The 192,292-nt window shown below is 58.7% G+C and carries 157 protein-coding genes and 1 tRNA gene (1 of these 158 only partly in view); 52 read left to right on the top strand and 106 right to left on the bottom strand.

Annotation, left to right across the window (positions count from 1 at the left end; genetic code table 11):
* The 4 genes from BLW36_RS11995 to BLW36_RS17190 all read right to left on the bottom strand — a co-directional run.
* Nucleotides 1–3,343 (bottom strand): two-partner secretion domain-containing protein (locus BLW36_RS11995; RefSeq protein WP_139304885.1); only part of this gene is annotated, 3,343 nt, incomplete at its 3' end.
* A 57-nt stretch (nt 3,344–3,400) separates the two neighbouring features.
* On the bottom strand, nt 3,401–5,371 hold the full coding sequence (locus tag BLW36_RS11990) for a ShlB/FhaC/HecB family hemolysin secretion/activation protein (protein WP_091388567.1): 1,971 nt from the start codon (nt 5,369–5,371) through the stop codon (nt 3,401–3,403).
* Between the two features lie 114 nt (nt 5,372–5,485).
* On the bottom strand, nt 5,486–8,227 hold the full coding sequence (locus BLW36_RS11985; RefSeq protein WP_139304884.1) for a bifunctional serine/threonine-protein kinase/formylglycine-generating enzyme family protein: 2,742 nt from the start codon (nt 8,225–8,227) through the stop codon (nt 5,486–5,488).
* A 113-nt stretch (nt 8,228–8,340) separates the two neighbouring features.
* The gene (locus BLW36_RS17190; protein WP_139304883.1) at nt 8,341–8,667 is read right to left on the bottom strand and encodes a hypothetical protein; all 327 of its coding nucleotides are present in this window, start codon (nt 8,665–8,667) and stop codon (nt 8,341–8,343) included.
* Between the two features lie 26 nt (nt 8,668–8,693).
* Between BLW36_RS17190 and BLW36_RS11980 the strand changes: the two genes are divergently transcribed.
* The 7 genes from BLW36_RS11980 to BLW36_RS17185 all read left to right on the top strand — a co-directional run bounded on the left by BLW36_RS11980 (nt 8,694) and on the right by BLW36_RS17185 (nt 14,683).
* Nucleotides 8,694–9,182, top strand: coding sequence for an Hcp family type VI secretion system effector (locus tag BLW36_RS11980; protein ID WP_091388563.1), 489 nt, complete (start codon nt 8,694–8,696; stop codon nt 9,180–9,182).
* A gap of 196 nt (nt 9,183–9,378) precedes the next feature.
* On the top strand, nt 9,379–11,259 hold the full coding sequence (locus BLW36_RS11975; RefSeq protein ID WP_244506225.1) for a type VI secretion system Vgr family protein: 1,881 nt from the start codon (nt 9,379–9,381) through the stop codon (nt 11,257–11,259).
* A gap of 11 nt (nt 11,260–11,270) precedes the next feature.
* Nucleotides 11,271–11,849 carry a DUF6931 family protein gene (locus BLW36_RS11970; protein ID WP_091388561.1) on the top strand — a complete coding sequence of 193 codons (579 nt, stop codon included), beginning with the start codon at nt 11,271–11,273 and terminating at the stop codon, nt 11,847–11,849.
* A gap of 2 nt (nt 11,850–11,851) precedes the next feature.
* A complete protein-coding gene (locus BLW36_RS17540; protein WP_091388559.1) occupies nt 11,852–12,145 on the top strand; it encodes a PAAR domain-containing protein in 294 nt (97 codons plus the stop codon).
* Nucleotides 12,146–12,330: 185 nt separating this feature from the next.
* A complete protein-coding gene (locus BLW36_RS11960; protein ID WP_139304882.1) occupies nt 12,331–12,765 on the top strand; it encodes a DUF6795 domain-containing protein in 435 nt (144 codons plus the stop codon).
* 26 nt (nt 12,766–12,791) lie between these two features.
* A complete protein-coding gene (locus BLW36_RS11955) occupies nt 12,792–13,961 on the top strand; it encodes a lipase family protein (protein ID WP_091388555.1) in 1,170 nt (389 codons plus the stop codon).
* A 254-nt stretch (nt 13,962–14,215) separates the two neighbouring features.
* Nucleotides 14,216–14,683: a DUF6795 domain-containing protein gene (locus tag BLW36_RS17185; protein ID WP_139304881.1), complete on the top strand. Its 468-nt coding sequence runs from the start codon at nt 14,216–14,218 to the stop codon at nt 14,681–14,683.
* A 296-nt stretch (nt 14,684–14,979) separates the two neighbouring features.
* Here BLW36_RS17185 and tssH read toward each other — a convergent pair whose 3' ends face one another.
* The 17 genes from tssH to BLW36_RS11870 form a co-directional block, all read right to left on the bottom strand.
* Nucleotides 14,980–17,643 carry a type VI secretion system ATPase TssH gene (gene tssH / locus BLW36_RS11950; RefSeq protein ID WP_091388553.1) on the bottom strand — a complete coding sequence of 888 codons (2,664 nt, stop codon included), beginning with the start codon at nt 17,641–17,643 and terminating at the stop codon, nt 14,980–14,982.
* A 29-nt stretch (nt 17,644–17,672) separates the two neighbouring features.
* On the bottom strand, nt 17,673–18,803 hold the full coding sequence (gene tssG, locus BLW36_RS11945) for a type VI secretion system baseplate subunit TssG (RefSeq protein ID WP_091388551.1): 1,131 nt from the start codon (nt 18,801–18,803) through the stop codon (nt 17,673–17,675).
* The gene (tssF, locus tag BLW36_RS11940; protein WP_091388549.1) at nt 18,767–20,596 is read right to left on the bottom strand and encodes a type VI secretion system baseplate subunit TssF; all 1,830 of its coding nucleotides are present in this window, start codon (nt 20,594–20,596) and stop codon (nt 18,767–18,769) included. The genes tssG and tssF overlap by 37 nt, the downstream gene beginning before the upstream one ends.
* A complete protein-coding gene (gene tssE / locus BLW36_RS11935; RefSeq protein ID WP_091388546.1) occupies nt 20,596–21,069 on the bottom strand; it encodes a type VI secretion system baseplate subunit TssE in 474 nt (157 codons plus the stop codon). The genes tssF and tssE overlap by 1 nt, the downstream gene beginning before the upstream one ends.
* Before the next feature lie 2 nt (nt 21,070–21,071).
* Nucleotides 21,072–22,589, bottom strand: coding sequence for a type VI secretion system contractile sheath large subunit (gene tssC, locus BLW36_RS11930; protein WP_244506224.1), 1,518 nt, complete (start codon nt 22,587–22,589; stop codon nt 21,072–21,074).
* Nucleotides 22,590–22,703: 114 nt separating this feature from the next.
* Nucleotides 22,704–24,191, bottom strand: coding sequence for a type VI secretion system contractile sheath large subunit (gene tssC / locus BLW36_RS11925; protein WP_091388541.1), 1,488 nt, complete (start codon nt 24,189–24,191; stop codon nt 22,704–22,706).
* Nucleotides 24,188–24,709 carry a type VI secretion system contractile sheath small subunit gene (gene tssB / locus BLW36_RS11920; protein WP_091388538.1) on the bottom strand — a complete coding sequence of 174 codons (522 nt, stop codon included), beginning with the start codon at nt 24,707–24,709 and terminating at the stop codon, nt 24,188–24,190. The genes tssC (BLW36_RS11925) and tssB overlap by 4 nt, the downstream gene beginning before the upstream one ends.
* 45 nt (nt 24,710–24,754) lie before the next feature.
* Entirely contained in the window at nt 24,755–26,035 is a 1,281-nt protein-coding gene (gene tssA / locus BLW36_RS11915; RefSeq protein WP_091388536.1) for a type VI secretion system protein TssA, read from the bottom strand.
* Between the two features lie 104 nt (nt 26,036–26,139).
* Nucleotides 26,140–26,880 carry a hypothetical protein gene (locus BLW36_RS11910; RefSeq protein ID WP_091388534.1) on the bottom strand — a complete coding sequence of 247 codons (741 nt, stop codon included), beginning with the start codon at nt 26,878–26,880 and terminating at the stop codon, nt 26,140–26,142.
* A 595-nt stretch (nt 26,881–27,475) separates the two neighbouring features.
* The gene (gene tagF, locus BLW36_RS11905) at nt 27,476–28,144 is read right to left on the bottom strand and encodes a type VI secretion system-associated protein TagF (RefSeq protein WP_170833196.1); all 669 of its coding nucleotides are present in this window, start codon (nt 28,142–28,144) and stop codon (nt 27,476–27,478) included.
* Nucleotides 28,145–28,159: 15 nt separating this feature from the next.
* Complete coding sequence (gene tssM, locus BLW36_RS11900) at nt 28,160–31,702, bottom strand: type VI secretion system membrane subunit TssM (RefSeq protein ID WP_091388529.1); 3,543 nt, start codon at nt 31,700–31,702, stop codon at nt 28,160–28,162.
* Nucleotides 31,703–31,755: 53 nt separating this feature from the next.
* Entirely contained in the window at nt 31,756–32,619 is an 864-nt protein-coding gene (gene icmH, locus BLW36_RS11895) for a type IVB secretion system protein IcmH/DotU (RefSeq protein ID WP_091388527.1), read from the bottom strand.
* Between the two features lie 2 nt (nt 32,620–32,621).
* Nucleotides 32,622–33,959 (bottom strand): type VI secretion system baseplate subunit TssK, encoded by a 1,338-nt coding sequence (tssK, locus tag BLW36_RS11890; RefSeq protein WP_091388525.1) that lies wholly within the window; start codon nt 33,957–33,959, stop codon nt 32,622–32,624.
* 67 nt (nt 33,960–34,026) lie between these two features.
* Complete coding sequence (gene tssJ / locus BLW36_RS11885) at nt 34,027–34,632, bottom strand: type VI secretion system lipoprotein TssJ (protein ID WP_139304880.1); 606 nt, start codon at nt 34,630–34,632, stop codon at nt 34,027–34,029.
* 26 nt (nt 34,633–34,658) lie between these two features.
* Nucleotides 34,659–36,353: a type VI secretion system-associated FHA domain protein TagH gene (tagH, locus tag BLW36_RS11880; RefSeq protein ID WP_091388523.1), complete on the bottom strand. Its 1,695-nt coding sequence runs from the start codon at nt 36,351–36,353 to the stop codon at nt 34,659–34,661.
* Nucleotides 36,354–36,434: 81 nt separating this feature from the next.
* Nucleotides 36,435–37,841, bottom strand: a complete 1,407-nt coding sequence (locus BLW36_RS11875) for a type VI secretion system contractile sheath domain-containing protein (RefSeq protein WP_244506237.1) — start codon at nt 37,839–37,841, stop codon at nt 36,435–36,437.
* 89 nt (nt 37,842–37,930) lie between these two features.
* Nucleotides 37,931–38,731 carry a transposase gene (locus tag BLW36_RS11870; protein WP_244506223.1) on the bottom strand — a complete coding sequence of 267 codons (801 nt, stop codon included), beginning with the start codon at nt 38,729–38,731 and terminating at the stop codon, nt 37,931–37,933.
* Between the two features lie 209 nt (nt 38,732–38,940).
* On the opposite strand from BLW36_RS11870, the gene BLW36_RS11865 reads away from it, so the two are divergent.
* The 3 genes from BLW36_RS11865 to BLW36_RS11855 all read left to right on the top strand — a co-directional run bounded on the left by BLW36_RS11865 (nt 38,941) and on the right by BLW36_RS11855 (nt 44,077).
* On the top strand, nt 38,941–39,798 hold the full coding sequence (locus BLW36_RS11865; protein WP_091388519.1) for a Stp1/IreP family PP2C-type Ser/Thr phosphatase: 858 nt from the start codon (nt 38,941–38,943) through the stop codon (nt 39,796–39,798).
* Between the two features lie 29 nt (nt 39,799–39,827).
* Nucleotides 39,828–42,980 (top strand): DUF6531 domain-containing protein, encoded by a 3,153-nt coding sequence (locus tag BLW36_RS11860; protein ID WP_139304878.1) that lies wholly within the window; start codon nt 39,828–39,830, stop codon nt 42,978–42,980.
* An 80-nt stretch (nt 42,981–43,060) separates the two neighbouring features.
* Nucleotides 43,061–44,077: a succinylglutamate desuccinylase/aspartoacylase family protein gene (locus BLW36_RS11855; protein WP_091388515.1), complete on the top strand. Its 1,017-nt coding sequence runs from the start codon at nt 43,061–43,063 to the stop codon at nt 44,075–44,077.
* A gap of 51 nt (nt 44,078–44,128) precedes the next feature.
* Here BLW36_RS11855 and BLW36_RS11850 read toward each other — a convergent pair whose 3' ends face one another.
* The 13 genes from BLW36_RS11850 to BLW36_RS11790 form a co-directional block, all read right to left on the bottom strand.
* The gene (locus BLW36_RS11850; RefSeq protein WP_091388514.1) at nt 44,129–45,352 is read right to left on the bottom strand and encodes a lytic murein transglycosylase; all 1,224 of its coding nucleotides are present in this window, start codon (nt 45,350–45,352) and stop codon (nt 44,129–44,131) included.
* A gap of 102 nt (nt 45,353–45,454) precedes the next feature.
* Nucleotides 45,455–46,102, bottom strand: a complete 648-nt coding sequence (gene trhA / locus BLW36_RS11845) for a PAQR family membrane homeostasis protein TrhA (RefSeq protein WP_091388512.1) — start codon at nt 46,100–46,102, stop codon at nt 45,455–45,457.
* A 159-nt stretch (nt 46,103–46,261) separates the two neighbouring features.
* Nucleotides 46,262–47,584, bottom strand: coding sequence for an adenylosuccinate synthase (locus tag BLW36_RS11840; protein ID WP_091388510.1), 1,323 nt, complete (start codon nt 47,582–47,584; stop codon nt 46,262–46,264).
* A 77-nt stretch (nt 47,585–47,661) separates the two neighbouring features.
* Nucleotides 47,662–48,855: an ATP phosphoribosyltransferase regulatory subunit gene (locus BLW36_RS11835; protein WP_091388710.1), complete on the bottom strand. Its 1,194-nt coding sequence runs from the start codon at nt 48,853–48,855 to the stop codon at nt 47,662–47,664.
* A gap of 183 nt (nt 48,856–49,038) precedes the next feature.
* On the bottom strand, nt 49,039–49,917 hold the full coding sequence (hflC, locus tag BLW36_RS11830) for a protease modulator HflC (RefSeq protein ID WP_091388508.1): 879 nt from the start codon (nt 49,915–49,917) through the stop codon (nt 49,039–49,041).
* A gap of 12 nt (nt 49,918–49,929) precedes the next feature.
* Nucleotides 49,930–51,078 carry an FtsH protease activity modulator HflK gene (gene hflK, locus BLW36_RS11825; protein ID WP_091388506.1) on the bottom strand — a complete coding sequence of 383 codons (1,149 nt, stop codon included), beginning with the start codon at nt 51,076–51,078 and terminating at the stop codon, nt 49,930–49,932.
* 77 nt (nt 51,079–51,155) lie between these two features.
* Entirely contained in the window at nt 51,156–52,469 is a 1,314-nt protein-coding gene (gene hflX / locus BLW36_RS11820) for a ribosome rescue GTPase HflX (RefSeq protein ID WP_091388504.1), read from the bottom strand.
* 140 nt (nt 52,470–52,609) lie between these two features.
* Nucleotides 52,610–52,894, bottom strand: a complete 285-nt coding sequence (gene hfq / locus BLW36_RS11815) for an RNA chaperone Hfq (protein ID WP_091388502.1) — start codon at nt 52,892–52,894, stop codon at nt 52,610–52,612.
* Between the two features lie 181 nt (nt 52,895–53,075).
* Nucleotides 53,076–53,999 (bottom strand): tRNA (adenosine(37)-N6)-dimethylallyltransferase MiaA, encoded by a 924-nt coding sequence (gene miaA / locus BLW36_RS11810; RefSeq protein WP_244506236.1) that lies wholly within the window; start codon nt 53,997–53,999, stop codon nt 53,076–53,078.
* A 67-nt stretch (nt 54,000–54,066) separates the two neighbouring features.
* Nucleotides 54,067–55,947: a DNA mismatch repair endonuclease MutL gene (gene mutL / locus BLW36_RS11805; protein ID WP_091388498.1), complete on the bottom strand. Its 1,881-nt coding sequence runs from the start codon at nt 55,945–55,947 to the stop codon at nt 54,067–54,069.
* Nucleotides 55,948–56,053: 106 nt separating this feature from the next.
* On the bottom strand, nt 56,054–57,364 hold the full coding sequence (locus tag BLW36_RS11800) for an N-acetylmuramoyl-L-alanine amidase (RefSeq protein WP_091388496.1): 1,311 nt from the start codon (nt 57,362–57,364) through the stop codon (nt 56,054–56,056).
* 66 nt (nt 57,365–57,430) lie between these two features.
* Nucleotides 57,431–57,916, bottom strand: coding sequence for a tRNA (adenosine(37)-N6)-threonylcarbamoyltransferase complex ATPase subunit type 1 TsaE (tsaE, locus tag BLW36_RS11795; protein WP_091388494.1), 486 nt, complete (start codon nt 57,914–57,916; stop codon nt 57,431–57,433).
* The gene (locus tag BLW36_RS11790) at nt 57,916–59,397 is read right to left on the bottom strand and encodes an NAD(P)H-hydrate dehydratase (protein ID WP_091388492.1); all 1,482 of its coding nucleotides are present in this window, start codon (nt 59,395–59,397) and stop codon (nt 57,916–57,918) included. Before BLW36_RS11790 ends, tsaE begins: the two co-directional genes overlap by 1 nt.
* 150 nt (nt 59,398–59,547) lie before the next feature.
* Between BLW36_RS11790 and queG the strand changes: the two genes are divergently transcribed.
* Nucleotides 59,548–60,666, top strand: coding sequence for a tRNA epoxyqueuosine(34) reductase QueG (gene queG, locus BLW36_RS11785; protein ID WP_091388707.1), 1,119 nt, complete (start codon nt 59,548–59,550; stop codon nt 60,664–60,666).
* Nucleotides 60,667–60,688: 22 nt separating this feature from the next.
* On the opposite strand, the gene orn is transcribed toward queG, so the two are convergent.
* Nucleotides 60,689–61,228, bottom strand: coding sequence for an oligoribonuclease (gene orn, locus BLW36_RS11780; protein ID WP_091388490.1), 540 nt, complete (start codon nt 61,226–61,228; stop codon nt 60,689–60,691).
* A 176-nt stretch (nt 61,229–61,404) separates the two neighbouring features.
* Between orn and rsgA the strand changes: the two genes are divergently transcribed.
* From rsgA to asd, 3 genes are read left to right on the top strand one after another with little or no spacing between them, the layout of a single operon-like run.
* Complete coding sequence (gene rsgA / locus BLW36_RS11775) at nt 61,405–62,439, top strand: small ribosomal subunit biogenesis GTPase RsgA (protein WP_091388488.1); 1,035 nt, start codon at nt 61,405–61,407, stop codon at nt 62,437–62,439.
* Complete coding sequence (locus BLW36_RS11770; RefSeq protein WP_425286754.1) at nt 62,427–63,236, top strand: sulfurtransferase; 810 nt, start codon at nt 62,427–62,429, stop codon at nt 63,234–63,236. Before rsgA ends, BLW36_RS11770 begins: the two co-directional genes overlap by 13 nt.
* Nucleotides 63,237–63,266: 30 nt before the next feature.
* Nucleotides 63,267–64,130, top strand: coding sequence for an archaetidylserine decarboxylase (gene asd / locus BLW36_RS11765; protein WP_091388484.1), 864 nt, complete (start codon nt 63,267–63,269; stop codon nt 64,128–64,130).
* Nucleotides 64,131–64,186: 56 nt separating this feature from the next.
* Here asd and BLW36_RS11760 read toward each other — a convergent pair whose 3' ends face one another.
* The 11 genes from BLW36_RS11760 to BLW36_RS11710 form a co-directional block, all read right to left on the bottom strand.
* Entirely contained in the window at nt 64,187–65,557 is a 1,371-nt protein-coding gene (locus BLW36_RS11760) for an HD-GYP domain-containing protein (RefSeq protein ID WP_091388482.1), read from the bottom strand.
* A gap of 192 nt (nt 65,558–65,749) precedes the next feature.
* Nucleotides 65,750–66,829 carry a uroporphyrinogen decarboxylase gene (gene hemE / locus BLW36_RS11755; protein WP_091388480.1) on the bottom strand — a complete coding sequence of 360 codons (1,080 nt, stop codon included), beginning with the start codon at nt 66,827–66,829 and terminating at the stop codon, nt 65,750–65,752.
* Nucleotides 66,830–67,096: 267 nt separating this feature from the next.
* The gene (locus BLW36_RS11750; RefSeq protein ID WP_091388479.1) at nt 67,097–68,515 is read right to left on the bottom strand and encodes an FAD-dependent oxidoreductase; all 1,419 of its coding nucleotides are present in this window, start codon (nt 68,513–68,515) and stop codon (nt 67,097–67,099) included.
* Nucleotides 68,516–68,536: 21 nt separating this feature from the next.
* Entirely contained in the window at nt 68,537–72,985 is a 4,449-nt protein-coding gene (gene gltB / locus BLW36_RS11745; protein WP_091388476.1) for a glutamate synthase large subunit, read from the bottom strand.
* A 322-nt stretch (nt 72,986–73,307) separates the two neighbouring features.
* Nucleotides 73,308–74,393 carry a 3-dehydroquinate synthase gene (gene aroB, locus BLW36_RS11740; RefSeq protein WP_091388474.1) on the bottom strand — a complete coding sequence of 362 codons (1,086 nt, stop codon included), beginning with the start codon at nt 74,391–74,393 and terminating at the stop codon, nt 73,308–73,310.
* A 96-nt stretch (nt 74,394–74,489) separates the two neighbouring features.
* On the bottom strand, nt 74,490–75,014 hold the full coding sequence (gene aroK / locus BLW36_RS11735) for a shikimate kinase AroK (RefSeq protein WP_211567197.1): 525 nt from the start codon (nt 75,012–75,014) through the stop codon (nt 74,490–74,492).
* Nucleotides 75,014–77,221 carry a type IV pilus secretin PilQ gene (locus BLW36_RS11730; RefSeq protein WP_091388470.1) on the bottom strand — a complete coding sequence of 736 codons (2,208 nt, stop codon included), beginning with the start codon at nt 77,219–77,221 and terminating at the stop codon, nt 75,014–75,016. Before BLW36_RS11730 ends, aroK begins: the two co-directional genes overlap by 1 nt.
* Nucleotides 77,221–77,751: a pilus assembly protein PilP gene (locus BLW36_RS11725; RefSeq protein ID WP_091388469.1), complete on the bottom strand. Its 531-nt coding sequence runs from the start codon at nt 77,749–77,751 to the stop codon at nt 77,221–77,223. The genes BLW36_RS11730 and BLW36_RS11725 overlap by 1 nt, the downstream gene beginning before the upstream one ends.
* Nucleotides 77,748–78,368, bottom strand: a complete 621-nt coding sequence (locus BLW36_RS11720; RefSeq protein WP_091388467.1) for a type IV pilus inner membrane component PilO — start codon at nt 78,366–78,368, stop codon at nt 77,748–77,750. Before BLW36_RS11720 ends, BLW36_RS11725 begins: the two co-directional genes overlap by 4 nt.
* A 2-nt stretch (nt 78,369–78,370) precedes the next feature.
* Nucleotides 78,371–78,964 (bottom strand): PilN domain-containing protein, encoded by a 594-nt coding sequence (locus BLW36_RS11715; protein WP_091388465.1) that lies wholly within the window; start codon nt 78,962–78,964, stop codon nt 78,371–78,373.
* Between the two features lies 1 nt (nt 78,965).
* Complete coding sequence (locus BLW36_RS11710) at nt 78,966–80,042, bottom strand: pilus assembly protein PilM (protein WP_091388463.1); 1,077 nt, start codon at nt 80,040–80,042, stop codon at nt 78,966–78,968.
* 146 nt (nt 80,043–80,188) lie between these two features.
* Here BLW36_RS11710 and BLW36_RS11705 point away from each other — a divergent pair, with 146 nt between their 5' ends.
* A complete protein-coding gene (locus tag BLW36_RS11705; protein ID WP_091388461.1) occupies nt 80,189–82,837 on the top strand; it encodes a penicillin-binding protein 1A in 2,649 nt (882 codons plus the stop codon).
* Nucleotides 82,838–82,920: 83 nt separating this feature from the next.
* Here BLW36_RS11705 and BLW36_RS11700 read toward each other — a convergent pair whose 3' ends face one another.
* The 6 genes from BLW36_RS11700 to pilG all read right to left on the bottom strand — a co-directional run bounded on the left by BLW36_RS11700 (nt 82,921) and on the right by pilG (nt 93,538).
* Complete coding sequence (locus tag BLW36_RS11700; RefSeq protein ID WP_091388459.1) at nt 82,921–83,403, bottom strand: chemotaxis protein CheW; 483 nt, start codon at nt 83,401–83,403, stop codon at nt 82,921–82,923.
* 59 nt (nt 83,404–83,462) lie between these two features.
* Complete coding sequence (locus tag BLW36_RS11695) at nt 83,463–89,546, bottom strand: Hpt domain-containing protein (RefSeq protein WP_244506222.1); 6,084 nt, start codon at nt 89,544–89,546, stop codon at nt 83,463–83,465.
* 145 nt (nt 89,547–89,691) lie between these two features.
* Entirely contained in the window at nt 89,692–91,836 is a 2,145-nt protein-coding gene (locus BLW36_RS11690) for a methyl-accepting chemotaxis protein (protein ID WP_091388458.1), read from the bottom strand.
* Between the two features lie 161 nt (nt 91,837–91,997).
* Nucleotides 91,998–92,537 (bottom strand): chemotaxis protein CheW, encoded by a 540-nt coding sequence (locus BLW36_RS11685; protein ID WP_091388456.1) that lies wholly within the window; start codon nt 92,535–92,537, stop codon nt 91,998–92,000.
* Nucleotides 92,538–92,553: 16 nt separating this feature from the next.
* Complete coding sequence (gene pilH / locus BLW36_RS11680; RefSeq protein WP_091388454.1) at nt 92,554–92,916, bottom strand: twitching motility response regulator PilH; 363 nt, start codon at nt 92,914–92,916, stop codon at nt 92,554–92,556.
* A 226-nt stretch (nt 92,917–93,142) separates the two neighbouring features.
* Nucleotides 93,143–93,538, bottom strand: coding sequence for a twitching motility response regulator PilG (pilG, locus tag BLW36_RS11675; RefSeq protein ID WP_067084389.1), 396 nt, complete (start codon nt 93,536–93,538; stop codon nt 93,143–93,145).
* A 352-nt stretch (nt 93,539–93,890) separates the two neighbouring features.
* Here pilG and gshB point away from each other — a divergent pair, with 352 nt between their 5' ends.
* From gshB to BLW36_RS11630, 9 genes are all read left to right on the top strand, one after another.
* On the top strand, nt 93,891–94,847 hold the full coding sequence (gshB, locus tag BLW36_RS11670) for a glutathione synthase (protein WP_091388452.1): 957 nt from the start codon (nt 93,891–93,893) through the stop codon (nt 94,845–94,847).
* A gap of 61 nt (nt 94,848–94,908) precedes the next feature.
* The gene (locus BLW36_RS11665; protein ID WP_091388450.1) at nt 94,909–95,817 is read left to right on the top strand and encodes an energy transducer TonB; all 909 of its coding nucleotides are present in this window, start codon (nt 94,909–94,911) and stop codon (nt 95,815–95,817) included.
* 40 nt (nt 95,818–95,857) lie between these two features.
* The gene (locus tag BLW36_RS11660) at nt 95,858–96,442 is read left to right on the top strand and encodes a YqgE/AlgH family protein (RefSeq protein WP_091388448.1); all 585 of its coding nucleotides are present in this window, start codon (nt 95,858–95,860) and stop codon (nt 96,440–96,442) included.
* A gap of 7 nt (nt 96,443–96,449) precedes the next feature.
* The gene (gene ruvX, locus BLW36_RS11655) at nt 96,450–96,869 is read left to right on the top strand and encodes a Holliday junction resolvase RuvX (protein ID WP_091388446.1); all 420 of its coding nucleotides are present in this window, start codon (nt 96,450–96,452) and stop codon (nt 96,867–96,869) included.
* Nucleotides 96,870–96,940: 71 nt separating this feature from the next.
* A complete protein-coding gene (gene hemC, locus BLW36_RS11650; RefSeq protein ID WP_091388443.1) occupies nt 96,941–97,858 on the top strand; it encodes a hydroxymethylbilane synthase in 918 nt (305 codons plus the stop codon).
* 13 nt (nt 97,859–97,871) lie between these two features.
* A complete protein-coding gene (locus BLW36_RS11645; protein WP_091388440.1) occupies nt 97,872–98,642 on the top strand; it encodes a uroporphyrinogen-III synthase in 771 nt (256 codons plus the stop codon).
* A gap of 124 nt (nt 98,643–98,766) precedes the next feature.
* Nucleotides 98,767–100,092, top strand: a complete 1,326-nt coding sequence (locus tag BLW36_RS11640; protein ID WP_091388438.1) for a uroporphyrinogen-III C-methyltransferase — start codon at nt 98,767–98,769, stop codon at nt 100,090–100,092.
* Complete coding sequence (locus BLW36_RS11635) at nt 100,089–101,372, top strand: heme biosynthesis HemY N-terminal domain-containing protein (RefSeq protein WP_091388436.1); 1,284 nt, start codon at nt 100,089–100,091, stop codon at nt 101,370–101,372. The genes BLW36_RS11640 and BLW36_RS11635 overlap by 4 nt, the downstream gene beginning before the upstream one ends.
* A gap of 120 nt (nt 101,373–101,492) precedes the next feature.
* On the top strand, nt 101,493–102,506 hold the full coding sequence (locus tag BLW36_RS11630; RefSeq protein ID WP_091388434.1) for an alpha/beta fold hydrolase: 1,014 nt from the start codon (nt 101,493–101,495) through the stop codon (nt 102,504–102,506).
* A 62-nt stretch (nt 102,507–102,568) separates the two neighbouring features.
* Here BLW36_RS11630 and BLW36_RS11625 read toward each other — a convergent pair whose 3' ends face one another.
* On the bottom strand, nt 102,569–104,437 hold the full coding sequence (locus BLW36_RS11625; RefSeq protein ID WP_091388432.1) for a serine hydrolase domain-containing protein: 1,869 nt from the start codon (nt 104,435–104,437) through the stop codon (nt 102,569–102,571).
* Nucleotides 104,438–104,577: 140 nt separating this feature from the next.
* On the opposite strand from BLW36_RS11625, the gene BLW36_RS11620 reads away from it, so the two are divergent.
* Nucleotides 104,578–106,638, top strand: a complete 2,061-nt coding sequence (locus BLW36_RS11620; protein ID WP_091388430.1) for a winged helix-turn-helix domain-containing protein — start codon at nt 104,578–104,580, stop codon at nt 106,636–106,638.
* 8 nt (nt 106,639–106,646) lie between these two features.
* On the opposite strand, the gene BLW36_RS11615 is transcribed toward BLW36_RS11620, so the two are convergent.
* The 11 genes from BLW36_RS11615 to BLW36_RS11585 all read right to left on the bottom strand — a co-directional run bounded on the left by BLW36_RS11615 (nt 106,647) and on the right by BLW36_RS11585 (nt 113,160).
* The gene (locus tag BLW36_RS11615) at nt 106,647–106,976 is read right to left on the bottom strand and encodes a hypothetical protein (RefSeq protein WP_091388428.1); all 330 of its coding nucleotides are present in this window, start codon (nt 106,974–106,976) and stop codon (nt 106,647–106,649) included.
* A gap of 197 nt (nt 106,977–107,173) precedes the next feature.
* A complete protein-coding gene (locus tag BLW36_RS11610) occupies nt 107,174–107,902 on the bottom strand; it encodes an NYN domain-containing protein (RefSeq protein ID WP_091388427.1) in 729 nt (242 codons plus the stop codon).
* A gap of 136 nt (nt 107,903–108,038) precedes the next feature.
* Entirely contained in the window at nt 108,039–108,497 is a 459-nt protein-coding gene (locus BLW36_RS17180; protein WP_139304876.1) for a hypothetical protein, read from the bottom strand.
* Between the two features lie 123 nt (nt 108,498–108,620).
* Nucleotides 108,621–108,998, bottom strand: coding sequence for a hypothetical protein (locus BLW36_RS17175; protein ID WP_139304875.1), 378 nt, complete (start codon nt 108,996–108,998; stop codon nt 108,621–108,623).
* A 165-nt stretch (nt 108,999–109,163) separates the two neighbouring features.
* On the bottom strand, nt 109,164–109,568 hold the full coding sequence (locus BLW36_RS11600; protein ID WP_091388423.1) for a hypothetical protein: 405 nt from the start codon (nt 109,566–109,568) through the stop codon (nt 109,164–109,166).
* A gap of 135 nt (nt 109,569–109,703) precedes the next feature.
* Complete coding sequence (locus BLW36_RS17170; protein WP_139304874.1) at nt 109,704–110,072, bottom strand: hypothetical protein; 369 nt, start codon at nt 110,070–110,072, stop codon at nt 109,704–109,706.
* 157 nt (nt 110,073–110,229) lie between these two features.
* Complete coding sequence (locus BLW36_RS17165) at nt 110,230–110,571, bottom strand: hypothetical protein (RefSeq protein ID WP_139304873.1); 342 nt, start codon at nt 110,569–110,571, stop codon at nt 110,230–110,232.
* 150 nt (nt 110,572–110,721) lie between these two features.
* Nucleotides 110,722–111,024 (bottom strand): hypothetical protein, encoded by a 303-nt coding sequence (locus tag BLW36_RS11595; RefSeq protein ID WP_211567188.1) that lies wholly within the window; start codon nt 111,022–111,024, stop codon nt 110,722–110,724.
* Nucleotides 111,025–111,179: 155 nt separating this feature from the next.
* Nucleotides 111,180–111,701 carry a hypothetical protein gene (locus tag BLW36_RS11590; RefSeq protein ID WP_139304872.1) on the bottom strand — a complete coding sequence of 174 codons (522 nt, stop codon included), beginning with the start codon at nt 111,699–111,701 and terminating at the stop codon, nt 111,180–111,182.
* 575 nt (nt 111,702–112,276) lie between these two features.
* Nucleotides 112,277–112,648 carry a hypothetical protein gene (locus BLW36_RS17160; protein WP_139304871.1) on the bottom strand — a complete coding sequence of 124 codons (372 nt, stop codon included), beginning with the start codon at nt 112,646–112,648 and terminating at the stop codon, nt 112,277–112,279.
* 110 nt (nt 112,649–112,758) lie between these two features.
* A complete protein-coding gene (locus BLW36_RS11585) occupies nt 112,759–113,160 on the bottom strand; it encodes a hypothetical protein (RefSeq protein WP_091388419.1) in 402 nt (133 codons plus the stop codon).
* Nucleotides 113,161–113,886: 726 nt separating this feature from the next.
* On the opposite strand from BLW36_RS11585, the gene BLW36_RS11580 reads away from it, so the two are divergent.
* From BLW36_RS11580 to BLW36_RS11570, 3 genes are all read left to right on the top strand, one after another.
* Nucleotides 113,887–116,139, top strand: a complete 2,253-nt coding sequence (locus BLW36_RS11580) for a TonB-dependent receptor (protein WP_091388418.1) — start codon at nt 113,887–113,889, stop codon at nt 116,137–116,139.
* Nucleotides 116,140–116,262: 123 nt separating this feature from the next.
* Complete coding sequence (locus BLW36_RS11575) at nt 116,263–117,846, top strand: tetratricopeptide repeat-containing sulfotransferase family protein (RefSeq protein WP_170833195.1); 1,584 nt, start codon at nt 116,263–116,265, stop codon at nt 117,844–117,846.
* Between the two features lie 147 nt (nt 117,847–117,993).
* Complete coding sequence (locus tag BLW36_RS11570) at nt 117,994–118,578, top strand: DUF3833 domain-containing protein (protein ID WP_091388414.1); 585 nt, start codon at nt 117,994–117,996, stop codon at nt 118,576–118,578.
* A 25-nt stretch (nt 118,579–118,603) separates the two neighbouring features.
* Here BLW36_RS11570 and BLW36_RS11565 read toward each other — a convergent pair whose 3' ends face one another.
* The 14 genes from BLW36_RS11565 to BLW36_RS11500 all read right to left on the bottom strand — a co-directional run bounded on the left by BLW36_RS11565 (nt 118,604) and on the right by BLW36_RS11500 (nt 132,779).
* Nucleotides 118,604–119,302, bottom strand: a complete 699-nt coding sequence (locus tag BLW36_RS11565; RefSeq protein ID WP_211567187.1) for a ZIP family metal transporter — start codon at nt 119,300–119,302, stop codon at nt 118,604–118,606.
* Nucleotides 119,303–119,475: 173 nt separating this feature from the next.
* Nucleotides 119,476–120,939, bottom strand: a complete 1,464-nt coding sequence (gene ubiD, locus BLW36_RS11560; RefSeq protein ID WP_091388411.1) for a 4-hydroxy-3-polyprenylbenzoate decarboxylase — start codon at nt 120,937–120,939, stop codon at nt 119,476–119,478.
* Between the two features lie 163 nt (nt 120,940–121,102).
* Nucleotides 121,103–121,381, bottom strand: coding sequence for an RNA recognition motif domain-containing protein (locus tag BLW36_RS11555; RefSeq protein ID WP_091388409.1), 279 nt, complete (start codon nt 121,379–121,381; stop codon nt 121,103–121,105).
* A gap of 278 nt (nt 121,382–121,659) precedes the next feature.
* Complete coding sequence (gene rho / locus BLW36_RS11550) at nt 121,660–122,919, bottom strand: transcription termination factor Rho (protein WP_091388407.1); 1,260 nt, start codon at nt 122,917–122,919, stop codon at nt 121,660–121,662.
* A 469-nt stretch (nt 122,920–123,388) separates the two neighbouring features.
* Nucleotides 123,389–123,718 carry a thioredoxin TrxA gene (gene trxA, locus BLW36_RS11545; protein WP_091388404.1) on the bottom strand — a complete coding sequence of 110 codons (330 nt, stop codon included), beginning with the start codon at nt 123,716–123,718 and terminating at the stop codon, nt 123,389–123,391.
* A 163-nt stretch (nt 123,719–123,881) separates the two neighbouring features.
* A complete protein-coding gene (gene hemW / locus BLW36_RS11540; RefSeq protein WP_091388402.1) occupies nt 123,882–125,156 on the bottom strand; it encodes a radical SAM family heme chaperone HemW in 1,275 nt (424 codons plus the stop codon).
* Nucleotides 125,140–125,760, bottom strand: coding sequence for an RdgB/HAM1 family non-canonical purine NTP pyrophosphatase (gene rdgB / locus BLW36_RS11535; RefSeq protein WP_091388400.1), 621 nt, complete (start codon nt 125,758–125,760; stop codon nt 125,140–125,142). The genes hemW and rdgB overlap by 17 nt, the downstream gene beginning before the upstream one ends.
* Nucleotides 125,761–125,885: 125 nt before the next feature.
* Nucleotides 125,886–126,338: a DUF4426 domain-containing protein gene (locus BLW36_RS11530; RefSeq protein ID WP_091388398.1), complete on the bottom strand. Its 453-nt coding sequence runs from the start codon at nt 126,336–126,338 to the stop codon at nt 125,886–125,888.
* A gap of 186 nt (nt 126,339–126,524) precedes the next feature.
* Entirely contained in the window at nt 126,525–127,115 is a 591-nt protein-coding gene (metW, locus tag BLW36_RS11525) for a methionine biosynthesis protein MetW (RefSeq protein ID WP_091388396.1), read from the bottom strand.
* Nucleotides 127,115–128,311: a homoserine O-succinyltransferase MetX gene (gene metX, locus BLW36_RS11520; RefSeq protein ID WP_091388394.1), complete on the bottom strand. Its 1,197-nt coding sequence runs from the start codon at nt 128,309–128,311 to the stop codon at nt 127,115–127,117. Before metX ends, metW begins: the two co-directional genes overlap by 1 nt.
* Nucleotides 128,312–128,450: 139 nt before the next feature.
* Nucleotides 128,451–130,418 carry a dynamin family protein gene (locus BLW36_RS11515; RefSeq protein WP_091388390.1) on the bottom strand — a complete coding sequence of 656 codons (1,968 nt, stop codon included), beginning with the start codon at nt 130,416–130,418 and terminating at the stop codon, nt 128,451–128,453.
* A gap of 143 nt (nt 130,419–130,561) precedes the next feature.
* Nucleotides 130,562–131,170 carry a YggT family protein gene (locus BLW36_RS11510; RefSeq protein ID WP_091388388.1) on the bottom strand — a complete coding sequence of 203 codons (609 nt, stop codon included), beginning with the start codon at nt 131,168–131,170 and terminating at the stop codon, nt 130,562–130,564.
* A gap of 64 nt (nt 131,171–131,234) precedes the next feature.
* Nucleotides 131,235–132,047, bottom strand: coding sequence for a pyrroline-5-carboxylate reductase (gene proC, locus BLW36_RS11505; protein WP_091388386.1), 813 nt, complete (start codon nt 132,045–132,047; stop codon nt 131,235–131,237).
* Nucleotides 132,048–132,083: 36 nt separating this feature from the next.
* On the bottom strand, nt 132,084–132,779 hold the full coding sequence (locus tag BLW36_RS11500; protein WP_091388384.1) for a YggS family pyridoxal phosphate-dependent enzyme: 696 nt from the start codon (nt 132,777–132,779) through the stop codon (nt 132,084–132,086).
* 88 nt (nt 132,780–132,867) lie between these two features.
* Between BLW36_RS11500 and BLW36_RS11495 the strand changes: the two genes are divergently transcribed.
* The 4 genes from BLW36_RS11495 to BLW36_RS11480 all read left to right on the top strand — a co-directional run bounded on the left by BLW36_RS11495 (nt 132,868) and on the right by BLW36_RS11480 (nt 136,928).
* Nucleotides 132,868–133,902 (top strand): type IV pilus twitching motility protein PilT, encoded by a 1,035-nt coding sequence (locus tag BLW36_RS11495; RefSeq protein WP_091388381.1) that lies wholly within the window; start codon nt 132,868–132,870, stop codon nt 133,900–133,902.
* A 67-nt stretch (nt 133,903–133,969) separates the two neighbouring features.
* Entirely contained in the window at nt 133,970–135,121 is a 1,152-nt protein-coding gene (locus BLW36_RS11490) for a PilT/PilU family type 4a pilus ATPase (RefSeq protein WP_091388379.1), read from the top strand.
* A 106-nt stretch (nt 135,122–135,227) separates the two neighbouring features.
* A complete protein-coding gene (locus BLW36_RS11485) occupies nt 135,228–136,037 on the top strand; it encodes an alpha/beta fold hydrolase (protein WP_170833194.1) in 810 nt (269 codons plus the stop codon).
* 141 nt (nt 136,038–136,178) lie between these two features.
* Complete coding sequence (locus tag BLW36_RS11480) at nt 136,179–136,928, top strand: SDR family oxidoreductase (RefSeq protein ID WP_091388375.1); 750 nt, start codon at nt 136,179–136,181, stop codon at nt 136,926–136,928.
* 33 nt (nt 136,929–136,961) lie between these two features.
* On the opposite strand, the gene BLW36_RS11475 is transcribed toward BLW36_RS11480, so the two are convergent.
* Both BLW36_RS11475 and BLW36_RS11470 read right to left on the bottom strand, forming a co-directional pair.
* Complete coding sequence (locus BLW36_RS11475) at nt 136,962–137,726, bottom strand: LytR/AlgR family response regulator transcription factor (RefSeq protein ID WP_280140354.1); 765 nt, start codon at nt 137,724–137,726, stop codon at nt 136,962–136,964.
* Complete coding sequence (locus tag BLW36_RS11470; protein ID WP_091388373.1) at nt 137,723–138,865, bottom strand: sensor histidine kinase; 1,143 nt, start codon at nt 138,863–138,865, stop codon at nt 137,723–137,725. The genes BLW36_RS11475 and BLW36_RS11470 overlap by 4 nt, the downstream gene beginning before the upstream one ends.
* Nucleotides 138,866–138,969: 104 nt before the next feature.
* Between BLW36_RS11470 and argH the strand changes: the two genes are divergently transcribed.
* Nucleotides 138,970–140,382 carry an argininosuccinate lyase gene (argH, locus tag BLW36_RS11465; RefSeq protein ID WP_091388371.1) on the top strand — a complete coding sequence of 471 codons (1,413 nt, stop codon included), beginning with the start codon at nt 138,970–138,972 and terminating at the stop codon, nt 140,380–140,382.
* A gap of 47 nt (nt 140,383–140,429) precedes the next feature.
* On the opposite strand, the gene cyaY is transcribed toward argH, so the two are convergent.
* A complete protein-coding gene (gene cyaY, locus BLW36_RS11460; RefSeq protein WP_091388369.1) occupies nt 140,430–140,768 on the bottom strand; it encodes an iron donor protein CyaY in 339 nt (112 codons plus the stop codon).
* 90 nt (nt 140,769–140,858) lie between these two features.
* On the opposite strand from cyaY, the gene lptM reads away from it, so the two are divergent.
* From lptM to xerC, 5 genes are read left to right on the top strand one after another with little or no spacing between them, the layout of a single operon-like run.
* Nucleotides 140,859–141,134, top strand: coding sequence for an LPS translocon maturation chaperone LptM (gene lptM / locus BLW36_RS11455; RefSeq protein WP_091388367.1), 276 nt, complete (start codon nt 140,859–140,861; stop codon nt 141,132–141,134).
* The gene (lysA, locus tag BLW36_RS11450; protein WP_091388365.1) at nt 141,131–142,393 is read left to right on the top strand and encodes a diaminopimelate decarboxylase; all 1,263 of its coding nucleotides are present in this window, start codon (nt 141,131–141,133) and stop codon (nt 142,391–142,393) included. The genes lptM and lysA overlap by 4 nt, the downstream gene beginning before the upstream one ends.
* A 58-nt stretch (nt 142,394–142,451) precedes the next feature.
* Nucleotides 142,452–143,282: a diaminopimelate epimerase gene (dapF, locus tag BLW36_RS11445; RefSeq protein WP_091388363.1), complete on the top strand. Its 831-nt coding sequence runs from the start codon at nt 142,452–142,454 to the stop codon at nt 143,280–143,282.
* Nucleotides 143,283–143,300: 18 nt separating this feature from the next.
* Entirely contained in the window at nt 143,301–144,041 is a 741-nt protein-coding gene (locus BLW36_RS11440; RefSeq protein WP_091388361.1) for a DUF484 family protein, read from the top strand.
* A gap of 14 nt (nt 144,042–144,055) precedes the next feature.
* Nucleotides 144,056–144,958, top strand: a complete 903-nt coding sequence (gene xerC / locus BLW36_RS11435) for a tyrosine recombinase XerC (RefSeq protein WP_091388359.1) — start codon at nt 144,056–144,058, stop codon at nt 144,956–144,958.
* Between the two features lie 62 nt (nt 144,959–145,020).
* Here xerC and BLW36_RS11430 read toward each other — a convergent pair whose 3' ends face one another.
* From BLW36_RS11430 to BLW36_RS11410, 5 genes are all read right to left on the bottom strand, one after another.
* Complete coding sequence (locus tag BLW36_RS11430) at nt 145,021–145,245, bottom strand: hypothetical protein (protein WP_091388358.1); 225 nt, start codon at nt 145,243–145,245, stop codon at nt 145,021–145,023.
* Nucleotides 145,246–145,654: 409 nt separating this feature from the next.
* Entirely contained in the window at nt 145,655–145,993 is a 339-nt protein-coding gene (locus tag BLW36_RS11425; RefSeq protein ID WP_043319767.1) for a P-II family nitrogen regulator, read from the bottom strand.
* 87 nt (nt 145,994–146,080) lie between these two features.
* On the bottom strand, nt 146,081–147,340 hold the full coding sequence (locus BLW36_RS11420) for an ammonium transporter (RefSeq protein WP_091388356.1): 1,260 nt from the start codon (nt 147,338–147,340) through the stop codon (nt 146,081–146,083).
* A gap of 56 nt (nt 147,341–147,396) precedes the next feature.
* The gene (locus tag BLW36_RS11415) at nt 147,397–147,735 is read right to left on the bottom strand and encodes a P-II family nitrogen regulator (RefSeq protein ID WP_091388354.1); all 339 of its coding nucleotides are present in this window, start codon (nt 147,733–147,735) and stop codon (nt 147,397–147,399) included.
* Nucleotides 147,736–147,786: 51 nt separating this feature from the next.
* Nucleotides 147,787–148,500, bottom strand: a complete 714-nt coding sequence (locus BLW36_RS11410) for a TorF family putative porin (RefSeq protein WP_091388352.1) — start codon at nt 148,498–148,500, stop codon at nt 147,787–147,789.
* 470 nt (nt 148,501–148,970) lie between these two features.
* Here BLW36_RS11410 and BLW36_RS11405 point away from each other — a divergent pair, with 470 nt between their 5' ends.
* From BLW36_RS11405 to BLW36_RS11385, 5 genes are all read left to right on the top strand, one after another.
* A complete protein-coding gene (locus BLW36_RS11405; RefSeq protein WP_091388350.1) occupies nt 148,971–149,231 on the top strand; it encodes an accessory factor UbiK family protein in 261 nt (86 codons plus the stop codon).
* A gap of 31 nt (nt 149,232–149,262) precedes the next feature.
* Nucleotides 149,263–150,753 carry a YifB family Mg chelatase-like AAA ATPase gene (locus BLW36_RS11400; RefSeq protein ID WP_091388348.1) on the top strand — a complete coding sequence of 497 codons (1,491 nt, stop codon included), beginning with the start codon at nt 149,263–149,265 and terminating at the stop codon, nt 150,751–150,753.
* A 76-nt stretch (nt 150,754–150,829) separates the two neighbouring features.
* The gene (locus BLW36_RS11395; RefSeq protein WP_091388346.1) at nt 150,830–151,630 is read left to right on the top strand and encodes a helix-turn-helix transcriptional regulator; all 801 of its coding nucleotides are present in this window, start codon (nt 150,830–150,832) and stop codon (nt 151,628–151,630) included.
* A gap of 50 nt (nt 151,631–151,680) precedes the next feature.
* Nucleotides 151,681–152,133, top strand: coding sequence for a carboxymuconolactone decarboxylase family protein (locus BLW36_RS11390; protein ID WP_091388344.1), 453 nt, complete (start codon nt 151,681–151,683; stop codon nt 152,131–152,133).
* Between the two features lie 51 nt (nt 152,134–152,184).
* Nucleotides 152,185–152,379: a YrhK family protein gene (locus BLW36_RS11385; protein WP_091388342.1), complete on the top strand. Its 195-nt coding sequence runs from the start codon at nt 152,185–152,187 to the stop codon at nt 152,377–152,379.
* Nucleotides 152,380–152,391: 12 nt separating this feature from the next.
* Here the strand turns inward: BLW36_RS11385 and BLW36_RS11380 are convergent, their stop codons facing one another.
* From BLW36_RS11380 to BLW36_RS11360, 5 genes are all read right to left on the bottom strand, one after another.
* On the bottom strand, nt 152,392–152,949 hold the full coding sequence (locus tag BLW36_RS11380) for a GNAT family N-acetyltransferase (RefSeq protein ID WP_091388340.1): 558 nt from the start codon (nt 152,947–152,949) through the stop codon (nt 152,392–152,394).
* A 130-nt stretch (nt 152,950–153,079) separates the two neighbouring features.
* Nucleotides 153,080–153,907 carry a subclass B3 metallo-beta-lactamase gene (bla, locus tag BLW36_RS11375; protein WP_091388696.1) on the bottom strand — a complete coding sequence of 276 codons (828 nt, stop codon included), beginning with the start codon at nt 153,905–153,907 and terminating at the stop codon, nt 153,080–153,082.
* Nucleotides 153,908–153,954: 47 nt separating this feature from the next.
* Complete coding sequence (locus tag BLW36_RS11370; protein ID WP_091388338.1) at nt 153,955–154,449, bottom strand: GNAT family N-acetyltransferase; 495 nt, start codon at nt 154,447–154,449, stop codon at nt 153,955–153,957.
* A gap of 20 nt (nt 154,450–154,469) precedes the next feature.
* The gene (locus BLW36_RS11365; protein WP_091388336.1) at nt 154,470–154,934 is read right to left on the bottom strand and encodes a YaiI/YqxD family protein; all 465 of its coding nucleotides are present in this window, start codon (nt 154,932–154,934) and stop codon (nt 154,470–154,472) included.
* On the bottom strand, nt 154,931–155,182 hold the full coding sequence (locus tag BLW36_RS11360; RefSeq protein WP_091388335.1) for a DUF3565 domain-containing protein: 252 nt from the start codon (nt 155,180–155,182) through the stop codon (nt 154,931–154,933). The genes BLW36_RS11365 and BLW36_RS11360 overlap by 4 nt, the downstream gene beginning before the upstream one ends.
* Nucleotides 155,183–155,357: 175 nt before the next feature.
* Here BLW36_RS11360 and rep point away from each other — a divergent pair, with 175 nt between their 5' ends.
* Nucleotides 155,358–157,391, top strand: coding sequence for a DNA helicase Rep (gene rep / locus BLW36_RS11355; RefSeq protein WP_091388332.1), 2,034 nt, complete (start codon nt 155,358–155,360; stop codon nt 157,389–157,391).
* A 29-nt stretch (nt 157,392–157,420) separates the two neighbouring features.
* On the opposite strand, the gene BLW36_RS11350 is transcribed toward rep, so the two are convergent.
* A complete protein-coding gene (locus BLW36_RS11350; RefSeq protein WP_139304870.1) occupies nt 157,421–160,150 on the bottom strand; it encodes a PKD domain-containing protein in 2,730 nt (909 codons plus the stop codon).
* 356 nt (nt 160,151–160,506) lie between these two features.
* Nucleotides 160,507–160,929, bottom strand: a complete 423-nt coding sequence (locus BLW36_RS11345) for a c-type cytochrome (protein WP_091388328.1) — start codon at nt 160,927–160,929, stop codon at nt 160,507–160,509.
* Between the two features lie 205 nt (nt 160,930–161,134).
* Here BLW36_RS11345 and BLW36_RS11340 point away from each other — a divergent pair.
* Nucleotides 161,135–161,211 (top strand) — tRNA-Arg (locus tag BLW36_RS11340).
* A gap of 413 nt (nt 161,212–161,624) precedes the next feature.
* Here BLW36_RS11340 and BLW36_RS11335 read toward each other — a convergent pair.
* The 3 genes from BLW36_RS11335 to BLW36_RS11325 form a co-directional block, all read right to left on the bottom strand.
* Nucleotides 161,625–162,539: an SDR family NAD(P)-dependent oxidoreductase gene (locus BLW36_RS11335; RefSeq protein ID WP_091388326.1), complete on the bottom strand. Its 915-nt coding sequence runs from the start codon at nt 162,537–162,539 to the stop codon at nt 161,625–161,627.
* 59 nt (nt 162,540–162,598) lie between these two features.
* Nucleotides 162,599–163,057, bottom strand: a complete 459-nt coding sequence (locus tag BLW36_RS11330) for a MaoC family dehydratase (protein WP_091388324.1) — start codon at nt 163,055–163,057, stop codon at nt 162,599–162,601.
* Between the two features lie 69 nt (nt 163,058–163,126).
* Nucleotides 163,127–164,929 (bottom strand): acyl-CoA dehydrogenase, encoded by a 1,803-nt coding sequence (locus BLW36_RS11325; RefSeq protein WP_091388322.1) that lies wholly within the window; start codon nt 164,927–164,929, stop codon nt 163,127–163,129.
* 154 nt (nt 164,930–165,083) lie between these two features.
* Between BLW36_RS11325 and BLW36_RS11320 the strand changes: the two genes are divergently transcribed.
* Entirely contained in the window at nt 165,084–165,917 is an 834-nt protein-coding gene (locus BLW36_RS11320) for a helix-turn-helix domain-containing protein (RefSeq protein WP_091388320.1), read from the top strand.
* Between the two features lie 58 nt (nt 165,918–165,975).
* On the opposite strand, the gene BLW36_RS11315 is transcribed toward BLW36_RS11320, so the two are convergent.
* The gene (locus BLW36_RS11315) at nt 165,976–166,410 is read right to left on the bottom strand and encodes a VOC family protein (protein WP_091388318.1); all 435 of its coding nucleotides are present in this window, start codon (nt 166,408–166,410) and stop codon (nt 165,976–165,978) included.
* 193 nt (nt 166,411–166,603) lie between these two features.
* Between BLW36_RS11315 and BLW36_RS11310 the strand changes: the two genes are divergently transcribed.
* From BLW36_RS11310 to BLW36_RS11300, 3 genes are all read left to right on the top strand, one after another.
* Nucleotides 166,604–167,233, top strand: coding sequence for a CAP domain-containing protein (locus BLW36_RS11310; RefSeq protein WP_170833192.1), 630 nt, complete (start codon nt 166,604–166,606; stop codon nt 167,231–167,233).
* 230 nt (nt 167,234–167,463) lie between these two features.
* The gene (locus BLW36_RS11305) at nt 167,464–168,957 is read left to right on the top strand and encodes a C13 family peptidase (RefSeq protein ID WP_091388314.1); all 1,494 of its coding nucleotides are present in this window, start codon (nt 167,464–167,466) and stop codon (nt 168,955–168,957) included.
* 130 nt (nt 168,958–169,087) lie between these two features.
* The gene (locus tag BLW36_RS11300; protein ID WP_091388312.1) at nt 169,088–170,194 is read left to right on the top strand and encodes a MipA/OmpV family protein; all 1,107 of its coding nucleotides are present in this window, start codon (nt 169,088–169,090) and stop codon (nt 170,192–170,194) included.
* 156 nt (nt 170,195–170,350) lie between these two features.
* On the opposite strand, the gene BLW36_RS11295 is transcribed toward BLW36_RS11300, so the two are convergent.
* Nucleotides 170,351–172,045, bottom strand: coding sequence for an alkaline phosphatase D family protein (locus BLW36_RS11295; protein ID WP_091388311.1), 1,695 nt, complete (start codon nt 172,043–172,045; stop codon nt 170,351–170,353).
* A 206-nt stretch (nt 172,046–172,251) separates the two neighbouring features.
* Between BLW36_RS11295 and mtgA the strand changes: the two genes are divergently transcribed.
* Nucleotides 172,252–172,935, top strand: coding sequence for a monofunctional biosynthetic peptidoglycan transglycosylase (gene mtgA, locus BLW36_RS11290; protein ID WP_091388692.1), 684 nt, complete (start codon nt 172,252–172,254; stop codon nt 172,933–172,935).
* Between the two features lie 115 nt (nt 172,936–173,050).
* Here mtgA and BLW36_RS11285 read toward each other — a convergent pair whose 3' ends face one another.
* Nucleotides 173,051–175,252 (bottom strand): OsmC domain/YcaO domain-containing protein, encoded by a 2,202-nt coding sequence (locus BLW36_RS11285; RefSeq protein ID WP_091388309.1) that lies wholly within the window; start codon nt 175,250–175,252, stop codon nt 173,051–173,053.
* Between the two features lie 173 nt (nt 175,253–175,425).
* Nucleotides 175,426–176,295 carry a LysR family transcriptional regulator gene (locus BLW36_RS11280; protein ID WP_091388307.1) on the bottom strand — a complete coding sequence of 290 codons (870 nt, stop codon included), beginning with the start codon at nt 176,293–176,295 and terminating at the stop codon, nt 175,426–175,428.
* Nucleotides 176,296–176,389: 94 nt separating this feature from the next.
* On the opposite strand from BLW36_RS11280, the gene BLW36_RS11275 reads away from it, so the two are divergent.
* On the top strand, nt 176,390–176,890 hold the full coding sequence (locus BLW36_RS11275) for a lactoylglutathione lyase family protein (protein WP_091388305.1): 501 nt from the start codon (nt 176,390–176,392) through the stop codon (nt 176,888–176,890).
* Between the two features lie 95 nt (nt 176,891–176,985).
* Here the strand turns inward: BLW36_RS11275 and BLW36_RS11270 are convergent, their stop codons facing one another.
* Nucleotides 176,986–177,564: a tRNA-uridine aminocarboxypropyltransferase gene (locus BLW36_RS11270; RefSeq protein WP_091388302.1), complete on the bottom strand. Its 579-nt coding sequence runs from the start codon at nt 177,562–177,564 to the stop codon at nt 176,986–176,988.
* Nucleotides 177,565–177,566: 2 nt separating this feature from the next.
* On the opposite strand from BLW36_RS11270, the gene BLW36_RS11265 reads away from it, so the two are divergent.
* Nucleotides 177,567–178,004: a GNAT family N-acetyltransferase gene (locus BLW36_RS11265; RefSeq protein WP_091388300.1), complete on the top strand. Its 438-nt coding sequence runs from the start codon at nt 177,567–177,569 to the stop codon at nt 178,002–178,004.
* Nucleotides 178,005–178,217: 213 nt separating this feature from the next.
* On the opposite strand, the gene BLW36_RS11260 is transcribed toward BLW36_RS11265, so the two are convergent.
* The 5 genes from BLW36_RS11260 to BLW36_RS11240 form a co-directional block, all read right to left on the bottom strand.
* On the bottom strand, nt 178,218–181,799 hold the full coding sequence (locus BLW36_RS11260; RefSeq protein ID WP_091388298.1) for an AAA family ATPase: 3,582 nt from the start codon (nt 181,797–181,799) through the stop codon (nt 178,218–178,220).
* A gap of 224 nt (nt 181,800–182,023) precedes the next feature.
* On the bottom strand, nt 182,024–184,132 hold the full coding sequence (locus BLW36_RS11255) for a UvrD-helicase domain-containing protein (RefSeq protein WP_091388296.1): 2,109 nt from the start codon (nt 184,130–184,132) through the stop codon (nt 182,024–182,026).
* Nucleotides 184,133–184,147: 15 nt separating this feature from the next.
* Nucleotides 184,148–190,480 carry a DEAD/DEAH box helicase gene (locus tag BLW36_RS11250; protein ID WP_091388294.1) on the bottom strand — a complete coding sequence of 2,111 codons (6,333 nt, stop codon included), beginning with the start codon at nt 190,478–190,480 and terminating at the stop codon, nt 184,148–184,150.
* An 82-nt stretch (nt 190,481–190,562) separates the two neighbouring features.
* Nucleotides 190,563–191,840, bottom strand: a complete 1,278-nt coding sequence (locus BLW36_RS11245; RefSeq protein WP_139304869.1) for an HNH endonuclease — start codon at nt 191,838–191,840, stop codon at nt 190,563–190,565.
* Nucleotides 191,837–192,292, bottom strand: the 3' portion of a protein-coding gene (locus tag BLW36_RS11240; RefSeq protein WP_091388290.1) for an OmpA/MotB family protein. It continues 231 nt past the right edge of the window; 456 of the gene's 687 nt are visible here — the last part of the coding sequence; its start codon lies beyond the right edge, outside the window — the gene reads right to left on this strand; its stop codon occupies nt 191,837–191,839. The genes BLW36_RS11245 and BLW36_RS11240 overlap by 4 nt, the downstream gene beginning before the upstream one ends.

Genomic DNA, 192,292 nt, shown 5'->3' with positions numbered 1-192,292 from the left:
TGCTGAAGTCGAGCCCACGAATGCTCGCCTCGCCGTCGGTACCGTTCAGGGTGGCGTCGGCAAGGGAGATCAGAGCAATCGTATCGCTGCCCCCGGCAGCATCAACACCGGTGAGTGACCGGAAGATGAGACCACCGACAACCACATCACCGTCGTTTTCCAGCGTGTAACTCTCGTCGCTGGCGGTGCCCACCAGGCCTGCGGCATCGGCAACAAATGTTTCGACGTTGGCAAAAGTGATGCCGTTGTTGACGGCTCCACCACTGCCATTGAGTGACCAATCCTCACCATTGAGACCGGTCGCCGTATCGTCGCCGCTGCCGGCGGTGACACTGCTGATACCGGCGAAAGCAATAGCGTTGGCTACGATGCTGTCAGCACCGGTGACCAGGTAGCGATCGCCGGCATCCGAGCCCACGAGGGTGGCACTGGTGACTGACTCGATATTGCTGAAGTCGAGCCCGCGAATGCTCGCCTCGCCGTCAGTACCGTTCAGGGTGGCGTTGGTATTGGAGGCTAGAGAAATCGTATCGCTGCCGCCTCCCGCATCAACAGCGGTGAGTGATTGGAAGGTTAACGAGCTGACGACCACATCACCGTTGTCTTCTAGTGTGTAATTCTCATCACTTGCCGAGCCAATGAGGCCGGCAAGGTCTGCAATCAGGGTTTCTACGCCGGTAAAGGTGATACCACTATTTTCCGCCTCGTCAATACCAGCAGTCAGCACCCAGTCGATGCCACTGGCGCCGGTGACACTGTCACTACCAAGCTTTGTATCAATGCTACTGATACCGCTGAATGCGATATCGTAAGCTGTTACAGCATTAGGGCCAGTAATAACAAACGTATCGTTATTATCAGAACCGATGAGACTTCCAGCTGTTACGGTATCGATACCACTGAAATCGATCGCCGCGGTACTGGCTTCACCGCTGTTACCCGTCAACGTAACGGGCCCCGATGCTATGACGTCATCGCTACCCAAATCCGCATTGACAGTGTTTAGGCCAGAAACTCTGATACCCGCGATATCAACTGTATTATCCGCGACAATGCTGAACAAATCGGCACCGCTGCTACCGGTAAGTAACGAAGCCACCCCATTCTCAATATCGCTGAACAACAACGTGTCGGCACTTATCTCTTTATTTGTACCCGTTAGAGTCAGGCCGGCCACAAAGTTGCTGGCATCGACCGTATCGTTACCAGTTGATCCATTTACATCGGATAGGTTTTTAAAAGTCAGCCCGTCTACCACAACGTCGCCAATCGCGGTCAGCACGAAGCTGTCATCGCCCGCTGTTCCCGTTAAGCCCGCACTGGCTGCGAACAGTTCATCTGCGCCGATGAAAGTAATGCCGCTACTCTCGGCCTGACCCGCTCCTTTCAAGGCCCAACCGGCCCCATCGGCGCCGGTAACAATGTCTGTGCCACTACCTGTATCCAGCATCTCTACGGCGCTAAAAACAATATTCGCGCCTAGGGTAAACTGCAGGTCGCCGTCGACGACCACCGAATCATCAGCAGAGCTAAGCGTGAAGACATCGAGGCCCGTGCCGCCGGTAACAGTGCCACTTGTCGCAGTCACACTTCCCAGGGAATTGGTGCTGTCCGCACCGTTGCCGCCGACATTTAACGAGAAGCTATTGACAGAGACACTGCCTTCACTGGTAAAGCTACCTCCCGCAATCACCACGAGGTCGGCATCGGAAGCTGTAATCACTACACCGTTGCCGATCTCCACATCGCTAAACGAATCCAGTGTGAGTGCATTTGTTGTATTCCAATCCAAGTTGTCGGATACGCGAATGCCGTCGGCGTAGTCGGTGGCAGGGTCACCGTCATCTACAACTGCAAGTCCCGATGCCGTATCGGCGTCCGTTACGGTGATAGTGACATTGTTCGAACTGAGAGCGCCTTCGAGTGCGGCCGTGGAGATACAGTTTGTGGAACAGCTATCCGCAATATCCAGCCAGCCCGGGTCCAGCAGCCACTCACCGGTTTCGCCACGGCCGTGGCTAAGGGTGGACACAAACATGCTGTCTTCGCCAAGGTACAAATTCACCTTACCGGAAGTCTCGACAAAACCGCCGTCACCTCCCAGTTCGCCCGACTCTGCACGCACGACGCCGGCAAAGTGGGTACCACCATCAGCCCAGACAATGACTTTACCCCCATCGCCGTTGCCGATACCGCTGGCGTCGATTACAGCGTCTGCGGCGACGGTCGTTTTGTTCGCGTTGCGTATCTCTGCATTTTTACCCTGGTAGTCACCACCAACCAATATCTCACCACCGCCACCGATGCCTCGGGCATCGATAGCGCCGCTGACGACGACCTCATCGCCCAAAACCCGAACGCTACCGCCCGCGCCGGCGTCGCCGCGTACGCTGACAACGCCACGGTGCTCTACGCTATCACCCTCTATTTCAACTTCTCCACCGTAGGTACCGGATGCGTCCAACGCGCCGCTGTTGACAACTTCAGCGCCACCTCCGAACAGCCGGATTTTTCCACCACTGGTATCGATGCCGCGTGCGCGAACAGTGCCTTTATTGTTGACGGCCGAGCTAAAGAGGTCCCCGGATACCTTCGCCTCCATCAAAACCTGTGCACCGTCGATCGCGCCCTCATTCAGCACAGCACTGTCGACACCCAACTGGTTTTCCATCACCTCTTTGGTGATCTTGACCCCGATCATTCCGTCAGCATCGAAGGTCAGTACCGCTTCGTCGGCGGCGGCGAGGCTGACAATCTCGGCACTGATCAGGCCGCTGGCTGCATTGGTGACCTGTTTGCCGACCAGCACCGCGCTGGAAGCGTTGATTACACCGCGGTTGACCACCACGCCGGCACTACCGTTTTCACCCTGGAAGGAGAAGTTGCCGCTCATAAATTCGGACGAATCCATGTCAAGTCCGGCTGCGGTGATGGCCCCCACGTTGACGGTTGCGGTTTCGGTAAACAATACACCGCGCGGATTCGCGAGGATGACATGGCCATTGGATTCGATGGCTCCGCGAATGGTGCTCGGGTTCTGATCCAGAATCCGGTTCAGGACTATCGATGAGGAGTCCGGCTGCAGGAACCTCACCAGTTCCTCTTCGGTCAGGTTGAAGGAGTCCCAGTCAATCGCCAGGAGATCCGTCTTCTGGTCGATAATCGTGGTCAAGTCCTGGGCAGTGATCGAACCGTCACCACCGACAACGACACCGCCCTCGGGCGCCGCCTGAGCGCTTTGACTGACAACCTGCCCAACTAATAGGCCAGCATAAGCGAGGTGGGATGCCTTGATGGCAGATGTCAGTTTTTTCAGGCCGTAGGAAATTTTTTTAACTTGCATGCCGATACCTTTGGAGAGCTTCCTGCTCTATTGCAGCGGTCGATATTTGCGATTAAATCAGTGAAAGAAGAAGGAGAAGTCGGCGTAGATCGCGGGATCATCCGCATCATCACCAGTACCTTCGATGGAGGATTTAGACATCGTTGGCCAGGCAACAGAGATTTGGCTGGCGAAGGCTTCCTGCCAGCTGAACTTGAACAGCATTCCAGCACCGGAAAATGCGCTCCAGTCGTTGCTCAGGTCTTCTTCGTAGTTGTTTACCACGCCGTAACCTGCATCGGCGATCACCGCCACCTGCAGAATATCGTTCAGGCGGTAACCAAAAAGGCTGGGGTTAAGAATTTGCGGAAAATCGACATACCACTCAGCGGATAACAGCCCCGCCTGGTCGGCGGAGAAATCCCGCACATCAAAGGCCCGCACAGCGCTGGCGCCGCCGAGGGAAAACTGTTCGAAAGCGGGCAGGTTACTATCGCTGTATTGCCAGCGGCTCTTCAGGATCAGGCGCGACTTCGCATCGGTGAAGGGCATCGGCACAAAAATAAGTGAACTGCTATCGGCAGCGAACTTGGTGAAATCGTCCCCGCGGAGCGGATCGACCAGGTTCTGATGCTCGCCGTATTGGACTTTCGCATTGAGGATGTTGAGCATCGGCACGGCGCCGTTAAGCAGGCTGTCCATATACAGTCCAAACTCGCCGCCGTAAACGTGGTCGCCCGAATCCGGCAGCACGATGATCGCATCCAGTTCGGACTCCTTGTCGGTAATACTGAACGAGCCGGTCAGATTGAAATCCCGCGAGCGGCGGAACTTGTGATCGACACTGACTGCGTAACTCTCGTTCACCCCCTGAATATCCAGCAGGTTGATCACGTTGTTCTCATCATCGACATCCCGCAGGGAAAACTCGTTGTAGTCTGCGGAGAACTGCAGGCGCGTGCGAGGACCGAACAGCGGCAGGCTGTAGCGGAATTGCCCCAAGTCGGAACCGAAATCCGAGCTGTCACTCCCCGCATTGGTGGACTTCAAATAGCCGATAGTCAGGGCGTCACCGATACCCAGCGGATTCAGCCAGTCAACGGACGTGAATGCACGTTGATCACCGGTAAAGGTGGAGCCGTGGTTGTCCAGACGCGTGACCGCCCTCCACGAACGTTCATCACGCACCTTCAGGTTCAGCTTGGTTTCACCCGCATTGTCACCGGCACTGAAATAGCCGGTGATATTCAGGCTCGGCAGGTCATTAAGCAGATAGAGGCCTTCCTCCACATTTTCGTGGCTGACCAGTTTGCCACGCTGGTCTTCGAACGGAGCCGCTAGCTGCTCAAGGGAATATCTCTGGTTGTTCTCTGCGACGACCTGCCCCAGCAGACCTTCCTGTACTGTCAGGGTTACTATGCCGTTCTCGACCTCTTGTGCCGGGATCTGTACCTGGGCGAGGAACAGGCCCTGCCGGCGGTAGAAACTAGTCAATTCCGCGGCTATTTCTTCCAGATCGCCGTAGGTCAGCCCCCGTTGCGCATTCTGTTTTTCAATGACATTGACGAGCTGCCGCAGCTGGGCCGGGCCCAGCTCCTCGGGGTTGAAGCGCGCATTCATGCTGTCCAGCAGCGTGGCCAGCTCCTCAAGGTTCTCTTTGGTGTAGCCGCTGGCGAGGATCTTGTCCTCTTGCATAAATTTGACCCGCAGGTCCTCGGCCAGCTGCTCGACCGTTTCGCGATCGATACCGTATTCAGGATATGCTTCGAGCCGATGAAACCGGAGCTTTTTGACAGTGATTCGCGGGCCCTCATCACGCTGGGATATCTCCGGAATATCAGCATTCAGGTTCGGATCCCGCGCTTCTAGCGTGCGCTGCAGAAACTCCTGGGAGACATCCGGCTCGCTGATGGTCGGCACATTCTGATCGAAGGCTTGCCGAACCCGGCTGCGAAAACTGGATTCACTCTCCTGTGTGTAGCCGGTCGCCGGCAGGAGGAGCAGCCCGGTACCGAGGGCTGCCATTTGAGCTTTATAGCGCGCGAGCATATCCACCCCTTACAAATCCTTGTAATTATCCTTGTGAAGCCGATACCTGTTATTTTTATTCAGGCAGGCACGGCAATATGGCCAGCAGCTGGAGTGCCGGTCATTCCTTGTTCTTCAGTTGAGATCCCGCACGATGCGGAAGCCGGTCACCGCATCGGCATTGCCATCGTGGAAGCGCTTGGTGGTGGCAAGGCAACGACTCATCGGATCTTCCCGACTGCCGCCGGCGGCCATCAGCTGCCCGTCAGTGCCGCGCACCCATTCCTGCACGTTACCAACCGGGTTGACCAGCCCGAAACTGTTACCAGTACCAGCCGTCACTGCCACCAGTTCGACGCCCTTCTCGATGCCGCCATATTTCAAGTGGCAATTGCGATCGGCGACCTCCGGCTGGCCGCCGGCACTCGCGGCCGCAAACCATTCCCGCTCAGTCGGCAATCGATACCTATAACCGGTCTGGGCGCCAAGCCAGTCAATATAGGAATCAGCCAAGGCAATATTGATGTTTTGCACCGGAAATTCATCAGCCCCCAGGTTCAGGCCCTCACACTTCCCGGTTGCAAGGCAATACCTTCTGAAATCACCATTGCTGATCTCGTACTTGCCGACCACCAGTGGTTTCCGCGCACCGCCTTTGACCACCACCATCGTGGGCGCTTCGCTGCCGTCGGCTAGGCGGTCTGCACAGGTATAACGGTCCCCGCGGCCGCCACTACCGGGGCGAAGGTGTTCGCAGAAATCCAGTTTGAAGTTCTGCAGAACCTGCTGGTTCGGCAATACTGCCCGGGCGTCGGCCAACAGAGGCTCGGTGCGCAGCGGGTTTTCGCTCGCCAGTTTTCTTAAACAGCCACTCAATTCGGTCGCCAATACCGGTCGAACTTTCGCAGCCTTGACAGTATCCAGTGCAGCGAGCTGATTAAGCTCTCTCGCCACGCCGCCGCTGATATCCATGCCAAAACTACAGCGCAGTGACTGCTCCATATTGCCCAGAACTGCGTCGATTTCCCGCTGCTTCTTCAACGCTGCGAGCCGGCGCTCCTCACGTAATTCCTGCTGGCGCAGTCGCTCTGCCTCGCGCTCTGCCGCCAACCGCTCCTCTTCCAGACGGGCTCTCAATTCGGTGCGCTCGCCAGCCAGCTGAGACTTGATTTGTTCTGCCTGATCCGACTCCCCGTACCAGCTGGCAGCCCGCCCCAACATTGTGTCAGCCTGGTCGAGGTTGCCAAGATTCAACTGGCCGGTAGCAGCGGCCACGAACAGCTCGGAAACCCGTCGCCGCGATGTATCCAGATAGGCTTCGTCCGATGGATTGAGATCCCCGTATTCCGCCAATTCGACTTCGAGGTCTTCCTCCCACGACGGAGTCAGAATACTCAAGCCAATCAGGCGATCGATAGCCTCGCGCTTATCTACGATGCGCCGTTCCAGCAATTCCTTAGCCAGCTTCTCCTCGAGCTCCGCCTTCACCCGCTGCTGCTCGGCCACGTTCTCTTGTTCAAGGTGGGTATAACCCCAAACGGCTCCCACCAGCAGGATGGCAAAAGCGCTGCCTAGGACCCACTTCCAAGTGTTGTTGCCAAAAAACCTCTGTATAAATTTTTCGACAGTCGCGGTACGATCTTCGCGTTTCAGTGCAAGTGCGGATTCTAGTGCCCGCCACTGGCGGCGGCTCAGCGAGCGAATCCGCTTTGGCTTAACCTTTTGCTCCAGGGCCTTGTCAGCGGGAACTTTGCCGTAAGGGTGGCGGCCGCAGAACAGCTCGTAGGCAACACAACCGAGCGCGAACACGTCATCACTCGGTGCAGGTTCTTCGCCCTGCAACATCTCAAGACTTGCATAGGCCGGGGTAAGGGCGCCGAGGGTGCCGGCATCAAAGATGGTCTGCTCACCGACAGAATTCGAAATACCGCCTTCCGAAACCGCGCGGGCAATGCCGAAATCGAATACCTTCGCGCCCTTCTTGTTGGTCACGAAGATATTCCCGGGTTTAAAGTCCGAGTGCACTATGTGGTGGGAATGGGCATAGAGCAGCGCCTGGGAGATGTCGTGCAGTACGGAACAGGCCCTATCAAATTCCAGCCCGACATCAGCGTGATCACGCAACAGCTTGTCCAGTGGAGCACCCTCCAGGTACTCCATTGTCATAAAGACGCGCTCACCCTCCCGATCAAAATCGTAAACCGTTACGATGTTCGGGTGGGCCAGCGTCTGTGATTTACGTGCCTCGCGCTGCAGCGAAATGAACGCATCGGGGTGCTGACGAAAGTCATCGTTCAGCAATTTGATCGCTACGTAGGGTTCGCTGTCACTCGCCTCCAGCTTGCGACGGTCGAGCGCCTTGTACACGGCCCCCATACCACCAACACCGAGCAGTTTATCGAGTTCGAAGCGTCCCTTAATGACTGTTTTTGTTACTGAACCAGAACTTGGCGTCGGAGTTTCAATTTGTACGGCTTTCCGTACCGGCGCCAACTCCTCCCCTTCTGCGAAGGTGCCGGGACCCTTGGGACTAGGTCGATAGACAGTAGCGTCCGCGGTAAATTCTGCTGCTGCGGTGGGGATTAAACCGGGATTGGAACTGATCGGGGGGTGGTCATTCGCACCGGTCTTATCGCGAGCAACAAAAACCGTGGTATCGCCATCGTCATCCACGCCCTGCTGCTCGCCAGTCGGCCTGACTACACGAGTCTTGTCGTTCAAATCCACCTCCCTGGAAGATTTCTTCGGCATATTCCATTGCCGCAACCGCTTTTTGAAGCAGGCTTTCAGCCCAATCGATATTTGGCGAAAGCGAAGGCGCGCAGTATAACTTAGGCATTCAGTCTCAACAATTAAACATCGCTGGCTCAGAGCCAAGAATTGATTTCAAAGCATTACAAGAACGAAAAAGGCGCAAGGCAAATAATGGTAAGCGCGGATAAACGTTCTACCGATACTCCTCCTATTCAGCTTCAGCCCCCTGATCTCACCTAATAAAATATTTTTGAAAAATAATTGGTTCCAGAGTCAATCGTACCAATTACACTGCGCGCAAACAGACAAAGGGTAATCGATCCGATATTTCCAACAGATTTAGCCGTACAGAAAAATGGTGCCAGAGTGAAGCAGGCAAACTTCCTACGCAAAGGAATTTCACAAAATAAATCACGCAATAAAATCGTGCCAGAGTCAATTAAATAACTGAAATTGATGGTTTTTTTTCTAAATTCACTTTGCTTAAATGCCAGCGATTGCCTTAATGGCATGACCTGAGCTACTGCAATCTGCGGTGGTAAAGGATGAACCACCCACGCCACAGTCCATTTATAAATGAGGGATTACCATGGCTATCTACATGAACTTCAATAAAAACGCTCCGAAAGGTAATGTAACCGCGAAAGGTTACGAAGACTGGATTGAAGTGGACAGCTTCAATTTCGGTGTTGGTCGCGGCATCAGCATGGAAGCCGGCGCTATGGCTAACCGCGAAGCTACTCGCCCCAGCATCAGTGAAATCACTGTTACCAAGCGCATCGACGCATCCTCTGGCGGCCTGTTTAAAGCCTCCGTATCTGGTGATGAAGGCGTCGAAGTTGAATTCAATATCGTTCAGACCGGTGCCAATGCGGTTGAGAAGTATGCGACCTATAAACTGTCGGATGTCATCATTTCCTCTTACAGCATCAGCGCATCCGCCGGTGGTGCGCCGATGGAGTCTATTTCTCTGAGCTTCTCCAAAATCGAAGCCGACCTGGCAGATGCTGATAAGACCAATAAGAATCCGAAGAACATGCGTGTGGGTTACGACCTGGCTACCGCTACCGTTTTGTAAAGCACGACTGTTCAAGTCTGTCGAACGGCTCGGCCCGCGCTCACTGACCACGGGCCGCAGTCCATCGGTTTTTTAGCAAAGCGCTCGCACGAGCACTTCGCTAAGAAACCACAACCTTTTTGTGCAAAATTCGCTCACTTTGAGCACCTACAGGGATTTGGGGCTGGGTATGGCTACTCTTAATCAAGATAAACGCATGATTCAGATCGATAGCCCGCTCGGCAAGGACGCGATAATAGCCACATCCATACATGGTGAGGAGCACATCTCCAAGCCCTTTCGATACCAGCTTGAATTATTGTCTGACAATCACGAAATAACCCAAAAAGAGATTGTTGGAAAAGTGCTAACGGTAACCGTCCATCACTCAAAGAAGCCACGCCATATCAACGGATATGTCACCCACTTCTCTATGCATGATGTCAATGCAGAAGGTATGCGCAGTTATACCGCAATTGTCCATCCCGGACTCTGGTTTACCTCTCTCGGTGGAAAGAACCGTGTCTTTGAAAAAAAATCCGCTAAACAAATACTTGAAGAGTTACTCGGGGAGTACAGCAAAGTCATAAAGCTCTCTTTAAAGCTCAAAGCCGAATATATTCCGCGCGAGTACTGTGTACAGTTCGATGAGAGTGATTTCGATTTCATCAACCGCTTGATGGCCGAAGAGGGAATCGCCTATTACTTCAGGCATGAAGATGGCAAACACGAGCTGGTACTTTGCGATGACCCGCAGGATTTTCATGACTGCGAGTCCACCAAGGTGGAATACGATGGTGGCGGCAGCCAACCGACAAAGCATACCGTGAGCAGCTGGAAACGTAACTTCAATTACCATGGTGGCGGTTTTGAATTTAAGGACTACAGCGAGTTCGCTGTATCCAAAGATAACAAGCAGGAAGTCAAGACCACCAGTAAATTGAATGACGTATCGAGCTATGTCCGCAGTTACTATGGGCTGAATCACTTTGAGGTGGACGGAGACCACAAACGTAAATTCAAAGACAGCTATCACAGGGCGCTGGCGGACCGTGCCATGGAGTCCCAGGAAGCTCTGTTCGATATCGGCTATGGGCGCAGTGACTGCCCTGCATTCACTGCCGGAGGCCGCTTCGACTTCGATCACACACTAAATACGGAGAAAGGTAAATACCTACTAACTTCTGTACAGACCACCGTAACAGACAGCAATAGTAGCGAGTCACACTTTCACAATACCTTTAGTTGCGTGCCAGCTGCGGTCATGCCGCGGCCTGACCATAGGGCTCACCTGAAGAAGATTCACTCCCCGCAAGTGGCCCGTGTTATCGAGGTCAAGGCCACGGCCGCGGACAGCTCTAAAGACCCCTATACCCAGCTCAAGGTCAAATTTCCGTGGAATTCGGCACAGAACAGCTGTTGGATTCGTGTGATGCAGTCTTTTGCCGGTAAAAACTGGGGTGCTAACTTTGTGCCTCGCGTAGGTCAGGAAGTAGTCGTGACCTACATCAATGGTGACCCAGACCGCCCACTTATCACTGGTGCCGTGTATAACGGTGACAACCCAGGCCCAAACTACACCGCCACCCAGAGTGGGTGGAAGACCGAATATGAAGGCAGTAAGTTCAATGAACTGCGCTTCGATGATAAGGGCGGTAAGGAAGAAATCTACATGGAGGCGGGAAGAGACCACAATTTCGTCATCCATAACGATCAAACCGGCAAGATCGAGAACAAGCAGACCCTGGAAATCAAAGAGGACCGCAGCATAACAATCACCGACGGCAATGAAACCGTGACAATCGCCAAGGGCAACCAGACGATAGATGTCAAGAAGGGTGACCAAAAAATTACGTTGGGCTCCGGCAACCACTCACTTACAGTGAGTAAAGGCAGCCAGACGACAGACGCGAATGGGGCGATAAAGATCAGCTCAAAGGCTTCCATTGAACTAAAGGTGGGGGGCAGCAGCATCAAGCTGAGTCCAACTGGTATCACCATCAAGGGAGTGACAGTCTCTGTCAGCGGGGATGCCAAGAGCGAGGTGAAAGCCGGTGGTATGCTGACCCTCAAGGGCGGCATCACCATGATCAATTGACGGAGTAATCAATGACAGATCTGGTTAAAGTTCAGGTACTGACTGCTGCGGAGTTACTGAAAAACTTTGAAGTCAGTGAAGAGGCCGAGGAACACCTAGTGCCGGACACAGCTCCCGAAGTCAGTATCGACAGGCTGATGGAAGCAGGCCTCTATCCGGACGCAATTAAACTGCTGGCTCACGGCCTGCCGAAACGCGAAGCCGTCTGGTGGGCGTGTCTTTCGGCGCGCGACATACAGAATCCACAAACAGACGAAGACAACGTAAACGCCCTGATTGCCGCCGAAAGCTGGGTGAAGAAGCCCAGTGAAGAAGCCCGCATGCGCTGCAAAGAATTGGGAGAAAAAACCAAACACAAGACACCGGCCAGCTGGGCCGCGACTGCCGCAAGCTGGTGTCACGGCAGTATGGCACGTCCGGGCGAACCGGTCATTGAACCACCGGAACACCTGTACGCCCACGCGGTAGCCGGCAGTGTGACGCTCGCCGCGGTACTCTCGGATCCGGTCAACCCGAGTAAGCAGTTCAGCCGTTATTTGAAACAGGGACTGGACCTAGCCCGCGGCGGTAATGGAAGAATCGAGGAATAAGCATGGGTAAACCCGCATCGCGAATCTCGGACATGCATGTCTGCCCGATGGTAACAGGCATGGTACCGCACGTTGGAGGGCCAATTCTAAGCCCCGGCGGACCCACTGTTATGATTGGCGGCCTGCCTTCTGCCACCGCTGGTAGTTCCTGTACCTGTGTGGGGCCTCCTGACAGCATCGTGATGGGAAGTACTACAGTACTGATTGAGGGAAAACCCGCGGCACGCATGGGAGATACCACCGCCCATGGAGGCACCATCGTAGCAGGTTGCCCTGCGGTACTGATAGGAGGATAACTGTGAGAAGTACGCGCTATTCTTGCACCAAACACTTCGAGCAAAGGCTGCTGCTTCCCTCCCATTTCCCGATCCCGCAAGACACGGGATTCGCTGTGTCACCACATGGACTCAATTTACTAACAAAGTTGTTTATAAGGGCAATTTTAGTAGCTCTTATATTTTCAAGTATGGAGACATTCGCAATGTCTATTTTCAATGCAGGCAAGGTATGCACTTTCTCAAGTATTTCTGGAGTTATCTTGCGAGATGGAAAACCTTTACAGGATGTTACGATAACGAGAACCACTTCTTATCAGAAGGAAAAATCTGACCAGACAAAGACCGATAGCGATGGCTTCTTCGAGTTACCCGCAATGTTTGAGCGAAATGTTATGAGTCTGCTTCCACAGGAGTTTGTAGTTGGGCAGATTTTAAAGGTTACCGTTGATGGTGAAGAGATAACCATCTGGGATGGTGTAAAGCGCAGTAAAGAAGAGAATTCGGAAGCGCGCGGAAAGCCTATAGCGATCACCTGTGATGTCGGTAGTGAAAACCAGGTTATAGAGGTCGACAATCAACCTTTCATAACAAAGTGCCAATGGGATGTCGTTCCCGACTCAGTAGATAAGGGTTTTTAGGAGATCCAAAAAAGGAAGTTCATGACATGGAGTTAACACCACTACAATCGGTTAGCCTCTCAGAAGACGTGTATAACCTGTCGAAACTGAGCACTATAGATGCCGCAATCACATATTTAAATAGCTCATATAACGGCAAAATTTCCTTCTACGAGGAGAATCTACTTAAAGGTAAGACTGGTGGGCCAGGGGTGATCAAGGTCAGGACAGCATTTGGATTTCTGCTGGTGGGGAAAGGAGAGTACAAAAATTACGCATTTATTCTATTTCGCGGCACCCAGTATCTTGCTGACTGGCTGACCAACCTGAATATCTCACTCTCTAGATCCGCATCGGGACAGGCGGTTCACGATGGCTTTAACAAGGCCTTTCATTCAATGCTCCCACAAATCCAGACTTTTGTCAGCGCCCTGCCCTCTGGGACAGAGATACATTGCCTGGGGCACAGTCTAGGCGGAGCACTAGCAACAATTGCGGCTGAATGGGTTTCCAAAAACACCATACACAAACCAAGACTTTATACTTATGGCAGTCCTAGGGTTGGCCTGATCGGCTTTTCAGAAAATTGCACCAGCCTGTTAAAGGAAGAGAATATTTTTCGAGTCTACCATAGGACTGATATAGTTCCTTGCATACCGATCTGGCCATTTATGCATACTCCAAGCTCCGGGAGAGAATACTTCTTGCCCTCCCCCGGCCTGGTACCCTGGAGTAAGTATCATGATATGCGCCATTACAACGATTCAGTTGGCAAAAAATCATGGAGCCAAATTTACGCTATGCGGCCCCCTAAGCGTACGGATTCCGGAATTGAGACATGGCTAAAATCGAAGTCGATTATTGGACCTACCATTTCCAGCATCGAATGGCTGAATGATGCGATCATCTACGTACTTAAGAAGTGTTTTGAATTTGCGGGAAGATTGATAGATCTTACGGCTTCGACGTATTTCACATTAATGGATCGACTCGCTTACATTTTAAGGAAAGGAATTGAATTATCAGAGAAAGTTTCTGGATGGGTATTGCTCCTGATGCAGAAAATTGCACAATTCCTCGGCATGCGAAAACTTATCGAAACCGCAGATATCACACGTGAATTTATGCGCCAACTGTTATTGAAGCTATCCGCAAGAGTCAATGAAATTAGTAAGCAAGCCCTGAGCCGCACCCTGGCTGACGGAAGAGCCATTTAGCGCTAACGTAGCCTCTGCTATCGTTTTCAGCACCTACACCTGTCCTGGGCCGTCTAATCCAATTATCGTGGTTAGGACGGCCATATTAATACAACGAAAACTCCCGGCGAGAAAGGACGGCGCTGCGAAGAATAGTAGAAGTATTGCATTGAGTGCCAGACAGTTTTCATATGTGGACAAGCAGTGCTATCCGAAGGCCTATTTTTGACTTGCAAATTGTAAGATCAGTAAAGCAACTATTTTCTAGATATCAAATGGCCAATAAAATACTATCAATACTGGCTGCGATTTTTATACTAATTTCTCCACCAGGTAGCGCGATGAGCTTAAGAAGCCCTCTAAAAGCCTGTATATTTTCAGAAATGCAACTAAAACTGACCCTTTATGGAGCGCCTGCGGTTGGAGCAAAAATTACGCGTTCCGTTAACTGGAAGAAAGAAATAACAGATATATTCACTGCCGATGAAAAAGGTTTTGCAAAACTACCTGCTATGTACAGCAGCTCTATAACGCAAGTCTTACCTGTTGAGTTTATTTCTTCTCAGGTTATCATGGTCGAATATCAGGGAAATGACTACAAAATATGGACTTATGCCAAGCGCGACCCTGGAGAAAACTCGGAGCTTGGCGGACAACCATTCAAATTAATATGCGAAATCTCCGACAAGCCCAGAACTGAAAGGGCTTTCAATTCCATCTTAAAAACCTCCTGCCAATGGTAGCGACAGCTAATATCTCCAAAATAACGTATATATTTTCGCTCCGAAGTTTAGCGCCGGTCTTGGCGACAATATCTATCTTGATAAAGCATTCTGTTAGTCATAAATTTAACAAATGATACTGCCATAGTTTTTGCAGTTGGTGTACGCCATGAGCGGCTTGCAGGCTAACGATAAGTATTTTCTCCCGCCAAATTGACCAACAGATCTATAGCGAAAAATCTAAAAGGCCCGCTCTTGGAGCGGGCCTTTTAGTTAAAACCGAGATCGACAACCTTCCTAAACCTTAGCAAAACTGACTAGCTTATCTGGTATGTGAAATCTCCCCCATCTGTCGCTGCTACTCGAATTTTAGTTATTTTTTCGCCCTTGGCCATTCGATCTAGACATTCACTAGCCAATGACGGCAGTAGCGTGCGATTTAGTATCACCTCGATGTTACGCGCTCCGGTATCCGACTCCTGACAACGCGCAACGATATTGATCAATACATCATCGTCGTAACTGAAGACTGCCCCATAGTGCTCTTTGACCCGCTTCTCGATACGGCGCATATTGATCTTGGAGATCTCGATCAGATTCTCATCATCCAACGGGTAGTAGGCGATAACATTCGCACGTCCCAGAAACGCAGGTTTGAACTTTTGCAGCAGATGCGGGCGGATATTGTCCAGCAGGACTTCCGGTTCCGGTCTCTCCTCTACCTGGTTGAAAATAGCCGTGATCGCATCTTCCCCGGCATTGGACGTCATGATGATGACGGTGTTCTTGAAGTCGATATCACGACCTTCGCCGTCTTTGATCGTACCTTTGTCGAACAGGTTGTAGAAGATATCCTGCACCCCCGGGTGCGCTTTCTCCATTTCATCGAGCAGTATCACCGAGTAGGGTTTGCGCCGCGCCGCTTCAGTGAGGACACCGCCCTCACCATAGCCGACATATCCGGGCGGTGAACCCAGCAGCATCGATACTTTGTGCTCCTCTTTGAACTCCGACATATTGATCGTGGTGATGTTCTGTTCACCGCCAAACAGTTCATCAGCCAGCGCAAGCGCGGTTTCCGTTTTGCCGACACCGCTAGTACCGCAGAACATGAATACGCCCACCGGCTTTCTCGGGTCCGTCAGCCCCGCCCGCGAAGTTCGGATCGCCTGGGCAATGGCCTCGGTGGCATGGGGCTGGCCGATCACGCGCCGGTTCAGCCGGTCTGCGAGACTCTGTACGGCGATGATCTCGTCGCTGACCATCTTGCCGACGGGAATACCCGTCCAGTTGGCTATTACTTCAGCAATGGCCTGCTCGTCCACAGCCGGCTGCATCAGCGGAGTTTCGCCCTGCACTTCATCTAGCTGGTTGTGGAGCGACTGGAGCTGCTGCTTCAGGTCGGCCATGATAGCGTCATCGGGCTCTTGGCCGCCGGTCAGCTGGCCCTGGAACAATTCATCAATCTGATTGCGCAGCTTGTGAATCTGCTCAATGAGCTCCATCTCCTGCTTGCGCTGATTTTCCAGAGTCCTCAGGCGTTTTTCGGCTTCTTCCTGCTGTGCAGCCAGAGCGGCTATTTGCTCTTCGTGCACACCGGTCGCGGCGTTCTCGCGTCGGAGTTTGTCTATAGTGCCCTTCGCCCGGGTAATGGTTCGCTGTGCATCCTCGATGGCGCCGGGGGTTGCAGACTGGGCGAGGGCGACACGCGCGCAGGCGGTATCGAGCAGGCTCACGGATTTGTCCGGAAGTTGGCGCCCGGGAATAAAGCGGTGTGAAAGCTTTACGGATGCCACCACCGCCTCATCAAGAATACGCACACGGTGATGGTCTTCCAGTGATGTGGCAATGCCGCGCATCATGTCGATGGCTTTTTCCTCGCCCGGCTCCTCCACTTTGACCACCTGGAAGCGTCGTGTCAGCGCTGGATCACGCTCGAAATACTTCTTATATTCCGCCCAGGTCGTTGCGGCTATGGTGCGCAATTCTCCGCGCGCCAGTGCCGGTTTGAGGAGGTTTGCTGCGTCACCCTGGCCTTCCTTGCCACCTGCGCCGATCATCGTATGCGCCTCGTCGATAAACAGGATGATCGGTGTCGCAGACGCCCGCACCTCTTCGATGACCGACTTGAGGCGATTCTCGAACTCCCCTTTGACGCTGGCGCCGGCCTGCAGCAGGCCCAGATCCAGGGTACGTACTGCCACTCCTCTGAGGGGTTCCGGCACGTCACCACTGACGACGCGCAGGGCAAAGCCCTCGACAACCGCGGTTTTTCCCACGCCGGCTTCACCGGTCAAGATCGGGTTGTTTTGTCGGCGTCGGGTCAGAATATCGATGCACTGGCGAATCTCTTCATCGCGGCCGAGTACGGGGTCTATCTCACCGTTTCGCGCGCGTTCAGTCAGGTTCACCGTGTATTTGTCCAGCGCCGGCGCCTTGCTGGCAGCCGCCGCGACTGCAGACGCCCCATCGCCATCGGCGATGGCTGCCGCCACATGACTGGACTCCCCACTGTGACCAAACATCGCCCGGGCGGTTTCACGAATCGATTCCGGGGCTATTGTCTTGAGCTCCGGACAGCTCTCCAAAAGCTGCCGGCGGGAAGTCTCGTCAAGCAGTAATGCAGCCAGCAAGTGACCAGAGCTGATCGCCCGATGCCCGTAATCGATGGAGGCGAGCATCCAGGCGTTTTTGGCGCCCTCGACGATGGTCGGGGAAAGTGCAGCCGGACGACTGCTACCGGACTTGAACTTGGCAATGCTTCCCGCCAGCTGTTTGGCGAAGTTAGATGGGTTGACATCGTGCTTCTCGAGCAAGTGATAGAGATCCGTATCGGACTGGTCGAGTAATTTCAGCAACCAGTGTTCCAGCTCGACGTTGTACTGAGTCTGCGCAAGACATAGCCCCGCAGCACCCTCAAGGGAGTCCCGCATATGCGGAGTCATGGTATCAACGAGCCGTTTGAGGTCTATGGTGATCATTGTCAAAATTCCCTTTTTGATTTTTCGGTTCAGGCAGCAGGCAAGGCTTCATCTGGCGAAACCCGATCGGCGCTCAGCGTGATCTGCACACATCGATCGTGTTCCTGCTCATTCGCCATGTGGGTATTCCAGCCCAACAGCGGTTGGCTGTCCGGTTCATCGACCAACTGCACCGGCACTACCTGCCCGGTAAATAGCGTTACACATATCTCAAAGTCCATTTCTATACCGGCACTGAACTGGATAAATGACTTGAGTGCTTCTAGCTTATCGCTGCCCGGTGCAATCGTCATGAACTGTTCGTATTCGAGCGGCTCCACGATCACGCGGAATTTGTTCTGGGCCTGGAAGCACTGGGTTCCGAGTACGGTATTCTGGCCGAGACAATTATTCACACCCTGCGGATAACCGGGTCCGGGAAGCCGACACAGCACATCCTCGGGGAGGTCATCCCACTGTCCCTGGAACTGCTCGATGCTCACATTCAGGCCGAAGTACTGGCGGATCATGCTGGCAAGAGCGGCGGCCGAACACTGTTGCCTGCTCAGATGGCCAGCCATGCCGAGCATTGCTTCATCTGGTACCGGCATGCGGTACCGCATCTCGCTGGTGCCAAGACCACACAGTGCTGCGAGGGCATGACTGAACACGTCGGGCTCACGCTCCTGGCGTAGCCGTTGCCGCTCGTAGTTCACCGGCAACTGATATTTATGCCAGGCCTGATAGAACAGCGATACATGCCGGTGGTGGAAAATATCGAGAAAGTCTCGCAGAGCGGTATTCTTTTCCCGCAATTCGCGCAGGACCACTTCGGTCAGGTAATAGGGCATGACACCCTGGCTACCGATCAGGCCGGTAAAGCCGACATCCATATGCCACTGCAGTAGCTCCTCGTCGCTACGCTCGGTATCGGCGCTGTCTCTCTGCTCCAGACGCAATACATCGGCGCCGACAAACGACAGGCTCGATTGCGCACTAAAGCGAACCAGCTCGCGAGAAGGCGGTGCTGATCCGGCAATGGGTTCCCGCGCATCGCTTTTTCCCGACATCATGGTCGCCCGCTCGAGCAACCGCACCGCCTGGAAGAAGTCGAAGCGGTAGGGCTCGCGCCGCAAGCGCTCGATTACAGTAAAGCTTTGTCGCCGGCGCGTGGTGGCCATCGCTTTAGCTCTCCATCTCTGCCGCTCATAGTGGCGATCAAACGGGTAAATGAGTTCAACGAACAGTAGAGCCCGAGAAAGCGCTCTATAACACTGGCGAACAACAGTGGACTGGTACCCGATAACATCATGGAATCGAGCTCAATTTTCACTTCTGTGCCGCGACACAGGACCACGCTGTTATCTATCTGGATGGGTGCCGTAATCGGCCGTGCATCCAGAGTTAGCAACGACTCAATCAGGTTTCTGGTGCTCGCCGAGTCGCGAAAATCATAGAGGCGCAGGATTTCCTTTAACGCGTCGCAGCCGCCGCTTCCCGACAGGGACAGATGATTGAGGTTCAGATGAGAGATCAGTCGCCAGTAGCCACGTTCCCGTCGTGGCGGCCGCAATGTGGCGGTCGGCGCTATCACGCAGCTGATCCTACTCGCAGGCGCATCGCCATCGACCACTTCGAGATATGGTTGCGCGTTACCCGTAGGAAGTTTCTTCGGCAGGTTGCGATTGCAGCAGGTGAGCTTCACATCGAGGGTCTGATCACTGATACGGTGAGGATTGAAATCCAGATCCACCAGGGTGATATCCACCTCGGACGCCTGTTCATTACGGTGTTCGCCCTCGACAATATCCCGGCGCCTGCCGTACCAGAAAGCGGACTGACGCGCCTGATGCTGGCTGTGCTGAATACCGTAGAAAGGGCGGAATGCGGTGGATTCACCACTGCCATCGGTCGCGAACACCTCATCGATCGAATAGATCTCCAGGCCATCGCTGCGCCGGGCGTCGGGTACCACATGGTAGCTGTATTGCGTGTGGTTTAGCGGAATCGGGTCTGCGGTCTGTCGAAACAGATTGACTACAGGCGTGCAGCCCAGTGCAAACATATTCGGAGTAATCTGCTTTTCCAGCTCCTCGTGACTCTCTGACAGATAAAAGTACAGATTCAGTGTTTCGCCGTAGGTATCGTTCAGAGTGTCCTGCAGATGAAGGATATCAATGAAATGGAATTTTTCCGGAAAAGCGAAATACTCGGTCAGCAGGCGATAACCAGTAAAGGCCGTATCCGGATAAGGTAGCAACCCTTGGTCCGGCTCTAGCCCCACCTGCTGTATCTCTTCAGTGTCCAGATAAGTCGGCTTTGGATCGGCTTCTCCATTGGCGACCACGAGTTTGACACATTTGCTCAGCAGCAGATCGTAGAGCGCGTAAATGTGGCTGGGCTGGCCGCGCAGGTAAAATCGCAGTTGCTCCGGCTGAAGTTCAGCAAAGCTCAGATCCGGGCTCAGTGTCTTCAGCGAAAGTTTGAGTACCGCATTTGCCCCTTGTATATCGTTGCATCCCGGAGCGATAAACGGGCGCGGCATCAAACTCGCACTGGCCACCTCAAAAGGGCAGATATCCGTTGGGTAGCGGCTGGTAAACCTGCAGGTCTGCCCCTGGAAACTGTCGCTTTCCAGCAGCGTTCCGGCTTCCACCCGCGTAATCGCATCCAGGTCCGGCTCTGGCTCGAACTGCACGATGGCGCAAGAGGGAATCGGACGCAAGTAATGCGGATACAGGGTTTCCAGCATGGCGTCCGTGAGCTCGGGAAAATCATCGCTCAGTTTCTGCTGCACTCTCGCGTTCATATAGGCGAATCCCGACAGCAAGCGACCTACGAGGGGGTCGTCAACGGTATCGGCATCCAGTTGCAAACGCGAAGCCGCGGCAGGGTGCATCCGTGCAAACTCGGAGGCGGTCTGCTGCACGAATGCCAACTCGCGCTCATAGAGATCTATCAGCTTTTCACTCATCACATAATCTCCGCCACATCGACCGTCTGGGTTACCGGGTTAAGTGTCGAGTCGAATACTATGACCTCTGCAGCTGGATTCACGTGTAAGACCGCCTCAACTCGAAAACGGATACTAGGATCTTCCACATCGACTTTTTCCTGCGTCGTCACTTTTACCGATCTGATACGGGGCTCAAAATGCAGGATGGTCTTCTCGATTTCGCGACAGAAGCGCCTGCGACTGTCCAGAGAGGAAAGGTTGATGGTCGACAGATCTGGCAGCCCGAAATTGATGTTTGACTGTTGCAGGTACGCATGGCTATCCGGTGCAGAAAGACAGCGGTAGCGCGTATTGAAGAGATACTCCAGGTCGCGTCGCACCCCCTCACGCAACTGCTTGAGAACCTGGTGAGGCTGGTGCAGATCCATGTTGCGGGACGATTCCAGCAACCGATCGAGAACCGGTGCCAGTAGGCGCTTCTCTTTTGTCATAATTAGCTCACCGTACCGATGCCAATCTGAGCCAGCGAGGTTGTCAGCTTCAATTCAGATACCAGGTGATCGACGGTGTAGTGGCTCTTCAGGTGAATGGCACTCTGGTAACTGCCAACTTTGCCCGGCTCATCGACCACCTGCACTCGCGCTTCACGCAGCGGGTAACGAGCAAGCATTTCCCAGGCGAGGTCATCGCGCCCGGTTGTGTACTGGTCCAGCCATTTCTGCAACTGACGTTCGCAGTCCTTGGCATTCATATAGACACCCACTTTGTCCCGAATCATGACTTTGATGTAGTGCGCAAATCGGGAAGCGCACAATATCTGCTGTAACATGGCGCTGATACGCGCATTTGCAGTTGCCGCCTTGGTTGTGTACTGCTTAGGTCGTTGCAGCGACGGCACGCTGTTGAAGGCACTGTACGGGGTGTCGTAGCAATGACTGACGCAGGAAAATCCCAGATCGCTCAGATCCCGTTCGACAAAATCCGTTAACAGAATCGACGTCGACATACGTACCATTTGCGGTGTTGAGTCCGTACTGTAGGGAACTACGGGCAACTGTGAAATCAAGCCGCCACCTAAGTGGTCTCGCGCCACGCCCCGAATATGCGAGAACCAGCCTACATCGGCAAATTCGCGTATCAACACCGCACCGAGCGCAAAACAGGCGTTTCCCCAGAGATAATTACGGTTGTGCGATGCGGCCACGTCCTCGGCAAACCGCAGTCCGCCACAGTGGGAGAAGTCGGTGTTGTATGGCTGTCGCATCAGAACCTGCGGCAGGGTGACGGCAATGAAGCGACTGTCTTCCAGGTCGCGCAGGCCATTCCAGCGAATGTACTGTTTCTGGCGGAACACTTCGCCAAAATCGATTGGCTTGGCCAGGTCATCGTAATGGTCAACGCCGAACAATTGCGGCGTCGCCGCACAAACAAACGGCGCAAACGCTGCAGCGGCGGTGTGCGCGATACCCTGTAATGTGAACACATCATCGTAGGGGTGCTCCGCAAACGGACGGTGGGCCACATAGTAGTCTCCCAGTACCAGTCCAAAAGGCTCACCGCCGGGCGTTCCGAATTCCTCGTTGTACAGCAAGTGAAAGAGGCCGGACTGATCGTAATCCGGTGCTCGCTCAATATCCTTGCTCAGATCCCGCCAGCTGACGTCTAGCACCTTGATCTTGATATTGTCCGAGTGCGGTGCATTGTCGATGAGCATCGACAGTCCGCGCCAGCTCGCCTCGAGGCGCTGGAGCCGCGGGTGGTGCAAAATTGCATTGACTTGATCGCTGATCGCCTCGTCAATTTCGGCGATCGTTCTGCTCAACCACTGGCGCACACTGAAATTTTCGCGCTCCTGACACGGGAAGATATCGGTCAGCCAGTACTCCAGCGCGTAGAGTTCATCGGGCTCTTGCAGGAATTTCTGCAAAGTGCCACTTCTGTCATGCATCAGCTGTGCAGACAGCAACCGCTCGCTGTCGCGCGACTGAAATTCTGGTGACGCTGCGGGCACGGAGAGATCTCCCACGGAAATGATTGGCTACGGAGTGAATCCGCCGCTCCTAAGAGGTCGGATATAAATTGGGATAAGCGCAAGGGCCCGCCGCAAGCGGCGGACCCACGGTCGTTATCCGGCAGTGGGAATATTTGCCACCATACGCATAGAAGTTGTCAGCTCTTCCATTTGCAGCCACGGCTTCAGGTAGGCTACTGCGCTGTAGCAACCCGGCTGGCCTGGAATTTCCTTCACTTCAACACGTGCTTCAGCCAACGGATACTTGGCCTTCATTTCCGCGCTCGCATCCGGATTGGAGTTGGTGTACTGGGTGATCCACTTGTTCAACCAGCGCTCACAATCTCCTGCCTCCATAAAGGAGCCAACCTTGTCACGCGCCATCACCTTCAGGTAGTGAGCGATACGCGACGTGGCCATAAGGTATGGCAGGCGAGCAGAAATGGCGGCGTTGGCAGTCGCATCTGGATTATCGAAGGTCTTCGGCTTCTGTGTACTCTGGGAGCCAAAAAAGACCGAGTAGTCGGTATTTTTGTAATGGCACAGTGGCAGGAAGCCCTGGCCGCTGAGTTCTGCCTCACGACGGTCGGTAATACCGATCTCGGTTGGGCACTTCTGGTCCAGATCACCGTCATCACTCTTGAACAGGTGCGTAGGCAAGCCTTCCACTTTGCCGCCACCCTCGGCGCCGCGAATAGCAGTACACCAGGAGTTTTCCGCGAATGCGCGAGTCATGGTGGTGCCCATCACGTAGGCGGCATTCATCCAGCAGTACTGGTCGTGCTCTGCCGGTTTCGATACACCCGAAGCATCCACCTCGAACTCCTCGAAATTGAATGACTCGATCGGCTTGGTGTTGGCACCGTAGGGAGTACGGGCCAGCGTTCGCGGCATTACCAGGGTGACGAAGCGAGAGTCGTCGCTGTCACGGAAGCTGCGCCATTTGATGTATTCACCGGACTCGAAAATACCGCCAAGATCGCGCGGCTTCGACAGCTCGGTAAAGTCATTGAATCCGAACATACCGGCGCCGGCAGCGGAGATGAACGGACAGAAACCGGCCGCCGCTACATTGGACATCTTGCTCAGCAATTCAATATCTTCCGGGTGACTGGTGAATTCAAAATCACCGATCATGCAACCGAAAGGCTCGCCACCGGCAGTACCGAATTCCTCTTCATAGATTTTCTTGAATGTCTGGCTCTGGTCGAATTCCACCGCCTTGTCCAGATCCCGGAACAGCTCCCGTTTGGACAGGTTCAGCATGCGGATCTTCAGTGTCGCGCCGGTTTCACTGTTCATGACCATGTGATGCAGTCCGCGCCAGGAGCCCTCGAGCTTCTGCAACTTTTCCTCATGCAGAATTGCCGCGAGTTGCTTGGACATGGCCGCATCGATCGCCTGAACAGCCTTATTGATGGTCTGAGTCAGGTTGCGGTCCCAAGTGACGGTCCCTTTCAGTACCTGTTGGGTCAGGTTGGCTATCAGGTCCTGGGCCTCTTCCGGCGCTGTCTGCTTGGTCGCTGTAATGGCTTGCTCCAGCAGGCTGACTGACTGCTCTTCCGCTTCGCTTTCCGCTACGTTTTCGACTTCGGTGCTCATTCTGCATCCTCTCCTTGTTCTTCGCCGAGACCCAGCTGTTCAGAGATAGCACCGACGTTTTCGGTGCTCTTTAGAATGTCCTCAAGGACCTTTTCCAGCTCTTCCGAGCGATCTGCCTTACTGAGCAGATCACGCAGCTTGCTGCGTGCTTCCAGCAACTGCTTCAGGGGTTCTACCTGCTCGACGATCTGCTCCGGCGAGAAGTCATCCATATGATTAAAGTCCAGGTCTACCGCCATCTTGCTGCCGTCACCGGCGAGGGTGTTCTCGACCTGCAGGTTCAGTTTCGGATTGACCTTGGCCATGACGTCATTGAAATTATCACGGTCAATCTGCACAAACTTACGCTCTTTTAGCGCCTTGCGATTTTCGGCGTTATCACCGGAGTAGTCGCCCATCACACCGGCGACAAATGGCAGTTCCTTTTTGACTTCGGCACCGTTGGTTTCTACGTCGTAGGTGATATGAACGCGCGGTTTACGCACGCGCTTTAGTTTGTTGTGAATGCTCTCAGACATCTTGGATCTCCTTTCCTCAATTTAGGAATGCAACTATTTAAGTGATTACCAGCCGACGCTGGCTTCTGCCTGTGGTTCTTCAGACCAATCTGTCTGAGTGGAAGCAGCCTCAGGTTCTGTTGCTCCGCCCATAGCGGGTGTTGCCGCGGGCGCAGTGGATACGGCGGGTGGCGCCACATAGCGCTGGGTGTCCGATCCGTCGAGTTTGACACCGGTAAGCTGGGAATAGACTGCCCGAGACTGGTCATCCGGCAGCAATTCTGTCATCAGTTCAGAGACCGTCATGCGGCCCCAGCCAATCAATCGTTCCAGACCGGGCGCGATTGGCGTATGCGGCTCATAGGTGCGGAAGTATTTCGCCGCTTCTTCAAGTAGCTTCAGTGCCGCCTCGCGGGAGGAAACTGCGCCGGCGGGCAGAGTAAGACCACCAGCAATGGTGACGCCGGGGTTCGCCACCGCCTGTTGCGCTTCTTCGGAGGAGCTTGAGGGTTCTGCCGGTGCTGTCGCAGTTGCGGCCAGCGCGTCCAACTGGGACTTGTAGATAAACCGTGTTGTACGCAGCACTTCATCCAGCAGACTGTTGATATTCGTCGATGGCGGTGCATCCTGACCGCAACTTGAGCGCAAAGCTTCGTTGACACTTTTGTAGTGAGCTATCGTCTCTTCAAGCGTTTCTACCAGGTCTAGCGCCCACTCGTTACTGGCACTTTGCACACAGTTTTCTATGTCTGCCAGGCTATAACCCAGAGTCTCGATACGAGCCGCCTTGGCATCGTCATCGGCGATGCGGTCGGCGTCGCGTGCCTGCTGATGCTGGAAGAAAGAGAAAGCACCGTAGTCACCTTCTCGTGTGATGTCGGCGCTGCGGATCGGAAGGAGCAGGGTTCCATCGCCGCCATCACCGTTCAATCCGGTCAGCGGCGCAACCTTGGTTTCGAGCCCGTCTTCATCTGGCTCCGGGTATAGCCCTTCCCAGTGATCTGCCACCAGCCTATCTATTAACGCAAAGCCGTCGCGCAACCCGGTAAATCCGTGCAGACGAATCAATGCCTCAGTGTACCAGGCTGCAACTTCCAGATCTTTGCTTTGCTTCGAGAGAATCTTCTCTGCCGACTTCGCAACGTCCCGCCACGGTGCAAGCAGGTCCGCATCACTGTCATCGAACAGTGCGGAACGCTCGGCGGCCCGCGCACTGTTGCGGGCATCCTTGATCGTGTAGTAGTCGGAAGTTGGCGACCGGTCTTCGCGAATATCAATGCCGGTTGGCTGCCCATCGGAGATAGGCGCCACCAAATCGTCGATATCGATTACGCTTGGAAATGCCATGCCGTGTCCTTTCGTGTTATTAGTTCCTTTAATACGCTTCTCGAGCGCGTTTGTTACTTCCGCTGCCGTTCAGCCCCTTTCTGGCTCTTCAAGACTCTCCTGCTTCAGCTGTGGGGCGCCATATGGATCCGTCTAACGACCTGCTCAAACAGGTCCGCAGAATTTCGGAAATCCTGGCTCTCACACCACAAGTAAGTGGTGTAGTACCACTGCTGCCACTGGAGGCAGCCAATGAAATAGCGGATCGACACGCCTCCCAGCTCCGCATGTAGCTGCGCCACAAGAGTTGGGTAAGCTGCTCCCTCAAGTGGTACAGGATCACTGAGAATGTCTCCACCACGGACTCTCGTGCAGCACTGGTGCAGCTGTGCCGCACTGTAATCTGCCAGGCTCAGGCCCTCGGGTAACTCCTGTCGATCCTGCCGCAATACAACGACATATTGCCGCGATCCATGGTCGCCAGCCTGTAGAATCGCATGCGGGTTCAGACCACCACATACTTGCCAGGACGCCGGTAACTGGAGGGAAATACTGGAATCAGCGCTGATCGCTGTGATCATCCCTGCTGCAGCATTCGGCTCTCCCTGGCCGTGCAATTGATTAGTACGCAATAGGATGGAATCGCCCTGGCGCAACTCCGAATGCCACCCGCCACCCCATAGCGCCTTGACAATTCTGTCTGCCTGATGGCGCTCTCGGACCCGCTTTACTACCGGACAAGCTCCCGACAGCAGATATTTGATCTGCCGGAAATCTAGGGAAAACAGTCTGGCCAGGGCCTCAATACCTCTGCGCCGCGCGACCCCTGTGCGCAGTTCTCCGGTAAATACAACATCAAAATACATTCTTATGACCTGCGATCCCTGCATGCATATGAATATGGGGCGTAAGCGCTTGTCGACTTCAAAGCCGCACAAAAGAACCGGATATCCACTGGTTCATGAGATGCCAGGAGTAATACCCAGCCCGGCAATCCACCCGCCTATCGGTGCAATTAGCAATTCAGGCCAAAAAAGAACGACTTTAATAGACCGCTATTCAAAAAAACTCAACTAAAAACAGCTTCTATTCTCTAGAGCCCCTGCAATTGTACCGAATCTTCGCCTCGATGTGGCCACCGGTCAACGGCTATAAGCGTTGTCCCAAGTGGCTGCACTGATAAATATTTTATTAGCGCCACTTAGTTGAAACGACAGTACCTAGTTGAATCGACCAACCCCATTTAATAATTTATTTTTTTCGGCTTTTTCTTTCCCACCGCTAAATCTATTCGAAAATAATGTCAGAAAACCTAGAGGCGATCGATCACAGCAAATTACAGATCGATGCCAACAGGATTCACGTTTCTACCAAATGGCCCATTTGTAGCTAAGGTGACGATAGTCGCTGATCTCCTGGTCAGACGAACCATGCGCACACTGGGTCTCGGAAAAATCCCTGTTACCAGTTCTGCTGTGGCGCCCCCAACATAGAGCAATAGAGTGTCGGCTCAGGTAGAGCCGGACTTACCAGTGTTGTTGGAGGCAGATGCTCCGATCCCGCGCACCACCAGATGCTGAAACTCGGAAACTGATCCCGGTAAAGGTGATTGAGTAAGCCCGGATAGCTGCTGGCGATATTGCCTCCATCACTGATTGCAATGTGACTGCCTGATACGCTCGACACCTGACTTGCCAGTGACCCATGTACAAATTCCGGAAAGCGCTCCAACAACTGATCGGCCTGCAGTCCAGCTTGTAGTGCTTCGATGGCCAACTCAGATAATTCCTGATACCAGTTTTCGGCTGCCAATTGTAAGGCAAACGGATTGGCATTGGGCGTAATGGGGACAGCCATAGTCAGTGGAAAGTAACGGCCGACGCTATCGACACTCGGAACCAGGATCCCCCCCCACGCCCGGTCATTGAGCACACCGGGCGATAAAGCAAAACGCCAGATAGGGCTGGTGAGGTAGTAGTCCAGCCATGACTCCCCCACTAACTCCCGAGAGCCGTGTACGGCGCGTTGCAGCCATTCATCCCAAACCTGTACAAAGCTGGCCGGCAACTCACGCTGTATGAAGTCCCCGTGTGCCGGCAGCTTCCCATACAATCCATTATTATTGGTCACTATCAGCTCTCCCGGTTATAGCGTTTCCGGGCAGCGATAGCCCCGCAACAGGCTTCTGTCGAACGGATTATTAGCCGCCGAAGCCAACAAACGGAATTGTGCTTTTCGCCCCTCTTCTTTAAAGGTCACCAAATATTCTGTGCTACTACGGCCGCGCTCCAGTTCAGAGCTCGCCAACAGGCGATACCATGCCCAGTCGCCCTCGTAGTGTTTCCGGTGTACGGTTTCATTGAGATCTTCGAAAATGACGCGCACGCGGTTGGTTTCACCACCGCGCCAGGTCAACTTTTTCGTAGTCCGCGGACCGTGGGAGTAAGGAACGCGCTGGCCTCCCATTTCTAGCTCGAAAAGCCTCACGCCAGAATCGAGCTTGGTTGGTTCGATTCGAAATGAATAACTGGCCTGCTCACCGCTGCCAAAGAATGTATTGCGAATACGTTCAGCGCGCCGCATTTGCGCAAGCGCCCCCTGGGACAGGCCCAGGCTTTGCCCTTCGAGAGATTTCACTGCCCAGCTTCGCGTATCAACGAATGGTCTCAGGTATTCATCGATAAATTGCTGTTCTATGCCTCCCGGCTTGAAAAACTTGTTGAATTCCAGCACCGGCACTTCCTGCTCGCCATTACCGCCGAGAGGGTAACGACCAGCAAGACTGCGGCTGTAGCTGTCGTAGACCTGCTCGCGCCAGATACGGTCCGCGTGCAGCTTGGCTTTGGCCATTACCAGTGCCCAGGTGCTGTCGGCGATCTCATTTAGCCACTGATCAAAAGGCGCGGGGGCGTTGGCGGCCTTGATACGCAACTGCTTGATAGCGTCACCGCCGCCGCCGGCAAAACGGACCTTGGCACTGTTGAATGCGGCCTCATTCGCATCCGGCGCACTGTCGATCTCGGTCAGGTATTCCTGCACTTTCGTAACAGCGGAAAGATATTCCTGAACCCGCGACGGACGCCCCTTTTCGCTCTGCGTAATCCGGTGCAACTCTTCAAAGCGCAAATCGACAATTGTAGGCTGGAACTTATCCTGCAGGGCCTTAGCGGCACCACCGGCAGCCACCCCACCGAGCTTGCGGGTGTTGCTGGACACTGGCAGCGGCACGCCCGATGCGTCGACTGACAATTCTGGCCGAGTCGTCAGGCGCGTGTTATCGGCCGTGATTTCCGCTACAGCGAGCAACGGCGAATATACCGGATCCGCCAGTTTCGATAGCGAATCCAACGCCTGACTGGTAGTGCGGAAATCCTGGATCTGGAAACCGCCGATAAAGTTCTGCCAGCGCTTGTAGTACTCTCCAAGATAGATACGCTTGACTTCTTCGCCGAGTCTTTCACGGTCTGCGTCACTAAAATCCTCACCGCTGAGCTCACCACCGTAGATCCAGCGCTCCTCCGCGAGCTGGCTCATCAGGGGCGAGTCCGGCCCGAATTCCATCTCTTTATAGCCAGCCTTCGTGTAGAGATAGGGAATGGTAAAGCGTGTATCCGTCGCGGCGACGCCAAAAAGCTGCTCGGTGTCACCACCGATTTCGCCGTACAGATCAACCGGCGTCACGCCCAGTTCGCTGCGCTGGAGTTGCGCATAGAGACGCTGCGGCACCGGGACACGGCGCAACTGCTGTCGTGCACGTGCGATCACCCGCTCATTCGGCACCAGCTCCTCCGGTACCGACTCGGAAAACAGCCGCTGCAGGTGCTGAACCAGGTTTGCCTGCTTCTGAGCCTCCCCTGGCAGCTGGCGCTCCCAACGCGCCGTGTAATAGGCCTGCAAAGCTGCCGTGTCTCGCTTGTCGGCTGTGAAGAACATCAGGTAGGTCTTCAGTGTCGGCGCCAGAGCGGGGTCGTCACTTCCCAGGCGATTCAGGTCTCTCTCGATGTCGCGTATCAGGGCGGGCAGAAACACGCTGTAGAGCTGGTCCCGATAGAGCTCATCCGCAGCGGCATCGACACGGTCGTCATAAAGGCCGAGGTTGTTTAACCAGGGATGCTCGTCCTTTTCGTAAACTGAAGCGGCACTGTGCAACGGCTGTAGTAGCGCCAGGCTATCAATTGCGGTTAGCTTTCCGCCGCCGAGTTCCTGTTTGCGCTGCCGATACTCGGCAATGCTCGCGCTGACCTCATTCATATACATCTTGTTTTGCGCGATACTACCGGTCCACAGAAACAGGGCGCCGACAAATATTGCAGTAGACGCTGCGTAGACGCCCCTACGCAACCACTGCGTCGCCGTCTCTATCTTGCGATTCACCCCGACCAGCTCGGCTTCCGGGAAGACAACATCCTTTAGTAGGCGTTGCAGGAAGTAACTCTTGCCGCCGCCCTGGAATTTTTGACTCATATCGCGTTCGAGACCGAAATCGGCACTGACAGATGCCATCATGCGATCTATCGGACTACCTTCCTGGGTGCCACTGGTAAAGTAGACACCGCGAACCATTGGTACTGTGTCATAGCGGTTGGGACTAAACGTTTGCTTCACAAAATCGGTCAGGATGTCGCGCAGGCTCTCCATGCGCGCGGGAAACCCCTGTAACAAAGCCCGCTTCTCGACATTGCGTTCCTGATGTACCCGCCACAATACACGCTGGTTAAGGCGCTCGATCAATTGCTCAAATTCAGAGGCGAAGCTGTCGAGTTGGGCACCCGCCGCGGGGCTTACCTCTGCCGGGAAGCTCACTCCCCATACCTGTTCCCGCTCGGCTTGGGAAAGGTTGTCGAAAAACTCGCTGAAACCGGCCACCAGATCGCATTTGGTGAAGGTCAGGTATATCGGAAAGCGGATCCCGAGTTGCTGCTGCAGTTCATTAATCCGCTGGCGAATGGTCTTGGCCTGGTGCAGGCGCTGCTCGGTGGTCTGCACCATCAGATCCTGCAGGCTGATTGCCACCAGCGCACCGTTGATTGGCCGACGACGGCGGTAGCGTTTTAGCAGCGCCAGAAAAGCCTGCCAAGCGCTGTTGTCGTAGACGCGGTGACTATCCTGAGTGGTGTAGCGGCCAGCGGTATCAATTAACACCGCATCGTTGGTAAACCACCAGTCGCAGTTACGCGTGCCGCCCACCCCGCCGAGTGCTTCCTTGCCGTGAGTCTGCGCCAGCGGAAACTCAAGGCCGGAGTTGACCAGAGCCGTGGTTTTGCCGGAACCGGGCGGGCCGATAATGATGTACCAGGGCAGCTGGTACAGGGACACGCTGCCGCGATCCGACTTGAAACGAGCCTTACGCAGAACCTCCATGGCTTCTCGGAAGCGCGAGGACAGTGTGCTCAGCTCCTCGCGACTCCGCTCTTCATCGGGATCGACGTCATTCTGCTGTGACTCTTCAATCTCGTTGATCAGAGCGCGGTTCTGACGCCGCTCTACCAGCCACTGGCTGAGATTCCACACCAGCCAGATAGCGAACAGGAACACGATTAGCGTGGCACGCACACCGTATGACAGCGTGGTGTTATCACTGCCGAACTTGATGTAGCTCGCACCAAACCAGATCAGCATTGACAGGGCCACGAGGCCGATGAACCCCAGAGTCCATTTATTGGTAAAGAAATTACGCAGGCGTTTCATGCAAAGCTCCAGATCCCGCTCCCTCAGGGACCGGGTAAAAAACCGTTCGAGGTTTACCGGTTGGGCATTTCTTCTTGTTTGTCACCAGCCATCGCGGCAATACTTTCCGCCACCGGTGTTGCGCTCTGGTACAGCCACCAGCGATAACCGCTATAGGTAACCGCCAGCAAGCCAAATACGACGCTGGCTATCACCCACAGCGGGATATAGTGAATCATTCGTGTCTTGCGCTCGACACAGCCCTGCCAGTGCGGCGACAGATCACGCTCCATGGCTGGCCGGTGACTCTCAATTGTCTGGTAGAGATTGTCCCGGATCTGTTCAAGCTGCTCGTGGCCACGCTGCACCAGACGATACTTGCCCTGAAACCCCAGGCTCAGACACAGATAGAAGAGCTCCAGCAGCTCCAGGTGAGATCCCGGAGTCTCCAGCATACGCTGCAGAATCAGGAAGGACTTCTCGCCGCCAAAAGTCTCCTTGTGGAACAGGCTTAGTAGCGAGTGCTGGCTCCAGCCACTGGCCGTGCCCCAGGGAGTCGTCAGGACCACCTCATCCACGACCGTGCACAGCAGGTAGCGTGCGGTGAGTACCGTTTCCGGTGCAAGTGAGAGCTGCTTAGCCTCGCGCTCGAAGTTCTGAATTTCCCGTGTGAGCCGCTTGTGCAGGTCCGGCACATTGTCATGCTTCATCGTTGTCCGCAGCTTGATGATTACACCGAGCAACTTGGATGCGGCGGCAACCAGAGGGTTCAGGCTGTTGCGAATGCTGATATCACGCTGCACATCGGCGCCGGCAAATGCGTTAGGCTGTGCATTGCCGGGCGGACGGCTGGCGGCGGCTGCGCCGGGTGTAGGCACAATCACTGTACGATCGCCGGCAGTGGGCGCACGCGGCGGGGTGAAGCTGTCATTACTCATGATCAGTTATTCCTTATTGCCCAGAGCTCCATGCTCAAACCGGGGAATTCCGCACCGAGATGCACGGCAAAACCGCCGGATCTCTGCATGGCCTGCCATAGTTCGCCGGTGCGCTCCACTTCGAAGTAAGTAAAGCCGGCGTGATAAGGAATTTGCCGTGGCGCCACCGGCAGAGCACGCAGCGACAGGCCCGGTAGCTGCGCTGAAATCAGCTCGCGAATCGCCTCGACCGGTGCCACCTTAGCCTGCCCCGGGAAGCGGCTGCGCAACAGGTCCCCCGGCATATCCGCTTTTGCTGCCATGATGAAGCTGGCAGTCTTAACCAGGGAGGGATCGGTTACCGGCGCCACATAGATACCGTACTTGCGCTGTACCAGCTCCATGGCGATGGCTGTCTGCTCGAGCACCGTGGAGAGACACTGGCGCAGTGCGGCAAACAGGCCGGCGTAACTCTGCTGCAGATGCTCGTGCGCGTAATGGGGGATCTCCGGAGGGCGCTTGTCGGGAGCGGTAAAGGTAGACAGCTCACCGGCTAACTGCAGCAATTCCAGATAAAGATTGTGGGGATGCAGCCGCGGCTGTGCCGTAAGCTGGATCAACAGGGGTTCAAAGCGGTTAATCACCTGTAGCAGCAGGTAATCGGCGATCTCCGCAGAGCCACTGCGCCCGCTGTCGCTCAGTCGATGCCCCAGAGCGGAGCCACGGTGATTCAAAAGACCTTTAATCTCTTCGATATAGGCCTTAATCACCGAGGAGGTTTCGGCATTCAGCAATGGCGGAATATAGTCGGCGTCGAGCTCCACCGGCTTTTCGGGCTGGCGCTCACGGATTCTGGCAATACCGATGGCGGCATAGCCACTCAGGTCGTCACTGCCCAGTTTCAAGCATGCGCGCAGCTTGCCCACCTGGATCCGTGCCGGCTCACCAGAAACAGAGGCACTGTTGCGCGCGTCGAAATTACTGGTCTGGTAACGCGCCTGTGGAAAGTCTTCCTGATCCCGTACCGATTCCTGGCTGCCCGGGCGTTTCATTGGGATACACAGGTAAACCACTTCATCGCGCGTGTTAACCGGCACTTCGAGCACATCTGGGAGGTGCTCATTTTCCGGCGCAAGCATGGGTGTACCATCGGGAAATATGGCATTCACGCGGGACACGGAGATTTTTCCCATGGCCAGTGGCTCGCTGTCGATGGCGAGCTCGACAGCGCCCCAGGTGTAAGGTCCAAGCGCGCCAGTGCGGGCCTCGAGCAAGTTTTCCAGGTAGCGGTCCTGCTGCTGGAAGTGCTGCGGACGAAGGAACATGCCCTCGCTCCAGATCACCTTATTATTTGCCGACATATCTTTTCCTTGTAAAAGCCGGACCTGGGGTCGGGACTTAAATTGGGGTTGTCAGACTGCTGCTGACTTACTTGCCCTTCTCTGCCTGCTGCAATTGCTTGCGCATACGTTCGTATTCGGCACTGGAAATAGTCACCGTCCCGTTACCCCCTGTTTTCTCCGCGCGGCTGGCGGTGGAGGAACGGCGCATGGCCAGCGCTTCGGTGGAGCCGATCTGTGTACCAGTCAGTGTCACTTCGTACTCATTTTCCTTGTGTTCCGTGATCGGCAGCAGCATTAATGCATCCGCCTTCTGGTACTGCACGAATTCGGCCAGCAGGCCTATGTATCTGACTTCCGGCGTCAGCTGCAGCTTTTCGATTCGCCGCTCACCCGGCGCAAATTCCTTCAGGATTACCGTATCGATGAGGTCTTTGCCGAGGCGCGATTCCGCGTTTTCATAAAGGTTCAGGAAGTCCTCCCGAGAAAACTGACGATCGTCAGCCAGCATGAAAACCCGTACCACGATCGGGGATGCACGCCCGTCGTTATCCGGATTTACGTCATTTTCTATATCCAGCGCCAGCTCCACACTCGTTTCAAAATTCAATGTGCGCCGAGTTGTCTGACAGGCAGCGACAGTCACTACCAGAGTTATGATTAAAAGCAGTTGGTAAATTTTCTTGAATGTCACCTTTGGCTCCCGGTATGCCCTTCTGGTTAGTTTTTCAGGGTTCTGGCGTTTTTCAGCTCGGACAGTTGGTTTTCATAAGTGGTTGCGAACTCCTCGCCGAACAGCCGCCGGTAGCAGGCTTCCGGGTCCTTCAGTAACTCACGGTACATTTCGGCGAATCCCTCCCAGTTTTTGGCATTTTTGCTGGCAAAGACGCCGCCCTGATTACCGACACGCCGCTCGATATTTTCGGGATTGAAGAATTTCAGCATCGCGTCGTAGCCGGCGCGCATGCCGGCGAGCACCGCAACCTGATGATCGGAAAGATCATCGAAGCTGTCCTGCACCGCCTGTTGCGGGGCCATGAAGGCCCCGTTGCCGGCAAACATTGCAGACAGCGCGTCCGCAGCCGTGGCGCTGAACTTCAGCGGGTTGTTGGCTTCCGTCTGAATCATGGTGCGCTGCACACGCAGTTCATTTTTGATGCTTGTGCGCGCGCGCAGCAGGTCGATCAATCGTGTGACGGTTTCCTGTACGATGGCGGCCGTCTGCTGATCAACCTGCTGTAGCTGTGCCGGCGAGAGGTTTAACCCAAGCCCTGCGGCCAGCGCATTTTGGCCGACCGAGGCCGCCTCGGATGCGGTAGTTGCCGGGACGTCACTCTGCAGGGCTTTCTGCGTGGCCGCACGCTGTACCGGCCTCTGCTGCTCACCAGAAGGCGGCTGCTGGGGCGACACCTGCGAAAACGACTGTGATGCAGCGGAGAATGGATTGCCTGCCTGGGTGCCCACGTCAAAACCCGGGGCGCCCTCTACTTGCTGTCCCTGCATGGCAGCGAAGGAATCTGCAAACGGGTTATCTGCGGGTGGCGGTTTCTGCGCCACCGCTGGCGGCGGCATTGCGGGCTGCGGCGCAGGAGCTGCCGGGCGTGACGGCTCCGGCGCCGTCGCAATATCGGCAGACGAAGCCTGCTGCGCAGCGAAATGCATCGCGTGTCGATCCGCCGGCGCATGATCCTGCTCACTGCCGTCTTTCCACCAGTCATCGTCGCTCCATTGGCTACCCGACGCTGTGGGCGCAGCCGCGGAGGTGCCGGTGAAAGCAGCCAGCGGATCCTGCCCCACGCCAAAGCCGGAGCTGGCGGAACTCCCGAATGCAGCCATCGGGTCCGCAGACGCGGGATCAGGTGAAAGAAGACTTTCGTCACTGCCCACAGCCTGATTCGCGCCACCGACGTAACCCCATTCACCCGTATTGCTACTGGAACCTGTGCTGCCCGGCTCCAGCCAGCTATCCAGTTGCTGTGCCTCTGCCTGATTCTGCATCTTGGCTGCCGCGGCGGCGCTGAATGTGGTGCGGTCAGAGTTGTCGAGGAAGTCAGCGTCGCCGAGCCCCGCGGGCACACCACTTTCAGCCTGGGCCCGGCGAATACTGACCTTCAGCTGATAGTCGCCGATACCGATAATGTCGCCATCTTGCAGCGGTACCTGGTTACCCTTGCCCAGAGGATTATCGCCCTGGTTATGGTAAGTGCCATTGGTACTCTGGTCGGTAAGGAAATACTGGCTGTTGTTGAAAGTGATCAGTGCGTGTTTCGAAGAGACCACACGTTCTGGATCCGGCAGTACCCAATCGTTGCTGTCCGCGCGCCCTACACTGCCACCGGCGGGCGTGAACAGTTTCGTATGCTTGAGCATATTGGCACCCTGAGGGTCGGCCACCACCGAGAGAACTAAGTCCATTTCACTCTGACTCGCGCTGTTGATATTTCAGGGATTTCAAACAATGAAGCCCCGCTTATTGGAAGTGTATCGCCGGCCCCGTCAGCTCCAGGGACCTCTGAGATCTGTGCCGGCAAGCGACTGCAATCGCGGCAGCAAAATCTGGTCTTTCCCTCGTACTGAACGCAGCGTGCTGATACCGGCACTGGCAAAACGGGCGGCAGCCCGATCGGTCAATTGCGCTTCTGCGCAGGGCGTCATCCAGTCTCCCTGGGGCATTTTTCGCAGATGCAACGGCAGGTCTTCGAAACTTGCCGACACCACCGGTGCGAATCCTCCGGTGCGGGCAAACTGCTGACAGATCGACAGCACCAATAGGTAGGCACTGTTACCCCACAGGTAATATCTGTGGCCGTGTTCCGGCGTCAGCTCTTCGAAATCAAAGCAGTCGGTGCGCGCCGAATCCGCACCGAACGGCATCCGCAGCATGAATCTGGGGCCTGCCAGCGCAACATGCTCACAGCCGGAGTATTCCCGCACTGCCTGCCAGCTTTCGTTAAAGACTTGCGACAACGGATAGTGCCAGTCATCCACGTCCAGTGAGCCGGCCAGACTCGCACAACCGGCCAGCCTGCAATCTCCACCCAGTATTACGGCGCTGCCAGCTGCCTCAGCAATGGTCGCGAGATCGATCAACAGGTGCAGATCCCGCTCTTCATCGGCAATAAAAAAATCACCCAGAATCAGGTTATAGGGACGGTCACCTGAGACCATCTCCCGCTCTACCAGACACTTGAAGAGCTGTGACTCCTCGAGATCGCTCTCGGCCTGAGCGAAATCCGCCAGAAGTTCCTCCTTGCTGACATCGACAAGATGGATCTGCAGGTTTGGATGCTCTTCCAGACGCCGCAATAGCATATGCAGGCTGCGCCAGCCGCTCTCGAGCTGCTGGAAATCACTGTCATGCATGATTTTGCGCATAGCCTCGGAAGCCGCCTGCTGGACCGCCCGCAGGTAGACGTCCTGGTTACTATCGGGTCTCTCCTGGACATAGGGTGCGACAATGTCCTTGATCAGCCTGTCGATCTGAGCATCAGCACTCGTATCATATATATCGCTAAATCCCTTGCTGGAAAGAATACGGTCGAGCAGCGATTCATGCTGGTCGTGCTCCTCGTGAAGCTGCTGCGATGGCAGCAGTTCCGGACGCCACCGGTGAATTTCTTCCACTGCTCCGGCAAACTTTTCCGGCTGCTGCAGCCTCTTTTCCAGCTCGATAAACTTTCTGAACAAAGGCACACGACGATAGAGATAGTCCGGGTGCAGGTCGTCGAATTCCAATAGAGCAAGGGGCTCGTCCATCACTGGAAGCTGAAGGCGCACACCAAGCTGCTCGAATACCTTGTCGAAATTGTCTTTATTCAAGCGGATCGCCGGCCGGCGGGAGAGATTATCCGGTTCGCAGATTCGGCGGCTGGATCGACCACTGAAGTCTCCCAGGATTGCCACTTTCAACACATCCGGCCCGGACTTCTTTGCTTTTCCCTGATCGCCGCCTTCAAACGGCACACGAGTTCCAATCTCTGCTCGGCTCACTGTCAGTTCTCCATTACTGCGACATCGACATCTTCCAGTTGTCGAGGCGCGGCCTGAGTCGCCTGGTCGATTTTTTTTGATGAGGCCTGATCGATGCCTGTCAATTTGGACTTGATTTTCGTCTTAGGCGGCCGGCCACGCTTCAGCGGCCGCACGCGTTGATTGGCAATCTGTTCGATCTTGTCCTTGAAGGCGTCCCCACCTAATACATGGCCAACCTTGATGGTCTCGGCAATATACTCCAGCAACCTTCGGTCGAAACTGTATCGAAACAGCTTTCGATAGGCCTCCGCACGCTGCCGCGCGGTTTCGCCCAGGGCCATATAGAGCCGATGATCGGTAATTACTGCATTCTCTTCATTGCTAGCGTGATAGTTAAAGCTGGACCAGGGATAGTCGCCCAGGGAATCCGCCAGGCCGAGGTAGAGTGGCCGAAGCTCCACATAACGGTAACAGGTCAACAGGTAGGAATCGGAATCGATAAGGCTGGACTTATAGCGCCCGCCCCAAAGTGTTCCTGAACGTTTGTACCGATGATTTACAAACTGCACATAGCGCCGCCCTAAAGACTGCATCATTGAGGGCACGCCGTCGGGTACTCTTGGCGTTGCAATGATCTGTACCATGTTCGGCAGCAGGACGTACGCGTGCACATCGACACGGTACTGATCTGCGGCATTGCGCAGGCTGATCAGGTAAAACTGATAATCCTCTTCATCGAAGAAACACGGCAGGTTGTTATGGCCTACCTGAACAATATGCTGCGGGATATCTATCAGATTCAGTCGCGGGAGACGGGGCATCTTGCCGAAAATTCCTTTTCTTGCACAGGCGTACCGCCTAGCATCCATTCCTTAGAGAGACGACATTATCACAAAAGCATTAAAAACATTTCAAACGAATCCTACTACCAAGTTAACATTGTCGCTCTAGGCCGATGATTTTCGGGTCACGTCGGCGAGGAATTGCTGAGGTATTACAGCAAATTACAAAACAGGGAGTTGTGACTGACATGGAGCCCATCAGGCTGGCAGTCAATGGCCGCACCGATATCGGCCAGGTGCGCGAGGAAAATGAAGACAGTATTCGCTGGTATAGCGATCAGGAACAACCGTTTGCCTACGTTATTGTGGCGGACGGTATGGGTGGTTACAGCGGCGGTGCTACGGCCAGCCAGATCGCCGCGGATACGTTGCAGCATTATTTGAATGGCCTGCTCGGCGATATTTTTTTATCTTGCTCACCACAGCAGCAGCAGCTGATGTTACGAGCCGCGCTGATCGAATCCATCAATAGCGCAAATCAGCGTATTCTCGATACAAAGGATACGCGTCCACAGTTTTCCCAGATGGGCACCACCCTGGTGGTGGCAGCAGTCTGGCAGGACTTCCTTATCGTCGCCCATATCGGTGACTCTCGCGCCTATTTGTGGAATAACTACGGCCTGCAACGACTCACTCGCGACCACAGTGTGGTGCAGGAAATGATTGATAGCGGCCAACTCACACCCGAACAGGCACAAGAGTCCCAGGTCCGCAACCATATCACCCGAGCGCTTGGTGTTTCGAAACAAGTTGAGCCGGCCATCAATAGCTGGACTTTAACCGAAGATGCACTGCTGTTGCTGTGCAGTGATGGCTTGACCGAATACCTGGACGACCACACCATCGAGCGCGTGCTGGCCACCCACAGACCGGCATTGGAGAGTGTTTACCTCTTTATCGAGGATGCCAATCGTCTTGGCGGCCGAGATAATATCAGTGCGGGCATCCTAGAATTTTCCAGCAGATCGGAAGCGATCATGACGCCTGCAGAGGATGCCATTACGCTGAAGCCGAAAAAGGACGATGTGACCGTACGAAAATCTTAGCGATAGATTCCACCTTTGAGAGCGCCAATATGACACCGGATTGTCTGGCCGATTTAATTCCAATAAATCTTGCGAAGCTTTCGCCACCAAAAATCGAGAGCTCTTCTGGCAACCCCATCTCCCTGTGTAATTGGCTAAATAATTTCACGGCTGATACCCGGCAAGCTGACGGCGATTTTCCGCTTGGGTCGCTCTGGCCACAGCCGCCGCGTATAAACGCCAATCACTACACGCTGTCGCAGGCTCCCGTGCTGCCTATTCTGTACACCAGTGATTGCGGCCCCGTACAGTTTTGCAATCTCCCTGGCGTCAACCCGACGGGAGATACCGTACCGACACTCGCACAGTGTGAACGGATATGCGATCACGTAATCGCACACAATGGTGAAGTCGCCTTCACGCGTATAGATTTCACGTTGCCTGGCCCAATTCTGTTTAAGTGGCAACGTTACTATCGGCACGGATCCAGCGAAGACTCCGGCTTGGGCGATGGTTGGCGCCACAATTTCAGCGAACGGCTACATATCGCCGAGGTAACAACGGATGCCTCCGGCGCTAAAAAAACTATTGCGGAACTGTATACGGCAGAGGGTAGACGAGTCTCTTTCACAGTACCAGCCATTGGACACAGCACTTACAACCGTTTTGAACGGCTGCTGTTGCACCGCCAGAGCCTGCACAGTTATCGACTATGTGGCTTTGATCAGCCCGACAGGATATTCCGTGCGGACGGTACCAGCGACGCACTGCCACTGGTTGAAGTACGGGACAGGTTTGGCAGCTCTCTAACCGTCGATTACGCAGATGGCCTGCTGCGAAAAGTTGTCAGCTCCTGGGGGCGTGTGCTGGAATTCCATTACCGGGACCAGCATATCGAAAAAATTCTGCAGCGCGACGGACCGACTGAAGACCAGGTGTTGTGCTCCTACGACTATGACGTGCCACATAAACGTCTGTCTGCCGCTTACCAAGGTGTGGCCTGTGAGCAATACCAATACGACGAGCAGAGAATTGTCGCAATTGATAATAGTCAGTCCGGTCAGATCGAGTTTTTCTATGACCAACGCCAGTGCTGCCAAACCATTCGGCGCAATAATCTGACTTTCACCCTGAGCTGGCGACAGTCGCAGAGATGCTGCACGCTCAAAATGCCGGATCGTCTTCCGATTCGCTTGAAATTCGATCGGTTTGGGCAATTACTTCTAGAACAGCAGGGTGATCGATCGACCAGCTACTTTTACGATCACTACGGCAACCTTTGCCATAAGAATTCCAATGGCACGCGCAATATCTATCGCCATGACGAGTTCGGCCGCCTCGTGCGCCGTACTCGCGGCGGCACCAGCGACCGCTATGTCTATGATGACTGTGGCCGACTGAGGGCCGCCCAGCTCTACGGAGAACAGAGCTGGAAATACCGTTATGGTGCGGCGGCTTTACCAGAACAAGTGTTCGATCCTGAGGGGCATTGCTGGCAGTTGCGCTATAACGAGCGCGGCCAGTTGAGCCGGTTGACCGATCCGGAAGGTGGCACAGCGGAATTTCACTGGGATGATCAGGCACAACTGACCGCCGTTCAGCGCGGAGATCGCCGCTGGGAATTTGCATACGACCACTGGCAGCGATTGACCGCGTGGACTCGCAATGGGCAGCTAGAAAAACAGTGGCATTACGGCAGCGGCGGCGTACTGTTGGCGCATCACCAGGGCCCGTGGAAACTGCAGTTCGAGAGGGATTCTGTCGGGCGCCCCTGTGGAATTAGCCAGGATGGCCAAGCAAAGCTTTCCTGGCAACTCGATGTGGCCGGCAATATCCGTCAGCTACATCTGCCGGGTGGAGCGGAGTTTACAATCCATTGGAACGCACACGACCGGATCATACAGGCCACAAGCGCAGACAACACATTTGAGTGGCACTACGACGGGTTCGGCCAGCTCAGTAGATATACCGACGCATACGGTGATCGAATCCAGTGGCAGTATGACAACAGCGGTCGCGTGTGTGAATTCCGTGACAACGACAGCCATTGGTTTTTCCTCCACAGCCAGAGCGGTGTCTTGCGGCAGATTCGCAACAACAGCGGCCAGCAGTGTGAGTTCCACTTTGATTCCTCTGCCCGCCTTGTGCAGGCCGCAAATAGCCATAGCCGCGTTCGGTTTCAGTACGATAGGCGCAATCTGCTCACAGCGGAGCACCATGACAGCGGCGACAGCGAAAGTCTTAGTGTCAGTCACCGGTATGACGGTCGCGGCTGGCTAAAAAGATCCACCTCCGAGAAGCTCGACCTGTGCTACCTGCTGTCGCCGGATGCCTGCCTTTATGGTATCGATGCCAACGGCGAGGCCGCACTGCGCTGTGAATATGCGGGCGCGGAGGAAATATGGACACAGGGACGCACCCGGAGCGGCCTGCTGTATGCCCATGGGCAGCTTACCGACATTGAGACAGCACAGAAGCAACGCTGGCGGTTCGCCCCTTGTGCGCCGCTATCGGAATTCGTGCCAGCTCCCGCTCCAGTCCTCGGCTCCGGTCATACCGAGCGCGACATGCGCGGCAATATTGTCCGCGAGCGGCGCCAGGACCAAGCGGGTGATGAATTTCTGTATCAGTACGATGGCTGGGGCCTGCTGAGTAGTGCCGAGTGCGGCGATTTCAAGACCTTTTTCCGCTATGACCCTTTCGGTCGGCGCCTGAGCAAGCTCAGTAGCCACCGCAAGTCCGCACACCAGTGCCGCATGGACTATCTCTGGTGCAGCACCGGGCTCTGGTGTGAGCACAGTCTCGCGGTTGACGAGGAGCGGCCAGCGGTTCATTACCTGTATCACCCGCTGCGCGGCACACTGCTGGGGCGCTGGCAGTCTGACAGGCTGGCGCACTACCTGCTAGATCCGGCGGGTGCACCACTGCTCCTGTTCGACGAACTGGGGGAAATCTTGTGGGCGAAGGAGGCAACACAGCCGCAGGCCACCACCAACGGGCCGCACCGTAGCGGCGGCGACACCTGGCATAGTAGCGGACAGATGGCCGACTGTGAAACGGGGCTCCACTACAGCTGGCGCGGCTACTGGCAGCCGCAACTCAATTGCTGGCTGCACAAGGAAGAGCCATTCAGCAGCGACCGTCATCGAGCCCTCTCCGGCGCCGAACACTCGCAACTGCACGAGACGGCGGAACCCGCCTGACACGAATAGCGTCGATAGGGAGTCCGTGTAAAACGGGAAAGCGCTACAATGCTAACGCGTTTTGCACTGGCGACTGACACATGGCTGAAAACTTCAAGATCGGTGGCGTATCGATCTCGCGCGGCGAAACCAGGCGTATTGATCTGCCGGTCGTGCGCCTGTACACCGATACGGAAATGGCGATTCCCGTCTACGTTCAGCGGGGCAAAAAAAGCGGTCCGACCATGTTCGTGAGCGCCGCTCTGCATGGCGATGAGCTGAACGGTATCGAAATCATCAGCCGCCTGATCGGTAGCCGCGCCCTCAAGTCACTGCGGGGCACGCTGATCGCGGTACCCGTGGTCAATGTGTACGGCGTACTGCAGCACTCCCGCTACCTGCCGGACCGGCGCGACCTGAACCGTTCCTTCCCCGGTTCCGCCAAAGGCTCACTGGCAGCGCGGATGGCGCATGTTTTTCTCGACGAAATAGTGTCCAAGTGTGATTACGGCATAGACCTGCACACCGGCGCCATCCACCGCAGCAACCTGCCACAGATACGCGCGAACCTGGACGACGAGGAAACCCGTGCAATGGCCGACGCCTTCGGCGTACCGGTGCTGCTGAACGCGACACTGCGTGACGGTTCGCTGCGCCAGGCTGCCACCGATCTGGGCGTGCGCATTCTTCTCTACGAGGCCGGCGAGGCGCTGCGCTTTGACGAACTGTGTATCCGCGCAGGCGTGAAAGGTATCGTCAACGTATTGCGGCATTTGCAGATGTTGCCGAAGTCACGGCGGCAGCGCACTATCGAACCCTTCGTCGCCAGGCGCAGTGGCTGGCTGCGCGCCAGCGACAGCGGCATCGTCAATCATAAGAAAGGCCTGGGCGACCACGTGCTCAAGGGGGAAGTGCTGGCGACGATCGCCGATCCCTATGGTCACCAGCTGGATCGGGTAATCTGTAACGCCGACGGTATTATTATCGGCAAGCAGAATATCCCACTGGTACAGGAGGGCGAGGCCATGTATCACATCGCCTACTTCCACGAGCCGCAGGAGGTCGCGGAAAACCTGGAGTTGCTGCAGGACAGCCTGCTGCCGGATGAGAATTTCTGAAAAGGATCGATTCCAGGCGAGCCCGCGGCTCGCCTTTGACCTTGCAGCAGGTTACTGCGACTTGAGCAACTGCAGGACTTCCTTGCTCGGATAACCCTGGACTTCGACACCGGCGCTCTTTTCGAATGCCCTGATCGCCTTGCGCGTACCCGAGCCGGCCTTGCCATCTATTTCGCCCTTATAGAACCCCTTTTCTTGCAGCAGTTTTTGCAGCTCTTCGACCTGCGTGCTGTCCAGCGGTGTAAACGGGCGGTTCCAGTCTTTCACCAGACCCGGCGCACCACCTATCTGATCGGCCAGCAGGCCTACCGCGGTCGCGTAGCGGTCGGAGTTGTTGTAGCGCTTGATGACGAAGAAGTTTTTCAACATCAGGAACGCGGGGCCATCACGGCCGTCCGGTAACTTGAGTTCGGCCTTGTCATTCTTGCGCGGGAAGGGCTCTCCATTGGCACGCTTCACACCGAGCTTTTCCCACTCGCCGATTGTCAGCTTGCCCGCCGGCAGCTTGCGCTCGGGGATCGTGACCTCGTAACCCCAGGTCTCCCCTTGGCGCCAGCCATTGCTCGACAGCAGACTGGCGGCGGTGGCCAGTGCATCCGGCACCGAGTTCCAGATATCGCGCTTGCCATCACCGTCGATATCCACGGCGTAGGCCTGGTAACTGGTCGGAATAAACTGTGTGTGCCCCATGGCGCCGGCCCAGGAACCGGTCAGGTGACTCTCGTCGATGTCGCCGCTCTGCAGGATTTTCAGCGCCGCCAGCAGTTGCTGGCGGCCGAATTTTTTGCGCTGCGGATCGGCGTAGGCGAGCGTCGCCAGTGAGCGGATCACGTTGCGCATTACCTTGTCGTTATCGAGGATAGCGCCGTAACTGGACTCGATGGACCAGATCGCCAGCAGGATATTCGGATTGACGCCGAAACGCTGCTCGATCTTGTCCAGCCAGGACTGCAGCTTTTGCTTTTTCTTCTTGCCGCGCTCGATCGCGCGCTTCTGTACCCGATTGTCGAAATATTGCCAAACCGGCGCCTTGAATTCCGGCTGGTAGCTGGCTTTATCCAGCACCCATTGATCCGGGGATGTGATGCCTTTGAATGCGCGGTCATAGACCTCGCCGGAGATACCATTCTTGATCGCGGTCTTGCGGAAATCCTCAATCCATTTCTGGAAGCCGGGATCGGCGGAGTCCTGAGCGGCCAGTGGCAGTGCCAGCAGCAGGCAGGTAAACAGGACAACAACCGGTGACAGTTGGAATAACTGGCGGGAGCGGGACATAGCGGTTCCTTCAGCGCGCAACAAATTGCTCGCTCAAGGGTAGAACGGGAAAGCGCTTTCCGAAAGGCGGATTGTTCAACCCGTGACGGTGTTCAAGCCGGCTCAGGGAATTACGTAGAAAAGCACGGCAAAGAAATGCAGCATGCCGCCGGCCAACACAAACAGGTGCCAGATGGCGTGATGGAAACGGAGGCTGCGCCACAGGTAGAAAGCGATACCGCCGGTATAACAGAGACCGCCCAGTACCAGCAGCCACAGGCCACCGGTCTCGAGGCTGTTCATCAACGGCTTGATCGCGGCGATGACCACCCAGCCCATCAGGGCGCTCAGGGTAATCGACAGGGCGCGGATCTTCTTCAGCGGCGTGAACTGGATAACGAGGCCGGCAAGCGCCAGCCCCCAGATGATGCCGAACAGCCACCAGCCCCAGGGGCCCCGCAGTGTCACCAGCGTGAACGGTGTGTAAGTACCCGCTATCAGCAGGAATATCGCCGAGTGATCGAGGGTGCGCAGTATTTCCTTGGCACGGATATGGCTGATGCTGTGATACAGGGTGGAGGCGCCGAAACACAGAATCAGGGTGGCCGCGTAGACGCTGGAGCTGACAATATGCCAGGCGTCGCCCCGCAGGGCGGCGAAACCACAGAGTACGCCGAGACCGGCGATGGCGAGCAGCGCGCCGACACCGTGGATAATGCTGTTGGCGACTTCTTCCGCGAAGCTGTAGCGGTGAGCGATGGAGGAAGACATGAAAAACCCCGGTCTGATAATTGGCCGTTCAGTCTGGCACAAACTTGTGACCAGATACTTAAAACTGGTCCAATCATCGACAGCCTAGCCGCGGAAAGCAAGCCCTGTTCGGGACCGGGGATTCACAAAGCGGCCGGAGCGAATCCGGCCGCCTGCTTGTTACAGACTCGGGTTGTGGATACCCATTTCACACAGGGCCGAGGATTCGCGCACGATGGTCTCGTTGCGGTCGGGGCCGGTAGAGATAATGTCGATCGGCGCGCCCACCAGTTCTTCGATGCGGGCGATATAGTCGCGCGCGGCAGTCGGCAGCTCTGCCTCGCGGCGCACGCCAAAAGTGGTATCTTGCCAGCCGGGCATGGTCTCGTATACCGGTTCCACACCCTCCCAGCCGGCGGCATCGAAGGGCACCGGCACATCCTGGCCTTCGCTGTTGCGGTAGCCGACGCAGATCTTCACTTCCGCCAGGCCGTCGAGCACATCGAGCTTGGTCAGGCACAGGCCGGAAATGCTGTTGATACGGATCGCATGGCGTACGGCGACGGCATCAAACCAGCCGGTGCGGCGCTGGCGGCCGGTGGTGGCGCCGAATTCGTGGCCCTTCTCGCCGAGGTGACGGCCCACGTCGCAACCCAGCTCGGTTGGGAAGGGACCGCCGCCGACGCGGGTGGTATAGGCCTTGGTGATACCCAGCACGTAATCGAGGTACAAGGGGCCGAAACCGGAACCGGTGGCCGTGCCGCCGGCAGTGGTGTTGGACGAGGTCACGAACGGATAGGTGCCGTGGTCGATATCCAGCAGCGAGCCCTGGGCGCCTTCGAACAGGATGTGGTCACCGCGCTCGCGCGCACAATGCAGCTGGTCGGCGACGTCGGTGATCATCGGTACCAGCTGGTCGCGCCAGACTTTCGCCTCTTCGAGCGTCTCTTCGTAGCCGACCGGGTCCACCTTGTAGTACTCGGTCAGGGCGAAATTGTGGTATTCCAGCAGCTCTTTCAGCTGCGCGCAGAAGTTGTCCCAGTTGCACAGGTCGCCGAGACGCAGGCCGCGACGCGCCACCTTGTCTTCGTAGGCCGGGCCGATACCACGACCGGTGGTACCGATCGCCTTGGCACCGCGGGCCTTCTCGCGCGCCTGATCCAGGGCCACGTGGACCGGCAGGATCAGCGGACAGGCCGGGGACAGGCGCAGGCGCTCGCGCACCGGTACGCTCTTCGCTTCCAGCTCCGCCATCTCCTTCAGCAGTGCTTCCGGCGACAATACGACGCCGTTGCCGATCAGGCAGGTTACGCTCGGGCGCAGGATACCGGACGGGATCAGGTGCAGCACGGTCTTTTCACCGTCGATCACCAGTGTATGGCCGGCGTTGTGACCGCCCTGGAAGCGCACCACCAGGGATACCTTTTCCGTCAGCAGGTCGACGATCTTGCCTTTGCCTTCATCGCCCCACTGGGTGCCCAGCACTACTACGTTTTTACCCATTTGCGTAAATCTCTGACTCAAGGTTTTCTGACGAGGCGGACGGACCGCCCCGGCAAGCAAATTAATCTTAGTTCGGATCAGCCGCGCGGCTTAACCACCCAGTCACCGTTCTCGATGACCAGTTCGCGATCGCAGCGCGACTGCACTTCACCTTCGGCGCCGTCCGGCAGTGCGGCGATCACCACTTCCCCATTGCGGCGCAACTCTTCCACCCGACGCCACAGGGATTCGCCCTCGGCATCGTCGGTCACCGGCGCGAGGATGGCGACATCCATTGGCGGCGCAGTGCGCCCCAGGGTATTGAGGGATACCAGATCACTACTGAAGCCGGTGGCTGGGCGATCGCGGCCGAACACGGCGCCGATCCCGTTGTAGCGGCCGCCGTTGGCGAGCGCCTGGCCGTGCCCCGGTGTATAGGCGGCGAACACCAGACCGGTTTCGTAGTCGTAGCCCCGCACTTCGCTCAGGTCGAAGAACAGCTCTACCGCCGGATAGCGCTGCGCCAGCGCCGCGGCCACCTGCTGCAGGTCAGCCAGTGCCGCCTCCAGCTCCGCCGGCGCGCCGCTCAGCAGCTCGCGCGCACGCGCCAGGCATTCGCTGCCGCCGGCAAGGCCCGGCAAGGCCCGCAGCCAGGCAGCCACCTGCGGATCGGTCACATTGTCCTGAACCCAGCGCTGTACATCGGCACTGGCTTTGCTTTGTAGCAGCGCAAACAGTTCGCGGCGCTGCTCTTCGTCCAGCCCCGCCACTTCGGCGAGGCTGCGGTAAATGGCGACGTGGCCGAGATCCAGGTGAATCTGCGCTATCCCGGCGATCTGCAGGCTCTCGAGCATCAGCGAGATGACCTCGATATCCGCCTGCAGACTCTCGACCCCATACAGCTCGGCGCCCACCTGGATCGGCGCGCGGGAGCCCATCGCCGTGCGCGGGCGCGTATGCAGCACCTGCCCGGCGTAACACAGGCGGTTGGCGCCTGCACGGGGGAAACTGTGCGCATCGATCCGCGCGGCCTGGGGGGTGATATCGGCGCGAATGCCGAGGGTGCGGCCGGACAGCTGGTCGGTGACCTTGAAGGTCCTGAGATCGATATCCCGGCCCATGCCGATCAGCAGGGATTCGGTGAATTCCAGCATCGGTGGTATTACCAGCTCGTAGCCCCAGCTGTGATAGAGGTCCAGCAGGCGGCGGCGCAGGGTTTCGATCTGCACGGCATCAGCGGGAAGGATTTCCGCGATGCCATCCGGCAGCATCCAGCGATCGGCTTGAGTCATGGTGAAATAGATGTTGTCAGCGGTGTAACAGGTGCGGGAGCGCCCTTCACAAAAAAACCGGGCTCGGCCCGGTTTGCGTGATTTTACCACCAACTGTTCGCGGGAAGGTAGGGCTTTGACCCTGCATTTGCCCAGAAAAACGGGCGAGCCTACGGCTCGCCCGGGCAGATCCCGCCGAACGGCTTACTGCGACTTGCCTTCCGGGTCCTTCAGGTAGCGGAAGAACTCGCTGTCCGGGTCCACCAGCAGCATGTCGGCCTTGTTCTGGAAGGTCTCCTTGTAGGCCTTGAGGCTGCGGGTAAAGCGGTAGAACTCGGGGTCCTTGTTGTAGGCAGAAGCATAGATTGAGGCCGCTTCCGCATCGCCGGCACCGCGTAACTCTTCCGACTGACGGTAGGCCTCCGCCTCGATCACCACCTTCTGGCGGTCGGCGTTGGCGCGGATGCGCTCACTGGCCTCCTGACCCTTGGCGCGGTGGTCGCGGGCTTCCAGTTCACGTCCGGCGCGCATACGCTGGAACACGGACTCGGAGACCTCAGGCGGCAGATCGATACGCTTCACGCGCACGTCGATCAGCTCCACCCCCAGGCTTGTCTGCGCAGCCTGGTTCAGGTTCGTGGTGATCTCCGCCATCAGCTCGTCGCGCTGACCGCTGACCACTTCGTGCAGGTCGCGCACACCGAACTGGTTGCGCAGCCGGTCGTTGATCTGTTCCGACAGCAGGCGCACCGCGTTGCGCTCGTCACCGCGGGTGGCGACGTAGAAGCGGCTCACGTCGAAGATGCGGTACTTCGCGTAGGAGTCCACCATCATGAACTTGTTTTCGCTGTTCAGCATACGCACCGGGCTGGAATCCACTGTCTGGATACGCGCATCGAACTTGCGCAGCTCGTGCACCAGCGGAATCTTGAAGTACAGGCCCGGCTCGTAGTCGGTGCGGATCAGGCGGCCGAACTTCAGCAGCACCGCTTTTTCCGTCTCCTTGACCACGAAGGCGCTGGAGGAAATGGCCAGCACCGCGAGCAGCAGGGCGGCGATGATTACCAGTGTTCTGTTATTCATTGCGTCACCCCCTTAGCGAACATTCTGGTTGCGACGGCTGTTGGCAGCCTCGGTGCGCAGGCGCTCGACGATGCGCTGGTAGACCTCGTCCACCACCATCGGCGACACATCCTTGCGCTGTACCGCCTGGCTGCCGCTTTCCTGCGCCAGCTTGTCCAGCGGCAGGTACATCATGTTGTTGCCGCCTTCGACGTCCACCATGATTTTCGACGCGTTGGCCATCACCTGCTGCACCGCATCCAGGTAGAGGCGCTCGCGGGTCACCTGCGGCGCGCGCTCGTATTCGGCCAGTAGCTTCTCGAAGCGCACCGCTTCACCGCGGGCGCTCTCGACGACGCGGGACTTGTAGGCTTCCGCCTCTTCAATGATGCGCTGTGCCTGACCACGCGCCACCGGGATCACCTGGTTGGCGTAGGCCTGGGCTTCGTTTTGCAGGCGCACCTCGTCCTCGCGGGCCTTGGTGACGTCATCGAAGGCATCCTGCACTTCGCGCGGCGCCTTGGCATCGGTCAGGTTGACCACATCGACGCGGATACCGGTCTGGTAGAGATCCAGGTACTGCTGCAGGCGCTGCTGGGTATCGGCGGACACCTGGGTCCGGTTCTGTGAGATGACACCGTTCAGCGTCAGGGAGCCAACCACATGACGCAGGGCGCTGTCGGTGGCTTCCTGCAGACTCTTCAGCGGGTCGCGCACGCGCAGCACATAGGATTCCGCGTCGTTGATATGCCACTGCACCGTCAGCACCACTTCGACGATGTTGGCATCTTCGGTGAGCATCTGGCCGGTGGTGCGCTCGGTACGCACCTCGGTCATATTGACCTTGGAAACCGTATCGATCAGCGGAGGATTCCAGTGCAGGCCGGAAGTCTCGGTGGAGTGGTATTTGCCCAGGCGCAGCACTACGGCCGCCTCGTTGGCATTAACCTGATAGAAACCCAGCAGCCCATACAGCACTGCCAGCACAATCAACACTAGCGACCATGGAAAACTACCGGAGCCACCACCGGTACCGGAGCCCGCGCCGCCGCCAAACAGGCCGTTCAATTTCTGCTGCAACTTGCGCAGCAGTTCATCGAGATCAGGGGGACCGTCGTTGCGGTTGCCTCCGCCGCCACCCCAGGGATCTTTGTTGTTACCACCCGGCTCGTTCCAGGCCATCTAAATACTCCAACTCTAATCGTTTAGCTTTATGTATTGGCGGATTCTAGCATTCTTCGCCGGCGAAATATTGCCGCTTATCGCTGTTCCGCCTCGTCCAGTGGCTGCCATTCCGGCGCATTCCCGCTATTGGTGAACGGCGCCAGCAGGCGCTGAAAATCGCTGCGCGGCAGCAGCAGCTGTAGCTCGCAATCGCCGTTGTCGCGAAAATTTTCGCTCTGCACGGCATTTATTTCGTAGAGCTGCGCGCGCAGGCGCGACTGCTGTGGCGTCGTCACCAGCAGGCCGCGCACCATCTGTTCGCCGAGGCGCTCGGCTATCGCCTCGATCAGCAGTTCGCAGCCGGCTCCGGTGACGGCTGACACCCATACCGCGCGCGGCACGCCCTGATCGTCCCGATCGATACGCGGCTCGCTGTCCTGCAACAGGTCGATCTTGTTGTAGACGACCAACTGCGGCAGCTCCGCCGCATCGATTTCCTCCAATACGGCCTGCACCTCTTCCATCAGGTGCAGGCGGTCTTCTGCCGCGGCGTCGACCACATGGAGCAACAGCGTGGCCCGGGCCGCCTCTTCCAGGGTGGCGCGAAATGCCTCCACGAGCTTGTGCGGCAAATGGGACACAAAGCCCACCGTATCCGCCAGCACCATGGCGCCGACATTGGGCAGATCGACCCGGCGCATGGTTGGATCCAGTGTCGCAAACAACTGGTCACGCACGTACACATCGGCATCGGTCAGGCGGTTGAACAGGGTGGATTTGCCCGCATTGGTGTAACCCACCAGCGAAACGGTGGCGACTTCGGCGCGGGAACGCGCGCGGCGGCCCTGCTCGCGCTGACGGCGCACTTTCTCCAGCTTCTTTTCGATGGAGTCGATGCGCGCACGCAGCAGGCGGCGGTCGGTCTCCAACTGCGTCTCGCCGGGGCCGCGCAGGCCAATACCACCCTTCTGCCGCTCCAGGTGGGTCCAGCCGCGTACCAGACGCGTGGCCATATGGCGCAACTGCGCCAGCTCTACCTGCAACTTGCCCTCGTGGGTACGTGCGCGCTGGGCGAAGATATCCAGGATCAAGCCGGTCCGGTCGAGCACGCGACACTTCAGTTCGCGCTCGATGTTGCGCTCCTGACTCGGCGACAGGGTGTGATCAAATATCACCAGCTCGGCGCCATTCTCATTTACCGCCTGCTGAATCTCCTCCAGCTTACCGCGGCCGACGAAGGTCTTCGGGTCGGGAGTGGCACGCTGGCCAAAGATAAAAGTCACCGGATCTGCACCGGCGGACAGCGCCAGCTCTTCAAATTCACGCGGGTCGTCTGGGCTGTCTATCGCAGACAGCTCCAAGTGCACCAGCACGGCTAGTTCACCGGATTCCGGTCGTTCGAAAAACAATGGGAAATCTCTGTTGCGGGACCGGGCAATAGCCCGGGACCCTGATTGAAGCCGCAATATACGACAGAAAATTTCAGGGCGTTAAATTGCGGGCGCCCCGGCAAGCCGAGGCGCAGATTAAACCTTGAAGCTCGGACGGTTTAACCGAAGGTCTGCTCACCACCTTCACCAGCGCCCTCGCCAGCACCACCCTGGGCCGCCGGGTTCAGCAGCGGTACACGCACCGCGCGGGACGGGACAACGGTGGATATGGCGTGTTTGTACACCATTTGGCTGACGGTATTTTTCAGCAATACCACAAACTGATCGAATGATTCTATTTGCCCCTGGAGCTTGATGCCATTAACCAGATAGATAGAAACCGGGATACGCTCTTTGCGCAATACGTTGAGGTAAGGGTCTTGTAAGCTGTGCCCTTTTGACATCTTTTTTCTCCTTGTCAAAAGCTGGAAGCGAATGCAGGCCGCAATCGCGCCCACGAAACCCGTGGACTAAGAAACGACTGAGGTTGAATACGCGTATAAAAAGAGCCGGAAATCGCCGGACTCTGTGAAAAAACTGACTGAGTGGGCTTGTCGTATATTGGCCCACCTCCGTTATGGATGCTCAGGCGAGAAATTTCAAGGCTTCCGCCAATATTTCGTCATTTTTGCGCACTCTGCCATCGACATCCTGTGCGTAAATACCCGCCAAATCCGGCCAGCGTCGCAGCCAGGTCAGCTGGCGCTTGGCCAGCTGGCGCGTAGCGGCAATGCCCGCATCGACCATTTCATCATAGGTCAGGCGGCCATCCAGGTACTGCCAAACCTGGCGGTAGCCGACCGCGCGAATGGCGGGCAGGTCCTCGTGCAGGTCGCCGCGGTCGCGCAGCGCCTGCACCTCCTCTATAAAGCCCTGCTCCAGCATGCGCCGGAAGCGCGTTGCTATACGCTGGTGCAATAGTGCCCGGTCGCGCGGTAACAGCGCCAGCTGGCGCAGATCGTAGTGTTCGCTGACCGAATCCCGCGCCTGCTCGCGGCGCAACTGAGACAGCGGCACTCCGGTGAGCCGGTACACCTCGAGTCCGCGCTCGATACGCACAGAGTGATTGGGGTGTAAATCGGCGGCCAATTCCGGATCCACCTCGGCCAGCTCCGCGTGCAGTGCGGGCCAACCCTCCCGCTCGGCGCGGGCCTCGATCTCCGCGCGGATGGCCGGATCCGCCTCCGGCAACTGGGCCATACCTTCCAGTAGAGCGCGAAAGTACAACATGGTTCCGCCGACCAGCAGCGGCACCCTCCCCGCCGCAGCAATCTCGTCCATGGCGGCGAGAGCATCCCGGCGAAAACGGCCGGCGGAGTAGGATTCGCTGGGGTCGCAGATATCGATCAGGCGGTGGGGATAGCGTGCCAGTTCCTCCGGTGACGGCTTGGCAGAGCCGATATCCAGACCTCGGTAGACCAGCGCCGAATCGACACTGATCAGCTCCACCGGCAGCCGGTCGGCCAGCGCCATCGCCAGATCCGTCTTGCCGGAGGCGGTCGGTCCCATCAGAAATATCGCACGGGGCTTGCCGCCCCGAAGGTGGTCGCTCAAAACACGTCCTTTTCGCGCCCGGTTACTGGCCGCGCATAAACCACTTGTCCATGTCGGCCAGTTTAACCTGGGTCCAGGTCGGGCGGCCGTGGTTACACTGGCCGCTGCGCTCGGTGTGCTCCATATCCCGCAGCAGCGCATTCATCTCCGGTACCGTCAGGCGGCGGTTGGCGCGCACGGAGCCGTGGCAGGCCATGGTGGAGAGGATTTCATTGATGCGCTCGCCGATGCGGTCGCTGCCGCCTTCGGCGAGCAGATCCGACAGTACATCGCGCACTAGTTGCTCCACTTCGGCACCGTGCAGCATGGTCGGCACCTGCCGCACCAGCAGGGTTTCCGGCCCGGCGCGCTGCAGTACAAATCCCAGCGACGTAAACACCTCACTGCGCTCTTCGAAACAGTCCGCCTCACGCTGGCTGACGGCCAGGCTGACCGGCACCAGCAACGGCTGCGCCTGAATGCCACCGGCGGCATGCGCCGCCTTCATCTGTTCGTAGACAATGCGCTCATGGGCGGCGTGCATGTCCACCACGATCATTCCCTGTGCGCTCTGCGCCAGGATGTAGATACCGTGCAGCTGTGCCAGTGCGTATCCTAAGGGCGGCGCCTCCTCGCTTTCGGCAGCAGCCGGCATCGCAGCATTCCAGCCGGAAACGCGCGGTGCAGACCCTGTGTCGGGTTCGGACACGGCCGGCACAGCAACTGGTGCGCCCTCGGCAACACCGGGCTGCGGCTGATAGGGCTGGTGCAGGGCGCCGTAAGTATTCATCTGCTGCTGCAAGCTATCCGGTGACGGGCGGGCGGACAGCGGCATCTTGTGTTGACCGGCAAATTCACCGGCGCTGATACCACCGACCTTCTCCTCTTGCGGCTGCGCGGCCTCTTCCCGCTGTCCTGGCCGCACATCCGCCAAGGCCCTGTGGAGGCTGCCGAACAGGAAGTCGTGCACCAGGCGGCTGTCGCGGAACCGCACCTCGTGCTTGGTCGGGTGCACATTCACATCCACCGACGCCGGATCCAGCTCCAGATAGAGCACGAAGGCCGGGTGGCGACCGTGGTAGAGCACGTCGGCGAAGGCGCGGCGCACCGCGTGGCTGACCACCTTGTCGCGGATGGCGCGCCCGTTGACGTAGAAAAACTGCAGGTCCGCCTGGGAGCGGGAGAAGGCCGGCTCCGCGACCCAGCCCCACATACGCAGGCCGCTGCGCTCCACATCGATATGCAGCGCATTCTGCATAAAGGCCGGACCACACACCTGGGCCACACGCCGCTCCATCTCGACGCGACCATCGCCGGCGCGCAGGTTGTGCACACCCTTACCGTTGTGACGCAGGCTGATGGACACGTCGAAACGCGATAGTGCCAGGCGTTTGATGGTGTCGTCGACGCGGTTGAATTCGGTTTTTTCAGTGCGCAGGAACTTGCGCCGAGCCGGGGTGTTGAAGAACAGATCGCGCACGTCCACCGTGGTGCCGCGCGGATGGGCCGCCGGGCTCAGTTGCGCCTGCATGTCGCGCCCCTCGGCGCTGACCTGCCAGCCCTTGCCGCTGTCGTCGCGGCTACTGGTCAGCGCCAGACGCGCCACCGAGGAAATACTGGCCAGCGCCTCGCCGCGAAAGCCCAGCGTAGCCACCGCCTCCAGGTCCTCCAGAGCGTGGATCTTCGAGGTGGCGTGGCGCGCCAGCGCCAGCGGCAGGTCCTCTTTGGCAATGCCCTTGCCGTTATCCCGCACCTTGATGCGCTTGATACCGCCGTTGTCGATCTCCACGTCGAGGCGCGTGGCACCGGCATCAAGGCTGTTTTCCAGCAGCTCCTTGATCACCGAGGCGGGACGCTCCACCACCTCACCGGCGGCGATCTGGTTGGCGAGGCGGGGGGATAACTGCTGAATTCTGTCCGGCATATAAAATTACAAATCGTGATTCGAAGTTCAGAAGCCTCGGCGCGGAGCCGGGCGGGGCTGTTCTTTCCGGCGCGCCCACTCCCATACCCGGTCCCGGGGTCACAACTCAGCCCGAAGGTATGGTCAGCGTCTGCCCGACGCGGATCACCGAGGTGTCGATACCGTTCATTCTTTTCAGTTCGTTGAGCGACACATTGTACCGCGCGGCAATACCCGACAGGGTATCGCCGCGGGCGATGGTGTGGCGGCGCTCCACCCGACTGCGGTTGGCGGCCAACCAGCTGCCCGCCGGTGGCCGGGTGGTGAAGTGCGCCACTATACCGTCGCTGAGTTTTTGTGCCAGTTTGCGCTGGAAGGCCGGGTCGCGCAGGCGCTTGGCCTCGTAGGGATTGGTGATAAAGCCAGTTTCCACCAGGATCGACGGCACGTCCGGGTTGCGCAGCACGGCGAAATTGGCCTGCTCGACACGCTTTTTATGCAGGTGCGTGACGGCACCCAGCTGCGACAGCACGCTGGCACCGATATCCAGGCTCGCATTCATGGTCGCGGTCATCGACAGATCCAGCAGTACGCCGGCGAGCGTATCGTCCTTGTCGCCGAGGTTCAGGCTGCCCGCACCGCCGATCAGGTCGGACTCGTTCTCCCGCTGCGCCAGAAAACGCGCCGTCTCACTGGTAGCCCCGCGCGAGGACACCGCGTAGACACCGGCACCGCGGGCATCCTTGCGGGTAAAGGCATCAGCATGAATGGACACAAACAGGTCGGCGCGCATCTGGCGGCCCTTGTTCACCCGCTCGCGGTGCGGGATATAGTAGTCTCCGCTGCGCACCAGTTTGGCGGAAAAACCGCGCTTGCCATCGATGGCCTTGTGCAATTGACGGGCTATCGCCAAGACCACATCTTTTTCCCGTAGACCGCCGGGGCCGAGCGCGCCAGGATCTTCTCCGCCATGGCCGGCATCGATGGCAATGACGATATCCCGCTCGCGACTGACCTGCAGCAGGGTTTTCTCTTCGTTTTCCACCCGGTCGTACAGATCGATAACCAGGCGATCCGGCAGCTGTTCGTGGCGGCGCAGGGCGAAGCTGCGCGGCTTGGTCTGCTGCTTCAGATCCAGCACTACGCGCAGATCTTTCTTGTTGTGGCGACCGTGGCGCACGCGCTCGATCGGGGTGTTGTCCAGTTCGAGGCTGTCCAGCTCCGCGACCAGGTTGGTATCGGCAACATCAACCACGACCCGGTGGGGGCCGCTGAGTGTAAACAGCTTGTGCTCGGCGGGCCCGCTGAGATCGAACACCAGGCGCGTGTGATCGGGGGCGCGCCACACACGCACGCCTTCCACCTCCACCGCCTGGGCCGGCAGAGCCAGCACTACCACGGTTATTGCGCCCAGTATGCGTTGCCAGACTGATTTCATTGCTGTTCTACCCTGTCGTTTATTCTTCGCCGCTCGTCCCTGCACCCAGAATCTAGACAATATTTTTTACGTTAGTTTTCGCAACGCATTCAGCACTGCATCGCCCTGCGGCGAATGTGCGATCAGCTGCAACTGCCGACCGCGATCCAGTACCTCCAGCTCCAGCTCCAGGTCCGGCTCGGGCAACACACCGGCGCCGCGCTCCGGCCACTCCACCAGGCTCAGGCTGTGCGGGGCGAAATAATCCCGCACCCCCATAAATTCCAGCTCTTCGGCATCGCCCAGTCGATAGAGATCGAAATGGTAGACGCGCTGCGCACCCAGCTCGTAGGGCTCCACCAGGGTGTAGGTCGGGCTCTTGACCGCCCCCGCATGGCCGAAAGCGCGCAGCACCCCGCGGCAGAAGGTCGTCTTGCCGGCCCCCAGCTGGCCGTGCAGAAACAGCGTCAAACCGCTTTGCATGCCCGAGACCAGGCAGGCCCGCCCCAGGGATTCCCCGGCGGTAACGGTGGCCTGCTCATCGGCCAGCCGCAACGTCAATGCACTTTCCATCAATCTACCAGTCGCCGTATCCACGGCAGCATGTCGGTGGCCAGCAGGCCGCGCTGCCCGTCTTCCGCGGCGCGGTTACCCGCCTCACCGTGCAACCAGACCGCCAGGCGCGCCGCCTCCAGCGGTGTCATATGCTGACCGATCAGCGCGGCGATGATCCCGGTGAGCAGATCGCCCATACCGCCGGAAGCCATGCCCGGATTGCCGCTGTTTATCAGGTCTACGCCGCGGTCGTGCGCTATCAGTGTGCCTGCGCCCTTTAATATCACCACACCACTGAATTTCTGCTGAACCGCAACAGCCGCCGCGCGCGGATCGGCGAGCACCTCGGCAGTATCGCAATCGAGCAGCCGCGCCGCTTCGCCGACGTGGGGCGTCAGCACCCAGTCATCCCGCTCAATACCGGCCAGCACACGGCCACCGGCGAGAATATTCAGCGCGTCCGCATCCAGCACCAGCGGCACATCGGCGCGACCCGCGCGGGCCAGCAGCTGTTCACCCCAGGGCGCGCGGCCGAGCCCCGGGCCCACTGCAATTACATCGGGCCCCTCCAGCAAGGGTTCCAGTTCCTGCCCGGAGATCACCGGGCGCGCCATCACTTCCGGACAGCGGGTCAGTGCCGCCGGCAGATGCTCCGGCCTCGTCGCCAGCGAAATCAATCCGGCACCGGCGCGCGCGGCAGATTGCGCGGCCATCACCGCCGCACCGCCGAAACCGCTGTCGCCGCCGATGATCAGCACATGTCCGAACTGGTTCTTGTAGCTGTCCGCCGCGCGCGCCGGCAGGCGTTTTACACTGGCGGCATCGAAGCGCTGCGCCAGCGGCTCCACTTTCGCGTAGACCTGCTGCGGCGCACCGAGGCTGTCGAATACCACATCACCGCAAAGGGCCACACCGCGACCGCAGAAAAGCCCCAGTTTGCGGCCAATAAATGTCACCGTGACATCCGCATGCACGGCGTGGCCGGCGCTGCCGCTATCGGCACTCAGTCCGGACGGAATATCCACCGCCAGCACCGGGCCGGCACTCTTGTTGATGCGCTCAACCGCATGGGCGACCGGCTCGCGCAGCTCGCCGGCAAAACCGGTACCGAGCAGCGCGTCGACCACGACGGTATCGCCATCGCCTCTGTCCAGCTCGGTCAGCGAAGTGACGATATGGACGCCTTCGCGACGCGCGTATTCGCAGGCTTCCAGCGCGTCCCCCTTGAGCTGGGACGGATCGATACAGGCATAGACGGTAACCGGTATCTGTTTCTCCGCCGCTAACGCGGCAATCACATAACCGTCGCCCCCGTTATTGCCGCCACCGCAGAACACCTGGATGCGTCTCGCTTCGGGCCAGCGCTTCTGCAACTGCACAAATGCGGCGCGACCGGCGCGTTTCATCAGCGCAATGGAGGGGATTTTCAGCGCGGCCGTTGTGTGCCGGTCGAGTTCGCGCACCGACGCGGCGCTGTACAGGGGTTGAGGCGTGTCCATTCGGCTCCCGCGATAAGCTCAAGGATTAGTGGTCAAAATTTAATCTGTGGCAGAATAGGCGATTAAGCCGTTGTCGCGCACCAGTGACAGCAAAGTATACCGCCCCCTGCGCTCAAATTGTTTGCGCCGGGTATCGAGCCGACCGCATCCATGACCGAAACACTGCTCACCGAGCTGGCGACCCAGATCAAGATCTGGGGGCGCGAACTGGGCTTCCAACAGATCGGTATCACCGACTGCCAGCTGGAGCAGCACGGTGAGCGCCTGCGCGCGTGGCTGGATGCCGGCCATAACGGCGACATGGACTGGATGGGCGCCCACGGGGAGAAACGCTGGCGGCCGGATTTGCTGCAGCCGGGCACGCTGCGCGTGATCAGCGCGCGCCTCGACTACCTGCCGCCGGATACGCAGCCGGTACGGGTACTCAAGGACGCCGACAAAGCCTATGTATCCCGCTACGCCAACGGCCGCGACTACCACAAGCTGATCCGCAAGCGACTGGCCCAGCTGGCGCAGAGAATTGACGACTTCTGCAACGCCAACGGCATGGACTCCAGCGGCCGCGCTTTTACCGACAGCGCCCCGGTGATGGAACGGGCGCTGGCGGAGAAGGCCGGCCTCGGCTGGATCGGCAAGAATTGCATGGTGATCAATTCCGGCGCCGGCTCCTGGTTCTTCCTCGGCGAGATCTACACCAACCTGGCCCTGCCGGTGGACAACAGCGACGAAACCAACCAGTGCGGGGACTGCACTGCGTGCCTGAAAGTCTGCCCGACCGACGCCTTCGTCGGTCCTTACCAGCTGGATGCACGCCGCTGTATTTCCTATCTGACCATCGAGAACAAGGGGCCCATTCCGGAGGAGTTCCGCGAGCCGATGGGCAACCGGGTATTTGGCTGTGATGACTGTCAGATCATCTGCCCGTGGAATAAGTTCGCCAAGCCGACAGCGGAGCGGGACTTTCACCCGCGCCACGGCCTCGACGACGGCGACCTGCTGACACTTTTCGGCTGGAGCGAGGAGGAATTCCTGCGCAAGACGGAGGGCTCCGCCATCCGGCGCATCGGCTTCGAACGCTGGCAGCGCAATCTGGCGGTCGCGCTGGGCAACGGGCGGCCGGGTGCGGACGTCATTGCCGCGCTGGAGCGCGCACTGCCGGAGGCCACACCGCTGGTGAGGGAACATATCGAATGGGCGCTGGCGCGTCTGCACAGCGGGCGCCGCCGCAAGCGCAAGATCAGGCGCCCGGCAACGGGCTCAACGCTCTAACACGGTAAAGCCCGGCATCTCGTTATACGCGGAAGAAATGCTCGCGGTAGTGTTTCAGCTCCTCGATCGAATCGCGGATATCATCGAGCGCCAGATGATTACTCTGCTTCTTCACGCCCTCGAGCACATCCGGGCGCCAGCGGCGCGCCAGCTCCTTGACGGAACTGACGTCCAGGTTGCGGTAGTGGAAGTAGGCTTCCAGCTGCGGCATATATCTGACCAGGAAGCGGCGATCCTGACCGATCGAGTTGCCACACATCGGCGAAGCGCCCTCCGGCACCCAGTGGCGCAGGAACTCGATGGTTTCACGCTCGGCCTCGCGCTCGGAAATAGTGGATTCCCGCACCCGCGCCACCAGCCCGGAACCGCCGTGCTGCTCGGTATTCCAGTCGTCCATCGCATTCAGCAGCGCATCGCTCTGGTGCACGGCCATGACCGGACCCTCGGCGAGAATATTCAGTTTTGAATCGGTCACGATGGTGGCGATTTCGATGATGCGCTCTTTTTCCGGATCCAGACCGGTCATTTCCAGATCGATCCAGATCAAATTGTTCTGATCCACAGGGCCTCCTTAGTCAGTTCCAGCAAGTTACCGCATTGGACCGGCGTTGCAAGCGGCGATTTACCCTATCAGCCGCCCCGGGCCCATGGTCTCAATCCGGTTTGTCGCCAGCATCGGCACATGCCGGTGCGGCTTTCTGCGGCTACCATCAACAAAAGCTCTATAATCCCCGCCCCATGAGCAAACGCAAACTGAACCGGCGCCAGCGATGGCGTATCGAGAAGATCCAGCAAGAGCGCGAAGAGCGCGCGCGCAAGCGTGCAGAGTCCGCAGAACAGGCGCTGGAAGAGGGTCATCTGGGGCCGGAACAGACCGGCTTGGTGATTGCCAACTACGGGACCCAGGTACTGGTTGAAGGCGAAAGCGATCCGACAGTACGCCAACGCTGTCACCTGCGGGCCAATATCGACACGCTGGTGACCGGCGACCGGGTGGCTTGGAGCCCGCCGGTGGGCGAAAGCGGGGGCGGTTACGGCGTGGTCGGCGCGCGCCTGGCGAGGCATTCAGAACTGCAGCGGCCGGATCGCTACGGCGATCTCAAGACCGTGGCCGCCAATATCGACCGGATCGTGATCGTGATCGCTCCGTACCCGGAACCCTTTGCCAATGCCATCGACCGCTATCTGGTGGCCGCAGAGAGCACCGGCATCCCGCCGGTACTGCTGCTGAACAAGATAGACCTGATCGACGACAGCAACCGCGACGCGCTGGAAGACCTGCTCGCTCCCTACCCCGAACTCGGCTATCCGGTTTTGCGGCTGTCGACCAAAACCGGCGAAGGGCTACCCGAACTGCTCGATACCCTGGCCCAAGGTACCAGCGTCTTTGTCGGCCAGTCCGGTGTCGGCAAGTCGTCCCTGATCAACGCCCTGCTGCCCGGTGCTGGCGCACGCATCGGTGCCCTGTCCGCAGCCACCCAAAAAGGCACCCATACCACCACTGCGGCGGAACTGTTCCACCTGCCGAGCGGCGGCAATCTGATAGACTCCCCCGGCATCCGCGAATTCGGTCTCTGGCACATGGACGAGCAATCGCTGCTGGAGGGATTCGTGGAGTTCCGACCGTTTATTGGCCACTGCCGCTTCCGCGACTGCCGTCACCAGGGCGAACCCGGCTGCGCCATCAACGAGGCGCTGGCGCGCGGCGATATTAGCGACAGGCGCATGAACAGCTTCTTGCATCTGCGCAACAGCCTCGAATCGGAGAATTGAACTTGGACTTGATTATCGAAGCGGAACAACTGGCCGCGCAGCTCGAGCGCGAGGATTTGCTGATCGTCGACCTGAGCTCCCCGCAGAACTATCTAGACGGACACATCCCCGGCGCCGTGCACCTTCCTTTTCAGGCGCTGATGGCGGGTACACCACCGGCCCCGGGCAAGCTACCCAGCCAGGAGCGACTGACGGAGGTCTTCCGGGCCATCGGCTTGCGCCCGGAACACCATGTGGTTGCCTGTGACGACGAGGGCGGCGGCTGGGCCGGGCGCTTCCTGTGGACCCTGGAAGTCATCGGCCATAAAAACTACAGCTACCTGAACGGCGGCATGCACGCCTGGCGTGGCGCCGGCCTGCCACTCACCTCCGAGCCGGCCGAGACTGCACCCAGTGACCTAGAAATCGATATCGACACCTCGCCGCTGATGGACGCAGAACAGATCCAGCAGCACCTGCATGAGCCCGATTTTCGCGTGTGGGACGCCCGTTCACCGCAGGAATACAGCGGCGAAAAGGTGCTCGCGTTGAAAGGTGGCCATATTCCGGGCGCCATCAACTGCGAATGGACGCAGTTGATGGACCCACAGCGCGACCTGCGTATTCGCAGTGACGCGCGCGAGTTTCTCGCCAGGCTCGGCATCGACAGCAGCAAGAAAATCGTCACCCACTGTCAGAGCCATCATCGCTCCGGCTTTACCTGGCTGGTGGGGAAATCGCTCGGATTCGATATCCGCGCCTATCCAGGCTCCTGGAGCGAGTGGGGGAACCTGCCCGACGCGCCGGTTGAGCAATAAATAAAAACCGAAAGGAATTGATGCAACCCTATGCACCCAAAACTCTTTACCACACTGCAATACCTGACTCCACAGCGGGCCCTGTCCCGTGCCGCCGGCGCCCTGGCCGAGACCCGTATCAAAGCGATCAAGGATCCGTTTACCCGCTGGTTCGTCGACAAGTACGATGTGGACATGAACGAGGCGGAACAGAGCGACTGCACTGCATTCGCCAGCTTCAATGACTTCTTCACCCGCGCGCTCAAGGACGGCGCGCGCCCGATCGCTGAGGGTGACGATGCCATCGCCTGCCCGGCGGATGGCGCCGTCAGCCAGCTCGGCGAAATCCACAACGGCCGGATTTTCCAGGCCAAGGGCCACGATTTCAGCCTGCTGGAGCTGGTTGGCGGCGATCCGCAGGTTGCCGCACAGTTTACCGGGGGCAAGTTCGCCACCGTTTACCTGTCGCCGAAAGATTACCACCGCGTGCATATGCCGATCGCCGGCACACTGAAGAGTATGACCTATGTGCCGGGACAGCTGTTTTCGGTAAACACGGTTACCGCCGAGACGGTGCCGCGGCTGTTTTCCCGCAACGAACGCGTGGTCTGCATCTTTGATACCGCCGCCGGCCCCATGGCCATGATCCTGGTGGGCGCAATGATCGTGGCCAGTATCGAAACGGTGTGGGCAGGCCTGGTAACCCCGCACAAGCGCCGTGTGCGCACCACCCAATATGGCGAAACCGCACCGATCCATTTGGAAAAAGGTGCCGAAATGGGGCGCTTCAAGCTTGGCTCCACGGTGATCATGCTGTTCGGCGCCGACCAGGTGCGCTGGCTGGAATCACTGGGCGCAGAGAGCGAAGTCAAGATGGGACAGCACTTCGGGGATATCCTGGCGGCGGAGAAATAGCACTGATTTCAGGGCGGTCGCGGGGCCGCCCTCGCAGGTACTATAAAGAAAGGGAACTAACGCTTTAGCAGGCGGGACAGGATTCCCGGCAGCCGTTGCTGACTGAACAGATAGCTGTCGCAAACCGCGGCCACGTCAACCTCCGGGTAGCGGCCGGGCTCCACATCCTTTGCGACCGTTACCTTGGCCTGCGGGCTCAGCTTGCCATGCTCAATCAGCTTCTGTTTGCGGTCTTCGTCCGCAGCCAGATCGAATAACCGCGTCTCCGCCAGCGGACGCTTGTCGCTGTCCAGAATCACCATCACCCTAGGCTTCAGGCGCCGCTCGTAGGTCTGCTCGACCACAACGCCCACCTCACCGGTGGAAAGCTCCACCTGGGTGCCGGTGGGATAGAGGCCGATAGCCTGAATAAACTCCACAACCAGCTGCTCCTGAAACGCGATGTCGCGCAGGCCGTAGAGTTTTGCCACCGCCCGCGACGGGGCCACCGGTTGGTTGGCGCCGCGGGGATTGGTGGTCTCGTCGTAGAAGGTCACCATGCCGCAAATGCGGGCGAGCACCGGAATCTTGTCGCCGCGAAGGCCCATCGGGTAACCACTGCCATCATGGCGTTCGCGATGGCTGCGGACGATATTGATCACCTGTGGATCCATCTGCGGATCCTCCGACAACAATCGGACGCTGTGTTCGACGAACTTGCGGTATTCCAGCTCGCTGCGGGGATCGCGGTTGGCCATCTGCAGCACCTGGCCGTCAATCATCACCTTGCCGACGTCCTTGAGCAGGGTCGCGACCCCCATCTGTACCAGTTCGTGTCGGCGCAGGCCGATATAACGGCCAAACACCACCGCCCAGATACTGGCGCGGATGGCATGACCGTAGGTGTGTTCGTCTTTATCCCGCACCCTCGCCAGCCAGGTAAAGGCATCGGGGCTGCGCAGTATGCTCTCCACCAGTTCTTCGACCATACGACTGATCTGTCGCATGGCCAGCGGGCGCCCGCTCTGAACCTGCACCAGCACTTCGTTCATGCCCTGCAGCAGCCGGCGGTGGAGTTTGCGCGCCTTGTCCGCTTCGCGGCGCGCGGGAATGGGCGGCGGATAGGCTTTGTGGGAAATCTGTACCGGCCGACAGGGAATAGCCACGGGTACAGCCGCGCCATGCTGTCTCTTGGATTGTAAAGAGAGAGAGGTCGGCGACGAGGCACGGGACAGGGCGCGCAGCTTGACGCCGGCATCGCCGACGCTTTTAACAACATCGACGTAAACATAGCGGCAGTATTTCTGCAGCTGGCGAATTTCTTCCAGATCGCGGATATAGAAACCCTGCAGCGCAAATGGCGTACGCGTCCAGGGCCGGTCGAGCCTGGACACAAACATGCCGCGCTGTAGGTCTTCTACAAAGACTTTTGCCTGTTCGATCGCCAAGGGAAGTGTAGCCGTCGATATTTTGTATTATTTGAACCGCCCGCAAGGCCGCAGCAATTATAAGCTATAGCAAGCGCCACGCGGACCAGCCCTCATTTATAACATGGCGGATCCTGTATAGCACCCACCCAAAACGTGACGCAGGTCGCGGAAGCAATACTAAAGCACTCCAACCACGCAATATCGCGAAGCTCAGACGTGATATTTTGGCGACAGTTCTAATACCGCCTCGATCATCGCGCGCGCATGCTCCGGGTCAACTCTGGGCGTGATACCGTGGCCGAGATTGAACACGTGCCCGGATCCCGTGCCAAAGGATTCCAGTATCGCCGCGACTTCAGCGCGTATGCGCTCCGGGCTGGCGTAGAGCACCGCTGGATCCAGGTTGCCCTGCAGAGCGACTTTGCCGCCGACGCGCGCGCGGGCGCTGCCGATATCCGTGGTCCAGTCCAGGCCGAGCGCAGAGGCGCCACTGTCCGCCATGGCCTCCAACCACTGACCACCGCCCTTGGTAAACAGTATCGCCGGTACCGGGCGCCCGTCCGCCTCCTTGATCAGCCCTTGCAGGATGCGCGCCATGTATTGCAGCGAGAATTCACGGTAGGCAGCGTGACTCAGCGCCCCGCCCCAGGTATCGAAGATCTGCACTGCCTGGGCCCCGGCGCGGATCTGCGCGTTCAGGTAGTCGGTTACCGAATCGGCGAGCACCGTCAGCAACTGATGCATCAGCTCCGGGCGGTTGTAGAGCATCTCCTTGCAGCGGGCGAAGTCGCGGCTGGAGCCGCCCTCGACCATATAGGTCGCCAGTGTCCAGGGACTGCCCGAGAAGCCGATCAGCGGCACACGCCCATTCAATTCACGGCGGATGGTGCTGACCGCATTCATCACATAGTCGAGGTCCCGCTCGCTGTTCACCACCTGCAGGGCCTCGATTTCCGCGGCACTGCGCAGTGGCTTGCGGAATTTGGGCCCCTCGCCCTCTTCAAAATAAAGCCCCAGGCCCATCGCATCGGGAATCGTCAGGATATCGGAGAACAGAATGGCCGCATCCAGCGGATAGCGCTCCAGCGGCTGCAGTGTCACCTCGCAGGCCAGTTCGGTGTTGCGACACAGGTCCATAAAGCTGCCCGCCTCGGCGCGGCTGGCGCGGTATTCGGGCAGGTAGCGACCGGCCTGGCGCATCATCCATACCGGCGTGCGGTCCACGGGCTGGCGCAGCAGGGCGCGCAGGAAGCGGTCGTTTTTCAGTTCGGAGGGCTTGGCTTCGGACATGATCTGTAAAACTGGCTGGCTAAAAAGGCGGCTATTGTACAGAGAGCGGGGAAGCTAAGACAGGGGAGCGGCGTCTAGATCAGAATAAAGAAACAAGCGCGAAGGCGCTGCTGTCGGGATTCGCTTGCGGGACTGTCGGCGAGAGGGACCTCGCCGACAAGCCTACAGGGATGTATTTACGGCGTGTCCCGCAAGCAAAAGCCGGCGGCAGGGCCGCCACTGTGCCAACTACCTACACCGCGGAGCTGGAGCTCCGCGGTCTCAGGATCAAACATCAAGGTAGTCGAGGATACCCTCCGCGGCCTGGCGCCCCTCCCAGATGGCGGTGACCACCAGATCGGAACCGCGCACCATATCGCCGCCGGCGAACACCTTGGCATTGCTGGTCTGGAACTTGAATTGCTGCCTTTCCGGCGCGACGACACCGCCCCAGTCAGCCACCTCGATATCGTGCTCGCCGAACCACTCCGCCGGGCTGGGGCGGAAGCCGAAGGCCACCAGCACGATATCCGCCGGGATGATCTCCTCCGAGCCCGGCACCACCTGCGGGCGGCGGCGGCCGTTTTCGTCCGGCTCGCCGAGCTGGGTGGTGACCACCTTCACGCCACTCACCTTCCCGTCGCCGACGATCTCCACCGGCTGGCGGTTGAACAGGAACCTGACGCCCTCTTCCTTCGCATTGGCCACCTCACGGCGGGAGCCCGGCATATTTTCCTCGTCGCGGCGGTAGGCGCAGGTGACACTCTTGGCACCGAGACGGATCGAACTGCGGTTGCAGTCCATCGCGGTATCACCGCCGCCGAGTACCACTACGCGCTTGCCTTCGACGGAAATGAACTCTTCCGGGTTCTTTTCCCAGCCCATATTGCGGTTCACGTTTGCCACCAGGAACGGCAGTGCATCGTGAACGCCGGGGAGCTCTTCACCAGGGAAGCCGCCTTTCATATAGTTGTAGGTGCCCATGCCCATAAACACCGCATCGTATTCTTCAAGCAGCTGCTCGAAACTGATGTCCCTGCCGATCTCGGTATTCAGGCAGAACTCCACCCCCATGTCGGTAAAGATCTCGCGACGCTTCTGCATCACTGACTTTTCCAGCTTGAACTCCGGGATACCGAACGTGATCAGGCCGCCTATCTCCGGGTACTTGTCGAACACCACCGGCTGCACGCCGTTGCGCACCAGCACGTCGGCACAGCCGAGACCGGCGGGGCCCGCGCCGATCACTGCCACGCGCTTGTCAGTCTTCTCCACATGGCTCAGATCCGGGCGCCAGCCGAGGGCGAAGGCGGTGTCGGTGATATATTTTTCCGCGCTGCCGATGGTCACGGCACCGAAGCCGTCGTTCAGCGTGCAGGCCCCCTCGCACAGCCGATCCTGCGGGCAGACGCGGCCGCAGACTTCCGGCAGCGTATTGGTCTGGTGACAGAGCTCCGCCGCCTCCATGATGTTGCCGTCGGTCACCAGCTTCAGCCAGTTGGGGATATAGTTGTGCACCGGGCAGCCGGTCTCGCAGTAGGGGTTGCCGCAGTCCAGGCAGCGGTGCGCCTGGCTCGCCACCTGGCGCTCACTGAACGGCTGGTAGATCTCCACGAACTCGTTGGTGCGGGTGATGATGTCTTTTTTCGGCGGGTCCATACGGCCCACATCGATAAACTGGAAGTCGTTGCTCAGTCTCTCTTTCATAAACTTCTCTCCACCCTTCCCTTACTCGCCGCGCTTGCGCACATCGGACAGCAGGCCGGCGAGGCTCGCCGCCTTGGGTTTGACCAGCCAGAACTTGCTCAGGTAGTCATCGAAGTTGTCCAGCAACTCCGCCCCCCATTCACTGCCGGTTTCCGCGGCATACTCTTCGATCACCTCGCGCAGGTGGCTCTGGTAAGGCTCCAGGGTTTCACTGCTGATGCGGCGCAGCTCGATCAACTCGTGATTGCACTTGTCAAAGAAATTGCGCTTCAGGTCCAGCACGTAGGCGAAGCCACCGGTCATGCCGGCACCGAAGTTGTAGCCGGTGTTGCCGAGCACCGCGACCATGCCGCCGGTCATATATTCGCAGCAGTGATCACCGGCCCCTTCCACCACCGCGAAGGCACCGGAGTTGCGCACGCCGAAGCGTTCACCGGCACGGCCCGCCGCAAACAGCTTGCCGCCAGTGGCGCCGTACAGGCAGGTGTTGCCGATAATGCTGGTCTCCTGCGACGCAAAGGCGCTGTTCTGCGGCGGGCGTATCACCAACTTGCCGCCGGCCATGCCCTTGCCGACATAGTCGTTGGCATCGCCTTCCAGATACATTTCCAGGCCGCCGGCATTCCAGACACCGAAGGACTGCCCGGCCACACCTTGCAGGTGCAGCTTCACCGGCGCGTCGACCATGCCCTGGTTGCCGTGGCGTTTTGCGATCTCGCCAGACAGGCGCGCGCCGATGGATCGATCGCAGTTGGTCACGCGGTAGCTGTAATCGCCGCCGGACAGGCTTTCGATTGCCGGCAGTATTTCCACCACCATGCGCTCCGCCAGTTCACCCTTGTCCCAGGGCTCGTTCTTCGGCAGCTGGCAGGTCTGCGGCTTGCTGTCCAGCAGCGCATCGGTGTGCAGCAGCGGTGACAGATCCAGCTTCTGCTGTTTGTCGGTCTCGCCGCCGAGTACCTGTAGCAGGTCCACGCGGCCCACCAGCTCCTCGATGGAAGCCACCCCGAGACGCGCCATCCACTCGCGGGTCTCCTCGGCGACGAAGCGGAAGAAGTTCATCGCCATCTCCGCGGTACCGATGTAGTGCTCGTCACGCAGATCCTTGTTCTGGGTGGCGACGCCGGTGGCGCAGTTGTTCAGGTGGCAGATGCGCAGGTACTTGCAGCCGAGTGCCACCATCGGCGCGGTGCCGAAGCCGAAGCTCTCGGCGCCGAGAATCGCCGCTTTGACCACATCCAGACCGGTCTTGAGTCCGCCGTCGGTCTGCACCCGCACCTTGCCGCGCAGGTCGTTGGCGCGCAGCGTCTGGTGGGTTTCCGCCAGGCCCAGCTCCCACGGCGAACCGGCATAGCGGATCGAGGTGATCGGGCTGGCCGCAGTGCCGCCGTCATAGCCGGAGATGGTAATCAGATCCGCATAGGCCTTGGCCACACCGGCGGCGATAGTGCCGACGCCGGGGCGCGAAACCAGTTTCACCGACACCAGCGCGTCCGGATTCACCTGCTTGAGATCGTAGATCAGCTGCGCCAGGTCCTCGATCGAGTAGATGTCGTGGTGCGGCGGCGGCGAGATCAGGGTCACGCCGGGCACCGAGTAGCGCAGGCGCGCGATCAGGTCGTTGACCTTGCCACCCGGCAGCTGACCGCCCTCGCCCGGCTTGGCGCCCTGGGCGATCTTGATCTGCAGTACCTCGGCGTTGACCAGATAGTGCGGCGTCACGCCGAAACGGCCCGATGCCACCTGTTTGATCTTGGATACCTTGTCGGTGCCGAAACGCGCCGGGTCCTCACCACCCTCGCCGCTGTTGGAGCGGCCGCCGAGGCGGTTCATCGCCTGGGCCAGGGATTCGTGGGCCTCCGGCGACAGGGCGCCGAGGGACATGGCGGCGGAGTCGAAGCGCCGCAGGATGCTCTCGGTCGGCTCCACTTGCTCCAGCGGAATCGGCGCGACGCCGTCTTTGAAATCCAGCAGGTCGCGCAGAGTTGCCACGGGGCGGCGGTTCACCAGTTCGGAGTAGTCGCGCCAGGCCGAATAGTCGCCGGTGCGCGCGGCGCGGCGCAGTGTATCCACTACCTCCGGGTTAAAGGTGTGGTACTCCTGCCCGTAGACAAACTTGTGCAGCCCACCCGGGGAGACCGGCTTGCGCGGCTTCCACGCGAGACCCGCGCGCACCGCCATATCCTGCTGCAATTCGGCAAAACCGGCGCCCTGAATGCGACTGGGCGCGCCGGGGAAACAGAGATCCACGACTTCCTGCGCCAAGCCCACCAGCTCAAACAGCAGCGCCCCGCGGTAGGAGGCAACGGTGGAAATACCCATCTTGGACAGGATTTTCAGCAGCCCCTTGATGATGCCGTTGCGGTAGTTCTTCTGTGCCTCGGCAGCATCGAGCAGCAGCTCGCCGGTGTCGATCAGGTGGTTAATGATGCTGTAGGAGAAATAGGGGTGCACCGCCGTCGCCCCCACGCCCACCAGGCAGGCCAGCTGGTGTGCGTCGCGGGCGCTGGCGGTATCGACCACGACGTTGGAATCACAGCGCAGGCCGGCGTGTACCAGGTGGTGATGCACCGCGCCAGTGGCCAGCAGCGCATCGATCGGCAGTCGCTCCTCGCGGATATTGCGGTCGGACAGCACCACGATCACAGTGCCGGCGCGCACCGAGGCTTCGACATCGGCACAGAGCTTTTCCAACGCGCCTTTGAGGTCCAGCTGCGCCGGGTCATAGTTGAGATCAAAAATCTTAGCTTCAAAGCCGGGTCGATCCAGCTCGAGCAGCGCCGTGTACTTCATGTGCGACAGCACCGGCGACGACAGGATCACGCGGTCGGCGTGTTCCGGTGTCTCTTCGAACACGGACTTCTCGCGGCCGAGGCAGGTTTCCAGCGACATCACCACTGTCTCCCGCAGCGGGTCGATCGGCGGGTTGGTCACCTGGGCAAACTGCTGGCGGAAGTAGTCGTACAGGGAGCGATTTTGTCGCGACAGTACCGCCATCGGCGTGTCGTCGCCCATCGAGCCCACCGCTTCCTGGCCGGCCTCAGCCATCGGCCGCACGACTTTGTCGCGCTCTTCGAGCGAGGAGCTGAACAGCTTCTGGTAGACCTTGAACTGCTCGTAGGAGAAATTGTTGTCCACCGGTGCGGTAACCAGTGTGGAGCGGATGCGACGCGCCTTTTCTTTCAGCCAACGCTTGTAGGGCTGGGAGCGCTTCAGCATGTTGTCGATTTCGGCGGTGTGATGCAGCTTGCCGTCGCGGGTATCCACGGACAGCATCTGCCCCGGCCCCAGGCGGCCCTTGGCCACCACATCTTCCGGCGCATAGTCGTAAACGCCAACCTCCGAGGCGACGGTGATCACGTCATCTTTGGTAATGACCCAGCGCGACGGACGCAGACCGTTGCGGTCGAGCGTACATACGGCGTAGCGGCCATCGGTCATTACCAGACCGGCGGGACCGTCCCACGGCTCCATATGCATGGAAATGTATTCATAGAAGGCGCGCAGGTCCGCATCCATATCCTCGACATTCTGCCAGGCCGGCGGCACCAGCATGCGCACCGCACGGTGCAGCTCCATACCGCCAGCTGTCAGCATTTCCAGCATGTTGTCGAGGCTGGATGAGTCTGATCCCTCGCGATTCACCAGCGGCGCCAGTTCGGCCAGCTCCGGGATCAGCTCGGTAGAGAATTTGCCCGTGCGCGCCACCGACCAGTTGCGGTTGCCGGTAATCGTATTGATCTCACCGTTGTGCGCCAGCAGGCGAAACGGTTGCGCCAGCGGCCAGCGCGGCATGGTATTGGTGGAAAAGCGCTGGTGGAATACACAGATGGCAGTCTCCAGGCGCGGATCCGCCAGGTCCGGGAAGAATTTCGGCAGATCGGCGGGGATCATCAGCCCCTTGTAGGACAGCACGCTGGTGGACAGGCTGGCGATGTAGACATCACCTGTCAGCTGTTGCTCCGCCTTGCGGCGGGCGACATAAAGGCGCGCGTTGAACTTGGCTTCACCCAGCGGCTGCTCTGAGTCGTTGATCAGCAGGTGCTCGAAGCGCGGCAGGGATTCCCGCGCGATGGGGCCAAGACAATCCGGGTTGTTTGGTACCGGGCGCCAGCCTGCCACCCGCAGGCCCTGCGCTTCGAGTTCGCGCGTAAGGATGTCCCGGGCGGCCTGCGCCGCCGCGTCGTCCAGCGGCAGCATGATCGCACCCACGGCGTAGGCATCTGTCAGCTCGACACCGAGCAGGTCGCGGGCTTCGGCGCGCAGGAAGGTGTCCGGTTTCTGCAGCAACAGACCGCAGCCGTCACCGGTCTTGCCGTCGGCAGCGATGCCGCCCCGGTGTGTCATGCAGGTCAGGGACTCGATGGCCGTCTGTACCAGCTTGTGACTGGTCGCGCCTTTCAGGTGCGCAATCAGGCCAAATCCGCAGTTGTCCTTGAACTCATCCAACCGATACAGACCGCTACCCATAGAATTCCTCATCGTTATCGTTGGGGGGACACGGCACGAGCCTTTCGCTGCGCCCTGGATTGGGGCGGGCGTCGTCGCGATGGGTCGCGCCTACCCGTACCCCAGACAAAAAAAGCCCGCATGCGGGGCTTTTTTTGTTTTTCTTGGCTTTGTGACCCCGTCGGTTTTTCCGAGGGGGCGCGCAATATTACTTGTGCCCCCCTGTAATTGCAAGATTTGACAGATAGATCGTCTGCCAAAACGCGCCAAAACCGACTTATCTTCTTTCGACGATCAGAACCGTTATTTCGTCCTCAGGTTTAGCGGATCCAAGTGTGATCCATCACGTCGCACCGCAAGTCTGCAGCGCCTGCTCAATCAGCTCCCGGGGCGTGTCATCGATGATCTGCGCATCGCCCAGCGCCCGCAACAGGACCAGGCGCAGGCGACCATCCATCACCTTCTTGTCGACCGCCATTGCATCGAGAAATGCCTCTGTGGTCATGCCCTGCGGCGCCGCCGTTGGCAGGCGCGCGGCTTCCAGCAGAGCCCGGACGCGTTCGACCAGCCCCGCCTCGATGCTCCCGCGCAAGTGTGACAACTCTGCCGCCATCACCATGCCGGCGGCCACCGCCTCGCCGTGCAGCCAGTTGCCGTATCCCTGCACCGCTTCGATCGCGTGGCCGAACGTATGACCGAAGTTGAGGATGGCCCGGCGACCGGACTCGCGCTCGTCTTCGGCCACCACGGCGGCCTTGTCGCGACAACTGCGGTCGACGGCATAAGCCAGTGCCTGCGGATCCCGCGCCATCAGGCGGGAGATGTTGTCCTCCAGCCAGCAAAAAAATGGCTCGTCACAGATCAGGCCGTACTTGATTACCTCGGCGATGCCGGCAGAGAACTCCCGCTCGGGGAGAGTGGCCAGCGTATCCATGTCGGCGATGACAACCCGCGGCTGATAGAAGGCGCCGATCATGTTCTTGCCGAGCGGGTGATTGACGCCGGTCTTGCCACCAACGGAGGAATCCACCTGCGCGAGCAGTGTGGTGGGAATCTGGACGAAATCGACACCGCGCTGATAGCAGGCCGCCGCAAAACCGGTCATGTCACCGACTACTCCGCCACCGAGTGCGATCAGCGTGGTGCTGCGATTGTGCCGCCGCTCGAGCAGCAGATCGAAAATACGATTGACGGTATCGAGCGTCTTGAAGGCCTCGCCATCGGGCAGCTCGATGGTGTCGACCTTGTCAAATTCCGACAAGGCTTCGAGCACGCGTGACAAATACAGCGGCGCGACCGTTTCGTTGGTCACCACACAGACCTGCTTGCCGCGGATATAGGGCAGCAGGTGTTGCGCGTCGCCCAGGAGCTGGGAACCGATGATGATGGGATAGCTGCGCTCTCCCAATTCCACATTAAGGCAGTGCACGAGATCCTCCATGCTGGCCAGTGATATGCGATGCGCGCGCGACCCAGCAGGTGCTGCGCGAACCGAAGCGCACTTTAGCACACAGTCGCGGCGCGATTATTGGGAGGTGGCGTCCTGGGACAGGCGCTCGGCGACCATCAGGGCAGCCTGCTTGGGAGTGCAGTGATCGGTATCGCAGATAATATCGGCAACTTCGCGGTACAGCGGATCGCGCTGCTGCACCAGTTCAATAATGCGCGCACGCGGATCGGCGACATTCAGCAGCGGGCGGTTAGCGTTTTTTGACGTGCGCTCGAGCAATTGTTCGGTGCTTGCCTGCAGATAAACCACCAGCCCGTAAGTCCTCAACAGCTGGCGATTCTCCTCCATCAGCACGATGCCGCCACCGGTAGCGATTACCTGGGTCGGCCCGTGGCAGAGATCCCGCAACACCTCGCTCTCACGCCGGCGGAAGCCGGCCTCCCCCTCGACATCAAAAATCCAGGGAATATCGGCACCGGTGCGCTCTTCGAGTACCTTGTCGGAATCGGCAAATGGCAGCTGCAACTGCGCTGCCAGCAACTTGCCGATAGTGGACTTGCCGGCCCCCATCGGGCCGACAAGGAAGATGGAACGACTGATCACTTACCGTAGTAGATCTCTTCGTCCATGATGCGCGGTGTAATGAACATCAACAGCTCGCGCTTGTCGTCATTGCGGACGGTATTCTTGAACAGATTGCCGATATAGGGGATATCGCCTAGCAGCGGAATCTTCGTCTCCCCTTCGATCACCTGGCTCTCAAAAATGCCGCCCAGCACGATCGTCTCACCGTTGCGTACCAGTACCTTGGTCTGTAGAGCGTTAATGTTGATCGCAGGTATCTGGCTACCGGTGGCCAGGTCGGTAAACAGCTCACCGACACTGTTCTGCTCGATATTCAGCGCCATAATAATGTTGTTATCCGGCGTGATCTGCGGGATCACATTCAGCTCGAGCACGGCTTCGCGGAAGGTCACGGACGCAGCACCGGAGGAGGTGGCCTCCAGATAGGGAATCTCCACGCCGGACTGGATGGTTGCCTCCTGCTTGTCGCCGGTCACCACCTTCGGCTGGGAGACGATTTCCGCCTTGCCCACGTCCTCCAGGGCGGACAGTTCCAGCCCGAGGTACAGGTTATCTTTCAGGATCGCGTAGGCAATACTGCCCGCCGGATTGGCCACGCCCAGATCCACCAGCAGCGGATCGTGGATACTTACCGGGGAGGACACGCTAGGCCCGGTGGCGCCGTCGCCGATGACAGATGAACTGTCCTGCATACCAGAGCCGATGCCGATCTTGTCATCATCGACCTGATGGCTCTCGGTGTAGTTCCAGCGAACCCCCAGCTCCCGCGCGAAGTCGGTATTGGCATTGACGATACGCGCCTCGATCATCACCTGGCGGATCGGGATATCGATAGCCTCGATCAGCTCGCGGAACTGGGCAATCTTTTCCTCGGTATCTGTCAGGATAATCGTGTTGGTGCGTTCGTCGACGATAGCGCTGCCACGTGCGGACAAAATACTGCGCTCGTTCTGATCCTGGCGGCCGCCGGCAAAACTACCCTGGCCGGCACCGCCGCCACCCTGCTGACCGGAAAACAGGCTGAACAGCTCGCGGGCGTCGGCATAGCGCACGTGAATGTATTCGGTGCGCAGTGGCGCCAGCTCTTCCAGTTGCTTGCGGGTTTCCAGCTCCTGGCGTTCGCGCTCGGCGATCTCCGCTGCCGGCGCCACCATGATCACATTGCCCTCCTGGCGTTTATCCAGGCCCTTGGCCTTCAGGATCAGCTCCAGGGCCTGGTCCCAGGGCACGCCATCGAGGCGCAGGGTAATGCGACCCTGTACGGTGTCGCTGGCGACCAGGTTCAGGTCGGTAAAGTCGGCGATCAGCTGCAGCACCGAGCGCACTTCAATGTCCTGGAAATTCAACGACAGCTTTTCACCGGAGAACTGGAATTCTTTCTGCTTTTCGCGTACTTGCGCAACGGACATGGGCTTCACGCTCAACACGTATTCATTGTCCGCCTGGTAGGCCAGATAGTCGTAGTCGGTGCCGGCAGGGTCGACCGCTATGACCGTATTGCGCCCATCGTAATCGACGGTGATGGACTTAACCGGAGTGGCGAAGTCGGTAACATCCAGGCGCTGGCGCAGGGATTCGGGCAGCTCGGCACCGAGGAAGGTCAGGTAAATCTTGCCCTTGGTGCGCTCAACGTCGATATTTACAGCCGGGTCGGTCAGTCTGACAATCACCTTGCCTTCGCCGCCATCGCCGCGGCGAAAATCTACGTTACTGATCCCCACGCTGCCGGCCGCGCGGAACTGCTTTTGCCCGCCCAGATTCAAACCCTTTTCGTGAGAAGTTTTCGCGGGGGCGGCGGCAACGGAAGCGGTGGTTGCTGAATCGGCGCCGATTTCCAGCACTACCTGGTTGCCCTTGCGCTCACTGGTATAAACCGGCAGCTGATCGAGGTTGACGATCAGGCGGGTGCGATCCTCGCTGGACACTACCACCGCACTGCGGGCGCCACCAATGCCAAGGGAGTATTTCTTCTGCGGCAGCGCGCTCTCGACGCCGGCAAAGTCCATTACGATCCGGGCCGGCTGCTCGATCGTATAGCCGGTCGGCTCCGGCGGGACGTCACTGAAAGTGAGCCGCAACTGTACGCGGCTGCCCGGCAGCTCGGAAAACTGGATGTCATTCAGCTGATTGGCCTGTGCCTGCAATACCCCGGGCATCAATGCCAGACCCAGCAACAAAACCCAAATGGGAGCCATTACTTTGGCGAGTTGCTTGTTGATCATTATTGGTTGTCCTTCTCTTCCAAAGTCAGCGCCCGCGGCCGCTCAATCCAGCCACCGGTGCCATCCGGTACGATTTCCAAAACGTCTAGCTGCGCGGAGTTGGCGTTGACCACCCGCCCGTGATTCTTGCCCACATAGTTGCCGATGGTAATCCGGTGAATGCCGCCATCGCCGTCGTCAATCAGCGCCCACAGCTGACCGCCACGTGAGAGGGTGCCGACCATGGACAGCGCATCGAAATTGTACCCTTCCAGCAGCTCGCGCTGGCGGTTCAGGTCGGGCGCCACGTCCAGCCGTCGCCCTACCAGACGCTGGTCGGATTCGAGTACCGGACGGCTAAACGGACTGCGCAAAGCCGCGGCGCTGTAGACATAGGGGCTATAAGGAGTGAACGTGGGAATCGGCTCTATCTGCCCTTTGGGCTTGTGCTTAACCGCGGCCATCTTCTGGCGCAGGTCACTGTGACCGCCATCGAGACTGCAGCCGCCGAGGGCCAGTAGAGCGGATACTAGGGCTATATATCGGATCATCCCTCTTCCCCCTGCTCCTTGTAGCGGTACGTCTTCGCATTGATCACCATATTGAGCAGTGCACCGCCGTCTTTGCTGTTTTCGATATTGAAGTCGTGAAGCGTGACGATTCTCGGCATGCCAGCAATACCACTCACAAATGCGCCAAATTCGTGATAGCCGCCCTGCACCTCAATACGAATGGGCAGCTCCACATAGAACTCGCCAACCTGCTCTGCTTCCAATGCGACCTTCTGAATCGTCAGTCCGCTGCCGCGACCAAATTCATCAATATCCTCAAGCAGGCCGGGCACTTCGGTGTCTTTGGGTAACTGCTTCAGTAGCGTGCCGAAGGTCTCTTCCATTTCCGCGAGCTGTTCGCGGTAAGCATCGAGGTTAGCCGCCTCAAACGATTTTTTCTCGAACTGTGTAAACAGCTCTTTTTCCTTATTGGCGGCAAATTCCAGCTGCTGATAGCGGTCGCTGATCAGAAAGTAATAACCACCACCGATCAAAGCGGCAGCGATCACAATCAGCAAAACGATACGGCCGGCAAGCGGCCAAACCCCAACACGGGAGAAATCGATATCGTTAATATCGAGTTCATTCAGTTTCTTGAGCGTATCCTCCAGAGCCATGGTCAGGATCCTTTATTAGCCGCGGCAACGCCCGCATCTTCTTGCTCTTCTTTCTTGCGCCCGCTGACATTAACTGTCATCTGGAAGGCACTGGCCTGCTCGCCAAACTCCGGCTTCGCAGTCACGCCGGTGAGATTCGGAGATTCGTACCATTCGGATTGGTCCAGGTTGCGCATGAAAGAAGAAACGCGATTATTGGACTCCGCCACACCCGCGATTTCCATGCTTTTGCCGCTGCGCTTCAGATTAGTCAGCCACAGCCCCTCAGGGGCCGAGCGCACCATTTCGTCGAAATAGCGCACCGCCAGCGGGCGGTTACCCTGCAGCTCCTGGATAACGCGCATGCGGTCAATCAGCTCCTGGCGACGCTTCTTCAGATCTTTGATTTCCCGCACCTGTTTATCGAGCGCTGCGATCTCCGTCTGCAGAATTTGATTGCGCTCGTTCTGATTGGCGATCTGGCCGTCAACCGTCTTCATCCACAAAAAGGTGGAAAAAGCGGCGGCGATCACCACCAGCACCGCAACCTGTTGAAACTCTTTTTGCTTCTGCGCACGGTACTCCTGGCGCCATGGCAAGAGGTTAATCTTGGCCATATCAGTACTCCTTCTCGCGCATCGCCAGACCCGCGGCAATCATCAGGGACGGCGCCTCGCTGGCCAGCGCCTGGCGGTTGACCCGCGAAGCTACCGCCATATCCAGGAACGGATTGGCAACGACCGTGGGCTTGTTGAGTTTCTGACTGACCAGGTCCGCCAGTCCGTCCATCGCCGCGACACCACCGCCAAGCAGTATGTAATCGACGTCGCTGTATGAGGTGGATGAGTAGAAGAATTGCAGCGAGCGAGTCACCTGCTGGACTACTGCGTCACGGAAGGGCTCCAGGACCTCCGGGTAGTAATCATCCGGCAGTCCACTACCACCCTGGCGCTTGGCCAGCCCGGCCTCTTCGGCAGACAGGCCGTAGCGACGCTGAATCTCATCAGTCAGCTGGCGGCCACCGAACAACTGCTCACGGGTGTACACGGTCTTGCCGTCCACCAGCACCGACAGCGCGCTCATGGTGGCACCGATATCGATGACCGCCACGACCAACTGCTCCTGGGGCGGAAACTGACGCTCCAGCAGAGTGTAAGCGCGCTCTATGGCGTAGGCCTCCACATCCACAATGGTGGCTTGCAGGTCGGCGTCACCGAGTGCGGACACTCGCTGTTCAATATTCTCGCTACGACAAGCTGCCAGCAGCACTTCCACCTGGCCCTCCCCCTTCTCCGACGGGCCCTGGACCTCGAAATCCAGGTTCACTTCGTCCAGCGGGTAGGGAATGTACTGATCGGCTTCCAGCGCTATCTGCGCTTCCAGAGCGTCTTCGGAGAGATCGGCGGGCATTTCCAGGGTCTTAGTAATCACCGCCGACCCGGACACGGCGACCGCGGCCTGCCGCAGGCGCGTCTTGGAGCGGCGCACCACCTTGCGAATGGCCTCGGCGGTAGCACCCACATCATTGATATTCTTGTCCACAACCGCATTCGGAGGCAGGGGCTCCACGGCGTAACATTCGACCCGGTATTTGTCGCCATTGCGACTTAGCTCCAGCAACTTTACGGCCGTAGAGCTAATATCGAGTCCCAGCATGGCCTTAGGGCCTTTGTTGAGAAAAGGGAGCATCCCCATTTTTCTTATCTTTTCCGTGGGTTATGAGGTTTTGATGTTATAGCACTTTAAATTACAGCTGCAACCGCCAATTGCATAGGTATCAGCGCACAATATTCGTATAATTATTCACCTGACCTTATAAAGACGTACACAGAAGCATTTCCATGACCGAAAAAGCCCGCAATCGCCTGCTTTCCCTGCTCTGGCTCGGCCTCGCTGGAGCCGCAGCCGCAGCCATGGCCTTTGCCAGCATATACCTTTATCTGAAGCCAGGCCTGCCATCGGTGGAAAGCCTGCGCGATATACGCCTACAAACGCCGCTGCGGGTCTATTCGCGGGACATGAAGCTGATCGGGGAGTTTGGCGAAAAGAGACGTAACCCCATCACCATTGAACAGACGCCGGAGCAGTTTATCAAGGCCGTACTCGCCGCCGAAGACGCCGGATTCTACTCCCACAACGGGGTTTCCATTAAAGGGTTAATGAGAGCCGCTTCACAATTGGCGCAAACCGGCTCTATCCAGTCCGGTGGCAGCACCCTGACGATGCAGGTGGCGCGCAACTTCTTTCTCAGTCGCGAGCAGCGTTTTGTTCGCAAATTCAATGAGATACTGCTGTCACTGCAGATTGAACAGGAACTGTCCAAGAACGATATCCTCGAGTTGTATCTCAACAAAATCTTCCTCGGCAACCGCGCCTACGGGTTTCAGGCTGCCGCCCACGTGTACTACGGGCGCGATATCAACGAGCTGAACCTGGCCCAGTGGGCGATGATGGCAGGGCTGCCGAAGGCGCCGTCCACCTACAATCCGATCGCCAACCCCACCCGTGCGCTGGTCCGCCGCAACTGGATCCTGAAGCGCATGTTGGACCTGGGCTATATCGACCAGGATGAATACAAGAACTCTATTACGGCCCCGGTCACCGCCAGCTACCACGGTCGCGACCTCGACCTGGATGCCCCCTATATAGCAGAGATGGCGCGCAAGGAGGCCGTAGACCTGTTCGGGGATAGCGCCTATACCGATGGCTACCAGATCATCACCACAGTCGACAGCAAACTGCAGGACGCTGCGCGCAAGGCGCTGCAGCACGGTCTGGAAACTTACGATGCCCGGCACGGCTATCGGGGCCCGGAGCAACGACTTGATCCGCAGCTGCTGCAAGACAGCGACCAGCTGGTCGATCTACTCAACGAAATCCCCGTGCTCGGCGGGCTGGAACCGGCGGTGGTGACCACCGTGGAGCCGAAGAGCCTGCAGGTGCAGCTGCGGGATAGGCGCGTGGTGGAAATCCCTTGGGAGAACGGCCTGGAATCCATCCGCCCCTATCTATCCGAAAACGCCCGCGGACCGCGGCTGCAGTCCGCCGAGGAAATGTTTGCGCCCGGCGACGTGGTGCGCTTGCGCCGCATGGAAATTACAGCCGCCGAGACGGCAGACGCCGCGGCAGGGGCTGTCGGTGACGGCGAGGTACCGGCGCCCGACCCGTTTGCGGATCCGGGCGAAGTGAGCGCCGGGCTCGAAGAGCCTCAGGTGCGTGAAGAGTGGCATCTGGCGCAGGTACCCGCCGCCCAGGGCGCCCTTGTGTCGCTGGCGCCCGAAGACGGCGCCATCCGCGCGCTGGTGGGCGGCTACGACTTCCGCCAGAGTCACTTCAACCGCGTCACCCAGGCGGCGCGCCAGCCCGGCTCCAACTTCAAGCCCTTTATTTACGCCTCAGCGATCGAAAGGGGCTACACCGCGGCCAGCATGATCAATGACGCACCGATCATCTTCGAAGAAACCAACCTGCAGGATGTCTGGCGGCCCGAGAACGACGGTGGCACCTTCCTCGGCCCGACTCGACTGCGGACCGCTCTGTACAAGTCCCGGAACATGGTGTCTATCCGCCTACTGCAGGCCCTGGGCATCGACTATGCGCTTGGCTTTGCCGAGCGCTTCGGCTTCGAGCGCAGCAAACTCGCACGCAACCTGACGATCGCCTTGGGAAGCTCGGCGCTGACGCCACTCGAGATGGTGCGTGGATACGCGGCTTTCGCCAATGGCGGCTATCGCGTCGAGCCCTACCTGGTCGACAAGGTCCTGGACGTAAATGGCGAGGTCGTCTATCAGGCGCTGCCGTTGACCGTTTGCCACGATTGTCCCGAACCCGGCAGCGAATCGGTGGCGCGGGAGCCGCTGGACCTGGAGGACCTGCAGATGGAGGCTAGCGCCATGGAACCCGGCGACGAGCCGGTGGAGCTGCGCACGCTCGCCGTGGGCCCGCTGGATGAAGCCGGGGAGCAGGCACGTCCGCGCGCTCCGCGGGCTATGTCTGCCCAGACCACCTACATCATGGATTCCATTCTGAAGGACGTCATTAAGAAGGGCACCGGCCGCAAGGCGCTGGTTATGAAGCGTGGCGATATCGCTGGCAAAACCGGGACCACCAACGGGCCGCGCGACGCCTGGTTCTCGGGCTACAGCCCGCATCTCGCCACGAGTGCCTGGGTAGGTTTCGACAGCAATGGCGAGCTGGGCAAGAATGAATACGGCGGCTCGGCGGCGCTGCCCATCTGGATCGACTTTATGAGCACCGCGCTGGAGGGACTGCCCGAACGCCACCTGCCGCAACCCGACGATATAGTGACCGTGCGCATCAACCCGCGGACCGGCCTGCGGACTTCTCGCGGCGGCATGTTCGAGATTTTCCGTGCCGACCATGTGCCCGGCCGCGGCACCTACAGCTCTTATCAGCCGGCCTACTCCGACGACAGTGGCGATTCGCCAGCGGAGGAACAGAGCGAATCACTGCCGGAAGAACTGTTCTGATCCTCTTCCGACGCAGATAAAAAAACGGGGCCTACTGGCCCCGTTTTTTTATCTCACTACTGTTGCATGTTGCCGCCGGAGAATTACCGGCGGCTACGGTACTCGAGACAGGCGCGCTCGAGTTCGGACAAATCGGGAATCACCGCTTCCTCACCGGACAGGGCTACATGCATCAGCTCGCCCTGCTGACACTCCTGGTGACGTCCGCTCAGCTCGTCCGGAGTGACCCTCACCAGGCGCGGAGTACCCTGCAACACGAGCGCGAAAAATGGCAGGTCGCCCTCCGGGTTGCCACTGCTGAGAACCGCGATACGGCCAGCTTCACTGGCGGCCGCTAATGGTTGGCCGCGCATGACCTCAAACGACAGCAGCGGCAAACGCTGCTCGCGCCAGTTCAGCTCACCCAGATACCAGGCCGGCGCATCGTAGGCGGCCACCGGTGTCTGCATGGCGATCACTTCCGACAGGGTATCCACCGGAACCAGCAACTGGCCATCCGCCAGCGGCAGTAACAAGCTGCTCACTTCCTGCGGCACATCCACCGGCAGCGCTTCGACTCCACTCATTGCCAATCTCTTTTGCGTTGATTATCCGCTAATAGGTTTCCGGACAAAATTACCGATTGCTAACCACTTACCGCCGATTCGCCGGTGTATTCGTGAATCGCCGCCAACAGCACCTCTTCCTGGTAGGGCTTGCCCAGGTAGTGATTCACGCCGAGCGACATCGCGTGATCGCGGTGTTTTTTACCGGTACGCGAAGTGATCATCACGATCGGTATATCCCGCAGACGACTGCTGGAGCGGATATGGCGCGCCACCTCGAAGCCATCCATGCGCGGCATCTCGATATCGAGCAGAATCAGATCGGGAATGTGATCCTGCAGCTGAATCACCGCGTCCTGCCCATCCTTGGCGGTAGTCACCAGATACCCCTCCCGCTCGAGGAAGCGCGTGGTTACCTTACGTACGGTTACCGAGTCGTCCACCACCATTACCGACAGCTGACGCTCTGCCGGCTCCGGCTGTGCCGCCGGTACAGGCTCCAGTTGCAGCTGCGGTACCTCCGGGCGCGCCAGCTGTGCAGCCTGACGGCGCAACAATGCGTGGGCATCGAGAATCACCACCACCGTGCCGTCACCGGTAACCGTCGCGCCGGAAACGCCCTGCACCGCGGCAAACTGCGGCCCCAGGCTTTTCACGACGATTTCGCGGCTGCCCATGATCGCATCCACCTGTAGTGCCATCGCATGGCCCTCGGAACGTACCAGCAGTACCGGTAGCTGCATGTCCTCGACGCTCAGCTTCGGCCGCGCCTCTGACTGCAGCAGCGTGCCGAAGTAGCTGACCTGGTAGGGTTCGCCGGCGTACTCGAAGCGAGCATCACTGGAGCGGTAATAGTGTTCCAGCTCAAAAGGACTCAGCCGCACGATACCCTCGATAGTGTTGAGGGGCAGAGCGAACAGATCCTCCCCGATCTTCACCATCAGTGCACGGTTGACCGAAACGGTGAACGGCAGGCGCACGACGAATTCAGTACCCCGACCCGCCTGGGAATTGATATGCACGGTACCGCCGATCTGCTTGATTTCGGCGGACACCACGTCCATGCCGACGCCGCGGCCAGAAATCTGCGTCACCGCATCGGCCGTACTGAAACCGGCCTCCAGGATGAACTGCATAATTTCATTGTTGGACAGCTCGGCATCCGGACGCATCAGACCGTTTTCCACGGCCTTCTGACGCACTTTCATCAAATTGATACCGGCGCCGTCATCGCTGATATTGAGGACAACCTCACTGCCCTCACGCGCCAGCGCCACATTGATGCGGCCGCGCTCGGGCTTGCCAGCGGCAACACGCTCCTCGGGCATTTCGATACCATGGTCGACGGCGTTGCGGAGCATATGTTCGAGCGGTGCCACCATGCGCTCGAGCATGGATCGGTCCAGCTCACCCTCCACGTTGGAGAACACCAGATCCACCTGCTTGCCCAGCTCGGCGCTGACCTGCCGCACGATACGGCGCAGGCGCGGTACCAGGCGCGAGAAGGGCACCATGCGGCTACGCATCAGACCTTCCTGAAGCTCGGTATTCACCCGCGACTGCTGCAGCAGCAGAGTTTCCGTATCCCGAGCCTTGTTACCCAGGGTGTTGCGCAGCTCGAGCAGGTCGGACGTGGATTCCAGCAGCGAGCGCGACAGCTGCTGGATGGACGAATAGCGGTCCATTTCGAGCGGGTCAAAGTTGTCATCCTGCTCGGCCAGCTGCTCCTGGCGGAACAGGATCTGGGCCTCGGTCTCCATATCCAGACGACGCAGCTGTTCGTTCAGGCGCGTTAGGGTGGCGTCCATCTCGTCCAGCGCCAGGCCAAACTCACTCACCTGCTCTTCCAGGCGGCCACGGGAGATCGATGTCTCACCGGCGAGGTTTACCAGCTCCTCCAGCAGCTCGGCAGCGACACGCACCATCTCCTGCGGTTGACCGCGCGATGGCGCACCGGACTCGCGCTGGCCAACGCCATTTTTCTTGCGGATGAACGGCAGGACGTTGTTACCGCCTTCCGCTGCGGGCGTCGCCGGCGCGGGTTGCGGCAACTGCGCCGCCGGTGCTTCGACGGCCTCACCGGCTTCCCCAGCCGGCTCGTCTGCGGGCAATTCCGCCTCGAGTTCGGTTAGGGACGCGCTCTGCACAGCCTCCGGCGGCGGCAGGTCGCGGGAGTCGATACCATAGTCCACCGGGCTGGCATCCTCTGCCAGCTGTTCGTCCGCCCAATGGCTGCTGAGCAGTTCGGCAAAGGCATCCAGCTGATCACCGCTCATCCAAGCGCGCACCGTTTCCACACCGCCGGCAATGCGATCGTAAATCGCATGCGCATCGGCAAAAAACTCTGCCGACGGCTGGGCGCTGCCCTGCATACCTTCGATGACTGTCTCAAATCGGTGTGCCACTTCGCCCAGCCCCATCAGGCCAGCCATGCGCGCACCGCCCTTGAAGGTGTGCAGCACGCGCTTCAGGGCTTCCGCTTGACTGCGGTCGTCCGGTGCCTGCTCCCACGCCTGGATCGACTCTTCCAGTTCGTCGGTCAGATCACCGGCTTCCTCCATAAATACTTCGACAACATCCGGATCAATTTCCGCCAGCAGCTTCTGTAGCTCTTTATCAGCCGGAGCAGCTGCTGCGGTCTCTAGATTCTCTGCTGTTGGGGCCCCAACTGAAGCCTCCAGGGTGACCGGCTCTTCGAAGAGCTCAGTGTCAATTCCGGGCGATTGTTCTTCGTGCGCTTCGACCTCAGTGGGTTCGGCGGTGAAGGATTCGAGATCGTCTCGCTGTTCGGTTTTTACCAGGTCATCGAAGCTCAGCTCGCCAAAGTCAGAGTCAGAGTCATTGCTACCAGCGTCTTCCACCGAAGTCTCGTCAGTGGTCGGCAGATCGATGCTATCGATACCCAGCTCAGACCAGTCGTAGTCATCATCGTCGGTCGAGGTACCTTCACCCTGCGCCAGATAGCGCAACGCCTCACCCACCGCCTCACTGACTTCCGGCAGGTCCTGCGTCGCGGCCACCGCATCGATCAGGTCGAGCAACTCGTTGTGCCCCTGCTCCAGCGCGGCCCACAGTGCGGGCTCTTCCTCAAGTTGGCCATCAATAACCTTGCGGTAAACATCGAGGAGCAACTGGGACAGCTCGGTCAGCGTCGGCAGCTGTGCACGGCTCGCCGCCTCCTGCAGTACATCGAGTTCCTCGGCAACCGGAGTCAGCAATGATTTATCACCGGGCCGCGAGCGCCATTGGTTCAGCATCTGATCCGCATCCAGCAGCACCTTCATACCATCGGCCATGATGACCGCGAGCAACTGTGGATCTACCGCCTTGGGCTCATTTGCCTCGCGTTCGCGGATCAGGTGGCCGACAGCGCGCTCCTGTAGCTCAGCCACACGGGCGAGGAACTGTTCCGATTTTTCGATCACCAGCTCCCGGCCGGTGCGGATCTGATGCAGGACTTCGCGCACGTAATCGGCAGCGTCGCTGATCAGCTCATAGATATCGGCATCGATCGGCACCTGATAGGTGCGCAGTTCCTTGGCAAAACGCTCCAAGGGTGCCACCAACTGCGCCACCACGGTAACTTCCGCCATGTGCGCGGAGCCCTTCAGAGTGTGCAACGCCCGGTGCAGCGGATCGGAAGGTACGCCGTATAGTGGCGCAGCTGCGCGCATATCGGCGAGGAACTCTTCAACCGTGTCGAGATGAGTCTCTGCTTCCTGCGCGAAAATTTCCCATAACTGATCGTTGTCGTCAGCTTCGGAGATGGGGTCCGACTCTGCCGCTGACGCTGAATCCGTCGCGGACAGGCTCTGCATATCTGCGGGCACTTCACCGCGGGACAGCTGCTGGGCCCAGCCCTCCAGCTGTGCCGTGCGCTCCGGCTCGGGATCGCCACTGCCAAGGCGGAAGCCCTCAATCATCGACGGCAACTTCTGCCGCACTTGTTCAATCAGTTCCGCGTGCGCGCGCTGTGGCTTGACGGTCTCGTCGATCACGCGGTTGAGCATATTTTCCACGGCCCAGGCCAGCTCGCCGATTTCGAGCGCCTCAACCATGCGGCCAGAACCCTTGAGGGTGTGGAAACCGCGGCGAAATTCTATCAACGCCTCCTGGTTGGCAAAGTTGGCGGCCCATTCGGGGAAATAGTGGCCGATGGTTTCGAGAACCTCGGCGGCTTCTTCGAGGAATATCTCGATGATCTCGTCATCGATCAGGTTGTCATCGTCCTCGGCTACCGCAGCTGCAGGCGCCTCATCAGGGGCGGCTACAGAGGGCGCAGGCTCGACTTCTGCATACGCGCGAACCTCTTCCGCCGCCGGCTCTGCACTCTCTGTGACGGCAAACCAGCGGTCTTCTTCCGTGTCGGCTTCGCTTGGGGACGCCGGTGCCTGTTGTTCCAGCTCAGTGAAATCGCCGTCCAGTGCCGCGGCTTCGTCCGCAGCGCCGGAGTCTTGTTGATGGTCGGCCGGAGCCTCACTGTTGGTCGCCGCGGCTACCAGCGTCTCATCGGTGACTGCGAAGCCCAGGGTCGCGACACTGTCCTCGGCCAGGGCGAGCAGCATGTCCGCATCTTCGATGCCGTCGGCGCGACGCTCGAGATAGTACTCGACGCTGGTGATTGCATCCGCCAGCGTGTCCAGCAGTTTCCATTCCGGCTGCTCGGCAGCATCGATCAGCTGTTCACCGATGTAACGTTTGCAGGCGCCAACGATTTCGCCGGCGCGGCTATAGCCGACCATGTCCAGACCGCCGCAAACTTCCTGCAGCCTCTCCGGCACCCGATTCAGGTAGCTGATATCCCAGTGGCTGGCGATGTATTCGACCACCGCCTCTTTGACCGCCTCCAGGCCCAAGCGCGCCTCACGCAAAACGGTATCGGTTGCGTCGCCCATCAGCGGCTGATCGCTGTCATCCTTTTTGTTGCGCACCATCGTCGACGCCAGCACGGAATCCAGCTGCACCAGATCACCGGCGGCCTGCATCAGGAGATCATCGACGTCGCCGCCGCGAGCAGCATCGCGCAGGCACTCGTAGATAGCGCGGGCGCGGCCGCGTTGATTCTCCAAGCCCAGCACGCCCAGGGTATCGGCCATCCGCTTGGCAATGGCGGCGGTGTCAGACAGCGGCGGCCGTTCACTGCCGGCGGCGCTCGGCTCCAGCGCCTCACGTACCAGCTGCAGCTCCTCGCGCAATGCCGCGACCGCCATGCCCAGTGCTTCGGGCCCCATGGCTAGGGCATCCTCGGTATCGGGGCGGGGGGTGCCGGGCACTGCCTGGTCAAGCGCAAACTGATGGTATAGGGACTTGCAGCGCGGGCCATTGGGACCGGCCAGATATACGTAGAAAAGTAAGTTGCGCACCAGGTCGCGGTCCAATCCCGCATCCAGCACTTTGGCGCCGCGGCCCTGCAGCAGGCGGAATTCCACATCGATCCGGCGCAATAGCTGGCGCAACGCCGGCAGGACACTGATGCGGTGCTCGCCGATAGCCTCGAAGATACCGAGCAGTATCTGCCACAGCGGCTGTCGCGGGCTGCCGCTGTACAGCAGCGTCATTTTTTCGGTCACCTTAACCAGGTACGCGAGACTCTCACCACTGTTAACGTCGCGAATCAGGCCCGCGCCGGCAACGTGATACATCTTGCGCAGCTTGCCCACCAGATCCTGCAGTTTGGCGTTATCGGCGGTCAGCGGCTGACGTTTGCCACTGGCAACCTCCAGCGCAGACAGGTCCGGCGAAAAGAGCGCACCTTCGGTGATCAGGCGCTCGCGGCGCACCGCACGGAGATCATTCAGCAGAGGGAGAAGCAGCACCGCATTGTCGCGGCGCTGGAAGGAAACTTTTTCCAGATACAGCGGCAGCTCCAGCAGAGCGCGCATCAGGAACTCGCGGGTTTCGTCACTATTCTCGACTTCCCCGCCGGCCAGAGCCTGCACCAGCTGCTCCATTTCTTCCGCGAGCATCGCGGCGCCGGTCAGTTCGGCCATGTGCAGACTGCCGTGGACCTGGTGGATCAGCTCCAGACAGGATTGCAGCGGCGCCATGTCCGCAGCGGAATCCGCGGCGAAGGTTTCCAGCAGCTGGCGCGCCTGCGCCAGCGCCTCATTGATTTCGCCCGTTAGCCAGTCCAGGGCCAGGAAGTTCGGATTGTCGTGACTCACGCCAAGTCCTCAGTAATTCAGTCTGTACGCGGGCGCAATGCTCCCGGCGCGAATTGCGGTCCACCGGCACCGGGAGATATTTCGTGCGCCGCCACCTGTCCGGTGCCACGCTGGTCGCACCGGACATCGAATGCTGTTGCGGAGATCAGGCCAGGGCCCGGTCGTCGCGTGCTTCGCGGGTATCGCTTTCTTCACCGTCCAGTAGCGGGAAATCTTCTTCACCCACTTCCGGCAATTCGACATCGTACAGATCGCCACTGTCCTCGACGGTCTCCTCTTCCGGGAGTTTGAAGCCGGCAACGGATTCGCGCAGGGCGTTGGCGGTTTTGGCAAGATTACCAATGGACTGGGCGGTAGCCTGAGTACCAGCGGAAGTCTGCGAGGTAATCTCCTGAATCACGTTCATCGTGTTGGAGATATGGCCCGCGGAAGACGCCTGCTGGCGGGCCGCGTTGGAGATGTTCTGAATCAACGATGCGAGGTTGGTGGATACTGTTTCGATCTCTTCCAGCGCAACACCGGCGTCCTGTGCCAGGCGGGCACCGCGCACCACCTCGGTGGTGGTCTGCTCCATCGAGACAACCGCTTCATTGGTATCCGACTGAATCGCTTTTACCAGGCCCTCAATCTGCTTGGTCGCTGCGGCGGAACGTTCCGCGAGGCGCTGTACCTCGTCCGCAACCACCGCGAAGCCGCGGCCCGCGTCGCCAGCCATGCTCGCCTGAATGGCAGCGTTAAGTGCCAGAATGTTGGTCTGGTCGGCAATGTCGTTAATCAGGCTTACGATGTCACCAATCTCCTGGGAGGATTCACCCAGTCGCTTGATTCGCTTGGAAGTGTCCTGAATCTGCTCGCGGATGGTATCCATGCCCTTGATGGTGTTCTGTACCACCTTGGCACCGTTACTCGCGATCTGTACCGAGCGTTCCGCTACCTGGGCCGATTCAGCGGCGTTGGCGGATACCTGGTCAATGGTCACGGCCATTTCGTTCACGGCCGCGGATGCTCCGGCAATTTCCTGGGCCTGGTGCTCGGATGCCTCGGCCAAATGCAGGGCGGTCTGCTGGGTTTCCTGGGACAGCCCGGATACTTCCTGGGCCGCGCCGTTAATCCGCGATACCAGCACCCGCAGCTGGTCGATGGTGTAGTTGATAGAGTCGGCGATCGCACCGGTGAAGGCCTCGGTTACCGTCGCGGAAGTGGTCAAGTCACCGTCGGCCAGGTCAGCCAGCTCATCCAGCAGCTGCATAATGGCCTGCTGGTTGCGTTCATTGGTATCGGACTCTTCACGCAGGCTGCGGCGAGTACCGGAGAAGGCCGCAATCATCATGCCGAAGATCAACAGTACGAACACACCGGCGATGATGGCAATGGTCTGGTTGTTCGGCTGGCGTTCGCCGGACAGGCTTACGATGCGGTCGTTCAGGGTACTCAAAGATTCCAGAAGCTGTGGCGAGGAAGCGATGATGCCGTCCGCTGCCTGGCGGGTGGCAAACAGTGCCGGAGTAGCTTCGAAGATCTCCCGCACCGAGGAGCTTACAAACTCGAACAGTTCGGTAATTTCGTCCAGGGACTGGCGGGCCTCTTCATCGGTTACGCGGGAGATTCCCATCACCACGTCACCGCTCTTCATGCCCTCTACGACTTTACCGAACAGGCTGGCGTCGGTATTAAACTGGTCGGCAGAAGATTCGGCGTCATCACCGCCCTGCAGCATCTTGTCGATATTCCGGCCGATACGCTCCGCGCGCCACACCTGCAACTGGGCCTGCTCTACCTGGTTGGCCGGGGCGTTGTTGGCCAGCAGGATTTCCACGATGTTGTTGTGCTCGGCCTGCAGCTCCGGCAGCGAATCGTTCAGGGTGCTGGCCACATCGTTCAGGAAGATGATGGAGTCCTTGTTGCCGATAATCGTGTCGGCCTGTTCACGCACCTGCCGCCAGATCTGGCCGTAGGCAGCCAGCTCGGATTCCAATGCCCGGCGGGTGTCCGCATCCGCGCCCTGCAGCTTGTTCCAGGTGCTGGACATCTGGCCGATAACTTTTTCCAGCTCGGCGAATGCCTCTTCGTCACCTGCGGTAGCCGCCGGTGCGTATGACACGACCTGGTAGGATAACGCGCGCAATTCGGCGACCTGCTGCAGGTACTCTTTATCGCGGTCGCCCTGGGTCTGGACCAGGTAGATACTGACAATCAGCCCCGCCAGTGTGGCGAGTACCAGCAGACCCATAAACAACGCTGCAGGGTTACTGCGCAGCGCGGAAAAGGAACTCTGGGAGCCTGTTTTCATAGTTTACTCCTGGCGGACCTGTGCATCAGGCCAATTCTTTTTATTACCACTTAAATTAACGCTTAGCCCGAGCCGGCCCTCACCACCAATGTGCGACTAAGCACACTGTCTGCGGACGACCCGGAGTTTTTCCCCGGGGAAAACCAGAATGCCGCACCCCATCAATGGGCCGCGGCATCCATAAACTGAAAATCGCTGATCAACGCCTGTATATCGAACACCAGCCAGCGATCCTGCTGTAATGCAAACTGGCCGCTCACCATCGGCGCAAAGGGCTCCGACAGATCGCCGGGCGCCTCCCTGGCAAACTCGAGCGCCAAATGCTGCATGCCGTGCAGCTCGTCAACAATCAAACCGGCATAGATTTTCTCATGTTCGACCACCAGCACTCGTCGACGCTGGCGTGGGCCGCTGAGCTGACCTCCAAAGAAAACGGCCAGATCGAACAGCGGCAGCAGGCGGCCACGCACATTGGCCACGCCGCGCACCCAAGGCTGAGCGCCGGGAATGAACGTATACTGGGGTACCTCAAGCAGTTCCACCACGTCGTCCATCGAGGCGACAAAGCGGTGGCCCAACAGGGAAAAACCGATTCCAGTCCAGTAAGGCTTTACCTCCTGACGACCGGGCAGGCCTGCGGCCTGCGCCTTGGCACGCCTGGCAATATCAACCAGTGCGAGATAGGGGCTCTGTGACTGCACTCGTCTGCGTTGGCCGCTAGGCCAACACCTCCTCGATGGCGCTCAGCAACTTACCTTCCTCTACCGGCTTGGTCAGATAGGCACGAGCGCCCTGGCGCATACCCCAGACGCGATCGGTATCCTGGTCCTTGGTGGTGACCATGATGATCGGGATTCCGGCGGTATTGCCATCCTTGCTCAGCTGGCGGGTAGCCTGGAAGCCATTCAGCCCCGGCATCACGATATCCATCAGGATCACGTCGGGGCGCTGTTCGCGCGCGACATCCACTCCATTCTCACCATTGGTAGCCGAGATAACGGCGTGACCATTTTTCTCCAGAATCGTGGTCAACTTGTGTGTTTCCGTTGGAGAGTCGTCGACGATTAATACTCTTGCCATTTGTCCCCCGCGACATTTTCTCGTTCGCTACAGCTCCGGCAATAACAGCGCTGTAGCGGTTTGTTGTCGTTTCTAGCGAGCGGCAATCACTCACTTACTCTTAGTTGCTTCTCCCGCCAGCCGACCCCAGAGGGTAAGTGGACGGGACTTCTGTTTTTTGTCACCGCGACCGGTGACTAAGGCCAGACTATGCCCGTGCAGCCCCAGCAGAAACTCTGCTTACCACTCAAGCCGCATGATGGGGCTTGGCATGCGCAGAAATTGCGCCCAACAATTCGCTCTTGCTAAAAGGCTTGGTCAAATATTGATCACAACCAACGACGCGCCCCTTCGCCTTATCGAAGAGACCATCCTTGCTCGACAACATAACGACCGGCGTCGAGCGGAATTCACTGTTGTTTTTGATCAGCGCACAGGTCTGGTAACCGTCCAGGCGCGGCATCATGATGTCGACAAAAATAATGTCCGGACGAGAGTCGGCAATTTTTGCCAGCGCATCGAAACCGTCAGTCGCGGTGACAACCGTGCAACCTGCCTTTTGCAGCAGCGTCTCGGCGGTGCGACGAATCGTCTTGCTATCGTCGATCACCATCACCGTCAGGCTTTCCCAGTTGAGCTCCATAGTGATATTGAATCCCCTGATTACTTATTTTCGGGCACACCTGAAAGTGCTGTCATTAGTGCCCTTTGTTCAACCACTTGCAGGGTCTGGACGCCTCGGCTGGCCAAGGTCGCACATAGGAAGGAACTTTTATCACAGAACCCACAGTGAATCTACCAAAGGCGGTGGGAATACGGCGACACAGTACATTTTATCACCAGTTCTTTTCGAGGCTGGCAACAGGTGCCGTTAGACAGTTGCACCGGCGGCGGGCTGCTCTTACCTTATCTACCGCGATCTGCTCGATAAACCACCGCACGCCCGACAAGTCGCAGCACGTGATCGCGAATTTCCAACCAGTACGGATACCTTTATGAGTTACTCCCTCGGTGTGGTGATGGACCCCATCGCCAACATTCAATTTAAAAAGGATACAACGCTGGCGATGCTGCAAGCCGCGCAACGCAGTGGTTTTCAGCTGTTCTACTTTGAACAGGGCGACCTGTATCTGGACAGCGGCCGCGCCATGGGACGTGGCCGCCCGCTGCAGGTTTTTGACAACCCGGAGCGCTGGTTCGAGGTGGGAGAGGTGGCAGAATTGCCACTCGGCGAACTCGACACCATCCTAATGCGGGTGGACCCGCCGTTCGACAACGAGTACGTCTACTCGACCTATATACTCGAGGCCGCAGAGCGCGAAGGCGCGCTGGTGGTGAACAAGCCGCAAGCACTGCGCGACTGCAACGAGAAAATCTTTGCCACCGCCTTCCCGCAGTGCTGCCCACCGCTGATCGTCAGCCGCGACATGCAGAAGCTGCGCGAGTTTCACTTCCAGCACCGGGATGTCATTTTCAAACCGCTCGACGGCATGGGTGGCAGCGGCGTGTTCCACTGCAAACCGGACGGCGCCAACCTGGGCGCGATCCTGGAGATGCTCACCGAGCACGGCCGCAAGCAGATCATGGGGCAGCGCTATATTCCGGAGATCAAGAACGGCGACAAGCGCATTCTCGTGGTAGATGGGGAAGCGGTACCCTATTGTCTCGCACGCATCCCCGAGGCCGGCGAGACCCGCGGCAACCTGGCCGCCGGTGGCCGGGGAGAGGCGCGCCCGCTGACCGACCGCGACCGCTGGATTGTCGAACAGGTTGCACCGGCACTGAAAGAGCGGGGCCTCCTGTTCGTCGGCCTGGACGTCATCGGTGAATATCTGACCGAAATTAACGTCACCAGCCCCACCTGTGTACGCGAGATCGACGCCGCATTCGGCACCGATATTGGCGGCCAACTGATGAGCGCCATCACAGACCGACTGGCGCAAAAAGGGTAAACTGGGCGGCCGCAGTCAGCGGGCTGAGCGGAACATAAGCAGTAGTCACAAATAACGAACAATGAATTCCACCGCCAACACCACGCAGCTCCAGGCCGCCCAGCACGATCGCTTCGTGTTCGCCCTGTTTCTCGCCTGCGCCTTCCACGCGCTGGTGATTTTCGGTGTCGCCTTTGCGGCCCCCGAAGGGCGACAGGCGCCGCCGACACTGGAGGTGACACTGGCGCAACACCACACCGCCCAGGCCCCCGAAGACGCCGACTACCTGGCCCAGCACAACCAGCAGGCCAGCGGCACCGCCGAAACCCCGAAAGAACTGTCCAGTAATCGCCGTGCGGAAATTGCCGATACGGTGATCCGCGACGTGAATCCGCTGCCACAACAGCAGACAGCGCGCCCGGCGGAGCAACGGCGCCAGCTGGTGACGACCATTGGCGACAGCCCGCAGCGGGCTCCGGAATTGCCCGCCGAGGACAAGCCGTCGGAGGAAAAGCGCGGCGACGCCCCCAACGATCTACCGATGACCAATCCGGAAATTGCCAGCCTGCAGGCGCGGCTGGACAAGATCCGCCAGACGATCGCCCAGCGCCCGCGCGTGCGGCGGCTGACTTCGGTGGCAACCAAGGCCTCCGCCGATGCCGCCTACCTGCACGACTGGCGCCAGAAGGTCGAGGCGGTGGGCAACGAAAACTTTCCCGAAGAGGCTCTGCAGCGCCAAATCACCGGCAGTCTGCGCATGATGGTGCGGCTGCTGCCCACCGGCGCGGTGGAAGAAGTGGTCATCCTGGAATCCTCCGGCGAGCGCGTCCTCGATGACGCCGCACAGCAAATCGTGCGCCTGGCCGCGCCCTTCGCCCCCTTCCCGGCGGAAATCCGCAAGGAAGCCGATCGACTGGAAATCATCCGCACCTGGCGCTTCGAGATGACCGGCTTTTCCACCGCCGCCGGAGAGACGCCCAAGCGCGGCTAAACTTTCCATTCTGCGCCCGCAACCCGATTACACTGACCCTATGCACAACAGTAACATCGACAGCGACCTGACCCACGGCAGCCTGCGCGGCCAGTTTCTGCTGGCCATGCCCGGCATGGGGGATCCGCGCTTCAAGCAGACCATCGCCTTCATGGTCGAGCATACCGGGGAAGGCGCCATGGGCATTGTCATCAATACGCCGAGCAAGGTGCACTGGAAGGAAGTGTTCGAACAGCTATCGCTGGATGACGCCAGCCTGCGCGGCGACGAGACGGTACTGCTGGGCGGGCCCATGTCGCCGGAACAGGGGTTCGTCCTGCACGGTGCCGGCGTACAGTTTGACTCGACGGTGGAGGTGAATACCGATATCAGCCTCACCGCCTCGAAAGACATTCTCGAATCGCTGGCCGCCGGTCGCGGCCCCGACGACGTACTGCTGGCACTCGGCTACGCCGGCTGGGGGCCGGGACAGCTGGAGCAGGAACTGGTAGAAAACGCCTGGCTAACCCTGCCGGCGGAGCCTGAAATTCTGTTCGCCACCCCCTGGCAAAAGCGCTGGCACACGGCCGCGGCGCGGCACGGTATCGACCTGGCCGGTATCGGCTCCCAGTCCGGCCACGCCTGAGCTCGCCATGGACAAGCCCGTCACCGCCCTCGCTTTCGACTTCGGCACCCGCTCCATCGGCGTCGCTTTCGGCCAGAGCCTGACCGGCACTGCGCGGGAGCTGCCACCGCTGCCCGCCAGAGACGGTAAGCCTGACTGGGACCAGCTGCAGCGCCTGATCGACGAATGGCAGCCGCAATTTCTGCTGGTCGGCCTGCCCCTGAATATGGACGGCAGCGACAGCGAGTTCGGCGCCCGCGCGCGCAAGTTCGGCCAGCGCCTGCACGGCCGCACCGGCCTGCCGGTCGAATATGTGGATGAGCGGCTCAGCACCCGCGCCGCCAAGGAGGAGGCCCTCGAACGCGGCCACAAGGGCAACTATGCCCGCGATCCGGTCGATTCCATCGCGGCACGCATCATTCTCGAGGACTGGCTGCGTTCACGTTAGGGGCTACATCCGTCACGCGCACGCGCCGGTCTGATAGAATTGCTCACCCATTTGCCAACCGATCTAGCTGTATGCCCATTACACGCATCCGCATCGCCACCCGCGAGAGTGCCCTGGCGCTCTGGCAGGCCAACTACGTCAAGGACCGCCTGCAGCAGGAACACCCGGAACTGAAGGTGGAACTGCTGCCGCTGACCAGCCGCGGCGACCAGCTGCTCAATATCCCGCTGGCCAAGGTCGGCGGCAAGGGCCTGTTCGTCAAGGAACTGGAGGTGGCCATGCTCGAGGAGCGCGCGGATATCGCCGTGCACTCGATGAAAGATGTGCCGATGGAATTCCCGGACGGCCTGCACCTGTCGGTGATCTGTGAACGGGAAGACCCGCGCGACGCCTTTGTGAGCAATCACTACGCCAGCATCGACGAACTGCCGCAGGGCGCGGTGGTCGGCACCTCCAGCCTGCGGCGCCAGTGCCAGATTCTCGCGCGCCGGCCGGACCTGGAAGTGAAATTCCTGCGTGGCAATGTCAACACGCGGCTGGCCAAGCTCGACGCCGGCGAGTTCGACGCGATCATCCTCGCCGCGGCCGGACTGCTGCGCCTGGAAATGCGCGAACGCATCCGCGACTTCCTGCCACCGGAAATCCTGCTGCCCGCCGGCGGCCAGGGTGCGGTGGGGATCGAGTGTCGCCGCGACGGCGAACTGGAAGCCCTGCTGCAACCGCTGCACTGTGCTGACACCGCCGCCCGCCTGGTGGCGGAGCGCGCGGTAGTCAAACGCCTGAACGGCAGCTGCCAGGTACCGATCGGCTGCTACGCCGAACTGAACCAAGGCGAGCTGTGGCTGCGCGGACTGGTGGGCAGCCCCGACGGCGAGACGCTGGTGCGCGCAGAAAGCCGTGGCGCAGCCGCGGACGGCGAAGCGCTGGGCACCGCACTCGCAGAGGAGCTGCTGTCCGCCGGCGCCGACAAGATCCTCGCCGCACTCTGAGCCCCGGCTATCCATGGAAGGCTCTTTGCGCGGCAAGCAGATACTGGTTACCAGACCGGCGCATCAATGCGACAGCTGGTGCCAACTGCTGCAGGCCGCCGGCGCCCGGGCGGATATTGTCCCGATGCTGGCGATAGAGCCGATCGACAGCGGCGCGCAATTGCAGACGATCAAAAACCAGATCCTCGATTTCGATCAGTTCGATCACGCGATCTTCGTATCGCAGAACGCGGTGCGCATCGGCTGCGACTGGCTGGAGGACTACTGGCCGCAGCTACCGCAGGGCCCGCGCTACTATGCCATCGGCGCCGCTACCGCGCGCGCCTTGCGCGAACGCGGCATCGAGTGCGCGAGTGATGGCGACAGCATGGATTCCGAAGCCCTGCTGGCACTGCCGCCACTGCAACAGGTGGCCGGCCAGCGCATTGTGATTTTTCGCGGCAGTGGCGGGCGCACGCTGATTGGCGACACCCTGCGCGAGCGCGGCGGCCGGGTCGAATACTGCGAACTTTACCGCCGCGCCCTGCCTGCCGATGCCGTCGACAGTCTCGCCGGCTACGGCGCCCAGCCGGATGCGATTACCGTGCACAGCGGCGAGACGCTCGCCAACCTGGCCAGCTGTATTCGCGCCAGCGCCAGCGAGCGACTGTTCAGCGCACTGATCATCTGTCCCAGTCAGCGCGTCGCCGAGCAGGCCCGCGTCCTCGGCTTCCGCCGCTGCCATGTCGCCCGCAACGCCGGTGACGCCGCCATGCTGGAGGCGCTGCAGGCGTCCCTCGGCTAGGCTGGGAAGCAGTTTATTCGCCCGAAAAGAGCAAAAAATTTTAAAAGAGCGCCACACGTCGTATAAAGCGTGCCGTCTCTCGCTATAATTTGACGACAATTTCTACCTCTGCGCCGCCATACCCATGACTGACGATAAATCCAAAGACGCCGCAAAATCCCAGCAACCAGCCAAGGCCACCGACAAGGCGGAAAGCAAAAGCAATTTCGCCAAGGCGGCACAGGACAAGAAGAGCGGCGGCAAAGGCGGGAAAGACGACGCGACGCAGGCCAAGGGCGGCAAGGGCTGGCTGTGGCTGCTGCTGGCTGCCGCGGTATTGGGCGGCCTCGGCAGCTGGGCCTGGTTTAACTGGCCGCAGCTGCAGGCCAAACTGGATGGCAAGCTGGACTTTCTCACTTCCCGCGATGGCGCCGACGCAAAGCCGGCATCCGCAGAGACTGAGCAGGCACCGGAAGCAGTCGTGATTGAAGCGGTACCCGAGCCGCAGCAGGCCACCCCGCCAGTGCCGCAACCCGGCCTGCCCGATGCCGAATCGGCGACAACGATCGCTGCGCTGCAACAGGCCAATGAGGTCCTGCGCACCCAGGTACAGCAATTGGGACAGGGCCTTGCACAGGTGCAGCAACAGCTCGCCACGCTGCAGCGCAATGTCACCGCCCAGGGCAGCCGCCTCAGCGCACTCGGCAATGTCAGCCGTGACGACTGGCAGCTGGCCGAGGCCGATTACCTGCTGCGCCTCGCCAACCAGCGCCTGATGCTGGAGGGCGACAGTCGCGCCGCACTCGGCCTGCTGGAAGAAGTCGACAGCATCCTGCGCCGGGTGGATATGCCCGACCTCTACGGCGTACGCCAGCAACTGGCCCGCGATATCACTGCGCTGAAGCTGGTGGAGAATATCGATCGCGAGGGCCTGTACCTGCGCCTCGGCGCACTGGAAGAGCAATTGATCCGGGTCAGCATCCAACCGCAGTTCGATCTTGCCACCCGCGACCCTGCCGCAGTCCAGGCCGAGCCGGAGCCCGCTGACGAACCGGCATGGGAACGCAGCTGGCACAACTTCACGCAATTTATGCGCGACTCGGTACGCATCCGCGATGGCGACATCGACCCGGTACTGCTGTCACCGCAGAGTGAAGCGCGGTTCCGTCAGAACCTGCGCCTGAATATGGAACAGGCACAGCTGGCGCTGCTGCGCGGTGACAGCACCGTCTACAAAGATGCATTGAACAATGCGCGCCAGCTGTTGCTGGATTACGGTATCGCCAGTCACCAGCGTGACGTACTGCTGCGCGAACTGGAGGAACTGAGCAAAGAGCCCATCAAGGCGGACCTGCCGAGCCTGGCCGCGTCGCAGAGCGCGCTACACGACTATATCGAACAACTGCATAAAACCTCCGGACCGGGCGCCGATGCGTCGGGCGCCGACGCGCCGGGAGGCGACAGCCAGTGAAGCGTTTCCTGTTTAGTGCCCTGGCACTGCTGCTGTTCGGCGCCTTCCTGGTCGAAGCGATCCGCAGCTATCCCGGTTACATGATGGTGATGATCGGTGGCGACGTCGACAAGCGCATCGAGCTGAACCTGTGGGTGGCGGTAATCGCACTGGTACTGGGTGTCCTCGCACTGTTTTTCGCCCTGTATCTGCTGCGCAGCTTCCTGCGCGGAATCGGTGGCAGTGTCAGCCGTATCCGCTTTGGCCGCCAGCGGGTCGCGCGCCGACGACTGACCAACGGGTTGGTAGAATTTATGGAGGGGAACTGGGCGCGCGCGCGGCGCCAGCTGCTGAAGAGTGCGCCCCGTTCCGAGGCGCCGCTGATCAATTACCTTGCCGCCGCGCGCAGCGCCTTCGAACTCGGCTATCGCGACGAGGCCAATGAACTCCTCGCCAAGGCGGAGGCCTGCGGCGACGACACCCGGCTCGCCGTCGCGCTCAGCCAGGCGCGCATGCAGCTTCTGGACAAGCACTACGAGCAGTGTATTGCCAGCCTCGAACGCGCCAAACAGGTGGAGCCGAAGCACCCGGCACTGCTGCAGCTGCTGAGGCAGGCCTACTATCGCCTCGGCGACTGGAACGGCCTGCGCGAGTTGCTGCCGGAGTTGGAGAAGCACGCCAATATGCGTGAAGAGGAGCTGCAGCAGCTGGAGCTGGAGGTCTACCAACACCAGCTGATAGACGCCACCAATCGCCGCGACAAAGAAAAACTGCGCGAGACCTGGCAGGGGCTCAGCGGCCGCTGGCAGCGCAATATGGAGCTGCGCGGTCTCTATGCACAGCAACTGCACCTGATCGGCGATGACGTCGAGGCAGAAAAACACCTGCGCTGGCTGCTCAACCGTGAATGGCGTGCAGACTTCGCCCGACTGTACGGCTGCCTGACCGGCGCCGATGCCGCGACACAACTCACCGTCGCCGAAGGCTGGCTCAAGGAATACGGTGAGAACGCCGACCTGCTGACCTGTCTCGGCCGCCTGTGCATGCGCAACGAACTCTGGGGCAAGGCCCAGCAGTATTTCGAAAAGAGCCTGCTGTTGCGCTCAGATCCGGCCACCTCCGCCGAACTGGCGCGGCTGCTGCACGCGCTCGGGGAAACCGAAGAGGCCGCGAAACTGTACAAGGAAGGTTTGATACAGGCCGTAGCCGACCTGCCGCAGTTGCCAGTGCCCGGCCAGGAAGCGCCGCTAATCGGCATGCCGGCGTCCGGCGAGCGAACCAAGTCCGGTGGGATTTTTTAACCGCTGCAGACCGGTTGCCGAGACAACTTAAAAGCCGGCCGCGATGCACCGCTCTCTTTTGACGGCGCGCCCCTCCTGGCCACGGGCATCTCCTGTCACAGTTACACGAGCGAGGTGACCATGCACGCAATATGCCGACTGCTCACAGTCAGTGCCCTGCTGGTTAGCATTTCCATTGCGGCTGGCGCCACAGCAGCCGTCCAGCCGCTGGATGCAAAATTGAGCGGCTACGCATATCCCTATCCCGTCACTATGTTTCCGCTGCAAGCCCAACAGCAACAGCTCACGATGGCCTACATGGATGTAGCAGCGAACGCAGATTCCACCCCGCGCGGTACCGTACTGCTGCTGCACGGCAAAAATTTTTCCGGCGCCTACTGGCGCGACACCATCGCCACACTGACGGAGCAGGGCTATCGCGTCATAGCGCCGGACCAGATTGGCTTCGGCAAATCCAGCAAGCCATTGCGCTTTCAATACAGCCTGCATGCGCTGGCCAGTCACACCCACGCATTGCTGGAAAATCTCGATGTCGACAAGGTAGCAGTCGTCGGCCACTCGATGGGCGGCATGCTCGCCACCCGCTATGCGCTGATGTACCCGCAACAGGTGCAGAAGCTGGTACTCGTCAATCCAATCGGGCTGGAGGACTGGAAGCGCCACGTGCCCTACCTGCCACTGGAACAGGCCATCGCCAATGAAAACGCGCAGACATCGGAGAAGATCAAGCGCTACATGACCAAGGCCTATTTCGATGGCGAGTGGCAGGAAAAATACGATCCGCTGCTGGATATCCAGGCGGGTTGGACCCTCGGCCCGGATGCACAGCATATGGCGGTAATCGACGCGCTGACTGCGGACATGATTTTCACCCAGCCGGTGGTCTATGAGTTTGCGGATGTGGCTGTACCGACCCTGCTGATCATCGGCATCCGCGATCGCACCGCCATCGGTCGCGACCGCGCGCCCGCCGCGATCAGGGAAAAGCTGGGCCGCTATGATCAGCTGGGCAGGCAGGCGGCAGCGGCAATTCCCGATGCCAAGCTGGTGGAGCTGGAAGGCATAGGCCACGTGCCGCAGTTCGAAGCCTTCGATCTCTATAGTTCCGCACTGATCAGATTCCTGCAGAACTAGTTGTCCTAAAGCGCACCCCGAAAAATGGGGCGCCCGCAGCGGTCGTTAATATCGACCGTTTGCTATGCCCACAGCCGCATGCCGATTACGCCGTGGCCGAGCAGGTACAGCGCCACCAACAGATTGAGCACGATCAGCAGTGTCGCGTGGTATTTCACCAGGCGGTTCATGCCATGGTTTCTATGGCGGAACCAGACGCGCAGACTCCACAGGGCACTGAGAAGAAATGCCAGCGTGCCGACAAATACCATCAGGGAGGGAATACTGACGCGCCCCGCCAGCACAAACGGTATCGGACCGCCGGCGGCGAGTTTCGCCCCCAACAGCGCAACGAGCATCGCGACCACTGTCAGTAATGGCCAGACGCGCAGCGTCAGCTGCGCACCCCGCTCGATCCTGCCGAACAGGTAGCGCGGCAACCAGACCAGCATAAATAACAACGCGATCGCCGCGCTGACCGCCCAGAGCAGAGTGACCAGCAGCGGTGCGTAGGCGCTGAACGCGCCGGTGCGCTTCAATGTCTGCGGGCCGTAGTGCAGCACCTCGCCATCCAGCGGACCCTCGACTTTGACCAGCGCGATTTTCCCGGTGGTGTTCTGCTTGAAAGTTATCCCGGCACCGCCGAGCAACTGGCGCGGCGGCGCGCCCACCAGCGGCCGGATGGTCGCGCGCTGCGAATTGACGCTCAGCTGCCAGGGCACGAGATCGGTCAGAAATGCCGTCGCCTCGCTCACGGGACTGGCGACCCGGTAGTAACCGCTGAGGGACTGATCTGCCTCGGTAAAAGCGCGTTCGGAGTTCACGCTCGGGGGTGCCGTATCCCGGGTAACGTAGTCGGCAATCAACCGGTGGATTTCTGTTACCGCCGGACCATTGCTGTTGGCCATCACCACATGGGCGACACCGAGCTCGGGCTGATAGGCGAGAATGGCGCTGGCCCCGGGCAGACTGCCCTCGTGACCGTGGAATACAACTCCATTGTGGTGGAACACATTGTTACCCAGCCCCCAGGAGAGCTGCAGCCCCGCCTGCGCTGCCAGTGTGTGCTGCGGGCGTTCGGTCGCCGCAATAGCGCTCGCAGAAAGCACGCGGCGATCCCCGAGGGCGCCGCGTTGCAGCAGCATCCGCGCCAGACTGTTCATGTCCCGCAGGCTGCTGTGCAGTCCGCCGGCAGCGCGGTTGTTCAGGTGCCAATAGGGCAGCGCCTGTGCGCCGCGGTACAGTGTCGCCGCGTGACTGCGGTAGTCGTCTGAATAGAAATAGCCGCTGTCGCCCATCTGCAGCGGATCAAAGAAATTTCGCTGGATGTATTCCTCGTACGGCAGGCCGGCAACCTTCTCGACGACATAGGCGGCCACCAGCGGCCCCGTATTGTTGTATGCGGTACGGGTACCCGGTGCCCAGCGCGAAGTGCGCGAGTGGGGATGTATCGCCAGAGCCTCGCGGATACTGATTGGCTTGCCGGGCCGCCCCACCTGTTCAACAAAGTGCGGGGCATCCCAGCCGGAGCTGTGGTTCAACAGGTGAACCAGGCGCAGCGGATAGGTTTCCTCCCACGGGTTGTCGTACTCAATTTCCGGAGCCAGATCACTCAGCTTGTCATTCAGGCTGAGCCTGCCGTCCTCCTGCAGTTTCATCACGGCCAGGCCAACCAGCAGCTTGGAGATGGATCCGACGCGGAAGCGGGTCTGATCAATGACCGGCTTGTTCGCCGCAATGTCAGCCTTGCCACTGGTGTGTGTCCACGCTTCACCGCTTGGCAGTAACAGTGCTACCGCCACGCCCGGTACACGCGTCGTTGCGCGCACCTGGTCGATGGCTTCACCGAGCTGCTGCAGGTCTTCGATTGGTGGTGATGGCGGATTCTGGGCCGCGTGTACAGCCGCGTTCACCAGTAGTAGAAAACTAAAAAACGAAATGATCCGGCGCATCTGTCCATTCCCCTTGTTGTGGTTTAATGGCCAAGGAATATCCCGTCGATCAGATGGCGACAAAGAAAGGTTTATGACTTCTTGTGAACGGCAACCTGTTGTGCCCGTTCACATAGGGTCACAAGATGTAACAGATTGATTTGAAAGAAAAAAATAAGAATCCAGAAATTAGCTACGACCGCTTCCGAATAGGCGATTACCTGTTCGACTGCCGCAGCGGAAGGCTGACAGGGACAGCAACCGACCTTCGACTGGAGCCCCAGGTCGGTGAATTTCTGCACCTGCTGGTGCGCCATGCCGGGGAGGTCGTCAGCCGTGACATTATCGCTGGCGAAATCTGGTCGAACCGCGTTGTCAGCGACGATGCGCTGCGCGCGATGGTGAAAAAGTTGCGCGAAGCCCTCGGCGATGACGCGCGCAATCCCCGCTATATCAAAACACTGCCGCTGAAAGGCTATGCGCTTATTGCCCCCACAAAGCCGCTACGGCCCGCGCATAATGGCCGCGCCGGCTCGCTGTTGTTGGCGGGCAGCGCCCTGCTGGCGCTGTTGCTCGGGATCGGCGCCTATGTCGCGCTGAACTCGCCCGGCGAGCAGTCCGATATCGCCAGTGTCGAGCAATTGACCAGCTTGCCCGGCTCGGAATTGAGCCCGGATTACTCAGCGGCAACCGATCGCCTCCTGTTTTCGCACCGGGCCAACAAGGATGACCACCTGCAGCTCTATGTAAAGAGCCCCACCACGCAGAGGGTGCAGCGACTGACCTGGGACGAGGCCAACTACGCAAATGCTTTCTGGTCGCCCGACGGCAACCGGCTCGTCTATACGCGCAGCACCAGAGACGACATGCAGCATTTCCGTGCCGAGTTCGATCCGGAGCAAGGCATCTTGAACCCGCAGCCACTAGCGGCGGAAGCCGCGCACGACAAGTTCCTGCTTGGCTGGTCGGCGGACGGCCGCTCCGTCTATCTGAAAGACGCCTTTCAGCCCGCTCGCCCGCAGGGTATCTGGCGGTTCCAGTTCGATGGTTCCACCCTCGAGCAGATTACCGCACCCAGCGTGCAAGGCATCGGCGATTATTTCGCGCGGGAATCCCGTGACGGCAGAATGCTGGCATTGCTGCGCAGTATTGAAGAGGGCAAGCGCGAACTCCTGATCGTCGACATTCCCACCGGCAGCCTGCTGCACACCCGGATACTGCCGGAACCTGCAGACCGACTGACCTGGCGCGGCGACGGCAGCAGCCTGACGCTGTCCAGTTTCGACGGCGCCTTGCTGCAATACCGGCTTGCCGACGACCGCTTCGTATCGCTGAACAATCCGAGCAGTTACATCAACGACGTCTTCTTCCAGTGCGGAGATCGCTGCTATTTTATGCGCCGCCACAATGGCAATTTTCTCGACCTGCAGGAAGAGCCGACGCCATTTGCCAACCAGTCGATGATGTCGAGCGATAGCTTCAACCTGCCCGGCGCCGAAGATTTTCCGCTCTACGCACCCTCCGGCAACTCGCTGTATTTTGTCGCCCGCAGAGACGGAGCCCTGTTGTTGCAGCGCCAGGGCAGGCTGTCTGGCGCCGAAACTCTTGCCACCCTGCCCGCTGATACCCAAGTCAAGGCACTTACCATCGACGCCAGCGGCCACTATCTAGCGGGCGTTATCGACAAGCGAATTTTTATCTTCGATCTCGAGGCTCGGGAGCTGCGCTATCTGACAAGAGATATCGATCTGGCCGGCCCACCGACATGGGCACCGGATGGCGCGGTCATCCTTTACTCGAAGAGTGAAAAAGGCCAGCCGTCACTGTACAAGCACAAGATCGGCAGCGGGAAACCGCAGCTTGTGGACACCGGTTATATCGCGGCAAGGCAACTGGATGAATCGCGGATGCTAGCTGTCGACACGCAACAGCGGGCCTGGCTTATTGAAGAGGGAGAGGTTCTGCGGCAAGTTGCGGCGCTGCCGTCGGTGATCCCTAACCGCTGGCAGGTGAGTGAGCAGTGGCTCTACTACACCGAACATGTCGGCAACAACGCGTATATCAACCGCATAAATCTGACCAGTGGCGAAACGGAGCGGAAACTGCTGGCGAAAAACCGTTTCAGGCTGAATTTCGACATGCACCCGCAATCCGCGCGCATGCTGACGGTCAAATCATTGCTGGCGGAAAGCGACCTGGTCAGGCTGTCCCTGGCACGGTGAAGCCAGGGTTACACGGCAGCGAAAACACCAGCGAAAAGCATCATCGCCACGATCATGATCAGACCCTGCAGCAGGGCGATGATGATGCCTTTCAGGAAGCCGGTTCCGAGCACCAGCATATAGGCCAGAGCGGCAAGCGGAATAGTCAGTAGTATGCCGAGGTTCTCGCTGACGCCTGGGATCATGCCGCCGACAATTCGCTGCACAATCACCGCCAGCAGCAGCGCAAACAGGCAGTGAAATACACCCGTATTTCTGGCGCCCATCATCGCCGCGGCCATCTTCAGCGGCAAAACCAGCACGGCAACAATGATGATTACGAATATGATCAATTCCATTTTCAACTTCCCTACTCGCGAATTCAGTCACGCACACCGATTAAAGCGTATAAAGCCGCCTGAAACCAGTGGTCAAGCTGAGGCAGTAGCAAGCCAAAAATCACTGGATGGCGTCCAGAATCACGGACAGAGCAGCCAGTAATCGAGGAGCAGGCCCGCGATCGACAGCCAAAGCGTAACGCCGACAGGTGCGAAACTTATGACCTTGTTGAGTCTTTTTTAAACCTTCTAATATCTCGAACCAGGTATGATTTACCCTGACCACGCTTTAACTCAAATAGATCAATTGCTCGAAACAGGCTGCTTAGATTTTTGAATCCATAGTTTCTACAGTCAAATGATGTCCTATTTGATATATTGGAACCGATCGCTCCAAGGTCAGCCCAACCATCATCGTCTTCCGTTGCCTCAATTGCATGTCGCAAAAGATCAATCAACTTCGTATCTGATTTTATATTTTTTGGCTTTTCGCCATTTTTAGCTTTTACAGTTTCACGCTGATCTAAGAAGAGAAACTTGGAACAAGCATTTACGAAAGGTGGAGGGGTCTTGCGCTCACCGAAACCTAATACCACCTTACCTTCGGCCAGGGCTCTTGTAACCATTGGTGTAAAATCGCAATCCGATGAAATGAAGCACATGACGTCAATGTCTTTTGTATACATTACATCCATTGCATCGATAACCAAGGCGATGTCGGAAGCATTTTTTCCCTTGGTCAAATCGTATTGTTGCACTGGCTGAATTGCGTGCTCATGAAGCAATTCTTCCCAAGCCCTAAGCGTTGGAGACTTCCAGTTGCCATAAGCTTTGCGAATTGTAACTACGCCGTATTTCGCCACCTCACTCAGGACATCTTCAAATTTACTGGCAGGCGCATTATCTGCATCAATGAATAGCGCTATTTTTTGCTTTATCTCGTCCATTTTGTATCCATGGCTGTCCTGGTCAGACTTAACGCCGCAATCAGTGGCGGCTTACTTTGGGTATTTTTTGCACGAAAATGGGAGAGCAGCGACCGTGCAAAAGTGCACAAAGTAAGACGTCGCCTGCATTGCATTGTTAGGCAGCGGGACCTTCCGCCACCACCTCTATTTTCTCGTAGCAAGAATCTCCGATGCTCTTATAGTTGAGAATGTTCTCACAGAAAGCTTTGTTTTCATTGTTACAAAATAAATCTAAGGGCTCTAGCTGAATGAAATGTCCAAATGACTCTCCATTTTCAGTAATGCGCATTCCCATATATGGCGGCAGATCTGTAATTTCACTGTGATACCAAGATGCAGTTATGGAAATTTTATAATTATTAGTCTTTGGGAAAAATTGACCATAGCAATCAGGTACTACGAGCCGCTTCCCAGCGATAGAAAATAAATGTCTCTCTAAATCGAAGATTGCGGGCTGATACTTTTCTGGCAACCCGACAAGCTGAACCCCTCGCAACTTAATGAGTGCATCTTGATGCGCCCAAGAAGAACTATAAGCAGACATTAATATAAGTACGTAAAGTAGTTTTTTCACTCTCACTGCCTAACGCCCGCGTAAGGCGCACCAAGCGGCGCGCCGCTTTCGCGTTAAAATTGTGAGCGCAGCGAACAACACAAAATCGAAGCAGAGCTTAAGGTGTCGCCCTTCACGCGCTTGTTAGCCTTGAATGCGAACCAAGTGCCAGACCTTACCATCTACTTCAGTTTTTCCACCAAATGGATTACTACCCACAAACTGGTAGGATTGACATGGAAGCTTAACGTTTTTGAATTCATGCCCACTTTGAGTTTTCACATAAAATCCTGTTGAATATTGAAGGGTGCGAAGAATCTGAACAGAGCCTAGAGAAATAGACACTTTTGCACCGCCTTGCTCCACTTCAATCATCCCGCCTAAGTCCCTTCCATCACATACAATGGATACATTCGAAAGCTCATAAACTTTCTTTTCTTCAAGCGTTGTGATCTTCATGTCCACAGCAGAGGCTGACATCGATAGTCCAACTGAAAGGATAAGTGCAAGGCTTCTTTTCATAGGTTTATTTCCAATTTCTAATTAAAGGCTAACGCCGCGAGCAGGGGAAGATTACCTTGTGCGCGTTTTGCGCAAAAATGGGAGCGTAGCGACCGGCGCAAAAGGTGCACAAGGTAAGCTGTCCCGCGGAGGGCCGAAGGCCCGGAGCTTTACTGCCTGGCTTTGTTATAGCTTTGCCTGGCTTTGGTACTTTGATATTTCTTGCTTTACAAACTCTTGGGCATACTCAGATAATTCTATGACTGCCGGAGTTTCTTCTATTGGAGCAAGGCTAATACTAACAACTCTTACATATATTTCCTTCTCATCACCGCCAATGCTTTTATTCTCTCCCCAGTTAATGCGGCAACCAATTTTATTGAGATCATATTTCCCGGGATTTTCTTGAATGTGCTTCTTTAGGTTTGCTAAAGCTGCCGTCCCTATAGCCTCTGCAGTATCAAAGGAAAGATTGCCTATTTGATACTCTGAAAGTTGTATGATCTCCGTCTTTGTGTATGTTTTTTGTTCAGCGCCTACTCCACAAGCAGCCAATACAGACACCAACAATAAGACCAAACCTTTCTTCATTTTTATTACCTAATGTTTTTCTTTGAATGGCTATAACGCCGCGCTCAGGGGAGGTTTTCTTTGTGTGCTTTATGCGCGACGATTGCGCTTAAAGCGCACAAAGTAAACCGTCCCTTTGCAGCGCCTTGTTATGAATCATTGCCTATAAGCTTTGGCGACCTCTCCTTTAGGAGTTCGATATACAAGCACCTTATCGTCCACAGACAAAACTTCGTCGCACCATCTATCGCCTACTGGCAACAGCATCGGGATGCTTGATTTTTCAATGGTGATACAGCATTTATTCCCTTCAATTGTGTAATTTCCTTCTGCTTCAAACTCTTCTCCAGTATATGGAATGGTGCCCCAGGAGTGAGTTTTCCCATTTTCTTTATATTGGTCGTAACCAATAACTTCTCCCTTTTCCCCATAATTTACCCAAACACCGACTAAGCTGGATTTCTCAATCTCTCCACATCCGGAGAGCATTCCTAGTAAGAAAAATATAGCGACTATTTTATTCAATGTTCTCATCCTTGATAATTCATAACGCCCACAGCAGGGGCAGCTTACCTAGTGCGCGTTTTGCGCGAAAATGGGAGCGTAGCGACCCGCGCAAAACGTGCACAAGGTAAGCTGTCCCGCGGAGGCCCGAAGGGCTGGAGCAACCTGCCTGTGATTGTTAGGGCTTGATATCACTGACGCGCTCGTTGTTACTATTATGTTGAGATACCCTGCTATTTAGTGAGCGACAGCTCAAAGCTGAAGCCATTTTATAATTTCCCTCTTTCGCGCTCACCTCAGCGAGAACCAGCTTTTGGCCTGTATCGTCAATAATTTTTGGACTGAAATACGTGTATCCAAGTTCAACGATGCCTTGCGTACAGCTGTGGTAAGCCGATTCATACTTACCATTACCAATTGCCGCATACCCTTGTTCCAGCAATGACTTAATTCGATCTATATCTACAGAAAAAGCAGAATGCGAAATGAGTAATACCGATGCTAGCAAGTATCTCTTCATGGCCAGGAGCCCTAACGCTGAGTGCAGCGGCAGTTTGTGGGGTGGCTTTTTGTGCAAGCTTAGCGAAAAGTTTAAAAAAACCACGGAATAAACTGTCCTGCTGGCACGACTTGTTAGGCGACAATGACGGCACTATAACCACCTAGTTTCTCAGCTCCCCAAGTTCGTAAAGATGCCCACTGCAAGCTCTGCCCAAACGATGGCGAACACTACAGCGACTAAAGCACCGATGGCAGCCCGGTACTTACGAGGCACTTTCCGTGATAGGAGCACGAACGTACCGCCGGCGCAAAAAATAAGCAGCCCCATTACGGCAAAGTCTGCCCTATCCCAATTCACCTCTTTGGTGAACTGCATGGCGATCAATGGGATAAGCAGCATGATACCTGTGGTCAGTGCGACCCAGGCAAACGCGCTGCGGCGCATAATGATGTCTTCGGGTACCTTGCTCATAAACTAACTCTCTTAACGCCTAACGCCCACAGCAGGGGCGGCTTACCTTTTGCGCCTTTTGCGCGAAAATGGGAGCGAAGCGACCCGCGCAAAAAGTGCACAAGGTAAGACGTCCCGCGGAGGCCCGAAGGGCCGTAGCATACTGCCTGTGATTGTTAGACATAGCCGTCGCCATAGGCACCGTAAAGAACGTAAATCCCTGCTTCGCTAAGGATAAAGTATTCAAAATTCCACCCCCCAGGGTAGACGCGAAATTCACCCTTCGGGACTTTTTCCATATAATAGCCAGATGCAGGGGGATCACCTTCTGCCCAAAAATAGCTAACTTTGAGCCGGTAAATCTTTAAGGCATTAGAGAAAAAATCTGTTATTAGCTTCCGAACATCGGACTCACTGAAACTCTCAGAGTTATCTACATATGAATAACCTAGGCGAGAGGACTCACCTGAAACTTCATATTTTAGATACGAAATGACATCCTCAATCATTTCATCAAGTGACTTTTCATCGCATTGGTCCGGCACGAACTCGGGGCCAAATGTTACCTTAAGAGCTTCTGAAATTGTGGCTCCTTTTGGCCACAACCCCCTCATCACTCTGATCTCGCAGCAATTGCAGTGTCTAAGTAATTTCTCAGTCGTTGCAGAAATCTGGCGGTTAAATGCTTCGATATCCATAAATGTCTAACGCCCACAGCAGGGGCGACCAATGCTATGCACATATTGTGCGAAAGTGGGAGCGAAGCGACCCGCACAATATGTGCATGGCGTTGGGCGTCCCGCGGAGGCCCAACGGGCCGGAGCTTTACTGCCTGTGATTGTTAGCAACTTGGTGGCACTCACTCTGCGGCACCTCCCGCTCCATATGGCGATTTAGGGAGTTTAGTGCCACACCAAGGGCAGTACGAGATGAGATTCCCTCCGCCAATCACTCTTTCGGGAACCTCAATGTACCAGACTGAGTCTCCCTGGAATGAACTGGTGAATTTAACAATAACTTCATCACTACCCTCAGCTTCTTCGACAGAAGAAAATAGGCCAATACAGCAGTAACTTTTTATTTTCTCAACTCTGTCCATATTTCTCAGCGCAAAGAAACTTCGGCTCACTCGTATTGCTAACGCCCGCAGCAGGGGCGACCAATGCTATGCACATTTTGTGCGAAACAGGGAGCGTAGCGACCCGCACAAAATGTGCATAGCGTTGGGCGTCCCGCGGAGGCCCGAAGGGCCGGAGCAAACTGCCTGCGTTTGTTAAGCATTGAAGGCCCTGCGCTCCCCCTGAAAACCTCTCGCTTTGCCTTTATGGCTACAACCTGGAAATACCCAGCCACGAGAAAATGTATTTTTATACCAATTTTCCTGCTGTTTTGAGATGCCGCTGGATTTGGCACTCACATTGGTTGGATAGCCTCCACCTACAGCCACATCAAAATTGAACTCAATTTTGCAATTGAGGCAATTTAACTCAAGCGGAGTAGAAACAGCTATTGGAAGCAACTGCCCACGGCCATCTCTTTGTTCCAAACCACATTCTCTTACTTGGACAACTTCCTTATCTAAAGGGATCGTACTAGCTAGTATCAGGCCAGGAAAAATTCCAATTATGATTGGTAAGAATTTCATTACTTGTGATGCTTAACAGTTTTATTCAAAGGCATGGTCACATCTGGGCATATGGGTATATCTGACCATGCATTGTCAGATATGACCATAAATGGTCGGATGCAACCATGCTAAAGTTCAATACTGGCGTCTATATCCCTGCAGCTTTCAATCAGGTTTTCGACGATCCGGTGACGGAGCCCAAGCGTGACGGCCGTTTCTCGCAGTAATACCCACGCCTTTCCGGTCCTGCTCCAGCGGCCGCCGGCCTGCTTGATCAATTGTTGCATCGCCGTTTCTTCACGGCCGACCGAGAGGGCAACGGCTTCAGCGTTGCGATTGGCATGGAGCGCAGTATGGGAGACGCCGGGTGCCGGCTTGGTACGCTCGTCGATGATCAATTCCACCGTGGTCAGGATCTTCTTGCCGCAGGGGGATTCGCGGTAGCGCACGGCACAGAGACGCCTGCCAAAGCGCCGCTCGAAGCGCCGAGCACCGGGCTGGCCCGGCCGCATCGTTTTGATTACCTGCATTTTCCCCTCCCTGGGAATGCTCCCTATGGTATTAAAGGCCTTGCTTGGCCATGTCTCGTCGATTTTTAATGACTGTCTCGCCATGCCAGATCGGCCTGTCGCACTTCCCTGTGATCGTGCCCTGTGACCCACTAATCACACCGAATCCAGTCTAACAGCCGATCCCGATTGACTGAATCAACCTCACCCCCAATAACGGCGCCGCAGGTTGCAGGTAGCTGACTTACCTGACATTTCACTGGCGAAATTGCATATCTTCGCCCGTTCCCTTCATCTCTACACAGTACGGTTGCGCACGACGGGGGATTGCAGTAAAAACTTCAGCAAAGCCACGTTCAGAAGTACAACATGTCCTACCGCACAGTCCCACTGGGTGATCCGCTCCGACAGCGCTCCAGTGATTATCACCTCAGCGAGTGGTTCGATAATTGAGTTCCCGCTACCGGGCCAGGTAGCGGGCTGCCCCTGAGTTTTCTCTCCAGCCTGCCCAGATCTGCCACAGATCGTCGTTAACAAGGCAGGTTCCAGCGGCACAGACCCTGCCCCTTTTACCACTGTTAGATTTTTACCGGACGGCGCGTAACCGCGGAAGTATGTTCGCTACGGACTGCGAGCGTGACACCAGCCGCAGTGCCAAACGGTCACAGGCGGACGATCCCGAAGCCGCTTTCTGACAGGCAGTCACAAACACGATAACTAAAGCAACGAGAAGTCAAAGGTATCCTTATGACCAAGTACAACAAGAAGCTCATCGCACTGGCGATCGCGGCCTCCAACGCTGCGCCACTGGCCGTGCAGGCGCAGGAAAGCGGGCAAACTGCCCAGGCCCTGGAAGAAGTCACGGTAACGGCGAGTCGCCGCGCCGAATCCATCCAGGAAATTCCCTACAACATCACCGCCGTGACCGGTGAAGCAATCAAGGACATCGGTGCCGACGACCTGAGCAAGATGTCGCAGTTCATTCCGGGGATGCAGATGATCGACGCGGGGGCACGCAGTACCGGGCTGGTCACTTTGCGCGGCATGAACGTCGGCGGGCTACAGGCCGCGGAGAACCAGGGCGGCAGCGACATCATCTCCCGCTACGTCAATGACACACCATTGCTGATTGACTTCAAGCTGGTGGATATCGAGCGCGTCGAAGTATTGCGCGGGCCGCAGGGCACCCTTTATGGCCGCGGCGCCATGGGCGGCACCCTGCGCTACATCCTCAACCAACCGACCACCGATGCGGTTGAGGGCTCGGTGTCCACAGAGCTCTACCAGAACAGCGAAAGCGACAGCCTGTCCAGCGACGTGACCGGCATCCTCAACCTGCCGCTTTCCGATACCCTGGCACTGCGGATCTCCGCCAACCGTGTCGACGATGCGGGCTTTATCGATTACGTGAACGTGTTGACCGAACCGGGCATCAGCAACAACAACCGCGTGGAGAAAGACGCGAACTCCGAAGAGACCACCTCCGTGCGCGCGGCACTGCGCTGGGAACCCTCCGACGACTTCCATGCACAGCTCAGCTATTACCTGCAGGATCAGCAGGCCGGCGGTCGCCAGGCGGTGAACCTCGCCTATACCGGCGACAAGTACAGCTCGCCGCTGCGCTATCGGGAAGTGCGCGACAACCGCGACGACCTGTTCAACGTCGAATTCGGCTGGAACACCGACGCAGTGGAAATCTTCTCCACCACCTCACTGGCCAAGTACGAGGGCGAGGGTAACCGCGATCAGACCGACCTGCTGTGTGTCGATATCTGGCCGGGTTACTGTGACTTCCCCGAGTTTTCTGCTTTCACACTGGAGCAGGATGAAGAAGAAGCGTTCGTGCACGAGACCCGTTTCCTGTCCACCGAAGCGAACTCACCCGATTGGCTGGACTGGATCGCCGGAATCTATTACGAGGAGAACGAGGGCACCGGCGACTCGCGCGAGTTCACCCCGGGCTACCAGGACTGGGCCGGCATCGATACCGGTTACGGCGAGCTGGAATACTGGGCCTATAGCGGCAGTACCTTCGAGGAGCGCGCCGTATTCGGTGAGGCGACATTCCACCCGAGCGAACAGCTGCAGGTGACGGTGGGTGCCCGTTATTTCGAGCAGAGCGAGGACATTGCTTACGACTGCACGCTGCTACCGGTGTACTGGTACTGGACCCGCGACGCCGTCGCCCCCGAGTGTGACTCCGGCAAATCCGAGATCGACGACACCGTGTTCAAGCTGAATGCTGCCTACAACTTCTCCGACGATGTCATGTTCTATGCCACTGCGGCGGAGGGCTTCCGCCGCGGCGGTACCAATATCGGTCCGCAGCTGCTCGACAGCGAAAAGGCATTTACCTCCGACTCGGCCGTGAACTATGAGCTTGGCTGGCACACTACCCTTGCCGACGGCCGCGTGATCTTCAACGGCGCCATCTTCCGGGTGGACTGGAAAGACCTGCAGGTACCGGCCAAGTCCGAGCTGCAGGCCATCAACATCACCGGCAATGCACGCAAGGGCCAGATCGACGGTATCGAATTGGCCGGTCAGGCCGCGCTCACCGACAATCTCGGCATCAATGCCTGGGTCACCTATTACGATCACGGCCTGAAAGGCGATGCCCCGGAAATCGGCGGCTTCGACGGCGATGCCTTCCCGGGCGTCCCCAACCTGCAGGCCAACCTGGCCGTGGATTATGCTATCGAGGTGCCCACCGGCGAGCTGACCCTGCGCGGCAATGCCTATTACAAGGATGAGATACAGACGCGCCTGAACAGCTTCGGCAGCTTCAACGACAACGAACAGATTGACAGCTATACCCTGTTCAACCTGTCCGCGGATTACCGCCTCGATCAGTGGCGCGCATCCCTGTTTGCCGACAACGTCACCAACGAGTACTACTACAGCGGCGGCCGCAGCGCCCGTCGTTACGGTGAGCGCGGCCAGTTCCACTACGTGGGCCAGCCGCGCACTCTGGGCGTGAACGTGTCTTACGAGTTCTGATCAGAATTGCTCACAGGAAATTGAGGCGGGGTCGGACCCCGCCTTTTTTATATCCGGCTACTTATAATGGGTGCGAACCCGACCACGGTTTGCACCTGTAACCGACCAGCTTATGTACCCGCTATGCCCACAAGCACCATTGACCAGAAACTTGCCCTTGTCCGGCAGGCAGTAAGCCGGCGCGACTGGCGCAGCGCGACGTCCCTGTGTATCGAGATTCTTCAGCGCGACCGGCAGCAACCGGATGCGCACCTGGTGCTCGGCCTCGCCGCGGCGGAGGGCGGCAAGATCGATATGGCGCTGCGCGCCTTCGATACCGTGCTGAAGATCGACCCGCAACGCTTCGATGCGCGCATTCAGAAGGCCCGCTGCCTGGTGCAGGCCGGGCGGCACGCCGATGCGGAGCGTGAGGCGGCGCAATGTATCGGGCCATCGCAGGACAATGCGAAGCTGCTGGATCTGCTCGCGACCATTTACAGTCATATCGGCAGACAGGAGCAGGCCGCGCGGCTGATCGATCGCGCCGCGACACTGGCTCCGAACGACATCGCGATACTCTCCAATGCCGCAGCGATCCAGCTGTTTGTCGGCCAGCCCGACGACGCCGCCCACAACCTCGAGCGCGCGCTGCAGCTCAATCCGGCACACGCGCGCAGCCACTGGCAGCTTGCCAAGGCGCGCCGCGTAGAAGATGACGGTCACTGCCGGGCGATGGAGCAGTTACTGGCACAGACCGAAGGCGAGCCGGAGTCATCCACCTATCTGCACTACGCATTGGGCAAGGAGTACGAAGACCTGCGGGACTGGCAAAGTGCGTGGAAGCACTACCGCGAGGGTGCCGAGCAGCAACGCCGGCGCATCCACTACGATGCCGACGACGATCGCGCGCTGTTCCAAGCGCTGTCGGAAAGTTTCGACCGGCGCTGGTTTGACACCACGGCGTCGGCGCGCGCCACGGAGTCCGGCCCGGAACCGCTGTTTATTGTCGGCCTGCCCCGCTCCGGCAGCACCCTGGTAGAGCGTATCCTGGCCAGCCACTCCGGGGTTCAGTCACTGGGAGAACTGGCGCAGTGGCCCCTGGCCGTCAAGCGCCTGAGCCGGGTGAGCGAGCCCGGGCTATTCCGCGTAGACGTGGCCGAACGAGCCGCGGCCATGGACCCGCAACAGTTGGCAGACCGCTACCGACAAGATACCGCCCACCTGCAGGACGGCAGCCCGCACTTTACCGACAAACTGCCAAGCAATTTCCTCTATCTGCCTTTGCTGACCAAGGCCTTCCCCCGCGGGCGCTTCGTGCACGTCTACCGCAACCCGATGGACAGCTGCTTCGCCATCTACAAACAGCTGTTCGCGGACGCCTACCCCTTCTCCTATTCACTGGAGGAACTGGCGGACTACTACATCGGTTATCACCGCTTGCTGGACCACTGGCGCGACCTGCTCGGCGATCGGCTTATCGAGATCAACTACGATGAGCTGGTGCAGAACCAGGAACAACAGACCCGGGCGCTGCTGACCCAACTCGGATTGCCGTTCGAGCCCGCTTGCCTGGAGTTTCACCGCACCGCTGGCGCCGCCGCCACGGCCAGCGCGAGCCAGGTGCGCCAGCCGATGCACAGCAAATCCATCGGTCGCTGGCGCGAATTCGCCGAGCACCTGCGCCCGCTGCGACAGCGCCTCGAAGCGGCGGGTGTGCCGCTGGATTAGAGCGGCACCTCTCGCCGGTTCCATTCTCCCGCGTACTCCGCAGACTTTGGACTGTGTTGCGCTGTTGCAGACGGCGCCTGCCGTGATCCATCGCAGCGCCGATTGCGTAGACCGATCTGAGTCCCCCTGTCACGGAGCCTTCTATCCATGTCCCCGTCGATCGTCAGGCGCCTGATGCTGCCGGCACTCTCCTTGCTACTGATAGCCTGCGGCTCTGCCGGCATCGAGCACTACCGCGACAAACAACCGCAACTGGTTCCCGAGGCGTTCTTTCGCGGGCCGCTGACCGCCCACGGCATCCTGAAGGATCGCAGTGGTAGCGTGACGCGGCGATTCAACGCGGAACTCAGCGGAAGCTGGGACGGCGGTATCGGCCTGCTGGAGGAGCGCTTTGTGTTCGACGACGGTGAAGTACAGTTGCGCAACTGGCAACTGATCCCGATCGGGACCGACAGCGGCGCCGGGGTGCGTGGCTTTATTGGCCGCGCCGAGGATGTGGTCGGCGATGCCGAGGTGCGGGTCAGCGGTAACGCGATGTTTATCCGTTATGTGCTGGAGGTGGCCTACGGTGGCGACACCATCGAGGTGAACGTGGATGACCGCATGTACCTGGTGTCCGATCGGGTGATCATCAATGAATCCAGGCTCAGCAAGTTCGGCATTCCCGTCGGCGAGATCGTGCTTACCATCATCCGCCCTCCCGCAAGCCCGCACCATTCAGCGGCCAACTGAGCGGCAGCGGTTCACCGGACCCCGCTCATCCCCCGCCCAGCGAGTGGAGCAACAGCGCCACGGCCAGGCCGATGGCAGCAGCGAGCCCGGCCCAGTAGTCGTCCTTGCGGAAGGCCTTCGGGAACACCTCGATTGCCAGCGATGCCACGACCGCGCCGGCGGCGAAACAGCGGATGTAGGCCAGCACCGCCTGGTCCACACCGGCCAAAAGCCAGTGACCAGCCAGCGCCGCCAGCGACAGCAACAAGGCGGCGCCCGTCCACAACAGCAGGATACTGCGCCTGCTCTGCCCGCCTTCCCGCATTTCTTTGGCACCTCCGGCCGCTTCCGGCAGGTTGGAGAGGAAGATCGAGCAGGACAGCGCCGCCACGGTCATCGGTGCAGTTCCTATCAGTGACACGCCGAGCGCGAGGTTTTCCGGAATGCCGTCCAGGGTGATCGCAATCAGCAGGCCGACTCCCTGCCCTGCACCCCATTGTTCCTTAACCAGGTAATCCAGTGCCGTGAAACTCAGGGCACCGGCAACAATTGACAGCAGTGCCCAGCCAATCGGCACTTTTTCGATCGACGGATTGATCAACTCCAGCACGGCGGCGATAAGCAGCGCTCCGCCCGCCAGCGCGATCAGGAATCCCTCGGCAGACGCCGGGATCCTGCCCCACAGGCCCCACAGTGCACCGATCAGCAGGGCGCCGGTGACGACGAGAATAACGACGATGGTCACTACAGTTCCTCTCGGGTGAACACCAGAAAGGATAGGCAACGATGGCAGCGCCATCTCTTATCGGATCTGATCGTGACGCATACTTCCATTGCACCATCGACATGGATGCAATCCTCTATCAGTCCCGCCGCTGTTCGCTATGCCAAGCCAGACGCTTGTACGCTGTCGACGAGCTACAGGCCCAGTTTTTCCCACATATCGTCGATCTTTTTTACCACGTCCGGATCGCGCTCGATCGGCCGCCCCCACTCGCGATCGGTTTCCCCCGGCCATTTGTTGGTGGCGTCGAAGCCGATCTTAGAGCCGAGGCCGGAGACCGGCGAGGCGAAGTCCAGGTAGTCGATCGGGGTATTCTCCACCATGGTCGTATCGCGGGCAGGATCCATGCGCGTGGTCATGGCCCAGATCACATCGTTCCAGTCGCGGGTGTTGACGTCGTCGTCGGTGACGATCACGAACTTGGTGTACATGAACTGACGCAGGAAGGACCAGACCCCCATCATCACGCGCTTGGCATGGCCCGGGTACTGCTTCTTCATGCTGACCACGGCCAGGCGATAGGAACAGCCCTCCGGTGGCAGGTAGAAATCGACAATTTCCGGGAACTGCTTCTTCAGGATCGGCACGAATACCTCGTTCAGTGCCTCGCCCAGCACTGCGGGCTCATCCGGCGGGCGGCCGGTGTAGGTGCTGTGGTAGATGGGATCCCTGCGGTGGGTGATCTTCTCGACGGTGAAGACCGGGAAGCTATCCACCTCGTTGTAGTAGCCGGTGTGGTCGCCGTAGGGGCCTTCATCGGCCATGTCGTCCGGGTGGATAAAGCCCTCCAGCACATACTCGGCGCTGGCCGGCACCTGCAGATCGCTGAGTGTTGCGTTGGCCACCTCGGTCTTGTCGCCGCGCAGCAGGCCGGCGAAGGCGTATTCCGACAGCGTGTCGGGAACCGGTGTCACCGCACCGAGAATCGTGGCCGGATCCGCGCCCAGGGCGACGGCTACCGGATAGGGTTGGCCGGGATGTTTCTTACACCAGTCGCGGAAATCCAGTGCGCCGCCGCGGTGGGACAGCCAGCGCATGATCAGGCGGTTCTTGCCGATCAGCTGCATGCGGTAGATGCCCAGATTCTGTCGCTTCTTCTCCGGCCCGCGGGTAATGACCAGCGGCCAGGTCACCAGCGGCGCGGCATCGCCGGGCCAGCAGGTCTGGATCGGCAGCTGGTACAGATCGACTGCGTCGCCGCTCAGCTCGACCTGCTGACACGGGGCGCCGCGTACCACTTTCGGGCCCATGTTGAGGACCTGTTTGAACACCGGCAGCTTTTCCCAGGCATCGCGCAGATTTTCCGGCGGTTGCGGCTCCTTCAGGAACGCGAGCAGCTCACCGACCTCGCGCAACTCGCTGACACTGTCGCGGCCCATGCCCAGGGCGACCCGCTCCGGCGTGCCGAACAGGTTGGCCAGCACCGGCGTATCGAAGCCGACAGGATTTTCAAACAACAGCGCGGGACCACCGGCGCGTAGTACGCGATCGGCAATTTCTGTCATCTCCAGGTTCGGGTCGACGGGGTGTTGAATGCGTTTGAGCAGGCCGCGCTTTTCCAGCAGCTTGATAAAATCGCGCAGGTCTTTGTATTTCATGCTTTACCGGGCAGTGAGACTGGGAATCAATGCGCAGTGTAAAACAGTGGGGACAAAATGGGGAATGGCGCCCTCAGAGGAAGGGTGCAGAGAGGAAGGTGTTTTGTAGAAACGGCCCGCGGCAAGCACCGCGGACCGTTAAATTCTTTAAGCTGGGGACAGCTTAGAAGCGGGGACGACGCGGACGATCACCACGATCTTCGCGCGGCTTGGCTTCGTTAACACGGATGTTACGGCCAGACAGCGGCTTGTCGTTCATCTCTTCGATCGCTTTACGCGCTTCGTCGTCGTTCGGCATTTCTACGAAACCGAAGCCTTTAGAACGGCCAGTCTCACGGTCGGTAATTACGGTAGCCCGAGAGATTTCTCCGAATGCACCAAATGCTTCGTGCAGTTCATCAGAGGTAACGCCGTAGGCCAGATTTCCAATATAGATATTCACAAAAAGTTCTCACTAGATATGTGGGCTGTCGTGCAGTCACAAATGGATAACCAGCTCCACCAGATCATCCATCTGAGATTGGCCTCTCGTCAGCAGGTAATACTTGCTGGGCCAATTCGGTCGGGCGTCAATTCGTACAGTACATAACCAGCGCCACAATGTGGCTCTTTATATGCCTATCGGCACGCCTTTTCAACTGAATTCGGCGCAATTAACCGCCTTATTCAATTTCCAATACAAATCCGGCGCCACTCTGTGACGCCGGATATACATGATAATTATTTCCGCTTCATGGACAGGAAGAACTCGTCGTTGGTCTTGAAGTCCTTCAGCTTGTCGATCAGGAATTCGGTAGCCGCCAGGTCTTCCATATCGTGCAGCAGCTTGCGCAGGATCCAGACCCGCTGCAGCTCGCCCTCGGGCATCAGCAGCTCTTCGCGGCGAGTACCGGAGCGGCGCACGTTGATGGCCGGGTAGACGCGCTTCTCGGCGATCTTGCGATCCAGCTGCAGCTCCATGTTGCCGGTACCCTTGAACTCCTCGAAGATCACTTCGTCCATCTTGGAGCCGGTATCGACCAGCGCGGTAGCGATGATGGACAGGCTGCCGCCCTCTTCAATGTTACGCGCGGCACCGAAGAAACGCTTCGGGCGCTCCAGCGCGTGGGCATCCACACCACCGGTCAACACCTTACCGGAACTCGGCACGGTGGTGTTGTAGGCGCGCGCCAGACGGGTGATGGAGTCCAGCAGGATCACCACATCTTTCTTGTGCTCTACCAGGCGCTTGGCCTTCTCGATCACCATCTCGGCCACCTGCACGTGCCGCGCCGGCGGCTCGTCGAAGGTGGACGCCACCACTTCACCGCGCACGGAACGCTGCATCTCGGTCACTTCTTCCGGCCGCTCGTCGATCAGCAGCACAATCAGGTGACACTCCGGGCTGTTGCGGGTAATGGCCTGGGCCATGTTCTGCAACATGATGGTCTTACCGGCTTTCGGCGGCGCCACGATCAGTCCGCGCTGGCCCTTGCCGATCGGCGCAACCAGATCGATGATGCGGCCAATCAGGTCCTCGGAGGAGCCGTTGCCACACTCGAGTGTCAGGCGATCGTTGGGGAAGAGAGGGGTGAGGTTTTCGAACAGAATCTTGTTGCGGGCGTTTTCCGGCTTATCGAAATTGATTTCGCTAACCTTCAGCAGCGCGAAGTAGCGTTCGCCCTCTTTCGGCGGGCGGATCTTGCCGGCAATGGAGTCGCCGGTGCGCAGGTTAAAGCGGCGAATCTGGCTCGGCGAAACGTAGATATCGTCCGGTCCCGCCAGGTAGGAAGAATCGGCAGAACGCAAAAACCCGAAACCATCCTGAAGAATTTCCAGTACGCCATCGCCGTAAATGTCTTCACCGCTTTTGGCGTGGCGCTTGAGGATATTGAAAATAATGTCCTGTTTGCGCGAGCGAGCCAGGTTTTCCAGGCCCATGCCCTTGGCTATTTCAATCAGTTCTTCAATGGGTTTGGTTTTTAATTCGGAAAGATTCATACCAATTGCTTTATTAAGGTTTCTGTTGTCAATTGGCGCGGACGCGCCTGGAATGTTGAGGAGGGGTTAGGAATTTGAGAATTTGCTCGTTTCTGCCCACAAACAGTGCAGTGCCATATCCAGCCGATCGCGCGAAGCTCAGGGGAACTCATAATCTGCTCTGTATTGAAAACAGGTCGAGCAGCGTCTGTTACGGATAAGTTCAACTCGAGGAGTTTGCGCGCCGGGGAAGGTCAGAGACCGTGCGGAGGGGCGTCTTTGTCAGCTCGTCGTCAGTGTTCTGGTTCCGACTCGTCTGAGTACATTCAAGATTACCAAGCAGTATAACGGCAGTTTCCCATACTGCAAAGGGAATTTACGCCTACTGCGCAGTATTGCGCCCGGCCACGAAGGCCGGGCCGGCGGCAGCGCCGGGGACGGCGGCCTGCCGCCCTTTGGCTCGCAACTGCGCGCCATGTGTTACAACCGTTTACAGCTGGCTGTCGATAAACTCGGTCAGCTGGGCGCGGGACAGGGCACCGACCTTGGTACCTTCCACATTGCCGCCCTTGAACAGCAGCAGGGTCGGGATACCGCGCACGTTGTACTTGGCCGGAGTCTCCTTGTTGGCATCCACGTCGACTTTGACGATCTTCAGCTTGTCACCGTAGTGGCCGGCGAGGTCGTCCAGCACCGGAGCAATCATCTTGCAGGGACCGCACCACTGCGCCCAGAAATCCACCAGTACCGGGCCCTCGGCCTTGAGTACCTCGGCTTCGAATTCGGCGTCAGTTACATTGACGATTGAATGCTCGCTCATATTGCTTTCCTGTTCTCTAGTCTCTTCTTGGGTTAGCCGGTGCGGCCTCGACCGCAGGCGCATCGCGCCATGATAAGGACTGCGGGGGCGCAGCCGCAAGGCGCCGGTTCCCGGGTAGATGGGGACGCCACCGGCGGCTTTCAAGGCCGGGGAGGACCGGCCCTCAGGGCTGCTCCAGAAAACGCTGCAGAATCTCATCAAGATAGTCGAAGCCGAACCCGCTGGCGGCGATGCGCCGCTCCAGTGGCTGTACCAGCTCCATCGCCTGTAGCGCCGGCCACTGGCGCTCGAGTACCGCCAACGGCAGGCCGGTGTAGCGGCTGAAGGTATCCACCGGAACCCCGGCCACCAGCCGCAATGCATTCATCAGGAATTCCAGCGGCAGGTCCTCGCGCTCGATCTCGTCGCAGTGCGGCGGCGCCAGTTCGCTGTGTACAAGTTTGCCACCCCCCTCTTCAGCCACTGGCGCTGGCAGATAGTGGCGGGGCGCCCGGGTGCGGCGACTGCGCAGTATCCGCCCCTGCTCCGGCAGCGTGACCTTGCCGTGGGCACCGGCACCAATACCCAGGTAGTCGCCGAAGGCCCAGTAGTTCAGGTTGTGGCGCGATTCCAGCCCGGCGCCGCTGTAGGCAGACACCTCGTAACGCGCATAGCCCGCGGAGGCCAGGTAGTCGCGGCCACTGCCCTGCATGCTGGCGATCAGCGCCGAGCCGGGGGTGACCGGGGGCGCGCTGTAGAAAGCGGTATTGGGCTCGATGGTCAGCTGATACCAGGAGATATGCTCCGGCTCGAGGGACACGGCGCGCCGCAAGTCTTGCAGCGCGTCTTCTTCCGTCTGTTCCGGCAAACCGTGCATCAGATCCAGATTGATGTTGTCGAAACCGGCGCGCCGCGCCATGCCCAGCGCACCGACGGCCTCGTCACCACTGTGGATGCGGCCGAGGTTCGCCAGCTGCCGCGAAGCGAAACTCTGCACACCGATGGACAGCCGATTCACCCCCGCGGCCCGGTAACCGGCAAACTTTTCCTGTTCGAAGGTACCGGGATTGGCCTCCAGAGTTATCTCGATATCCGCCTCGAAGCCCACGGCCTGTTCCGCCGCCTCGAGGATCGCGCCGATCGCCGCCGGCGAAAAAAGACTCGGCGTGCCGCCACCGAAGAAAATCGAGCGCAGTTTGCGCCCCTGCACCCAGGGCAACTGGCTGTGCAGATCCCGCCGCAGTTGGGCGACGTATTCCACCTCCGGCAGACCATAGCCGGAGGAATGGGGGCCGGCGGCCTCATGGGAACTCGCGCCGGCAGTCGCATGAGCGCCTGCGGCCACCTGATGGGAATTAAAATCGCAATAGGGGCATTTGCGCACACACCAGGGGATGTGCACATAGAGGCTCAACGGCGGCAGCTGCAGCTGCGCGACGCGGTCAGACAAGACTGGCACCGCCCTGCATGCGCTCACGCCACAGGGCGGCGAACTGTTGCACTGCCTGGGCCCGGTGGCTAAGCCTGTTCTTCACGCCCCGTGCGAGCTGGGCGGAGGTCATACCCTCGGACTCGACAAAAAACAGCGGGTCGTAACCAAAGCCCTGCTCGCCGGCGGGTTCGCGCAGAATGCGCCCCGTCCACTGGGCACTGCACACCAGCGGCACCGGGTCATCGTGCCGGCGCACGAACGCCAGGGCGCAGTGAAAACTAGCAGCACGGCGCTCGTCCGGCACATCTTGCAAGGCCTCGAGCAGCTTGCTGTTATTCTCGCTATCGGTGGCGCCGGGACCGGCGTAGCGTGCGGAATAGATGCCGGGCGCACCGCCCAGTGCATCTACCGCCAGGCCGGAGTCGTCGGCCAGCGCCGGCAGGCCGCTGACGCGGCTGGCATGGCGCGCCTTGATCAGCGCATTCTCGATAAAGCTGAGACCGGATTCCTCGACCTCCGGCACGTCAAATTCCGACTGCGGAACCACCTGAATATCCCAGCTGGCGAACAGTTGTGAAAACTCTTTCAGCTTGCCGGCGTTGCCACTGGCCAATACGATTTTTTTTGACATTTCACATCAACGAAAAAGCGGGCGCTAGGCCCGCGAATAATGATTCACTTCAGCTGCGCTGCGCAAACCCGACACTGGCACTGCTCACTCGGCCCGGTGCCCGCTTTGAGCGCCTGTTACGCGGCTCAGTCTCTTTCCAGCTTGCGGCGGAAGCTGATGGTCTCGGTGCGGCCGTTTGGCAGTTTCACCTCGACATTGAAGGTGAGCGTTTCCTCGTCTTCAAAACGCAGCGGCGCCAGGTAATAAACCGCATCACCCTCGCGAATTTCCATGAATTTCAGCGGCCGGGACTGCTGGATCAGGTTGGTGGCGGTGCCGCTCATCTCCGAGCTGAGGCCGCGCTTACCGCCCTCTTTCTCCACCACCGACACATTGACGAAGGCTCGGTCTTTCGCCCGTACCAACTGATAGTTCTGCGCGATTTCCGGCTTGATAAATTCGCTGTTGAACACTGAGTAAATGACGCGGTAATCACCGAAGTCCTGGTGACTCTTGATGACCTTGGCCTCCTGCGCGGCCGCGCTCACGGCCCAGAACAGCAGTGCCACCGCGGCGGCTGCGGCTAGAATGCGTTTCACACTTCACCTCCTGTCATTATCAATAGTGGCCTGGGCGGAACCGGAGCAGCACACGGATGTGCCGCCCGCTGGCTGCAAGCCAGCGCGAGCCGAGAAGCGCCAGCAGAACCACGCTTCTGCGCCAGCGATTCGCAGGCGACGCATGCATTTTTCATGGATGAAAAGTGCATGCCCTAGGTAAAAAGTTTAGCGAGTCAGGTGGTAAATCGCCGTCTCGCCGAACAGATTGGGCAGAAAATCCTTGAACGCCCGGCTTACCGTGGACTCCGATACTACTTGGCGATGGAGAATAGTCCAATTGTTGTCACGGCAGAGCACTTCGAAGTCGCGAAAAGTACAAAAGTGAATATTGGGCGTGTCGTACCATTCATAAGGTAATAAATCCGACACCGGCATCCTGCCGGAAAATGTCAGGTGCCAACGCGCCTTCCACTGGCCGAAGTTCGGGAAGGTGATAATGCATTCGCGTCCCACCCGCAGCATTTCCCGCACCACCAGATGTGGCTGGCGCAGAGTCTGCAGTGCCTGGGTCATGACCACCGTGTCGAAGCTGTCGTCGGCGAAGTTGCCGAGACCGGCATCCAGGTTCTGCTCCACGACATTGACGCCGCGCTGCAGGCAGCGTTCGATTTGCTGCGGATCTATCTCCAGGCCGTAACCACTGACCTGTTTGTTCTTGCCCAGCTGCTCCAGCAGGGTGCCGTCGCCGCAGCCCAGGTCGAGTACGCGGCTCTGCGGCGGTATCCAGTTCTGAATGATGTCCAGATCAACACGCATCACTTTACCTCCCCGGCTGTCTCGGCGGCCACGCCATTCATGTAGGCGCCAAACACCCGCTGGTAGCGCTCGTTCGGCAACAGGAAGGCGTCGTGGCCCATGGCGGATTCAATCTCCGCGTAACTGACCGGCAGATTGGCGTGCATCAGCGCATCGACGATTTCCCGCGAGCGGTCCGGAGCGAAGCGCCAGTCGGACGTAAAAGAGACCAGCAGGAATTTACAGCGCGCGTGGGTGAAGGCCGCCACCGGGTCGTCGCCGTATTCCCGCGCCAGGTCGAAGTAGTCCAGCGCGCGGGTCATCAGGATATAGGTGTTCGGATCGAAGCTGGTGGAAAAGCTATCCCCCTGGTAGCGCAGGTAACTCTGCACCTGGAACTCCACCTGCTCCTCGACACCGCGCTCGAAGGTGCCGGAGCGCAGCTCGCGGCCGAATTTCTTGCCCAGGCCGTCGTCGGACAGATAGGTGATATGGCCGATCATGCGCGCCACCGCCAGCCCGCGCCGCGGCAGTTTGCCCTGCTCCAGATAGCGGCCACCGCAGAAATCCGGATCCGAGGTGATGGCCTGGCGTGCGGTCTCGTTGAAGGCGATGTTCTGCGCCGACAGCTTCATCGCCGATGCTATCACCACGCAGTGGCGCAGCCGCTCGGGATATTCCAATGACCAGCGCATCGCCTGCATGCCGCCGAGGCTGCCGCCGACCACCGCGGCCCACTGGTCGATGCCCAGCAGGTCGGCCAGGCGCGCCTGGCTGTGCACCCAGTCCCGCGCGCGCAGCGGCGGAAAATCCGGCCCCCACGGCTTACCGGTCTCGGGATTGACCGAGGCCGGGCCGGTGGAGCCGTGACAGCCACCGAGATTGTTCAGCGACACGACGAAAAACTTGTTCGTATCGATCGGCTTGCCAGGGCCTATGTAGTGATCCCACCAGCCGGGGCGCTTGTCCTCCGGCCGGTGGCGGCCGGCGGCGTGGTGGTGGCCGGACAGCGCGTGGCAGATCAGCACCGCGTTGCTTTTGTCCGCATTCAGCTCGCCGTAGGTCTCATACACCAGCGTGTAATCCCGCAGCGTGCGCCCGCAGGCAAGTTCCAGCGGCTCGCTAAACGTGTGGCTCTGCGGCGCCACAATTCCTACCGAACCGGGCTCGGCGGTGCCGCGTGCGGAGGAAGACGATGAGAGTTTTTCCGTGGACAAGGCAGTAACGTCTGTTGAACTTATCGGGAATTGGCGATTGGGAGACAGGGAAGTGTACGGGAGCGCCGCCGCCGAACACAAATGCGCGCACCGGCACGAACAAAAAGCCCGCTGCGAGAGCGGGCTCCAGATGGCGCGATCAGCTGCCGGCCGTCGCCTTCAGCGGCATCACATTGTCCGCCTGCGGTGCCGGCGCCACCGGCTGCGGCGCCGAGCCGCTCTGGCGCAGCAGCTCCTCGAGGGTCGACAGCGCGTTGTCGTTGCGCAGTACTTCTTCCTCCAGCGCACGCAAGTCGGTGCGCTTGCTCTGAGTCTTCTGCTTCAGCTCGGTGAGCTTGATCAGATGGCGGTTCAGCAGATGCTTCTGGTACTGCACGTGCTGTTTCAGCGGCTCGAGCGCTTGCTCCAGCCAGCCATCAACGGCCGAGATCATCTGGCTGTACAGGCGGCCCACCTCACTGGCGAGTGTGGCGAGGAAGCGCTCGGTCAGGCGGTTGCGGCGCGCCAGCAGCAGTTGCGGCGAGCGCCGCAACTGGGCCGCCTGGCGATGTAGGCCGCGCAGGGCAACGCGGAAACTGTGAATATTGAGATGCTGCTCGTACGCATTGAGGTTCTTCAGCTTAGAGCGCTCAAAGACGGCATCCACCAGGCGGTTGGCCTGGACCACTTCCCGCTGCAGGTTTTCCACCTGGTGATCGACGCCCTCCATAAAGCCATCGATGGCCTTTGCCAGGCCCAGCGGAGTCCAGCGCTCGTGTAGCGCGCGACTGGTATCGTCGATCAGCGCCTGCAGCTGCTGGCTCGAGATCGGCGCCAGCAGCGAGGCGCGCTGACGACCCAGCATGCGCTGACTGGATTTGAGGGTCAGCAGCTCCTGGTGGCAGAGTTTGTGCTGATCGCGCACCGTCTGCTGCAGTTGCGCCAGTTCGCTCAGCTGCTCGACGCTGGTCGTGGAGTTGCGCTGCAGATGAGTGAGCGCTGAGCGGCCGCTGTTCAGGCGGCGCTTGAGCAGATCGCGCGTATCCGCCATCAGCGTCAGCGCCTGGTGCAGCGAGCGGTGTTCCGCGACCTTCTGGCGATGCTCCATCAGGCGCTGCACCAGCAGCTTTTCGAATTCGGCAAAGCGGCTCTGCTGCAGCAGTTCCGGATCCTGCTGCTGGCGTGCCAGCAGCGCCTTCTTCGCCGACACCCCCACCACGCTGTCCTGCGGCAGCTCCAGTAACTTGCTGACTTGCGCGCGCATCTGTCGCAGCAGCAGCTCGGCATCCTCGTCCGGATCGTCCCACATGGTATCGATCTTGTTCAGCAGCGCCATGACCGCGGTACCGCGGTGTTCTCGCAGCGGTACCAGGTGGGTCTCCCACATATTGAGGTCGGTGCCGCTGACGCCGGCGTCGGCGGACAACAGGAAAGCCACCGCCTGGGCACTGGGCAGCGTGCTCAGCGTCAGCTCCGGCTCGTTGCCAAGGGCGTTCAACCCCGGCGTATCGATAATACGCAGGCCCTGTGCAAGCAGCGGGTGCGGCAGGCAGATCAGCGCGTAGCGCCACGCCGGGATCTCCACCAGCTTGCCCTTGCCATCCAGGTGGCGGCGGTCGAAACCGTAGCGGGCCGCTTCTTCCGGCGTCACCGATTTGCTCGCGGCCACCTTCATCAGCGCCTCGCGGGTGGCGTCGGCGTCACTGGCATCAAATTCGTGGGTAACCCACTTCTGCGGTATGCGGCGGAAACTCTCGAGGCTGGTATTGGTGGCCAGTGTCTCGATCGGCAACAGGCGCAGGCTGGCCTGTTCGCCGCCGTCACTGAAGATCTCGGTGGGGCACATGGTGGTGCGCCCGGGCTTGGACGGCAGTAGGCGCTTGCCGTAGGTGTGCGACAGCAGCGCGTTGATCAGTTCGGTCTTGCCGCGGGAGAACTCGCCGACCAGCGCCAGCGTGAACTGGTCCTCGGCGAGCAGCGCGCGCGCCTGCTGTACAACCTGGCGCGCACCGGCAGAATTGGGGAAATGTTCCTGGAGCCAGGTGTTGAAGCTCGCAAACTGGCGATCCAGGGCTTTCTTCCAGCGGTCATAGTCGGCGATATGCTGGCGCAAGATGGCGTCTTCCATGTAACGGTGTTCTTCTTTTTTTTACTGCACAGCGAATTTCGAGCCGACTATTGTCGGTCAAGCGCGGGCATTATAGAAGCGCCGGGCCGCAATTGTTGCGACCCAGTGCGCGGGAAAGGGGTGGCGGGGACGACGGGGTCCCCCTAGAAACCGGGGATATGCCAGAACAGGCTGTAAACAAAAGCGGGCATATTGGCCATTTGCGCGAAACCGAACAGCAGCTTGTCCGCCACCGTCAGCAGGATAAACACGAAGATCGGACTGATGTCGATCATGCCCAGCGGCGGAATCAGCTTACGCACCGGTGCGCAGAAAGGCTCCAGCACCTGGCGCAGCAGCATCAGTGCCGGGTGGCTGCTGTGGGGCGCGATCCAGCTGAAGATAATCGAGATCAGCATGCCGACAAACACGATCGCGATCACTGTCATGGTGCAGCCGATCAGCGACCACAGCAGTGCGGCGAGCGGGTTGAACAGGCCGGCGCCGGCGAGCAGGCCGCAGCCGATAATCATCACCAGACCGACCAGCAGCGCCAGCACCAGCGATGCCATATCGATGCCTAACAGGCCCGGTATCACCTTGCGCAGCGGCAGCAGCAGCGGATTGGTTACCTTGACGATACCCTGAGAAATCGGGTTGTAGAAATCCGCCCGCGCCAGCTGCAGCAGGAAGCGCATCAGCACCGCAAACAGATACAGGATGCCCAGGGTGGCCAACAGGAAGACGCCGATATTGCTGAAGGTGTTTACCATTGAAAATCCCTTTGGGGTGGCAACAAAGCGGCGCTAACTGCGCCGCGTATATTATTGAAATCGTTTACTGGTCCAGCTCGCGCGCCATTTCCGCCGCGCGCTCGGCACAGTCGCGCATCGCCTGCTCCACCAGTTCCGGCAGACCGCCGCTCTGGAAGCGTTTGATCGCGCGCTCGGTGGTGCCGTTCGGGGACATCACGTTGCGTTTCAGCTGCGCGACATCCACATCGCTGGCCACCGCCAGTTTCGCCGCCCCCAGGGCGGTTTGCAAGGTGAGCCGCTCGGCGTCGGCGCGTGGCATGCCGGCCTTTTCCGCGGCGTCGATCATCGACTCCATAAACTGGAAATAATAGGCCGGGCCGGAGCCGGACACGGCGATCACCTGATCGATACCGGATTCCTCTTCCACCCACAGCGCAATACCCACGGCTTCCGCCATCTGCTCGGCGATCCGTTTCTGCCCTGCGCTGACACCGTCACCCGCGAACAGGCCGGTGACTCCGGTGCCGACCAGCGCCGGGGTATTCGGCATCGCGCGCACTATCGGCACCCCGGCCCCAAGCCAGCGCTGATAGGCGGCCAGCGGTATGCCCGCCGCCAGCGTGATCACCAGGGGTTTGCGATCGCTCACTATCGCCGCCAGCGATTCGCACAACGCCTTCATGACCTGCGGCTTGACCGACAGCACCAGCACATCGGCCTCAGCCACGGCAGCGGTGTTGTCAGTGGACACCTGCACGCCGGTGCGCTCGGCGAAGTGGGCGAGTTTCTGCTCATTGCGGCCGGTGGCAACGATGCTGTCTGCCGGATAGCCGCTGGCCACCAGTCCGCCGATCACCGCCCCGGCCATATTGCCGGCGCCGCCGATAAATACCATCTTTTCTGTCGCCACTGTGTGCCTCCTGATTGATCGTTAGTCGCGCGCGCCGAAGATATCGGTGCCAATGCGCACGATGGTCGCACCGCACTCGATGGCCGCCTCCATATCGCCGGACATGCCCATCGACAGGGTATCCAAAGGGTGCTCCGGCAGCTGTGCGCGCAATTGTTGCAGCAGTTCCGCCAGCCGGGCAAAGGGCTGGCGCTGCGCCGCAGCATCCTGCCGCGCAGCCGGAATCGCCATCAGGCCGCGCAACTTCAGGTTGGGCAACTGTGCGACAGCCGCCGCCAACTCCGCCACCCGGTCCGGCGCCACCCCGGACTTGCTCTCCTCGCAGTCGATATTCACCTGCAGGCAGATATTCAGCGGCGGCATCCGCGCCGGCCGCTGCGCGGACAGACGCTGAGCAATTTTTAACCGATCGACACTGTGTATCCAGTGAAACGCTTCCGCCGCGGCGCGGGTCTTGTTCGATTGCAGCGGCCCGATGAAGTGCCAGCAGATATCGAGATCCGCCAGCTCGCCCAGCTTCTCCAGCGCCTCTTGCAGGTAGTTCTCACCAAAATGACGCTGACCGGCGTCGTAGGCCGCGCGCAGGTCCACCGCCGGGCGTGTTTTGGATACCGCCAACAGCATCACCGACGCGGGATCACGGCCGCTGGCGCGGCAACATGTGACAATCCGCTCACGTACCGCATTCAGATTTTCGACGATCGTCCCTTTGCGCATATACTGATGCTCTTACCGAACAGAGGGGCGATTCTACCCGACCTCCCCCTAGAACCATAAAAGGTAGAGAGAACAATAAGGTAGCAGTATGGACATCACAGAACTCCTCGCCTTCAGCGCCAAGCAGAACGCCTCGGATCTGCACCTATCCGCCGGCCTGCCGCCGATGATCCGGGTAGATGGCGACGTGCGCCGCATCAACCTGCCGCCGATGGAGCACAAGCAGGTACACGGCCTGATCTACGAGATCATGAATGACAAGCAGCGCAAGGACTTCGAGGAGTTCCTGGAAACCGACTTCTCCTTCGAGGTGCCCGGCGTGGCGCGCTTCCGGGTCAACGCGTTCAATCACAACCGCGGTGCCGGCGCCGTGTTCCGGACCATTCCGTCCAAGGTGCTGACCATGGAAGACCTGGGCATGGGCCAGGTGTTCAAGCAGATCTCCGATACCCCGCGCGGCCTGGTGCTGGTGACCGGCCCCACCGGTTCCGGTAAGTCCACCTCGCTGGCGGCGATGATCGACTACATTAACGACAACAAATACGAACATATCCTCACCATTGAGGACCCGATCGAATTCGTGCACGAGTCAAAGAAGTGCCTGGTGAACCAGCGGGAAGTACACCGCGATACCCACGGCTTCGCTGAGGCCCTGCGCTCGGCACTGCGTGAAGACCCGGACATCATCCTCGTCGGTGAGATGCGGGACCTTGAGACCATCCGCCTGGCACTGACCGCGGCCGAGACCGGTCACCTGGTATTCGGCACGCTGCACACCACCTCCGCGGCCAAGACCATCGACCGGGTGGTGGACGTATTCCCGGCCCAGGAAAAGGCCATGGTGCGCTCGATGCTGTCGGAATCCCTGCAGGCGGTCATCTCGCAGACGCTGCTGAAACGCAACGGCGGCGGCCGCGTGGCGGCCCACGAAATCATGCGCGGCACACCGGCGATCCGAAATCTGATCCGCGAGGACAAGATCGCGCAGATGTACTCCGCCATCCAGACCGGCGCCAACGTCGGCATGCAGACGATGGACCAGTGCCTGCAGGACCTGGTGGAAAAGCGCATCATTTCCCGCGAAGTAGCGCGTGAGAAAGCCAAGATGCCGGAACACTTTTAACGCCGGCGCAACTTCCGGCACGCGGGTCTGAGGCCCATCCAATTCAGAATAAAAAGCGGTAACGACAATGGAAATCGAAAGACTGTTGCAACTCGTCGTCGAGAAAGGCGCGTCCGACCTGTTTATCACCGCCGGCGTGCCGCCGTCGATCAAGGTACACGGCAAGGTGGTCCCCGCCAGCAGCACCGCGCTGACGCCGGAGAAGGCGCGTGAGCTGGTGGTCGGCATCATGAACGAAAAGCAGCGCCGCGAGTTCGCAGACAAGAAAGAGCTGAACTTCGCCATCGCCGTGCGCAATACCGGCCGCTTCCGGGTATCGGCATTCTTCCAGCGCAATCTGGTCGGTATGGTGCTGCGGCGCATTGAAACCAAGATCCCCACCGTCGACGGCCTCGGCCTGCCGGACGTACTCAAGGATCTGGCGATGACCAAACGCGGGCTGATCATTTTCGTCGGCGCTACCGGTACCGGTAAGTCCACCTCGCTGGCATCGATCATCGGTCATCGCAACGAAAACTCGAAAGGTCACATCATCACCATCGAGGATCCGATCGAATTCGTGCACCAGCACCGCGGCTGTATCGTCACCCAGCGCGAAGTGGGGCTGGATACCGAATCCTTCGAAGTCGCCCTGAAAAACACTTTGCGTCAGGCACCAGACGTGATCTTGATTGGTGAGGTGCGTTCGCGCGAGACGATGGACCACGCAATCGCATTCGCCGAAACCGGCCACCTGTGCCTGTGCACCCTGCACGCCAACAACGCCAACCAGGCGCTGGACCGCATCATTCACTTCTTCCCGGCAGATCGCCACGAACAGCTGTACATGGACCTGTCCCTGAACCTGAAGGCGATGGTCGCCCAGCAGCTGGTGCCGACGCCGGACGGCGACGGCCGCCGCGCCTGTCTCGAGATCATGATCAACACCCCGCTGATGTCGGACCTGATCCGCAAGGGCGAGGTGCACAAGATGAAGGAGCTGATGAAGCGCTCCAACGAGCAGGGCATGCAGACGTTCGACCAGGCACTGTATGAGCTCTACGACCGCGGCGAGATCACCTATGAAGATGCCCTCGCCCATGCCGACTCCGCTAACGACCTGCGCCTGATGATCAAGCTCAAGTCCGAGTCCGATGCGGAGTACCTGAATAACGCCGCCGGCGAGTTGAGCCTGCAGAATGAGACCGAGTTCGGCGACGGCGGACCGCAACTGTATTGATCCTCATCCCGCCCATCGCCGCCGCGATGGGCAGGGATACCCCCTGCCTGAATCGGACAAGTGAAAGTCCGCCCGCACAGAACGTTTTCACCGGTAAGGAGTCGTGGTGAAAAGAACCATTTTTCTGCTTGGATTATTGCTGCCACTTTTCTGCAGCGCAGCACCGCAAAAAGTCACTGTAGGCGAATTCCAGCTGGAGTATGAACTCGCCGGTGCAGGCCCCGGCCTGATACTGCTGGAGGGCGGTGGTGGGGCAGGCCTTGAAGACTGGGATCCGGTATTCGAACAGCTCAGTGCCTTTGCCCGGGTGATCCGCTACGCGCGGGTTGGCAACGGCAACTCTACACAGATCCGCCGCCACTTTAGCTCCGATGACTACGCAGCCCATGCCAGTGCCCTGCTCAAGGCGCTGCAAGTGGACGAACCGGTTATCTACATTGCCCACTCCTACGGGGCTTCGGTGGCGAGATGTTTTGCCGCTCACTACCCGCAACAGATAAGTGCACTGATGCTGGTAGAGCCCGCCTCGGAACACGACGTGGATATCATGCGGGCGCTCGACCTGGAGCGGGCCGAGCGGGAAATTGCCCAGGTCAAAAAAGATGATATGGCCAACGGCATGTCAAACCAGTACCTGGATTTCTGGAGCAAGCGGCCGCTGCCGAACTACGCCGAAATCGGCGATATTCCGGTCACCGTGATCGCCTCCACAAAGAAATACGATCAGCCTGCCAACCTGTTTTTCACCGACGAGGCCAGGGAGGCCTGGGGCAAGCTGCACCGCAATTGGGTGGAAACTTTCCCCCGCGGCCGCTTCGTGGCGACGAGCAAGAGCTACCACTTTGTACAGTTCGACGAGCCGGAACTTGTGATTGCTGAAGTGCGCGGCTTACTGGAGCGCGCCATTAAAAATTGACTGGCGGCCCGCGTAGCCCGCAGCGACGGGCGCTACATGCAGGCTCTTCTGGCAAGCGGCACACCTTCAAATCGCGTCGCGGGATAATCAGGGAGCCCTCCTGCGAGGATACCGCCGTCACCGACTTTACCTGGGAGCAATATGTCGAATCCCATTGTTTTGATCACCGGCGGCAGCCGCGGTATCGGCGCCGCGACTGCGCGCCTGCTCGCGCGGCGCGGCTACGACATCTGCATCAGCTACCGGCAGCGCGCAATGACTGCTGAAGCCCTGCTCGATGAGTTGCGCGCATTCGATGTGAAAGCCATTGCAGTGCGCGCTGACATTGCCAGTGAAGCCGACGTGGAAGCCCTGTTTGCAACAGTGGACAGCCACTTCGGCAAGCTCGACGCCCTGGTAAACAACGCGGGCATGCTGCTGCCACAGACGCGGGCGGAAAACATGACCGCCGAGCGGATCGACCGGCTGCTGCGCACCAATGTCACCGGCACCCTGCTCTGCTGCCGCGAGGCAATCAGGCGCATGTCGCGCAGGCATGGCGGCAGCGGCGGCGCCATCGTCAATGTCTCCTCGATGGCCGCACGCACCGGCTCCCCGGACGAATATATCGACTACGCCGCCAGTAAGGGCGCCGTCGATTCGATGACGGTAGGACTCGCCAAAGAACTGGCCCAGGAGGGCATTCGGGTAAACGGTGTCAGGCCCGGCCCGATTCATACCGATATGCACGCCGATGGCGGCGAGCCGGACAGAATAGAACGGGTCAAGGCGAAGATTCCGCTGGGGCGCGGTGGCGAGCCGGAAGAAGTAGCCGCAGCCATCGGCTGGCTGTTGAGCGATGAGTCCTCCTTTGTCACCGGTTCCTTTATCGATGTGGCCGGCGGTGGCTGACGGGAGCTTGCCGACGCAGGAATAGTTGTCGCATCAGGCTTCCGGTTCGCCCAGCAGCTCCCGCTCCAGCATTGACTTGACGCTGCTCAACATGCGCCGGCTCACCTGCGGCTCCACCGCGACGCCATCGAGCTGCAACTGGTATTGCCCAGTCGAGCTGCGGCGCAGGCCGCGCACATATTCCACCGCCACCAGTGCATTGCGGTGCACGCGCACGAAACGCTCACCGAATTCGCCCTCCAGCTCCTTCAGTGACTCGTCGAGGATTGTCTCGCCACCGTCGTGGTGGGCGACCACATATTTGCTGTCGGCGACAAAACAGCGAATGGCACCGACATCCAACAGCTCAATGCCGCGGCGGCTGACCGCCTTGATGCGGCTGCGGCCGGATTGGGGCTGTTCTTCACGCTGGACCAGGCGGCGCTGTGGCTTGCTGAGACGCTGCACCCTGGCAATCGTCGCCGTCAACTGCTCGGCACTCACCGGCTTCAGCAGATAACCCACTGCGGCGGTAGCGAAGGCCGGCAGCGCGAATTCGTCGTGGGCGGTGCAGAAAATCAGTGCCGGCGGGTACTCCAGTTCGGACAGGCGGTGCGCCAGCGCCAGGCCGTTATCGCCGGGCATCTCGATATCCAGCAGCACCAGGTCCGGATCCAGCCGGTCTACCTGTTCCAGCGCGACCTCAGCATCACCGGCTTCACCGACAAGCTCGCAGTTTTCCAGCGCCTGCACCTGGCGCGCCAGCCGTGCGCGGGCCAGGGGTTCGTCGTCGACAATCAGCACTTGCAGCGCGCTCATACCAGTCCCTCCGCATTCGGTTGTTTGCGCGCGGCAGCCTGGGTCAGCGGCAGCTGCAGCTGTACCCTATAGCGATCGCCGTCGCAGCCGGCGGCAAAGGCGTAGCGATCGCCGTAATGGGCGGCGAGACGCTGACGGATATTGTCGGTCGCTATGCCGTTATTGTCGGAAGTATCTCTCGATGCCGCTGCCGCGGGTACCGGGTTGTCGATCGTCAGCAGCAGGCGGCCTCTGTCATGGCCAATACGCACCGCTATCTCGCCGCCCTCCCGCAGCCGCGCCACGCCGTGCAGCACGGCATTTTCCAGCAAGGGCTGCAGTAGCATACTCGGTACCTGCATCTGCCCCAGGCCGTCGTCGATATTCCAGCGCTGTTGCAAGCGCTCGCCGAGGCGCAGGCTCTCGATGTCCAGGTAGCGCTTCGCCAGCGCCAACTCCTGTTGCAGAGGCACGAGGCGGGAGTCGGCAAGGCTGGCGCGGAACAGCGCGGACAGATCCTCCACCAGCCGCTCGGCTCGCTCCGGGTCGATCGCGATCAGGCTGGCGAGACTGTTCATGCTGTTGAACAGGAAATGCGGGCGAATGCGCGATTGCAGCGCGTCGATCCGCGCTCCCAGCTCCGCCTGTTGCTGGTTGTGCAGCTGCTGCTGGACATAGGCGTAGCGCAGCACCACCCCGGCACAGATAGAACCCAGCAGGCAGTCACGCAGAAAGCGCCAGTAATCGAACGGAGCGTGTGACAGGGACGCCTGCCACCATTGCTGGGCGCCCATCACCAGTAGCAGTACGGTCAGGACCGCGACAAAGCTGAGGCCGCCGGCCAGTTTGTGCGACAGGCGCGCCAGCCGCGGGCGCAGCCGGCACAGCACCGCCGCCGATGGCAGAATCACCCACTGCACCACCAGCGACACCAGGCCGAGACGCTCCCAGCTGAACGCGCGCAGGCCGTCCACCGCCAGCACCAGTACCAGCGCCAGCAGTTCGCCCATCAGTACCAGCGCCGCCAGCGCGGAGACGCTGCACAGGTCGGGTAGGAACGGGGCTTGTTCAGGGCGTGCAGAATCTTTGCCTTTTGCGGCAATTTCGCGAATTTCCTGCGCTATAATGCCCGCCGCTTGCGCGGGCCGGGGAGATGTCATACCACTGTTTATTCTTTCTTGGATTCGCCGCGGAATCTGAAGAAGATACCGCCAACCCGGGCCCACTTCCACCACCTCCAACCAGGGATCACGCCAGAGGCCGCATGAGTAACGATAAGACTTCCGCCAACAACCCCGCCGCCAAACTGTGGGGAGGCCGCTTCAGCGAAGCCACCGATGCTTTTGTTGAGCGCTTCACCGCCTCGGTGATGTTTGACCAGCGCATGGCACTGGAGGATATCCAGGGCTCCCTGGCCCACGCGCAGATGCTGTCGGAAGTGGGCGTACTCACCGAAGACGAGTTCCGCCAGATCAAGGGCGGCCTGAAGGATATCGCCGCGGAGATCGAGGCCGGCGAATTCCCCTGGGAGGTTGCACTCGAAGACGTGCATATGAATATCGAGGCGCGTCTGACGGACCGCATCGGCGCCACCGGCAAGAAACTGCACACCGGCCGCTCGCGCAATGACCAGGTGGCTACTGACATACGCCTGTGGCTGCGCGGCCGCATCGACCTGATCGCCGCCGAGCTGACCCGCCTGCAGACCGGCCTGGTGGAACTGGCCGAGCGCGAGGCGGACACCATCATGCCCGGCTTCACCCACCTGCAGTCGGCACAGCCGGTGACCTTCGGCCACCACCTCTTGGCCTGGAACGAGATGCTCGCCCGCGACTACGGCCGGTTGATGGACTGCCGCAAGCGCGTCAACCGCTCACCACTGGGCGCCGCCGCGCTGGCCGGCACCAGCTACCCGATCAACCGCGCGCGCACCGCCGAGCTGCTCGGCTTCGACGCACCCACCGAGAACTCGCTGGACTCGGTCAGTGACCGCGACTTCGCCATCGAATTCTGCGCCTTCAGCGCGCTGCTGCTGACGCACCTGTCCCGCGCCAGCGAAGAGCTGGTGCTGTGGACCTCGAGCCAGTTCGACTTTATCGACCTGCCGGATCGTTTCTGCACCGGCTCGTCGATCATGCCGCAAAAGAAAAACCCGGACGTGCCGGAGCTGGTGCGCGGCAAGACCGGCCGCGTCAATGGCCACCTGATCGCACTGCTGACGCTGATGAAGAGTCAGCCGCTGGCCTACAACAAGGACAACCAGGAAGACAAAGAGCCCTTGTTCGACGCCGCCGACACCGCCCTGGACTGCCTGCGCGCCTTCGCCGACATGGTGCCGGCACTGAGAGCGAAGAAGGAAAACATGCTCGCCGCCGCGGCCAAGGGCTTCTCCACCGCCACCGACCTGGCTGACTACCTGGTGCGCAAGGGCGTGGCGTTCCGCGATGCCCACGAGATCGTCGGCCAGTCGGTTTCCTTCGCCATCGAGCAGGACAAGGACCTGGCGGAACTCAGCCTGTCCCAGCTGCAGCAGTTCTCCGATCAGATTGGCGAGGATGTGTTCGAGGTGCTGACACTGGAGGGGTCCGTGGCGGCGCGGGATCATATCGGTGGTACGGCACCGAAGCAGGTGCGCGCCGCCTGTGCGCGGGCGAAGGAACTGATCGCCACGCGCTGAGGAAAGAAGCCCGGCGTGAGCGGCCCGCGCCGCTCACACGGGCGATATTAGATGTCGAGGTTCAGGGAAACCGGCTCGCCCTGCTGTTCGCTCAACACGCGGTCGAGCAGCGTCGGCAGGTCCTCGCCGGTAGTGGAGCACTTCCAGGCCGGCTTGTTCGCGGAATCATCGAAGCTCAGGTGATAGCCGCCGGACCTGGCCGCCACCCACAGTTCCTGCACCGCGCTCTGGCGCGACAGGATCACCTGGCTGCCATTATCTTCCAGGGTCAGGGTCAGCACCGCGTCGGCGCGCTCGTAATCGATATCCCAGTCGCAATTATCGAGGGCATCCTCAATGGCGATCAGGGTCGCTTCTATCGCTTCGTTGTAGGCCGCCTGGCTCATAAATCGGTTACTTCTGTTACTGTGTTGCTGGGAGATTTGGCTCGCTATACTAGCAGGCTTTTCTCAATCTCACGCCGCAGGACGCTGTCGATGCCGAAAAAGTTATTCCTTCCCCTCGCCGTGCTGCTGGGCGCGTCCGCACTGATCAGCGGATGCGGACAAAAGGGTCCGCTGTACCTGCCGCAGGGCCCCGCCGCGCCGGCGCAGCCCCAGCCCGCCGCCACGCCGGTCGGCACTGCGCCCGCGACCGCGGAGCCGGTGTACACAGAACCAACGCAAGCGCCGGTGCAGACAGATGAACAGCAGCGCCGCGAACCGGCGACGGAACAGAGCGAAGTGCCCGAGGAGCCGGTAATCGAGAAATGAGTGATTTCAACTATCGCGACGGCAGCCTTCACGCGGAAGAAGTGGCGCTGGAGAAAATTGCCGAACAGTTCGGCACCCCCACTTACGTCTACAGCCGCGCGCACTTCGAGAATCAGTACCTGGCCTATGCCGATGCACTCGGCGATCACCCCGGCCTGATCTGCTATGCGGTCAAGGCCAACAGCAACCTGGGCATCCTGTCACTGCTGGCCCAGCTCGGCGCCGGCTTCGACATCGTCTCCGCCGGCGAACTCGAACGGGTGCTGCTGGCCGGCGGCGATCCGTCACGCATCGTATTCTCCGGCGTCGGCAAGACCGCCGCTGAGATGCGCCGCGCGCTGGAAGTGGGCGTACACTGCTTCAATGTGGAATCCGAGGCGGAAATGGCGCGGCTGGAACTGGTGGCCGCCGAGTGCGAAACCACCGCGCCGGTTTCCCTGCGGGTCAACCCGGATGTCGATGCGAATACGCACCCGTATATCTCCACCGGGCTGAAGGAAAACAAATTCGGTATCGCCATCGATACCGCCCTCGACGTTTACCGCCACGCGGCGCAGTCGCCGCATTTGCAGGTCGTCGGCGTGGACTGCCATATCGGCTCCCAGCTGACCGAGATAGCGCCCTTCCTGGACGCGCTCGACCGCCTGCTGATCCTGATCGACCAGCTGACGGCCGAGGGTATTCAGCTGGAACACCTGGATCTGGGCGGCGGGCTCGGCGTGCGCTACCGCGGCGAGGAGCCGCCGCCGGTGAGCGACTACATCGGCGCGATCAAGGAACGCCTCGGCGATCGCCAGCTCGGCCTGGTGTTGGAACCCGGCCGCTCCATCGCCGCCAATGGTGGCCTGCTGTTGACGCGGGTCGAATACCTGAAGCGCGCCGAGGAGCACAATTTCGCCATCGTCGACGCGGCGATGAATGACAACCTTCGCCCGGCCCTGTACCAGGCGTGGCAGGACATAGTGCCGGTGACGCCGAACAACGCCGCCAACGAGATCTGGGATATAGTGGGCCCGGTGTGCGAGACCGGCGACTTTATCGGCAAGAACCGCTCGCTGGCACTGCAGCAGGGTCAGCTGCTGGCGATGCTGTCGGCCGGCGCCTACGGCTTCAGCATGAGCTCAAACTACAATAGCCGTCCGCGCGCCGCCGAAGTGCTGGTGGACGGCGACAAGACCTATCTGGTGCGCGCGCGGGAAACCCAGGCGGATCTGGTGCGCGGCGAGAGCCCTGTACCCGAAAAGCGCGGATCAAAATAAGGATATGGAGGGGCTGGCCGGCGGCCGCCCGCCACGGAATGAATCACTGAGAAACGGAATGCGCGTTAAATTCAGCAAAATGCACGGCCTCGGCAATGACTTCGTGATGCTCGACGGCATCACCCAGCGTATCAAGCTGTCGCCGGAAAAAATTCGTCGCCTGGCCGATCGCCACCTGGGCGTCGGCTGCGATCAGGTGCTGCTGGTGGAATCGCCGCGCAATCCCGATGCCGATTTCCGCTACCGCATCTTCAACGCCGACGGTGGCGAAGTGGAGAACTGCGGTAACGGCGCGCGCTGTTTTGCCAGGTTTGTCCGCGAACGCCGCCTGACCGGCAAGAAACAGCTGCTGGTGGAGACCGCCGCCGGCATGCTGGAGCTGAATATGCTCGACAACGATCAGGTCAGCGTCGACATGGGCGCGCCGATTCTCGAGCCGGAACAGATTCCGTTCGCCGCCGACCGCCGCGCCGAAACCTATCCCCTCGACGTGGACGGCGAAGTCTTCACCATCGGCGCCGTGTCGATGGGCAACCCCCACGCGGTGCTGCTGGTGGACGACGTCGACAGCGCGCCGGTCCACACCATCGGCCCGAAAATCGAAAGCCACGAGCGCTTCCCGCAGCGGGTCAATGTCGGCTTTCTGCAGATCGAATCCCGCGACCGCGCACGCCTGCGCGTGTTCGAGCGCGGCGTCGGCGAGACCCGCGCCTGCGGCACCGGCGCCTGCGCCGCGATGGTATCCGCGCGCCTGCGCGACCTGGTGGATGACAGCGTGGAAATCGAACTGCCCGGTGGCACCCTGACAATCCACTGGAGCGGACCGGGGCAGCCGGTTACCATGACTGGGCCCGCGACCACCGTTTATCACGGGCAGATCATTCTCTAACCAGCGACCAGACGAATAATGACGGAACACAGCGACGCCACCCGGGCCCCAGAAGACGTCACCGCCGATGGCGACATGGAAGCACAGCGCAACAAGAAACTGCTGGCGCGCCAGGTCGCCCGCTACCTGATCCAGAACCCGGACTTTTTCGCCGATCACCTGGAACTGCTGGAGACCATCAAGCTGCCGCGGGAAAACGGCAAGACGGTGTCGCTGATGACGCACCAGACCAACCTGCTGCGCGAGCGCAATATCGAGATGCGCCAGCGTCTCGACCAGCTGCTGCACAATGCCCGCGACAACGATCAGCTGTTCCTGCACAGCCGCCGCCTGATCCTGGCACTGCTGGAGGCGGAGAACGTCGGCGAGGCGACCGAAGCCCTGTATTCGAGCTTCGCCGACGACTTCGGTGTCGAGTTCACCAGCCTGACCCTGTTCGGTCCGCTGCCGCCCGGCCGCGGCGCGCTGGGCCAGGTACACAGCAGCTCCCGCAACGCAGCGGAGAGCGCCATCGGTTCAATACTGCGCAACGGCCGCACCGTCTGTGGCGTGCTGCGCCCGGCGGAGAAGGAATACCTGTTTGGCGACGACGCGGACAAGATCGGTTCCGCCGCCGTGGTGCCGCTGGCCAACCAGCTGGGTGTGCTCGCCGTCGGCGCCGCCGATCCGCAGCACTACCGCTCCAGCCTCGGCACCCTGTTCCTGTCCTATATCGGCGAGGTGCTCGAGCGCCTGCTGCCACGCCTGCTAGAACCCTGAGCCGCCCGAGCGCCGTGGAACTGGCCGCCGCCATCAGCTACTTCCTGCGGCAGCTGCAAACCGAAAAGCAGCTGTCTCCCCACACCCTCGATGCCTACCGCCGCGATCTCGCCAAGCTGCAGCAGTTGGCGGAGGCGGAGGGTGTCGGGCGGCTCGACGAACTGCGCGAAATGCTGATGCGCGGCTGGCTGGCCCAGCTGCACCGCAATGGCCTGGGCGCCAAGAGCCTGCAGCGCTGGCTGTCTGCGGTGCGCGGCCTGTGCAACTGCGGCCTGCGCGAGGGCTGGCTGAAAGCCAACCCGGCCGAGGGCCTGCGCGCACCGAAGGGAGAAAAGCGGCTGCCGAAACTGCTGGATGTGGATGCCGCCGCCGACTTTGTCTCCAGCCCCGAAGGGGCGGATGGCGGCGACGATACCCTGGCCCTGCGCGACAGGGCAATGCTGGAACTGTTCTACAGCAGCGGCCTGCGCCTGTCGGAACTGACATCACTGAACTGGCAGAACCTGGATCTGCGCGGCGGTGAAGTGCGGGTGACCGGCAAGGGCGGCAAGAGCCGCCAGCTGCCGGTGGGGAGCAAGGCGATTGACGCACTGCTGGCCTGGCGCAAGGCCGCGCCGGCCGCCGAAGACGACGCCGTGTTTACCACGATCAAGGGGCGCCGCCTCAGCAACCGCGCCGTGCAGGCGCGCCTGGCCCACTGGGCCCGCGCCAGCGGCGCCGAGCAGCGGGTGCACCCGCACATGCTGCGCCACTCCTTCGCCAGCCATATGCTCGAGTCAAGTAGCGACCTGCGCGCGGTGCAGGAGCTGCTCGGCCACGCGGATATCAGCACGACGCAGATCTACACCCACCTGGACTTCCAGCACCTGGCGCGTGTTTACGACAGTGCGCATCCACGGGCGAAGGACAAGAAATAGTTTCTGATCGGGGTGGCGGCGTTTGGCCAGGACGAACACACAGCCCGCCCGGAGCGCTAGCCCTAAATAGGTCGGCTGCCGTATTTGGGTTGCGGCTTGCGGGGGGGGTCGGCGGTGACCTCAGGATCGATTTCGCTGATGGCGCCGCCGCGGGAGAGGAACTCCTCGACATCGGCGCTCAACTGACTCCTGGCCCGCTGGCGGGAGGTGATACTGCGTTCCTCGGCAAAATCCTCGGTGTCCTTGCTGCGAGAAGTATTGCCCTGCTCTTCGTAACCATCTTTCATAGTTGAAACCCTGTAACTGCTACTCCTGTTACAGAGGAAGTACCCCTGTGCCGCCCCTTTCCCACGGCGCTAACAAGATCGAAAACGATTCGCCTTTGGCGACTGTCTACCGTTAGCTCCTCAGTAAGCCGCGGCGATTAATATATAGGCACTTTACACAGGGGCCGCCAGCAACTGGCGGCATGGAACGTAGAGTTTTTTGTTGCGGAATTAAGGGCGGGATATTGCCGTTTGTTATGGAAATTCAGACGCCATTCTAAGCGCACAAAACTGTGCCAATTTTCCCGCCACAGAGCGAGACAAGTGACTAATTTTTCGGCAGATAGAAACAAAAAAGCCCCAAAAGGGGCCTTTTTAAAGGGTGGCGGATTTTTCATCCGCCGATCTGTCAGACGCCAGTCGACTCGACTTACACCGCTTCGCTACCGGTCTCGCCGGTGCGGATACGGATTACTTCTTCCAGCGCGGTAATGAAAATTTTGCCGTCGCCGATCTTGCCGGTCTGCGCCGCCTTGGTGATCGCCTCGACGGCGCTGTCTACCATGCTGTCATCGACAGCCAGTTCCAGTTTCACCTTAGGCAGGAAATCCACCACATATTCGGCGCCGCGATAGAGTTCTGTGTGGCCCTTCTGGCGGCCGAAGCCTTTCACTTCGGTCACTGTCATGCCCTGCACGCCCACTTCGGAGAGGGCGGTACGGACGTCGTCCAGTTTGAAGGGCTTAACCACAGCCGTAATTAATTTCATCTTTTGTCTTTCCCCTGGTTTGTCATTTCTGCGGGAGTCTCGCCCGGCCCACCGGCCAACGATAGGGCCGGTGGCGCCTCAGAGCAATTACTTGCTCATGAATTCCGGATAAGCTTCCATTCCGCATTCGACCAAGTCAACACCTTCTTGCTCTTCGTCTGCGCTGACGCGAATACCGGTGATGACCTTGAGAAGGAACCACACGGCGAAGGAAGCGGCGAAGACCCAGGCGAAGATGGTAGCGGCACCGATCAGCTGGCCGGTGAAGCTGGAACCGTCATTGGTAACCGGCACCAGCAGCAGACCCAGCAGGCCGACTACACCGTGCACGGAAATGGCACCAACCGGGTCGTCGATCTTCAGCTTGTCCAGGGTCACGATGGAGAAGACCACCAGCACACCGCCCAGGGCACCAAACAGGGTAGCCTGCAGCGCAGTCGGCGTGGACGGTTCGGCGGTAATTGCCACCAGGCCGGCCAGCGCGCCATTCAGCAGCATGGTCAGGTCGGCCTTGCCGAACAGGATGCGCGCGGTGATCAGCGCGGCAACGGCGCCACCGGCAGCAGCGGTGTTGGTGTTCAGGAAGACCATGGCCACGGAGTGCGCATTGGCGGCGTCGCCCAGCTTCAGTACGGAACCGCCGTTGAAGCCGAACCAGCCCATCCACAGGATGAACGTACCCAGAGTCGCCAGCGGCAGGTTGGCACCCGGAATGGCGTAGACTTCGCCGTTCGGGCCGTATTTGCCTTTACGTGCGCCCAGCAGCAGAACGCCGGCTAGAGCAGCGGCGGCACCCGCCATGTGTACGATGCCGGAACCGGCAAAGTCGGAGAAGCCCAGGTCGCCCAGGTTGTACAGGCCGAAGACTTCCTTACCGCCCCAGGTCCAGGAACCTTCCAGCGGGTAGATGAAGCCGGTCATCACCACGGCGAACACCAGGAAGCTCCACAGCTTCATGCGCTCAGCCACCGCACCGGAAACGATGGACATGGCAGTCGCCACGAATACCACCTGGAAGAAGAAGTCGGAGGCACCGGAGTAGACGGAGTCACCGTCGAAGCCGTTTTCCGCCGAGCTGGCCAGCACGCCGTCCAGATCGAAGGCTTCAATGCCGGTCAGCAACCAGCTGCCATCGTACATAATCGCGTAGCCGGTCAGCAGATACATGATGCACGCAATCGCAAACAGCGCCACGTTCTTGGTAAGAATTTCCGTGGTGTTTTTGGAGCGCACCAGGCCGGCTTCCAGCATCGCAAAGCCGGCGGCCATCCACATGACGAGTGCGCCGCACACGAGGAAATAAAACGTATCAATTGCATACTGCAATTGAAAAATTTGGTTTTCCATCTTTCGCTCCGTTCAATCCCGAGAGTTTTGAAAAAAATTAATTGTTATTTGCTGCGTTAAATCGCGTCCGCGCCGGTCTCGCCGGTGCGAATCCGTACAACTTGCTCCAGCTCGGCGACGAAAATTTTGCCGTCGCCAATCTTGCCGCTGTGCGCGCCGCTGCCGATGGCTTCCAGAACGGCGTCCAGCTGGGTGTCTTCCACTGCGATCTGCAGCATGGTTTTCGGCAAAAAATCCACGACATATTCAGCGCCGCGGTAGAGTTCCGTGTGGCCCTTCTGCCGACCGAAGCCCTTTACTTCACTCACGGTAATACCGTTGACGCCGGCTTCCGCCAGTGCATCGCGGACCGCGTCGAGCTTGAAGGGTTTAATAATTGCGGTGACCAGTTTCATCTGTGCTCCCCATAGTAATGTGGCCCTGCTGCGCGAAGCAGGGCACGCCGTTTACCAGGTATAAGTGGCTCCGGCGATGACCGAAGGCTCACACCAGTCCAGGCCGAAACACTCTTCGTCGCTGATATCGGTGCCGACCAGAGAGGCACTCAGGCTCAGACCACCGAAATCCTTGCCAACACTGACGGAGTAGTCGATGTAGGAATCAGACTCGAACAAAAAGCCCTCTTCGTCGAACATGTTCGCGCCCACATGGAAGTCCAGGCTCACGTCTGCCGGCAGCGCGAAGCTGTATTCTGCGTAGGGGTAATAGAAGGCACCGGTCGCGGCCCAGTAGTCATCGGAGAAGGCCAGGCCCAGGGTCAGGTCGCTGATGCTGACGCTGCCGTAGACTTCCTGGTAATCCTCGTCCCAGTCACTGCCGTGATAGGCGTAATAGATGTAGCCGACGTCGTAGCTGACGGTCTCGCTGATCTCGCCACTGTAGCCGCCGTAGAAATCCTGCTCGAACTTGGTTTCGTCGTCGCCGTAGGCGAAGTCCACCTGGGACGCCCAGGTACCAAGATAAAAGCCGTTACCGAAATCCAGATCCAGACCGCCCTGCACTGCCGGGCTGCCGTCGGTCTGGGAAATGCCGCGGAACTTGTAGTCGCTGACTACACCGACATTGCCGCTGAAGCTCGGGCCCGCCTCTTGTGCTTGGGCAGCGGTGGCAACACCCAGGGCCAGGGCCCCACCGGTCAGAACGGCAGCGATTTTATTCATTGTAATTCCCACCTTAATTCTCCTTGATCTCTGTGAATATCCTGTCTCGTCGACAGATTTTTTAATCGTTGCAGCCTGCGATCAGCCTTGGGGCGCCGCTGCCGGTGTGGTCGCGGCTATTTTGTTATTGGCCTCGTGAGCTTATTGATCCCGTGGCGTTGAATGATCCGCAGTGGAACATCTGCACTGGTTTAAGTGCAGGCTTGATGCCAACTTCGCATTTCAAATAGAAATCAAGGACTTAGGTAACAATTTGGCCGACACGAGCGGTGCTTTGCCGGCATGATGCAAATGACGCGCGCACCAAAATGGCACTGCGCAGGCATTCGCGCACAGATGTGGGGAGTGAACAGCTGCCACTGAACCAAGCTGGAGCAGCGCGAGCTCGCTTTTGCGCTCCAAGGTGGTGAGTTACAATCCTCTGCCAGTAAATTTGGTTTTTTTAGCGATCCAACCTTGGGAGAGGGCCAGTGGCAGCGGATAAATTGCAGCAGTTGCTCAAGGAACTGCAACAACAGGGCGCAGTGGTCACCAGTGACCTGCGCGACGCCCTCGCCGTGGCCATGGGCAACCTGCCACTGGTCTCGCAGCACGAGTTCGACACCCAGGTGGAAATACTGCGGCGCACCCGGGAAAAGGTCGCGCGCCTTGAGGCCCAGGTAGAAATTCTGGAACAGACGCTGGCGGAGCAGGATAAAACCATTCCCCAAAACAAGCCGCCGAGCGAATAGGAAACCACGCGAAAATTTCAAGGATGAAATTTTGAGTCTCTCTGTCACCTACGCCCGCGCCCAGCTGGGCGTCTCCGCACCGCTGGTTACCGTCGAGACCCATCTCGCCAACGGACTGCCGGCCTTTCATATTGTCGGCCTGCCGGAAGCCGCCGTGCGCGAGAGCCGCGACCGCGTGCGCAGCGCGCTGATCAACAGCCATTTCGAATTTCCCCAGCGGCGCATCACCGTCAATCTCGCGCCCGCGGACCTGCCCAAGGAGGGTGGGCGCTACGATCTGGCGATTGCGGTCGGCATCCTCGCCGCCTCGGGTCAGGTCCCCACCGAACCGCTGCCGGGCTATGAATTTATCGGCGAACTGGCGCTCACCGGTGCGCTGCGCGAAGTCAGCGGCAGCCTGCCGGCCGCCATCGCCTGCGGCGCGGCGGAGCGCAAACTGGTGGTGCCGCAGGAGTCCGCTAGTGAGGCGGCGCTGGCCGGCACTGAAGTCAAAACTGCGCGGTCGCTACTACAGGTGTGCGCCGAGCTGCACGGCCGCGAACAGTTGCCCACAGCAACACGGGAAGTAGAACAGACCGTACCAGTGTGCGCGGATCTGGCCGATGTGCGGGGTCAGCTGAAGGCGAGACGCGCACTGGAGGTGGCCGCCGCCGGCGGCCACAACCTGCTTTTCTATGGACCGCCGGGCACAGGCAAGACCATGCTCGCCAGCCGCCTGCCCGGGATACTGCCGCCGCTCGACGCGGGGGAATTGATCGAAGTGGCCGCCGTCTATTCCAGCGCAGGGCTGCCGCACCTGCAGCAGCGCCCCTTCCGCGCGCCGCATCACAGCGCCTCACCCACCGCGCTGGTCGGCGGTGGCAGCAATCCGAAACCGGGTGAAATTTCCCTCGCCCATCGCGGCGTGCTGTTCCTGGATGAGATGCCCGAGTTCCCGCGCCACGCGCTGGAAATTCTCCGGGAACCGCTGGAGAACGGCGAGGTACGTATCTCCCGTGCCCGCGCCCAGGTCACTTACCCGGCCGATTTCCAGTTGGTCGGCGCGATGAATCCCTGCCCCTGCGGCTATCTGGGCGAACCCCGCTGCCGCTGCACGCCGGACCAGATAGACCGCTACCGCAACAAGCTGTCCGGCCCGCTGCTCGATCGCATCGATATGCAGGTGGAGGTGGCGGGCATGTCTGCCGGGCAATTGCAGGATGCACCGCTCGGGGAGTCGTCTGCGACGGTGCGCGAGCGCGTACTGCAGGCGAGGGAAAGGCAGCTACAGCGGCAGGGCAAAATCAATGCGCAACTGAGCGGCGCCGAAATAGATCGCACCTGTTCTCTCGGTAAAAGCGAGCAGGCCATGCTGCGACAATCGGTGGAACAGCTGGGGCTGTCCGCGCGCAGTTATCACCGGGTACTGAAAGTGGCCCGCACTCTGGCAGACTTATCCGGTCAGGAAAATATCGGCACCTCGCAGATCGCCGAGGCATTGGCCTATCGCAACCTGGATCGCAAAGCCAGCGTGCCAGCGTAAGCCCAAACGCACTAGAAACCGCACCGAGTGTCCCTACACTATCGGTATTGAACACGAATCCAGTCTGGAGGAGAGCTTGCGAGAAGAGACGGGCGTTTCAGAATTCCGCCACCTAGGGTTCAGGCGATTTTTCCCCGCCGCTATGCTCGCGCACCGCGTAGAGTGTTACTGGTCGACGGGAAACCGCCTCCTTCCCGCAATCAACTCTGCGGAAACCCTCTACCCTGATGGAGGTACCAGTCTGGTGATTGATCTCGATTGCCCGCTACAGAGTGCCAGCTTTCAGTTCAATTCTTTTCGCGATCGCTGGACATTCACCTCGGCCACTCCCACTGTGAGCGTGCGTTTCCGTCCCGGTGCGCTCTATCGTCTTTTCGGTACATCCCCTTGCGAATGTCGCGACCTTAGTGTCTCCGCGGCCGACCTCCTGGCACCCGCTCAATACACGCTTTTGCTTTCCACTTTGGCAAAATTGGATCCGACAAATGCGGTTAGCTCATTGGCGCTGATTGAACAGTGGTTGTTGGCACAGGAGAAGGCTGCCGCAAGTGGCAGTGATCGCGTGCGCAGTGTGATTTCGACGCTTTCCGTCACCGCAAATGTCGGGCAGATGGCAGACGTGGCTGGTATTAGCACGAGGACCCTGGAGCGTCAGTTCCGTCAGGAGGTTGGGCTGCGGCCTTCAGAGTTCCTGAGCCATCAGAGAATCAAACTGGCCCGGGCTCGGCTTGCACAATCTACACACTCGCTTGCGGATATCGCGCTCAGTTGCGGCTTTTACGATCAGGCCCACTTCACCAAATCCTTCGTACGGTTGGTGGGTGAACCCCCCAGCAGATACCGTTCGCGCAAGCTGTCGGGAATTTACAAGCCGTAGCCACTGTCAGCCAACACAATGGCGTGCCAACATTGAGGAGCACGCCTTATATGACTGAAAGATTATCCGCACCCCACCTCTATCGCCTCTGCCCGCAAATCCCCGAGGCACTGACGCTTTTGGGGGACAAAGGCCGACAAACCGGATCCATCGAAAATGCACTGGCCCATCTGGTGCGGCTACGTGTGTCACAGATGAATCACTGCTGTTATTGCCAGCGAATGCACGCCGAGGAAGCACGTCAGGATGGTGAACAACAGGCACGCCTGGACGTACTGCCCGCATGGCGGGAAGCCACTTGCTTCAGCAACCGGGAACGCACCGCGTTGACGTGGGCAGAGAGTCTTACCCGTATCTCAGACGGCGGCGTTCCGGATGCCATCTATGAGGCTTCGATCACAGAGTTTGACGCATCGGGGCTGCTGGAACTGACAGCAATCATCCTGGAAATCAACAGCTGGAATCGGGTTTCGGCATCTTTCGGATTTCAACCGGATCTTTAATCCCGTCTCACCACATCCGTTAATCTACATGTAGTAAACAGGAGGCCGTTAATGATCAAGCGTAGAATCAATCTGTTACTGATGATCATTGCCAGTCTGTTTTTCCTTATCGGCAGTATCCTTTTTCTGCCACAATTTTCAGACTATTCCCTCATCGGTGTCTGGAGCTTCGCGATTGGCTCCTTCACGATGCTGGCGATCTCGGTTGTCGACCTGTTCGAGGAATTGTCTACCGTATCCCGGTAGTGACGCCAGCCTTCACGCAGCGGGACCGCACCAGCGGTCCCGATCTAGTTGGTACAGACAGTGCTTCCGCAACGGGCTCGCCACCGGTACCAGTGGGTGCTCAAAGGTTTCCGGGGCGCGGCGCATGCCGAGGCGTTCCATCACCGCCTGGGAACGCAGGTTGGTGAGCGGGGTAAAGGACACCACTTCCGGTAGCTCGAGCTGCTCGAACGCGACCCGCAGTGACGCGCGGGCGGCCTCGGTGGCATAGCCCTGGCCCCAGTACTCCGTCCCCAGGCGCCAGCCAATTTCCACCGCCGGTGCAAACGGCATATCGTCGGTAACATGCTTGATGCCGACAAAGCCGATAAATTTTTCGTCCTCCAGCCGCTCTACCGCCCAGAATCCCCAGCCGTATTTTTCGATATGCGCCAGCTGACGGTCGACACCCGCGTCGCTCTCGGCCCGACTCAGCAGCGCCGGGAAATGTTCCATCACCCGCGGATCTGCATTCATTTCGGCGAAAGGGCCGCGGTCGCTATCGCGCCAGTTGCGCAGTTGCAGGCGTTCGGTCTTTGGTTCAATCAACATTTAAATAACCATTACATCGCTGGCCAATTCAAGCAGGCCTTTATGCAACCTTCTCTAGAGCTCACCTGAACCCGCCATTCTACCTAGAAGCCGATGCAGAGCTGCGGGTCCGGAGCGTGCAATATTACTGTCAGTTTTTCAGCGCCAGCTTTTGTTTGGCGATTTGCTTGTCAAAGCGTTGTTCTGCGCTGTCGGCGTAGGCGCGACAGTCGATCGCTTTTTCCGGTACCGCCTGCTCTTCATAGGACCAGCCGCTGCCAGCCGGGTGCGGCGTCAGCAGCAGGTCGCAAGGCAGTGCGCGTACGCTTGCGAAGGTGTTGCGGTAGTCGTCGACGATCCGCGGATAGCGGGGGTTACCCAGTAACTGGTAACCGGGTGCGCTAAGGCTGTCGACGTAGGCGATCGTCAGCCGTTTGCCATTGCGGCTATCGCGCCAGGTCCAGGCCATGCTGCCGGGCGTATGGCCGGGAACGAAATGCACCTGCAGATCCAGCTTACCCAATGACACCACTTCGCCGTCCTGCAGGATGCGGTCGGCAGTTACTGGCGGAAACAGCAGGTCGCCGAAGTGAATATCGTCCGCACCGCCGCGCGCGAGCAGGACGGCAGACTGGGCATTGCTGATCAGCTGTGCACCGGTGGCGCGCTTGACGGCCGCCAGCGGCCCCGCATGATCGGCGTGGGCGTGGCTGTGCAGGATCAGTTTCAGGTCCGCCGGCGCCACACCGAGTTTCTGCATATTGGCCAGCAGGTGGTCCGCCACTTGCGGCATGCCGCCATCAATCAGAATCGCCCCATCGCTGGTTTTTATCAGCAATGCGCTGAGCCCCCGGGTGCCGATCTGCCAGGTGTGCTCGGCTATCTGCAGCGGTTCTACCGGGGTGCGCCAGCCGGCAGGCACCTCGTAAGCGTTTAATTGCGGCAGTGGTTGGGGATCGTGCTCTGCTGCCACGGACATGCCGCTAAACGCGACGAACAGTGCTGCACTGAGGCAGAATTTTTGAATCAATTTGAAATCCCTTCTTCGTTAATTATTTTCGCTGGCGCGACCATATAGTGACAGTCCGCCAGCCAGTCCGGCGACTCGGGGTAGTCGCACAATGCAAACCCGAGTCTTTCGTAGAGCGCACGGGGCGCATGATTGTTCCGCAACACAAACAGTGAACAGCGATCCAGACGCAGCGCATTACATCCTCGCTCGACCAGTAAGCGAATCAGTTGCCGCCCCAAGCCGCGTCCGCGCATTTGCGGGGAGACGATCAGCCGTCCAAGATGGCAGTGATCAAGGCGGTTGTAGTACTGGCCGAACGCACAGGGCGTGCCGCTAGCGTCTACCAGTGCGTAACTAGGAAGTTCCTGCCAGCGGCAGTCGTCGAGAAAGGCTTCTACCGTGAACGGATAGCGGAAAGTGGGGCCACCCCACTGCTTGCAGGCGCGGGCATCCGGCAGCCATTCCATCACGGAGCGGAGATGTGCTTCTGTCGCTGGTACCAGTTCCATGGCTCACATTGCGGGTCTGGTTAGTTTTTAAATTGCTGCTTTTTTTTGGCCAGCCACTTGTCGAGCTGGTCGGCGAAGGCCTTGCGCTCCTGCTGCCCCAGCGGCGGCGGCCCGCCGGTATGCATGCCGCTGGCGCGCATGGTGTCCATAAAGTCGCGCATGTTCAGGCGCGCGCGGATATTCGCCGCCGTGTGGCGTTCGCCGCGCGGGCTCAGCGCCGTGGCCCCTTTCTCGATCACCTCGGCGGCCAGTGGGATATCGCTGGTGATCACCAGGTCGCCGGCATCGCAGCGGCGCACGATCTCGTTGTCGGCCACGTCGAAGCCGGAGGTGACCTGCATGGACTTGATAAAGCGCGACGGTGGCACCCGCACCGGTTGATTGGCGATCAGGGTCATTTCCGTGTGCGTGCGCTCGGCAGCGCGGAACAGGATTTCCTTGATGACCACCGGGCAGGCGTCGGCATCGACCCAGATTTTTGTCACGGCGTTGTTACCTCTTCGCTACTGTTCTGTTCATCGAGCCCTTCATTGCGGTCTCGCGGTGCACCCTGGTCGCATTTCTTGCAGTTCAGCCGATGGCCGAGCATTCCGTTGCGGCCGCTGTCGGTCATCACCCAGGGACGGTTTTGCCAGGGCGGATCGTGGCGCACATGCTGGTTGTGGCCACAAGCTAGCTCGGCCACCCAGTGATCTTCCTCGTCGCGGTGGTAACCGGTGATGGGTTGCTGCATGGTAATGGGGCTAGCCGGGAAACTGTGCCCGCAGTTATAGCCAATCGTCACGCCGATGTATACGCGCCAGCGGCAGAATGACCGCCGGGCCGCACTGCGCTCACCGGTCGACCTCTCAGAGACCCGCCAAGACTGGTAGAATCGCCGCCTCAACGAATCAAGATGTAAGCTCCGAATGACTCAGCTGAATCCCCGCCAGGCGGAAGCGGTGAAATATGTCGACGGCCCCTGCCTGGTACTGGCCGGCGCCGGCTCCGGCAAGACCAGCGTGATTACGCGCAAGATCGCCTACCTGATCGAGGAGTGCGGCTATGCCGCGCGCAACATCGCCGCGCTGACGTTCACCAACAAGGCCGCCCGCGAGATGAAGGAGCGGGTCGGCAAGCTGCTGGCTGGCGCGGACGGCAAGCGTTCCAAGGCCAGCCACGGCCTGACCGTGTCCACCTTCCACAACCTGGGCCTGAACATCCTGCGCAAGGAATACCGCGCGGCCGGCTTCAAGCCGGGCTTCTCCATCTTCGACGCCGAGGACGCCCGCGGCCTGATCAAGGAGCTGATGCTGCGCGACGGCGATCTGGACACCGACCTGCTGGACCGGGTGCAGAACCAGATCTCCAACTGGAAAAACGACATGCTGACGCCGCGCAAGGCGCTGGAAATGGCCCAGAGCGCCGGCGAGCAGGCCATCGCCGTCGCCTACGGACGCTACTGCGACGCCCTGAAGGCCTACAACGCGGTCGACTTCGACGACCTTATCCTGCTGCCGGTGCAGCTGTTCGACTCCGACCCCGAGCTGCTGCAGCGCTGGCGCAAGAAGATCCGCTACCTGCTGGTGGACGAATACCAGGACACCAACAACTCCCAGTACCTGCTGGTGAAACTGCTGGTTGGCGGGCGCGGCGGCCTGACCGTGGTGGGCGACGACGACCAGTCGATCTACGCCTGGCGCGGTGCGCGCCCGGAGAACATGAGCGCGCTGAAGACGGACTTCCCTAACCTGCGCCTGATCAAGCTGGAGCAGAACTACCGCTCCACCAGCCGCATCCTCAAGGTGGCCAACCACCTGATCGCCCACAACCCGCACGAGTTCGACAAGGCGCTGTGGTCCGACCGCGGCCTCGGTGAGGAGATCCGTGTGCTCAAGGTGGCCAACGAAAACGAGGAAGCCGAACGGGTCGCCAACGAGATCTTCCTGCAGAAGTCCCGCCGCGGCTGCAAGTTCATGGACTTCGCCGTGCTCTACCGCGGCAACCACCAGGCGCGCCTGATCGAGATGAAGCTGCAGGAGCACCAAATTCCCTACCAGATGTCCGGCGGCACCTCGTTCTTTGCCCGCGCGGAGATCAAGGACGTGATGGCCTACCTGCGCCTGCTGGTAAACCCGGACGACGACAACGCCTTCCTGCGTATCATCAACACCCCGCGCCGGCAGATCGGTACCAGCACACTGGAGGCACTGGGCAACTATGCCAAGGGCCGCGAGATCTCGATGTTCAGCGCCTGCAGCGAGATCGGCTTCAAGGAGCACATCAACGAGCAGGGCTACGAGCGCCTCAACCGCTTCGCACTGTGGCTCGAGGGCGTGCAGCGCAACTGCCGCGAGAAGACCGCCGACGCCGCATTAAGGGAAATGCTCGACGATATCGACTACGCCGGCTGGCTCAGCCAGAACGCCAGCAGCGAGAAGGTCGCCGAGAAGCGCATGGAGAACGTCTACTGGCTGCTGGAAAGCCTGAACAAGATCATGGAGGGCACCGACGACGAGCTGGAGCAGGATATCCGCCTGGAACAGGCCATCTCCAAGCTGATCCTGCGCGACATGCTCGAGCGCCAAGAGGAGGAAGAGGCCACCGACAAGGTCAGCCTGATGACCCTGCACGCGTCCAAGGGCCTCGAGTATCCCCACGTGTTCATGATCGGCATGGAGGAAAACCTGCTGCCGCACCGCAACAGCATCGAGGACGACAATATCGAGGAGGAGCGCCGCCTGACCTACGTCGGCATCACCCGCGCGCAGAAGACCCTGACGATGACGCTGGCCGGCAAGCGCAAGCAGTTCGGCGAAACCCAGGACACCACCCCCAGCCGCTTCCTCGACGAGCTGCCGGAGGAGGATGTGGAACTGGAAGGCTTTGGCAAGGCGACGCCGGAGCAGAACCAGGCCAAGGGTGAGGAGACGCTGGGTTCGCTGTTGAGCATGTTTGATTGAGGCGCCTTTAAGGAAAGGCGCCTGGGCAATTACCTGGACACCGTGATGCGGTCACCACTTTCCGGCTCGACCGCCATGAGGCTGTCGTAATGGCCGTTTGCCGCATAGAGAAGACCCCGCACCTCATCAAGGGCCAGCCCCTCAATATTGAAGAGGTCGAGCCCGTCACCAATCGATAAGTCGCCGGACTTCATCAGCCATTCGCCAGTCGAGGTATTGATACTGTAAATCCTCCTGCCAAAAGAGGCATAAATTGTTCCGTCCGAAGAGACTCCCGAGAGGTGATTAAACCAGCCAGAATAACCTACCAGCATATTGTTTGAGTCCACAATGACAGTTCTATCTCCGGTCGCGATATCAATAGCCACAAGGGAGTTTAGGTCAGAGGATGAGTCATTTGCGGCGAACATTTTCTCCCTGTCCGGTGCAAGGGATATCGCACGAACTGACTCCATCAGGCTGCCCTCCCCTCTGGTACTGCTGCTGACCACCGCGATTTCCTTCGTATTCAGGTCAACCTTGTAAATTGCCCCATCATTGAATCGGGAGTAGTAGAGGACTTCGGCCGTACTATCGATCTGCATCGACGAGATATTTGCAACTCTAGGGTCGCTCGCTCCGGAAAGGAACTCTGTGCCCACAGACGTCTCAGGATCAATTTGTACAATATTCCCACCATCGACAGACCATACATACAGCTTTTTCGTCAGCTTGTCGTAAGCCAGCCTGCTGGGATTGTTTAATGCCGACCCGGTGCCTACACCACTGCCGTAAACAAATGTTCTATCACCATTGTCCATATTAATCGCCAATACACCGTCAGCACGGTAATCCGCTGCATAGGCAATTCGATTATCAAAATCCAAGGCCAGGCCCATCAGATCCCGAGGGATGCTGCCGATCCCGACTTCATCCCTGAAGACCTGTGTTCGAGCACCCGTATCCGGAACGACCTGAAATACCGCATTCCAGGCATCATAGGAATCACTGTCCGTCAGCGTATAATCGCTGTCCCCAGCTACTCGGAAAATATCGATTGGAGAAAGTAATTGGACGTCTCCAGACACAATGGGCAGTGCCCGCTTGTCCCCAGTTTCGACATCCACTTCCACAATGACATAATCGGTCTCACCAATGACGAGACCGGTGATTAACAGCTTGCCATTGCTTTTATCAAGCCACATTGCCTTGGCTAGATTCATTGTTGGGCCGACAGAATTGGGCATTACGACCCTGTCCCCAGTCTCCAGGTCCACGCGGTAAATATAGTCTGGGGATCTGTCGTCGTAGACATATGCTTTACCGTTAGCGAAGTCCGTGACCGAGAGATAGGCATTCTCAAAACCGGTGCCCGCACCAACGGTGCCGCCCTGCGAAAGCACACTTCTGCTACCGTCAGCGACATTGACCTCGATCAGCGCTTGCAACCCGCTATCGAAAACATGCAGCACACTGGAATCCGGAGCCACTTCAATATTGCTATTAACAAGCTGTGAGAAGCCCGGTCCACTGCCGGTGCCGTCGCCACTGACGGTAGTGAGAGTCCCCGAATCCAGGTCGATCGAAAAGATGGTATTGAAAGCCACTTCTATGAAATAGGCAGTGTTGGTGACCGGGTCATAGGAGACACTACCCAATTGGCTGGTGATATTACCGATTTCGTACAGGACGCCCAGCTCTCCTGTGACAGCATTTACCTCCAGCAGCCTCAGACCCTCTGTGGTTCCACCACTGAGCGCCAGCAGCTTCCCGTCTTTATATTCGGCAGTACGAAAATCATGAAGCAGCGGATGGTAGTCAACTGACGTATCGGCACCGTAGACCCTGCCATCCTCCGGGTCAGCAGAGCTCACTTCCACTCGCAGCGGATATTCGCCGGCGCTTTTTCCGGCGAACGGGATGGCTGCGCTCCAGGTACCATCCGCAGTGATAGTCCCGTTAATGTAAGTGCCATCGAAGACGACAACCAGGCTGCGCTGCTCCAGGGATGGGGCCTGCACACGTCCTTTCAGGTCTAGGGTTTCGCCATAAAAAACGGTTTGATCGGTGGGGGGGAAATCCAGATTAACAGCGACATGTACAGCGGTATAGGTAACCGAGTCTGTGGCGGTATTGCCTGCCGAGTCCGTCACCGTTAATTCCATCGTGACGCTAGTGTCGAAATCGGGCGCCGTAAAATAGGCAACACTTTGATCGCCATGTTCAATTGTCACGTCAGGTCCGCTGACCTGCTTCCATGAGTAGCTGCTGATATCGCCGTTCAGGTCGCTGGAACCGCTACCATCCAGGTCAACACGCTCGGCAATAGCGATCTCGCGATCACGGCCTGCAGAGGCCACCGGCGCTACCGCCACTGGTAGCAGTGTTACGGTCACGGTATCGGTATCGGATGCCCCGTCATCGTCGGTTACTTCGATCTGAAAGACGTACTCCTGCTCGCCAACATAGAAGGGCTCTGCGGTAGCTTTTGCCACGCCACTGGCAGCAGTTTCAATTTTGAGTTGCTGGACGCCGGAGAGCTGCTTCCACACATACCGGGTGATTTTGCCATCACCATCCGATGATCCGCTGCCGTCCAGCTCTATCGGTCCGGACGCCACAATTGAATAATCGGAGCCGGCATCTGCCGTGGGAGCCAAGTTGGTTGCGCCGCCAGAAGCGCCGCCTCCAGAATCACTACTACCACCGCCGCCCCCACCACCACAGGCAACCAGTAAAAGCGTGCAGCCCCCTATTAGAATTTTCTTACTAAAGCCCATCCTGTCCTTCCCTTCTATTAGAATTTTTTTCTAGGTTGATATCGGCGTAGATGGTACAGCTTCGCTGCAAAGTTGGAAGCGCCCCGTAATTACATCGAATTTCACATCAGCACGATCAATATTTGCACAACTTGAAAAGCAACAACGACACGTCCAGGCGGACTCTTGGCGACCAGCCCGCCCCCAGGAGGTAGATATACGCAGGGAGACCAAGCCGGAGAGGAGCGGAACCGGGGCACTGATGTGGAAATCTCAGTCCACGCCTCCACAGCGGCAAAAAGGGGAGGCCAGGGTTCAGGAAAAACAAAAAAGGCCGCTCAGTGAGCGGCCTTTTGGGAAGCTGAGTAAGCGGTCGCTTACTTGCTGCCTTCCACCATGTAGTCCACGGCGGCTTTGACTTCGTCTTCGCTGCAGTCCATGCACAGGCCCTTGGCCGGCATGGCGTTGAAGCCGTTGATCGCGTGGGTGTAGAGCGTATCCATACCCTTGTCGATACGCGGGCCCCAGGCGCCGGCATCGCCGAGCTTGGGCGCGCCCGCGGCACCGGTGCCGTGGCAGGTCGCGCAGCTCGCGTTGTAAACGGCTTCACCGCTGCGGGCCGCACCGCCGGCTGCTGCCGGAGCCGCCGCAACCGCTGCGGCGCACTCGTCGCCCTTCATGCAGATCTCGCCTGCCGGCGCGATGCGGTCGGCGATTTCTTGATCTACCGACTGCGCCATTGCAGCGGCTGCACCCGCAACTACGGCCAGCGCCGCCACAATATTCAAAATCTTCTTCATCCTATCCCCCTAGAGGCCATGATCGCGGCCCGTAGACTACCGGCACACTGCCGCATACTGCTACCAGCCGCGCATTATAAGCATTGTGCCGCCCGCTGCGAAGGGCGCCAGCCCATAATCCGCCGATCCGTCCCCAATCCGCTTTGCCCCACCCCACCCCTTCTGTATAATCCGCGTCCGCACTGGCAATAGCCCAGACCGCGTACCGCCCCTAGCTCAGCTGGATAGAGCGTCGCCCTCCGGAGGCGAAGGTCAGAGGTTCGAATCCTCTGGGGCGGGCCATATACAAAGAAGGCCACCCAAAGGGTGGCCTTCTTTGTATATGGCCCGCCCCAGCGATTAGATTCGAACCTCCGTTCGAGCCGGAGGTGCGCAGCACCGGAGACCAGCGAGCCCGAAGGGCGAAGCTAATCCTCCACACTCTGCACCATCAATGCCCAACCGGTGGCCTTTCTTGTATATGGTGCGTCCGAGGGTCCAGATCAGAACCTCCCGGTTCGACTCGCAGACGCGCAGCACCGGAGACCAGCGAGCCCAACGGGCGAAGCCAATCCTCCACACACACCACACTATCAAAACCCAACGGGCCGCCTACTTTGTAGATGGCCCGCCCGAAGGTCCAGATTAGAACACCCCGGCGCCCATCAGGGCCCCGGGGTGTGCGTCAGTCGCTACGAAGTTCGCGGCAGCCTGAATCAGGCCGGCTGTGTGTGGGCCATGGCCATGGTGAGGAACTTCTCGGTCTGCCCGGCGCCGGAGGCGAGTTCCGCCTGGCCACTCTGGTCGCAGATTTTGTCCCAGTTTTCGATCACGGCCTCCGGGGTCTGCTCGTCGGCCGGAATAAAGGTGCCGGCCGTTTCAAACAGGCGGGTGCTGGCATAGCCGCCGGCACCGGCGCAGAGGATGAAGCGGTTCGGCGCATCCTTGTGACACAGGGTCAGGGCGCCTGCGGTCACCGCTTCCGGCGTGAGCATCTCCAGGATTTCCGGCGGCATCAGGTCTTCGGTCATGCGGGTGCCGGCGGTTGGTGACAGCGCGTTGACACGGATATCGTACTTGGCCCCTTCCAATACCAGGGTGTTCATAAAGCCCAGCACCGCCATTTTCGCTGCGCCGTAGTTGGACTGGCCGAAGTTGCCGTACATACCGCTCGACGAGGTGGTCATGACGATGCGGCCGTAGTTCTGCGCGCGCATGATTTCCCACACCGCCTTGGTGCAGTTCACGGAGCCCATCACATGCACGTCCATGACCAGCTGGAAATCGGCCAGCTCCATCTTGGCGAAGGTCTTGTCGCGCAGGATGCCGGCGTTATTGATCAGGATGTCGACGCGGCCCCACTTGTCCATGGCCTGCTGCACCATGTCCTGAACTTCGTCGTACTTGGCTACGTTGGCGCCGTGTGCAATCGCCTCGCCACCATTGGCCTCGATTTCACGCACCACTTCCTGTGCGGCTTCGGAGGAGGCGCCGCTGCCGTCGCGGGCGCCGCCGAGGTCGTTGACCACGACTTTTGCACCGCGCGCGGCCAGTGCCAGCGCATGAGATTTTCCGAGACCGTTGCCGGCGCCGGTTACGATGGCCACCTGGCCGTCAAAGCGTACACTCATAATCTTCTCTCCATCGTTCTTTCGTTACGGATTAGCCGCACGGGGGCGGCTCGTCGGAATCAGCCGGCCACCTGCATGGTGAGCCACTCGGCCAGCAGCGCGGGCTTTGTCTCGCCCTCGATCTCGACGGTGACTTCAGTTTTCAACATAAACTGGCCGGGATTTTTTTCGGTGACATCGAGCAGCCGCGCGTGTGCGCGGATACGGCTGTCGACCTTTACCGGGGCGATAAAGCGCACCTTGTCAAAACCGTAATTGACGGCCATCTGCAGATCTTCCACCAGCAGGATGAAAGACTCGGCGAAATGCGACAGCAGCGACAGGGTGAGGAAGCCGTGGGCAATGGTGGAGCCGAACGGTGTCTGCGCCGCACGCTGCGGATCGACGTGGATGAACTGGTGGTCGTGGGTAACCTCGGCGAACAGGTTGATCTGTTCCTGGTTCACGGTGTACCAGTCGCTGGTTTGCAGGGTTTTGCCAACGCTTTCCAGCAGTTCTTGCTTACTGACCGTCTTCATGGTCTCTCCTGTCGTTCTCATGTTCTGTTATGCACTGGGCGCACTGCGCCCTGTCATCCCGGTGCCGCCTCAGAACCACTCGGGCTGCATGTCGAAGCTGGTGCTGTCGATTTCCTTGACCAGTTTTGACCAGTGGTAGATTTTCGGCAGCTCCGAGCGGAAGAAGTACTGCATCGCCTGCAGCTTGCCGCGATAGAAGTGCTCGTCTTCCGGATGCGGATTGCGCTGCAGGCCGGCATCGGCGGCGAGGCCCTGGCGCAGCCAGATCCAGGCGATGACGACATGGCCGAACATTTCCAGGTAGCTGACCGAGTTCGAGAATACCAGATCGGGGTTTTTCTCCGCGGTGGCACCGAGCACGGCACTGGTGGCCTGCTGCAGCTCCTCCAGCGCGGCCTGCAGGTCGGCGGCGAACAGGCTCAGTTCGCTGTCGCGCGCCTGTTCGATGGTCTGCTGCATTTCCGCGAGTACGGCGCGGTAGCCGGCAAACTTGTTCATCGGCACCTTGCGTCCGAGCAGGTCCAGGGACTGGATGCCGGTGGTGCCCTCGTGAATCGGGTTCAGGCGGTTGTCGCGGTAGAACATTTCCACCGGGTGCTCGTTGATATAGCCGTGCCCGCCCATGACCTGGATGGCGAGGCTGTTCGCCTGCGGGCCGTATTCCGACGGCCAGCTCTTGATGATCGGGGTGAGGAAGTCGAGCAGCGTGTGCGCGTGGGCCCGCTCTGCCTCGGTCTCGGCGGTCTTCTCGTCATCGGCCAGCTGGCTGCCGTACAGGCACAGCGCGTAGGCGCCCTCGGCGTAGGCCTTCTGGGTCAGCAGCATGCGGCGCACGTCCGGATGCTCGATGATATTGATCGGTGAAGACTCCGGATCCTTGTTGGCGAGCAGGCGGCCCTGGGGGCGCTCGCGGGCGTAGTCGAGGGAATACTGGTAACCGGTCAGGGCGGTAATTGCCGCGCCGGTGCCGACCATGATGCGCGCCTCGTTCATCATGTGGAACATGTACATCAGGCCGCGGTTTTCCTCGCCGACCAGGTAGCCCACGGCACCGCCTTTCTCGCCGAAGCTGAGAGCGGTGGAGGTGTGTCCGCGCCCGCCCATCTTGTGGAACAGGCCGGCCAGCGCCACGTCGTTGCGCTCGCCGTTACTGCCGTCTTCGTTGACCAGGAACTTGGGCACGATAAACAGCGAGATCCCCTTCACGCCCTTGGGTGCACCCTTCACGCGGGCGAGCACCAGGTGCACGATGTTCTCACTGAGCTCGTGGTCACCGCCGGAGATGAAGATCTTGTTGCCGGTGATGCGGTAGCCGCCGTCTTCATCGCGGGTGGCGGTAGTGGTGAGGTCGGCGAGGCCGGAGCCCGCACCGGGTTCGGTCATCGCCATGGTGCCCATGAAGCGACCCTCGCGCATCGGCTTGACCCACTTCTCCACCTGCTCCGGCGAGCCGTGCGCCTCGATCAGGTTGGCGTTGGCGTTGGTCAGGGAAATGTAGCCGAACGTGGTGCTGGCCGCCGCCCACAGATGAGCCTGCACGGCATTGGTGACGATCAGCGGCAGCTGCATGCCACCGTCTTCAAAATCTGTTTCCGGCGCGGCGAGGCCGGCCTCGATGATCGCGTCCAGTGCCGGCTTGATTTCCGGCAGCAGGTGCACGCGCTCACCGTCGAAGGTGGGTTCGTTGATGTCCACTTGCTGCCGGATGGGCAGGAAATGCTTCAGTGCTACCGTCTTGCCGGTTTCGATGGCCGCGTCGAAGGTGTCGCGGCTGTGGTCGGCATAGCGCGGGCGCTTGGTGAGGGATTCTGCATCGAACAGCTCGTAGAGCATGAATGCCAGGTCGCGTTCGCTGAGCGCTTGTGCTGCCATGGGTCACCTTGTTCCTGTTACTGACGGGAAGAATGGGCCGCTTAGGGGCCGGTTGGGTATTGTGTTGGGAGTTGCTAGACTCGGCCATGACCTCAGAGGTCAAGTTCGGCCGGCACCGGCACGGCGAATCCGGCTAGCCGTTTGAGGCAGGGAAATGAGTGAAACAGCCTACAATGCGTTCGGCCACCTGTTGCGCTTCTGGCGGCGGGTACGCGGCCTCAGCCAGGAAACGCTGGCACTCAGCCTTGAGTCCTCCACCCGCCATATCAGCTTCCTTGAAAACGGCAAGGCCAGGCCCAGCGAGGCGCTGGTGGGCGCTATCAGCCGTGCACTGGACCTGGGTGAGCGCGACAGCAGCTACCTGCGCCTCGCCGCCGGCTACCTGGCCGAGAGCCGCGAAGTCGACTTCCAGGCACCGGAATTCAAGTGGCTGCGCAAGGCCACCCTGCTGTCGCTACGCGCGATGGATCCCTACCCGGCGGTGCTGACCGACCGCTACTGTCGCCTGCTGATGGTCAATCGCAGCTGGGTCGCCTTCTACCGTGAGTCGGTCACCGCTGAAGAGCTGGCGAAGGTGGAAAACCATTTCAATTTTATGTTTCGCCGCCCACCGGAAGGGGTCGCGCTGGATTCGTGGCAGCACACACTGGCGATGATCCTGATGTATACCCAGCAGGAGGCGCTGCTGACCAACGACCCGATATACCACGCGATGGTGCGCGAGCTGGCCGCGCATCCGGGCGTACCGAAAGACTGGGCGCAGATTGCCTCAAGGCTCGAACCGATGGCCAGTTTTCGGGTGGAACAGGAATACCGGGGCGAGCTGATGCGCTTTTTCAGCGTCAACCTGACGGTCGGTGCCATGGGCCCCGCCTCCTATGTGTCGGAGCCGCGGCTGGTGATCAACACGCTCTATCCCGAGGCCGATGAGCTCGACCTGTCCGAGGCGCTGGGCGGCGATCTGTCCCACCCGCTCCTCTACTACTGAACGGCCGTATCCCCGCCGCGCGCCTTGACAGGCCTGCCGCTGCCCGGTGTGAACGCCGTTATTTCGCGAACAGCTCGCTGTGGATATCGCGGAAACCCTTGAATTCCAGCGCATTGCCGCTCGGATCGAGGAAAAACATCGTGCCCTGCTCGCCGGGCTGGCCGGCGAAGCGGATATAGGGCTCGATGACGAACTCGTCGACGAAGCTTCTGGCCCGCTCGGCAAACGCCCGCCACTGTTCGAACTCCAGCACCACGCCGAAGTGCGGCACCGGCACGCCGTGGCCGTCGACGTGATTGGCGATGGCCGCCACCTTGCCGTCCCTGCCGATGGCCGGATTCAGGTGGGTAACGACCTGGTGGCCGAAGAAGTCCCAGTCTACCCAGTGCTCGGCGCTGCGGCCCTCGGCGAGGCCCATCTTGCTGCCGTAGAAATCGCGCGCCTCGTCGATATCGCGGACCTGGATCGCGAGGTGGAAAGGGGTCAGGGCCATAGGGGATTCCCGCTATAAAAATGCTTCGCCGGCAGTATGCCGGCGCCTGTAGCGATTCTCAATCGAGCCGCCGGCGCGCCCGGGCCGGAGAGCACACGCGCACCGTTGCGCTTGCGCCCGCCTTGCATCCTTTTTGCCGACCGGACAGTTTCTCACTACTACTGATGCTGACATTGAAACCCAGGGTGAAAACGTGAACCAAAGCCTTATCACGTTACTGCTAGCCATCGCTGTCACCATCGCCGCCCAGGCCGGTGCGGCCGCCCCGGACTGCACCAGGGCCGGCAAATGCAAGGCCCTCGATCTGCACAACCAGGTCAGGAAAAAACTGAACGCCGGCCGCCTGCCGAACAGCCCCAAACCGAACCCGCCGGTGGCGATGCTGAAGTACGACAAGGCGCTGGCCCGCACTGCCTACAACTGGTCCGCAGCGCAGTGCAATTCCCGCCCGGGCCACAACGGCAAACGCCGCGAGCATTTCATTGCCAATGGCGGCAACCCGGCGTATCCGTCGATCGGGGAAAATATCTTTTACTCCTCCGCCCACCTTGCGGAGACGGACGCACTGTCGCAGGCAGTGGCGGGCTGGGCCGGGGAAGCCGCGCAGTATCGCTACCGCCCGTTCAAGGATCTGAAAACCGGCCACTACAGCCAGCTGATCTGGGACAGCATGAATGCGTTCGATGCAAAGGGCAGGAAACTGCCGCGCGCGGTCGGCTGCGGGGTTTATCACTGCCCGCGCGGCAACTTCCGCACCATCGTGACCTGTAACTATGCCCCGGCCGGGAATATCTACAAGCACCTGCCCTATCGCACCGATTAGACACCTCCCCTGAGGGCCCGGGCTTTTAGTTTTTCACGCTGCATTGCCGAATAATGAGCACAATATTTTAGTCGGGGAGCCGATATGACCTTCTAGGTTTAAGAACAAATCTGCTTCGAGGTTATCTCTCCTGTTCGCTCAGACATCGCTGGCCGCCAGCCAAATCTTTTGAGCGCAGCAGACCTCATTTTGTTAGTCTGACTTTAATAATCAAAACGATGGCATTGCGAATGAAACCCGCCTCTTTTACCCGCTTGCTCACGCTCCCGGCACTGCTGTTGATGCTCGCCGGCTGCGAGCCGGTGCATTCTGCCGAGAACACCACCCTGCCGGACGGTTCGGTATACGCCGGGAGTCTGCAGAACGGGCTGTTTCACGGTAAGGGCGAATTGAGCTGGCCGGACGGGCGCCACTACGAAGGCGAATTCGTGCAGGGCCGCATCAGCGGGCGCGGGCGCTTCGATTACGGTGATGGCTGCTTCTACGAAGGCGAGTTTCTCGATGGCGAGCTCAGCGGCCACGGCCGCTATGAATGTGCGGAGGGCGTCTGGGAAGGAGAATTCCAGCAGGGGGAATTATTGAAAGGCTCCGTTGCGTGGACGGACGCCGGATCCTATGAAGGGGAATTCCTGAACCTGATGCCCCACGGCCAGGGCCACCAGATCACCGCGGAAGGCGCCCACTATGAAGGCACCTTCGCGGACGGCTACCTGGTGCAGGGCAGCTACCGCGACGAACAGGGCTATCGCTACCAGGGCGGCTTCGAATATTCCTTCTACGCCGGCGAAGGGGAACTTACCCAGCCGGACGGCACCATTATCCGGGCCAACTTCGAGTACGGGGAAGCCAACGGCGAAGGTGTGCTGATCCACAAAGATGAGCGCGGCAAAGCGGTGGAAGAAACCGGCTTCTTTGTCGCCGGCCAATATTACCCCAGCAAACAGGCCTGGCGTGGCAACGAAAAACAGCAAAGGGCCGCGGTGGAAGCGCGCCTGTACAGTGAAGCCGAGCGCCTGCGGTCTGCGCTCGCCGCACTGGCACCGCAGCGACCGGGGGTGCGCGATGTGTACCTGCTGGTGGTGGGCGGTGACGGTACCTCGCCGGTGTTTGCCAAAGAGGTGGACTGGGTATCGGCAAGGCTCGGCTCGGTATTCGATATCGAGCAGCGGCAAATCCGCCTCAGTAACGGCGGCGGGGACAAACTGCCACTGGCGACGCGCACCAGCGTGCGGCAAAGCCTAAAAGCCTTGGATGCGCAGATGGATCCGGAAGAAGACCTGCTGCTGGTGCACCTGGTCAGCCACGGCGACGAGAACGGCGACCTGGTTCTCAAAGAAAACAAGCTGCCGCTGAACGATATTTCCGTAGAAGACGGCAAGCAGTGGCTGGACGGCCTACGCGCGCAGCACCAGTGGCTCATCGTATCCGCCTGCTATTCCGGCCTTTGGAAAGAGGCTCTGGCCAGCCCTAATCGCGTGGTATTCACCTCCGCCGCCCCGGACCGCACCTCCTTCGGCTGCGGCGATGACTCCGAACACACCTGGTTCAGCGCGGCGCTGTACGGCGAGGCACTGAATAAAGGCCTTAATGATCCCGCCGCCTGGTTCGCCGCCGCCAACCGGCGCGTGACCGAAATGGAACAGGAGCAGGGCATCGAGGAAGATGCACACTCGCTGCCGCAGCATGCCGTGGGGCAGGAATTTATTGACTGGTGGACCCGATAAAGTCGACGGCACAAGTCCGACTCGGAAAGGCCAACTAAAAAGGAATCGAATAGGGGCGCTGTACTCAACATCTGAACGGTAACCGCATTCGTATACTGTTTATTCAGTTGCAAAAGGACACGCGGTATCGATGAAAACGTTAAGCACGGCCCTGCTACTCGCCTTACTGTTCAGTTTCTCCAGCGCGGTCGCCGAAGAAATCAGCGTCCGCGTACATAACCTGCCAGCCGAGGGCTCCCTGGTGCTGCAGGTTTATAACAACGCGGATACCTTCGGGGATTTCCGCAATCCGGTGCGAGAAGTCCGCTATACCATCCAGCCCGACGATACCTACGTGATTGCCGATGTGCCGGCAGGCACGGTCGCCGTGCTGGCCTACCTGGACAAAAACGACAACCGCACGCTCGACAAGAATTTTATCGGCATCCCGCTGGAACCCCTGGGGCTGTCCAACGACTATCAGCCCAAGGGCCCGCCCAGCTTCCAGCGCGCCGCCATCACCGTGCAGCCCGGCCAGGCAACCAACGTGGACATCCGCCTCTACGACGTGCTCGGCGAATCCGGCCAGTGGGGTGTCGGCCTCGGCGTCATCGGCCGCAGCAGCCCCTATGTGGGCTCGGATACCACCGTGATCCAGGTGATACCCGCCATCACCTACTTCGGCGAGCGCTTGCAGTGGGTTGGCCCGCAGCTGCGCTACGGCCTGCTCGGCAGCGGCAAGCTGCGCCTGGCACTGTCCGCCTCCTATCGCCTCGGCGCCTATGAAGAGGACGACGCCGACATACTCGAGGGGCTCGGCGACCGCGATGCGACGCTGATGGGCGGACTCGGCCTGGTCTACGAGGGGCCGGCCGGCACGGAGTTCGAGGTGCTGTACGAACACGATGTGCTCGACCGTATCGGCGGCGGCGCCGCGGCGATCAGTGTGTTTCGCGGTTTCCAGTTCGGCAATTTGCGCCTGGTACCGGAACTCGGCATCAACTGGCTGAGCAGCGACCTGGCGGATTACGACTACGGCGTGCCGGAATCCGCGGCAATCCCGGGCCGGCCGGCCTATGCCGTCGGCAGCAGCTATACCATCGAGATCGGCGTCGGCGGCCTACTGGAGCTGTCGGAAAACTGGCGCGCGGCGCTGAGCGTGGCGGTGGAACAGCTGGACAGCGAGATCCGCGACAGCCCGATCGTCGGCGACGACCGCGTCGTCAGCGGGTTCGCGGCGATCACCTATACGTTCTGAGCGGGCGGGGCAAATAAATAACTACCCGAATTCGTCATGCCGGCGCAGGCCGGCATCCAGCCCCCCAAGGCTTTCCGACATCGCAGTACTGGATCCCGGCCTGCGCCGGGATGACGACAATTAGATACGGGAGCCTGCAGTCGGACCAAGTGCCAATCAGCCCAGGCGATGCACCACACTGTGGCTGCCGGCCACGCCGAACTCGGCACTGTCGATGTTATCGACGAACTGCCACTCCGCTTTTACCTCTTCGCGGCTGAACGTCAGCGCCATATAGCCGCGCTGGTGCAGGTTGCAGTACTGCAGGCCGTCGATCAGCACCGGCATGCCCTTGGCCAGCTGCTGCGCCGATTGCTCGTCCAGCTGCAGATAGCTCTCCATCCCCGGTGACGTGACACTCGGCGCGGCGAATTCCAGCCCGATCAGGCGACCGCTGTCGTCCTTCAGGTGATTGCACCAGGCGTTGTGGGTATCGCCGGCCACCACCACCAGGTTCTTGCCCAGCTCGGCCACGTGGCGGTACAGCGCCTCGCGCTCCACCGCGTAGCCATCCCAGGCATCGAGGTTATAGGGCACTGTCTGTTCCAGCCGCGCGCGCTGGGTAGCGCTGAGCGTTTCGCCCTTCAGGCTGGCCATTTTCAGTTGCACCAGCTCCGGCGTGGGGTCGGCTTTCTCGCCGCGGCTGTAGTAACCCATGATGATTTCCGCCGGCAGGTGCATCTTGCCCATCAGTACCTGCTGGCCGAGCAGCTGCCAGTGGCCGCCGGACTCTTGTAGGGTCTGCGCCAGCCAGTTGCGCTGGGTCGGGCCGAGCAGGGTGCGGTCCGGGTTCGCCAGTGCGGCGCCGAAGGCGCGGCCGTCGAAGCTGCCGTCCTCGCCGAGATAACGGGAAAAATGCAGCTGCTCATCGCGGCCGATCACGCGGGTGTCGAGCATATGCAGATCCAGCAGGTCGCCGAACTGGAAGCTTCGGTAGATCTGCGGCTTGGTCTCGCCCAGTGGCGGGCGGATCGGCAGCCATTCGTAGTAGGCCTGGATCGCCGCCGCGCGGCGGGTGTAGAAGTCGCCTTCCTCCGGGCTGTGGTTTTCCGCCCCGTCCTTCCAGGTATCGTTGGCGATCTCGTGGTCGTCCCACACCGCGATAAACGGCGCCGCCGCGTGCAGTGCCTGCAGGCCGGCATCGGTGCGGTAGAGGGCGTAGCGCTTGCGGTAATCTGCCAGCGACAGCAGCTCGCCGGCGTTGTCTTCCGGCAGTGCGCGGCCGATCTGCGCCGCACGCTCGGTGGCGTAACCGCCGGCCGGATATTCGTAGATGTAATCGCCCAGGTGCAGCACGGCATCCCAGTCGCCGCGCTCGGCCGCCAGCGCATAGGCGTTGAAATAGCCGGCCGGGTAGTTGGAGCAGGAGAACACCGCCAGCCTCACCTGGTCCACCCCGCCAGCCGGTAGTGTCTTGGTGCGGCCCACCGGGCTCTGCTCGCTGGCGCCGACGAAACGGTAGTAGTAGGTGGTATCCGGCTCCAGCCCCTGCACATCGATCTTTATGGTGTAATCGCGGCCCGCGGTGGTCTCGGCGCTGCCGCGGCGCAGTACGCCGGTAAACTGGTCGTCGCGGGCCAGCTCCCAGGTGACCCTGAGCGGCTTGCCGCCCGGCGCCGAGGCACCCGGCGTGGCGCGGGTCCACAGGATCACCGCGTCCTGCAGCGGATCGCCGCTGGCGACGCCGTGGGGAAAACTGACTTCGGAGGGCAGCTCCGGCCGGGACATGGCCTGCAGCGGGGTGGAGACCAGCACACCGCCGGTGGCGGCGAGCGCGGCCTTGAGGAAATTGCGCCGGGTAAATCGGTTCACGGTTGTCACGCCTGTGTTGTTCTGTTTATCGGAGGTGACCCAGAGCCTAGGGGCTCAGTGTGACAACTCTACTAAAGAACCGTGAAGCCGGCCAAAATGGCGCCATCGGCCGGGGCCGTTGGCACCAGCCGGTCAGTCCGTATTTGGAACCTCCGGTGCCGGCCGGCGTCTCAATGAGGATATCGCGACTAGCAACGATGAAGTTTATGTTGTCCCGCCCCCTGAAACGCGCCGCCAGACTCGGCTTCTGGCTCGGCGCGACCTTCTGCGTCAGCACCGCGCTGCTGGTGCTGGCCCTGCGCTGGATAGATCCGCCCTCTTCCGCGGTGATCTTCGCGTGGGAGTTGCAGAGCGGCCGAGAAGCACACCATCAATGGCGCCCGCTGGAGCGGATCTCCCCGAACCTGCAGATGGCCGTCGTCGCCGCGGAAGACCAGAAATTCCCCCAGCATTTCGGCTTCGATTTTGCGTCAATGCAGAAAGCCCTCAGCGAGGACCGCCGCCGCGTGCGCGGCGCCAGCACCATCACCCAGCAGACCGCCAAGAACCTGTTCCTGTGGCACGGCCGCAGTTATGTCCGCAAGGGGCTGGAGGCCTGGTTTACCCTGCTGATGGAAGTGCTGTGGCCCAAGGAGCGGATTCTGGAGGTGTACCTGAATATCGCCGAATTCGGCGAGGGTATTTACGGTGCCCAGGCGGCATCGAAGAATTTCTACGGCACCTCGGCGCAGTACCTGAATCGCTGGCAAGCCGGGCGCATGGCCGCGGTATTGCCGAACCCGAAACGGATGTCGGCCAAATATCCGTCGAGCTATGTGCGCAGCCGCGCAGCAACGATCAACCGGCAGGTGCGGCAACTCGGGGGTTACGGCTATCTGAGCTGGCTCTGAAGCGCGGCAGGGATTCCGTAGCAAGCCGCGCATTGCCCGACTTCTCCTCTCAGTCATTGCCCACACAAAAAAAGCCCGCCATTCGGCGGGCTTTTTTTGTGTGGGCGCAATGCCGTTAGCTCTGAACGTACTTGGCGGCGCGCGCCGCATGCAGTTTCTTATAACTGTCGATCAGGCGCAGGTGTTTATCCAGGCCCTCCAGCTGCATATTGGTCGGCGTCAAGCCGTGGAAGCGCACGCTGCCGTTTACCGAGCCGACCACCGCAGCCATTACTTCCTCGCCGAACATGCGCTGCAGGTTCGCCAGATAGTCTTCCAGCTCGAGTTCGTCATCGAGGGCGATTTCCAGTACCGCATTCACCGCCTGGTAGAAGAGCCCACGCTCGACCGTGTTGTCGTTGTACTGCAGGAAGGTTTCCACCAGTTCCAGCGCTTCCTCGTGGCGCTGCAGCGCCAGGTAGATCAGCAGCTTCAGTTCCAGGATGGTCAGCTGGCCCCACACGGTGTTCTCATCAAACTCGACACCGATCAGGTTGATGATCGTCTCGTAGTTATCGAGCTGGCTCTCTTCCAGGCGATCCACCAACGCTTCCAGTGCGTCGTCACTGAGGGAGTGCAGGTTGAGGATATCCTCGCGGTAATCCAGTGCCTTGTTGGTGTTGTCCCAGATCAGGTCCTCCACCGGGTACACCTCGGAATAACCCGGCACCAGGATTCGGCAGGCCGGCGCGCCCAGGTCTTCGTACACGGCGATGTACACCTCTTTGCCCATCTCCTCGAGAATATCGAACAGGTGCGTGGCCTCGGTGGCGTTGGTGTCTTGGTGCTCGCCGGAGAAATCCCACTCGACGAAGTCGTAATCCGGCTTGGCGCTGAAGAAGCGCCAGGAAACCACGCCGGTGGAATCGATAAAGTGTTCGACAAAATTCTGCGGCTCGGTCACCGCCAGGCTGTTGAACGTCGGCGGCGGTACATCATTCAGGCCCTCGAAACTGCGGCCCTGCATCAGTTCGGTCAGGCTGCGCTCCAGCGCCACGTGGAAGCTTGGGTGCGCGCCGAAAGAGGCGAAGACACCGCCGGTGCGCGGGTTCATCAGCGTCACGCACATCACCGGGAACTGGCCACCCAGGGACGCGTCCTTGACCAGGATCGGGAAGCCCTGTTTTTCCAGCTCGGCGATGGCCTCACAGATATCGGGATACTGTTCCAGTACCGTGCGCGGCACATCCGGCAGCGCGATTTCCTGTTCGATGATCTGCTTCTTCACCGCGCGCTCGAAGATTTCCGACAGGCACTGCACCTGCGCCTCGGGCAGCGTGTTGCCGGCACTCATGCCGTTGCTGAGGTACAGGTTCTCGATCAGGTTCGAGGGGAAATACACCACCTCGCCGTCGGACTTGCGCACAAACGGCAGCGAGCAGATACCGCGATCCGCGCGGCCGGAATTGGTATCGATCAGGTTGGAGCCGGCCAGTTCGCCGTCCGGGTTGTAGATCGCCAGGCAGTAGTCGTCGAGGATGCCGTCCGGCAGTGCGTCGTCCGGCCCCGGCACAAACCACTTTTCATTCGGGTAATGCACGAACTCGCTGTTGGCGATTTCCTCACCGAAAAACTGGTCGTTGTAGAAGAAGTTGCAGTTCAGGCGCTCGATAAATTCGCCCAGCGCCGAACACAGCGCGGCCTCCTTGGTAGCGCCCTTGCCGTTGGTAAAGCACATCGGCGAGGCGGCGTCGCGGATGTGCAGCGACCACACGTGCGGCACGATATTGCGCCAGGAGGCGATCTCGATCTTCATGCCGAGATCCGCGAGGATCTTCGTCATATTGGCGATGGTCTGCTCCAGCGGCAGATCCTTGCCCTCGATAAAGGTGCGGTGCTCGGCGTCCGGCTGCACCATCAGCAGCGCCTGGGCGTCCTCGGCGAGGTTTTCCACCGTCTCGATCTGGAACTCGGGGCCGGTCTGCACCACCTTCTTGACCGTGCATCGGTCGATCGAGCGCAGAATGCCCTGGCGGTCCTTCTCGGAGATATCCTCCGGCAGCTCCACCTGGATCTTGAAGATCTGGTTATAGCGGTTTTCCGGATCGACAATATTGTTCTGCGACAGGCGGATATTGTGGGTCGGAATATCCCGCGACAGGCAGTAAACGCGAACAAAGTAGGCCGCACACAGCGCAGAGGACGCCAGGAAGTAGTCGAAAGGGCTCGGCGCCGAACCATCGCCCTTGTAGCGGATCGGCTGGTCGGTGATGACGGTGAAGTCATCAAACTTGGCTTCGAGCCGGAGGTTATCGAGAAAGTTGACGTTAATTTCCATTGCGGGACTACCGGATGTGCGGTTCAGAGGTAACTGGGGCGCGCCATTATGCAGATTTCGGGGCGATGCGTCTTTGCTATCAGGGACTGAGTAGGCACGTATGGCGACAAGGCGCGGTAACAAGGATCTGACCGTCACTGCAGTGTCAGACCGTGGAGCGTCACCATCATCGCTTACAGTTTCTTCATTACCTCGTTAATAACCGTAGTCACCCTGTTCGGCACCGTCCGCCGCCGGCGGCTGACCAGGTACAGCGTTTCACTGACCGGCTTCGGCAGGCGGTGCACGCGGACCAGCTTTGGCTTCAGAAAGGCCTCGACTGCATAGGCGGGCAATACGGTGAATCCCAGCCCCATGCTCACCGGTTCCAGGATCAGGCCGATCTGGTTGGAGAAGCCCTGCTTCCGGAACATGCTGGTGCCCTCGAACTCCGGGTAATTCGCCCCGAGCAGCAGGCCGGCGTGGTGGGAGCCATCCGGGTGATCGATAAAGCCCAGGTCCAGCAACTGCTGCCAGCCCGGTTTGGCCACCTTGGCGGGCGTGACCAGTAATAACTCTTCCTCCGCCACCAGCTGGCTGCTGACCTCCTCGCGTGTCGACACCCGCGACATCAGGCCGATATCGATTTCATCACTGGCGATCGCATTTTCTACGTCCCGGTTGGGGGCAAAGCGATAGTCGATGACAAGGGCCGGATGCTGTTGCTGCAGTGCCAACAACTGCGGATACAACCGCAGGCCGACACTGCCCGGCGACATGACCCGCACCTGACCTTCATAGGCGGGATCCTCGCCCACGCTCTGCTCGAGATCCTGCAACGCCAGAAGAATTTTGCGCCCCTCTTCATAAAGGCGCTCGCCGGCATCCGTGAGCGTGAACTGCTTGCCTTCGCGGGCGAGCAGCGCGTGACCAAGCTGGCTCTCCAGCTTCTGCAGGTGTTGGCTCACGCCGGACTGGGTCATATGCAGGCGCTCGGCGGTACGCGTGAAATGGCCCACCTCAGCGAGGGTGCAGAAAGTGCGGAGCCAGGTCGTATTAATCATTACGCTTTGTGTTCATTTGCATTTCAAATGATTATTTCACGTTATTAACTATAGTTTGTAACCTGCGCGCAACTTCAACGCAGGAGTACCGCAAATGAGCAACGTCTACCCGAGAACCTTTTCCCACATCGGCATTTCCGTCCCCGACCTGGAAAAGGCGGTTGAATTCTATACCCAGGTATTGGGCTGGTACCTGATCATGGAGCCCACGCTGATCGAGGAGGACGACAGCGCCATTGGACAGATGTGTACCGACGTGTTCGGCGCCGGCTGGGGCAGCTTCCGCATTGCCCACCTGTCCACCGGCGACCGTATCGGTGTGGAGATCTTCCAATTCAACAACCAGGAGAACCCGGAAGACAACTTCGAATACTGGAAGACCGGCATTTTCCATTTCTGCGTGCAGGATCCAAACCTGGAGGAGCTAGCCGAGCGCATCGTCGCCGCCGGTGGCAAGAAGCGCATGGAAAAACCCCGTTACTACTACCCGGGTGAGAAGCCGTATCGGATGATTTATATGGAAGATCCGTTTGGCAATATCCTGGAGCTGTATAGCCACAGCTACGAATTGATTTACAGTGCCGGCGCTTACTAACAGCATGTCCTAAGTCGGAGGCGGCTCGCGCAACAGCCGCTTCCGATTCCGTTTTGTCACTGGCGCCAGATGATCGTTAATTTGCTGCCGACCGGTTACGCACCAAAGCCCTGTTGCTGCAGTTCGATCATCTTTTCAAACGGCTTTAGCAAGCGCTCGCAATGCGCTTCCGGCTCAAGTTGCTGCATCGCCGCCACGATGCTTTCCAGTGTCGACAGGCTGTTGGCCAGCGAGGAATGGCGGATCTGGTAATTGGAGCTTAGCTCCCCCTCAAAGCTGACCCGCGACAGTTGCTGCAGTGCCGGGTGCAGGTGCAGTATTTTCTTGGATTTGCGCCAGGTAGCGTCGATCACCACCAGCTGCTCCAGATTCCGGGCTTGCGGAGTGCCGGTCTCTACCTGTACCACGGCCGGCAGCCAGTCCAGCGACGGATAGAGCAACGCCGAACGCGGCGCCAATAGCTCAGCCAACTCCGCCTCCGACAAGCTTTCCGCCACCACCAATTCACTGTTGCCCAGGCACAGGTGCGCCATGCGCCCGGTGTTGAACGGGTGCTTCTGTTCGAGGGGGTGCTGTATGATCAGCACCTTGATGCGATTGGCAATATGGACCAGTGCGCTGCAGTAACAGACGTTCAGTGGGCGTTGGCAGGTTGGGCAGATTTGGCGCGGCATAGATGAGTGACAATCAGAAGTTTTCGGCGCACTGGCTCTCTGAAGCAGAGATACCAATGGCCAATAAATTTTACCGCACGCACAAATTCCGCGGCAAAGCGCGGCGTCATGACCCCTGCATGGTAATCAGAGACCGAGACAACCAAATCATTGCCTGCGGCTGCCTGAGGCAGTTAACGGAGTGTCAATTACTCGCGGGGGTGGCCGTGGTGGAAGATTACCGCGGCCAGGGCGTCGCCCGGCTGCTGCTAAACAGCATGGCAGAATCTTTTAGCAATCGAACCTTCACGTTCCCCTACCGACACTTGATGCCATTTTACCAGTCGCTGGGATTTGCTGAGGCAGATAAGCATGGGCAGCCGTCGGCAATCCTCGATCGATTCAGCACCTACCAGAAACAAGGGCGCGATATCGTGTTGATGCGCTATCAAGTGCAATAGTAGCCAAATACCAGATAGAATTTGCCACTACACTTAGGGTTTCGACTTAGTCACCCTTTAACGAGCTAGCCGCTCAATAGCGCCTAACGTCCTATTACTTAATTGTAAGAAGAATCGTGTCAGGATAAGTTTAAGCCCGACACTCTTCTCCGCATATATACCAAGAATTTCGCCTAACTCTAGTTGTTCAGTGGATAGCGATCTCTGCCTAAACTATCCCAGCTTCTCAATTATGTCTGTCACCGCTTTGGAAAGATCTGGTCTCTCTTCGGTTATTAGCAATTGGCCAGGAAAGTTTGCGTCATACCAACGCTGCTTCTCTTCCCAGTGCTCTTTGTAGCTCGAATTTGAAAGCATTCCCAAGTGCTCCCAGAAATACGTTTCACCTCCAAACTGAATTGTAAAATCCGGTAAATACATCGTTCCATCTGGAGCAACCAAAGGCTTCTCATACCAAAATGGTATCTTCCTCTCATGCAGTATATTCGCAATAATTACCTCAGATTTACTGCGAACCATATCTCCAGTTAGGGACTCATGAAGTTTTCCCGCTTCGTACCAGTGTGGCTTGTTAGCCAAAAGATCATTGACTGGCTGAAACTCAAACAAAGACGAATTAATCATTTTTAGCGCAGACATCTCTGGCCTGGAATTATTGATCAGCGAATCAACACCCCCCTGCACAAATAATGTACAGTGATACTTAGCCCTCGTCAGTGCCGTATAAATCAGTTCCATACAAGCTGAATGGCTAGATTCCGGTAGGACAAAATACACGCGGTCGAATTCACTTCCCTGAGCTTTATGAACGGAGATCGCGTAAGCAAGTTCCAGATTACCTTCTGGTTTACTATTAGAGTTCGTACAGTAGTTTACGCTCAGGTTATCCTTCCCAGAGAATTTCACCGAAAAATTCTTAAGTCTAAACCCGGACCACTTACTGTCTTTAAAAAACTGCGTCCAATTTCCCGTTGGCACTACCCTGCCAATCTCACCATTAAAGACCTGAATATTATCCACCTTTCGTGTCTCAAAATTGAAAGCCTTTAACGGATTACTTTTTTGTATATTCCTTGTTTGAATCACCTTATCGAACATTGCGATATTGTCAATAAGACCGCGGCTTATCCAGTATTCACTTTTAAAACTCTGAAAGCGCGTATTTATGTGCTGAGTACCATATAATTCACCACGCACAGGTGACAAGATCTGTAATGCGTTGATATTGTTGTTAAGTAGATCACCAAGACGTTTTGCCTCAGACTTGTCGAGATTATCATCGCAGGTCACATCCTGAACTATCTGCTTTATAAGAACCTCTGATAAAGATTCTTCATCTTGCCAATATACTACTCGCAAGTCCTTATCGACTGACCCTCCTTCGTGAACTTTCTGAATTAATTTTTCTCGATCAGAATCACTTTTTTCATCTATAGAACCTAGTGGACGAACGTATGGATTAATAAAGAGATTCGCTAGCTCCAATATACCGCAACCTTGACCCCCTACCCGATTCTCCAACTGACGAAGATTTTCCGTTAACTCAACTAAATGATCTTCATATTTATCCCTAAGATAGCTAACGATATCCGCATAAACTTTACCAATACCTATTGGTGGAAGTTGAGCAGCATCACCAACTAAAATCAGGCGAGAAACAGTATTCCAATCGATAGCTCGGAAAAGAGTCGCCATTAGAGACAAGTCAATCATAGATGACTCGTCAATAATTAAAGTACTGTATAGATCTATCCGTTTGCCACCTTCACGCTTAAAAGCCATATTGTCGTGAAGCCAGCCATGGCTTGCCAGAAGTGAATGAATTGTTAACGTCTTTACGCCATCCACCCCAGACTCATGCAATGCTGAGCGAAGGCGGTCTGTAGCCTTACCCGTGGGCGCCAGAACGGCGACATTAGCGCCTTCACCATGTGCCTTTCTAACTGCTCTAATCAAAGCGGCGACAACGGTACTTTTACCCGTACCAGCACCACCCGTAATTGCACATAAGCGCTTTGAAATTACAGCTTCACATGCCACTCTTTGAGTGTCGACAGCAGCCTTATACTCTTCCGGAGCACTTCTTGCTAGATTACTCTGCTCTCGGTACAGGCAAGACGTCCAAAACGAATCACCCAGAGGACGCTTTAAGGAAATATCTGGGGCATTCAGGAGCTTACTTAGACTTTCTCTGATGAGGCATTCATCTTCCCAGACATTAGCGTCGTAAAGATAATTAACGCCACCTTCATTTTTTTGGACTATTGCCCCATCGTAGAAGGGTTTATCAACCTCCAGGTATCTCTCTGTAACGAGATTCTGCTTCCACTCAGGTTGAACCAGGATTCTTTTGTTGACCCTTTCAATCAACGTAGAGTCAGAAATAAAGGTTTGTTGATGAAATCCACGAATCGTTTCTAATAGTAAAGCTCGCAAACGCTCTTTTGAATTCTTTTTAAATAATGGATCGGCGGACAAGTTTGGTAAAGGCAGCATACCCCTATCTACTTTACTCCACCTGATTACGTCATGCTGGTCAATTCCTCTATATTGCTCAGAAATAAGATAGGGATTTTCAGCAATTTCATTCAGAGAAACTCGAAGGCCATTATTAGATCGGCCTTCACTTAGGATTGCCAACATTTGCTCGGATGTGAGCTCAATCCTAGCCAGCTTACTAATTAGAATATCTAGCTTGCCAGCTACTTCGATATCGATATATCTACGGATTTCTTCAAGCTCTTCAGTAAACGGGACAAAACCAACTATATGATCTTGCTCTCCTCGACAGAATGCGATTATCTCTTTGACTGCTTCTGCTTCTCTACCCGCTTCTACTTCTTGCTTAAATTCAGAAATAGCCTCCTCCAACCCTAATAGGTTGAGAGCCGCTGGCATTCCCGGGTACGCTCCCCTACTCCGCCAAAGCTCAGCAATAAGACTTTCGAGCCAATGAATACGTTGATCCCAATTTTCGCTATCATCATGCAGGTCATCGCGAACGATCCGGACCGACTCTAGGAGTTGCTCTAACAGCCCAAGCGCCTCGTCATCGCTTACCTGTTTGGTAGCGTACTTACATAAGCTACTGTTTTCAGGATATGCTGCAAACTGTTGTAAGACAGACGGTTTATCCAGATATCGATGATATGGCAAGCGTACTCCTTGCTCTGGATAATAAGAGCTGATGCCTCTTTGCCAGATAAAGCCTTTATATCTTTCTAGTACACGCTCAGAACAGCCTTCATAATAAATCGTTGGCATAACGTTTTTTATTCGTGCCACACCTACTAGCAAATAACGCTGCTCTTCATCATCACTCAGTGGATTCGAGTAGTTAGCGTAATAAAAAACTAGGCTTTTATTTGCTTCGACAGACTCAAAATGCTCTTCTGCATAAGCTAAGCGTTTATCATAATCGTACCGATTGCCAACCTTAACATCATCGCGGTTGTACATCGCTTCGTAAGGCCAGGTACAAGCCGTCGCAGGTGGGTTCTCCCAATACTTCGTTTTTGTATCATCGTTAAAAAAATCAGGCGGATCAGCCTTGATCTGATTAGCCTCTTCCGAAAAGGCAGAGCCGCTATACATGCACGCAGGAGGTTGTTCTAATTCGCTAAATTTTTTACCGGCGTGCTTTTTCTCCCATTTTAGATCCCGCTGCTCACGCACCAACTCGCCAGGATATGAGGAGCAGCCCACGCAGTAAGTATTTTTTGCCGGATTTTGGCAGATTCGTCCGTTCCATCCATCGTTATGCCAAGCCAACCGAAGTGTCAAATGGTTCGCCATAATACCTACTTCCTTTATTTTTCTAAGTTCTTATAAGGCTTATCGTAAGCAGCCCCCTGTCACACCGGAAATTCAGAGCTGCTCGCAGTCAATCTAACATCAATTTTCTAATTAACCCATGGGAGTTTCTATCGAAACTGATACATTCACTTCACAGCGATTCAAGCTATCCAAATTCACCCAAACCGTTTACGCAGACAATCCAGGTAATTACCACAAGAAATTTAGAACCATTCACTTCTTTCGCCATAAGAAAATAGATAAGCGAGCTTCCTCGCCCGCGTAAGACTCACATAGACCAAAGCACGCTCTTCTGCTTCCTTTTGTCTCAGCATAACCGGATCTCCAGCACTTTGGACAACAGAAGACAGTGGCACCAAACCTGAATTAGCGGAAGCGACGAATACTGCATCAAACTCGAGCCCTTTTACACGGTGCATTGTCGCCACATTTAAGCGACCTGATACTAGAGCCGCTGAACTACCGTCCAATTTGTGACACATAAGACCCAGCCGTTCAATGCAGCTACGTAAACGTTCAACTTCATTATTAGTTCGAGCGACTACACAACAAGCACTCGGATCAGAAGTTCCACTCCGTATGATTTCGATAATGGCCTGACATTGCTCATCCAATGTGGCAAAGCTCTGCTCAAGTGGTTCAGGCCCGTGCATCAACGAGTGATAGTACTGATGGCTGTCTGTACCACCATCCAGATCATCCACTTCCACCCCATGAAGTAGACTGACAGCCTTTTTCCTTGTTTCATCGGTGGTACGATAATTCAGTTTAAGACGTGAGCTACGACCACGGATATTGATTCCGCACTGGCCTAAAACAACTCTGTTCTTACCGTAGATACGCTGATGTCCATCGCCCACAATAAAGATGTCGTTAGCCCCTTCTGGAATCATTGCGCGCAATAGCTTAAATGCCTGCGACCCCATATCTTGGGCCTCATCAACGACTAAACCGCAGAAGCTTGGTCGCTTAGATGGATCCGCCTCCATAAGTAGGCGGGCGTCCCGATAAGCATCATCCGTTTCTCTATACTGTCGCTGGGTCAGTAATCGACGATACTCTGCGAAAACTGGCCAGATTGCGATTCTTTGAGCGCGACTCAAACGGGTACCGCGACCTATTCTGGATGCCCGCTTGTACTCTTCTACTGACGTAATCGACTGTGGCTGAATAACGTGTGACCACTCTTCCTTAAAGAATGCGAGGGATAGATCTTCATTTGCGGGCTTCTCTGAGTATGCTTGCTCCCAAAGCTCCCTCTCAAGATTACTGCTAGTTAGAAGACGGAAGTCATAACCTTGCGTCTTAAGAAAATTAATTACCCAAGCATCCAAATTGGTTACTTCAATCTTAGCGAAACTTTCATTTGAGCAAATTTTACTTAGATTTTCTCTTATATCGGCTGCTAGATTCTTGGTAAAAGTTGTGAATAGTACTTTGCTTTCTTCAGTCGCTACGTTGTTGGCCAGCCATTTTGCACGATGCATCGCAGCCACAGTTTTCCCGGTTCCCGCACCACCTAGAACACGCACGGGCCCATTTTTTCTACCATTGGCCAAGCGTCGCTGTTTCGGGTGCAGGAATACCCGCCACTTTTCCAGAGATTGTTCCAGAACTTCTAGAAGCTCAACCTCATTATCAGCAACTGTAAAATGAGCTTTAGACTCTGGCCGGCTTAGCGCACCAGCAAAGTCACTGGTATCAAATTCATCAGATCCTGGTTCAGGGACAACTTCATTGTAGGCTTCCTCGAATGTAGCGCCGGCCATGAGCATGAATAGTCCTTCATAGGCATCCTTGGGGATTTGGTCTCGGTCTAGGGCATTCTCCAAATCCGCCTCGATGGCCATTCCCCTGACTACCGGTATACTAGCTTCCGGCACACCAAGCTTTAGAAGCTGCCTGTCTTTAATCTGATCAAAAAGACCAGGACCGTTACTCTCAGTTTGGGTGACTACCTGCGGGAGCTGTTCGTGCTCCGCTACGGCGAAGACCTGGAGACACCCGGTACTTGGGTTGATTTCAATCTTGCGCTTGGCCGCCCAATCATAGGCATCGTCGTGATGTGCAATATAGAGCACCATATAGAGAGCATCCTGCTCAGCCACAGCCAAGATAATGCGTACATCCTGGTTGACCCGGATCGAGCGTAATTTTTCATCTTTGAATGCAGTCAGTTTTTCATAGTGGAGCCCACCATGTTGGGGGTTTTGTTGAAACTGCAAAAGCGCTTTATTCGCTTGACTTTGCTCCTTTGGCTCGAGTTGACTCAGGGCTGAAAAATACTTTTCTGAAAAAGCGATACTAACCATGTGATCCCCCAATAATTATTTAGCGCCTAAAGCGTGCTTGAGTTCGTCGGCTCCACTTACGACCGTCCACCCCAGCCTCTCGAAGGCCTCTCTTGAGTCCATTTGGGCATCTAGTAACAATGCGACTCTGCTAACTTCGAATGCAAGTTCGGCTTCACCGACAATCTCCCCGCTGTCAGCGAGCAGCTCATAGCCAACCTCAGGAACCTCTGGCCAATAGTCAATTTTGGCCATCAATTCCTCTGCTAATTCTGGATCAATTTCCGAAAGCCAAGCGCTAGCCCCACTTGTGGGCGAACTGTCGGGTACGGTTGCACTAGTTTTTACTGGCCAATGTAGCCCAGCCGCGGCTCCATCGGCCAGTGATGAGATGGTGTAAGCGTAGAAGCTTGAAAGGAACTGCAGAATGTTCACCAAGGTCCAGAAGCACTGCCATTGCGGTCGCGCTTCCCGCAACTTTGAACGCTCCATTTGATACGAGATAGCCAGTGCGGCATTTCCCAAATCAGTACCGTCCAGCGAGTTTGGTCCTGCAAGCATAGCCGACCCAATACACGCCATCGAAGCGGGATCCTGCCATTCGTAATTCGCTGCAGCGACTACATCTGCCGGCTGCCGGTCAATAAATTCCGCGGGGTACTTTTCCCATAAGGCCTTTACCGCCGTTCTCAAAGAGGAATCAGGAAATTGACGTGCGGGAAAGGTGGACAATGCAAATAGCCAGGATTGGGAACTGGAGAGTGAATAGTCTTGCTTATCCAAAAATGAGAGCAGATATTCAAAGTTAGTTTGAGCTGCCCACTCTTCTACAGGCTTAGCTCCTAACTGAGCTGTCAGTGCTTTCACGGCGACCGAAGAATGCTCGGAATGGATAAATCGGGAGAGCAATGGGACTTCCGATGCGCTGCCGCCCATGACCTGATTGATGTCATACCAATTCAAGGACCATACAACATAACCGGCATGCATTAATGCCTGCCTTTTCAATAGGTCATCCTGCACGATGTCGGCATGATATTCATAGCCATCAAGGAAGATCGCTACGGGCTTTTCCTCGGTACTCGATGGCCATAGGACAAAGTCAGCCTCAGATTTGAATTGGACACCCTGCGCAGGGCCGAGCAGAACATGAGGTTCTGCCTCATATTCACGAGTGCCAATAATCAAGCGAAATCCATTTTTGCGACGAACGACGTCGCGGAACACACGGACACGCTTGCCTTCGACAACCGGACGACCAGAGAACTTCTCAAGTGCTTCCGGAAAGCGAGCTTCGAGCTCACTGTCTACCCAGGAAGTGGATTTCATCCGGCTTAGATATTGGTCGGCTTTCTTCCAAGTTCGATCAGAATCAACGATCTCGGCTAGCAGCTCTAACGCCACCGACTTCCGAGTGTCTTCCATACCGTAGGAATTACGGTACTCAAGCAGGCAACGGTAACAACCATCCATGGTGCCACCGTAGCAATCGCATTCATTCATGACTTGAAACGCTTCGCGGAACACTGACTGCATGTTGAGCGCATCGCTTAGCAGGTCATGGAGATAGCCAGTTCCACCGGGAACGGAGTCATAGAGCACCAGAAAGTGCCTTTTCTCGTCCGTCTGGCCCACCGGTTCACTCTGGTAAGCGACGCGGAGATGATCGACCTTACCGCCAAAACGGCGCTTTAATCCAAGTTGCAATGCAGCAATAAATGACTGGAGCTGAGTTTCTGTGCCGCCACTTGATAGCCTTGGGACTAGAATGCGCAGCGCCTCTGATGTGAACTGTCGATAGAGGTAGAGGCAATTGACAATCCCTGGCTGCTGCCCTTGCTGACTGCCCGCATCCCGGCCGTTGTAAGTACAGGACTTTAGGTGAACTGCCGCACCACGGCGAGGCTGAACGGAGCCACAGTCCTCACATATTGGGAATCCTGCCCTGTTGAGGTTCTGTCCTGCCACTTCAAACTGAAGGGAATCCTGGTCTCTACGCCCAAAATTTACCTCTAAGAAGCGCGCTTTTCGAACAAACTCAAACCCAAAGGGACGCTGATCGTCGTCCAGGATCCATGTTATCTCCACATCTTCCGGGGCGAAGTCGATTAGCATCTGCTTGTTGAAGAATGCGGGCTCTCGATCATCTGAGCGGTCATCGAGCATGGCGTCCTTCGCGTTCGTAAACGCATAGACCTGTGTCATCTTGAGCATCCGCGTCCGAGCTGATTGATCCGCCCACATTGGTGATGCACAGCGAGGACATGCGGCCGCCTGGAAGCCGCCGTTGGGATCTTCTTGCGGAGTCGAATAATGACACCGGGGACAGAAACGCCATTGCTGTATATTGCGTCCCTTGGACGTCTCGACACGGCTGATCTTCACCCGACGGTTACCGGCATAAAATACCGACTCAGGAGCTAGCTCCGTCAACGCGGCCTGGGCAGGTCGCTGGTATTCGTACTCTCTCTTCACCAGTTCCCGCTCACCTTCCTTTTTCTCAGTACGGAAAATGATCGAGTGCAGCGTGGCGCCCTCCTCAGGAAAGGCGTAGTTTGGTAGCAATCCCTCATCAGTGAAGAAATTCAAGGTTTCGCGTTGGTTTAGTCGCCAGCGCAGCCGCTTGTAGCCAGTCAGCTCTTGGTCTATCTCTTCAATTTGGGCTTTTCTATGCTCATCATCCGGCTGCTTTTCAAGCAGCTTAAGCTGTTTCTGTAGTGACGCGATGTTATTAGCAATGCTGCTCCGCTCTTCTACCACCTGCTGTAAACGCCCATTTACATACAACTGCAGGTGATCGTCTTGGTGCTGCGGGCCGCCAAATAGGTACTGGCCCAGCAGTTCACGATTATCCTCGTCCAGCCCGGAAGCGACAAATTCACAGAAGTCTTCCCAAATCTGCTGCATATTGTTGCGGATATAGTCCAGCAACGTATAAGGAAAGGCCCCTCCCCGATTCGACTCAACCGCATCCAGTACGGGCTGCATACGCGTAGGAATCTGGTTGTCACCACGACTATCCCGTGTCCAGCAATCCATCGCATAGGCCAGTAACTGCCGTCTCAGAACGTGGCGGGCTTTCAAGAAAATTGCTGGGGGTTCTATCGGCGCTTCCAGCATCCGCTTCGGGTCGGCATAAAAGACCAGGTCATGGGGGCGGCCATTCGCCAACGTCAAGACAAAGCTGTTGCCATCACGGCGTCCGCCACGGCCAACCCTTTGCAGGTAATTGGCTTGCGCCGGAGGGACCGAACAGAGCAGCACACTGGACAGGTCACCAATATCAATACCCATCTCAAGAGTCGGGGTTGCGGAAAGCAGGTTGTATTCCCACGGACCGTCCCCGGCGATGAAACTACGTTCAACCTCTTCCCGGTCTTCCCGTGCCAGTAGACCAGTATGTTCATGAGCAATTACCCGATGCACATCGCCGTGTCGATATAATGACTGGTACAGCGACGCGCGAACAGGACCTGATTCCGTATAAACAACATGGTGGCCTAGCGCCTCAATAAGCGGCGCGCCGATCCACTCTCCCGCACGGTCCTTTGCAATATGCAGCGGACGATGGTTGTCGGAGGTCAGTGCGATCACATCGGTTGCCAGCGCCAGACGTTCAGGCTCGATACCCCAATAACGCGTACCTTTCTTAGAGACTCCATCGCGCAACAAACCGGCCGCGACAAGCGCATCCAGTGCGGACTCCAGAATTTTGTCACGATGCAGTGGATCCAGGAGCTGGTCTGGAACGACTGATGCGAACCACCGCTGATACCAAGTCTGAGATTTGGCCGAAAGCGGATCAAAGCCCGCCTCGGCTTTCAAAGCAGGGAAATGTGGGCGGGGGCTGCTGGGCCCCAAGCTGGGAGTAAAGCTCAACTTGTTGAGTAAATACGCCAGGGATCCCTCATACAGATACGTATCAAATTCTCGCAGCCAAACGGCGCCCCGTTGCACCATATGCTGCATCAGGCCGTTCAGAAGAGTAGCCGCTTGTGAAGTGGAAATTTCGAAGCCTAAAGCGTTGTATACCTCTGATGCCCACGATTCCGAATGGTTAGAAACAAGATCGGGATCCCAAGTTACTGCCGCAATACCCACCCGGTTCAGCGAGCGCCCTACTTGGCTACGCCAGGTCAGATCTTCGAGCGCCTCCCACAATATGCGTTCCCGGATCAACCCGAGCAGAGGTGCAGGATCCACTACCTTCCCGGTCCGCTCGAACTCCTCGAAGTCACCACGATAGCGTGCATCAGGCGGCATAAACTCTCGCAGATACCGTTCAAGCGGTAGCTGCCCCCCTTCGGACTCAAGCCACACTTTCTCGAAACGCTGTTGAACCCCCAGCAGAGAAAGAGGACCGCTACAGCCATCCAGCACATGGGTGAGAGCCATGCGGATGTTGTTGTGCCAGGTACGTGCGCTGAAGAAGCCTGCACGGTGTGTGGCATCCTGCACCGAGTCGCTAAAGGCAATCAATTTCTTATCGTCATTGTCCCGACTGCTGAACAACTGATGGACAGCGACGGCACTCAGGCTCGCAGCGCGCGCACCGAAAATAATGAGTCCTCCGCTGGCACGGCAGTAAGGGCAGTGATTCTCGTGCACCACCCGATTGACACCACCATTTCGCACCGACTTCTGCATGCGAGGTCGCAGTACTTTTATCAGGTCGGCCTTATCGGCCTGGCAGCCCGGACAGTCTCCGTCGTCAGTGGCGGAGGTAAGCGTGCCGCAATAGCGGCATACACGGTAGTCACTGCCTTCCTCAGCACCCAGTTTGTCAGCGCCTCCCGGAAGTAATACAGCGGTTTCTGCGTGGTTGCCAAAGAAACCTGAGTAAATGCTGGAAAGATCCGATACCACCTTTTGGCCAATGATCTGCCCACTTTCAATACGCGTTAGCCAAGCAGTTCCGTGGCATTCCCGACACTGAACAAGCGGCAACCTAAGTAAGCTGCGCTCCTCGTTCAGCTTATCGTCGGCAAATGACAGCAGTGGCTCTTCGTCCGCGGGAACCGCACTGCCTTCCAAACGCGCAACAATACGTCGAAGCTCCCTAGCCCACAGCTGTACCCGCAACTGCACCAACGGCTGACCATGCTCGTTTCGGGCCTGCGCCAGAAGCGCCAACAGAGCCAACACCACGTACTCGGGATTTTGCGCAAAAGACTTCGGAACCCGGCTCAACATCATTTTCCTAAGCTCGCCAAGTGCCGCGGTACTGCTACCCAATTGGCGCAATAGGTTCGAGAGCTGCCCATGGGTGCGCAGCTGCCAACCCAGCTCGATGCGCCCTTCTTGGGTCAAAAGTGATTCCGTGGGGGGCTCACAGAAATACAGCTCATAGGCCGCATTCAGATAGGCTTCCAAGTCCTGCGACAGCGCGCCACTCAACCGCTCCGGTGCAAGGTCCGCATTGAGGTTGAGGTACTCCAGCACGCCGATGAACTCGGCCTCGGTCTGTCGCTGCTCCGCGACCACGGCGTTGCCCGTAAAGGGACTGGAAAACACATCCTCCGCGTATCGCAGTAGACCGGTTGCCTGCTCTGGCGAGCCGAGGGTTGCCGATGTACCTACGTTGATCAATTGCTTTTGCGCGATATTAAAACGCGCTCGAAGCCGCCGGATGAGCAGCGCCAAGTCTGTACCTTGCGCCCCGTCAAACGTATGCAGCTCATCCACCACCAGATAACGGAGCGTGCTAGGGCCATTGTGCGCCCAGAGCGCTTGATCCTTTGGCCGCATCAACAGGTAGTCGAGCATCTTATAGTTGGTGAGCAGAATGTCGGGGGGGCTCTGCCGTAGGGTCTCCTTACAGGCTATGACGCCTTCTTCGGACATTTCCTTTTGTGCACTATGTTCGCCGCCCCCCACAAATAAGCCGACTCGAGTACCTTTGAGCCCCGGCTGTGAATGGATAACCTTGGCAAAGCGTTTAGCCTGGTCCGTTGCCAGAGCATTCATGGGATAGATCACTATCGCCTTAATACCGGGGCCACGATTACGCTTGCAATGATCCAATACCGGATAGAGAAAGCACTCGGTCTTACCGGAGCCCGTACCAGTTGCCACTAAGGTATTGCTAGCACTGCCGTTAGAAGCCAGCCGCTGCCATGCCTGCTCTTGGTGTGCATAGGGTGGAAAGTCGGTCTGAAACCCGGAAAACCAGTCTCGCGTTTCTTTACCACCACGAAATGGCAAGCCGATAGAAATAAACGGCCCCTTAATGAAAGCCTCGCCCTCCAGTTGCTCATCGACCAAGCGGCGGAATTCACCGGCAAACGGGGGCGTCTCCGTCTCGAAACCGGTAACGATAAACTCGCGCAGTGCGCTTGCGACTTCGTTAGCAAGCAGGCCTGGGATCATAATGCGTCCTTAAACTTTTGAGCCGCTACTCTTATTCTTCTACTTCTCGGCCATCTCGCAGACAGCTTAAGCCGTGATTTTCTCAGCTATTCAATCTCTTACGAACCGCCGCGATTGCTTGATCGCCCGTTTTGAATTCATTTAAGAGAAAAACTAACCACTTATTTGCTACCGAATCACTCGATTTCCAGTGATCCGGTGAGTCGCATATTGCTAACTGAGCACCGCGAAAAATCGCCAATGCATCAATCACAATTTCGCCTGTTCCATTAAAAACCGCGCAATCACCGGAAAAGGCTTCCGGGAACTCTTCCTCAAGCGCTGTGAGAATATCTTCACTGTCCTCATGATGTGACTGCCGCTCACGAAGTTCTGCCAGTAGCGCTGCGTCGCCCGCTGTAACTCGCAAATGACCGTGCATTGGTTGCTTCTGATGGCATTCCACACAGAGAACCTGCAAATTTCCGGCGCGATTATCTTTCTTCTGTCCGTTACGGTGATGGACGTGTAATAAGCGCGGGTGCTGGCTGAGGCAAACCTTACATTCGCTGCAAGTCCAACCTGCAGCTTGGCGCATCTGCTGGCTGATTTCGCCCCAACTATCGGGCTCGCCCTTTTTGTCTTCGGGTGTTGGCGTCGGACGAGCTGTATCAATTGGCTGGGGCTCTTTGGCCAAGGGTGATGCTGTTCCTGTCGCCTTTTTTAGTGGTACATGGACAGTCCGTAGCTTGCCTTCTGGTACTGGGGCCTCAGAACCGCCTAATGGAAAGCGTTTGCTATCCGGAGCTCCATACTGGGCATTGAATAGCTGGTCTCTTCCCAACTCACCACCCAGGTACTTCTCAAAGTGGAAACTCGCCGCTAGCTTTCTTTTATTGAAGTCCCACCGACCAATAAGGTTCAGTTCAGTAAGGCAGATGAGGCAAACTCGACGACGGGCAGGCTGCTCCTCGGAAGTTACACCGTACCCAGCCGCATAGACTGGAAAGTAGCCATCGTCGCGAATCAATACGCTGTAGCGATCACCCCTGCCATCTTCCGCCATGGATTTTATGGTGCTACAACGGCGGAGGTGCACCATTTTGCCTTTTTCGAGTTGGCCGCCAAGTACTTCGGGTAAATACCCTCCCTGGTCCTTAATAAACAACAGCACAGGACGGTCGGCAAAAGTCGCACGGCCCTGCGGGTCATGTTCAATGTGCCCCGCCTCAATTTCTATCTGGCCTTTTTTTAGGCGTGGGTCTATTTCTAAGCGACCCAAGGGAACAGAATTTAAATCAAGTGGGCTATGACCATAGGCGAGAGGCTTCAATGCCGCAGCGAGGGCCGACAGATTGAAATCTATGCGCATGCCACTCACTGCCAGCCCCTCAGAATACTAGCAATACGCTCCTCAGCCTTAGTCTTGATACGGAACTCCACTCGCCGTGAGCGCTCGTAGTCAACCTGCCCCTCATCGTTCTCCTGAAGCTGAGCTGATGACATACCCACCGAGCGGGTAAGGCTATGCAGCCAGCCGTACTGGCGCGACTCATCTTGGCGGAAGCAATACTCCATTACTGCACGAGTGCGACTCTGAGACAGGCGCATATTGTTGAAGAATGCATCGGTACTACTGGTATCTTCATTCCACTCCGGACTGGTGTGCCCTTCGATACGGACCTCGTCCAAGTCACCGATATAGTTATCCAATATCGCGAAATACTTGGGGCAGAATTGATCCAGTATCCCCTTAAATGCCGGCTTAAGAGCGGATTTTCCCTGCTCGAACAAGGTTTCCGGGTCATTGAAACGAATAGTGAGACGCTCCCT

It is taken from the genome of Microbulbifer marinus (assembly GCF_900107725.1).
Classification (GTDB): Bacteria; Pseudomonadota; Gammaproteobacteria; order Pseudomonadales; family Cellvibrionaceae; genus Microbulbifer; species Microbulbifer marinus.
This window is presented reverse-complemented; position numbering and strand designations above follow the sequence as displayed.

Bases quoted from the DNA above. Each gene is read 5' to 3' on its own strand.
- BLW36_RS11990 (WP_091388567.1), bottom strand. From the start codon at position 5,371: ATGCTCGCGCGCTATAAAGCTCAAATGGCAGCCCTCGGTACCGGGCTG.
- BLW36_RS11980 (WP_091388563.1), top strand. From the start codon at position 8,694: ATGGCTATCTACATGAACTTCAATAAAAACGCTCCGAAAGGTAATGTA.
- BLW36_RS11975 (WP_244506225.1), top strand. From the start codon at position 9,379: ATGATTCAGATCGATAGCCCGCTCGGCAAGGACGCGATAATAGCCACA.
- BLW36_RS11970 (WP_091388561.1), top strand. From the start codon at position 11,271: ATGACAGATCTGGTTAAAGTTCAGGTACTGACTGCTGCGGAGTTACTG.
- BLW36_RS17540 (WP_091388559.1), top strand. From the start codon at position 11,852: ATGGGTAAACCCGCATCGCGAATCTCGGACATGCATGTCTGCCCGATG.
- BLW36_RS11960 (WP_139304882.1), top strand. From the start codon at position 12,331: ATGTCTATTTTCAATGCAGGCAAGGTATGCACTTTCTCAAGTATTTCT.
- BLW36_RS11955 (WP_091388555.1), top strand. From the start codon at position 12,792: ATGGAGTTAACACCACTACAATCGGTTAGCCTCTCAGAAGACGTGTAT.
- BLW36_RS17185 (WP_139304881.1), top strand. From the start codon at position 14,216: ATGGCCAATAAAATACTATCAATACTGGCTGCGATTTTTATACTAATT.
- tssH (WP_091388553.1), bottom strand. From the start codon at position 17,643: ATGATCACCATAGACCTCAAACGGCTCGTTGATACCATGACTCCGCAT.
- tssG (WP_091388551.1), bottom strand. From the start codon at position 18,803: ATGGCCACCACGCGCCGGCGACAAAGCTTTACTGTAATCGAGCGCTTG.
- tssF (WP_091388549.1), bottom strand. From the start codon at position 20,596: ATGAGTGAAAAGCTGATAGATCTCTATGAGCGCGAGTTGGCATTCGTG.
- tssE (WP_091388546.1), bottom strand. From the start codon at position 21,069: ATGACAAAAGAGAAGCGCCTACTGGCACCGGTTCTCGATCGGTTGCTG.
- tssC (WP_091388541.1), bottom strand. From the start codon at position 24,191: ATGAGCACCGAAGTCGAAAACGTAGCGGAAAGCGAAGCGGAAGAGCAG.
- tssB (WP_091388538.1), bottom strand. From the start codon at position 24,709: ATGTCTGAGAGCATTCACAACAAACTAAAGCGCGTGCGTAAACCGCGC.
- tssA (WP_091388536.1), bottom strand. From the start codon at position 26,035: ATGGCATTTCCAAGCGTAATCGATATCGACGATTTGGTGGCGCCTATC.
- BLW36_RS11910 (WP_091388534.1), bottom strand. From the start codon at position 26,880: ATGTATTTTGATGTTGTATTTACCGGAGAACTGCGCACAGGGGTCGCG.
- tssM (WP_091388529.1), bottom strand. From the start codon at position 31,702: ATGAAACGCCTGCGTAATTTCTTTACCAATAAATGGACTCTGGGGTTC.
- icmH (WP_091388527.1), bottom strand. From the start codon at position 32,619: ATGAGTAATGACAGCTTCACCCCGCCGCGTGCGCCCACTGCCGGCGAT.
- tssK (WP_091388525.1), bottom strand. From the start codon at position 33,959: ATGTCGGCAAATAATAAGGTGATCTGGAGCGAGGGCATGTTCCTTCGT.
- tagH (WP_091388523.1), bottom strand. From the start codon at position 36,353: ATGGACTTAGTTCTCTCGGTGGTGGCCGACCCTCAGGGTGCCAATATG.
- BLW36_RS11870 (WP_244506223.1), bottom strand. From the start codon at position 38,731: ATGCCCCGTCTCCCGCGACTGAATCTGATAGATATCCCGCAGCATATT.
- BLW36_RS11865 (WP_091388519.1), top strand. From the start codon at position 38,941: ATGGAGCCCATCAGGCTGGCAGTCAATGGCCGCACCGATATCGGCCAG.
- BLW36_RS11860 (WP_139304878.1), top strand. From the start codon at position 39,828: ATGACACCGGATTGTCTGGCCGATTTAATTCCAATAAATCTTGCGAAG.
- BLW36_RS11855 (WP_091388515.1), top strand. From the start codon at position 43,061: ATGGCTGAAAACTTCAAGATCGGTGGCGTATCGATCTCGCGCGGCGAA.
- BLW36_RS11850 (WP_091388514.1), bottom strand. From the start codon at position 45,352: ATGTCCCGCTCCCGCCAGTTATTCCAACTGTCACCGGTTGTTGTCCTG.
- trhA (WP_091388512.1), bottom strand. From the start codon at position 46,102: ATGTCTTCCTCCATCGCTCACCGCTACAGCTTCGCGGAAGAAGTCGCC.
- BLW36_RS11840 (WP_091388510.1), bottom strand. From the start codon at position 47,584: ATGGGTAAAAACGTAGTAGTGCTGGGCACCCAGTGGGGCGATGAAGGC.
- BLW36_RS11835 (WP_091388710.1), bottom strand. From the start codon at position 48,855: ATGACTCAAGCCGATCGCTGGATGCTGCCGGATGGCATCGCGGAAATC.
- hflC (WP_091388508.1), bottom strand. From the start codon at position 49,917: ATGAATAACAGAACACTGGTAATCATCGCCGCCCTGCTGCTCGCGGTG.
- hflK (WP_091388506.1), bottom strand. From the start codon at position 51,078: ATGGCCTGGAACGAGCCGGGTGGTAACAACAAAGATCCCTGGGGTGGC.
- hfq (WP_091388502.1), bottom strand. From the start codon at position 52,894: ATGTCAAAAGGGCACAGCTTACAAGACCCTTACCTCAACGTATTGCGC.
- miaA (WP_244506236.1), bottom strand. From the start codon at position 53,999: ATGGGACCGACCGCCTCCGGCAAGACGGATCTGGCGATGGCGCTGGCC.
- mutL (WP_091388498.1), bottom strand. From the start codon at position 55,947: ATGCCGGACAGAATTCAGCAGTTATCCCCCCGCCTCGCCAACCAGATC.
- BLW36_RS11800 (WP_091388496.1), bottom strand. From the start codon at position 57,364: ATGAAATCAGTCTGGCAACGCATACTGGGCGCAATAACCGTGGTAGTG.
- tsaE (WP_091388494.1), bottom strand. From the start codon at position 57,916: ATGGAAAGTGCATTGACGTTGCGGCTGGCCGATGAGCAGGCCACCGTT.
- BLW36_RS11790 (WP_091388492.1), bottom strand. From the start codon at position 59,397: ATGGACACGCCTCAACCCCTGTACAGCGCCGCGTCGGTGCGCGAACTC.
- queG (WP_091388707.1), top strand. From the start codon at position 59,548: ATGACCGAAACACTGCTCACCGAGCTGGCGACCCAGATCAAGATCTGG.
- rsgA (WP_091388488.1), top strand. From the start codon at position 61,405: ATGAGCAAACGCAAACTGAACCGGCGCCAGCGATGGCGTATCGAGAAG.
- asd (WP_091388484.1), top strand. From the start codon at position 63,267: ATGCACCCAAAACTCTTTACCACACTGCAATACCTGACTCCACAGCGG.
- hemE (WP_091388480.1), bottom strand. From the start codon at position 66,829: ATGTCCGAAGCCAAGCCCTCCGAACTGAAAAACGACCGCTTCCTGCGC.
- BLW36_RS11750 (WP_091388479.1), bottom strand. From the start codon at position 68,515: ATGAAAGAGAGACTGAGCAACGACTTCCAGTTTATCGATGTGGGCCGT.
- gltB (WP_091388476.1), bottom strand. From the start codon at position 72,985: ATGGGTAGCGGTCTGTATCGGTTGGATGAGTTCAAGGACAACTGCGGA.
- BLW36_RS11730 (WP_091388470.1), bottom strand. From the start codon at position 77,221: ATGATCAACAAGCAACTCGCCAAAGTAATGGCTCCCATTTGGGTTTTG.
- BLW36_RS11725 (WP_091388469.1), bottom strand. From the start codon at position 77,751: ATGATCCGATATATAGCCCTAGTATCCGCTCTACTGGCCCTCGGCGGC.
- BLW36_RS11720 (WP_091388467.1), bottom strand. From the start codon at position 78,368: ATGGCTCTGGAGGATACGCTCAAGAAACTGAATGAACTCGATATTAAC.
- BLW36_RS11715 (WP_091388465.1), bottom strand. From the start codon at position 78,964: ATGGCCAAGATTAACCTCTTGCCATGGCGCCAGGAGTACCGTGCGCAG.
- BLW36_RS11710 (WP_091388463.1), bottom strand. From the start codon at position 80,042: ATGGGGATGCTCCCTTTTCTCAACAAAGGCCCTAAGGCCATGCTGGGA.
- BLW36_RS11705 (WP_091388461.1), top strand. From the start codon at position 80,189: ATGACCGAAAAAGCCCGCAATCGCCTGCTTTCCCTGCTCTGGCTCGGC.
- BLW36_RS11700 (WP_091388459.1), bottom strand. From the start codon at position 83,403: ATGAGTGGAGTCGAAGCGCTGCCGGTGGATGTGCCGCAGGAAGTGAGC.
- BLW36_RS11690 (WP_091388458.1), bottom strand. From the start codon at position 91,836: ATGAAAACAGGCTCCCAGAGTTCCTTTTCCGCGCTGCGCAGTAACCCT.
- pilH (WP_091388454.1), bottom strand. From the start codon at position 92,916: ATGGCAAGAGTATTAATCGTCGACGACTCTCCAACGGAAACACACAAG.
- pilG (WP_067084389.1), bottom strand. From the start codon at position 93,538: ATGGAGCTCAACTGGGAAAGCCTGACGGTGATGGTGATCGACGATAGC.
- gshB (WP_091388452.1), top strand. From the start codon at position 93,891: ATGAGTTACTCCCTCGGTGTGGTGATGGACCCCATCGCCAACATTCAA.
- BLW36_RS11665 (WP_091388450.1), top strand. From the start codon at position 94,909: ATGAATTCCACCGCCAACACCACGCAGCTCCAGGCCGCCCAGCACGAT.
- BLW36_RS11660 (WP_091388448.1), top strand. From the start codon at position 95,858: ATGCACAACAGTAACATCGACAGCGACCTGACCCACGGCAGCCTGCGC.
- ruvX (WP_091388446.1), top strand. From the start codon at position 96,450: ATGGACAAGCCCGTCACCGCCCTCGCTTTCGACTTCGGCACCCGCTCC.
- hemC (WP_091388443.1), top strand. From the start codon at position 96,941: ATGCCCATTACACGCATCCGCATCGCCACCCGCGAGAGTGCCCTGGCG.
- BLW36_RS11645 (WP_091388440.1), top strand. From the start codon at position 97,872: ATGGAAGGCTCTTTGCGCGGCAAGCAGATACTGGTTACCAGACCGGCG.
- BLW36_RS11640 (WP_091388438.1), top strand. From the start codon at position 98,767: ATGACTGACGATAAATCCAAAGACGCCGCAAAATCCCAGCAACCAGCC.
- BLW36_RS11630 (WP_091388434.1), top strand. From the start codon at position 101,493: ATGCACGCAATATGCCGACTGCTCACAGTCAGTGCCCTGCTGGTTAGC.
- BLW36_RS11625 (WP_091388432.1), bottom strand. From the start codon at position 104,437: ATGCGCCGGATCATTTCGTTTTTTAGTTTTCTACTACTGGTGAACGCG.
- BLW36_RS11615 (WP_091388428.1), bottom strand. From the start codon at position 106,976: ATGGAATTGATCATATTCGTAATCATCATTGTTGCCGTGCTGGTTTTG.
- BLW36_RS11610 (WP_091388427.1), bottom strand. From the start codon at position 107,902: ATGGACGAGATAAAGCAAAAAATAGCGCTATTCATTGATGCAGATAAT.
- BLW36_RS17175 (WP_139304875.1), bottom strand. From the start codon at position 108,998: ATGAAAAGAAGCCTTGCACTTATCCTTTCAGTTGGACTATCGATGTCA.
- BLW36_RS11600 (WP_091388423.1), bottom strand. From the start codon at position 109,568: ATGAAGAAAGGTTTGGTCTTATTGTTGGTGTCTGTATTGGCTGCTTGT.
- BLW36_RS17165 (WP_139304873.1), bottom strand. From the start codon at position 110,571: ATGAAGAGATACTTGCTAGCATCGGTATTACTCATTTCGCATTCTGCT.
- BLW36_RS11595 (WP_211567188.1), bottom strand. From the start codon at position 111,024: ATGAGCAAGGTACCCGAAGACATCATTATGCGCCGCAGCGCGTTTGCC.
- BLW36_RS11590 (WP_139304872.1), bottom strand. From the start codon at position 111,701: ATGGATATCGAAGCATTTAACCGCCAGATTTCTGCAACGACTGAGAAA.
- BLW36_RS17160 (WP_139304871.1), bottom strand. From the start codon at position 112,648: ATGAAATTCTTACCAATCATAATTGGAATTTTTCCTGGCCTGATACTA.
- BLW36_RS11585 (WP_091388419.1), bottom strand. From the start codon at position 113,160: ATGCAGGTAATCAAAACGATGCGGCCGGGCCAGCCCGGTGCTCGGCGC.
- BLW36_RS11580 (WP_091388418.1), top strand. From the start codon at position 113,887: ATGACCAAGTACAACAAGAAGCTCATCGCACTGGCGATCGCGGCCTCC.
- BLW36_RS11575 (WP_170833195.1), top strand. From the start codon at position 116,263: ATGCCCACAAGCACCATTGACCAGAAACTTGCCCTTGTCCGGCAGGCA.
- BLW36_RS11570 (WP_091388414.1), top strand. From the start codon at position 117,994: ATGTCCCCGTCGATCGTCAGGCGCCTGATGCTGCCGGCACTCTCCTTG.
- ubiD (WP_091388411.1), bottom strand. From the start codon at position 120,939: ATGAAATACAAAGACCTGCGCGATTTTATCAAGCTGCTGGAAAAGCGC.
- rho (WP_091388407.1), bottom strand. From the start codon at position 122,919: ATGAATCTTTCCGAATTAAAAACCAAACCCATTGAAGAACTGATTGAA.
- trxA (WP_091388404.1), bottom strand. From the start codon at position 123,718: ATGAGCGAGCATTCAATCGTCAATGTAACTGACGCCGAATTCGAAGCC.
- rdgB (WP_091388400.1), bottom strand. From the start codon at position 125,760: ATGTCAAAAAAAATCGTATTGGCCAGTGGCAACGCCGGCAAGCTGAAA.
- metW (WP_091388396.1), bottom strand. From the start codon at position 127,115: ATGCGTGTTGATCTGGACATCATTCAGAACTGGATACCGCCGCAGAGC.
- BLW36_RS11515 (WP_091388390.1), bottom strand. From the start codon at position 130,418: ATGGAAGACGCCATCTTGCGCCAGCATATCGCCGACTATGACCGCTGG.
- BLW36_RS11510 (WP_091388388.1), bottom strand. From the start codon at position 131,170: ATGGTAAACACCTTCAGCAATATCGGCGTCTTCCTGTTGGCCACCCTG.
- proC (WP_091388386.1), bottom strand. From the start codon at position 132,047: ATGGTATTTATCGGCGGCGCCGGCAATATGGCCGGGGCGGTGATCGGC.
- BLW36_RS11500 (WP_091388384.1), bottom strand. From the start codon at position 132,779: ATGCGCAAAGGGACGATCGTCGAAAATCTGAATGCGGTACGTGAGCGG.
- BLW36_RS11495 (WP_091388381.1), top strand. From the start codon at position 132,868: ATGGACATCACAGAACTCCTCGCCTTCAGCGCCAAGCAGAACGCCTCG.
- BLW36_RS11490 (WP_091388379.1), top strand. From the start codon at position 133,970: ATGGAAATCGAAAGACTGTTGCAACTCGTCGTCGAGAAAGGCGCGTCC.
- BLW36_RS11480 (WP_091388375.1), top strand. From the start codon at position 136,179: ATGTCGAATCCCATTGTTTTGATCACCGGCGGCAGCCGCGGTATCGGC.
- BLW36_RS11475 (WP_280140354.1), bottom strand. From the start codon at position 137,726: ATGAGCGCGCTGCAAGTGCTGATTGTCGACGACGAACCCCTGGCCCGC.
- BLW36_RS11470 (WP_091388373.1), bottom strand. From the start codon at position 138,865: ATGACATCTCCCCGGCCCGCGCAAGCGGCGGGCATTATAGCGCAGGAA.
- argH (WP_091388371.1), top strand. From the start codon at position 138,970: ATGAGTAACGATAAGACTTCCGCCAACAACCCCGCCGCCAAACTGTGG.
- cyaY (WP_091388369.1), bottom strand. From the start codon at position 140,768: ATGAGCCAGGCGGCCTACAACGAAGCGATAGAAGCGACCCTGATCGCC.
- lptM (WP_091388367.1), top strand. From the start codon at position 140,859: ATGCCGAAAAAGTTATTCCTTCCCCTCGCCGTGCTGCTGGGCGCGTCC.
- lysA (WP_091388365.1), top strand. From the start codon at position 141,131: ATGAGTGATTTCAACTATCGCGACGGCAGCCTTCACGCGGAAGAAGTG.
- dapF (WP_091388363.1), top strand. From the start codon at position 142,452: ATGCGCGTTAAATTCAGCAAAATGCACGGCCTCGGCAATGACTTCGTG.
- BLW36_RS11440 (WP_091388361.1), top strand. From the start codon at position 143,301: ATGACGGAACACAGCGACGCCACCCGGGCCCCAGAAGACGTCACCGCC.
- BLW36_RS11430 (WP_091388358.1), bottom strand. From the start codon at position 145,245: ATGAAAGATGGTTACGAAGAGCAGGGCAATACTTCTCGCAGCAAGGAC.
- BLW36_RS11425 (WP_043319767.1), bottom strand. From the start codon at position 145,993: ATGAAATTAATTACGGCTGTGGTTAAGCCCTTCAAACTGGACGACGTC.
- BLW36_RS11420 (WP_091388356.1), bottom strand. From the start codon at position 147,340: ATGGAAAACCAAATTTTTCAATTGCAGTATGCAATTGATACGTTTTAT.
- BLW36_RS11415 (WP_091388354.1), bottom strand. From the start codon at position 147,735: ATGAAACTGGTCACCGCAATTATTAAACCCTTCAAGCTCGACGCGGTC.
- BLW36_RS11410 (WP_091388352.1), bottom strand. From the start codon at position 148,500: ATGAATAAAATCGCTGCCGTTCTGACCGGTGGGGCCCTGGCCCTGGGT.
- BLW36_RS11390 (WP_091388344.1), top strand. From the start codon at position 151,681: ATGACTGAAAGATTATCCGCACCCCACCTCTATCGCCTCTGCCCGCAA.
- BLW36_RS11385 (WP_091388342.1), top strand. From the start codon at position 152,185: ATGATCAAGCGTAGAATCAATCTGTTACTGATGATCATTGCCAGTCTG.
- BLW36_RS11380 (WP_091388340.1), bottom strand. From the start codon at position 152,949: ATGTTGATTGAACCAAAGACCGAACGCCTGCAACTGCGCAACTGGCGC.
- bla (WP_091388696.1), bottom strand. From the start codon at position 153,907: ATGTCCGTGGCAGCAGAGCACGATCCCCAACCACTGCCGCAATTAAAC.
- BLW36_RS11370 (WP_091388338.1), bottom strand. From the start codon at position 154,449: ATGGAACTGGTACCAGCGACAGAAGCACATCTCCGCTCCGTGATGGAA.
- BLW36_RS11360 (WP_091388335.1), bottom strand. From the start codon at position 155,182: ATGCAGCAACCCATCACCGGTTACCACCGCGACGAGGAAGATCACTGG.
- rep (WP_091388332.1), top strand. From the start codon at position 155,358: ATGACTCAGCTGAATCCCCGCCAGGCGGAAGCGGTGAAATATGTCGAC.
- BLW36_RS11350 (WP_139304870.1), bottom strand. From the start codon at position 160,150: ATGGGCTTTAGTAAGAAAATTCTAATAGGGGGCTGCACGCTTTTACTG.
- BLW36_RS11345 (WP_091388328.1), bottom strand. From the start codon at position 160,929: ATGAAGAAGATTTTGAATATTGTGGCGGCGCTGGCCGTAGTTGCGGGT.
- BLW36_RS11335 (WP_091388326.1), bottom strand. From the start codon at position 162,539: ATGAGTGTACGCTTTGACGGCCAGGTGGCCATCGTAACCGGCGCCGGC.
- BLW36_RS11330 (WP_091388324.1), bottom strand. From the start codon at position 163,057: ATGAAGACGGTCAGTAAGCAAGAACTGCTGGAAAGCGTTGGCAAAACC.
- BLW36_RS11325 (WP_091388322.1), bottom strand. From the start codon at position 164,929: ATGGCAGCACAAGCGCTCAGCGAACGCGACCTGGCATTCATGCTCTAC.
- BLW36_RS11320 (WP_091388320.1), top strand. From the start codon at position 165,084: ATGAGTGAAACAGCCTACAATGCGTTCGGCCACCTGTTGCGCTTCTGG.
- BLW36_RS11315 (WP_091388318.1), bottom strand. From the start codon at position 166,410: ATGGCCCTGACCCCTTTCCACCTCGCGATCCAGGTCCGCGATATCGAC.
- BLW36_RS11305 (WP_091388314.1), top strand. From the start codon at position 167,464: ATGAAACCCGCCTCTTTTACCCGCTTGCTCACGCTCCCGGCACTGCTG.
- BLW36_RS11300 (WP_091388312.1), top strand. From the start codon at position 169,088: ATGAAAACGTTAAGCACGGCCCTGCTACTCGCCTTACTGTTCAGTTTC.
- mtgA (WP_091388692.1), top strand. From the start codon at position 172,252: ATGTTGTCCCGCCCCCTGAAACGCGCCGCCAGACTCGGCTTCTGGCTC.
- BLW36_RS11285 (WP_091388309.1), bottom strand. From the start codon at position 175,252: ATGGAAATTAACGTCAACTTTCTCGATAACCTCCGGCTCGAAGCCAAG.
- BLW36_RS11280 (WP_091388307.1), bottom strand. From the start codon at position 176,295: ATGATTAATACGACCTGGCTCCGCACTTTCTGCACCCTCGCTGAGGTG.
- BLW36_RS11275 (WP_091388305.1), top strand. From the start codon at position 176,390: ATGAGCAACGTCTACCCGAGAACCTTTTCCCACATCGGCATTTCCGTC.
- BLW36_RS11270 (WP_091388302.1), bottom strand. From the start codon at position 177,564: ATGCCGCGCCAAATCTGCCCAACCTGCCAACGCCCACTGAACGTCTGT.
- BLW36_RS11265 (WP_091388300.1), top strand. From the start codon at position 177,567: ATGAGTGACAATCAGAAGTTTTCGGCGCACTGGCTCTCTGAAGCAGAG.
- BLW36_RS11260 (WP_091388298.1), bottom strand. From the start codon at position 181,799: ATGGCGAACCATTTGACACTTCGGTTGGCTTGGCATAACGATGGATGG.
- BLW36_RS11255 (WP_091388296.1), bottom strand. From the start codon at position 184,132: ATGGTTAGTATCGCTTTTTCAGAAAAGTATTTTTCAGCCCTGAGTCAA.
- BLW36_RS11250 (WP_091388294.1), bottom strand. From the start codon at position 190,480: ATGATCCCAGGCCTGCTTGCTAACGAAGTCGCAAGCGCACTGCGCGAG.